The organism is Acinetobacter sp. KS-LM10, assembly GCF_036896575.1.
GTDB lineage: Bacteria > Pseudomonadota > Gammaproteobacteria > Pseudomonadales > Moraxellaceae > Acinetobacter > Acinetobacter avistercoris.
Map to the genome: position 1 here is coordinate 2,652,887 of NZ_CP145906.1, position 230,686 is coordinate 2,883,572.

A 230,686-nucleotide genomic window follows, 5' to 3' on the forward strand; every position below is an offset into this window, starting at 1 on the left:
GTTGTTTGAGTTATGAAAGAGATCGAATACTCAACTACATCTAATCCAGCTCATCCATTCAAAGCATCAAGAGTCATTTTCATTAAAAAAGCAGATTGCCATTTTCCAATCGCAATCTGCTTTAATGATTAAACTCGTCTTCTTAAAATCGGTTAAGCCAATTACTTGCTATATACCAACTCACCATTAAAATACGTTTTTAACACCTGAGTTTGATTCAACTCATTCACAGGGCTTTTAAATACATCACGGTCAACCACAATAAAGTCAGCTTGTTTACCGACTTGCAAAGAACCGATCTTTTGATCAAGACCAATCGCTTTGGCAGCATTAATGGTATAGGTATACAACATATCTTTAAGCGTTAAGCTTTCTTTCGCATTTAACACGCCATAAGGACCATCACGCATGATACCTTTTTGAACCGTTAACCATGGGTTTGGCGGTGAATCAGGCCAGTCACTAGAGCTTGCGATAATAGCACCGGCATTTTGTAAAGATTTCGCTGGATACATCAACTCAAACGCTTTAGGGTCGATATAAGGTTTAACGGGTGGAATTCGATATTCATCTGCACCTGCCCACGCCAACTGCATATCTGCAATCACATTCAGCTCTTTAAAACGTGGAATATCCGCTTCACTGACCAACTGCATATGCGTAATCGAATGCGGAATTTTATCGTTTTTATTGGCTTTACGTGCAGCTTCAACCGCGTTTAAAGTTTCCTGTACTGCACGGTCGCCAATCGCATGAACATGCACGATCCAACCGTCTTTATCAGCTGCGGTCACAAATTTAGCAAAGTCTTGCTCATCAAAGAGTAATTCGCCACGTTTACCCGAATTTTTATAAGGGCTTAACACCGCAGCACTTTGCATTGGGTGACGTAAAATACCATCAGCGAAAATTTTAATCCCTGGAATGGTGAGGTTCTCAACGCCTTGGAACTGTTGACGCACTTTGTCCAACGCGACTAAATCTGCAGGCGTACTTTTAGAGTTAGCAACCAATAGACCTGCAACATGTGCTTTGAGCTTACCTTGGTCAGCTAAGCCTTTATAACCCGGCAATACCCCCACTGTTGTTTCAGTTGGATGCATCGAAAAAATTGAATCGCTTGGCGTCGCATTTGCAGTTGGATCCATCCACGCAGTGATACCAAAGCTGTGGTTGTACTTTAATGCTTGCTCCGCGGCATCCATAATTTCCTGCTGGGTAAATTCAGGCAAAATAGAATTCACTTTATCCCATGCCGCATCGACTAAGAAGCCATTCGGGCGACCATCTTCAAAACGACCATATACGCCTTGCTCAGCTTTTGGCAAAGCTGCGATCATTTCTTTGGTAATGCCCGCTTTTTCCAACAAAACATCATTGGCCCAACCAGTATGATAATCGCTGGCCATTAACGCTAAAGGTGCAGTTTTCCATTCACCTGCATTAAAGCGTTTGTGCAGTTCATTGGTTTCAGTCCAAGTTGCCCCGTTAACACCCATGACTTTGAGAACGCCACTGCGCACCATGGTCTTATTTTTCTTAAATTCGTTAATTTTAGCTTCAAGCTGATCAACACTAAGCACTTCATCTTTAATATCGGCTGAAACCAGTTGAACACCGCCTAAGACGCCATGGCTATGTGCATCAATAAAACCCGGTAAAACACGCTGTCCTTTTAGATCGATGACTTTGGTGTCTTTTTCAATCAATTTTTTAATTTGACGATCACTACCCACGGCTTCAATTTTACCCTTTTCAACGGCAAGTGCTTGAACCTGTTCTTTATGACCATTCGCTGTAAAAATTTTACCATTTAAGAGCACGAGGTCTGTGGCTGAGGCCTGTTGAACGATGAGTCCAGTCACGGCGAGGGAGAGAAGTTTAGGTAAAAGTTTCATACAATATGACTCAAGATAAAAAAATGAAAGGTCTACATTTTTAGTCTAACAAATCAAATTCAGTATTTTCATTGTGTTAACAATAAACCAAATAATCAAAAGCAAATGAAGCGAAAATTAAAAAAATGATGGCTCTTTCTCAATAAAGAAACCAATAAATCAAGACAGAATAATAGAGTTCTTTCAAAAGTCATTATTTATACAATAATTATTCATACAACACATTCATCATAAGTATTCCCTCATCCCAACCTTCTCCAAAAGTGAGAAGGGATTTTTACGTATAAATTTATGACCACTCAATGATCATTTTTCGACTTATGAAAAAGATCTAATTTATAGAAAGATAAATTTTTAGAAATAAACTGACCATGAATAGAAACGGCGAATATTTTAAAAATTACTGATCATTGATCTCTTTGATTCATTTAAAAAAGATCATTTATCGACTAAAAATAGTGAGCAAAAATCTCTTTTCCTCGGAGTTAAGGCTTAGAGATTGAAATACTGATACTTCATTAGTTATGAACAATAATGACCTATGTAACATGTCTTATTAAAAAACATATAAAGAACTCTAATATTCACATCCATAAAAAACCCATCACAAAAGTGATGGGTCCAAAAGCTTGATCAATTGAAGCGTTAATACGCCCACTGAATCAGTAATCTAAATAATCCTGCAACTAGCAATAGACTTAAAAATCCACCTAACCACAGTACAATAAACCATCCTGCTTGATTCAATTTCATTTGCAGTCCTCCTCAATGTCTTCTTTAATGTCTTTCTTAATGATAGCCATCATCTCCGATACGAACTTTGTCACGGAATACCCAATACGACAGTGCGGTATAGAACAAAATAATCGGAATAAGGATCAGCGCACCAATAAGCGCAAACAATTGACTACTAGCTGGTGCAGCAGCCTGCCAAATAGTAATCGATGGCGGAATAATATAAGGCCAAACACTGATTAGAAATCCGGTATAAGCCAAAATGACCAATGCCAAAACATAGATGAATGGTGCAAATTCCTGACGTCGTTTACATGCTCTTAAAGCAAGGAATATAAACAAGAATACCAAGATCGGCACAGGACTAAAATAGAAAATCTGCGGTTGACTGAACCAACGCAGCGCAATTTCTTCATGCACCAATGGCGTGTAAATACTCACTGCGCCAAAGATAAACAGTAAGCTGATGATGAGTTTAGGCATGAAGGCATACATTTTGTCTTGTAACTGCTTTTCGGTTTTGAAAATTAACCAACCACAACCTAAAGTCGCGTAAAGCACCACCACACCGACACCAGTAAAGAGTGAAAAAGGTGTTAACCAATCAAAGCCGCCTCCACTATAAACACCATTGGTGGTTTGAATACCTTGAATATAAGCGCCGAGTATTACGCCCTGAAAAAATGAACCTAGAATAGATCCCCATATAAAAGCTTGGTCCCATAATTGCTTGGTACGATTGGCTTTAAATCTAAACTCAAATGCGACACCACGGAAAATCAAGGCAATGACCATCAAAATAATCGGTAAATAAAGCGCAGACAATACGGTTGAATAGACCAATGGAAATGCTGCAAACAATCCCGCTCCACCCATGACCATCCACGTTTCATTACCATCCCAGACAGGTGCAACGGTGTTCATCATCACATCACGTTCCTGACCGTCTTTGATGAAAGGAAATAAAATACCGATCCCTAAATCAAATCCGTCTAAGATCACGTAAATCAGTACACCTAGAGCAATAATCACAATCCAAATCAATGATAAATCGATCATTTTTTATTCTCCTGATCAGATTCAACCGAAGGCTTTTCGATGTCTTGCTCATCATCAATCGTACTCATCGGGCGCTTAGAAGCTCGTATTACTTCCTGCTCAGTATGTGGCTTCGAGTATACAAAATCAGGACCTTTGGCCATCATTTTAAGCATGTAGTAAATACCGATTCCGAAGACAATGCAGTACACCACCACGAACACAATCAGAGTGAATCCAACTTGTTCAGCTGAGACTGGAGACAATGCATCTTTGGTACGCATCACCCCATAAATGATCCAAGGTTGACGTCCAACTTCAGTGGTAAACCAACCTGCAAGCAGCGCGATAAAACCAGATGGGCCCATCCAAAGAGCAAACTTGTGTAGCCATTTTGATTCATAAAATTTGCCTGACAGCCGTGACCATGCGCCTAAAGCCGCCAAAAGCAGCATCAGCACACCCATTCCCACCATGATCCGGAAACTCCAAAAGACCACGAGTGAATTTGGACGATCTTCGGGAGCAAACTCTTTTAAGCCTTTAACCTCACCGTCCAAACTATGCGTCATAATCAGACTACCCAAATTTGGAATGCCGACAGCATATTTGGTTTCTTCTGCTTCCATATCTGGAATACCAAATAAATACAACGGCATACCATGATCTTTATTGGTTTCCCAATGCCCTTCGATCGCAGCCAGTTTCGCAGGTTGATGTTCTAAGGTATTTAAACCGTGTAAATCACCAACAAAAATCTGTAATGGCGCCAAAGCCAAGATCATCCACATTGCCATCGAAAATGATTTTTTGACCAATGCATCACGACGACCTTTAAGTAAATGCCATGCAGCAGTTGCCGCGACCAGCAAACCTGATACCAAAAATGCGGCCAACGCCATATGAACTAAGCGGTAGAGGAAAGATGGGTTAAATACAATTGCAAACCAGTCTTGGGGAATAATCACACCATTTTCGATGCTAAATCCTTGAGGTGTTTGCATCCAACTGTTGGATGACAAAATCCAGAACATTGAAATACAGGTCCCAATTGCCACCATTAACGTCGCAAAGAAGTGAGTCTTGGGTCCAACTCTGCCCCATCCAAATAACATAATTCCGAGAAAGCCTGCTTCCAAGAAAAACGCACTCAAAACTTCATAAGCCAGTAATGGACCAGTAATGCTTCCTGAAATTCGTGAAAACTCACTCCAGTTCGTTCCAAACTGGTAACTCATGACCACACCTGAAACGACCCCCATACCAAAAGAGAGCGCAAATATTTTGATCCAGAATTTAAACAAGTCTCGATAGATCGGATCATTGGTTTTTAACCATCGCCATTCTAAAACTGCCAAAAAGCTGGCTAGACCAATCGAAATAGCAGGAAAAATAATATGAAATGAGACTGTAAAAGCGAATTGAATTCGCGCCAGTTCTAAGGCCGTTAATCCTAAATCCATGTCGCCACCTTCTTATTGAGTGAGTTGATGAAAAACGTTTTTAGGCGCTGATGAGCTCGGTCTAAATGTTGAGACAGAGATACATTGCAAAACGGTCGATATCGAAGCCGACGCATCTTCATATTTTTTTTAGAGTTGAGTTGATACTGTGCACTTGCCCACGCAAGTACGAATTGAATAGTCATTTTGATTTCTCTTTAAACCATTAAACGTATGACAAGCCTGAAACTTGCCGAGATTAAATAGATTTAAAAAGAAGCAGGAGGTGCCCTACCTTGCGGTAGCAGATAAAGTTTTTGGAGGGAGTAATAAACATGCCAATACGTATGTCGGTAAAAACTAAGCTTAACTTGAATCCGCTCTAAGACTTCCTTGATACCAAAATCAAATGGAAGAACCAAGTCACCGTAAACGGTGCAGTACTGACACTGATGGTTATGCTGATTATGATCCTGATGATGTCGATCATCGCTCAGATGATAAACAAGCTCTTGATAACTTTCATGGACATGCTGATGATGTTCTGACGAAAGCAAATTATGCATAATAGACATACACACTGGAGCAACATGAAATTTCTCCGGCAATATCGGTTGAATATGAACCGCTAACTGCAGTATCAACGTTGCAAATGCAATGATGAGTCCAGTAGGTCTTAGCAAAATTTCCTCTCCACTCTAAATAAATAGAGCATTTAGAAATATAGGACGCTGAGTATTCTGCTCAACTTATAACCTTCACTATACGTTGTTTAGTTCTGTTTTTAAAGGCTTTGTACTTAGAAGTTTGATCATAATATTTTTAATGAGTATCGATATCATTTAAGTCAGAATATAAGTTATAAGTGTTGAATTGATAATAGCTGAAGGGTTATTTCATATTTAATTCATTTTTTGCAGATCATATTTTTATGCAAATGATTTTAAATTTTCTAATTTATCCTTTTGCTCTTGAATAATCTGAGCTCGTCCACTCTCTGTGAGTAATCGATGATCTACTGTCACTGAACCATCTAACATCCCAGTCACTTGGTCGCGGGTGATTTCTTGAGTATTGTTGATATCGCGGTTACTGGTCGTTGTCGTGTTGGTTACACTACCTTGACCCATCGTTGCTTTAGTCAACTGCTCTTTTTCATTCCCTGTACTTTGTAAGCCAACCGTTGTACTACCACTTGGATGTAGTGAGCTTTCCTTATTCTCTCCTTTGATCGATGTACCCACACTAGTCGATATATTGAAGCCTCGGTTGCTTTCGGTACTATGATCTTGAATGTCTTTAAGCTCAAGTGCCCCTGTATAATTCAGTTTGCCATGGTCTTTGAGTGTTCCATCTTCTTGTTAGCTTGTATTGGCGATCACACCTCCAATATTGGTGATGTTCTTCACACCCATTGCATCTAGGTCTGCATCATTTTGAGCATTGCCGATAAGTAATTTGCTGGTTTCATTCACCCAAGCTTTATCGTTTTGTCCTTTGCCTTGATTATAGCTTGCACTGATATTGGCACCACCTGAACCAATGCCTACACCAACTGAACCACCTTTACTGCTACTGTTGCCTGAGGCTGTGTCTTGTAAGCTTTCAACATGGATTTGATTAACTTTTAGGTCTCCACGATCTGCAATACTGACCGCTCCACCTTGAATATTTAACGTATTTAAAGATCCAGATACTCTGTTGAGATCAACCGTACTGTTTATATTCGTTAAGCTTTCACTCTGTGATTTCGATGTTTGTTTACCCACTGAGGCACTTCCACCACCACCATAGGTATAGCTCACACTTTGGTTATTGGTTTTACTGCTGGTATCTTATCTATTGTTTTCTAGACCTGCAAATACATTGACGTCTTTGGTCCCATCAAATGTCGTGGTGCCAGAAACATTGAGACGACTGCCTCTGATGTTGACAACTTGGCCTTCTGATTTTAGCGTGAGGTTGTTAAGCTCTATGTTGCTACCTTGCCATTTACCTTGGGTGGTGTTTGTCGTAGTCGTGGTTTCAATACGTTCTCCATTTGCACCAAGGGTAAAACCTGTCCCATAACTGGTTGACGCAGCTACCGCTGCGGTTGCTGCCGCTGCAGCAGCACCAATCTGCACATTGGCAAGACTGGCTGTCGCCATTGCGATATTGGCATTGGTATCATCCAGAGCTTCCTTGCTGATTTTTCCTGATGCATAGTCTCATTGTGCTTGACTATATTGATCTTTGGCTTGTTTGACTGCCTCTCAATTCTAATAAAAAATCAGTTTGAATTTTATCATCCCAACTCCCCCATACTCCCTCATAACTCAGTAATTTAGAAGCATCATTACAATCACCCTGTATTAAATTAAAACTTCCCGCACCTAATAATGTTAATGCTAAGTAACTTATCAACTTGAATCGTAAAACAACCAAATCAGAATACAAATCATCTCTCCGCGCAATGAACAAGTTAAATGCTTATGTTGACTCTCAATTATTCAATATTTCCTAGATTAGTGTCATATCTGTTATCTAATACAATATAAGGTTCTGCAACCTCCTCCCACACCTGACGTGCCATGCCCTGCCATTTAGCCATATCATTTATATAATCTCGTGGCTCCCAATCCTCTGGTTTCATATATTGAAGATGTTGCCTAATCAATTTAACAGACAGGTTAAAATCATCATTGCTTAAATCTTCAAAAGTATAAAATTTTAGATATTCCCCCTCTTCAGATTTTATACTTTCATGTAGCTGTGGGTAATTTGGTAAAAAAACTTCATCTAGTAAATCACCAAATGCATCCCAATAATGACTATTTACTAACTCAGATAGTCCTTGCTCACCTAAAGGTTTTTTATCATCAAAACCAAAAAACAACATCCCACTCATAGTTACCTCAATATAATAATTTGGTTGCGCTGTGCCACAGGAAGTGTCTGGATATAATTTAAGAATATATTTTGATTTGATTTATTTAACACACGAAAATCTACTGGCACAAAGTCAGCTTTACCTAAATGTTTTTGAATATTTTGAATTTCTGGTGGTAGTTCACCAGTTCTTTTTGATACTGTCATATTCTTCTCATAAAATTTATTTAAACCCTCTATTTCTTTTTGAGCAAGATTATCTGTAGTATACATAGCATCAACTGTTTTTCCTTTATTAGGTCCTGATGTTATTTTCCAATCGGGATTCTTAACAGTAGTTGTCCCATTATATTTTTCCATTTGACCTAATACACCTTCTAACTGTGCCCCCGCTGCTGCCTCTGCTGGTTTTAACTTTTTTTGATCAGGCTCATTTAACCTTGCCTGAGCTTCTAATGGTGTATTAGTGATTTTTACTTCTTTAACTCCAATATTATTTACATATATTTTAGGTACTTTGTTTATATTTTTTATTGCCTCTACTGTAATAGTGGCTCCCTTTTTAACGACAGTGACTGTTCCAGCAGTAACAGCTCCTGAAAGAGCATATAGAGCCGTCGTCATTTCAGCATTACCTAGCTTTTCAAAATCAGATGTTTTATCACCCACGAGATTAACTTTTGTAATTGTTTTGCCTGTATCCCACAATTCTTCAGGTATGTCCGCTATACCTTTTAATATTGCGATTGCTGTACCTTTGGGGTCATTTTTTACCGCTTCATAAACATCATTTGGAAGATTAGGAATATTTTTAATATCACTAATAAATTTGGCTACTGCTTGATCTTGCCCTTTCCGATACGCAATTTCCTGAACTTTATCCAATTGTTTAAATTTTTCACTGCACTCTTTATTCCAACAGAATAATGAATTAGAGATACTTTGTTTATATGAAGTTTTTTCTTCAATCGCATCAGGATGATCACTCATCGCACCAATGAATTGTTCGTTATCTTTCTTTAATATTTCCTGATTTTGAGTCTGTGTGATTAAATCTTTACCATCACCCAATTGAACTTTGTATTGATCAACTCGGTCTTTATTACTCTTAATCCCTGAATTAAATGCCCAATCGACTGACTTTCCAACTAAATCTGCTGAAGTTTCATTTTGAATCCCTTGTCCATGTGCTATTTCATGTCCAAAAGTATTTACAAGTTCTGAACGACTTCTATTAGTTACATCTAACACAACCGTATTTGTTTGACGGTCAAACGCACCTTTCATTCCAAGGAAGGATGTGATTGATGTCGTGAGTACATCTACATCTTGTCCTGATGCTTGTGACAAGAGATTTAAACTGTTTTTAGTTCTTAATATCCCTTCATAATCTCCTTGTATAAATTGATTAATCACAGCTGCTGCTTCTGGATGTTTTTGTACAAAATCAAAATTCTTCGCTGGTATCATCACGGTTTCGTAAGCTTTTTGAGATTTTGATCACCGATAGCTAAAGATGCAGTGGCTACACCTAAGCTTGTTACACCTGCCGCTGTTAAAGGAAGGCGACCTCCTAATAAATCATTCGTCTTATCATAGCCTGCATATAAAAGCTCTGAAATTGGATTCGATGTTGGCGGGTTATAGACAATAAATACACCATCTCTATTCGTAGACCATAAGTTTTGTTTCACTGCATTTTTTAAGGCATCATCTCATGGATTCATAATCCCGTTATTTGAAACAGTAATTACACCTGTGCTTTCACTCTGTTTTATTTCAATAATATCAAATATTTGACGTTTATCACCAATCTGAGCTTTATCGTTTTCCAAAGGTCTCTTAGATTTATCTAAATTCGAATCAGCACAATATAAAGAATCTCCATCACACTTAACTTGCCAAACTTGTGTTGGAGCCGTTGCCGCTCTTTTAACAGGATCAGCAACTACAGCAGAACCCACATATGTAAATGCCTCAGTATTTCCTAAGCCATATAAAGCACCCAAAACACCATCAGCATAAAAAGCATACTTTTTAAGTTGAAAAGAAAAAGCTGCCCTCTTATAAAGAATCAACAGCTTTTACTTAACTAAAACTAATTACAAAAACCTGTCGGCTTACCGTTGTTTGTACAATTTTCAGGACTGTCAATAATATAATTTTTATCCTTCATACAGTTATATACAGATTCACTTCGTTTATCTGTTTGTTCAAAAGTTTGGTCAGGATATACTACATTTAGGTCTAAATTTCCGCCGTTATAATTTATAACCCCACAAGCAAAAGCATCTTTTTTTCGTTGCTCTACATCAGTATGTCCAATAGTATCTTTTTTTTGGTAAGCCTGAATCAATTTATAACCATTATAAAGATCAGGGTTATATTTAGGCACGACTCGAATGGGGATACAACTGACCAAAACGAACATCGACAACAGAATAATGATGTTAATTAATTTCATTTACCAAATCCTATAATCAATTGTAAAACATCTGGTGAAATCAAATCAGCCAATGCAAATGGTGCAGATACGGGAATAGCAACACCAGTTGTTACTCCTGACGCTTTATTCTCAAAACCCGTTCTATTGGTTGAGGTATTTCCATCTTTTCCATACCATCCCCATATTTGTCCTCTAAGAAAATCATGTGTTCCAGCAAATGACTCGACTAACGTATCAGAAATACTGCCAGGTTTATAAGGAATAGTTAAACCTCCAGGTAAATACCAGCCTCCTACTATTGGCTGAAAACCACCAGTAGGGCCAAACAACCCTTGAAATGGTGATTTTTTGGTTTTATCTTCTAATGCTGATTTTTGAGTTGAATCTAGTATTGATTGAAACGTTGGATAATCTTTATCACCTGTATATTTATAATTGCCATTAACATCCTTAGTTAAATTTCCATTATTATCTCTAGCGCACCTAAAATTACCTTCACCACAAATAGTATCTGTATCTAAACGGACACCACCAAGTTTCACACCATCAAAATAACCACTGTCATATCGCCATCGAAAGGAGTTGTTCACGTCCATTTGTAACGACTTTGACATATGCAACACTATATATCAGCATCTTTAGCTTTAAAGTATGGACCAATTTCTTAACTTGAAACTGAAGTCAATGTCGATGTCGATGTCGATGTCGATGTCGATGTCGATGCTACAATACCAATGCAACTCGCTGTTAGTATGAAAAAAAATCTAATTAAACTATCAAATCATTGTATTAGAGTTTATTTTCAATTGGAGGGGCAAACTTATCTATCGGATAGTTTTTTAATTGACTAATCACTAGAGGAAGATCATATTTAATTGCTTTATACTCTCCCTCAGGCAAATGATAAGCTGCATTATATCTATCTAAATCGAACCACTCTAATATAGCCAAAGCCCATAAAGAAAAATCAGATGGCAAATAATCCCACTGCAACATTGACTTCGACCAAACCAACCAAAATATAGGCATCGTACATGTAGTTTTAATCATCTTTTCAAACACATAATTTGGATAATCATAAAAAATTGAATAAATATACTCATGACTGATTTTCGAAGTTTTGTCTTTAAAAAGGGAGGAATTTATATACATATCTATATCAGATAAAGCCCCTGTATAAATACCACCAAACTCTTCATCTATTAAATCAATCCTTATATCACAATTAAAATAAATCTCATCTACAAGGAGAGAAGAAATCTTAATACTCTCAAACATTAGTTATTCCCTTTATTAAAAGTTGGAGCCGTAGGAAATTGGTAAGGATTAATAGGTTTACCCATTGGTGTAGAAACTAGTTTTCCACCTTGATAAATTGAATAGTTTCCATTGTCATGATACACACGAACTTGTACATTTGGGTATTTGTGACTAAATTGCTCTTGAATAACATTCGTACAACTTTTACATGGTGCTCGTTCTGTAAATAAATCAATTGAACCTTTAACATTAGGCTTATTTTTATAAGTTTGGGCAAAACTCTCTAGTATCTTATATTCAGTATCGCCTGCTCTATCCATAGCACTACGAGGGTTAGATATAGGTTTAAGTATCGGATCTTTATTAGATAAGCCTACATATCCATCTACTCTATTTTTCACATTATCTCCATAACGAGAAAATGCTTTTACTTCCTGTACTGGTAAACCATCAATACGAATTGTTCCAGTAGCCAAATTTCCTAATGGCTTACCATTTATATCAAACATATCACTATTACTTGATCTTATTTGAGCTGCTTTATTTTTTAACTCTATTTGTGTCTTAGCATATAAACTGTCACCTTCAGTATAAAAATTATTCTCAATACTCTGTTTCTTTATAGCCTCCTGCTCAGCTTTCTTAGCAGCCTGTTTTTCTAAAATACTTTTTGCAGTTTCTTTCGCTAATTTCCCTGTTCCAATCAATTCAATCTCTGGATAAACAGGCACCACACCTTTTGATCCTCTTTCCAATCCTTCTACTAAATCTTCATGCTCTCTTTTTACTGTGCCTTGAGCTAATTTATTCGAGACTCCAGAACTTCCATAATTTTTCGGATCATCTTTAGCTTTTAAGCCCGCTGTTTTTAGATCATATCCAAATAATGAGGAATTATTCTTTTGTGCATCTGTGGCTTTAAACGTTTGTACGATTGAACCATTTTCTATTATTGGTTTATTACTATTATCCGTTATCGTTTTACCCGCCATCGAGTCAACTATTTTTGAAGCAAAGCTAATATTCTTAGACAGTTGTTGTAGGCTAAAATCATTGGTTTCTTTTCCAGCTTGATCCCATTGCTTCGCCATCGAAAGGAGTTGTTCACGTCCATTTGTATCGACTTTGCCATAGGCAACACTATATGAAAGAGTAAACCAATACTCATACCCATCTTTATTCATTTGTCCATTTTGGGTTGCTAATTTAGCAGCTTCTTTTTTTAGCATTGAAATTTCATCAACATGAAGTTGGCGATTATTCATATCAATATTGGCGGAAATAGCACCCGTTGAAGTATTTCCAGCAACACTATTACCTATGCCAAATGCAGCTGCTGTAGTTACAAAACCACTTAATACTGAAATTAATATTGCTATTTTTATCGAAAAGTTAACTACAATTGGTTATTTTATAAATTATATTTTCTAAATATTTCCTCAATCTCTTTTCTTCTTGAAGGTTGTTCTTTCAGAACATTATTTAATCCTTGCCGTATATAATACTTAACCGTCCCCTCATCATAATCTCCTTCATTCGGCTCTAAACCCATCATATCATGCACCCAAGCACAGTAAATTGTTGTTCCATCTTCTTGTAACTCAGGAGCCAAACTCCAACCAGGATCACCTCCAACAGGTTCCATTGGATCTTTACCTATAATGCCTCTCAAATAATATTCAAGATCTTTCCCCCCTATAATTCCAAAGCCCAAACACCAAAGCAAAGGCATGAATTCTACTGGAGTGCCCTCTTCATTAATATAGCCTATCATTATTTGATTCCTATAGAATTAGGATTTACAGGAAAAGCCGATGGCACATAATTACTCCCTTTATATGAGCTAATCGGCACTCTAAAAGTAACCCCATTCACTATTACATGCTGTACTTTATTTCCATTCACCGCGTAGTTTACAATTGCTTTTGACGCTGCTTCATTTACCATCGCTGCCATCTGTTTATCACTGTATACATTTGAATCATAAATTGTCTTTGTCTCAACTCTTCCATTTGGTAATTGATATTTAACATCAGTAATACCTTTTAAAACTGGAGTGGGGCTACCAATTACTTTCCCTCCATTACTGTTAAGGACATCATAGAAATTATCAGAATTATGTCCACCTGAAATTACTTTCTGGTTTTTACGCCCTGTAACTTCACCACTGATTAAATGTTTTCCTAAAGGCGTATCGACTTGGCTTGTGCGTACTGGAGTGGGCCCATCTTTAGGTCGAACAGGAACCTGACCAGCGAAATTCGCCTCTGGTTCATTAGTAACGGGTTCTCTTTTCGTCGCATCAACTTCTGCCACTTTCTCAGTTGTTTTGACTTCACTCTTAACACCTTGTGATAATTTCCCACCTACTTTAGCCAATAAAACTGCCTCTGCCAGAGCTACTGCTCCACCTAAAGCATCTTTTGTTAATGGACTCAGTTGATCTTTACGATTTGCATTAAATGAATCAAGTACGTCTTGTCCTACTTCAGATCGGTATGATCCAAACAAAGAATCCTTGCCCTCACTTGCGGTACTTACACCTCCGTATGCACTTACCCCTGCTAAGGGTGCACCAATTGCACATCCCACACCAGTTGTACACAGGCCTATTCCAGCAGCCCCACCACCAATTGCAGTTACACCTCCGCCTACTATTTTTGCAGCTCCGCCAGCTCTTGTGACAATTTCATCATTTTTTGTTCTAAAATCATTTGCTTTATCCCAGTTCCCATAGGTATATAATCCTGTCGCTTTTAACGCTGCTATCTCGTTGGCGTTCTGCGCTCCTAATTCTTGTAGCTTTAATAATATAGAATAATTTGGATCATCTTTAGGCACACCCTCAGCACATTTAACTAGATAACAAGCAGCCTGATATAGTTTATTCTTTTCAGTTTGAGCTTTGTTTTTTATTAATGCTTGTAGAACCTGTGCTTCTCGTAGATTTAACATCCTGTTATTTTCAATAGCATTCTGTGCCACTTGCCCACTTTGCACTGTAGAACTGACATCTCCAGTAGTCGCCCCAACACCTGATGCAACTAATCCTGTTATTGCACTAATCGTACCTTTTTCATCGGCTGTTAAGCTTTTTGCATCTTTGCCATATAAATATTTTGAAAGTATCGGCGCTGCTGCCTCAGCTCCACCTGCTGAAAGTCCAGCGGTGAGTGCATCATTGCCTCCAGCTGCTGCAACCGCTGCACCGAGTAAAGTATGTGCTAAGGTATGAGAAATACTTCCTTCAGCGTCTTTACTCTTAAAGTATTGTCCAATTTCATAACTTACTTTAGGGCTAATACTTGCGGTAGCTATTCCTAGGCCACTTGTCGTTGGCGCTGATAAACCTGCTGAAATACTATCAACTAAAATACCTAAGTTTTGTAGCTGTTGTTGTTTTTTCTCAAACTCTGTAGGACTGAGTATGCCTGCATCTTTGGCTTTTATCGCTTCATCAAGTTTTTTATTAATCTCGGCTTTAACTTCCTGTCGATTTCCATCAAATTTCTTCGTCACATCGACCTGTAAGTTTATTTCACTTTGTACTTGGTCTTTATCAAAGTTATTTTTCAGTGCGCCACTGTTTTCACGTGCTGTATCTGTGGTGACGTTGGTCAGTATTTCAGACTTGATCTGCTCAGCAGATTTGCCTGTCAATTCTTCCTGACGAACTGTTTCTCTAATCGTGATATTTGAGGTGTTGATTCCACTTTTAGTCACACTACTGTCTTTATCACTGTCTAAACCAAAACCGATTGACTTACTTACACCAGTGATACTCGATGCATGTTGATCGATTTTATTTGGTGCTGAGATGACCGTATTAGGTTGTTTTTCTCCAGCTGTATCCGTTGTTTTATCGCCCGCTTTGCCTGCATTAAATCCTGCACTGATCCCGATCCCCTTGGCATCGTATTCACTGACGTTTTGTAAGTCTGAGTGGCTCAGTGTTCCTGTGTTGATACTATTTTTCTTAAGGTCTTCTGCTTTTTGTGTGGAGGTGATGATCGCGCCTTTTAAATCAGTGTTGTTTTTTACATTGATTTGATAGCCACCATCGCCTGCATAAATACCAGATTGTTCGTTTACCGATCTGTAATTGGCATCTATATTGGATTTCCCATAACTTCCCGATACATTACCGCCATTTGTGCCAACACTGACTTGCCCTGAAATTTTGTTGCTTGCTCTGATATGTGGCCGTGTCTTGTAAGCTTTCGATATTGAGTTCTACTACCCCAAACTGAAAAAATTCCTTCAGTTTTTGTAATAAAAATATCGACTATACTAAAATAATTTTCTCTACTTCAAGAGATACCTTATCCCAAGACACAGATTAGGATAGATTTTACTACTCAATTATTCTGATCAAAAAATCAGCTTCACCTCTCCACGAGATCACTTTGTAAGGTTTATTGAAAAGCCCTAATTCTTTATAATATGCTAATAAATCTTCTGGACTCCAATCTTTACCCGCAGAGAAAAGTGCATCTAAACCGATAAGTTCTTCTATGTTAGAAAGCCTAATATCTTGATTAAAATTTTTCTTTTCCAAATAACCATATTTATTGAACACAAAACCTAAATTAATGAGCGTTGATGCAATGAAGTTATTCTCAGTTCTAACAATTGTATTGTCTCCAGCAATTTCACTTACTATTGCATGAGTCATAAAAGGATTTTCCATTTATTTAACCTTAACCTTTAAAATAGTCTTAACTGTGCTAGTGTCCTTCGTTGGAATAGATTTTATTACCATTTCAGGATGCCCTCCTGGTAAATGCTTACCAGCACCTCGAAAATAATCATTCCCTTCCATTGGACTATTCGGCATTTTATTTTTTACTTCATTTACTTTTCTAACTTTAAATTCGGTTTGAAGGGAACCTGGATTAAGTCCTATCTCTTATTTGAATTCTATTAGCTTGAATAGAACAATCAGTAAGTTCAGTAGATTTTTTCTTAAATTAAGTAAATCCATTATTCCAGAATCTTACTGATGTGCTATTACTATCATTCGTTGCACAACAAGGTTAATTTAAAATGGCTATTTTTCATATTAAATAACTAATATCCAAATTTTTTCATACACTGACTATAGTTACTTTCCCATAGTGCATCACCTGGTTTGAATTTAGGATATGCTTTGTTGGCCTCATGAGAACAAGATTGATTTGCATCTGATTTTTTTTCACTGTAAACAAATCCATCATTCCAAAATCGCACTAATCGACTATTACTATCATTTGTTGCACAACCAAATATTACAATTGGAGTAAGAAATACTACTATTGTTAAATGGGTAAACCTCATAGGTTAATAGCCTTTATTTTTTCTACAATTGAGATATATTTTATATCTTTCATCATTAGTTAAATTATTTTGTTGCTGCATTTGATTAGCTTGAATTGAGCAATCCTGAAGTTCTACTGATTTTTTTTCAGTCATTATAAACCCATCATTCCAAAATCTGACTAATGGACTATTACTATCATTTGTTGCACAACCAAGTAACAAAAAAGGAAAACACAGTACACCTAACTTAAAATGGAACTTTTTCATATTTAATTATCTCATTGTCTTTTTTTGATGGAACTAATATTGGTAACGATAAGTTAATTGAAGAATCATTCCCCCAATTTTTTTGATATTCAGTATAATATTCATTATCGACTTTCTTGCTTTCAGGCACAGCAAATCCATATTTATCAATATACTGTCCTTTATCATTAACTAAAAATTGTGTAGGTACTTCTGCACTATAACTACTATGCGAGTAACATAACCAACACGTTCCACCACTTGAAGCATTACCTCCAAGTATTAAAGGTGGACGACCCACAAAATCAGCCTTATGTACAGCAGAATATACGCCTGTTGAATTTGTAGAATTAGGAATCATAAACTTGTTGTTTGAAATTAACCAATCACTATAATCTTGTACATTGGTTGCGGTACCATAGAAACGTACTTGATTTAATGGAATTCCAATAATTCCATTTCTATTTGCATTCTGAATAGCAACACTTGCCGTTAAACCACCACGACTGTGATTACTTAAATCAAGTAAATAATTATTCCCTAGCGCATGCTTATATATTTCAAGATTGGCTTTTTCAGCACTTGTTAAAGGAAGGCGACCTCCTAATAAATCATTCGTCTTATCATAGCCTGCATATAAAAGCTCTGAAATTGGATTCGATGTTGGCGGGTTATAGACAACAAATACACCATCGCTATTCGTAGACCATAAGTTTTGTTTCACTGCATTTTTTAAGGCATCATCTAATGGGTTCATAATCCCGTTATTTGAAACAGTAATTACACCTGTGCTTTCACTCGGTTTTATTTCATTAATATCGAATATTTGACGTTTATCACCAATCTGAGCTTTATCGTTTTCCAAAGGTCTCTTAGATTTATCTAAATTCGAATCAGCACAATATAAAGAATCTCCATCACACTTAACTTGCCAAACTTGTGTTGGAGCCGTTGCCGCTCTTTTAACAGGATCAGCAACTACAGCAGAACCCACATATGTAAATGCCTCAGTATTTCCTAAGCCATATAAAGCACCCGAAGCACCATCAGCATAAAAAGCATACTTTTCAAGTTTATTAGCTTCAGCTTCTAATTTTAGTGATTCACTCGTGTTATAGCCATTTTTTCCATCAATAAAGTTTTTACTTCTAATTGCTTCTGCTTCTGCTCTCATTTTATCAACTTTATTATAGATTTCTTGTTTTACTCCCTGACGAGTTTCATCAAATTTCTTCGTCACATCGACCTGTAAGTTTATTTCACTTTGTACTTGGTCTTTATCAAAGTTGTTTTTCAGTGCGCCGCTGTTTTCTCGTGCTGTATCTGTGGTGACATTGGTCAGTATTTCAGACTTGATCTGCTCAACAGATTTACCTGTCAATTCTTCCTGACGAACTGTTTCTCGTATAGTGATATTTGAGGTATTGATTCCACTTTGGGTCACGCTGCTATCTTTGTCACTGTCTAAACCAAAACCAATCGACTTAGTTACACCTATTTGTCGTGACGCAGGCTGATCTATTTTATTCGGTGCTGAGAGAACCATATCGGGCTGCTTTCCTCCTGTTGTATCCGTTGTTTTATCGCCCGCTTTACCTGCATTAAATCCTGCACTGATGCCAATGCCCTTGGCATCGTATTCACTGACGTTTTGTAAATCTGAATGGCTCAGTGTCCCTGTGTTTATACTATTTTTCTTAAGGTCTTCTGCTTTTTGTGTGGAGGTGATGATCGCGCCTTTTAAATCAGTGTTGTTTTTTACATTGATTTGATAGCCACCATCGCCTGCATAAATACCAGATTGTTCGTTTACCGATCTGTAGTTGGCATCTATATTTGATTTCCCATAACTTCCCGATACATTACCGCCATTTGTGCCAACACTGACTTGCCCTGAAATATTTTGTTGTTTGCTCTGATATGTGGCCGTGTCTTGTAAGCTTTCTATATTGAGTTCTTGTGCATCAACCTGTACGCCTTTGCCTTGTACTTGCCCGCCAATGATATTGGTCGCATTGCCACTGCTGATGCTGGTTACGCTCTCTTTCGAGCCGACATGACTATTCACATAACTTGTGTCAGTACCATCACCTCTACCCTTTCCAAGATTACCACCTGCTGTAACACCCAAGCCAGTTTGATTACTGATGGTTACACCTGCATTCCATCCTGAGCTTTTATTGTTTGATTGCTCTAGGCCATTTTGTTCTGCTGCTTTGATATTGACGTCATTTTCTGCTGCTAGGTTTGTGCCTTTCATGCCCATGACATCTGAACCAATAATATTAATATTGGAGTCTTTGCCTGCACCCGTCGCCACTATATTCGTCGTTCCACCTGCGTAAACTTGGCTTTGGCTGGCCTGATCACGTTCTGAATGACTAGTATTCGTGGTTTTTTGTTCACCATAGGTCAGACTAACGCCAACCTCTACTGATTTATTTAATGCGTCTGTACCATTCATGAGGTCTTTTAATTGGCCTAATGACTGACCCGCTTTGTAGGTATCGAAGCCTGCATTGGCTGCTGCCATTGCATTAACGCGGTCATTTTTGCTTTGCCCGACTTGTTTTGTTGAGTCTAATGCTGACTGCACGGCAGCCACTATAGGAACATTGACAGCAAGTGTTAAGCCTTTTTGTTCCATTTGATATTTATAATCATTGGTGCTTTGCTCTTTTGCTGCTTCTATTTTGACCTGCTCTGCCAGTATATTGACGTCTCCTTCTTGCGATGAAACCGTACTGCCCGTCTGTTGATATGTTTTGCCCGCAATGATGTTGGTATTACCCTCTAAACTGCCTACCATTGATCTTGTATTGGTTTTTTGGGTGTTTTCTTGTTCTGTCAGTTCTTTCTTTTGACCAAGACTAAATCCAATTCCTCCACTCGACATCAGTCCTGATTTCTTAACACTCGATTCGGAGTAATTAAGATATTGGTTTTCTGCACCTTGTATAGTTACATTTTCTTTGGCTTGGAGTTGAGTCAATTCATCTGAAACGATATTACTACCACGAATATCGATGTTATTCGCATCCAAGATGACCTTTTTACCTTCTATATTGCTAGCAATGGCCTCATCACTCATATTGCGTACATGGCCTTTGCGTTCCGTTTTACTGAGTGTTCCTTTTTCCTGAATTTTGTATGCTTGCTCAGCATCAAATAATTTTCGACCTTCTGAAATCTCAATTTTTTGCTGTGCAGAAAGTATCGTCGATCCTTCTCCACTCGATATTGTGGAGCCTTTCACAGTAATATTTTCTGCCTGTAGTCGGGTATCACCTTTACTCTGAATGACCGAGCCGATATCTTCCTGTCTTTTCTCATAATTAAAGCTATCTTGGTTCGCATATCCACGGTTATTAACTGAGGTATTGACGCCTTCTATATTTAAATCACCTAGCGTTTGAATAACACTAGAACCATTATAGTTAATGATTTCAGCACCTTTGAGGTTCGTATCTCCCCCAACACGGATATTTAATGTTTTGTCTTGCGGATTAACTGCTTGACTGCTATTGCCGACATATAATCCCGCTTTTCGATCTAAACCTTCTCGTGTGAAGTAGCCTTCTCCGACTTTATTTTCTGTATAATTTGTCGTACTTGTGTGATTAAAATCACCACCTATATCCAAATTCGCAGTTTCTCTTGCGACAATAATGCCGCCATTATTGTTTAAATCTTGTGTGGTTTTTAGATTCAGTCGATTGGTTTCTATGCGGCCGCCCAACTGGTTGATATTCTCAGCTGAAATTTTTACCGCTTCTCGTCCTGCAATTGTGGCGCTGTTCAGCACATCGCCTTTTACATCAAATTTTACTTGTTCTGCACTCAGCAGTGTGCCATCTCCTTTTAAATCTCCTTGGCGTAGCTTGACATACACTTGCGGAACCAACGCTTTTGTCGTTGTTCCATCTGCCATGTTTATTGTTTTTTCTTCCATCCAAACAATATCACTGGTGAGTTGTGCGATTTGTGCAGCAGTCAACGCAATACCAGGGCGTAGGTTATAGGCTTTCGCAAAGGTTAACCCATTGTTCATCAGTGCCTTATATTGGGCTTCATCTGAACCATAGCCTTGTAGGAATCGATATCCTGTCAATTGTGCAATTTGGTCTTGTACTAAGCGTTGCTCGTAATAGCCATCCCCTAAGCGTTTTTGTTTTAACGCAGGGTCGAGCTCGAGTGCATCCAGCATGTAGTCTGAAGATAACCAGTTTTTATAATTGGCATAGGCTGGATCTGTCTCTACCAGATATTTTGCCTGACTATCCGCAAGTGTGCTAAATAAGGCATTGCTTGGCAAATTCATGAAGTCCATAGAGACAGTTCGAATTTCAATGTCTTTCTGTGCTGTAGCTTTGGATGCATTGGCATCGCCTGCTTGTAAGTTTTGTGCAGCGTCTAGCGCTTTAACCTGTTGTTGCTCAGCATCTAAATTCTGTTTATTTTGATTATTTATATCCAATTCAGCCAGCGTATTCGGACCTTTTATATTCTCCCCGTTTGCTGAAATGGTTTGCCCCGCATCGATGTTGAACTGGGTTTGCATACCTTGTTGCTGACGATCTTTTTGCTCTGTTGGAACGTCAACCAAAGATAGACTCGTCTCCACAGTTCCTGTCATGAGCTTGGAAATATTTTGATTAGATGTATGGTTCTTAACGTCACCTAACCATTTTTGTACAGGTAACACTTTCGATTCCACTTCTTCGGCATTATAACCATAGATTAGGTCTCCCCACGATCTTTGGTAATATCGCTTGAAACCACCTCTCCAGCGTTCTTGAGTGTATTGGCTAGTGCCGGTTTGTTTTAAGATCGTTACACCTTCGCCATCGAGATTGACTAAAGGTTTAGTCAGTTTGGCATCCAGCACACCACCTGCGAGCACATGACTTTTATCATTTTTAAAAGCATCGGCATCAATCTTAAGATCACCTCCAGCAATGATTTCTGCCGGTGCCGAGGTCTTTACTTGGCTCTCAAATTCAGTTTCTTGAACATCGTATTGTGTCCATTTTTTGAACTCTGAATTCGCAAATTGTGAATTATAATTTTGTATCGCATCATCTAATTGTTGATAACGTTCTTCATCATTACCTTCCCAAGCCTCAAGTTTTGCCTTGTATTCCTGTAGCGCTTGGTCATAAGTCAGTTTATCTTCTTCATATTTCGTATAGGCAGTGTTATAGGCTGAGCAAGCATCAGCATCATAGCCTGTACCTGATTCACAGCTGATCTGCCCTACTGGTGCTTCAGGCTGTACTAACGTTGGTGCTTCAGGGGCATTTTTTGCAGGAGGGGTAATCTTGAAATAGGCCCAAACAGGATCTTCGTTTTTATAATTAACATTACACCTTTGATCATCGCCTGTGCCAACACAATTAATCGACTCTACGTTTGGAATGGGCGTTTCACCAAAAATAATATTTTCAGGTAAAACATTCGGTGCTGTGTTATAGCGATATAAATAGGTTCTACTCCAATTTCTACGAACAAGATTCTCAACAGGAATTTTGGTAAGTTTATCCTTAGGCTGAATGTAGAGTTTTTGGGTTGGACCACCTATCTGAACAATTTCGGTTTCAAAGTTCTGGTTAATATTATTAATATTTTTTGCATTAAGCGTCATATCACCTAAGGACTCAATACGCGCACTTAGATTATTAATTGTATCTGCCTTGCCTTGAGCTTTCAGATTTTCGTCCAAACGCCCTCCAACACTTAAATCACCTGAACTAAAGATCCATGCATTGTCTCGTGCATTTTCTTTAACAGTGACAGCTTGACCCGCCTGATTATTAAGTGTCTCTACACCCAAATCCATATCGCCACGTGAAGCAATCACTGCGCCTATGCCTGCAGAATTAGACTTGTTGTCTAGCGTATTGGCTTGTATTGCAACGTGTGTCCCATAAATTCGAGCACCATCATTCCAAAGCTTGTTGGCCTGAAGATACGTCAGCTCTCCATTAATTAACCCTTGGTTATGTAGCGTTTCTTGTGCAATTAACTGTGTTTCGTTCGACGCAATGGTTGCGCCTGTTTCATTTTTAATATTTTGAGCACTTAAGGCTATTTTTTGTCCCGCAGTGAATTCTGACTGATTGATTAAATCATTTTCAGTATGCAGTTTGAGTGTCCCATTCGCTGAAATTTGGTCGTCTTTGGTGTGGGTATAGCTTTGTTTCAGGTCAATATCGACATCGCCTAAACTGATCACTTTCCCTTTATTCGTCAGCCCATTGGCTTTGATATTGAGCTGCTTATTCGCTAACAACTCGCCTGCAGTATTGTTTATATTTAAACTTTTGTCTGCTGTGCCAATCGAAAGTGTGTCTAAACTACTGATTGAACCTGATTGGTTGTTTAGTTGTGTCGCTACATTGAGTGTCGCATTGTCACTGGCACGAATTGCACCTGATTGGTTATCGAGTACTTGTGCATTGATCTCTATGTTTTTTGCATCTATACCCCCCAGTGTGGTCGTATCTTTGGTCTGGGTATTGATGAATTGTTTCGCAGTGGCATTCAACTTCTCTCCTGCGACGATATGACTTCCGACACCTGTATTATTGATGGTATCCGCATTGAGATTCACATGCTGCTGTGCTTGAATTTGACCCGTCAGATTGTCAACACGCCCGCCTGCGGTCTGCTGTTGAATATTCAAATCAGCTTGACTGTTGATCTGTCCAGCGGTGTTATTTAAGTTTTGTACTTCAAGCGTCGCTGTACCAACGGAAGCAATATAACCGTTAAGATTATCAAGTCCTGAAACATTGGCAATATCCAACGTCCCTTGACTGAGAATCCCTGCCTGTTCACCTGAATGAGTGTTGAGTAAACGATTATTCTGGGTATCAATTTTGACCGCTTGGTCAGCTTGAATAAGACCTGCTTGGTTATCAAGTTCTCCAGTTTTTAAATCAACGCTTTTGGCAATAATTTTACCCTTTTGGTTATTCAATTGCTGCTGTTGCGTATTGATGCTGAGTTGATGCTGTGCCGCAATTTGTCCCTTCGTATTATCCAATGCCCCAGTATTCAACGTGAGGTTTTGCTCGGCATAGATATCACCATCTTGATTCATCAATTGTTCAGTTGCTATGACATTTAGATCCGCTTGTTTAGAACGTATCTTTCCTTCACTGTTATTGATCGCCTGACTCTGAATATCTAAAGCTTGCTTTGCAGCAAGTACGCCTGTTTGGTTTTGAATTTCGCCCTGAACCTTAATCTGTGCCTGACCTTGAGAATAGATCTGTCCTTGCTGATTGTTCAGTTGAGTGGCGTTTAAATCTAACTGGTTTTTGCTATAGATTGTGCCTAGCTGATTATTGTTGATGGTGGTACGAATCGCTGCATTTTTACCCGCAAATATTTCTCCAGTTTGATTATCAAGCTGCTGTACGTTTAGGTTCAGTTGATTTTTTTCTGAACGTATTTTACCTGCCTGATTATTTAAATCATTGGCTTGTACCTGTAGCTGTTGTTCTGCTGCAATGATTCCAGATTGGTTATTAATTTGATCAGCAACATTCATATTCAACTGATCTTTCGCATAGAACGTGCCTTTGGCATTCTCTATTTGCAGAGCATTAACCGCTAGAGCACCACCCGCAATCACTTTCCCTTTTTGATTAGTGATTTTTTTAGCTGTGAATTCAACACCTTTGGCTGCTGATATTTCGCCTGATTCGTTACTGACATTCTGCTGAACATTGAGCTTTAACTGATCCTGCTGTGAACGGATTTGTCCTGCATCATTGCTGACAGAACCTGCTTGTATATCCGCCAATTGTTCTGATGCAATAACACCTTGGGTATTATTCAGCTCACCTGTTGCAGATAACTTTAATTGTCCAGCTGCATAGACCAAGCCTTCGGTACTATCCAAGCTGTTGAGCTGAATATTTACTGATTCGGCCGATTGAATTTTACCTTGCTGAGATTGGACATCTCGTGCATTTAAAGACAAGTTTTTCGCAGATGAAATCAAGCCTTTGTTGTTTTCAACATCCTGCTTAACAGTTAGGTTTACATCAGCTTTCTCTGAACGGATTTGTCCTGCATTATTGAACAATTGACCTGCTGTTAAATTCAATGCCTGCTCTGCAGCAAGCACACCTGAATTATTATGTGCTGTACCTAAGGCATTTACATCCAATTGTTTTTTTGAATAAATCGTACCTAAATTATTATTTAACTCAGCAACATCTAATTTTAAATTTGCCCCCGAAATCAGTTGTCCAGCTTGATTCTCTAGGTTTGGACTATTTATATTCAAGGCTTGTGCTGATTGAATATGTCCTGCGTTATTGTTGATTTTTTCACTCAGGTTTAAATTCACATCGCCTTCTTCTGATTGAATTTTCCCTACTTGATTATTGAGGTTTTGTCCCGTAATGGACAAGGTTTGCTGTGAAGCAATTAATCCATTTTGATTGCTGACGAATTGGTCAGCATTGATCTTAAGCTGATCTGCTGCATACACAGTACCAGCATCATTGTTTAAATGACCGAGCTTTAAATCGGCATTGCGACCCGTGATTATTTTACCTGACTGATTATCCAGTTGTTGGCTAACGATGCTCAAGTCTTTGTTTGCAAGCGTTTGAATCGCACCTTGCTGGTTATTTAACTGTGTAGTATTCAGTTGAGCATTGCCAGCAGCACTGATCACACCAGAAGTATTATTGAATGTCTGTGCAACATTCACCGTCAACTCTCCAGCGGCATCACTTTGAATCAATTGTCCTTGTTGATGACTCAGTTCAGTGGCTTTTAAATTAATATTTTGTGCTGAAGTGATCGCTTGATTTAAATCGGCAACGCCAACATCCATTAGCAATGAACTATTACTTTGGATTTTACCTTGTTGCCCTTGCACATTTTGTGCTGTGATTTTTAACTGTTGATCACCTGCATGTAAAATTGCACCTGCAACCGAGTTCAGCGTTTTGGTCTGGATTTCTGTACGTGCCGCATTACTGATGATCTGTCCTGCGTTGTTATCAATACGATCTGCAATATTAAGGCTAAAATCATTTAACCCCGAATGCTGTATGAGCCCCTGATCATTATTGAGCTGCAGCGTATTTACATTAACCTGCGCCGCACTATATTGACCTTTTTGGTTGGCGATATTTTCCGTTGCCGTTATATCCAGTTGTTGATCCGCGATAATCTTCGCGTTTTCAGTTTTAAGTTGTTTGGTTTCGATCTTAATATTGCTTGACTGTTGCTCACTTAAACTTAGATCTGCTGTTTGCGCGGCTTTAATTTGCAACATTGCACCTGATAAAACTTTGGCTGCAAGTTGTACATTTTGTGCTTCAATATTAAGTTGTGCAGTTGTATTGCTTAGTTTACCGTCTTTGTCTAATCCAGCGGCCCACACAGCATTTTGATTACTTTCAATGCTGTCTGACTGAACGTTAATTTTTTGCTGTGCCGCCAGTTGACCATGTTGTTTTAATTGACTCACTGTTAAATCAGCAGTATCACCCGCGTAGATTTGTCCTGTCGTTGTGAGTTGCTGTGCGTCTAATTTTAAATTTTGAGCCGCGATCAAACTTCCTGCAGTGTCTTGAGTTGTTCCATTATCAATCTGATCAACTTTTAGACTCAATAGACCTGTTTTGGATTGAATTGAACCTTGATGGTTCTTTAAACTTTGCCCGTTCAATTCAAGATTTTGTGCCGAAATCTCACCGCTTTTATTGTCTAATGTTGTGATGTTTAAGAGTGCATCACCTTTAACCGAAGCAATCACGCCATCTGTATTATTGGTCTGATCGGACTGAAGGGTTAATAACTCTGATGCCAAAATTTGACCTTGAGTATTGTCAATTTGCTTAGAATTTAAAGTAAAATCTTTTGAGCTTTGTAAGCGTCCTTGATTATTATTCAACTGTTGCGTATTTAAATCAAAACTTTCACTAGCAACCATTAAACCCTTAGCGTTATCTAGATTCTGCGCAGTGATATTTGCAACCTGAGTGTAAATTTTACCTTGCTGATTTTCAAAGTTATCGCCATTAAATTGTAATTCAGGCAGTTGAATTTCACCGCCGTTGTTTTTAATACTGTCCTGAATTTTTAATGTGATATCTGCATTATTGATCATTCGACCTGAAATATTCGAAATATCCTGAGCAATTTGAATATTGCCTGCCGCAAAATTTTTAGGCGTTAAATCTAGAGGAGTCACCACATCGACTGTGCTTGAATCTTTCGCAGAAGATTGTTCTTTGGGATCTGTTATGGTTGTTGATATCGTCCCACCCGATGACTGATCTTTTCCAATATTGTCTTTGGTGGTCTGACCAATCAAGCCTTGAGTATTGTCTAAAGTTTTTGCACTGATATTGAGTTGTTGCTGACCTGTTTGCTCGATTTTACCTTGATCATTCCTCAGACTTTGTGCATTAAAATCAATACGTCCAGCATTGATTACTCCATCATTATTGTCAATTTTGTCTTGCACATTGAGTTTGATTTCATCATAGGTCGCAATCAAACCCGTGTTCTGAAGATTGTCAGCTATAATTTGTATTTGATGTTGTGTACTACTGAGATTACCGCTGTTTTTAATATTTTTAGCTTGAACTAAAACCTGATCTTTATTGGCAATCATATTGCCTGTATTCGTCAAATCACCATTGGCATTTAAATTCAATTGACCTGTCGTCGTATTTATTGAACCTGCATTTCGCACACCCAAACCTTGTTCTGTACCAACAAGATAAATCTTGCCTGCATACATCCCACCCAATTGCCCAATATCAAGAGCAAAATCTTGCACTGGATTATTATTGGTATTACTGTTTGAAGCGGATACAGCTGTGACTTGAGGTTTAACCTGATCTTTAACCTGAATATCATTTTGTCCTAAGACCGTATTCAGCTCATTGGCATAGAGACCGGCATTCACTTTCAAGGCACGTGCATAGACATCTGTATAAGGGGTTAAACTACCATTCAAACCTTTACCACCAATCGTGACTTGACCTTCACGCACACGGAAAGATTCCAAATAACCTTGATTGGTCACCACTTGACCTGTCGTTAAAGTAAATCGATCGGCATTAATAACGCCACAGCCATCACAAACAATCCCTGATGGATTGGCAATAACAACTTGCGCTTGTTTACCTGCAACTTCCAAATAGCCCTTCAGCTGGCTTGGATTGCTACTATTCACTTCATTTAAAATAACTTTGGCTTCGCCCTTGGCTAACCACGGATTGCCCTGTACCCAACCACCAATTTGAGTCTGAGTATTATTTCTGGAGTTGTTCAGGATCGCACCTTCCTGACCCACATCAAACTGTGTATAGGTATTACGTGACACACCACCCGCACTTGGGGTTTGAATATTAACTTGAGTTAATCCATTACTACTGTTCAGAATCGTAGCTTGTTGAGATTTAGGTGCTGATCGATCTGCAATAATTTGACTATCAGCGATTGCCGCCATAGGCACTGTATAAATGGCTGCCCCCAAAAGACTCAGCACTGCAAAATTGATTGGATTGAGCTTTTTATAGGTAATAGAAGACGTTGCACTGGTGTTCTCTATTTCAACACCACCAATCGCATGTGATTGACCTGCTGTTTTTGAACGACTTTTTGCAATCTCAGCAACTGCGATAAATATTCCACGTGCTTGGCTGAAAATAATACGATAACAATTCTTATTCATTCTAATATTCCTAAATTTTTTTAAAATTTCAATTCAATTCAATTCATATTTTTATAAAGACGTTTATTTGGTGTTTTTAATTAATACATCCAATTCACACTAAAACCTGTCGTCAAATCATCTGTTCTATAACGATCAGGCTTATGCAAAGGTGCACCGACAAAGACGTCATAACTGACTGATTTTAGGACTTGCCCACGTAAACCAATAGCTGAGCCTAATAAACTTGTTCCGACCAATGGATTTGGGGTGTGCGCTGTTTGTCCGCCGACTTCACCATAATCAATTCCCGCATACCATTGCATTGGAAGCTTAGCGATAGATCCACTCAATTCGTTACGAACCAAAAAACCATTGTCTGCTAATAAAGTTTGATCGCCATCATAACCACGCACGGTATATCGATTTCCTATAGAGAATCGGTCTTGAGCGGTTAAAGGTTTTTTCGTGTATTGAGAGCGCCATTCGGTCAGATACTGAAGTGATTGAAGACCCACCTTAAATGGAACTTTAAGACTGGCATTGGCTTGAAAAATACCCACACGGGTATAAGCTTCACCAAAATCTTCTTCTGGTGCACGCAGCGAACTCAATCCACCAGTGCCTCGTCTATACGTTAGATTTCCGTTCAAAGTCGCATTCGATAGAAATTCTGTATGATCTATACTTGTTTTCCATCCAGCCGTTTTTCTGCGTTGAACTTCAACTTCCGTATCATCAATGAAATTTTGAGATTCCCTATACCATCCACCGACACTGGCTGTCGTTTTTCGATGCGCATCTCGATAGAGGACCCGTGATAGATCAGCACCAATAAGTTTGCTTTTACCGCTATATTGGTAACTTTCAATTGAACCAGCAACTGTTTGGTTATAATCCGACTGGCTATAACTTGAGGTCAGTAACCAATACTTTAATGGAATGCTATAACTCAGGTAAAATCCGTCTGTTCCTCGATTTCCAGAATCTCCGCCGCCTAAGTCGTGGTTATAACTTGCATAAAATAAGTCATTAACTGTCAATAGATTATCCAGTGAAAGTGTCGCCGTTCCTTGATATTTCCCCGTCGAATCTGAACCCGCATCATCCACTCCCAAATGAATTCGATAAGGTCTAGATTGTTGCCACGAAAGTTCTAAATCACTATATCCAGGTGCATTTTGTAATTCTGAGGGTTTGATTTTAAAATCAGCTTCTACTGTAGGAACACGTTTATAGTTTTCTAAGCCTTGTTCAATATCTCGAATATTTAAGATATCTCCTGACTTGATAGGTAAGGCATTGAATAAACGTGCGCGTTTTGAAGTCCCCGGAGTAAATTGTATTTGATCAACTTTACCCGCAATGACTTGAAGTTTGATTTCACCCGATGCAATGTTTTGTTGAGGTAAAAGCATTCGGGTTGTCACAAAACCACGACTAATAATGCTGTTTTGAATCAAATCTAGGGCTTGATTAAGTCCCTGCACCCCAATACAACGACCAATAATATTGTGCTTACCTTGAGTAACTGAACTTAAAGCAAAGGTAAATCTTCTCGCATCTTCACCGATGAGAATAAATTTTTTGACATCAAAGCAAATATCTTCACTATTGGATTTTAAGTATTGTAATTGTGGCTGTGTTTGTAATTTTTCTTCTAAACCCGTTTGAACGCTTGGAACTGGTTGTATTTGTTTTTCTAAAGCTTGATCACGCTGTTGTTGTCTAATTTGTTGATCGGCGACAAGTTGCTGTTGTCTTAACTGTTGATCTGTATCAAAGTTTTGTAATTCAGCAGCAATAGCATTTCCTGTTATCGTTAAAAACATTGCTAAATAAAGTTTTTTTAGTTTTAATTTTTGCATTTTATATAATTTATTGTGACAAATATCACACTTATTGTTTCAAAAAAATCTCATGATGTAAATCTAATTTTATAGTTTATGTTAATTATTGCGCGTTTTCTGTAAACAAAGTAACCCATTTCAGTATCTATTGAGCGTTAAATTGGGTTAATTAAACTAAAGAAAAAATTAAACATATCTCGAATTTTAAAGTTATTTTTTCGCTGTAAATCTGTTCTAGTGTAAAGATTTTTAGCACTATTCGTTTTAAGTTAAGGCCCACTATTGGAATATTCAGTAATTAAATTTAAGTTGAATTTTACGATTAATTAAACAGGATTGTAGATCCTTTTAGCACAATCGCAGCTCATTTGAACAAATAAAATCTGCATCAAAAAAATTCTTACTAAAAAATAATGAATTCCGTCACTTTAACTTTACAGTATTTTATAATTTCAGATTGGATGAAAAGTAAAAGAGATATTAGATCTCTTTCATAACTCAAAAAACAGTCATCTTTTTGATGATTATATGTACCCTTAACTTTGTGAAATTGATGCATAATTTCAGTATGAAATATATCGACTCTAAAAAGCTTTCTGACCCGCAGTTTAAGCGTTATACAGGCATCTCATACTCAACTTTTTATTTAATGGTTGAGCAATTGAAAAAGCATTTACCAACTACGGGTAGACCCGCTAAATTAAGCTTAGAAGATCAAGTTCTTTTGAGTCTAAGCTATTGGCGTGAATATCGAACCTTATTTCATGTTGCGACCAGTTATGGTGTTTCAGAGCCTACGGCTTCAAGAATTGTTCGGCATGTTGAAGACTGCTTAATCCAGTCTAATCTTTTTAATTTACCGAAGGATTTGCCTCAAGGTGAAGGCATTGATTGGAATGTTGTCATCATCGATGCAACAGAAATACCCATTCAACGGCCCAAAAAAACAGAAGAAAAGCTATAGCGGTAAGAAAAAGACACATACCTTTAAAGTACAAGCGATTATTCATGCTAAAACACGAGAAATACTCAGTTTATGTATGTGTAAAGGTGCGGTGCATGATTTTGAGTTATTCAAAAGAAACTTAAATTTAATTCCTAAGCATTCATTTGTATTAGCGGATAAAGGCTATCAGGGTATTCATAATATTTACGCAAACAGTTTGCTTCCGTTGAAAGCAAAAAAAGGCTGTACATTAGATCCTGAACTTAAAAAGTACAATCGAGAAATCAATAAAAGAAGAATCCTTGTTGAACATGTTTTTGGTGCGCTGAAGCATTTTAAAATACTTGCTGAACGTTACAGAAATAGAGGAAAAAGACTCGGCTTAAGATTCAATTTAATTGCTGGAATTTACAACATGGAATTGAGTAAAAGTGACTTATGAAAGAGGTCTATTCTATAAATTTATTAAAATTAACAATCGATGAAATGAAGTATTACCCGCATAATTTAAATTCAACTTATTCAAATAGCTCATAATTCAAAAATATAGCAAATATAAAAGCCACTTAATTAAGTGGCTTTTTTACAATTGAAATTTTGGTGATGGCATCAATTAAAGCGCACATATAATATTGATTTATAATATTTTTAAATTTCAATAAAACTATATGATAAATATAGTGACACATAATCAGCTTAATTAACTATAAATCCTGAGTTTATGTAATTATCCCAACTTTTTACAAAGTCTTTATCACTATGCCCATAATCCGCTGTAAGTTCACTCTTCAAATTTCTCTTCATTTGTTGATTTCTTTCATCGATTGACTCATCCGTATATTCAAGATAATAATATTTCAGTAAATAAGGTAACCCTGAACGATCGTTGTTCATTTGATTGTTTTTATATTGATTAGCAAAGTTCACTAAATTTTCGTAATCATAATTACTCTGATAGGAGTATGAGGGGCCACTCTTATCATATGCGATCAGTTTCTTAATAAAAATTTCTAAAAACTCTTTTTCACTCATCCTACTCGGATTCATAGATTTCTGCTCCATAGCTAAATAAATGAAAGCCATAATTGGAGTGACAAAATGATTAAAACTATTCATAAAAGCCATTTTTTGTAAAATTCTATTCAGCTCTCGTGAATTAAGTTTAAAGACCTCGGCTAATACTAAAATATCTTTCTTATTTAAATCTAGACCAAATTTTCTCACATATTCACGGATAACTTGGTTATAGCTTTCACTTTCCTGCTTTGGAAACTTAATATTTATATCAATAAATTTTTCTAGATAACTATTCGCAGACTTAAATCCATAAAAACTATTGATTGATTCTTGTAATTGAGCTTTATTTGTCGAAAGTACAAAAACAATATTTGGAATATCAAAGAAATGTTTAATCCGCTCAATCAGCTTGATTGAGAACTCTGGCTTACAACGATCAAGTTCATCTACAATAAATACCAAAGGTGTATCAAGATCTTCAACAAGCTTTTTCAGCTCATCTTTAAAATATCCAAGCTCATTTTTACTACTGTTATAGTTTTCGACTAACGAAGTAAGATTTTCTTTTAGTTTTTCTTCTAATAACTCTCCAGCTTTTTCCCCAAAGTCATCTGAACTTTCTTTAATATCGTTAATGGTTTGTGTAACTGTAGAACTAAAATGCCCCGCACCTATCAATGTCATCGTTAAAGACCATAAAAGCATCGGCATATTAGGAAGAATTGCATGATATGCGCTAACCAATTTTTCTTTAAACTTATCCGGTACAGTTTTATCAGCCTCAACGGCATTAAGAATTTCCATTGATAAAATCAAAAATGGATCTTCCATAAAATCATGCATAAAAGCATCAATATAAATAACTTTATATTTCTTATTGTTTAAATCCTTAGCCCAGTTTTTTACAAACCATGTTTTACCTGCTCCCCACTCTGCATCTAATGCAATTGTAGCCCCACATTTCAAATTAGAGATGAAGTGAGTTAGCTTTTCGCCTAATTGCTGACGCCCCCATAAATCGCCTTTGAATGGTTCTGTAATATCTTCTTCACGATCTTTGATAAATTTAGTATTCATATTAATTTTCTTATAAAGCTTTGAAATAAATAAAAGTATAATGTTTTTAATACTAAAAAAACTAAAATTATGGCAATAAAAAAGCCACTTAATTAAGTGGCTTTTTTACAACTGAAATTTTGGTGGAGATGGCGGGAGTCGAACCCGCGTCCGCAAGCATTACGCTCGAGAATACTACATGCTTAGATATCGTCTATTAGTTTAACCTTTTGCGACCCGACGAACAGGATGCTCTGGCGATCCTCTAAATTTAGTACAAAGCCCCGAGGCGTGGCTTTAATACGGACTTGTGTGCGTGCGCTTCAGTCGGACTCTCTAACCACAAGTATTCGGAGAGGCGGACAAGCTGCCCTTAGGCAGCTAGAGCGTATGATTCGTCGTTTGCGACTAAAAAATGCAAATTTGATTTACGAGAGAAAATGCGCTCTCGGCATGCATCTATGAGTTTCATCACCAGCGTCGAAGCCAAGAACATCCCCAAAGTTACAAAGGAATGATAGCACACATTTCAAATTTGAGGAGATAAAATCCAAACATTTATATAACGATCTCTGATTTAGTTTCATATTGCGGTAATATTATCTTCATCAAATTTAAAACCGATCCAATATGAGCTATCTACTTGCACTCGATCAAGGAACGACGTCTAGTCGTGCGATCATTTTTGATGAAAATGGAACCGTGCATGCCAGCGCTCAAAGAGAGATTCAGATACATACCCCACACTCTGGCTGGGTCGAACAAAATGCGCAGGAAATCTGGAGTACTCAAATCGCCGTTGTTCAACAGGCAATCGCCAATGCTCGTCTCCTAGCCAAAGATATCAAAGCGATTGGACTCACCAATCAACGTGAAACAACTGTCATTTGGGACAAAACAACAGGTGAGCCTCTCGCACCTGCGATTGTATGGCAGGACCGTAGAGCCAGTGAATGGTGCAATACACTCATTCAAAAAAATTATCAGAACACCATTAATGCTAAAACAGGTTTACGTATAGACCCTTATTTTAGTGCTGGGAAATTGGTGTGGTTACTTGAAAATATTGAAGGACTTAGACAGCGTGCTGAACAAGGCCAAGTAGCCTTTGGCACGATTGACAGTTGGCTGATATGGAACCTCACGCAAGGTGCTGAACATGTAATTGAAGTCAGTAATGCGTCACGCACCATGCTGATGAATTTAACAACCCAAGAATGGGATGAAGAGCTCTTGGCTTTGTTCAATATTCCGCATTCAATGTTGCCCAAAATCATCGCTTCAGATCAATATATTACCAATACGGCAACAGGTCTTTTAGGTGCAGAAATCCCCATTACGGGTGTATTGGGTGATCAACAGTCTGCCCTCTTTGGTCAATCATGTTTCGAGGTTGGAACCGCTAAAAACACTTATGGTACAGGCTGTTTCATGCTGTTTAATACAGGCGCAGAGATTAAAACCAGCCAAAATCAACTGCTCACTACTTTGGCATGGAAATGTCAAAACCAAACCACTTATGCCTTAGAAGGCAGTGTGTTCATGGCAGGTGCGATTGTTCAATGGCTGCGAGATGGCTTAGGCATTATCCAACATACTGACGATGTTGAACCTCTCGCTTGCCAAGTCAAAAATACTGATGGTGTGGTGTTGGTTCCAGCATTCACTGGTTTAGGTGCACCGCATTGGGATACTGACGCCCGCGCTTTACTCTGTGGAATGTCACGGGGCACCAATAAAGCCCATATCGCACGAGCAGCGTTAGAATCCATCGCTTTTCAAGTATCCGATGTATTAACAGCCATGCAATCCGATATTGGTCAACCTTTAAAAGAACTCCGCGTAGATGGTGGTGCCAGTCAAAACGATATGCTGATGCAATTCCAAGCGGATCTTTTAAATGTACCTGTGCTACGCCCTAAAATGTTGGAGTCAACGGCGTGGGGCGCTGCGGCTATGGCTGGTCTGAAAGCGGGTGTCTTTACAGATTTATCTGATATTTCTGCATCATGGAAATTAGATCGAGCATTTGAACCCCAAATGGATGAAGCTCAACGACAAACACATTTGGCTTTGTGGAATAACGCATTAAACAGAGCTAAATCTTAATTTCATTCAATGATCACATTAAAAGCAAAGATCTAAATGAATAGATCTCTTTCATAAGTCAAAAATGATCATTAAATGGCAATAAGTTGATATGTAAAAATCCCTTCTCCCTTTGGGAGAAGCTTAGGATGAGGGAATACTCATGATGAGTGTATTGGATGAATAATGACTTTTGAAAGAAGTCAAATGATCTAAAAGCGAAAAAATGTCGTTTAATCAGTGGGTTAGATTTTGTAATTGGTTATTTAAAATTTGATGGTAAAACATCAGTCTCATCATGAATCAAAATAACGACTCATCATCCATCTTCAATTTTTTATTGATTCTTCAAAATATCAAAAAAGCCATGCCCTTTAAGCATGGCTTTTTCAATTTTAGCTTTATTGAATAATGATTGAATCAACTGATGATTAAATCGTTTAATCAAACTTTTAGCCATTTAGCCATTTAGTACGTAAATCAATAAGCATATGAAGCGATACCCACAGCAATGGCTTTACCTTCATCATTTTCCATACTCATACGCATAGTACAGCCTTTACGTCCCATACGCAGGACTTCTGCTTTGGCAATAAAGTACTTTCCACGACCTGGTGCAAGATAATCAATTCGCATATCGACTGTTGCAAGACGAGATACTTTCTTTAATGTTTCAGGAAGCTGATCAGGTTCTGCGCGTCTATAGAGTTCGCCCATCGCTACAATTCCACCAATACTGTCCAATAGAGTTGCAGCCACACCACCATGCAAAATTTGAAAAGAAATATTGCCAATCAAATTGGGCTTCATTTCAATATAGCCTTCTATTTGATCTTCAACTACACGCATTTGCATTTCATTATGCGCAAAATAAGGTGAAGCATTAAACACTTGACTCAATTGATTTAGAACCACACTGATTTCAGGCTTCGCGCCTAAATGGAGATTACCTGCCCATTTTTTTGTGGAATCATTCATAACAAACTCAAATCAACATAATGAGAAAAAACCATTAGGATTTCCCCAAAAACCATATTAAGGGGGCTACAATGAACCTAAGTTTAAATACCGAATATCGAGACTTTAATGACTTATACGTTTAACCGTCCTGCTTTTCCTGCTACACGTATGCGCCGTATTCGAAAAAATGAACAACTTAGATCGATGGTGAGAGAAACACATTTATCTGCTGAACATCTCATTTATCCAGTATTTGTACTACCAGGTCAAAATCAAACCCAAGAAATCGATAGTATGCCAAAAATCCAACGTCTTTCGGCAGATTTGTTGTTAAACAAAGCTGAAAAACTTTTGGAATTAGGCGTATCTAAACTGGCATTATTTCCAGTCACGCCACAAGAAGATAAAAGCTTAACTGCTGAAGCGGCTTGGCGTGATGATGGTTTGGTGCAAACCACCGTCAGACTCTTAAAAAAAGAATTGCCTGAAATGGTGCTCATTACAGATGGTGCACTTGATCCTTATACCACTCATGGTCAAGACGGTATTATCGACGAAACAGGCTATGTACTCAATGATGAAACCGTTGAGTGTTTGATTAAACAAGGTCTGAGTCATGCCGAAGCAGGAGCTGATGTTTTTGCACCAAGCGATATGATGGATGGCCGTATTGCTGCTATTCGTCAAGCTTTCGAATCCAATGGTCATATCTATACCAATATTATGGCCTATTCTGCGAAATACGCTTCGAGCTTCTATGGCCCATTCCGCGATGCTGTCGGTTCTGCAAGCAACCTAAAAGGTGGTAACAAATACAATTACCAAATGGACTTCGGCAACCGTGCTGAAGCCTTGCATGAAATTGCACTCGATATTCAAGAGGGTGCAGATATGGTTATTGTAAAACCGGGTATGCCATATTTAGATATCGTACGTGAAGTCAAAGATACTTTTGGGGTTCCGACCTTTGTGTATCAAGTCAGCGGTGAATATGCCATGTTGGCAGGTGCAATCCAAAATGGCTGGTTGTCTGAAAATGTCATTATTGAATCTTTAATGAGTTGTCGCCGCGCAGGTGCAGATGGGATTTGGACATACTTCGCAGAAGATGCAGCTAAGATGTTAAAAGCGATGAAATAATTAAGCAAAAATATAAATCTTTAAGTAAAAAGCGCTTTGTATAAAGCGCTTTTTTTATTTTCTTAGATTATCTTTTTAAATATAGCTCTTAGTAAGCATAGTGATAAGCCACCCCTAAAATATTTTGACTCATTTTAAGGTTCGCTTCTCCTCCGCCAAAAGCAACGGGAATCGATTGATTGCCCTTGACCTCTTTTTCCAATGCATGTGTATATGCCACAGTCACTGCTTGACGTTCATCAACGTTCCACGTTGCTCCTAAGCTTAAATGATCTTGTACAACACCGGGCGCAAGAATATTCAAAAAAGTTTGATCGTTTTTCACAGGTTGGTCGTTACGGCTATAGCCTGCTCTTAAGATGAGTTTTGGTAATGCTTGATAACTTAATCCTAAACGATAAACGTTAATATCTTGCCAACCAAAACCAGCGCCTTGATCGTTACCAAAAGGCTGATTTAAGGTTAAATTATTTCCAACAGAAGCAACATCAGAATAATTAATTCGCTCTAAATCTGCTGCAACTGTTAACTTTGGTGTTAATTTTAAAGCTGCACCAATCCCATAACTTTCTGGCACATCAAAACCACCTTGTTCTGCAAATAATCCACTATATTGATCGAATTTATCCGCTTCAATTTTTGAACTATATTTGGCACCCAATGTGAGTCGATCATTCAAAAACTGTCCTGCCCAACCGACTTTCACCCCAATACCTGTCGATGAGTCCTTACCACGATTTGACAATTGATTCGGACGTTGTGATAGACCAGCAAAACCAGAAATCCCTTTTGCCTCAAAACGTTGATAAAGAAAATTTGTTGCAATTCCGATTGATTGATTTTCCGCATATCTCCAAGCAACTGAAGGTGAGATAAAGACTTGTGTTAAATCAACTCCTGCAACGCCTTGATTTCCGAATCCAGCATATGGATTTTGGTCATATTTTGTATTCATTCCACCATTTCCATAAATGGCAAAACCTAAATTAACCCGATCATTGACTTGATGATTTATACCCAGCTCAGGTAAAAGAAAATACTCTCTGCCATTTGCGTCATATTGACCATTCGCAATGGGAGAACCGACGATTTCACTTGAACGATCTGGCGCAAATACAGTAGCACCAATATCAATACCTTGATTAACCCAACTCAAACCAGCTGGATTTGTTGCTATGGTCAGGCTATCTTGAAAAAAAGCTGTTGATGTTCCAGCCACACCTTGTGCTTTCACTCCATAAGCATGCATAAAATATCCAGTTGTTGCATGTGTCGAAGTAACAGCTGCGAATCCAGTGATCGTCAAAAATATTGTTATCAAATTTTTTTTCATTGTGTCGTTTCATGATCAAGATTAAGTGAATAATATTTTTATTAACGAATCATGTAATCAAATTTAATTGGATGTTTATATCTCATAAAATGCTAAAACTCTTCCCTGTTTCTGATTCAGAATCATTCGCGCTGTAGGGTGAGATTATGGTCTAATAACGTCCGTTAAAATAACGGAAATATATGATGCGTATTGGGATCATAGGCTGTGGAATTAGTGGATTACTCACGGCACTCGAACTATTAGAACACGATTGTGATATTACATTATTTGATCAACAACATGCAGGTAAAGGTGCTTCATGGGCGGGTGGTGGCATCCTCTCCCCCATGTATCCTTGGCGTTATCCGCAAGCGGTGAATAACTTAGCCAAAAACAGTAAACATCTCTACCAATCACTTCATGAAAAAATAGCGCCAATTACTGGCATTGATTTTGAAATCCATGAAACAGGCATGCTTATTTTTGATCAGGATGATTTTGAACAAGGTCTCAATTATAAAAATCAATTTGATGACCCCATGCAGCATTGCGTACATCTTAAAAATGATCAACTCAACTCCATTAATAAGCGTATTTCAAGCCACTTTGATGAAGCCATTTACTTTCCGCATTTGAGCAATATCCGCAATCCACGCCTATTAAAATCCATTATTGCTTATTTAAAACAGCATCCTAAAGTTCAGTTTTACGAAAATACATGGATTGATCACTTTGGCATAGATCATGAAAAGTTGAATTATATTGAAGCTCAAAATGGTGAACGTTTTCAGGCGGATCACTATGTGATCGCCACAGGTGCATGGTCAGAACATTGGTCGAAGCAGCTCAATCTTCAAATTCCTGTTCATCCCGTTCAGGGACAAATGATGCTGTTTAAAACGCCCAAAGACTGGCTTCCTACGATGTGTATGAATGAGGTGATGTATCTCATTCCTCGTGCAGATGGCCATATCGTTTGTGGTTCAAGCATGGAACATTTGGGCTTTGAGCATCGTCCAAATCTACAGACACAAAAAAATATCTATAAAGCATGTACTACACTGGTGCCCCAATTGGCTGACTTCCCTATCGTCAAACAGTGGGCAGGTTTGCGTCCAAGTTCCCCTACGGGTATTCCCTATATTGGCAAAATGCCTAAAATCGATAATCTATGGGGAAACTTTGGACATTTTAGGAATGGTTTATGTATGGGCCCAGCATCAGCACAATTGCTGAGACAGTTGATGCTTGAACAGCCCTCTTTTATCGACCCGCAACCGTATCAGTTAGATCGCTTAAACGTTTTATGATTTAACCAAGATATCGCTTAGGGCTGTGTCTATATCTGGAAATTGGAACTGAAAGCCTGCGTCGCTTAATGCTTGTGGTCGAACATACTGTCCATTTAAAACCAATTGTGACTGCTCTCCCAATCCCAATTTTAATACACAAGCAGGCAATGGCAAAAATGGATGTTTCTTTAAAATTGCCTTGCTGCTTGCTACAAACTGTTGTTGTGAAGTCTGTTCAGGCGCAACCACATTAAAAATTTTAGTGGTATTTTCAGTTTCAAATAAAAACTTGAATACAGCCAAAACATCACGAATATGTATCCAGGCAAAAGGTTGTTGACCTGAGCCAATTTTCCCCACCAGATTCAATTGAATCGGTTTGAGCATTTGCGGAAGAATCCCTCCGTCTTTAGCCAATACCACACCTAAACGTATAATTCGAACATCAAACTGCGGATAAGCCAAAGCTTCAGCTTCCCATTTCTGACATAGCTCAGACATGAAAATAGCTTGTGATGCAGAGTCTTCTGTACAGCTCATTTGCCATTGCTCAGTTTCATCGATACCGTAAAAACCTACGGCTGACCCTGAAATAATGCGCTTAGGTTGAATCTGATTTTTAATTAACCAGTGAAATAAATCTCGCGTCGTACCGACCCGACTTTGGATCAATTGTTCTTTGCGTTTATTGGTCCAACGTGATGCGCCAATATTTTCACCCGCAAGATTAATCACATAATCAATCTCTTTTTGCTGAATTTGATTGAAATCTTGCACCCAAAGCAAGTGTTCATGCTCAGACTGCTTGGACACTTGACGAGTTAAACCAATCACCGCAAAGCCTTGCGTCAATAAGTCATTAATTAAATGCTGTCCAATGAATCCTGTTGCACCTGTCACCAATACCCATGATCGCAACATTTTTATGCCTCTTCGTGCTGTTATTTTATCGTTCAATTCAGCATACAAAGTTCATTGCGACAGCACAAATACAATCTGAAATTTATTCTGAACTAAACATTTTTTTCGCCATTCTTTGCGACTGCAGTCCATAAAACCAAAATGTAATAATATAAAGTGGAATCATATACATCATCAACTGCGTAATGAGTTGTAGTAAGAACTGTTTGTGAGTAATAAAGTTTAGCCAAATACTAACCACATTCTCGACTTTCCAATTAAAAATTAAAGGTCCGAGCAAAGCAAAAATGATGTTATAGATAAAGAAGATGGCAACAAAGCCGATTGCAATTTTATTGCGTTCCGGTCGTGTTGGCGCTCTTTTTTCTGTTTTTAAAAAATGATACAACACTAAAATCATCGCAATCAAAAATGGAAATGCTGTCAAAATTGGGGCGATCGCATTTGGTAATAAGGCAGCAAGCACTCCAAAGATCATTGTTAAAACAACACAATAAATAAAAAATCTTAGAAAATATTTGCCTAAAAAAGCCATGAACAATATCCAAGTTGATTCGTAATGTCACAGTATAGGAAAAAAAATTGAATTTATTTTATTTTCTTGTCAACCAATCTAAATTTTGTGCGTTATATAGGGTAGAAGGTCAGTAGCAACCGTGTTGTATTTGCAACGGCATCCGCAATGAGACTCGGTGACCTTTATCTCCAATGAGAATATAAATCATGCTTCTTGCATCGAAATTTGGAATAGCAGCCTAAATTTTAATGATCGAAGTATTTTGGCCGACGATTTTCTATCACTCGAATCGTCGGCTTTATTTTTTTCTAATTGTCTCATTGACTGTTATGAATTTTAGTTCTGTATTTAATAATATGTAACTTACTAAAGAATTGTATTTCTATATTATTCTACACTTTCCTTTTATACTCATTGAAAAATTTAGCCATAAAGCTTCATGTCAAAAAAGAATATAAAACATAAGGCTCCTTCTCAGCGTTTTTTTAAATCATCTTTTTGGTCATTTATTTCTTCCTCTGGAGTTTTAGCTTTACTTAGCCTTCCCTTCTTATTTTCTGTATATCTCATTTATTATGCAATTCGAAGCGATCAGCAATTTATTCCTTTTTCGATGTTCGCTTTAATCGCTGGCTTAATCTATGAAAGTTACCGTATCACGAAAAGTTATGAGCAAATTTTAATTTATAGTTTGATCAGTTATGTCATTAGTCTTCTAGCATTTCTGCCTGATAAGAATGAAATTTCATATTCATTTGATACACATTTCAAAATTTGGATCTTTTTCTATTTATTTACTTATCTATTAATTTTCATCTTTCAACACGATAAAAAAACCACAGCGACAATTGGCGAAGGCACCAGTTTTTTATTTTATATGGCTTTCGTCTATTGGTTGTATGAACATCATCTATTAAATGTTGATCATTTACTTATACAAATACTAACTGCACTCATACTTGTTTATAGTTTTTTTGCGATGATTCATGCATTTAGTACGATTCCGCATCGTGCAATGAGTCGTTTCGTCTTAAGTGTTGCTACAAGTATTGTTATCTTTACGCTTTGTCTTAATCATATTTTTCAGCTTTACGCCCAAGGTGATCTCAGTTTAGAAAGAACTCTTTCTCAAAATCTTATACTCTGTATTCAGCACTTTTTACTTGGTACATCAGCCATTTATCTTTTTCAAAACATGATGCTTTTACTGGCATTTTTGCCAAACAAATATAGTTCATCCTATATTCAAGATTTAAAAGATACGGCTCAGAACCACATTGATCGATTTTCAGAAAGTCATATCAGCCTCATTCAAGCTTTTATTTGTTTTGGGATTTCAATCATGGCATACACGCTTAATATTTTTTTAAAAGTGCTTCACCCAAATACAATCATTTGGTTGGTCATTTTCATTTGTCCGATGATTGTTCAGTATTTCGATAAAGCTGAAGCATATGAATTGCCTGTAATCAAGAAATCCAAGATCAATTCAAATAGAAATAAGAAAAGAAAAAAACGAAAATAGTCATATTTTGAAGTGTGTCGAAAATAATGATTAGATTTTAAAACCACCATTCAAAAATTAGATATCGCTCATGAATCAAGCAATAAAATCAACAGCTTTGTTTGAACTATAACTGGTATTTTTAAGTCAAGATTCGCTACTATGTGTGCAGGATAATAAGGTAATTCATAATGACTGTTCGTTTTTTTCATACTTCAGATTGGCATTTGGGACAATTCTTTTATAACCACTCACGCCACTATGAACATGAACAGTTTTTAGCTTGGTTACTTCTTCAAATTAAAGAAAAACAACCGCATGCATTATTAATCGCTGGGGATATTTTTGATGTGATTAATCCTGCATCAAGTGCACAAAAACAACTCTATCAATTCTTAGCAGATGCACATGAGCTTGCTCCACATATGCAAACGCTGATGATTGCAGGAAATCATGACTCTGGTTATCGCATTGAACAAGTTGAGCCTTTATTAGAAAAATATAATGCCAAAACAGTCGGTGTCGTCCATAAAAACTTAGATGGCCAGATCGATTTAGATCGTTTGTTATTACCGATTTATGATGAAAACCAAAACATTGTCGCATGGTGTTTAGCACTGCCTTTTTTACGCCCTGCTGAAATTACAGGAATCAATGAACAAACGGCAAATAGCCAAATTGCCATTGCCTACATACATCAGCAATTGATTGCAGAAGCAAAAAAACGGAAAACGGCTGACCAAGCACTCATACTAATGTCACATGCGCATATGCAGGGCGGCGAAACTTCAGACTCTGAACGTCCGATTATTATTGGTAATGAAGAAGCCTTATCGACGACACTTTTTGATGATGTCATTGATTATGTGGCGCTTGGACATTTACATAAACCGCAAAAAGTTGGACAGGATCATATTCGCTATAGTGGCTCCCCGATTCCCTTATCGTTTAGTGAAATTAACTATAAACACCAAATCGTTGACGTGACGATTGATCCATTGCTTCAAGACGAATCACGTTTTCAATTTACTCCGATTCATGCGCCGCGTTCTTTGCAACTGCATAAAATTAAAGGAGAGCTAAATGAGGTTTTTGAACAACTGAAAAATCTAGCCACAGGTGAAATTGATAATATTGATCATCGTGAATATGTCGATATCGAATATCATACCCTCACGCCTCCCCAGCCGAATTTAAGACATTTACTTGAACAAGCACTGCCCAAAAATCGTTATCGCTTGGTGAGAATCGCACGCCAATATTTAGCATCTGATCAAGCTAATCTGCAGAATACGAAAATCAGTTTGCAACCGCCTACACCTGAAAAATTGTTCAAACAAATTTGGGACAAACAAGGCTATTCCAATGATGATGCTGTGTATCAAGATTTTATAAGTCTGGTAGATGCCGCACAAAAATCTCTCGAAGACGAAAAAACGCACTAAGGATTGCCATGAAAATTTTATCTATTCGCATAAAAAATTTGGCATCACTTGCAGGTGAGCACTTCATCGACTTTGAGAGTGACCCCTTAGCCAGTGCTGGACTAATCGCAATTGTCGGCAAAACAGGTGCTGGTAAATCCACCATTTTAGATGCCATGTGTTTGGCCTTGTTTAATAAAATACCCCGACTTAAAGACAGCGATGGCAAACTGACCGATGTCGATGGATCTGAGCTTTTAACCAATTCGCCTTTAACTGTATTACGCCGTGGTACTGCACATGGTTTTGCTGAGCTATGTTTCGTCGCACAAGATCAAAAACATTACTTAGCACGATGGGAAATTAAACGTTCACGCGAAAAAATTGATGGCAAACTACAAAGCGTACAGCGTTATTTAAAATGTGTAACAGATGGCGTGGTGGTTGCCGATAAAACCAAAGCTGTAGATGACAGCATCAAGAAAATCAGTCAACTCAGTTTCGAGCAATTCACTCGTGCTGTCTTACTCGCACAGTCTGAAGTTACCGCTTTTCTAAAAGCCCGTGACAATGAACGTGGTGAACTACTTGAATATCTAACCAATTCGAATATTTTTGGGAAAATTGGTCAGTTGGCCTATGACAAGACCAAACAAATCGCCAATCAACGAAAAGAACTTGAAAATGTACTTGGACATATCGAAATTTTATCCGATGAGGACTTGGCTACGAGCACAGCTGAGTTTACTGAATGCAATACTCAATTAAAAAAACTCGAATATGAAAAAACAGCATTAGAAAAACATCAGCATTGGTTTGAGCGTAAACAAAAATTGGATGACGATATCATCCATAAACAAAAGCATTACGATGAGCAACTGAAAACTCAACTGGCATTAACGGCTCAGAAAGAGCAACTCACTCAGCTCGAGATATTTTCAGATATTCGCCCAGTGGTGTTTCAAAAACAACAGCTAGACAAAAATTTATCCACTCTTGAACCGCAAATTCAAAGCAGCCAAAAGGCTTTTGATCTTTCCACTGTTGAGTTTGATGCTGAAAAACAGTGCTACATTAATGCAGAACAAGCACTGAATAATATTCAAAATTTTGAACAACAATATCAAACTGAACTTGCTGAAGTTCGTAAATGCGTACTGGCACGTGATGCGATAGCAGATGAATATAAAAAAATCAAAAACAAAACAATCATATTAAATCAAAATTTATCGCCACTGCTTGAGCAACAGCAAAAGCTTGACGCATCCATTCAACGTGCCAACCATGAAAAGTCACAACTTCAACAACAGCTTCAAGACAGCCAACAATATATTGAACTTGATCACGGGTTACATGCTCATATTCAGCAACTCAATCATTTTATTCAACATCATCAAAAAATTGAACAGCAACTGGGAAGTTTATCTGAAGCCAAAAAAACAGTGACAGCGCAGCAGATCCAACTCCAGAAAATGCGTGATCAGTACGGCGCAGTTGAACAGATTCAAACGCAAATTCAAACTTTAAGACATTCACGAGAACAAAAAATTCAGCAATTGAGTCAGCTGGAAAAATTTCAGCAAAACATTAAACAGTGGTCTGAATTAATACAACTATCAGCAGATCTTACTCAAACACTTCGCGATACCGATAAACGTTCAAAACAATTAAATGAAATCGTGCAAACCACGGAATCCGCTTTTCAAAATATTAAAATTGAACGCGCTCAGTTGCAAAAAACCTTGCAACAACAGCGTTTACTACATAGTGAAAATATTGAAAAGCTTCGTGCTGAATTGCAGTTAGATGAACCGTGTCTAGTGTGTGGCAGCACAGAGCATCCATATAGCACAGAAGATTCAAGCGTGTCTAAAGCGCTGTTTGAGTTACAACAGCAGCAAGAACAACAAGCTGAAAGCAAAGAGCAGGAAGCATTCAACACATGGCAAGTGAACTTACAGGCACTGACGCAATTAAAAACTGAAATTTCACAATACCAAGCACATCTTCAACAGCAACATGACGCCTCCATTCAGCTCAAGACTGAGCTCAGTGAAAAAGCCAAAATATTGGGATTAGAAATAAATTTTGAACTGGATCAAGTCACTTTAGAACATCATATTCAAAGTATTCATGCTCAATGGTCTTTGGACACACAAAGTTTTGATCAACAGTGTCAGCAATTAGAACAAGCTGTAAAAGATCAGAATACATTGAAACAGCAGCTTCAAGATTCACAATACTTATTATCCAATGCTGAACAACTTCAACAGCAAGTTCAACATATAGTGCAATGTCTCAGTACTCGTGAATTGGAGCAATGGCACATACAGGCTACGTTCGTTGCAAAATCAATATACGCTCAACTACAAAAACGTGCAGAGACACTTGCTCAACGAGACAGTCTGAATAAGAATTTAGAAACTGATGAGCAAAACTTAAATGTGCTTAAAACCAACATTAACCATTTAAATCAACAGATTTTAGAACATGAGCAATCATTAAAAGAGACCTCTGAAAAAGGTCTAAAAAATACTGAAGCCGCTAATCAACTCATTTTAACCATGACGGGATTGCAAGAAATTAAACCCAATGAATGGCTCAATGAACATGATCAAAAGCGACAGCATGCGCAACGGCTTTATACAGATTCAAAGCAAAAATTTGAACAGATCCGAATCCAGCACGAACAGCAAAAAAATGGTTTGGAGCAACTCAAAGTTCAACAATTGCAAATCCAAAGTTCACTCTTCAGTTTGAGTGAGCAGATTACACATTGGTTGCAACAGCATCCGAACTTTGATCTCGAAAAATTGATTGAACTCAGTCAAATTAGCCCTACCCAAGAGCAACACATTCGTTTAAGTATTCAAACCAATGAACGCTTGGTCAATGAAGCCTTATCTGCTTTAAGAACCATGCAAGAGCAATTGATAGAGCACGAACAGCATAAGCCGGAAATCACCTTTTACGACTTAAAATCATGTGTTGAGCACAACCTTGAAGCCTTAAAGGTGCAGCAAGATTTACGAGATCGATTGAAGTCAAAATTAGATATGCACCAATCGAATCTTGATAAACAAAAACAATTTGCGCAGCAGATTCAAGAAATACAACACGAAGAACACCGCTGGGGCAAAATTTCTGGGCTAATGGGAGATGCCCACGGCAAACGATTCCGTGACTATGCTCAGCAATACAATCTCGATATCCTCATTGAACATGCCAATCAACAATTGACGCTTTTATCACAGCGCTATACGCTAAAACGCTTAGACAATTCACTCAGTCTTGCGATTATTGACCATGACATGGATGGAGAAATGCGTTCAGTGTCTTCTCTTTCTGGTGGTGAATCGTTCCTCACTGCCCTCGCCTTATCACTGGCGATTGCAAATATGGCTTCAGGCTCAATGAAGATTGAATCTTTATTTATTGATGAAGGTTTTGGAACGCTCGATGCCTCATCACTTCATATGGTCATGAACGCTTTAGATCAATTGCAGAGCCAAGGCCGTAAAGTGGTATTGATCTCTCATATTCAAGAAATGCATGAGCGTATTCCAGTACAGATTCAAGTCAGAGCGTTAGGAGCAGGTGCAAGTCATATTGAAGTCGTTGGATAATCTAAAAAGCCCTCATTGGCATTGAAGCCAATCAGAGGGCTTTAGCGATTTAACGATTTAACGATTTAACGATTTAACGATTTAACGATTTAACGATTTAACGATTCTTGATGATATTAATAGAGTCATCTCAGTTAAATGATGACGAAACTAAATGATCTCGAAAATGTCTAATTAAAATTATTGAATCTCTAGTTTGAATAATCTCGTGCACCAAACAATGCCGTACCGACACGAACCATGGTCGAACCCGCAGCAATAGCCTCATTCATATCGCCTGACATACCCATACTTAAGGTATCCCAAAACTCAGGTTTTGCATGGTGTTCACGCATATTCTCAAATAATATTTTTGCGTCGTTAAAAGCTTGAGTATTATTGGGCGCGGGAATCACCATTAAGCCACGTAAATTTAAATTCGGTAATGAACTAATTGAATCGACCAACGCTGCTACCTCTGCTGGCTGACAGCCATCTTTGCTTTCTTGAGCATCAATATTCACTTGCAAGCAAATATTCAGTGGCTCTGGATTTCCTTCGCGCTGATTCGATAAACGTTCTGCAATTACCAATCGATCAACGCCATGCACCCATGCAAATTTTTCTGCCAAATGCTTGGTTTTATTGCGCTGTACATGACCAATAAAATGCCATTCAATATCTAAGTCTTGAAGCGCTTCAATTTTATCTAATGCTTCTTGTAGATAGTTTTCGCCAAACAAGCGCTGACCTGTTTGATACATCTCGCGTAGAACATCATGTGGATGTGTCTTTGAAACTGCCAATAACTCAACTTCAGATGCGACTCTGTGCGCGTTTTTACAAGCCACTTGAATGTGATCTAGTACCCGTGTTCTTGCTTGTTGAAGACTATTCATTGACAGATTTCTCATTTAATTCATGTTTTTTCCTTTCCTAATAGACTAACTGTTGGTTAAGCTAGCGGAAAGCATTATTATTCTAACAAAATAATACGATTTATATAAATTTGGGGATTATATGGACATTACAGAATTACTGGCTTTTTCAGTCAAAAATGGCGCATCTGATTTACACCTATCTGCGGGTATGCCGCCCATGATCCGAGTGGATGGTGAGGTTCGTAGAATCAATCTTCCAGCACTCGAACATAATGAAGTCCATCGTTTAATTTATGACATCATGAATGATAAACAGCGACGTGATTATGAAGAAAAATTAGAAACTGACTTTTCATTTGAAGTGCCCGGTCTTGCTCGCTTCCGTGTCAATGCTTTTACTCAAAATCGCGGTGCAGGCGCTGTTTTTCGTACGATTCCATCGAAAGTTCTCTCGATGGAAGATCTGGGTATGGGACAAATTTTTAAAGACATTTGTGAATATCCTCGCGGAATCGTCTTGGTCACGGGTCCAACTGGTTCAGGTAAATCTACAACACTTGCAGCGATGATGGATTATATTAATGAAAATCGCTATGACCATATTTTGACTGTTGAAGATCCTATCGAGTTTGTTCATGAATCTAAAAAGTGTCTGATTAATCAGCGTGAAGTCCATCGTGATACGCATGGTTTTAATGAAGCTTTACGCTCTGCTTTACGTGAAGATCCAGACATTATTTTGGTCGGTGAAATGCGTGACTTAGAAACCATTCGCTTAGCCCTTACCGCAGCGGAAACAGGCCACTTAGTCTTTGGCACCCTACACACAACCTCTGCAGCAAAAACCATTGACCGTATTATTGATGTCTTCCCTGCAGAAGAAAAAGACATGGTTCGAGCGATGCTATCGGAATCACTTCAAGCTGTTATTTCACAAACCCTGCTTAAAAAAACGGGCGGTGGTCGTGTAGCTGCTCATGAAATTATGATTGGCATTCCCGCTATCCGAAATCTCATTCGTGAAAATAAAGTTGCACAAATGTACTCATCCATTCAAACAGGCTCCAACTATGGCATGACTACACTGGATCAAAGTTTAAAAAACTTGGTCGCTAAAGGAACTATCAGTGCACAAGTTGCAAGAACAGCAGCGAAGCAACCTGAGTCTTTTTTATAGTCGTTAAATGACAATCTCTGGGGAATAAAAATGGATTTTAATGATCTGCTTGAAATGATGATCACACATAAAGCATCTGACTTATTCATCAGTGCTGATGTTGAACCTTCTATGAAAATAAATGGAGAAATAAATCCTGTTTCTAAAACAAAATTAACAAGTGAAATCGTCGCTAAACTCATTCAGTCAATAATGACCGAAAAACAAAAACAAGAATTTAAGAACACCCGAGAATGCAACTTTGCCATTTCTAATAAAGATAAAACCGCAAGATTTCGAGTCAGTGCGTTTCAACAACGTGAACAACCAGGCATGGTTCTAAGACGGATTGAAACTGAAATTCCAACGTTGGAAGAACTCAGACTCCCGCCTATTCTTAAAGAACTTGCTATGTCTAAGCGCGGCATTATTATCTTTGTCGGTGGAACGGGAACAGGTAAATCAACATCCCTCGCAGCGGTCATTGGTTATCGGAATCAAAATTCCAAAGGCCATATTATTACCATTGAAGATCCGATTGAGTTTATTCACCAACATGCGGGCTGTATTATTACCCAACGTGAAGTGGGTATAGACACAGACTCTTACGAAGTTGCGCTGAAAAATACATTACGCCAAGCACCCGATGTGATTTTGATCGGTGAAATTCGCTCTCGGGAAACGATGGATTATGCATTGGCCTTTGCTGAAACAGGACATTTGGTGCTTGCCACCTTGCACGCGAACAACGCGAATCAGGCCATTGATCGGATTATTCACTTTTTTGATACTGACCGTCATAGCCAAGTGTTCATGGATTTATCTTTGAACTTAAAAGCTATTATTGCTCAACAATTGGTAGTCGATTATTCAGGAAGCTCTCGACATGCTGCCATTGAGGTTTTAATAAACTCTCCATTGATCGCAGACTTGATTCGTAAAGGTGAGATTCATGAAATCAAAGAGCTCATGCAGCGATCTCGCGAGCTTGGTATGCAAACGTTTGATCAAGCTTTATTTGATTTATATAAAGCCAGAAAAATCAGTTATAAAGATGCGTTAAAACATGCTGATTCAGCCAATAATCTTCGTTTACAAATTAAATTATCTGAAGAAAATTCTGATCATTTAAACAATGCTGCTATGAAACTGAGTTTCGATAATGAGTAGCACCAACAGCCTTTGTTTTTATTTCAGTTTTTATTTTGGTTTTTAATTTAGTTTTTAATTTTCAAATCAAAAAGAGCTCATATTGAGCTCTTTTTATATTGTAACAATTATTTTTTTCGATAAACTTCTTGGCATTCTGGTGAATCACAGTAACCATAAAGGTTAAGTGAATGACCCGTTAAGATAAAGCCGAGTTTTTCAGCGACTTCATGCTGTTCTTGCTCAATGGTATCATTAGAAAATTCAACAACTTTATTACAGTTATAACAGACCAAGTGATCATGATGATCTTCTTGCATAATTTCGAACACAGAATGATTATTTTCAAAATGATGACGTTGAATAATGCCCGCAGCTTCAAACTGTGTTAACACACGGTATACAGTTGCTAGACCGACATCTTCGCCCTGTTCGAGTAAGGTCTTATAAATGTCTTCAGCACTCAAGTGATGCTGTCTTGAGTTTTCCAATAATTCCAAAATCTTGATTCGTGGAAGGGTAACTTTAAGTCCAGCTTTGCGTAAATCTTGATTTGAAATAGCCATATAAAAAGGTCTCTTAACAAATTTTAAGTTGGAATATGCAACAGAGTTGAGATGCAGTATGATCTATCCTTGGATCAATTGCATCATAATTAATTTGGGATAGTGTAGCAAAATGCAAAAAATCATGCTGACGTTATTCGTCGCTTCTTTACTGGGTGGTTGTTCTGTCTTTGGTGTATACAAAGTTGATATTCCACAAGGAACACCTTTAACACAAACCCAAGCATCAAAAATTCAAGTCGGGATGACTTATCAACAAGTGCGCTTTTTACTCGGCAGTCCAACTGTAACGGATCCGATGAATCCATTACGCTGGGATTACCTCTACAACTATACGCCTGGCACATATGCGAAAAAAGCAAAAATACCTGCGGCTCAGGGACAACATTTAAAGATTTACTTTAATGACACTGGAGTGGTAACCAAAATTGAAGGTTTAGAAACAATTCCTGAATCACAACCCGGGTTGCCAGCCTCTAAAGAAGCCATTCTGAATGCCCCACCACTATAAAGAATCCCAATAAAAAGAAAACCCCTCAACTGAGGGGTTTTTTATATCAATACAATTGTTTAAAGCGATTGCTACGACAGTAGCGACTAGTAGGATTTGCTGCTGCACGTTTTCGACGTATCTCTTTTGGATTGATGGTCAATGGTCGATATATTTCAACGCGGTCGCCACTTTCCAACAGATGCTCTGCGGTCTTAATTTTGCTGCCGAAGATACCCAAACTAAGTGGTTGAGGCAATTCGGTTTGATGCTCAATTCCACTGCGTTCAATCGCATCCGCAACGGTCATCCCCTCCTCAAAAGCCACTTCTATATGAAATTGCTGTTCAAGTCCGGCATAGGCCACCCAAACTTTAGCATCCATTAAATCAATTGCCCAATATAAGACACGATCGCTAAAATAATCGACAACGGTAAAATGATACGAATCGCAATGCGCCAAATATTATAAAAAACTTCATTACTAAAATTTAGGGCTTTACGTAAGTGACTAATTTTCATGATCCAACCGACAAAGATTGAATAAATTAAACAGATGATCAATCCCCATAACATCAGCAAGGAATTAAAAATAGCGCTCATTTGTGGAACAGCCCAAATCAACAGTCCAATCAAAAGCACTGCAAATTGAATAACGATCGCAACATTCCGCTGTTGTAACTGTTCTTTCGCCAGTTGTAATAACAACGCCGCCGCAAATATTGCACTGATCAAAATCGTATAGGCTGGAATCTGTGCTGAAACAGCGAAATAACCAAATGCAACCACTGCAATTAACTGTGCAATCCATATTGGCAAGGTCGCCTGAGTCGCTGCACCTTGTTTTGTGGTTGTCGCAAGGCTCGTTTGCCAATATAGACCCAAGCCTAACCCGCTCGCTACCAAGGCTAAAATCGTTGCATTACCCCATTCTTTGAACTCTACTGGTGTCACGTGCCACGATTGAACTTGAACGCCAAATACATTGGATAAGACAATCGAAACAATCACGCCTAAAGTCGTCAAAATGACTAAAATTTGACGAGATAAAAAAGATAAAGCGAAGGCAATAACCGCACACATTACGAAGAAAATACCACTTTGCATTGGCACTTCAACATATGTCATCGTTATTTTAGTAATGTTCGACAGTAGCCCACCTGCAAGGAATGCAATAAATACGACTGACAACCAACCGACTAATCGCCATTGCTGCGACGCATCGGCATCACGGGTCAAAGTAGACAATGCATTCAAAGCTGTCGTCTTGGAGCGCTTCGCCAAAGCGATTTCCAGATAAATGATCGGCAAAGCCAAGAAAACCAGGGTGCCTAACCACAATAACCAAAAATCAATTTGTCGATCGAGGTGTATACCCAGACTAGGGGCAAGACCTACAATGATCATAAAAGATAAACAAAATGCCAAGAGCGGTGATAACCATCGTGACATAACGGTTGTGTCCTGCATGACGTGTTCCATGAAAAAGTCTTGTGCTATTTTGCCTTTGTCATCTCTGAAAATCAAAGTTTAGACAAAAATAAGCCGTTAAAAATTCAGATCTTCGCTGAGATAACTCAATAGTTAAAATTTACACGATCAAATGATCTCAAAATCTCTACATTTAGTTTCAAAGAAGCTGAAAAATGAGCCTTAATACAAATCTGCTTTAGTAACTCGTTTTAAACTCGGATCCAATGCTTCGCGTTCCAAACGTTCTACACGGGTAATGGCCTGCTGAATCGGCTTTCCGTCCTTAAATAAAATCATTTCTCCAGCTTTATAAGAAAACCAGTCTTCATTATCGGTTAAAGGTTCAGTGGTAATCACGGCAACACGATCATCTGGCGTTGTTACTGCACTAAAATCGACTTCAACGTCTAGATCTATGAGTCGCGCTGGTTTGAATGGATATTCGCGTACAATCCAATGAAGTTTTGTCGTTGCATAACTAAATAAGGCCTGTCCATTTGAAAGACAGAAATTAAAAGTGCCATATTCAGCCACAGTCGGTGCAATTTCTTCTAAGACCGTAAAAATATCTTTTAAACTTGGCTCAACAAAACCAAACTTTAAAACCAACTGATCTAGCACATAACAAAAAGCGAGTTCACTATCTGTGTTGCCTACAGGCAAAAATTTCCCAGAAAGACGCGGTGCGAAATCATGTAGGTCACCATTATGGGCAAAAATCCACTGTCTGCCCCACAACTCACGTATGAAAGGATGTGAGTTTTCTAAGGTGATTTTCCCTTGGGTTGCTTTACGAATATGCGCGATGACATTACGAGATTTGATTGGATAATTACGAACCAACTCCGCTATAGGTGACTCCACTGCAGATTGATTATCTACAAACAAACGACAAGCTTTGTCCTCAAAAAATGCAATTCCAAACCCATCTGAGTGATCTGATGTTATTCCTGCACGCTGAGAGAAACCACGGAACGAAAAAGTAATATCCGTAGGCGTTGCACAGTTCATTCCAAGTAATTGGCACATATTTATTCGTTAGCCTATAGTTATACTGTTCATTGTGCATTAGAGCTACGGCGCTTGCAAATCCGAATAAATTTAGCCGAATATTATTTAAGCATTAGACTTCTTTCATCAATCAAATAAGATCATTCAGCAGCAATCAATGGATACGTAGAAATTCCGTTTCCAACTAGAAAAAAGCGATGATGAGGGAGTAATGATTGTGCATTTGATTTGTAAAATGATTTGTAAAATAATTTCTAAAAAAATCTATTGTTGAGCTGAAAGTCAGTTAATGAATACGATCTAAAGTATGTTTCTCTTTAATAGATTTGTTTCAAAAGTCATTATTCACACAGCATACTCATCATGAGTATTCCATCATCCTAACCTTCTCTCAAAGGGAGAAGGAATTTTTACAGATCAATTTATTGCCATTTAATGATCATTTTTTGACTCATGAAAGAAAACTAATATTTATGAACTTAAAAAAACCATATATTTGAAAGTCTATATCGTTAAAAAATCTAAACGCTTAAAACAAAAAACCACCGAAGTGGTTTTTTGAAATGATTTAAAAAATTTATTTCAGATCTTTTGAACGGTTGGTGATTAATGTCCCCACACCATGATCTGTAAATATTTCTAATAATGTCGCATGCGGTACACGACCATCGACAATATGTGCGCTAACAACACCACCTTTAACCGCATCCAGTGCACAACCCACTTTGGGAATCATGCCACCGTAAATGACACCTGTTTCGATTAAACGATCAACTTCTTGCGTGCTTAAGCCCGTGAGTAGTTTTTTGTTCTCATCCAAAACACCAGAAATATTGGTCAGCAGTATCAATTTCTCTGCTCCTAATGCTTCAGCAACTTTACCTGCCACCAAATCGGCATTGATATTATAGGTATTGCCCTGATCATCCACGCCCAAAGGTGCGATCACAGGAATAAAATCACTTTGCGTAAACATTTCTAACACGTCAGTTTTAACACCAACGACTTCACCGACTAAGCCCAAATCAATTTCTTGCACAGAGCCATCTTCAGCCACTTTTTTCATTAAAAGTTTTTGAGCGCGGAGTAAATTACCATCCTTACCGGTCAAACCAATCGCACGGCCACCATGCTGATTAATCAAGTTTACGATGGACTTATTCACACTCCCACCTAAAACCATTTCAACCACTTCCATCGTCGCTGGATCTGTAACACGCATCCCATCAATACGGTCTGACTCACGCCCCAATTGTTTCAAAAATGAATCCACTTGTGGGCCGCCACCGTGAACCACAATTGGATTCAGACCAACCGTTTTTAAAAGCACAATATCACGTGCAAATGAGCTTTCTAATTCAGGATCGGTCATTGCATTGCCGCCATATTTTACAACGAGGGTTTTACCCGCAAAACGTTGAATATACGGCAAAGCTTCAGTCAAAATTTGAACTTTGTCGATGCCAGTCTGCTGCTGTGGCATTCGCTTTTCCTCTTATATTTAAAAATAAATGTTTAAGAATTAATGTGCTTTTGAAATATCTTGAGCGATTTTAGGATACTGCTCACTCAATATTGAAACAAAATTTTGACGAATCTGATCTAAGCCAGTGGAACTGTCCGCATCAAAACGTACAGTAAAGTATTCGCCCGTATTTGATGCACGCATAATGCCAAATCCATCATTAAAATCAAGGCGAATTCCATCAATTTTACTGATTAAAGCATTCAGTTCACCACAACGCGACTCAACAAAGGCTAATACTTGTTGAGGATCAGTTTGATCAGTGCTGATATAAGTGTCTTCTGTACCAAATCGCTCTGGGTATTTCTGCATAATTTCAGATAAAGTCTTCTGTTCATGCTGACTTAGATATTCCATGACTCTCAGTGCTGCATACAGTCCATCGTCGTATCCAAAACCACGACCGTCATTGAATACATAATGTCCTGCATACTCACCGCCAAAGACAGCAGCGCCCTTGGTTTTTGACAAATAACGTCGCAAAAAACTGCTTCCAGTGCGAAGCATTTTTGCCTGTCCACCTAAATGTTCAACTGTATTTTTGACCATCGTTGAACACTTTACATCAAACACAACTTCATGTGCTGGGTGTGAACATAAACAAAGTTCAGCAAAAAGTGAAATTAGCCGATCAGCAGAAAGAATATGTGCTTTTTCATCAACAATCACAACGCGATCACCGTCGCCATCAAGCGCAATGCCTAAATCGGCTTGATGCAGAAGAACCTTTTTTTGTAATTGGGTTAAATGAATCGCCAATGACGGATCGGGTGCATGATCAGGAAAATCCCCATTCGCCTGACAACGAATCGAAATAACTTCACAGCCCATTTTTTGTAAAACTAAATCTGCACATCGCCCTGCTGAACCATGCATTCCATCTAAAACAACTTTTAGCGGTCTGTTCAGCTTCACATCTTTTAAAAGAGCTTTCTGATAATTTAAACAAAATGCTGCTTTGATCTGATGCTCTTGTAAATCATCTTCGTATTTTGTATTGATGTTAAAAAAATGATGCTCAGCGATATCTGCAACCTGCTGAATCATTTCAGGACTTGGTGGTTCTGACTGAATTATCCATTTCACACCGTTATCTTCTTTGGGATTATGGCTCGCCGTAACGATAATGCCATTTCCATTAAAATCACGTGCTGAAAAATACATTTGTGGCGTAGAGCAGCAACCTATATCGGTCACCTGAATGCCTTGGTCACGTAATTGTTCTGTTAAAATTTTGGCATAACCTGGACTGGTTAAACGAGCATCATAGCCAATAACCACTTGATTTTGACCACACGCTTTCAATTGCTCTGCCAAACCATGAGCGATCGCATAAATGACTTGAGCATTTAAAAGACTGATTTTCCCCCGAATGTCATATGCGCGGAAAATTTGGCGTGGAAATAATGGATATAGAGTATTCATACTTGTTACACAATGCTGACCAAATATTTTAATAGCAAAGCGATATAAAATTCGCTTTGCAAAGTCATTCGATTACACGTAAATTTTGAAATAAGTAGTTACTATATATAACTTTCACGAAACATTTATGATTATTTTTTGTAGTCAGATCACAATAAATAAATTAAAAGCCTGATCGATCAGGCTTTTAACAAATATATTAATTTTTCCCTGTATGTCCAAAACCACCCGCACCACGCTCAGTTGCCTCAAACTCTTCCACTAAATTGAACTCAGCTTGAATAACGGGCACTAAAACATATTGCGCTAGACGTTCACCTGGCTCTAAAGTAAATGTGGTTTGACTACGATTCCAAATTGAAACCATAAGCTCACCTTGATAATCTGAATCGATCAAGCCCACTAAATTACCCAACACAATACCGTGCTTATGACCCAAACCAGAACGCGGTAAAATAAGGCCCGCATATTGTGGATCTTGAATATAAATCGCCATTCCTGTTTTCACTAAAACAGTTTGACCGGGTTCAATTTGAATCGCTGTGTCAACACAGGCACGCAAATCTAAGCCTGCTGATCCAGTGGTTGCATACGTCGGTAAAGGCCACTCTTGACCTAAGCGTGAATCAATAACTTTAACTTGAACTTTCATTTTTAACCTTATCCGATTAACGTTTCAATAATGCTTTTAAATTTTGTAAATACTGTTGAGCCTGTAACTTAGGATCAATATTTTCAGCCAATTTTTTCTTACGACCTAACCAATCAATCTCATCTTGCGGTAACTCGTCCAGAAAGCGACTTGGCGTCATTTGTTTCATTTGACCACCATTCTTACGCTGTTCGGCTAAAGTGAGCGTGAGCCCCTGTTTAGCGCGCGTAATGCCCACATACATCAGGCGCCTCTCTTCTTCGATTGTTTCTGCCGCAATAGAGTTCTTATGTGGTAATAATTCTTCTTCTAATCCCATAATATAAACAAACGGGAATTCTAAGCCTTTAGAAGCGTGTAAGGTTAAAAGATTGACTTTGTCGATATCTTCATCTTCTTGCTGCTGCTCTAACATATCCAGCAGCACCATTTTACGAATCACACTCTCAATATTCTTGTCATCGACATCTTCAGCACGATTGATCAGACTTTGAATACTACTGTAAAGAATTTCAATATTATCAATTTTGGTTTTTTCTTGTGCAGGTGTTGCAGCAGATTCTTTCACATAATCGATATAACCTGCTTCCAGCATCATTTGACGAATTTTAGGGACAGGTTCATCATCATCCAAAAGTTCACGCGTGAAATTTCCAATAAATTCTGCGAACTCTGCCAACTGAGAAGTGGCTTTTTTCGGCATCACCATTGTTAAACGCTGATCACTTGCTGCCGCCAATAAGGACAGATTATTTTCTTGTGCAAATAATCCAAGCTTCTCTAAGGTAACAGGGCCAATTGCACGTTTAGGTGTATTGATGATGCGTAGGAATGCACTGTCATCTTCTGGATTAATAATGACGCGTAAATAGCTCATCACATCTTTAATTTCAGCACGACCGAAGAAAGACTGACCGCCTGATAATTTATATGGAATTTGCATTTGGCGCAGTTGTGTTTCTAAAACACGCGCTTGGAAGTTTCCGCGATACAGCACCGCATAGTCTTTCCAACTTTTACCATTCATTAACTTATGCGTTAATAAATCTTTAACCACGCGCTCTGACTCATCATCATCATTTCGGCAGGTGATTATTCGAATAACTTCGCCATGCCCTTTATCACTCCACAATTTTTTAACAAAAATATGCGGATTATTTTCAATGACATGGTTTGCAGCTTTTAAAATTCGACTGGTCGAACGATAGTTTTGTTCAAGCTTAATCACTTTGAGATTTGGAAAATCTTCTTTGAGTAAGGCCATATTTTCAGGTTTAGCACCACGCCAAGCATAAATAGACTGATCATCATCACCCACGGCGGTGAATTGGCCCATCACACCGACCAGCAGCTTCACCAAAATATATTGCGCAGTATTGGTATCTTGATACTCATCCACCAGCAAATAACGAACTCGGTTTTGCCATTTATCTCGAACTTCGGCATTGTTTTGAAGTAAGCGTGTAGGCATGACAATCAAATCATCAAAATCTACAGCGTTATAAGCCCGTAAATTACGTTCATAAAGCTGATAAAGATGCGCAAACTGTACATCTTCCGCTGTTTCACAGGTGGTATGTGCTTGTTCAGGTAAAATCAGATCATTTTTCCAATCTGAAATCATTTTCATTGCTTTAGCAATCAGCTCTTTGCTTTCTGCACCCGACAAATTATCTCGATGCATTAAATCCATTAAGATCCGCTTACAGTCATCGGCATCTAAGATCGAAAAGTTATTTTTTAATGGTGTATGTTTGAGTTCTAAACGTAATAAATTTAAGCCAAAAGTATGGAATGTAGAAACTGAAAGCCCCTTTCCATCTTCCTTGCCCAAAAGTTTACTCACACGCTCTTTCATTTCGCGTGCAGCTTTATTGGTAAATGTCATCGCAGTAATGCGATGTGCAGGAATTCGACACTGTTTCACTAAGTACGCAATCTTTTGCGTAATCACAGAGGTTTTACCCGAACCTGCCCCAGCAAGTACTAACAACGGCCCTTGAGTGTAGTTCATTGCTTCAAGTTGCTTGTCGTTCAAATGACTTGCAGATGACATAGTTGATCCTCTCTTGTTTCAGCGCTCGATTATAGTCATCTGAACCAAACTTGACTAACCTTTTCAAGAAAATTATGTAGAGGCTCAAAATTCGTTTAAATAAAAAAACCACCCGAAGGTGGCTTTTCATACTGCAATATTTTTAAAACTTATAATGTTTTTAAAACTTATTGAACAGCATATACCGCGATTTCTACACGACGGTTTTGTTCTTTACCCGCAGCAGATGAATTGTCTGCAATCGGATTAGATGAACCTAGACCTTGTACATTAATACGTGAGCTAGAAACACCTCTAGAAGATAAATAACTTGCTACAGACTGAGCACGAGCTTGTGATAATGGAATGTTAATCGAATCATTACCAGAACTGTCTGTATAACCAGAAACAAGGATACCGCTCTTGTTATCTTCAGTTAAAACTTGAGCAACTTTGTTTAAAGTCGCGTTGAAGTTTGGTTTGATATTTGATCTGTTGGTGTCAAACGTAATTGAACCAGGCATAACCAAATTAATCGAACCATCAGCATTACGGTTTACATCTACACCCGTACCTGCCATTTGTTGACGTAATTTTTTCTCTTTATTATCAAGATAAACACCCGCTGCACCACCCAATACTGCACCAATTGCAAGTGCACGGTTGTTCTGAGCGCTAGAGTTTGCATTACCTTTAGACAGACCATAGCCAGCAGCTGCGCCAATTAAGCCGCCCAATGCTGTTTTATCGTACTCTACCCCACCAATGTTATTGCCTGTACTTTGACAACCTGATAGTACCATTGCCCCAACAACTGCAGCCGAAATAGCTAATGCGCGCATGGGTTGACTCCTTTTATATGTATATGTTTTTGTATGATATGAATAATGATTCGAAAAAAGCCATTAAACCATTACTATTTTGTTAATATTAAACTGTTTATTTACATTTTGTAATCATTTGTGACATGTTTCATTATATCACTCTCATTATTTATCCATAGTTTGAATTTGCAGCTTTTTAAATTTGGCATCTACATTTATAGTTTAGCTTAAATGCACTTAATTTTTTAAGACAAAATGAGGGAGGACTGTTCCATGGCATTGCAGAAGCAACCATTATTAAAAAAAATCACCAAAGGCCTTACTGTTGGTTCAGTCATCACAGGAAGTACTTTTTTTCATGGTCCTCCTGTACTGGCATTAGGTCTTACTAAACTCATCAAAAAATCATCAAAAATCGATGAAGCCAACATTAATATCACCAATAGCTGGCTGAGCATCAACAATTGGTTAATTGATCATATCCTACCAAATACACAGTGGCACATCAGTATTGACGAAGACTTGGATCTAAATTTACAAGGTCGATATTTAATGACCTGTAATCACCAAAGCTGGGTCGATACCACAGTAAATCAATATTTTGGTTTAACCCGTATGCCTCTTACGCGTTTCTTTACCAAATGGGAACTCATCTTTATTCCATTTGTGGGACAGGCTTTTAAAATTCTTGGCTTCCCGATGATGAAACGTCACAGTAAAGAGCAAATTGCAAAAAATCCTCAGCTCAAATATCGCGATATGGAAGAGGCACGCAAATCTTGTGAACAGCTTTTAAGTCAGCCTTTTACCTTATTGAACTATTTAGAAGGCACACGCTTTACGCCTGAAAAACATGCTCAACAACAATCTCCCTATCAAAATCTTTTAAAACCTAAAGCGGGTGGTTTAGCGCTTGCACTCAGTATTTTAGAAAATGAAATCGATGCATTGGTTGATATGACCATTGTTTATCCTGATGGTGTTCCAGGTTATGGCGAATTTTGGTTAGGTGATGTGGCTCAAATTGCTGTCAACTTGCGTAAAATAAACATTCCCGATTGGGTTCGTGGTGGCAATTATGAAGACGATGCAGAATATCGTGCACGTTTCCAAAAATGGGTAGATCAACTTTGGACTGAAAAAGACCAATTAATTACACAGTTAAAACAACAACTAGATGCAAAATCTGTACATTACGATCAACAGATAAATAGATAACTCATGACAGATCAAGCCAGCACGCGGCGTAAAAGCTTCCGCCCCATTAATCACAACACCTTAGCGTGGAAAATGTTTTTGGTGTATGACATTTTCATGATGTTCATCATCGTCATTAACATTATTTGCCTTTCCGTGAACACCATTTTGCTCAGTAACTTTGGTGCTTGGTTTTTTGATTTAATCAATATGTCTCACGTGCTGACCTATTATCAAATCCACTTACATCCGTGGGTGGTCAAAACAGAAAGCTGGTTTATCACTGTTCTGATCGCGGAACTGGGAATTCGTTGGTTCTTTGCTATTATTTATAAGCACCATCGACGCTGGTTTTTCTTCCCTTTTATTCATTGGTATGAAATTCTTGCGATTATTCCCTATTTACGCTTTTTAAGATTAATTCGTGCCGGAATCATTGCTTATCGCTTGCACGAATTAGGCTATAAAGTTGTTCCTCAATTTATTTTCAACCGTGTGACTTTTTACTACAACTTGATTATGGAAGAACTATCTGATCGTGTCGTAGTCACCGTCCTCGATGGGGTAAAAAAAGAACTCGACACCAGTTCTAGCCACAAAAAAATTATTCATGATTTGGTGAATCATCATCGTGAAATGTTTGCAACAACGCTCGCCCAAGTTTTGCAAGAATCATTAGCGACTGAATTAAAAACCCAACAACAAACCATTTCAAAGGGTGTCGGTCAAGTGGTGATAAAAGCTATTGAAGATACACCTGAGCTTACTCAATTACTGCGTTTAATTCCCATTGTTGGTGGTCGTATAGAGCAACAAATCCAGAGCATTGGTCAACGTTTAGGTGAAAATATCACCCAAGGGCTCATTGATCCTTTTATTGCAGGCAGTCCTGAGCAACCCAATGCACAATTCGTTTTGATCGCAGATAAACTGAGTCAATTAAATATAGAAAATAATACACTTGAGCAATTGGTTGAATCTGTAGTCTATGAAAGTTTAGAATCTGTAAGAAAACAAGTAATGATTAAACAATGGCAACTTGAGCTTGAAAAGAAAGATCAACTCACAGAATAGTCAAATCATTCTCGTTATTAATATCTGTGCTAGTGAAATCAATCGATTTGATCTAGCATTCGTGGCATTGAATAAATTTTACTTCGATACTAAAAACGAAGCACTTAAGGAAAAATTATGGCAGATATTCGGATTACCGGCAGAATGGTTAATTTCACCCGAATAACCTTTGACACCAATGATCATAATGTTATCCGCCAACAATTAAGTGCAATGATGAGCGAAACCTCTTATCAAGGCGCTTTGGTTATTTTAGACACGACTGTTGAGCAAGAATTGATTGCTTTAATTCAGTTGCTCGTGAGCTTAGATTTACAACCAATGGCTGTAGTCGACGGATTAATGGGCGATGAAGCGCGCTCGATCCAATTTCCAGTTCTCCCCGCCGACCGTCCATTGCAAAGAATTAAAGCGACAAAAGAACAAGCACTTGAACAGAAAGTCCAAGATGCTAAAAACAGTGAAGCAAATCCTGTTGATGCAACAGCAACAATTGCTAAAATTAAGCATTTAACCTCTTATCACAACGAAATTTTAAGAACTGGACAATGTTTAGTACAAGATCATGGTGACATTATACTAAACGCTGGTATTAACAGCGGTTCAGAAGTGATCGCATCAGGAAATATACATATTTATGGCAGTGCACGTGGTAGAGTTATTGCTGGTGCAGGTGGTAATTTTGCAGCTCGGATTTTTTGCCACTCTTTAGAGGCCGAATTGGTCTCTATTGCAGGTACTTATTGCGTTGCTGATGATATTCCTCAACATATGACGAAAAAACCAGTACATATTTATTTAAATGATAATCAAGAGCTGGTCTTTGAAGCACTTGAGTTTTAATGTATATATAAACACTTGAGAGCCCTATTAAAAAAGGGACAAACATAACAGGAGTTGGATCGGTGGCGAAAATTGTTGTCGTAACATCAGGTAAAGGTGGCGTAGGTAAAACAACTACGAGCGCATCTTTTGCAACAGGTTTAGCCCTTCGCGGCCATAAAACTGTTGTTATTGATTTTGATGTAGGCTTACGTAATCTTGATTTGATCATGGGTTGTGAACGACGTGTCGTTTATGATTTTGTAAATGTATTAAATAATGAAGCACGCTTACAGCAAGCCTTGATCCGCGATAAAGAGATTGAAAATCTTTATATCTTACCTGCATCACAAACCCGTGATAAAGACGCACTCACCGATGAAGGCGTTGCACGTGTTATGGATGAGCTTTCTTTAGAGTTTGATTACATTATTTGTGACTCACCTGCTGGGATCGAACGTGGCGCTATTCTTGCCATGTACCATGCAGATGAAGCAATTATTGTGACTAACCCAGAGATTTCATCTGTACGAGATTCAGATCGTATTATTGGTATGTTGGACAGTAAAACTAAAAAAGTTGAAAACAACGAAGGTCGCATTCGCAAACATTTGTGTATCACACGCTTCAACCCTGAACGTGCGGATAAACAAGAAATGCTCACCATTGACGACATTTCAAAAGATATTTTACGTGTACCAACACTTGGCGTGATTCCAGAGTGCGAAGTTGTACTTCAAGCATCAAACGAAGGCAAACCCGTTATTCTTTATCAAGATACTGAAGCAGGTCAGGCCTACGATGACCTTGTAGCCCGTTTCTTGGGTGAAGAACGACCTTACCGTCATATTACGGTAAAACCTAAGGGTTGGTTAGCACGACTATTTGGAGCATAAATCATGGCAGGATTCTGGAGTAAAATTTTTAGTAACGATGAAAAACCATCAAGCGCACAAACTGCAAAAGATCGTTTAAAAGTTATCGTAGCCTCTGAAAATGGCTTAGGAAAACGCTTAAGCCAAGATAAAATTGACCAAATGAAAAAAGAAATTATGCAAGTGGTCAATCGTTATGTTCGTGGTGTGGATGAACAACATATTCAAATGTCTGTTCGTTCTGAAGCAAATATTGAAATGTTAGAAATGAATATCAATTTGCCTGAAGAACGTTAATCTGATTTCTGATTAGTCAAGCAATTTGAATCAAGGCAAAATATTAGCGTTTAAATATATTATTTTATTTATTTCCGTACACTTAAAGCGATGCTTTAAGTCTTGAGACTAAACAAAGTATCGCTTTGCTTAGTCTCATATTTTGCCTTTTTACTTTTCATTTCAATCACTTTTAAGCGCATCCAAGGAGATTACGATGGCTTTATCTCAGCCAGCTACATTCAATGAAGAATGGTCAGACGAGCGCGTATTTGCCTATTTAACTCAGCTGCCTCCTGAAGGCGTTAATGCAGATTTTCACGTGCTTTACCATGCCTTCAAACATATGCGTCCTTTCGACTATGAACGTCTGTTAACGAAGTTTGTTGCAGATGGTCGCGATATTAATGCAACTAATCCTGAAGGCCAACGTATTCACGATATTATTGCAACCTTCCCAAGACAAAAAGACGGCTTCTTAGAGGTTTTAGCGAAGTTTTCTTAATTTCTAATTGCTTTATGCTTGTCTTACAATATTGTTTGATTCGCATTGATCAGCAAAAGTCTAAAAGAAAAAAACCTGCATATCGCAGGTTTTTTTTATTCAGCAGAATAGACGTTAAACTAAAATTTCACGCTTACCATTTGCGCCCATTGAACTCACAATGCCATTTTCTTCCATCTGATCAATAATACGTGCAGCACGGTTATAACCTAGACTAAATTTGCGCTGCAATGATGAGGTTGAAGCCTTACGTGTTTCCAAAACAAAGGACACACATTGATCATAAAGTGCATCGCGATCTGAAGCGCCATCACCATCTTCAAAACCACGTGAAGTGGGCTCCTCATCATAAGGTGTCAGAATTTCATCGACATAATTTGGTGAAGCGCGTTCACGCCACGCATCACAAATACTGTTCACTTCATCATCTGAAATAAACGCACCATGTACGCGCTCAGGTTCGATTTTACCAGGCCCAAGAAACAGCATATCACCATGACCCAATAGATCTTCCGCCCCACCCGCATCCAAGATGGTTCGTGAGTCAATTTTAGAGTTAACACGCAATGCCACACGGGTTGGAATATTGGCTTTGATTAAGCCTGTAATCACGTCGACCGATGGTCGTTGAGTTGCAAGTAATAAGTGAATACCTGCCGCACGCGACTTCTGTGCGAGTCGGGTAATCATTTCTTCTGCTTTCTTACCGACCTGCATAATCATGTCGGCGAACTCATCCGCAACAATCACAATGGATGGAAGCGTTTGTAAACGTGGTGCTCGTTCACCGACCACCGAATCACTCGCCTTCCATGTCGGATCAATCAGATCTTCACCATTCGCAATTGCCTCTTCCACCTTACGGTTATAATCTGAGAGCTTACGAATTTTTAAGAAAGACATGAGCTTATAACGGCGTTCCATTTCATTCACACACCAATTTAAGGCATTCACAGCATCTTTCATGTCTGTGACCACTGGCGTTAATAAATGAGGAATATCGTTATAGTTCGCAAGTTCTAATTGTTTCGGGTCAATCAAGATTAAACGTAATTGTTCAGGCGTATATTTCAACAGCATCGATAAAATCATGGCATTCACCGCAACCGACTTACCAGAACCCGTGGTTCCAGCAACCAACATATGCGGCGCTTTGCCCAAATCTGTTAAGACTGGATTACCTGAAATATCCTTGCCCATAGCCATGGAAATCGAACTATTCGGGTCACGATAAGCGGGTGACTGCAATAATTCAATCAGGCGTACCATTTCACGGGTACTGTTCGGCACTTCAATACCGATATACGGTTTACCTGGAATCACTTCAACCACACGCACAGATGCCATAGACATCGAACGCGCTAAATCACGCGAAATATTGGTGACTTTGGAGGCCTTAACACCAGGCGCCAAATCTAATTCAAAACGTGTTACTACCGGACCTGGTTGGGCCTCTATTACTTTAGCTTTAACGTTAAACTCTTGAAGCTTAATTTCAAGTAATTCAGATAGACGCGCCAACTGTTCCGCTGTGAAATTCACTTTTTTATTCGGATCAACTTTATCTAAAATTTCTAAACCTGGTAATGTCGGTAAATCTTTACGCTTCTGTGCAACTTGCATTGACAGTGACATTGGACGACCAAATGCATCTGTCAATGGTGCGTCTAAATCAAAGTCATCAATAGGCTTTTCTTCTGAATCAGTGACGCCAGCTGTTTCTTGCCATGCATCTCTAAATGCTGTTTTATCTGCTGCTATACGAAGCTTCTCATCCTCAGAAACTGTACTTAATGTTTGTGGCTGCGTCTGTATATTTGCATTGACCAAAGGTGTCGATTGCGCATAACTGCTCGTTGTGCGTGGCTCGACCCTTGTCTCCATACCTTGTGTACTTTGAGACTGAGAATCACCTTGGATGCCATGATCATGCAAATGACTGTTCACCTGATTAAACTTAGACTCAGCATTTTGCTGTACATCACGATTCGAAATCAAATTCGCTTCATTTGCTAAAGAAGTTAAATTATCTAATTCTGTAGCCAAGCGCTCAGTATCATCCAAAGCATAACGAACAGCCTGCTGTGGTGACACACCCCCAACTGAAGCAGCAGCCAAGGTCGGAGTTGTTAAGTCGTCTGAGGAAGCCTGATCTGCTGTGTTGAATGGCGTATGTACATCGCTCGCTTGTCGTCCCTGTGGCACGACAGCCAATAATTCATCAAAGACTTGATCATCATCCCAATCTAAATTACTTTTTGCTGGAGTTGGTGATGTTTGAACAGAATTCGAATGATGTTTTTGCGATAAAAATTGATCATGCGCATGGAGATCATCTTCAGCCGCTCTGAGCAACTCATCAATCTCACGATTATGATCATCCTGCTGATTCAGTGCTTTCCAAACCTCTCCTGTCGGAACCACCTGTTGCGTGTCTTGTTCTAAACGATGCGCTTTTTCAATGGTTTTTTCAAATTCAGCTTGATCTTCTACATCAAAAGCATGTTGCTCTGAATTTTCTTTACCAATCATATCCTGAAATAATCTTTCGGCAGCCAACTCTGAACGCTTGTCTTTGATTTGTTTTTTTATAACATTCTCATCAGCTATGACAGGCTCATCTTCACCATGACTCATCTGTGCAGATGTTTTATTTGCTTTGCTTTGATTTGCTTTTGTTTCATTGGTTTGACCCGTCAAGTCATATGCAGACTCGCTCTCAGGCACATTTTTATAAAACAAATCTTGTAAATAAGCAGGCGTCGCTTTAAGTGTAGCCCATGTTCTATTCCATTGAATACCAAAGGCCAGCGTGGCTAAGATCACAGTCAATACTATCAAAAATAAGACAGCGCCATAAATTGTAAGCAGATGGGATAAACTTTCACCTATCTCATATCCAATAATGCCACCAGATGCATTGCTCAAGGTATCCGCAGGCATACTGATTAATAAATAATTTAAACTCGATACAGTCAATAAAATAAAAAATAAAGCAGCATATCTAAATGGGCGACTTAAAAAACTTCGTGGCCACCAAACCTGAATAGCTTCAACAAATAAGAACAGCGGTATCAACAGACTTGCCCAGCCGAGAAAGCCGAACATCAAATCCGCAATCCACGCACCAGCTACACCACTTGCATTCGAAACCTGTTGTGTATCACTTGAAATATGCATCCAACCTGGATCAAATGGTGTATAGGTCACTGTTGCTAAAAACAGATAAATACCAAATGAAATTAAGAAGAATGTTAATACTAAGCGCTGTGCATAAACACTCGACACCGCATTCATATACTGTCCTGTAAACAATTTTTCGTTAATGTTTTAATCATAAAAAATGAAGTTATTTCTTCTCATGAAGAAAATTTTTATATTATGCACGTCTTCAAAAAAAAAAGATGCATCAATGTTGAAGTAACTTGGTAACTTAACAACAGCTTAGCACTATATAGCTCAATTCGATTTAGTTGATCAGTATAATCCACATGGAATCAACACATCTGTTATAAACTTTCACGTATAATTTTATAAAGTTTTATATTTCATATTACAAAAGGATGGCTTGGAATGAGCGCTCGTCACTCAAGATTAATTATTTTAGGTTCTGGTCCTGCAGGCTATAGCGCAGCAGTATATGCTGCTCGTGCGAATTTAAAACCGACTTTGATCGCTGGTATGCAATTGGGTGGTCAGCTGACAACAACGACCGAAGTTGATAACTGGCCGGGTGATCCTGAAGGTCTTACAGGTCCAGCGTTAATGGAGCGTATGCAAGCGCATGCTGAACGTTTCGGTACAGAATTGGTTTATGACCATATTAATGAAGTTGACTTGAAAGTTCGCCCATTTGTGCTTAAAGGCGACATGGAGGAATACACTTGTGATGCCCTCATCATCGCAACAGGTGCAACTGCTCAATACCTAGGTCTAGAATCTGAAGCTGCATACATGGGCCAAGGCGTGAGCGCGTGTGCAACATGTGATGGCTTCTTCTATAAAAACCAAAAGGTCATGGTTGTTGGCGGTGGTAATACTGCTGTTGAAGAAGCACTGTATTTATCTAATATTGCTTCACACGTGACACTTGTTCATCGTCGTGACAAATTACGCTCTGAAAAGATTTTACAAGATCACCTTTTTGCTAAAGAAAAAGAAGGCAAAATCAGTATTATCTGGAACCATTCAGTGGAAGAGGTTTTAGGTGAAGCGAAAGCTGGTGTAACAGGTGTGCGTCTTCAATCTACTGTTGATCAATCAACTCAAACTGTAGATGTATCAGGTCTATTTGTAGCTATCGGCCACAAACCTAATACTGCAATGTTTGCAGATCAGCTTGAACTTCGTGATGGCTACATTCAAGTTCAAAGCGGCACTCGTGGTAACGCAACAGCGACTTCTATCGAAGGTGTTTTTGCAGCAGGAGATGTTGCAGATAATATCTATCGTCAAGCGATCACATCTGCAGGTTCAGGCTGTATGGCTGCACTGGATGCAGAAAAATTCTTAGATGCGCTTTAAAATAATTGTTTTAGCCTAATCTAAAAATTGCATTTAAAAACATAAAACCATCCTAGTGGTGGTTTTATTTTGTCTCTTGATCCGTTATAAAGCACTCACCAAAAAAATTAAAATGAAGAGAATAATAATGACGACCCATTGGACAGATGGCTACCAAACTGCTGTGAATTACACTTTCGGCTATTACAAAGATTTAAGTCCGTCTTATCAAAAATTCTGCCTTTTACTTAACGGTGTGGACTGTCCAGAAAACAAACCCGAACATCATCATTGTGAACTCGGTTTCGGTCAAGGTGTGAGTTTGAACATTCACTCTTGTTCAAGCTTAGGTACTTTTTATGGCACTGACTTTAATCCTGCACACGCTGCGCATGCCAACGTTCTCGCTGAATACAGCCAAGTTGAGCATCATTTTTTTGATGATAGCTTTGAAGAGCTTTTAAATAAACCACTTCCTCAGTTTGATTCTATTAGCCTGCATGGCATTTGGAGTTGGATCAGTCACGAAAATCAACATATCATTTTAAAATTCATTCGAAAAAATTTAAACCCTAATGGTATTGTGTATATCAGCTACAACTGTGTCACTGGCTGGGCAGCCAACATGCCGATTCGTGAGTTATTTCATAGTCACTTTAAGTTTAACTCTACCAGTACCAATCCCATTCAGAATGTTTCCGATGCATTAGATTTTAGTGAGCAACTGCTCAATAAAAATCCGACTTTTGCTAAGGTCAATCCCAATGCAATCAAAAAGGTTCAAGAACTCAAAAAACAAAATCCCAACTACCTGATTCACGAATACCTCAATCAAGACTGGCAATGTTATTCTTTTCAACAAGTGGTTCGCACACTGGAAGATATCAAGTTGTCTTATGCAGGCTCAACGGACTTAAATACGCAACTGAACAACATCAATTTCAGCGACGAAGATCAAGAATTCCTCAATCAAATTGACCATCCTATTTTTAAAGAGCAATGTCGGGATTACTTTGCCAATACCCAATTTCGTAGAGATTTATTTATTCGGGGTAAAAATAATTTAACACCTTTACAAACACAGCAACGCCTTTCAGAAACGCCATTTGTTTTGCTTTCCAACCCCAAAGATATTCCTAAAACAATTAACGGTTATTTAGGTGAATTTAATTTAATCCAAGATATTTACGAGCCAATCGGTCGACTTTTTAAAACACACAATTATCTTCCATTGACCATTGCTGAGATTGAAAAAGAATATCCACAATTAAATTTTAATCAGATTTTAAATGCGTTAGTGATTCTGTGCCATTTAGGTTTAGCACAGCCATGTCAGCTTAAACCGACCGAACAATTGATTGCTCAATGCCAAAATATCAATTTATATTTATTGAACCAGGCCAGCTTCCAAGCCCACTATCAAGTGCTGGCTTGTGCAATGACGGGTATTGGCATTCCAGCTGATCATTTTTCTCAACTGTTTTATCGGGCATATTTCGTTGATGGTTTAAAAACAGCACAGCAGTTTGCGAACTACGTTTATGACGTATTAACACGTTTAAATTGGTTGGTATTAGACCAAGATGGTCAATCTGTTAATGATAAAATTAGAAGTATCCAAATCATCTCAGAAAAAGCTGAATTATTTTTATCGAGTGATAAGATTGAAATTGCTCAAAAACTCAAACTTTTTGCATAAATCATCTAAATAGGGATAGGATTGGCTAGAATAAAGAGCGATCCTCTTTTACAGCCAACTATGTTTTTAAATTCAACCATGCTAAATCCATCCCAATTTTTATTCCCAGATCCAGTTGAAGCCGATCCTGAAGGTGAGGGTTTGATTTGCATTGGTGCAGATCTCTCCCCTGCTACACTTTTTGAAGCATATTCAAATGGATTATTCCCTTGGTTTTCTGAAGGAGAACCCATTTGCTGGTGGTCTCCAGAGCCTCGCTGCATTATTTATCCGCAAGATTTTCATCCAAGTAAGTCATTACTACGAAACATGAAAAAACGTGACTTAAAAATTACAGTGAACCATGCTTTCGAAAAAGTTATTCGCTCCTGTTCACTTCCACGAAGTTATGCAAATGAAACGTGGATTACCGAAGACATCATTCAAGGTTATTGTGATCTCTTCAAAGCAGGTTATGCCTACAGTTTTGAAGTATGGAATGAAGAACATAAACTGGTGGGTGGACTCTATGGGGTGACCATTGGAAAAGGCTGTTTTGGCGAGTCTATGTTTAGTACTGAAACAGATGTCTCTAAAATGGCTTTTTATGCCTTAATGCTTTTTGCAAAGGAAAATCAGTTGGCTTGGGTGGATTGTCAGTTGGTCAATGATCACCTGCTCAACCTCGGTGCTTGTATAATAACTCGCCAAAACTACTTGAATTCGTTACAAGATGTAATAAAAGCCCCACAACTCGATTGGCAAAGATACCAAGACAGTGTATTTTCAAGTAAAACAATAGCATTAACACAACGTCTTATGGAATGAACATACGGAGGGACACCAATGAACTCTTATCACCCAAAGTCCCTGTTAAATGACTTACAATATTATATTACGCCCCCGCATGACTGTAGTTATCTTGCTGAAAAATCAGCGCGTATGGTCTTTTTAGATCCTACTCATAAAATAGATGTCGTAACCTTGTCTGAACTTTCTCGTTCAGGCTTTAGACGAAGTGGTGATTTCGTATATCGCCCAGAGTGTCATTTATGTCGTCAATGCTTATCATGCCGTGTTCCTGTTGAAAGCTTTATCATGAACAGCAAACAAAAAAAAGCATGGAAACGCAACCAAGATCTGCAAGTCAAAATTACGCGTACCCAAGACGCGTCTAATGTGCATTATCAACTATATGAAAGATATATTAACGAGCGTCATGCCGACGGAGATATGTTTCCACCAAGTTATGATCAATTTGAAAAATTTTTAATTCATAGTTGCAGCAATAGTTTCTTCTTAGAACTTTGGAAAGATGATTGTTTAATTAGCGTTTCGACCTGTGATATTTTGGACGATGGTGTTTCCGCGGTATATACCTTTTTCGACCCAGATGAACACAAACGTTCACTGGGTGTTTTTGCAGTTTTAAAGCAAATTGAATATGTTCAAACTCAAGGACAACAATATGTTTACTTGGGGTATTGGGTGCCTCATTCTGCAAAAATGAATTACAAATCTCAGTATGCACCTTTCGAATTACTTTTAGATGGCCAATGGCGAAGAGTGAATCGAAGCTTGGATAACGCCGAAATAGAACATTTGGGTCAAATGCTCATGACGACCTTACCCTCAGAATGGAATGATTTTATTTTAAAATAAAATACGGATTTTCGATATTTAAGCAGATTACTAAGCAGCTAAATAAGTCTATAGCAAAGCCGACAACCAAGATGATCGCTAAGACTTAATTTTTTAGAAACAAATACGCTTTGCTTAGATAAAACTCTAGCTGAATAAATGGATTTTGATTAGCTTTTGAAAAGCATCGAAAAATCATCGCTACAAGATTTCACCATAATGACCGCATGCTCTTTTCCACCACCTGACTTCGGATAATAGTTTTTCCGAGTATCAATTTGATGAAAGCCTATTTTTTCATATAGACCAATTGCCGTCTTATTACTTTCACGAACTTCTAAGAAAATTTGTACTGGATCATTTTTCAGTAGCGCAATCGAAGCATCGAGTAATTTAAATCCGAATCCCTTGCCTTGTTCCTGAACATCAATCGCCATAAGCAATAAATTTGCCTCGTCCAGCACGGGTTGTAAAATACAAAAACCAACGATTTTTTCTTGAATTTCTATAACCGTACATACATAACTCGTTAAGGATTCTTCAAATTGCTTCTCTGTCCAAGGATGGCTTTGAACTTGACGTTCAATCTGTACCACAGCCTGTACATCAGACTTTTGCATATAACGAATCATGTAGATCAAACTATTATTTTAAAAAACTCATTATAGGAAGTTTCATTCAAAAATCGAGCAAAAAAAAGGGCAACTTAAGTTACCCTGGATAAAGCATCCAAAATGTTAAAGACCCAGTTTTGCTTTCCATGTTGCAAGTAAATCATCTGTATCTAAATGATTAGGATGAAAACCTGGCTTAAAGTAATACAGCATTTCTTTACCCATACCTGAAATAATCCCCTTAGAAGGACTATAGGCATAGGTGTAAATATCTTTAATCGAATCAAAAGTTAATGCTTTATCTTCTTTGAGTAAACGTGCGACGAAGTAACTTTGCACAACGAACAATACGATCATCGCTAAAGCCAGTGAACTTGTTCTTAAAGCATAGGCTTTTAATCCTTTGCCAAATACACCTTCAAAAACATCATAAGCCACTGCTTTATGCTCATTTTCTTCAACGGCATGCCACAACCACATTGTTTTCATGGTTTCATCTTGCATCAAACCTTGAATATGCGGATTGCGTAAAAGTTCAGATGCAATGGTTGCTGTAAAATGTTCTAAAGCTGTTGTGATCGTCAAGTCGACCATTTCTTGCGTAATACCGACAGGTTTCGCAACTTTTGCAAATACTTTACGTGCTGCTTGAATAACTGTATCTGTATTTTTCTCAAGCGTATCTACGTCATGTCCATATTTCTGTGCAGCCAGATTAAAACCTGCATGTTCATGGGTATGCATCGCTTCTTGACCAATAAAAGCACTAATTTCTTTCTGTAATGCTTCATTTTCTTTTAACGCTGGATGGTAACGAACTGCACGAACACTATCGATAAAGAACTTTTCACCTGCAGGAAAAAGCGCGGACAAAGCTGTTAAGAAATGCGTTAGACCTGCTGAGTTATTCACCCAATATTCAGGAACATCTGTAAAGTCAAATCCCATACGACGTACCGGGAAACTTGCACCAGCTCGGTTTGTAATATTCACTTTTGCGTTCATTGCTTTAACTCCCATCAACTCATTAAAACGTTGATTCATTTTTATTAACTTATGCTGCTAATATGACAGCTTAAGAAATACAAAATAATTGCTGATGAGGACATTGAATTATCAGATTGGGACAGTTTCTGTGATTATTGTCTAACAATTTTATTTTTTAGAGTAATCTTGTTTTTATTTTTAGGCTAAAAAAAGCGCCCCTAAGGAGCGCTTTTTCTATACACAATCAATACTGATTATAGAGTTACTTTAGCAACTACACCAGCACCAACTGTACGACCACCTTCACGGATCGCAAAACGTAGACCTGGGTCCATTGCGATTGGGTGAATAAGCTCTACTGACATTTCTACGTTGTCACCAGGCATAACCATTTCAACGCCGTCTTGAAGTGAGATCGCGCCAGTTACGTCAGTTGTACGGAAGTAGAACTGTGGACGGTAACCGTTAAGGAATGGAGTATGACGACCACCTTCTTCTTTAGAAAGTACGTATACTTCTGCATCGAATTTAGTGTGCGGCTTAATTGCACCTGGTTTAGTCAATACTTGACCACGTTGAACGTCTTCACGCTTAGTACCACGTAGAAGAACACCACAGTTCTCGCCAGCACGACCTTCGTCAAGCAATTTACGGAACATTTCAACGCCAGTTACAGTAGTAACTTGAGTATCACGGATACCTACAATTTCAACTGATTCGCCAACTTTAACGATACCAGCTTCAACACGACCTGTTACTACAGTACCACGACCAGAGATAGAGAATACATCTTCGATTGGCATCAAGAATGCTTTATCGATAGCACGTTCTGGTTCTGGAATGTAAGAATCAAGCGCTTCAACAAGTGCAACTACAGCTGGCTCGCCGTATTGACCTTGGTCACCGTTAAGTGCTGCAAGAGCAGAACCACGGATGATAGGCGTGTCATCACCAGGGAAGTCATAAGTAGAAAGAAGTTCACGAACTTCCATTTCAACTAATTCTAGTAATTCTTCATCATCAACAAGGTCACACTTGTTAAGGAATACAAGAATGTAAGGTACACCAACCTGACGAGATAGTAGGATGTGTTCACGAGTCTGTGGCATTGGACCATCAGTCGCAGCACATACAAGAATTGCACCATCCATCTGAGCAGCACCAGTAATCATGTTTTTAACATAATCGGCGTGACCTGGGCAGTCTACGTGCGCGTAGTGACGAATTACAGAATCGTATTCTACGTGTGAAGTATTAATCGTAATACCACGTGCTTTTTCTTCTGGTGCAGAGTCAATCGCAGCGTAGTCTTTAGCTTCGCCACCGAAAGTTTTTGCACAAACAGTCGCGATAGCAGCTGTTAAAGTTGTTTTACCATGGTCGACGTGACCAATTGTGCCCACGTTTACGTGTGGCTTATTACGTTCGAACTTAGCCTTAGCCATGAGATCTTCCTTTTTAAACAACCCATGGGGGTTAACCCATGAGCATTAGGTTTTAACTATGAATTAGTTTGGGCTTATAGTAATCGAAAGATTACTCGTCGTCACCTTTTTTACCACCAGTTTGGAACTTAGTAATGATGCCTTCAGCCACGTTACGTGGAGTTTCAGCATATTTAGCAAATTCCATAGAGTAGGTCGCACGACCTTGAGACATAGAACGCATATGAGTTGCGTAACCAAACATCTCAGCCAATGGAACTTCAGCACGAATAGCTTTAGTACCACCAGGTAAATCTTCCATACCCTGAACCATACCACGACGACGGTTTAAGTCGCCCATGATGTCGCCCATGTAATCTTCTGGAGTTTCTACTTCAACTTTCATGATTGGTTCAAGAAGAATAGGATCCGCTTTCATGAAACCATCACGGAAGGCATAAGAACCCGCCATTTTGAACGACAATTCGTCAGAATCGACATCATGGTAAGAACCATCAAATAATGTCGCTTTGATACCCACAACAGGGTAACCAGCCAATACACCATTCTTCATACGTTCTTGAATACCTTTATCTACTGCACCAAAGAATTCTTTAGGTACAGTACCGCCAACAACTTCTTCAGCGAATAAGTATTCTTTACCAGCTTCTTCAACATCCATAGGTTCTAAACGAACATATACATGACCGAATTTACCCTTACCACCTGTTTGACGTACGAATTTGCCTTCTTGCTCAACAGTCTTTTTGATTGTTTCGCGGTAAGCAACCATTGGTTTACCAATATTCGCTTCAACACCAAATTCACGTTTCATACGGTCAACAATGATGTCAAGGTGAAGCTCACCCATACCAGCAATAATCGTTTGACCTGATTCTTCATCAGTACGTACGCGGAATGATGGATCTTCTTTCGCCAAGCGACCTAAAGCAACAGACATTTTTTCTTGGTCAGCTTTAGTTTTAGGTTCAACTGCAAGTGCAATTACTGGCTCTGGAAATTCCATACGCTCTAGTGTAATTACGTGGTTTTCATCACATAATGTATCACCAGTTGTAGTGTCTTTAAGACCTACACATGCCGCGATGTCGCCCGCACGAATTTCTTCGATATCTTTACGGTCATTCGCATGCATTTGCACGATACGACCAACACGTTCACGTTTCATTTTAACAGGGTTATAACACGGGCTACCCGCTTTAAGAACACCAGAATAAACACGAACAAATGTTAAGTTACCTACAAATTTGTCATTCATAATTTTGAATGCAAGTGCAGAGAACGGAGCCTCATCAGACGCTTCACGTGAACCTTCTGATTCAGCTTTGTCATCAAGGATACCCTTGATTGCTTCAACGTCAGTCGGTGCTGGTAAGAATTCAATCACAGCATCCAACATACGTTGAACACCTTTGTTTTTGAACGCAGAACCACAAAGCATCGGTTGAATTTCGTTAGCCAAAGTACGCTTACGAATAGCACCAACGATTTCTTCTTTAGTTAATTCTACGCCTTCTAGGTACTTGTCCATGAGTTCGTCTGATGCTTCAGCAGCAGCTTCAACCATGTTTGTACGCCATTCTTCAGCAGTAGCAACTAAATCAGCAGGAATTTCACCATATTCAAACTTCATACCTTGAGATTCTTCATCCCAGATAATCGCTTTCATTTCGATTAGGTCAACAACACCTTGGAAGTTTTCTTCTGCACCAATTGGCACAACGATTGGCACTGGATTCGCACCAAGACGCGTTTTCATTTGTTCAACTGCGCGGAAGAAATTTGCACCTGTACGGTCCATTTTGTTAACAAACGCGATACGTGGAACTTTATATTTATTTGCTTGACGCCATACAGTTTCTGACTGCGGTTGTACACCACCTACAGCACAGTAAACCATGCACGCACCGTCAAGAACACGCATAGAACGTTCAACTTCAATTGTAAAGTCTACGTGTCCTGGGGTGTCAATTACGTTAATACGATGTTGTTCGAACTGGTTGCCCATACCTGACCAGAAGCATGTTACTGCTGCTGAAGTAATGGTAATACCACGTTCTTGCTCTTGCTCCATCCAGTCCGTAGTTGCAGAACCTTCGTGAGTTTCACCTAGCTTGTGGCTCTCACCTGTATAGAACAAAATACGTTCTGAAGTGGTCGTTTTACCAGCATCAATGTGAGCAGAAATACCAATGTTACGGTAACGAGAAATTGGGGTTTGACGAGCCATGATTTCTTGCATTCCTAAATTTGTTGTTTAAAACAGGGCGCTTTAAGCTGTATAACAGCTTAAAGCGCTTTGATGACAATTCAGTAACTGATCTGTCATCATCCTGATTAAGGTCTTTAAACCTATTAGAAACGGTAGTGAGAGAATGCTTTGTTGGCTTCAGCCATACGATGCACGTCTTCACGTTTCTTAACTGCTGAACCCTTACCTTCAGCTGCATCAAGCAACTCACCAGCAAGACGTAAAGCCATAGTTTTTTCAGAACGCTTAGCAGCAGCATCTACTAACCAACGCATAGCCAAGGCAGTACGACGGGATGGGCGCACTTCCATAGGTACTTGGTATGTAGCACCACCAACACGGCGTGCTTTAACTTCGACCATAGGGCGAACTTTTTCAAGAGTAGTCTCGAAGAAGTCAACTGGGTCTACTTTAGATTTTTCTTGAACGCGTTCTAAAGCACCGTAAACGATACTTTCAGCAATAGACTTTTTACCATCTTGCATTACGTGGTTCATGAATTTAGCGATTGTTTGGCTGCCGAACTTAGGATCCGGAAGGATTTCACGAGCAGCGACTACGCGACGTCTTGGCATTTTAATACACCTATAAATATGACACTTCAGGTTTATCCAGCATGAGTACAAAGTGTCATGTACTGTTAGCTGGCCTTACTACACGTCGCTTGAATTTCACAAAATTAAATGCAGAAATCAGACAAGCGTGACGATAAAGGATTGCGGCTCTATGACCTTAGGAAATAATCTCGAAAGATTATTTCTTAGGACGTTTAGTACCGTATTTAGAACGTGACTGGTTACGATCTTTAACACCAGCGCAGTCTAATGAACCACGAACGGTATGGTAACGTACACCTGGTAAGTCTTTAACACGACCACCACGGATAAGAACAACACTGTGCTCTTGTAAGTTGTGGCCTTCACCACCGATGTAGCTAGAAACTTCAAAACCTGAAGTTAAGCGAACACGGCAAACTTTACGCATTGCTGAGTTAGGTTTTTTAGGTGTAGTTGTGTAAACACGTGTACAAACACCACGACGTTGTGGACAAGCCTTCAACGCAGGAACTTTTGATTTTTCAATCAAAGTTGTACGACCCTTACGGATCAACTGATTTGTTGTTGCCATTTGGCAATTCTCCCGTTAAATTAAAGCCCTCAAAAATACTACTTTTTGAGGGCATGCAATTGTATGCCAAGATGCATAATTGGTCAACAATCATCATCACATCAAATGTTACTCGATTTATGCTTATAACATTGACCAACCATCAGTTAGCCGCATGCAACAAAATCAACGAATCAAGCTCGAGACTGATGAAAGTTACGATTTTTTTGGATCTTCTTTTGATGCTGTTTTACGCTTAACTGGCGCCTTTTTTGGGGCAACAGTAGAACTGGTAGTCGCATCTTTTGCTGCGATTTTCTCACTATTCTCCAAGACTTCTTCATCTTTTACCGAAGCTTTCTCATCAGAAGAATCAGTGTCTGCATCTTGAACCACATGTTTTTCTGCAAGTTTTTGAATACCTTCTTCAATTGAAACGGGTTCTACTTCTTCAGCATCGGATTTTAATTCAACACGAATAGCACTGATCGTCTCATTTTCAATTTTTTCTTCTGGAATCGTTTGAGCTTCAAGTTGAGGAAGCTCCTGTTCATCTTCATTTTTTTCTGGCTGTGCGATTTGTTCTGGCGTGGCTAAAAGAGATTGCGTCTGAGCATGCTCAATCGCTTTCTCAAATGCTTGTAAAACATTTAGCTTTTCGTCTGGATGCTGCAATAGGTATTGTTGTGCATTAGAAAAAATATGTTGCGCTTTAATATTCGCTTCATTTACCAATTTCCAACTATAGAATGCACCAATCCCAGCCCCCGCAATTGGCGTGAGTTTTGAAAGTATAGAAATCTGTGGAACTCGATTAATCCATGACCATTTAAATGTACCATCATCATTACTCAACCACTGACGCAGCACCTCAATATCATTACTAGAGCCCAACATCTTTTGTAATTGTTGAGTATCCTGAGTTTCCAATAGTTTAGAAACAGCGCGTAAACCTACTAGTAATGTTTGTTTCTCTGCAATAGAACCTAAATCGACTTGTTTAAAAACATATTCAACAATTTCTTGTTCTTTGGCACGATTAAGCTCAAAACCATGAGCACGACCAGACTGATAAATAGTTCTTAAAGTTAATGCCAATGAAAAAGGAATATCAATCGCAGTCCCAATCACGCCGGTTGCGCCAGAAATCGCCCCTTGAACAGCAGCAAGTGCTTTATTTTGATTACCGAGTGCAATATTTATACGATTAGAACGTTCAGGGTTTGCAGCTAACTCTTCCAAACTTTTTGCGCCCACTTCACTTAAAACATGATCCACTGAACTGGTTTCAGAGACAAAATCATTTAACTTTTCAAAGAAAAAATCTGCAATTTTATTGTTTAGATTTGGAGAGATGAATGAGGTTACTTGATTCACCTTGCCGTAGTGACGACCCAATAGTTGCTGCGTCACTTTAGGAACATGTGAACGAAATATATGTTGTGGGTTTTCATGGTTTTTTTGATCAGTCATAATATTCTCATTCTCTTTGATATCAATAATACTTTCACGATCTGGAACTTGTTTTAATGGTGTGACGGAACCCGGAGCGACATGATTTACCAAGTCTAAACCTGTAGCACTGAGCTTTTTAGCCACTCCAACAGCTCTCGCTATTAATCCAACAGAGTGCTTATTATTAGAATTTGCCATTTATACCCTCTCCTTTGCAAGAACCACTTTTCATTAAAATACTATGCGTAGTCAAGATTTAACTCCACTTTTATGTGTTTCAAATGGTTGAGAAATGGTGAACACTCCTGCCAGTCCGCTATTAAACGATCAGACATTGATTTGCCATAAGAATTTGAAATACTTTCTGCTATGATTATGCAAATTTTTGACAAAAGTAATCTAGTCGATCATGACTCAGGATGTTAGAAATAATCACACTATTCGCATCAGATTACTCAATGATCACCATAATAGGGAATTGTAAATGAAACGTGTTGTAATCACTGGCATGGGCATTAATTCATGCATCGGTAATACATTAGAAGATGTAACTCATTCATTGCAAAATGGGATTTCAGGTACACGTTTTAACCCAACCTATGCAGAACTAAATTTTAAAAGTCATGTCAGCGCCGCAGCTGAACAAAACTTTGATGGAATCGACCGTAAACTTAAACGCTTTATGGGCGTTTGCGCTATGTATGCCTATAACGCGGCATTGGCTGCTGTAGAACATGCAGGCTTTAAAGCAGAAGACCTTGCTGGCAACCCACGCTATGGTATTGCGGGTGGTTCAGGTGGCGGTTCAACCGCTTCAGTGATTGAAATGAAAGAGCTTTTAGAAAGTAAAGGCGCTCGTAAAGTAGGTCCTTTCTTTGTTCCTCGTAACATGTCAAATACGATTACAGCAAACGTTGGCGTGGCGTTTAAACTTCAAGGTGTCGCGCATTCAATTACCAGTGCTTGCGCAACATCTGCAGATGCGATTGGTTATGCTTACAACTTAATCCAATTAGGCAAGCAAGATTTAATGTTGGCCGGTGGTGGTGAAGAAGATCACTGGTCACAAAGCTTATTGTTTGATGCCATGGGTGCATTGTGCTCAAAGTATAATGAGACTCCTGAAAAAGCATCTCGCCCATACTCAGCAGATCGTGATGGTTTCGTGATTGCAGGTGGAGGTGGTTTTGTTGTTTTAGAATCACTTGAACACGCTCAAGCACGTGGTGCAAATATTTTAGCTGAAGTTGTGGGTTATGCAGCTAACTCTGATGGCGCAGACATGGTTGCTCCATCTGGTGAAGGTGCGACGCGCTGTATTCTTATGGCTTTAGAAGAAGCGAAACAACATGGCGTAGATAAAATTGACTATGTAAATACACATGGTACATCTACCCCTGCTGGCGACGTTACTGAACTTCAAGCGATGGGCCGTGCATTTGGCGAAGGTAATGTACCTCCTCTTAGCTCAACCAAATCAATGACTGGTCATAGCTTAGGTGCTGCTGGTGTTCAAGAAGCGATTTATTCAGTTTTGATGATGCAAAATGACTTTATCGCGCCAAACATCAATGTAACTGAACTTGATGAAGGCACAAAAGGTTATGACATCGTACTTGAAAAACGCGAAGCAAAATTGAATACTGTGATGAGTAACAGTTTCGGTTTTGGCGGTGTAAATGCTTGTCTCGTTTTCAAAAAATGGGAAGGCTAATTTGAAAATGGTTGATCTGTCTAGATAACAGGTCAACCACTTCCACACCGCCCTTTTAAAGGTGAATGGATGGATGCTCCTTCAGATGCTTTCCTTTGGGTAAAAGCGCTACATATCATTGCTGTCGTATGCTGGTTTGCAGCATTGTTCTACTTACCACGACTTTTTGTCTATCACGCCATGAGTGACGATGAAATCGGTCACCAACGCTTCCAAATCATGGAACGTAAACTGTACCGTGGCATCATGTGGCCTGCGATGATCGCAACTTTGATCACAGCACATTTTCTGGTCGATTGGGGTGATGCAACACAACACTACCATGAAGCGCTCTGGTTTTATCTCAAAGTGGGATTGGTCGGTTTATTGGTTATCTATCACTTTGTCTGTGGCTATTACCGTAAAAAGCTCATGGTTAATGCACACTATAAAACCCATAAGTTTTGGCGTTATTTTAATGAAATGCCGACTTTGATTTTATTTGCAGTCGTGATTTTAGTGGTTGTTAAACCGACATTTTAAGTTCAAAAGAATATAAAAAACCTCCAATATTGGAGGTTTTTTTATTTCCTAGATGATTAATATCATGTCATTTAGGAATAAAGAACACTATCCGTTTAATCACGTTTACGCATACGAGACTTATAAAGCGTTTTATAGGTCACAGCCAAAAGAATCAACCATAAAGGACTGATCATCAAGGCTTTTAAGGTATCTGGCTCTAAACTTAAAATCACCAAAGCGAACAATAAAAAGCCCAAAACCACATAGGACATCCACACCCCACCCGGCATTTTAAAAGTCGACTTCTCATGAAGCTCAGGTCTTAATTTACGGTAACGGATGTAACACACCATGATAAGCCCCCAAATACTAATGAACAAAATCACACACAATGAACTTGCCAAAGTAAATGCTTCCATTGTATTGGGTACAAAATATTGAAATGCAGCACCAAACATAATAAAGGCGCAGGAGAAAAATAAACCTTTCGCTGGCACAGCACGTTTCGATAATGCTGCCAGCACTTGTGGCGCTTGACCATCACGTGCCAAACCGAACAACATTCGACTGGTTGAAAATACACCACTGTTCATGGAGGACATGACCGATGAAAGCACCACCATATTCATGATAATTGCCGAAGTTGGAATGCCCGCATAAAGGAACAAACTTACGAATGGACTTTTGTCTGCAGGTATATTAATCCAAGGCGTTACAGACATGATCATCACAAGGGAAAGCACGTAGAAAATAATAATACGGGTCGGAATCGCATTGGCTTTGTTGCACAAAGCTATTCCTAAAGGCTTCTTTAGCAATATAATTTCCAAATGAAGAAGCCTGCATCCAAAATCTATCGCACAACGAATTGGCCCTCTTATAACCAAGCTCTAATCAAGCGAGGAAATATTTCAATTTGGTTCGATCCTCAGACTCAATGGTATGCTCAGCCACAAGCTAAGCATGGAAGAAATCAAACCTATTCTGATACAGCGATTCAGTGCTGTTTGATGATCAAATCTATCTTTCGCCTTTCTTTGCGTATGGTCACAGGCTTTGTGCAAAGCCTTATTCAACTTAGTGGGTTAAGTTGGACAGCACCGGATTATTCCACACTTTGCAGACGACAAAAGCAGATTGATATTGCGATCAGCTATCAAAAAAGTCATGAAGGACTACATCTATTGGTAGACTCAACTGGCTTTAAGTTTTTAGGCGAAGGTGAATGGAAACGCAAGAAACATCAGCCTGAATATCGTCGGCAATGGCGTAAACTGCACATTGGTATAGATGCTAAAACCTTACAAATACGAGCTGTACAGCTCACAACAAATAATGTCAGTGACTCACAAGTCTTAGATGATCTGCTGAATCAAATCCCATCTGATGAACGCATTGATTCTGTCTATACCGATGGAGCATATGACACGAAATTGTGTAGACAAGTGATTTCAGATCGTCATGCACATGCCGTAATTCCTCCAAGAAAAAATGCAAGGCCATGGAAAGATAAGCAATTGGGATCTTTAGAGAGAAATGAATTATTGAAAACAGTCAAACGTCTAGGAAGAGCGCTGTGGAAAAAGTGGTCTGGTTATCATCGACGTAGTTTGGTCGAAACTAAGATGCATTGCATCAAATTATTGGGCGATAAACTCAGTTCGAGAAACTTTCAAAGCCAAGTCAATGAAATCCATGCACGTATAGCCGTGTTAAATAAATTTACAGAATTAGGTCGCCCTCACACCCAAGTTGTCACTTAAATTTGTGCAGCTTAGGAAAGATCAGTCTTTAAAATCTTTATGCAACAAAGCCAATCGCATTCACCGCTTTAGGAAGATTCTTTTCAGGATCTTTGGTTTCTGCGGCCATCGTCCCGAGTAATTCAACACCGACAAAGGCGAACATTGCGATTTGGAAGCCGGCTAAGAAACCCATTGCGCCCTTTGGAAACAAACCACCATGAGCCCAAATATTACTAAAACTTGCCACCGAACCATTTGGAGTTTGGAAGCTGGTGAATACCATAAATCCACCAATAAAAATCAAACCAACAATCGCTAAAATTTTAATCAGTGCAAACCAAAACTCGATTTCTCCAAACAGTTTCACCGTCACAAGATTGATGGCCAGAATAAACAACACGCATCCTGCACTGATGGCGGCTTGTCCTGTCGGGGTGAACATCATATCGGGAGGCAGCCAGAAGCTCAGATAATTGATAATTGCGGCTAAGTCAGCAATACCAACCAAAATCCAACCTAACCAGTAAGACCATCCAATATAGTAACCAGCAGCTGGACTAATCAGATCATGCGCCATATCAATAAAAGATTTGTAGTGCAGATTAGAAAGTAAAATTTCACCGAGTGCGCGCATCAGGAAAAAGAACATCGCTCCAATAATCATATAAATAATGATAATTGAAGGACCTGCGAGTGAAATTGTTTTTCCTGAGCCCATAAATAGGCCCGTACCAATCGCACCACCAATCGCAATTAACTGTAAGTGACGATTGGAGAGCTTTCGCTGTAATTCATTGGGAGATGAAGGTTCATCTGTATGATTCGTTATTGTCATTTTTTATATCCTTATAACCGCTTAAATTCGGCCTTTACATTAAATGGGTGATCCTCACCCTGTCATTAGATCTCAATTTCATTATGGACAAGCTGTATAAACAGAAAATCCACGTCGTCCTAAATGCGTTGTACTTAAGCTTGTGCCGCTGTGACTGCAATTTCAATCAACCATGCTGGATTCACCAAATCAGCTTGAATCGTCGCACGTGAAGGCGGCACACACCCTTTCATCCACTCAACCCAAATCGCATTGATCTGCGGAAAGTCCTCTAAATTCTTTACAAAAATTTGCGCAGATAAAAGACGAGATTTGTCTGTACCTGCTTGAGCAAGCAATGTATCAATCGTCGCTAATACATCCTTGGTTTGGGCCTCAATATCTGGCTCAGTGATTTTAGGCACTTGACCAGATAAATAAACCACTTGATTGAAAATAGTGACTGCACTCATCACTTCAGTGCTGTTCATTTTTTGAATATCTGCATGAGACATATAAACTTCCTTGAAAAAAATTAAATGGGTTTATTCGTTTGTAATTTCTATTTGAAAATTGACTCGATTGGTTACGGCACACATCAATTCATAACCCACCGTCCCTGAACTCTGGGCAACATCATCAATCGCCAAGACTGCGCCTGACGTCGATCTCCCCCAAAGTACAACCTCACTGCCCACTTGGGCATTTGGAATATCACTCAAGTCCACAGCCAACATATCCATACTGACTCGACCGATTGTTTGAGTCCGAATTCCATCCACCAATATGGGCGTACCTGTTGCAAAAAGCCGTTGATAACCATCTGCATAACCACATGCCACAATTCCAATTCTTAATGAATTTTCAGCAAAATAAGTAGAGCCGTAGCCAACACTGTCCTGACTTTCCAAATCTTGTATCGCAATAATCTCGCTACGTAATGACATCGTTGGTTCGAGTTGCCAATTTTGAATAGTATGCTTGGGATAGTCAGGTGAACTGCCGTACAGCATAATGCCACTACGTACGACATCCGATTCAAGTTCGGTCGCATAACGTAAAATTGCAGCACTATTACTGATCGAGCGTAAACCAGGTAAACCTGCAGTGATCTGATCAAAAATCTTTTGCTGATACAAAACACCTTGTTCGCCTAAACGCTCGCCATCTGCATCTGAAAAATGTGTCATATGGGTAATCGAATTCACTACACTTAATCGCTGCAATTCTTGCCAAGCTTGACGATAGGCTACAGGCTTAAAGCCTAGACGATTCATTCCGCTATTCAATTTTAAATAAATATCGAACTGAACTGAATCATCACTGTGATCAGTCTGTGTTTCAGAAAATGATTGCAACCATTGCAACTGATGTGGACTATGCACAGTAAAATCGAGTTTAAGTTCCGCACAATCATATAAGTCACGAAGACTAAAGATCCCTTCAAGCAATAGAATCTTGCCTTTCCAACCCAATTGTCGCAAGCGCTTCGCTTCAGCAATATCTAATAGTGCAAAACCATCCGCAGATTGAAAAGCCTCGAATACACGCTCAATGCCGTGACCATATGCATTGGCTTTAACAACAGCAAATACTTGGCTATTCGGCATCATTTTTCGAGCAATCGCTAAATTATGCCTTAACGCTTGATGATGAATAGTGGCAGTAATGGGACGGGACATCATATTCATCCTTGAATATATTTTAGGACTGTCGTAGAACAGGTTAAATTTATAATCTTAATAAAAGTGGATTCAAATTCTGCTGAAAAAACCGAATCTGAATCACAACTCAAACAAATGGAAAATATTTTACTCAGTCATTCAGCTCAAGCTGCATGCGGATAACGCTGAATAGACAGTCCTTCCGTACTAATATCAGTTTCGTGATTGAGCACCAAGTCGCTGATTAACTTGCCTGAACCACATGCCATGGTCCAACCTAAAGTGCCGTGTCCGGTATTCAGAAATAAGTTTTTAAAACGCGTTGCTCCGATGATCGGTGTACTGTCTGGTGTCATTGGGCGTAATCCCGTCCAGAAACTTGCTTGCGCTAAGTCACCACCAGGGAATAGATCTTGCGTCACCATTTCCAAGGTGGCACGACGGTCCATATTCAAGCCATGATTAAAACCACTCAGTTCCGCCATACCGCCGACACGAATCCGTTGATCGAAACGCGTGATCGCAATCTTGTAAGTTTCATCCAAGACCGTAGATTGAGGTGCAAACGCAGCATCCACAATTGGAATCGTGAGCGAATACCCCTTAACAGGATAGACAGGTAGATCCAAATTCAAAGGCTTTAAAAAATCTCGTGAGTAACTGCCAAAAGCCAAAACATAACGATCCGCAGTCAGAACTTCGCCATTAACCACAACACCTTTAATTTCATCGCCTTCAACAACAAGCTTTTCAACATTTTGATTAAATTTAAAATCCACACCCAAGTCTTGTGCAATCTTCGCCAAGGCATTGGTAAATAAATAGCAGTCACCTGTTTCATCATTCGGTAAATGCAATCCACCTACTAATTTGTCTTTCGCAAATTCTAAAGCAGGTTCAACTTTGGATAATTCATCTTTAAGCAATAATTCGTAATCAACACCACATTCTTTTAAGACTTGAATATCACGCTGTACAGCATCGAGTTGTGCTTCATTACGGAAAACTTGCAATGTTCCTTTTGAGCGATTCTCATAATGAATCCCCGTGACCTTACGTAAATCACGAAGACAATCACGGCTATATTCAGCCACACGCGTCATACGCTCTTTATTAATCGCATAACTATTTGAGTTACAGTTTTTCAGCATTTGCGCCATCCACTGCAATTGCCACATGCTGCCATCCATATTGATCGCTAATGGCGCATGATGCTGGAACATCCACTTTACCGCTTTAAAAGGAATACCAGGTGCAGCCCAAGGCGTCGAATACCCTGGAGAGATTTGACCTGCGTTACCAAAACTGGTTTCTTCTGCAGGACCAGCCTGACGATCAAGAACGGTGACACTTGCCCCTTGCTGCGCAAGATAATAAGCACTCGCCACACCAATCACACCACTTCCCAATACAATTACACGCATAGCCTATCCCTTAAGCACCCATAGTTTATTTAACTAGTATATTTCTGCTTTAATAGTTTTTTTCACTGATTTAGAGGCTATAATTTAGGTAATTCATAAAATTTGTCGTGAAAAAATTCTTATAAAAGGAAAAAAATGATGCGCAAATTAGACCGTATAGATCAACAGATTTTAGACATCTTACAAAAAAATGGACGAATTGCGATTAGTGAGTTGGCTGCACGAGTGAATTTATCAACAACGCCTTGTTCCGAACGTGTAAAACGCTTGGAACGCGATGGCATCATTATGGGTTATTACGCACGGGTTAATCCTCAACTCGTCGATCGAAATCTTTTGGTTTTTTTAGAAATTAAATTATCAGCCAAATCGGGTGATGTATTTGATCAAGTTGCACGTGACTTGGTCGAAATTCCTGAGGTACTTGAATGCCACCTTATTTCAGGTGAATTTGATTATTTGGTGAAGGCTCGACTCAAAGAAATGAGTGCTTATCGAAGATTACTTGGTGATTTACTCAAGAAACTTCCCTCTTCAGCATCGTCACATAGTTATATTGTGATGGAGGAAGTGAAAGAAACACTTCATCTTGATATTGGCTAAGTTAAAACTGGTTAAGTTGATTTTGGCTAAGTGAATATGGACTATGCCCGCACTTTCACCAAAGATAAAAAAAGCCACCTAAACGGTGGCTTTAATCTTCAGCAAAGCTGAATCATCAACCATTAACCAAGTTTCTTAGAAACATAGTCAATTGCAGATTGTACAGTCGTGATTTCGTTAGAATCTTCGTCTGGAATCGTAATATCGAAATCATTTTCGAAAGACATTACAAGCTCAACCAAGTCTAAAGAATCAGCACCTAAATCATCCATAAAAGATGCTTCATTTTTGATTTCTTCAGCCTTAAGACCAAGTTGCTCAGCTACTGCTTGTTTGATACGAAGTTCGATATCGCTCACAGGAATTCTCCTCATTGCTTGTGGCGTTATAATTGCCACTAGTTTAATTGAATCTAAAGTTTTTTCAAAGTTTATACATCGCTTTAAGCCATGTATAGACCACCATTTACATGTAAAACCGTACCTGTAATGTAACTAGCCTTGTCAGAGGCTAAAAAACTTACAGCATTAGCAATATCTTGTGGTTGACCAAAACGGCTTAGCGCCACTTGATCACTCATTTTCTTGCGAATTTCTTCACTCAATTGCTCAGTCATTTCTGTTGCAATAAAGCCTGGAGCAATACTGTTTACAGTGATTTGGCGACTACCCATTTCTTTAGCAAGACTACGACTAAACGCCTCAATACCTGCTTTAGCAGCAGAATAGTTTGCTTGACCCGGGTTAGCAAAATGCGCAACCACTGAACTAATATTAATGATTCGACCAAAACGTGCTTTGGTCATCCCTTTCAATACTCGTTTTGATAAACGGAAAACCGCCTTCAAATGAATATTTAAAATATCATCCCAGTCATCTTCTGACATACGTAACAATAAATTATCTTTGGTAATGCCTGCATTATTGACCAGCACCATGACCGAACCATATTTTTGTTCGATATCTGTTACTAAGTTATTGATGGCATCAAGATCACGCACATCCAATACAGCACCAGCGCCATTTTCAGCAAAAGCTACTGATAATTTTTCAGCACCGGATTCTGAAGTAGCAGTACCCACCACAAAAAAGCCATCAACAATCAATTGCTGTGCAATTGCTGCACCAATTCCTCGGCTTGCTCCTGTAACTAGAGCAACTTTACGTTCCTGCATCATGCAATCTTCCCTTCAGCCACTAAAATGGCATTTAATGCATCTTCCATGCGACTTTGTGTATCGAGTGGTAATGCTTTTTCAATCTTCGGTAAACGCTTCGCCAGATTTGTTAATACATTTCCTGGACCACATTCCACCACATAAGAAATGCCTTGATCTTGGAAATATTGCATTGTCTTCGCCCATTGGACTGACTCATACAATTGTGCTGTTAATGCTTGACGAAGTTCAGCAACATTTGCTGCAGCCTTTGCACTCACATTTTGTAGCACTGGAATATTTGGCATCTCAATCACTGTCTGCTCTAAAGCATCGGCAAATTTTTCAGCTGCAGCTTTCATTAACGAACAGTGAGATGGAACTGATACAGGTAATGCAATCGCTTTACCGCCATTCTCTTTCGCAGATAACATCAGCGCTTCAACTTTTGCAGTTGAGCCGGCAACAACCACCTGACCTTGGGTATTATAATTTGCTGCTTCTACAGAACCTTCGCCGTCTGCACTCACTAACTGGCACAGCTCAACCACTTTAGCATCATCTAAACCCAGAATAGCCGCCATAGCCCCTTGGCCTTGAGGTACTGCATCTTGCATCAACTTACCGCGTAAGTTTACAAGCTTTACTGCATCACCCAAGCGAATAGCGCCAGCTGCAACCAAAGCAGTGTATTCACCCAATGAGTGACCTGCTAAATATTTTGGAACAACTCCACCTAACTCCAACCAAACACGCCACAAAGCAACACTTGCGGTTAATAGTACCGGTTGAGTAAATTCAGTTTGATTGATGCCTTCGCCACTTTGAGCAATTTGCCACAAATCAAAACCAACAGCTTGAGAAGCTTCTGCAAATGTTTCGCCAATGCTACTAAATTGCTCTGCTAGTTCTGCCAACATACCCACTTTCTGCGAGCCTTGACCTGGAAATATAAAAGCAGTTTTTGTTGCTGCAAGTAAATTTGAAGTCTCTAAAATGGACATCTGTTTTCCATCTTGATTGTATAAACTGAATTGAGGCATAGCTTAACAAGCTTGAATAGCTCTCGCTATCGCAAAAAATACCGTTTTAAATATTTATAAACAGACAGATTTATTTAAAATAAATCATTTTAACCAATAAATAAATTTATATTTTTCAAATACATAGATACTTAAAATCAAATAAATGAACTTTTCACACTCATTTTAATGCCCGATATATAAGCACGAATTAAATCATTTTCATCCTATTTTTTAAATTAATACATCTCTGACTAAATTTTAAAAACTCATCATCAAGAAAATTTATTTAAAAAACACCACCTAAGAGTTGAACAATCATTCCCAAATACGTACCGATAATAAAATTAGATAGTATTCAAAAAAATATGAATATGACAAAAAGCTGATCAGGAAAATGATTAACTATTTATTTGATACAAATACTGATACTTGAATTTTAAGCAAAAAAAAGGGAGCTAAGCTCCCATTTTTTCTACTAAGCTTGACGCTTAATACACCGTATATTATTCAGCAGATGCTTTAGCGAATAATTGACGACCACGGTAAACACCATCTTTAGTCACGTGGTGACGACGATGAGTTTCACCTGTAGTTTGGTCTACAGTTAATGCATTCTCGGTTAAAGCGTCATGTGAACGGCGCATGTCACGGCGAGAGCGACTTTTACGGTTTTGCTGAACGGCCATGATGGCTCCTTACAAAGATCGAAAAAATGGATCAGAACAAATTCGATTGCGTTATACATAAAGTATAACACAAAAATTAGTTAAGTTTACCCTTCAAACCTGCCAAAACATCAAACGGATTATCCCGTTTTTCTTCAACAAGCTCTTCTACGGCAGGTTGATGCTTATGCACACAAGACTCATGCTTAGGCGACAAAGGCATCAACAATAACAACTCATCTTCTATCAGTGCCAGTAAATCAGCGGTTGCAGGTGCATCAAATGTACCTTTAACTGTTGCTTCACTCTCACCTAAAACGATGAAATCAGCATCCTCATCCAAGCGCTCTATCAGTGACTCATCATCGATCAAGGCTAAATGAAAATCTAAAACGAGAGGTATCTCAACAGTATCCAAACAACGTTGGCATTCCATTGGGGCTTTCGCTTCGACGCTGCCATCTAACCAAACGACGCGATGATACGCGTCCATTGATAGCTTACAGTCCATTTTGATCAATTGATCATCAATTGACCCAACAGCTTCACGGGAAATTCGAACAAAGCGTGACAATGGCAGGATACCTGACCATGTAAAACCTTGCTCTGCCCATTTAAACGGCTCAATCTGTGCCGGAAAGGTATTTGCTGACATAATTAAGGCGGCAATTCTACAAATTCATAAGTACTCTGTCAAAGATTAAGATACAATTTTGCACTTATTCAGACAGATCATTTGGGTAATACAAGCCATGCATCAGTTGCAGCCGCAACCTGAAGTCACAACTTCATTACAGTTAAACTATCCTTTGACCTTAAATTCAATAGATTACTTAGACCGCGTGCAACTCGCACCTTGGGTAAATCTTCAAACTGAAGCTCAACAGGTAGACTGGCTTATCTTACACTTTAATTACTGGTTTTCCCACTTAAATGTCACTTTGATCAAAGGTGATTTTGAACCAGAATATTTCCCTGCAACTTCAACAACTTCCGCTAGAATTCAGTTTGCGCATGGTTTTTTTAACAGCGCTTTACACGAAATTAGTCATTGGAGTATTGCTGGCGAAAAAAGACGCCTATTGCCTGATTTAGGCTATTGGTACGCGCCAGATGGTCGTACACAAGAGCAGCAAGCTCTATTTGAACAGGTGGAAGTCAAGCCTCAAGCGATTGAATGGCTATTTGCTACTGCTTTTGGCCGGCAGTTCCGTGTATCCCTAGATAATCTCACTGGTGAAGGTGGAGATGGTTCGGTCTTTAAAGATCAAGTATATGCTCAGATAGAACGTTTTTTTAAGGGTGAAAATAAGCTTCCCCGAGACGCTCAACGTTTTATCCATCATATTTGTCAATGCTGTCGCCAAGGTCAAACATTACAGATCGATGAATTTAGTAGATCAATGCTAGATTGACTCTAAATTTTTTCTTAATTTGATCACGGTTCGTTAAATTGATGATGGGATGATGGATAGTTAGCTTGAAAATAATGGTTATTTTGATTAATCAAGAGGCTGAATAAATAGATCTATTGAATAAAATCTCACATGGGGTCTTATCAAATATTGATACACCCTACATATATTCTTCAGGCAAAGTTGAGCTAAAGGAATTGAAAACCACCTCCACATCACGTCATAATCATTTCTCTAAGTTCATGTCTATAAGTTCATGTGAATAAATTCATATGGATAAAGCTAGGCAATTACAGTCATATGAATAAAATCGTGCGACTACAATTTAACCCCAGCCCATATGAATAAAAATATCAGGAGAGAATAATTATGCTGCACTTAAGAGTACATCCTGACAACCCACAATCACGCTTAATTAGTCAAGCCGTAGAACGTATTCGAGCAGGCGATGTCGTGGTTTACCCTACGGATGCTGCGTACGCCATTGGCTGTCAAATTGGAAATAAAAGCGCGATGGAACGTATCGCACAAATTCGTGATTTGGGTCCTAAACATCAATACGCTATTCTCTGTGCCGATTTATCAGATTTGGCAACATATGCAAAAGTAGACAATGCCACCTACCGTTTGTTGAAATCAAACACCCCTGCCGTGACCACTTATATTTTATCCGCAACAAGTGAAGTTCCTAAAAGATTAATGCATCCAAAGAAAAAAACGATCGGTTTACGCGTACCGAACAATACCGTCTGTCAAATGTTGCTTAAAGAATTGGGTGAGCCTTTGTTGACCAGTACACTCATTTTACCGGGACAAACAGAACCCTTAGATGACCCTTATGATATCGAGGAACAACTTGAAAAAAGAATTGATGTCTTTATTGACAGTGGCTTAGGTACATTAACCACCACCAGTATCGTCGATTTAACAGGTTTGAATCCTGAGATTATTCGTCGAGGTGTCGGAGATGTAAGTGCCTTTGAATAAACTCAATGCTTAAAAGACACTTTTTGATAAATGTTAAAAATTCATTTGGATAAATGAATTCTTTCATAAGTTATTATTTATACAGCATATTCATTATTATTCCTTCTTCCTAACCTTCACCAAAAGGAAGAAGGATTTTCAAACATCAGTTTATTTCCAATCAATGATCACTTTTGATTTATGAAAGAGGTTTAATGATGATAAGTTAGTGATGATCATGGATACAGATCAATTCATACAACTCAAGTCATATAACTCAAGTTATATAACCCATGAAGCACAGATGAGCTCAATACTTTGGATGGTTTAAACGACTTCATTCACAGCTTATGTTCAGTTGTGACTGAAGTGAGAGTCAAAGCTAAACGAGCAATGTATATACAATACCCATCTAGTCATGCCCATTGAACAATGCTGCCTAATATTTTTAATCCTGATACAGCTTCATAAAATCACTTAAACGTAGTTTTTGTTGTACTTGTTCATCAAAATTTTCTATTGATAACCACGCTTGATATGCCTTGTCTAAGAGCAACCACTCTTCATCTAGCATCGAAAACCAAGCTGTATTACGATTGCGACCTTTAGCAATTCGATCTTGACGAAAAATACCCTCAAATTGAAAACCATAACGTAATGCAGCTCGTTTAGATGGCTGATTGAAATCATCACACTTCCATTCAACTCGTCTAAAGCCTTGCTCAAAACAGCATTTTAATAATAGATAGATCGCCTCAGTCGCAGCTGTTGACTGTTTCATCAAATGAGAAAAGTAAACATTTCCAATTTCCACAACCTGACTCTGACTACGAATATTGAGTAATGCAATCCACCCTACAATTGTACCCTTACCCTCAATTAAATAATGAATTGATTCAGGGAAATCGAACGAACGATCCAAGGATGATTTTAAATCAACAATGGTTTTAAATCCCGCATAAGGTAAATATGTCCAGCAGCGATCATCAGATTCAGATTGAGTAGCTTGCCAAAGCTGATCTAATTGTAGTTGTGAAACAGCAGACTTCTTAAGGCTGAGCAAATTAACATGAGACCCGAATAAATCCCCGTCCTTGAATTGAATCGGCTGAGTATTTTGTATTACAGCCCCTACAGACTGACCATATTTATTTTCTTCTACACATTGATATTTTTTAATCATGACTCATCGCTCAATTATTATCTGGTCCAAATCATATCTTTCTTTAACTTTCGTTCGAGTAGACCTCTTTTCATCAGTCATTTTTAAACAACCTAAGTCTTTTAAGCAATATGCTCACCATCAGTATTTCTTATTCATAACCGCTTTCCTCAAGGAGAAGAAATTTTGTATAACGATTAATTCCACTCAATGATTTTTTTGAGTGATGGAAGAGTTCAAGCATCAAAGGAAACGGAATGAATAGCGCTTTGAAGCGTCTAAAAAAATTAAACAAACACGATAATAACAACCAGTTCTCATAAAAATGAATAGTGTCTATTTATTTTGTGTTTTTTATCGTAATATCCGTTTTTGCAATTTATTCATTTTTCGTTTTCCGTTAGAATATAGCCATATTTTATGCAATTCGAATCACTATCTTTTGGATTGATTTCGATAAGTGATCTCCTGAATCGCCCTATCATGCTTTTGAAAATTCGCGTGGCTAATAACTGTAATGACTCTAGTAAACCATAATCCTATGGAACAACAACCACTTATTCGCGTTCTAGATGAGTGGCAAGAAACAATTCCAGCGGATTTATATATTCCACCTGCAGCATTCGAAATTCTTTTAGAACATTTCGAAGGTCCACTCGATTTTTTAATTTACTTAATTCAGAAAAATGGTTTTGATTTATTGCAGGTAGATATTGCACCAATTGCGACCCAATATTTGTCATATATTGACAATATGAAGTCCTTAGATATTGAGTTAACAGCGGACTATATGGTGATGGCGGCATTATTGGCCGATTTAAAATCAAGATTACTTTTACCCAAACCAAAATCGATTCATATAGAGAAAGATCCTAAGCAAGAACTGATCGATCGCTTAGAAACTTATTTAAGAATAAAAAATGCAGCAGAACGTTTAGGTAAGATGCCGATCTTAGATCGAGATACGTTTAATACCAACGTTTCTCTTGGCCAGACCGCAGTTGCTTCAGAAATTTATTCTGCTGACCTATTGCGTGATGCTTTATTTTGCATTTTTAATCGTCCTGAACCTGTCATACATCAAATTATCCAAGAACCTGTATTACTTGAAGAACGTATCGCATACATCGAACATATGGTTGCATCAGGCGAAGTCCTTGGTTTTGAAAAGTTACTCAAACCCAGTCAAGGTCGTATGGGTTTAGTGGTTACTTTCATGGCTATTTTGGAATTATCACGCCACCAAAAGGTTCAGATTATTGCATCTGGTATTGAGGCACCTTTGACGATTCAAGGGATTCCTTCATGACTGTTGATCAATCAGGCGTCTTTAACAATGAAGAACTCTATCATGACGTTCTCATGCAGCTTGAAGCGATCATCTTCGCCAGCGATGCACCTGTTTCAATTGCACGTTTAAAAGAAGCGTTTCAGGATCAATATACGAAACAACAATTGCGTGCTTATTTACAACAGCTCGCAGTTTTACAACATGGTCGTTCAATTGAGCTCGTCGAAATTGCTCAAGGTTTTCGTTTTCAAGTGCGTGCCAAGTATAGAAGCACCATCGCACAAGTTTGGCCTGAGCGACCAACCAAATTATCACCATCACTGTTAGAGACTTTAGCAGTGATTGCTTATCATCAGCCCGTAACCCGAGCAGATATTGAGCAAATTCGTGGAGTGACGAATAACAGTCAATTATTAAGAACGTTATTCGAATGGAACTGGATTAAAGAATCTGGGTTCCGTGAAATTCCAGGTAGACCAGCGTTGTTAGTTACAACGCCACAATTTTTGAATGCATTTGGACTAAATTCTTTGGTTCAATTGCCTCCCCTACAGGATGCCAAGGAAGCTTTTATGGCTTTGGATGTGCAAGCACCCAAGTCTTAAATAGGTGAACTGTTGATGATTATTTCTAAGGTTATGCTGTTATGAGTGAAAAATTGCAAAAGGTATTGGCACGAGTAGGTTTGGGTTCTCGCCGTTATATGGAAGAAGTCATTGCTGCCGGTCGTGTCAGTGTCAACGGCCAAGTTGCTCAAGTGGGCGAACGCATCGAACCAACTGATGAGCTTCGCATCGATGGTCGTAAGGTCGCGTTTGAAATTGAAGATGAAATTCGTCGTCGTGTTTTGATTTACTACAAACCTGAAGGTGAGATTTGCTCACGTAGTGATCCAGAAAACCGTCCAACCGTCTTTGAACAACTTCCGTCTATTCCAGGCGATCGTTGGGTGATGGTCGGCCGTCTAGACATTAACTCAACTGGTTTGTTGATGTTTACAAATGATGGTGAGTTGGCGAATCGTCTTATGCACCCATCTAATGAAATTGAGCGTGAATACGCTGTTCGTGTAATGGGCGAAGTGACGCCTCAATTGAAAAAGAATATGACTACTGGCGTTGTTTTAGATGACGGCCCTGCCAAGTTTGAATCGTTCTCTGAAATTGGTGGTGAAGGTATCAACCGTTGGTATCAAGTGGTTGTAAAAGAAGGTCGTAACCGCGAAGTTCGTCGTATCTTTGAATCACAAGGTCTAAAAGTAAGCCGTCTATTACGTACGCGTTATGGTACCGTTATTTTGCCACGTGAATTACGTACTGGTCGTTGGGTTGAGCTTGATAAAAATGATATTGATAACCTGACCAAAGCTGTTGAGCTAAAACCACGCCAAGGTACTGGCTTATTCGGTATGGCAAAACGCCGTAACGAACGTATGCAAGACAAACCTTTGGCTGCTCGTCGTGGTGGTTATTTACGTCAACAACGTCGTGACGAAGGCGAAGCTCAACCAGAACAACGTCGTGATGCTCGCCCAGGAAACAATGACCAAGGTCGTGGTGAAAATCGTTTTAATAATCGTGCGCCGCGCCCTGAAGGTCAAGAGAACCGTTATAACAACCGTACTCCTCGCCCTGAAGGTCAAGAGAATCGCTATAACACCCGTACTCCACGTCCTGAAGGTCAAGAGAACCGTTATAACAATCGTACACCGCGTCCTGCTGGTCAAGACACTCGTTCTAACCGTAACGAAAACAAGCCTGAAGTAAATGGTAACTCAGTCGATTACCAAAGTCCGAAGGAACACAAGTTTGGTGCACGTAAGCCTTTCGGTATGAACAAAGGCTTTAAAAAGTTTTAATGAATTAAGTTTTCATTAAAATAGATCGCCTTTAAGGCGCAAACAAATAGCCGAGTTCATTGATGAATTCGGCTATTTGTTTGCGCCTTCATTTATCTGAACTTTAGTCCACTTGATATAAATTTACTTCAATGACAACAACCACCTCATTTTAATCTTCATAAAAAAACCAAGGATTCGGACTCACAAAGCCTTGGCTTAAGATAAATGAAGTTGAAATGAATAATGCTAAGGTAATGAATTAAAAATCATTAAGTCAAAACGATTGAGTCAAAATGACTCATTTTTTTTCGTCCTTATCCTTTACATCAACATCTAAATCGTCATTTAAAATACGTGCATTTTGTTGTGGCTGAACAAGTGGTGCTGTCTGTCTTGGTCTTTGATGTGAATATTGCATACCAACGCCGGCATAGACATCATCTGCTGCAATTTCAGTTTCAAAGCGCTCATTGTCTCGCTCTCTGATTTCACGGCTAATCAATTCAACATCATTTGAATCCACACCCAACTTCGACAAAATAGCTTCACCAAACTTAATCGCTGATTCAAACGTTTCACGCATGATAAAATCTACATTTTGTTTCACCAAGTGCAGAGAGTGCTCTCGATCATATGAACGTACCAACAAAGTCGTAAGTGGAAATTCATGCTGAATAAGTTCCACAATTTTATTGGTAACGTCCTTATTGTTGACACAAACCACAATCGCTTGAACCTGATCAGCGCCCGATGCATGCAAAATATCCAAACGAGAGCCATCGCCATAATAGATTTTAAAACCGAATTTTTCTGCGCTCTGTATCATCTCAATATCTGTATCAATGATCGTCACATCGACACCTCTTGCTAAGAGCAATTGACTGGTGACTTGACCGAAACGACCAAAACCAATCATCAATACATCACCGTTTAGGTCTTCAGCTAAATTCACATTATCCAAAGAAATGGTTTGATTCGCTTGTAAGAAATTTTTAAATAAAATTCCAATAATTGGGGTAAGTATCATCGACAACACAACGATTGCTGTTAAATTGGATTTAATATCGTTATCAATCACTTGTGCGGTAGTTGCAGCGGCAAAAAGGACAAAGGCAAACTCACCGCCTTGTGCCATTAATAATGCTCTATCTAGTGCTTCAATATGTGAGCTTTTCGTCACACGAGCCACAAAGTAGATCACAATTGCTTTTACAAACATGAGTGCAACAACACCACTCACAATCAACGGCCAGTTTTTAGCTACTACGGCCAGATTTAATGACATTCCCACACCAAGGAAAAACAATCCGAGTAAAATACCCCGAAAAGGTTCAATATCCGCTTCTATCTGATGTCTAAACGTAGATTCAGACAGCAAAACGCCAGCTAAAAATGCGCCCATAGCCATGGAAAGACCACTGAGCTGCATCATCAAAGCTGCCCCTAACACAACTAAAAGTGCAGCGGCAGTCATAACTTCTCTTGCTTTTGCGGCAGCCAATAAACGAAACAGCGGATTTAACAACCAATAACCCGCAACCACCAATCCTCCAATTGCCAGCAAGCCTATACCAATGTCTTGCAACCGTTCGGATGTGCTTTCAACAATTTGATTCGGCGCCATGAATGCAACAAAAGCCAAAAGTGGAACAATGAGTAAATCTTCAAATAAGAGTATCGCTACGATTTTTTGCCCACGAGGTCGAGCGATATCACCACGATCACCCAATAACTGCATGACAATAGCCGTAGACGTCAGAACAAATCCAGAGGCTCCAATAAACGCAACTTGCCAGCTAAATCCAAATGCCAAACCCACACCGAGTAGCCCGATAGTACAGAGGGTTATTTGTAATGTACCTAAACCGAAAATTTCGCGTCTTAAGCTCCATAAGTGACGGGGCTGCATTTCCAGACCAATAATGAACAGATACATCACAATGCCCAGTTCAGCAATGTGCAAGATTGAAGTGGAGTCGTAGAAGAAGGCAAATCCAAAGGGACCAATGATTAACCCTGCGATTAAATAACCGAGTACAGAACCTAAACCAATGCGTTTAAATATCGGCACTGCAATCACTGCTGCGGCTAATAAAATCACAGGGGCCAGCAAACTGATTGAACTCGCTTCTGAACTCATATTTTTCTCTTTATTTTTTATGAATATGAATAGCGCTCTTTCATAGGCCCCCTTTATTTCTTCCTATGAAAGAAAACAAAATAGAGCAATCAATTATGAAAAAACGCGTATGTGTATTTTTTAAATCTTATAATTTCTTATATTTCTGAATATATTTACTTTTTGGAAATATATAAATAAGCGTTTAACGCTAAGATCAAGTCAATTATATTATGAAATAACTCATGCAGCACTAGGGGTCAATTGTAAAATATCGATGATTATTTTTCTTCAATCAAAACTCATGCTTAAAAAAAACATGAGTGTATTGATTAGACATGTTTGTGTAGATCAGAAGAATCTTGTGGCTTGGTTTAAATTACAGGAATATCAATCCATTGTGCATCAGGGAAAAACTGTTTTAAATAAGATTTCAAATAACACGCTGTGTCTTTTGAAATAAGAGCATCCTGTGATTCATCTTTTAAATTATAAGCCAACGCAAATAATGACAGTCCTCGTGCCTTTAAAGCCTCCAAACTTAATAACGTATGATTAATGCTTCCCAAACGACCTGAGCTGACCAAAATAATCGGATATTTTTTCTCGACCAAATAATCTATCGTCAGCATATTTTGAGTGAGTGGTACCATTAAACCACCTGCACCCTCAAGCAACACCACATCATATTGTTCAGCCAGTTGCTTCGTTGCAGAGTCAATTTTATTAAAATTGATATCACGACCATCGATTTGGGTAGCTAAATGAGGAGAAGCTGGATAACTGAAAATTTCAGGCATCGTCAATTTAGACTGATCTTCTGCAAACCACCCTCGCCCCATGATCTCACGATGCTTCTCAATGTCTTCTGAAATATCGACATTACCCGTTTGCACCAACTTTTGCGTAATGACAGATTGACCTTGTTCAAACCATAGTTTTGCCAGATAACCAGTGACATACGTTTTACCAATACCAGTGTCAATTCCACTGACAAAAAATACATTTTTCATTGGGTTTTCTTCCGTGCAATCACGTATATAGGATGGTAAGTCAGTTGAAAATGTTGCTGACCCTGATCATCTTGATGAGAGAATTTTTGATAATCTAAATAAAACTGCGTCAAAGACTGCTTCGTCCACCGATGTTTTTGTGCGGTCGCTGTGACACCTGTGGCTTTTAAATGCTGTAAGACCTGTTTGGGGTGCTCAAAGGAAAGCTGCTCATATTGCTCAGAAATCTGTATAACTTCAAAACCTTGATATTCTAACTTCTGTCTTAAATCATCTAAATCTATATAGTCTAAACCTTGACCCGTCAGGGCTTTAATTTCTTTTAAATTATCCTGACCAAAAGTTGAAAAGCATAAATAGCCTGATGTGATTAATGCGTGTCGACATTTCGAAAATAGCAAATCAAGATCTGTCATCCACTGTAAAGCCGAACTTGAAACGATTAAATCCAAAGCATTTGGATAAGTGATTTTTTCAGCATCCCCTATGCACCATCCAACTTGAGCAGCTATCTGAGTGTGATCAAAATGCGCCTCAACTTCGAAATAAAGATCATTTAAATAGATGTGCTGAATTTGAAAATGATGATGCAGCAAATGGGTTAAATAACCAGAGCCACAGCCAATTTCAAAAATACGTTTGAATTTGGCTAGTTGTATATTCGGATCTAAATGAAGCTGCATCAACGCAATCAAATGCTTACAGATATTCTGCTGTGCAACGGCATGAGTCCCATAACTCTGATGGGCTTTAGCAAAGCGCTTTGCAACCTCTGCTTTTTCAATATTCATTCGACTCATCTGCCCAGTTATAACAAATACGCCAACTGATCAAGATCAGTTGTTTTTATCTTCGCATTTAAACAAATACGTAACCGAGCACTCCCATTGGGTACAGTCGGTGGACGTACAGGCATGACAAAAAAGCCAGCATCCTGCATTTGCTTTGCTTTAGTAACCGTAATGATCGAATCCCCCAAGATCACGGGAACAATATGCGAACTCGAAGGACATTGATATTGTTTCGTTTGGATCGCACTACGTAAATGCTGCCCCAATTGATTTAATTCCTGTCTTTGCGCATACATTGTTAACATTTTATGGAAAATAAAATCTGTCCATGCCATACAAATAGGTGGTTGAGCCGTACTAAAAATCAAAGGACGCATTTTATTGATTAAAAAATCACGAAGAATCGGATGACAGATTAAATAACCGCCTATTGATGCCATCGCTTTGCCAAATGTGCCCACTAAAAAATCAATATCATCTATGACCTTATATTGTTCTGCACAACCTAAGCCTTGATCTCCGCGGACACCAATGGCATGTGCTTCATCGACATAAAGCATCACCTTGGCATAATTCTGTTTAAGTTTGACCAAGGCAGCCAAATCAGTTTCGTCACCATCCATACTAAAAATAGATTCGGTGACCACAATAATCCGATCATAATTTTCGTCGGCATGATATTGCACTAAAAGCTGATTTAAATGATCTAAATCATTATGACGATAGCGTATATATTTTGCGCTCGACAGTTGAATGCCATCAATGATGCTGGCGTGAATCAACTTATCAGCAAGTACCAACGTTCGTTTATCGCATACCGCGGGTAGAATCCCAATATTCATATGATAGCCACTGTTAAAAAGCAGCGCTGCACGGCCTTGGAACGCTTGACTTAAGCTCGACTCCAATTGCTCATATTGTGGAAAATTGCCCGTTAATAATCTGGATGAAGAAGACGTCATTTGGCGCTGTTCGACAGCGGTCAAATCAAAAAACTCTTCTCTTAATGTCATGTCTGACGCTAAACCTAAGTAATCATTGGATGACAAATTTAGCATTTGATGGTCATTGATATAGATATAACGATCTTGCTGAACATTACTACTAAATTGACGTAAATTACCGTGCTGTTTAAGGTCATCTATTTGTTGTGCAAAATGGTCAAGCAAACTCACGCATTCACCTCTTGCATAGACTGAACCACCTCAACCAGTTGTGTTAAGAGTGTTTCAAGCTGGGTTTTCGTAATGATATATGGCGGCATCACATACACCAACTTGCCAAATGGTCGAATCCAAATTCCACGTTCAACAAATTGCTGTTGCAAGGTTTTCATATCGACATCAAATTTTAACTCTACAACACCAATCGCACCCAGCACTCTCACATCTTGTACATATGCTAGATCGGCTAAAGGATTTAACTGTTCTTTTAATTGATTTTCGATACGCTTAATATTGGCTTGCCAGTCTTGTTCCAAAAGCAATTGGGTACTTTTCAAGGCTACTGCACAAGCGAGTGGGTTGGCCATAAACGTCGGGCCATGCATAAACACACCAGCTTCACCCTGACTAATCATCTCTGCCACATGCTTTGTGGTTAAGGTCGCGGAAAGCGTCATATATCCACCCGTTAGCGCCTTACCGATACACATAATATCAGGTTCAACTTGCGCATGCTCCCAAGCAAACAGCTTTCCAGTACGCCCGAAACCTGTCGCTATTTCATCAAAAATCATGAGAACTTTGTATTGTTCACACAGCTTTTTCGCTTGGCGCAAATACTCAGGATGGTAAAAACGCATTCCTCCTGCACCTTGCACGATCGGCTCAATAATAAATGCTGCAATATTTTGATGATTGGCTTCAAGTGCTTGCTCTAATTCAACAATATCTGCTGAATCCCAAGCTTGATCAAAACCAATTTTCGGTGCTGGAATAAATATTCGATTTGGTAAACTTTTTCCAAAAATGTGGTGCATCCCTGTAACAGGATCACAGACTGACATCGCGTTCCATGTATCACCATGATAACCAGAACGTGTGGTGATGAAATTGGTCTTATTCAACTGACCTTGAGCAGACCAATATTGCACGGCCATTTTTAAAGCGACTTCGACAGCAACGGAACCCGAGTCTGCATAAAAAATTTTATCTAAATTTGGAGGACAGATCTGCAATAACAACTTGGCCAAATCAATCGCTGGGTCATGTGTAAATCCACCAAACATGATATGCGACATATTTTGGAGTTGATCAGTAACTGCCTGATTTAATGCTGCATGGTTATAACCATGAATCGCACACCACCACGAAGACATCCCATCAATCAATTGACGACCATCTTCCAACGCTATGACTGCACCACTCGCACTTTTTACTTTAAAAGTCGGTAAGGGGTTGGTCATAGATGTATATGGATGCCAAATATGTGTTTGATCGAATAAGTCTGTCATTCCGTTCCCTTCATCTGATTCGCTCCTTCATCTAGCGTCATCATAACGATTATGGGAAATAAAATTAATTGCCTGATCAAACAATTTTGATTAAGATTTTTCGTTTGCTTCAAGATATTGAACGATTTTGTCACTTAACCACTTGGATTTGAAAATCGGAAAGCCATGAGAGCCAGAAACCGATTCTATTTTTAAAAACTTTGCGTCTAATTTGCGAAAGTTTTCGATAACTTTGTGACTAACTAAACCATCTTGATCTGCAAAAAAATGTATCTGTTCACTATTCAAGTTTTTTAAGATATTAACGGTATTTAAACTTTGTAAGAGCTCTAAAGTTTTTGCTTTTAATAATTGCTCATCTCGTGTGATTGAATTTAGTAACCATTGCCAATCTTGCTTAGCGCTTGTGCCACCTTGAGTCACCAAATAACAAAAACGTTTAATCGTCATATTGGGTTCTTTTTCAAATGATTCTCGAAAATTCAAAAATGTTGAAATGGGCATGCCCACATTCCAATCATCATTTGCCACAAAACTCGGATTTGAAGCCAAGGTAATTAATGTTTTAGTTTCAGCGAACTTTTCATAAACGCGCTTTGTTAATAATGTTGCTAACTGACCACCCAGCGACCACCCCATGAGCACATCATATTTCTGCGCTAACTGCACATAGTGTTCTAGAGTAGATGATTCAAAAGCATCAAAAACGTCGATTAAATCAACCACGAAATTGTGTTCTATTAAATTGTTTTTGAAAGCTTCTAAGGGTCTGGTTCCCACCCCCCAACCGGTGATCAGTAAAATCTTTTGCATGCTGGCTATTCCTTAGCTTTGCTTTGAATTTCAGTATATAAATTCAGGCGCCAGAAGGCATTGAGAATATTGATCAAAATCAATCATCTTTTAAGGTAATTGTTTAAAGACTATTTTAGCTTAAAGAAAAATCTTATATCTGAACTCAATTTTTAATTGACCTTAAACTACTTAATAATCATCATTTTTGGTTCTCTAAATCCACCAGCAGTGTCGCAGGAATGACCTTCTCCCAATTTTGCTTAAAAGCTTTATGTATCTGATCTATAGGAAACTGGCTCTTTCTGCCAATTTCTTGGGCACGCGCAATATCGTCTGCTCTCATATATGCAATTAAATAATCCTGTCCTTCTAGTGACACATGAAACCATGATTCAACATAAACATTTTCATGCACTAATGTTTCTAGCGCTTCTTGCTTACGCGCGTTCAACTCATTCTGCCAAGTGTCTACCTGATATAAAGCGTTAGGTTTTAATTTAATTAGTACAGCACCGATATCCATCGTGTTCCTTTTTTATTTTTATGAACGGGTTTCTATATTAATTTAATCACTACATTTTAAAAGCATTAATTTTGCTAAGATGATTCGACCCATTACACTTTAGAGTGTCAAACGATGAATATAAAAATTGCAAATATCTGTTTAGTCTGCATGTTTGGCTGCTTAGGTGCGACTACAGTCAATGCGGAAAAAAGTGTTCTTGTAAAAAATGACAATGCTCAAAAACAATGGGTCGGTAAACCCTCACCGAACTTTAGGTTGCAAGATCAACACGCTAGGTGGCATGAGTTAAAACAATATCGCGGCAAATGGGTTGTTTTATACTTCTACCCTAAAGATAATTCTCCAGGTTGTACCGAAGAAGCTAATCAATTTAAAAACCTCTATCCACAATTCATCCAAAACAATGCTGTGGTATTAGGCGTAAGCTTAGATGATGTGGATTCACATCGAAAATTCTCTGAAAAATTAGACCTGCCTTTTCCGATCTTAGCCGATCATAAGCAGCAACTTGCTCAAGAGTTTGGTATTGTTCGTAATTTGGGAATCGCCAAAATCGCCAAAAGAGAAACCTTTTTAATTGATCCTAAAGGAAATATTGTCTATCACTATACCAGTGTGAATACACAAACTCATGCGAAGCAAGTTTTACAAGATATTCAAAAACATTCATAAAAATCATTTCGGATTATTGATGAACGTTTAATTTCTTATTTTTTATCTTTATTGCGCTTTGTTTGAGAAACTAAGAGTCTAATACCCTAAGAAGCTGAAAAACTGAGAATATGAAAAACTAAGGTCATGAATGAGTAAGAGTCTGAAAAAAGTAAGAAGCTAAAAAAACCCAGACTAGGCTGGGTTTTTTTGTACTTTAAAACTTACATTTAAATAATTTTTACATTTGCGATTGAATATAATTTTGTAAGCCAATCAATTGAATCAAACGCAGTTGTTTTTCCAACCAATAAGTATGATCTTCTTCAGTATCAGACATTTGTTGACGCAACATATCACGAGTAATGTAATCACCCTTTTCTTCACAAAGCTTTACGCCTTGTGCAAGTTTCTCGCGTACTTCATATTCAAGTTTCAAATCTGCTTTTAAACATGAAACTACATCTTGACCAATATCGATATCTTCACGATTCATATTCGGTGTACCTTCTAAGAAAAGTACACGGCGTATGATCGCATCTGCATGTTGTGCTTCTTCTTGCATTTCATGATCAATACGTTCAAAAATCTTGCTTAGACCCCAATCTTCGTACATACGAGAATGAATCAAATACTGATCACGTGCAGCCAGCTCACCACCGATCAACATATTCAGATAATCTATTACTTCTGGATTGCCACGCATTTCAATATCTCCATTTCTGTAATCGCTATTATGAAGAAAAGGGATTCAGATTGCAAAAGAATAAATATGTAAGTTTATGATTTTTATAAAATTAAAATGAGAAACATACGCATTTACAATCCGAATTAGAGCATTATCTATATATAAAATAAGATCTTGCATCAAGCCAAAGGCTAAACCTTTACTCATAAACTCACATTTATGTCGTATGGGTTTTTTGTAACCAAATTCAAAATGACCACCACATCTCGTTGATCGTCGCATAACTAAAATAAATTGATGAATAAGCATCATCAACGCTCTACAGTATTCTCTCAAATTTCTGAGCTTCACTAAACAAAGTTGATACTCAGGGCTTCGCAAACACTCGTAGTATTAGGTCAAACATCTTCGATCTTAGGTTTTCGACCAGCGAGTACGTATCCAGTCTTGTTGTTGCTTAGAATCAAGGAAAGTCCAAGCCAGAAAACGACTCTCCTTTTGTCCCTGAGCCATACCAATCGTTTTGACTTCCGTTACACCAACTGAACGTAAAGCGCGTAATACAACAGGTAAAGTCGTTTTCTTCGATACGAGTGTGGTAAACCAAAAACATTGTTGAGCAAAAACGATACTCTCTTCGACCATTTGGCAGAGGAAACGTTCTTCTCCACCTTCACACCATAATTCTGATTGAGTACCACCGAAGTTCAAAACTAATTTAGCACCCTTGTCCTGCTTACCGAGATTTATCAATTTTTTTGTTGCAGTGGCATCGGCTTCTTGTTGTGAAGCATGAAACGGCGGGTTACATAAGGTCAGGTCAAAACGATCAGCCGACTTAACAATCCCTTTAAATATATTTTTTGGAGATTTTTGCAGACGAATATCAATCGACTTGGTCAGATTAGGATTCGCTTGTGTAATCAGTTTTGCACTACTTACCGATGCGGGATTAATGTCTGTTCCGACAAATTTCCAACCGTAGCTACGATGACCAATTATTGGATAGATGCAGTTCGCACCTACGCCAATATCCAGAACTTGAACTTTATTGCCTCGTGGGATCTGATTGCCATTACACTCAGCGAGCAGGTCAGCCAAATAATGGATATAGTCTGCTCGACCAGGAATAGGTGGACAAAGAAAACCTTGGGGAATATCCCAATGCTGAATATGATAAAAGTGCTTAAGCAGCGCTTTATTGAGCATTTTCACGGCTTCAGGATTTGAAAAATCCACTGAAAGGTCATCATATTTATTGAGCGATACAAATGGAGTAAGTTCTGCACAACTTTTCATCAGCTGGGGAAAGTCATACCGACTGCGATGTAGATTTCTTGGATGTAATTCCGACTTTTGCTTTGGAAATGCTTTCTTTGGTTGCGCCATTTTTGTGCCAATAATCAACTGAGGACGAGAATTTTTTGCTTAAACAGGATTGAGAGCTGCATCAGAACTGGCATTGTACGTCAATTAAATTCAAACAGGGCAAGCAAATGCTTATCTGATACTCATCTAAATAAATTAAAAAGTTTATAGCTCATGCAGCATGTTCTTGCCTGCTGGCTGATATGAAGTCGACTCTCTAAGAGCTGCACTTATTTATAAATCGCTTTAGAGGTCTTCAAGCTTTATCAAATTAATCCAAGACAATAGTTTGAATTACTCTTATGATTCAAATGATATGGATTAATCATACAGAGCAATTATTTATGAATACAACAACAAGTCCTATTTTAGTGACCGGTGCGACTGGATATATTGCAAGCTGGGTCATCAAGCAACTCCTTGAGCAAGGTCATATTGTTCATGCCACTGTTCGGGATTTGAATAAAAAAGCGAGCTTTGAACATTTAGAAAAAATCGCGGCAGAAACGCAAGGCGTTCTTAAACTCTTTAAAGCCAACTTACTCGATGACGGCTCTTTTGATGTCGCAATGCAAAACTGTGCTGTCGTCATCCATATGGCATCACCTTTTTTAGTGACCAATTTTAAAGATCCAATTGCAGACTTAATCGATCCTGCGATTAAAGGCACAGTCAATGTTTTAAATAGTGTCAATCGCACGGAGTCGGTTAAACGTGTGGTGGTCACATCAAGTATCGCCTCGACTTATGGCGATGCAATTGATATTTTAAAAACGCCGAATAATAGTTTTGACGAAAGCCATTGGAACACCACCAGTGATGCTGAACATCAGCCTTATTACTATTCCAAAGTGGCTGCTGAACGTAAAGCGTGGGATATGCAAAAAAAGCAATCGCGCTGGAAGTTGGTTTGTCTAAACCCAGCCTTGGTCATTGGTCCTTCACTGACGCCTTTAACCCAATCAGGCAGTGTCGAAGTTCTTCAACAGTTTGGTAGTGGCGTAACTCGTTTTGGTGTGCCAAAAATTTGGAGCGCTTTGGTTGATGTACGTGATGTTGCTGATGCGCACATCAAAGCCGCTTTTCAAGAGGATGTGAATGGTCGTTATATTATTAGTGCAAAATCACTGTCTTTATTAGAAATGGGACAAGTCCTCACTGCACATTTTGGCAAAAAATATCCATTTCCTAAAATGGAAACACCGAAATTTTTAATCAAAGCCGTTGGTCCGTTTCTTGGACATTCTCGTAAGTACGTAGAATTAAATGTCGGCTATCCTATCTACTTTAATGCACAAAAAAGTATTGATGAATTGGGTATGCAATACCGTGATGTTGAAAGCAGCTTGGTCGAGCATTTTCAGCAGTTAATTGATGATGGTATCGTCAAAAAACGTTCTTAAATCCAAATAAAAAGCCCATCATCTGGGCTTTTTATCATTGATCTATATTTTTAGCATTGATCTGAAATCTGAAATCTGAAATCTGAAATCTGAAATCTGAAATCTGAAATCTGAAATCTGAAATCTGAAATCTGAAATCTGAAATCTGAAATCTGAAATCTGAAATCTGAAATCTGAAATCTGAAATCTGAAATCTGAAATCTGAAATCTGAAATCTGAAATCTGAAATCTGAAATCTGAAATCTGAAATCAAGAAACTAAAACGATTAACTTTAAATTTATAAAACTTAATTTTAAACACGCAAAATAATAAATATTTAAGCGTCTAGATGCTGACCATATTCAGCCATGAGTGCTAAGAAATCGGTTTCATTTAAAATATTAACACCGAGTTTTTCAGCCTTATCTAGTTTTGAACCCGCCTTCTCACCAGCTACCAAACATTTGGTCTTGCTTGAGATACTGCCACTCACACGTGCACCTAAAGCTTGCAGCATTTGTGTTGCTTGATCACGCCCCATTTGACTCAGTGTGCCAGTAATCACCCAACTTTCACCATTTAAAGGCTGACGTGTAGGTGCGACCGGATTATCCCAATGAATTCCCGCAGCAATTAAACGATCCACCACTTCGACATTATGCTCAGCTTGGAAAAAGTCAATAATCCACTCAGCCGTAATACTTCCAACATCTGGGGTTTTTTTCAATGCTTCTAGATCAGCTGCTTTAAGTGCATCCAAATTTTGGAAAGTATTGGCTAACATCCTTGCGGTCGTCTCTCCGACGCCACGTATACCCAGAGCAAAAATAAAACTCGCAAATGTGGTTTTCTTACTGTTTTCAATCGAATCTATCAAGTTCTGAACTGACTTCTCACCCATTTTTTCAATCGTGAGTAGTTTTTCACGATGCTCATGTAAATGGTAAATATCAGCCACATCTTTGAGTAAATCTAAATGTAATAAAGACTCGGCCCAGCGATCACCTAATCCCTCAATATCCATTGCTTTGCGCGATACAAAATGGCGAATTGCTTCAATACGTTGTGCAGCACAGTACAAGCCACCCGAGCAACGCGCCAAAGCTTCGCCTTCTGGCATGACAACAGGCGATGCACAAACAGGACAGCTTTCAGGGAGTTTAACTTCGATCGCGTCTACAGGACGGAATTCAGGCCAAACTTTTTCAACTTTTGGAATCACATCACCGCTACGATAAACACTGACTGTATCGCCAATACGTACATCTAAACGATGAATTTCACCAATATTGTGCAAAGTCACATTGGAAACCGTCACACCACCCACAGCCACAGGATTAAGACGTGCTACGGGTGTAATGGTTCCCGTCCGACCCACTTGCCAATCAATCTGATCCACTGTCGTTAAAGCAGCAATTGCAGGAAACTTATAGGCGGTTGCCCAACGAGGTTCACGACTTAAAAAGCCCAATTGTTTTTGTTGTTTTAGATCATCCACCTTAATGACCATACCATCAATTTCTACACTTAAATTTGGACGTTCCGCATTGATTTTTTCATAGACCGTCTGCACGTCTTCTATGCTGTCACAAACGAAATGGCGTTCTCCCACTGCGAATCCAAATTGAGTCAGCCATTCTAAACTCGCTGACATGGTCAGTTGACCATGATGCGGCTCACATTGTGCAATTCCGTATGCATAGAATGCTAATGGTCGTGACGCTGCAATACTCGGATCAAGTTGACGTAAGCTGCCCGCCGCTGCATTACGTGGATTAGCAAAAGTTTTCTCGCCTTTCTCTAGATTTTCAGCATTTAATTTCTCAAAACCTGCTTTGGGCATCAATACCTCACCACGGACTTCAAGCAACTGAGGGACTTCTCCCTTCAATGAATTTAAGGTTTTAGGTAGATTACGAATCGTTTTGACATTTTGGGTAATCACTTCACCCGTTTCACCGTCGCCGCGCGTCACACCACGGACCAAAACTCCATTTTCATACCACAATGAAATCGCTAATCCATCAAACTTTAATTCAACATCATATTGAATCTTTTGATTCGGCAAACGCTCTTCAATACGACGTGCGAATGCCATCAAATCCTCTTGATTAAATACATTCCCCAAAGACAGCATTGGAACCGTATGGGTAATATTTTCAAACTTAGATAAGGCTTTCGCACCCACGGTGTTGGTCGGCGTATCAGATTGCGTTAAATCAGGATACTGTTGTTCTAATGCTTTTAATTGGTGAAATAGCTGGTCATATTCACTGTCTTCAATTGTCGGCTGATCCATTACATAATAGGCATGATTATGTTGCGCCAATAATCGAATGAGTTGGCGCATTTGCACCACTACAGCAGTTTGATCCATGAAAATTTCACCATATAAAAGGGCGGAATATTCCGCCCAAAATTTTTCGTTGTCATATTATAAATCAATTTTCACAATAGACTAATGTTCGCGTTTTATATTTATTAAACTTAAATAAACTTCAAGCTTTGAAAAAAACTAAGCCTTAAAAACGACTTAACAAGTACGCCACTCGACGTTCGCTATTTAGAAACAACTAAAACTAAGCAACAACGATTTTAAACATCTTGTCCTGGACGGTAATCGATTGCCTTGTGGCGCCAGTGTTCCTTAAGCTGTGGCGTGAATTCAAGATTATTTTCATCATAAACCGTACCATCTGTTTCACGCGCAATTAAACCCGCGATACTGACCATGCTGTCATAGCCTTTTTGAACATTGTGATGCGGTAAAGCCAAAAAGAAAGCCAAGCCTTGAACTTGCTCACCAGATAATGACTCTAGATCAAAACCAGCGGGGCCTTGATCTGTTATACGGAGCACAGAAAACATTAGAGGGCTAACTTCTTCAGTTTTTTCATAACGATGAAAGCAATTCATTTCACCAAATCGCAAACCATACTTCAGCATAACTTTTAACGTTTTATCCCCTGATAATGCTTTGCGAGGATTTGGATATACATTTAAGCTAATAATGTATTCTGCATTTGCCAGTGCACTTTCATCATCAAAACGTTGCTGTTCATGCAGATGCACATCCAAAATACTGCTGTCTTCTTCATAATCCTGAATCACAGCGGTCGCTATATTGGGATTAATGACAAATTCCGCTGGGGTTTTAGGAGTCGTCTCAGATGAATCAATCGTTGTTGAATCTTTTGCAGCATCCGATAGTTTATGTAGATCAGTTTGCTCATTCAGCATGTCTGAAGAGTCTAATGTCGTCGTAATAACCTTTTCTATTTTGTTTTCTTCGGTATTCGCATTCAATAAATCAGCTGTCCCAAGCTGTTCAGTCTGCTCAGCTGTCGCTGCCGATTCAGTGCTTGCCGTAAATTTAGCTTCACGCTCATCATTCATCTCAGCGTTCGGATCAACCGCGCCTAAACTTGGTTCAACACGACCATCACTGATTTCATTCGATTCTACAGCAAGCTGATTACGCACATGACGTGGAATCACGGGCTGATTACTTTCCGAATTAATATGAAGCTCAGAATCTAAAGACGGCGCAGCATCATTTGGCTTACGCAACATCATTTTCAAACCAATCAAACAAATGATGATGGCAACAACAATACCAACGATTGTGGTGACTTCCATATTATGACTCCGCAGCTAAACCGTATTCTTTTGCTTCTTCCAAATCCACAGCAACGAGTTTCGATGTACCCGCCTCTGGCATCGTCACACCCAGCAAATCGGTTGCCATCGTCATCGCAACTTTATTATGAGTAATGTAAATGAATTGAACCTGTTCAGAAAGCTCTTTTACTAAATTACAGAAGCGACCGACGTTAGCATCGTCCAAAGGAGCATCCACTTCATCCAAAACACAAAATGGCGCAGGATTTAATCTAAAGATTGCGAAAACCAAAGCCAAAGCGGTCAGCGCTTTTTCTCCACCCGATAATAATGCCAATGAACTATTGCGTTTGCCTGGTGGGCGAGCCATCAGTTTAACACCCGACTGCCAATCATCCTCTAGACTTAATGTCGCCTCTCCGCCATTAAAAACCTTTGGAAATAGATTTTGTAGTTCAACATTGACTCGATCAAATGTGGTCATAAATAATTTTTTGGTTTCTTGATCAATACTTTTCATCGCATCTTTCAATTGACCCACTGTATTTTCGAGATCCTGCATTTGATGGCTTAATTCTTCGTGACGCTTGGAAACGTCATCGTATTCTTCTGAGGCGGCTAAATTTACTGCACCTATCTTTTCAAAACTCGTTTGAGCTTTTTCTAATTTTTTTTGATGTGCCGAGAGCTCAATTTTCAGATCAGTAATAATCTCACTATTCAATTCTTTAAGCTGTTCCGAATAGTGTTGAAAATCTGACTTTGTCACTTGCCAAGCCAGACGCTTTTCTTCAAGTTGACTACGAAAAGTTTCGTCATTTTGCTGATATTGATGACGCTGTTCAGTTAAATACTGTTGCTTTGATTGAACATTATTTAATTCAACTTGCCATTCAGACCACGTCTTTTGCAGTTTTTCTGTGATTTTTGCCTGCTCATCAAACTGTGTTTTTAAACTTGGTAATTCGAGCTGAATGGGATCGACAAATTTCTGCGCTTGTTCAATTTGCGAAATAATTTGCTGATACTGTGCTTTTAAAAAGGACGCATCTTTTTCCAGCAGTTCAATCTGTTGTTGATTTTGTACGGCTAAACGGCGTGAGGCTTCTAAATCATGTTGTTTTGTTTGTATAGATTGCTGCACATTTTCCACTTGATCAGTCAATTCATCCCGTTGGAATTGAGCTGTTTTATAAGCGGGTAGGTTTTGCTCAAGTTTAAGATTTAGCGCATGCAGTTCTATCTCTAGATCATCCTTTTGCATCGCATCTTCTTCAAGCTGAGCATCTAACTGCGCCAATTGTGAACCAAGCTGTTGCTTTTGCACCTCATACGCTTGCATCGCAGCTTGTTGCGTAGCAATGTTTACAGCCAGACTCTGTAATTCAGTTTGATTTTGCTTGATAGACTGCTGCACAGTGTGTATTTGTTTTTGCAATTCAGCAATATGCGCATTTAACTTGGGTAGAGCGGCTTCAGCATTCAACAACTGAGGTTGTAAATCTTGTAAAGCAAGTTCAATATCATCTAAACGGATGCGATGACTCAGTGCACCTTGTGCCGATTGACTGGCTTCGTCAAAGAACAGTCCCACAACCCAATCTTGGCCGATATGATACCCATCTAGGGTTAAAATGGATTGACCTGTTTTCAATGCATGTTGGTGCTGAAGTGCAGCCTTTAAATCTTCTGCAATCGCCACATTGTGCCAAAGCGAATGTTTCGGTGATTCAATCCACTCGGCGAGACAACTTAAGCCGGCAATATCAATAACATTAGTGTCAATATCAGTATCATTTGATTGTGCACTGGCTTTAATTTGACGTGCGACACTGTCTTGAAAGCTTTCACCATCTTGAAGTACATGAGCGGTCAACCATTTCGCCAAAAACTTTTCAATCAAATGGGCATGGCTTTTCGCTTGATCACTCAATTTCAGCACAGTCATCAATTGATGGAAATTGGCATCTACTTTTACCGTGGTTTTCGCCATCAATTGCGTTAAGTTTTTCTGTTCAGACTGCAGCACTTGCACTTCCGACTTCAATACTGAAATTTGTGCTTTTTGATCTTGAAGTTGTTCTTGCTGTTGTTCCAAATCTCGTTTTAATTCGACCGTATTCTGCTCTGACGCATCTAATTGCATTTGAACTTTAACTTTATCCAAATTCAATTCATCAATATCGTCAGTATGGCATTGATTTTGAATTTGTATTGATTGAGATTTTAAAGTCTCTTTTTGCTGTTCAATACGCAAAATGTTTTTGGCGAGTTGTTCACTCTGAGCTAACATTTGCGCTTTTTGCTGTTGTTGTTTTTCAACCTGCCCTTTAATTTGCTCAAATTGTTGTTGAGCTTGACTCTGTTGAGCTTTTAAATCTTGGAATTGTTGAGTCCATTGTTGTGACTCTGCCTCACTTTCTTGAAGTATTTCAGCTTGAGACTCTTGCGTACTCAATAAGTTTTCAAGCTGCAAATCAATTAACTTGATGCGTTCACTGGTCTGAACTTTTTGCTGTTCGAGTTGCGTCAATGTTTCAGTGTTTTGTTGAAATAAACTTTGTTTTTGTTCCAAAGTCATTTTCAATTCAGCCAACTTTTTCTCTGCATTCTGCCATTCATTTTGTAATGGCGTAGATTGCTGAATTAACCGTTGAAAGAGTTCACTGGTTGAAGCCAAGTCATGTTCCAGTGTGGTTAATTCAGAGCGAACCAATGTGAAGCGTTCACCCAAATCAGTCATTTCAGCATTATATTCTTGCTGAATCCGCTGACTCTGCTCGCATTGGAAGGACAGAATTTCAATTTTTAACGTTCGAATTTCAGTTTCTAGCGTTTTATATTGAATTGCTGTTTCAGCTTGGCGTTTTAAGGTTTTAAGCTGTGATTTCAATTCAAGCGCAATATCATCGAGACGACTTAGATTTTGAGTGGTGTGCTCTAGATGCTGTAAAGTCTCACGACGTCGAGCTTGATAGCGAGAAACACCTGCTGCTTCTTCAATATATACCCGCATTTCATCAGGCTTGGCATCGACTAAGCGATTAATCATGCCTTGTTCAATAATGGCGTATGAGCGCGGACCAAGCCCTGTACCTAGAAAAATATCCGTGATATCTCGACGACGGCACTTCGTCCCATTTAAAAAGTATTCAGACTTTCCATCACGATTCACTTGACGGCGTACAGCGAGTTCGGTGTAGGCATTATAAGCCCCACCTAATTTTCCCTGAGTATTTTCAAAGCGTAGTTCTACACTTGCCATCCCGACAGGTTTACGCTTAGCCGTGCCTGTAAAAATAACATCTTGCATCGTTCCGCCACGAAGTTGGCGCGCGCTTGACTCCCCCATGACCCAACGAATGGCGTCAATCACATTGGATTTCCCACATCCATTTGGCCCCACCACCGCAGTACGATTTGCTTTAAATTGTAAGGTGCTACTGTCGGCAAAAGATTTAAAGCCAGAAAGTTTTAAGCTGCTTAAACGCATAGTGTCCTAATTATCTGCGCGATCTACGCGCCCAAGCCAATTCAATTTGTTTCATACGTGCTAGAGACTCTAACACTAGGTTACGCAAGTGTCGGCAAAAATCATCCATAAATAAAGTGGCTTGTTGTGATTTTCGGATTAAAATAGCATCGATCACCAGTTTTATGAGTTCTAAAGCCTCTTGTAGCTCTCTTTTAGAGGTATTTAAGGTTAAAAAATAACAACGTCTAATTGAAGGCAGTAAGTCTTTATAAAATTTCATCAGGTACGGATTTGCGACCATATCATGCTGTTTCGCTAAATATTGAAACACACCATCATAAAATTTTTCTGTATTCGCTTGATTAACTTGTTCAATTAAATACTGCATTAATGCTTGTAAAGACTCAGCCTCATGGCTGCGCCAAGTGTCCCCAATACGTTGTACAATTTGCCCCAACATCAATCCACTTGTATCAAATAATGTACGAACTTGTTGTGCCGACATTTCAGATACAATCGCCCCCCGGCGCGGAAAAATTTCGATCAAATGCGTTCGTTCTAAAATCAGCAACGCCTCACGAACAGAACCCCGACTAACATCGAGCTCTTTCGCTATTCGCAGTTCCTGTATACGCTCACCCTCAACCAATTCGCCACTAATAATTTGTTCACTAATATGCTTGGCAATTTGTTCAGAGAGACTATCCACATCTTCCAATTGCATAATATTCCTGTTTATTTTTTTAATCTGTTTGAATATTTCAAATCAGTTTCTTTGTTTTTATCCGATCTATATAGCGCTTGACTATGTCTTTGTAGGACAATTTTAGATATTTTAGGTCAATTCTATTTCTAATTTTTCAGAATCAAAAGACATTAAAATGATTACATCTCTTACTTCAAACCACATTGATGTGTCATTTTATTCCATGCTAATTATCCCGTGCTCAGAAGATCACTTTATTATTTGATAGCATGGTCGCTTTGTTCTAAAAAAAGCAAGACAGCTCTGTACTGTCTTGCTTCAGTTCATATCAAATTTAGCTCAAATTCGCTTGAGATCAAGTTAAATTTTCAAGTCAGTTTAAATAAATTTTTCTCTGTTGGAATATCTTCGAATAACGCTAATAACCAATCAAAAAAATAACCAATCAAAAAATACCTTGGTAAACAAAATATAGCCCCACACTCAATAATAAAAGCGCAAAACATTTTTTCAGCATCGCTGGTGATAAAGCATGCGCTACTTTTGCACCGAGTTTCGCTGTGATAAAACTCATGACGCTAATGCCCAGAAAGGCATAAATGTGTACATAACCAATGGCATTTTCAATTGGTATTTGGGTTTTTGCACCAAAGTACATAAACCCCAAAGCACCTGCAACAGCAATCGGGAGGCCGCAGGCCGCTGATGTGGCGACGGCTTTTTGTATGGTCACGCCATTTTTATTCAAATACGGAACCGTCAAACTCCCGCCACCAATACCAAATATAGCTGAAGCTAATCCAATGCCACTGCCTGCTAAAGTCTGTAAAGCCGCGGACGGTAGCTTTTTCGTTGGATCCACTTGCACATGAGCAGTACTGAGCATTCGGTACGACACCCACAGGGCAAAAAAACCGATTACCAATTGTAAATTGCTTCCCGACATTAGGCCCGCAATACCTGCACCGATAAACGAACCCAATACCAAGCCAGGCGCTAAATTTTTAAATACAGACCAAAGCACAGCACCTCTTCGATGATGGGCCATCACTGAACTGATTGATGTCACCATGATGGTGGCCAATGAAGTTCCTAAAGCCATATGCATAATGACACTTGGGTCATATCCCATTTGGTTAAAAACTACGAACAATATGGGCACAATAATGAGGCCTCCTCCGACCCCAAACAACCCAGCAGTAAAGCCAGCGATTGCACCAATAGCTAAATATATGATTAACTCCATAAATCTTTTACTCTTCTCATATTCCACATGGATTTAGAGACTCGTCATCTTCGACAACTTCTCAGTGATGCACAGCAACTTCCCGAAGTTCTCTTGCTGAAACAAACCACCACTTCAACCAATGACGAAGTTAGAGCATTGGCCAATAGTGGCGTTCAAGGTATTTTGGTTTGTAGTGAAATGCAAACTCACGGACGAGGTCAACATCAAAGACCATGGGTCTCACCTGCCGGTAATATTTATTTAAGCACATTGCTTGAAACACGAATACCCTTGGATGGGCGTCTCTCACTTGAAATTGCATTGAATATTTTGCAAATACCGAGCCTAAAGTCACTCACTCAATTACAAGTCAAATGGCCTAATGATTTATATAGTCAACAAGGTAAATGGGGCGGTATTCTGGTTGAACCGATTGGTTCACATCAAGCAATTGTGGGCATCGGCATCAACTTATTTCCTGTTGAATCAGCCGAAATTGAACAACAAGCAACATCATTGATGCAGCTGGGTTTACAGTTCCCTAATCGTATTCAAATCATTAGTGAGCTTTATCTTGCGATCCAACAAGCTGGACAATGGTTTGAACACGGTAGCTATAACCTTGCAGCTCGCTTTAATCATTCCGCAGCTTTTATCGATCAAGAAGTTGAATTTGAGCAAACTCATCAAACTATTTCTGGTATTTTTAAAGGAATCTCAGACGATGGTCGTATCAATATTTTGATCAATCAAAACTTAGAAGGCTTTTATCAAGGGCGTCTTCGCCTTAAAGTAGCGAAATAAATCTACGGAATGCAGCATGAAACGTCTTTGGCTAGATATTGGTAATACCCGTCTTAAATATTGGATCACAGAAAACAACCAAGTGATTGAACACGCGGCTGAACTACATTTACAGTCTCCAGCCGACTTGATGCTTGGTTTGATTCAGCATTTTAAATCTTTAAATTTAAACCACGTCGGAATTTCATCCGTTCAAGACAAAAAGAATAATGATCGTATTATTCATATTCTTAAGATGCTGGATGTTCCTGTAATCTTCGCCAAAGTACATGCTGAATATTCAGGTTTAATGTGTGGTTATGACAATACCAGTCAATTGGGAATCGACCGTTGGTTACAAGTTTTGGCGGTCGCGAATGCGAATGAAAATTTATGTATTGTCAGTTGCGGTACAGCACTCACCATTGATCTAACTGAAGGTTTACAGCACTTGGGTGGTTATATCCTGCCGAACCTGTATTTGCAACGTAACTCACTCATTCAAAATACCAAAGGGATTAGAATTCCAGATATGGCATTTTCTGAGCTTAGCCCTGGTCGCAATACGATAGATGCTGTGCATCATGGTATTTTTTTAGGTTTACTCAGTACGATTCGTCAAGTGATGATGCAGTCACCACGTCAATTGGTATTAACGGGTGGCGATGCTGCTTTATTTGCACAATACCTCCATGACTTTAATCCTATTATTGAGCCTGACTTATTATTAAAAGGTTTAAAAATTTATATCGAAAAACAAGCATAATTGATTTTAAAATAGTCATTAAAATCAAAGAATTGACTTCTACATTTAATATTGATTCATATCACATGTTAGATATATTTACCGTGATGTACTAAGCAACTTTCGAAGCGTTTTAAAGTGACTCTTTTGACCAAATGCTTTATTACGCTATTGTCTGCCCTTAATTTCATATAAATTTTAGATATGGATTTCTCAATAATATTTTATATATCAAATACTTCAATTAACTTAAATTAGTGTGTATGGTGTTCGTTCAGAAATACACGAATGAGGTTTATATGCATAGTTTTTCTGTAGAAGATCTAGATCGATTAATTGAAAATGATTTAAAAGAAGAAAATAAATCAAGAAAATTATTGATTGGATATAAGTTATTTTATGTCCTCCTGAAAGATCCTAAGTTTTACTCAGAAGTTACCAAATCAGCCCTCAGCGCGACTAAAAGAAAATATAAGAACTTAAAAATCAAAATTACGACAGATGAATACCAGCTTCATTTTGAATAAAACCTTAAATAAAACTATAAAAGAGAGCAATAAGCTCTCTTTTCATTTTTAAGAAAATACTTCATTCAGACGAATTTAGTTAGATTTTAAGTTCTAATATAGCTTCTAACGTAAGAAGCAAAACTGTCAATACCTTACTTATTTACATATGAACCATAAGCAAGATAGATATTGATCACAGCTTATAATTCCTCAGCAATTGTAAGCATGATTAAAATAATAATAACGCTATATTTTTCTAATAAACCTAAATTCATACAATGAAATTAGGTTATTTTTGTTGTTCGAAAATGATTTTTTATCATCTAAAAATAAGATTTTTGATTAAAACCTATTAAAAAATATTTGAAATAATTGCAGATTTAAGAGTATCCATGATTTACAAGATTAAACACTGTAAACCTTACCTTGATTGATTTTTTTCATTATGTTGTAGCTGAACTAAATTTATTTTCCATAAAAATAGTTTACTTTTCAAACAAAACACAATTAAAAATTTTAAGGTGATACTTATGACAGCTACGAATGGAATGCTAGATCCTAACGACTCAGTAATATTACTTATAGATCACCAGAGTGGTTTATTTAATACAGTACGAGATGTTCCTGTTGCTGATTTACGTCATTACGTTACTGCTATTGCTAAAACAGCAACTCTTTTGGACATCCCCGTAATTACCACTGCATCAGTGCCAGATGGTCCAAATGGTCCACTCATTCCTGAAATACATAAATATGCCCCACATGCAGTATATGTTCCTCGTACTGGTCAAATTAACACCTGGGATAATCCTTTATTTGTCGAAGAAGTAAAGAAAACAGGAAGAAATACGCTCATTATTGCAGGCACACTGACCAGTGTTTGTATGGCATTCCCTGCAGTTAGTGCTCGTTTAGAAGGCTATAATGTTTATTGTGTTGTGGATGCCTCAGGAAACTGGAGTAAATTGGCAACGGATACAACGATTGCTCGCGTTACACAAGCTGGTGCAATACCAACAGATACCTTTGCTATCGTCGCTGAGTTAATGCGTACATGGAACCGTCCTGAAGGTTCACGCTTTGCAGAAATTCTTTCTGATCATGTATGCCCTGAATATAAGTGTTTGATGGAAAGCTTTGGTAAAGCACAATCTGTAGTTACAGAAGGTCCTGAAACTAATCTCGATAAATATAAATAAGATTAAATCGTATTAATCTTTTCTAAAACTGAACCTAAACCCGAGTCGAGGGTTTAGGTTCGCTCTAAATAAATAATCGTTAATTTTAAGATTTAATTATGCTTGTTTAATGGTGGGTTATATTTTGAAAAATATTCTGTTTGTTTTAGTTTTTATATTGACTACAACTGGATGTAGCAAAATTCAAGAATCTTATCAGATAGGATCTGCTCTTTATTTAGTCGGCGTCATGAATAACTGGGATAAATTTAGCGTAGAGAAGAAAAATGCAGGCATTATCCGCACGCTCGCTTCGCCTTCAGAATTAAGTTATTTAAGATCACGACTAGATAATGAATATGTGGCGGCCTTAGAAGTCATTGGAAAAATGGCTGGTGATAGTCCAAGTGCGATATTTAAAAAGTCTATTCAAAAAGATTTAGATAATTCTAATAGTAAATTTATTTTTCCTATAAACGAGGCGTATAGCCTTAGAGACAAAACCACAAAAGAAATATTTGGTTATTGTGTCGATCATAACATTCAGACTGTAACCAATGGAATTCCTGAAAAAGACCTGAAGAAAAGACATACCTTTTCTTATGTTGATATGAATAAAAAGATTTCATTCTTTGCAATGAGTGATGATTTAATCAAAAACTTATGCGGAGAAAGTTTTTATCAATCTGTAAATATTGATAATAAAGTTAAGAAATAAACAATAAGCGCTGAGTTATCCATGAGATTTTAATTGATCACTGGTTTCCTATAAAACTTATTGAATAACAAATATTTTGAGCATTTACTTAAATCAAATTTAACAGTACAAACTCAATTAAAACGTTTTAAGAACAGGCTTATGAATTATATGTGAGGTCAATGATCACTTACTTCGTGCAACTTCAAACGATAACTCACGAATAATATGAGGAAATAGATAAATGGTTATGCAGCATAAAAAATTTTACGCTATTGGTTTAATCTCAGGCTGTATTTTATTGGCGGGATGCCAATCGGAAGCAAAGCTTAACTCAACGCATCAATCAGTGGAGGCTACGACTATATTTGAAACCATTAAATCTAGAAATATACAGGCCGTTCAGGCTCTTATTCATTCAAATATTGATTTAGAGCAACGTAACAGTCAGGGTGAAACCCCACTGATGAATGCAATTTACTCAAAGCAATGGGATATTGCCAAACTCCTCATACAAGCTGGGGCTGATGTTAATGCCCAAGACAATATGCAAAATAGTCCTTTCCTTTATGCTAGTGCAGAGGGTTATTTGGAAATTGTAAAATTATCCTTAAACTATCAGCCTGATTTTAACGTTTATAATCGCTATGGAGGCACGGCTTTAATACCTGCGGCAGAAAAAGGACACGTGGAAACAGTGCGTCTGCTCGCTAACGTACCCAATTATCCAATCAATCATGTGAATAAATTGGGATGGACCGCCTTAGTTGAAGCCGTTGTATTGAGTGATGGCAGCGCGCCTTATGTAGAAATCATTAAAATTTTATTAGAGGCTGGAGCGGATAAAACTATTCCCGATAAAAATGGAGTAAGTGCTTTGCAACATGCAGAAAAAAAGGGATATAAAGAAATTGCCGCTTTGCTTAGAAACTAATTTTTAGATTTGGATCAGAAATCTCTTAATTATTAATATCTTAATTATTAATCTCTTTAATGATTGAATCAAGATTGCTAAAAATGAAAAAGGCGCTCTAAGCGCCTCATCCATTACTAATAAAAAATCTACTTTTTATCACTACCACCAAATAATGGGCCCATACCACCGCCACCGCCGCCGAGTTTTTTCTGCATTCCCGTGAGCGATTTCATCATTTTTGCCATACCCGTTGGATTCGAAAACTTCTTCATCATTTTCGCCATCTGCGCATGTTGCTTAATCAGCTTATTCACTTCAACCACATCCATACCACAACCTGCCGCAATACGTTTTTTGCGGCTAGGATTCATCAGATCTGGATTACGGCGTTCTTTAATGGTCATCGATTGAATAATCGCTTCCATTTTTTTGACTTGCTTTTCAGGGTTTGCCTGTGCAATCGCGTCTTGAATACCCGAATTGCTCATTCCCGGCAATTTATCCAAGAAGCCCATCATGCCGCCCATTTTATTCATTTGTTCAAATTGCATTAGCATGTCTTCAAAGTTGAAGTTACCACCCTTCTGCAATTTTTTAGCCATTTTTTCGGCTTTTTCTTTGTCGACTTTACGCTCAAGCTCTTCGACTAAAGAAAGAACATCACCCATGCCCAAAATACGCTGTGCTACACGCTCAGGATGGAAAGGTTCTAAAGCATCAAGCTTTTCACCCATACCCAAGAACTTAATTGGCTTACCCGTAATGGCACGAACTGAAAGCGCTGCACCACCACGTGCATCACCATCGGTTTTTGTCAGGATCACACCTGTCAAAGGTAAAGCATCATTAAAGGCTTTGGCAGTATTTGCGGCATCCTGACCCGTCATGGCATCGACCACGAATAAGGTTTCAGTTGGATTAATCGCTGCGTGAAGCTCTTTAATCTCATCCATCATGTCATCATCAATATGCAGACGACCTGCAGTATCGACAATCAGAACATCAGCAAATTGGATTTTTGCTTGCTCAATGGCACGATTCACAATATTAATCGGTTTTTCATCAGCGCTTGATTCTAAGAAAATCGCACCCACTTCCCCCGCAACAGTTTGTAACTGCTTAATCGCTGCTGGACGGTATACATCGGCAGAGACCATTGCGACTTTTTTCTTTTGACGCTCTTGTAAGAAGCGCGCAAGCTTAGCAGCAGTTGTGGTTTTACCCGCACCTTGTAAACCTGCCAACAACACCACTACAGGTGGTTTTGCAGCAAGATCTAGGCTTTCGTTGGCTGCACCCATCATTTTTGTCAGTTCGTCATGAACAATCTTGACAAAAGCTTGGCCTGGAGAAAGCTGAGTCATCACTTCCTGACCCAATGCCTCTTCCTTAACTTTCGCAATAAATTCACGAGTCACAGGCAAGGCAACGTCCGCCTCAAGGAGAGCCATACGTACTTCACGTAACGTATCTTTAATATTATCTTCGGTCAGTTGCCCTGAGCCAGTAACATTTCTTAAACTCTGCGTGAGTCGTTCTGTTAAGGTATCAAACATTGCAAAATCCGCTTAAAATGGTTGTTGCAAAAAAATCTTTCTTAAAATAGAAAATTTATGCATAAGATGCTATAGGATACTGTAGTTCGCATGGAATTTATATCTCATAACATGAATATTCAGCATCCAGAAAAAGGTTTGACATGATTAGCCTCCCTTTGGTTTATACAATTTTAGCATTATTTGCTTATACCACATCTTTTTGGTATTTGTTTTTACATTTAATGTCAAAACGTACGCCAAATCATTGGTTTATCGGTGTTGTTTCTGGTTTAGGTTTATTTCTACATGGGTTGGTATTGTATTTCGATATGGTAACTCCGCTTGGGATTAATTATAATGTCTTCAATTTACTCTCTTTCACATCAGCATTAATGCTTTTACTTAGCTTACTTTACAGTAGCTATCGCCCTGTGCTTGCTTTGAATTTAATCGGAATTCCTGTTGCGGGTCTCGGTTTGATTTTAGGCTTTAGTATGAGCCAACCGATTTTAGAACTCAGAGAGAATTCTTTTGGGCTAGACATTCATATTATTTTGTCTTTATCAGCCTATGCCGTATTGCTCATGGCCACCATTCATGCCGTTTTACTTTGGTTGCAAGACCGAGAACTCAAAAACAAACAAAAAAAACGCGTTTGGGTCAATTTACTTCCTTCGTATCAAGCGATGGAATCTTTACTATTTGATATGTTAATCACTGGATTTACATTATTAACTGCAGCATTACTTTTTGGTTTTTTTACCATCGATAATTTCTTTGCTCAGCATTTAGCACATAAAACTGCATTCAGCATTGTCTCGTGGTTTGTTTATGGTGCTTTATTATTTGGACATTATAAATTTGGATGGCGAGGTCAAAAAGCGCGTCGTTTTACGATCTTTGGTTTTATATTATTAGCGATTGGTTTTATAGGCTCAAAGTTTGTTTTAGAAATGTTACTTTCAAAATAAAAATCAAAATAATGTTAAACAAGTATCATTAATTAATAAAAATGATGATTAATTTTTTTCATACTCATTATTATATAAAAATTTCAAAAATAAAAAAATAACTAATTAAAACAAATAGATAAAATTAAATTAAGATTTTCTTAATACTATCATTATATTAACTTAACCTCTTCATCGTTAAATAAGCCACACTCATCAACTTAATATTGTTTAAATACTACAGTAGAATTACTGTAAAAATTAGTAAATAGTTTTTAACTATTTTGGGGATGATGATGAAAAAAAATACAGGCTTTACATTAATTGAGTTATTGATTGTGGTTGTTATTATGGCTATTTTAGCCGCAATTGCAGTCCCGAGTTATCAAAACTATATTACGAAAGCAAAAATTAAAGAGGCCCAATCCAATTTAGTTGCATTATCTCTTTCAGCTGAACAAGCATACCAACGGACTTTAAGTTATCCCATCGCAGATTTAACCACGACTGACCTCATTAAAACGAGCACTACATTTAGCACTTGGAACCCGACCTCATCTGCCTTTGTCTATCAATACACATCGACAGATGGACTGACTTATGTATTACAAGCTACAGGTTCAGACGCTAAAGTTACAGGTTGTACGTTAAAGCTAACGAATCAAGGTCTGAGAGAAGCAACAAACTGTGGCTCAGTAACTTCGTGGGTTAAATAGTATGAATCGCTCACAAGGAAGTCATTCGATTCAACGAGGTTTCACCTTGATTGAACTCATGATTACGATCGCAGTTTTAAGTATTTTATTGTTGATTGGAAGCGCTTTAACAAGTGCTTGGGTAGATCGTAGCCAAGTCAATAATAGTGTATCCGCATTAAAAAATGCTGTATTTCAAGCTAAATCTGCTGCCTTAAGAAATACCAATGATCAACCCACAACCTACCCAGCAGTTAGCGTATGTTTTGATCGTGAAACCAATACGATCAATGTTGTTCGAGCGGCAGCATACACACCCAATGCATGCATAGCTTCTATAGATAACACGCCTTCTCAAAATTATATTTTGCAAAGTTATCCCATCGCGAGCGGCATAGCGCTTAAAACCAATGCAATAGATTTTGAATGCTTAGCATTTAACTCCTCTGGCGTTTTAATTTTAGCGACAGGAATAACGACAACATGTTTGAACGACGCTAATTTAAAGATTGATATCGAGAAAAATAATGAAAAAGCAAACATTCAAGTTAACTAATCAGCGAGGTTTCACCCTCATAGACTCTCTTGTCGGGCTAATCATTTTCTCGATTATCGCTTTTGGGAGTGGTTTAGCGATTAGTCGTATGCTGAATGTACAAAAGGACATGAACATCAACTACATCGTTATTAATGAAATGCAAAATAAGTTACAGACGGCAATGCAAACGACTGCGACCAATCCACCTGCAACACTGTGTGAATCTCCATCATTAACGTCAAATATAGTCGTGGCCAATACAACTTTTTATGTCGCCTGTGCAACTGAAAAAATTACTGTAGATACAACCGTTATTGAATGGCCAGTTTTAGCTGCCAGTAAAAATCAAGCTCAAGCTACCTCTTGTGCTCAAGGAACACTGAGTGATTCATGTTATGTGGTGGGGAGATAAGTGATGAAACAAGCAGGTTTTACGTTGATTGAACTTATGGTTGGACTTGTCATTGCCATGCTGTGCATGTTGATGATGCTTATGCTTTTCAAACAGATCACTCAGATTGGACTGAATGCCGCTCAAGATGCTGAATACGATGCGCAAATTCAAACAGGTTTATTGGTGGCTCAAAAATTTATGCAAAATGCAGGTTACGGTTCTGGATTATCGAATGATATTCAAATCGGAACGCATTATGGTCGTTCTGCAGTTTTTTGGAGATTTATACCGAATATTGGAACTACACCGATTACCTATCAATGCCAAGGAATTGCAGAAAAAATTACCACTGATGGCAACACCAAATTACATCAACTAATGCTGCTCAAAAAAACATGCGGTTCTGATCCAACTAACTGGAAAAATGGCACATGGGAAGAAGACCAAAACATTGTTGCATTTCGTAGTTCTAAAGCAGAGCCTATTTTTGTCTATAACATTACTTCAGGACAATGCACACCTTATGGCGTTGATAAAAATAACTCAAAAGGACTGAAACAAATGACCATTTCAGCAAAAAGAGAACATATCACAGGGACAGGTGGCAGTATCAAAAATACTGTCTGTCTCAACAATATTCTCTCCTGATAGAAATAGTGAGTACTCGCGATGACGACATTAAAAAGACAACAAGGCATGGCCACTATTCTATTGGTTTTGCTGATTGGGCTAACATTAATGATTGTAACTGCTTCAGTTGCAAGATCATTGGTTTCAAATAAAGAATCCAGCGTTGCTGCACATGGTCAAACCAATGCCCAGCTCATGGGATGGGCTGGTGTCAGTGCGTTTCGTGCACATATTTTAAAACAAGGTCAATTGGGCCTCAGCAATCTTGAAAAGTTACACAATACTTCTGTGACCTTACGTAACGATGTCAATGAAAAAGTCGTGATTGCTAAAAATATTCAAGTAATCGGCTGTGTTGATAAAAACTCAACGTGTACGATTAGCGCAGATATCAGTGCAAATAATATTAGATCTCAAGCAGCAACAACGATTCACGCTGTTTATGAACTTTTAATTAAAGATGGTCAAGTCACGATTGCTGGTGAAATGCCATCAGTAAACTTTGGTGGAAATACTTTTCTATCTGGAACAACTTTAAGTGCAGAAGTACCAAACACCAAAGCAGTATTAAATGTTGATGGTGGTAATGCTTCTATTCAAGCTGGATTTAAAACGAACAATCTTTCTAAACTCACCATAAATGTAAAAAAAGATCCTCGCACGGGTAAAGGCGGTGATGTTTACATCGACTGTTCATTTACTGGATGTGGAAATGTAGAAATAGACATTAATGCAGAAGGTAAAGTTTTTATTATCCACCCTGGTAATTTTGGTAATATCAGAGCATTGGAGTCTGTTAAATTACAAACTGGAGTGACTGCCAAAAACATTGAAGCCTTGGGCGAAGTACATTTAGCACTTAAATCTACGGCGCAAAATATTTCCACACTAGGTCAGGTAGAACTTTCAGAAGGTTCATCTGCAACTAACATTAAAACCAATGGCGATGTAAGACTTTATACCAATGTTACTGCAACCAGTGTTCAAACTATTGGTAATGTGAGTATCTCAATATTTAGTCGTGTGACCGGTGATGTTCTCTCTGGTAAAGATGTAAGTATTTCAAACAGTACCGTCGGCGGAGATGTTAAGGCTTACGAATCTGTTGACTTGTCTTTATTCTCCAAAGTTAATGGCTCTGTTTATTCCAAAGGAATCGGTCAGGGTACGAGTCTTTATAATGCTGCCGTACAAATGAGTTCAAGCTGGGTTGGTGGTAATATTTCTGCTTATGGCGATTTAAGTTTTCCATTACTTGAAGGTATTGATGTCGATGTTCAAGGCAATGTAAATCTTAAAGGCAAAATTAATAGCATTTTCTTGTCTAATCCAAGAATTCTGGGTAAAACCACTGAAAAAATTACAGGTACAATCGCAGGTCTTGATTTTGTTGTTCCGAACGCATTGAATGAAGCAGCCTTTAGAAAAGACTTATCAGATTTAATCAACGGCCAACTGGAGTTCCAAACTCGAGTCGATGTCACTGAATATAAAAAAGATGCCAATTATATTTTCACGAAAGTTAATGGGATGGCTCGCGTTTATCTTAACCATTTGAAAAATGAAAAAACCAAAATCACCTACATGTATGAAGATGGTAAACAATATGCAGTAGACCAAAATAAAAACAAAACATTGATCAACAATGAAGGATTTTATTTAGGTAAATATACTCGAAATACCAATCACTATGTAGGTGCTATTTGCCTCACTGTTGAAAAAGAACAATATATGACCAATAGTGCATTAGTTCGATCTGGTCACAAGAGTGGATATTGTTCTTCGGAAATTATTGGTTATCTACCCCGTGTTAGTATGGACTTCGTCGGCTTTAATGGCGCTGACCTTTCTATTTTTGGCTGGCCTGTAGATTATGACTTTACTCTTTTACCAGACACTTTCTATATACGCTCAATGAAAGAGTCGAGTTTAGAAAATGCAGCTTTCGCACCTGGTATTTTCTACTTTGAAGGAAAGTTAATTATTTCTGGTGATGCGAACATCAATGCAGACAGTATGAGCACTGCATTTACCAACAGTTTTCTTGCTGAAGGTTCAATTGATGCGATTGCGTTTTCCCCTCGAATTTACTCACCTTATAACGTTACGAGAGGTGGAACACCTTCAATTATTTGTTCGCGAAATTTAAACTCTGTCAACAATACTGAGTTTTCAACGGCGCCACCTGCAACTCAACCACAAACCATTTCCAATAAGTTTTTGACTCCTGTAAACCTATGTAAAGATGAAAATACCTTTTCATACAAAATGAATAAAGTTCCAGATCCGAGTAGACCCGGTTCAGATATGATTGATAAAATCAAAATCGATGGCGTTCAGGTTAAAAAACTAGATTTAGGTTTGGTTGCTTTAATGTCAAATCGAATTGTTCGAATAGGTGCTTGTGCACAAATTTATGGGGATGTTTTGGCTCGAAGTACTGTCGAAGGGAGTGCTGCTTGTGGTATTACAAAAAATCCAAATGCAATTGTTGGCAGCATTAGCTCGCAAGGCGTTGAGCCTTTTATTGAAGGTATACAACAAATCAATACATTTGGTGCTGGTTCTAAGATTGTGATTCCAAAGCAACAATACACCAATGCTCAAGAACTTGGATCAACATCAGTAGAGCAAGGCTTAGTAATTAATTCAGGAGCACTTAAGTGGGCTAAGTACCTCTAGATCCGTTTAACAACTCAAGGTCTAAACTCGATTAACGGGTTTAGACCTTTTTAATTAAGCAAGATATTTATAATATTAATCAAAACTTAGCATTGCTGTTCAAGTCAGTATTATTCCTGCCTAGACAAATTCCATAAAAATCCGTATAACAGCTTTTTTAAGATGACAGGCTATTACATTTGAAACTTATTCTTGCACCCATGGAAGGCTTAACTGATCCAATTATGCGCGATGTTCTGACGCATGTCGGAAGCTTTGACTGGTGCGTGACTGAGTTTATCCGTGTGACAGATTCTGTTCTACCTGACCATGTTTATCATAACTACTGTCCTGAGTTACTCAATAATGGTAAAACTGCTGCTGGCACCCCCGTACACGTTCAGTTTTTAGGAAATAATCCAGAAATGCTTGCTGCTAATGCAGTACGCGCTGTCGAACTGGGTGCACCTGCGATTGATATGAACTTTGGTTGTCCTGCAAAAACAGTGAATCGACATCGAGGTGGATCTGTATTACTCGATGAACCAGAAACTGTTCATGTGTTAGTCAAGGCTGTACGAGATGCTGTACCTGCAGATATTCCAGTATCCGTAAAAATGCGCTTGGGCTACATGGATCGAAATTATACATTAGAAAATGCACATGCTATTGAAGATGCTGGTGCGGCGTGGCTCACAGTTCATGCACGGACTAAAGCTGAAGGTTACACTCCCCCAGCCTTTTGGGATCAATTAAAACCTATTCGTGAAGCCTTAAAAATCAATGTCATTGCCAATGGTGAAATTTGGACCAATAGTGATGCAAAACAATGTCAAATAGAATCTGGTTGTGAAGATTTAATGATTGGTCGAGCTGCAGTCACGACCCCTGACATTACCCAATGCATCCGTCAAAATAAAGATGAACCTCTCATTACTTGGAATGAATTATTAGCCTTGCAAGTTCGTTTCCTAAGTGGTCCTTATAAAAAAGAAATCAATATGGTCGGACGTTATAAACAATGGATTGGTATGATGTCTAAGCACTATCCTGAAGCAAAATTGCTTTGGAATGAAGTTAAACGTATTAAGCTGTTAACTGAAATCGTTGAAAAAATTAAAGCAACTCAATAATTATATTGCTTCATTTTAGTACAATAAAGCTTTAGAACTATTCAAAAGCTTTTTAATTCATAGAGATTATTCAACATCCATATTAAGGATGGATTGAATCTCTTCTGGAGAAAACTCTTTAGACAAATCTGATGTAGGATTTAAAACGGCTTTGTTGCAGAAAGCTATTCCTGAAGGCTTCTTTAGCAATATAATTTCCAAATGAAGAAGCCTGCATCCAAAATCTATCGCACAACGAATTGGCCCTCTTATAACCAAGCTCTAATCAAGCGAGGAAATATTTCAATTTGGTTCAATCCTCAGACTCAATGGTATGCTCAGCCACAAGCTAAGCATGGAAGAAATCAAACCTATTCTGATACAGCGATTCAGTGCTGTTTGATGATCAAATCTATCTTTCGCCTTTCTTTGCGTATGGTCACAGGCTTTGTGCAAAGCCTTATTCAACTTAGTGGGTTAAGTTGGACAGCACCGGATTATTCCACACTTTGCAGACGACAAAAGCAGATTGATATTGCGATCAGCTATCAAAAAAGTCATGAAGGACTGCATCTATTGGTAGACTCAACTGGCTTTAAGTTTTTAGGCGAAGGTGAATGGAAACGCAAGAAACATCAGCCTGAATATCGTCGGCAATGGCGTAAACTGCACATTGGGATAGATGCTAAAACCTTACAAATACGAGCTGTACAGCTCACAACAAATAATGTCAGTGACTCACAAGTTTTGGGTGATCTGCTGAATCAAATCCCATTTGATGAACGCATTGATTCTGTCTATACCGATGGAGCATATGACACGAAATTGTGTAGACAAGTGATTTCAGATCGTCATGCACATGCCGTAATTCCTCCAAGAAAAAATGCAAGGCCATGGAAAGATAAGCAATTGGGATCTTTAGAGAGAAATGAATTATTGAAAACAGTCAAACATCTAGGAAGAGCGCTGTGGAAAAAGTGGTCTGGTTATCATCGACGTAGTTTGGTCGAAACTAAGATGCATTGCATCAAATTATTGGGCGATAAACTCAGTTCGAGAAACTTTCAAAGCCAAGTCAATGAAATCCATGCACGTATAGCCGTGTTAAATAAATTTACAGAATTAGGTCGCCCTCACACCCAAGTTGTCACTTAAATTTGTGCAGCTTAGGAAAGATCAGTCTTTAAAATCTTTATGCAACAAAGCCTTTCGCAGCAAGCGTTATGTGATTACATATTAGTGATATTCAAAATCATAAATTTTAGAATTTGATATTATACTCATCTAGAATTTTCTGAGCTTGACTCTTATAAACAATAGAATCTCTTTGCAACCAATTTGCATAATCATGTTTGAGATAGTCTTTATAGCGTTCCGTTAATGCTTTACATTGTATTTCTTGTTCAGTCGATAATTTTTCTGACTCAATTTTCTTGATTAAATTTATCAATTCACGATTAATTAAAGTTTGATCCACATTTTTTGCCCAAGCACATGACTCAACGAAATCTTTATTTACACCATATCCAAAATAGTACATTTGCATAAAATAAATGGGGGTTATGTCATAACCAACTTTCGCTAAATATTTATTCATATTTACAATATTTTGCAATTCTTGATTCGATAATTTTGATACATTTTTTTTATCAATTACCCAATCATTATCAATTTTTGAAGATTCATTTTCTTTTAAAAGTAGTAAGCTTACATAAAATGGGAAATTTCCAAGCCCCCCCTCTAATATTGAGGTCTGTATAAGCTTTAGCTGGACCTTAATTACCTCATCAATATTCTTAATCGCTTTAACTTCATCAACTTCATCAATTGATGAAGCTGCATACGAAGCTGCAAGTGGCTGTCCTTTTAAACCTAAATCATAAAATTCATTTACATTAAGATTAACGGGTAAATTTCTTTCCATTTCATCATCTTGCCGCAATTTTAAAGCAACTAATTGTGCTCCTAAATGTCCATTACTTGCCTTTCTAACGAGTAACTCCTCATCATTTACAGAGTTATAATTTTCATAAACAGTAATAGTTTCTTTTACATCCCATTCAGAATTGCTTTTAAGTAATTCTTCACTTTTCATAGTATTTTCCACTATACGATTCTTTGGACTCTCATTGTTATTACATGCTGTTAGAAATATACAACTAATCAATAAAAAATATTTCATTAAAATCAACTTTTCGGCAGCTTTAGTTTTTGACCAACTTTAAGATTATTTGCTTTCCCATAAGGAATACCATTTATATCACATATTTTCTGCCAAGTTGTCGAATAATTACTTGCAATTCTGGACAATGTATCACCATCTTTCACAGTGTATAAGGACTTATCACCACGATTTGGAGCAGGAGAAGGAGGATTTTTTGGAGCATCCCCTTCACCAATCTTTGCAAGATTAAAAACCCTCAAGGCACCAGCTAACTCTTTAACCATTTTAGACTCACGAGCTTTTAAAAATCGCGGGTAAATTCCTTTAAACGGTTTATCAGCAGTTGTAGCCCACCAAGTTAAAGATGTTGGACCATAAACTGTACCCACACCAGGTAGTTTCGATAGTTTCTCACCCATACTTGTTGTTCGATTACCTTGTTGACAAGCAAGTAACATTACTGGTTGCTTCTTAAATCCTTTTTTCTTCATTTCTCTAAGTAGAATTTTAGCATCAGTAATATACTTAGGTGCTAATGGATTAAAATTTTGCTCCAACATTCCATCCCCCTTTCCATCAAAGCCCCCATGAGTAAATACATAAAAATATTTTTTGGGGAAATACCCCTTATCTATGATTAATTTTTTAGACTCCATCGTATATGCATTTGATGCAGTATTTTGAAACCACATTAACGCATCCAATTTCGAGGATGATGCATGAATTCGATTAACCAAAATGTCTATCTTTTCCAGAACAGCTCCTTGCGGTACATCTGGAACAGCATCTAATTGAAAACCATTAGCTTTTTCTGTTTGTATACGTTGGGCAAAAGTTGGATTTTTATTAGTTACAGACTGAATATATTTATTCTTAGTAACTTGATCTGCTGGCACAGGATATACGGAATCTGAAAAAATATTCTCTACTTTGTTTAGCTTATGAAGTACTTGTTGCTTATTAAAGCTCTCAGACAAATATGTAATATTTTCCTCAGGTAATACCTCTAAAAACTTATAATTCCCAACATGATTTGGAACATAACCATTTGCATCTGATTCAGTCAAAATAGTTTCATCATTAACGGTAGTTATTCTCACTTTTCTATATGGTAAAACTTTATTAGTTCCAACATCCAAAAGTATTTTTTTCACTATTGTTTCGTTTGAATTAATTTGTGGTAACAAATTAATTGAATTATTTACTTTAGCTCCACCAATAAACTGATGTTGCCCCGCTTTAACCTCAAACTTCCCACCTGTAGTCGAGAAGATTCCCGATCCATTGATTTTGAGTTGCGAGCCACCGGCAGTTAAAATGATTTCTTTCGGACTCTTGAATTCAATGACATCTTCAGTCGAAATGACTTGCACAGCTCTACGCGCAATCACATCTAACGCATCCCCTTGCGCTTGAATCTCAATCTTGCCCTTAGCTGCATAAAGTCGTGCACCTTCTTGCGCTGCAAACAAACTAATCTTCTTAGATGCATGCCCGATCAAGGACTTTTGCGTGGAAATGTTGATGCTATCGCCAGCACTGTGACTGATCTGACCGTCTGCCGATATATGAATATCTTCATTGCTTGCAAGTGCGATTGAGTTTGGTGAAGCCAGTATCATTAATGCTTGTTTAAACGCATCAGCTTTGTCTTTTTCACCTTTTTCAATTTGATCAAGAAAATCTTTTAATCTATCCAACACTTCCAAAGGATCCGTCTGCTGATTCTTAGCGACTTCACTTAAGGCTTTACTGTTGTTGAGGCTACCTTCGAGTTGGCTCTTCGCTTCTTTGGCATCAAGGTGCGTGCCTGTCGCTTGGTCTTGTTTATGTGTGCTGAGAAGTAAGCCTTGCCCTGCTCGTATTCCACCCCATTGGTCGGTTCTGAGTTCGAAGCCTTCTCCGCGTCCTTCGCTTTCTGAGGTTTCTTTAGGATGGCTGAGGTTACCGAGATTCAGCTGGGTTGCACCATGGCTGTTTTGCAGTTGGGTGCTGATTTGTCCAGTGGTGTCATCGAATCTGAGTTGGCCAAAGCCTTCGCCTTGCACTTCTTTGGATCTTATTCCTGCCAGTTTTTTGGTGTCTGGCAGTTGGCCTTTGGTGTCGAATTGGGTCGGACTGCGTTGGGCTTCGTGGATGCGTCCCACTACAAATGGACGGTCGATGTTGCCGTCGAAGAAGTCGATGACCACGATTTCGTTGATGCGGGGTAGGAAGCGTGCGCCGTAGCCTTCGCCTGCCCATGGGGTGAGTACATCCACCCATGCAGAGTCTGCATCGTTGTTGTTGGATCCTGCCCCACCATCGGCTTGGTTGTCTTCTGCTCGAGTGAATAGGAAGCGAACTTTGATGCGGCCCCATTCATCGACATGTATTTCTTCGCCTGCGGGACCGACCACTTTGGCGCGTTGTGGGTGTGCTGCTGGGCGGTGTTCCAGTGGGTTGTATTCTGGAACGGTGGTGATGTTGCGTCGTTGTAGAATCAGGGTGTTGTTTTGGCGTTCTTCGTTGTTTTGGTTATTCGGAATTGTCCATTGGCTTTGTTGTAGCAATTGGTTGATTTGTTCGTTCAGGTCTTTCGGCAGGTTGTTTTGGTTGTAGTAGTGTTTGCCGGTGATCAGGAATTCTTTGTCTGAGCCGCTGTGTTGGTCGATCTCTGGGTGTTCGTTCAGTTCGAACCAGTAGCCGACTTGGCTGTCTCGTACTGTGGAGTTGGCCGTAAATTGTTTGCTTTGGGCATCAAAGTAGTGGCTGAGGTTTTGGTTGAGCTTTTCGATTTGGCTGTTGTTGGAAGCGGTGGCTTGGTCTTCGCCTTTGAGGTCTTGTATCCATGCTGGGCTAAAGTGCCATGCTTGTTCGAGGCCAAGGCTGGCGTTGTCTTGGTTGTTGCTGTGTTGGTGTTTGCTTTGGACTGTGCCTGCACCTTCTTCTTGTTCGAGCACATCGGCTTGCCAGCGTTGTACGTGTACGGCTGTCGGTTGTAGTGTGCGTTGTCCAATGAAACTGGTGATGCTGTCTTGTTGTTCTGTGGCACTGCTGCGGTGGAAGCGGATGTTGCGGCGTTCGAGTGGAGCGTATTGGCTATTGTCATCAATTAAGCGAAGTTTTTGTGCTTCGATCGGATGTGATGAGTTGCTGACGTAGGCTTGGGCTTCGTCAATCAGCCAGTTGATGCCTTCACTGCGCATGAGGCGTGTCAGGAAGTCGTAGTCGCTTTCGTTGCTTTGCATGATGAAAGGACGGATGTCGTATTGGTTTTTAAGTCCACTCAGGTCTAGGCTTAAGCTAGAAGCAAAGAGAGGGCTTTTTTTCTGCCATTCTTGGAACAGGGTTTCAACCACATCTACCGCAGATTTGTTCATGAATACGCGGCTGTTACGGCGTTTGTGCCACAGAGCGGTTGGATCTGATAGTGTCAGTTTGTAGAGAGTCAGTGAGCCATCGCTTTGGCCTTGTGCGGCTGCGGTAATAATCCCTGTAGTGCGAAAGAGTGTGCCTTTGTCGGTCACTTGGTCTATCGCCACTTGGCTGCCAATGAATTGTTTGAGCGGGATACTCGCATCGGTCGACAGACAGATCAGCTCTGCCGTTGAACCTTGGTTCAGTGCGTGTTGTCCATCTATGCGTTGTAGAAAGACGTCGCTGTTCAGCGCAGGATTAGAAAATTGTACGTGTAGTGCACGTTTTTGAGCGCTTAACCCCAATTGCTCTAGTGCCGAAAATATATTGGCAAGCATAATTATTATCTATATCAAAGAAAGTTTTTAATTCCCTTCATTTAAACAAAATCATGCGACTTTGAATAGTGACAATTATCACAAAGTTGTTTTAAAGTGTAAAAGCTTAGGCTTTGCAGATTCATGATTTACAATAATAAATAAGCGATAAAAAAGACTCAAAATCTTTTATTGAAGTTTTATTTTTTTAGTTAGAAAGCTCGACTGATGACTTGCCCAGAATAGCTCAAACAATCCTTCACTCTTATTTTTTGGACTTCAGACAATGCTGAAATATCAAACCACGCATAATCACTATGTTCAGCACTTAACTTAATATCAGTAGATTGCAATAATTTGCATTTAAAAATAAAGGCATGCGAAGTCACGTTTGAATGAAAATATATGCCTGACAAATATTCAATGACGATTTCACAGCCTAACTCTTCCAGGCATTCACGATATAAAGCGTCATGGATAGTCTCACCCAAATCCAATCCACCGCCGGGTAATCCCCAATCGCAGTCTGCATAATTGGCTTTAAGTAATAACACTTGCCCCATGTCGTTTTGAATGACTGCATGTGAACTTAAGCGATAAAAATCTTGAAATCCCATTTTCAAAATTAACCTGTTAACCGAGCTAGATAAACACTATACAGCCTAAGACAAAACATCACCGGATTTTTGATGAACCTATTCTCATCAAAATAAATAGGCAACAAGAGAACGAATAGATAAAGCAAAGTATCCAAGCAAGACATCGAAGTTTTAGTCACGCATTAACGGCAATTTTTATTATAATGCGCTATGAATACAATCAGCTTTTAAAACAATAAACTTTAAGACCTGAACTTTTTTTTAGACCATGAACTTTAAGACCATGAACTTTAAGACAATCAGCATTTCAGACAATCAAAAAAAATAATCCGTCAAATTATTATTCTCTTGATGCAACTTAAGAGTTTTCTTTGACGTCAAAGAAAAATCTCAATGATTTTTTAAATCATTCTTTTTATTTTTTAAACCACTCTCTATTCTTTAAAACGACTTGTTTAAACAACGAACTGAAGTTTAGGATGGTCTTTTAACACAATCGCTTTTCCAGTTGTAAGATCGACAGGCATCGAAATGTGCTGATGCACTACATACCACTGACCATTTCGCTTTTGCATACATAAGGTGGTACGACACCATGGTATTTGTAATTGTTCCTCTAAAGCTAGATTCTCAACTTTAGAATGACAATGTATCACTGCAAGTCCGTCACTAGCACAAATGGTAATATCTCGACGCGAAATCTGCATTCCTTCCATCATAAAAGGTTTAAATTGATCCCAAGCCGCTTTGTATTCTTTAACCCCGTTGTGCTGGGTACTGACGTCAAACAAGATCACATCCGATGCACAGTGTTGATTGAGATCAACTTTTTTTTGCCCCAGTACAATTTGGTCCCAAATTTCGATTTGAGCCAAAACTTCATTGGCAATCTTTTTATCACCCTCTATTATTACAGTCACAGAATTTACCTTTTAGTTTTTATATATGTGATTAATTTAACACTTTATAAAATTAATGTTAAGTAAATTATAGTTGAGATTGGAAATTTAAATACAGTTTTATTCATTTTGTTTACAAACACATGCTCTCTCATATTTTAGCTGAATACTATTTTTAGAATTTTTTAACAAATATTCAAAGAACAATAAAACTACCCATTTTCATCTTTTTTCTTAAATCAAGATCGACACCATAAATATTGCCACAACGCTATAAAAATAAAAGCGGGCTAAATTCTTTAAAATTTAGCCCGCTGCTTTAAATTTTAAAACTTATGCTTTTTTTATGTATTCCGATTTAAGCTTCATTGCGCCAAAACCATCAACTTTACAATCAATATCATGACCGTCCGCAGCATCTGGAAGCAAACGTATATTTTTTGCTTTAGTACCGACTTTCACGACTGAAGATGAACCCTTGATTTTTAAATCCTTAATGACGGTCACGGTATCGCCATCTGCCAGCACATTTCCATTTGCATCTTTAATGATCACAACATCTTCAGAAAGCTCACCCTCTTTCCATTCATGTGAACATTCTGGACAAATCAAAAGATCGCCATCTTCATAGGTATATTCTGAATTACATTTTGGGCAACTCGGTAAAGACATAAAAAATCCAAATTAAATTGATACTTAGGCCTAATATAGCATTTTTCTGTATGCAATTTATCCATACCCTCAATATAATTATGGGTTAATAGACGTTTAGACTTTTCCTCAACTAAAAATAAAAAAACCTAAATATGATTTCATTTAGGTTTTTTCAATTCATGATTTTGAATTCAGAGAAAATCTCTCAATCAAAATTTTAGAATAGGATTAACTTTGGAGTTCTGCTTCATCAGTAGCATCTTCTTCGTCTTCATCATCATAGACATAGGCCATGCAACCCCAGCCATCGTACTCACCACCGTGTTGCTCTGCAATTTTTGTAAACCATTCTTCTAAATCTACAATGTCTGAATATTCAGGTTCCATATACACATAAATGGTCACAATCCATTCATGAACTTCATTTTCTTCATCAACAAAAAGACTGATTTTTTGCTCTTCTTGTAATAGAAATAAAGCGCATTTTTCGGCAAGCTCTTGCGTTTTAAATGCAATTGAATATTCAATTTCATGTGCTTCAGTCAGATCATCACCATCTTGATGCATCTGCCACAGTACATTGCCATTATCATCATCTGGATAGAGTTTAAAATCACGAGTCATGCGGGAATCCTTATCTTAATCATTATATTGAGTTGTGATTAGATTAACCCAAAATTATGTCAATTTTAATATATTTGATCTGTTTAATTTAATGGCAATAACCTGCATGCATTCAAGAAATACCGAAGCTCTAATTTCACCACTTTAATCATTCATTTTCGCACTGCCTTTTTAGCACTACAAAATCACCATCAGAACGCCCTCATCCTAGCCATCTACCAGATCGAGAAAGAATTTCACCGCTTCAAATGTTCATCGACTCAATGATTCCACATCTTCATTTTTGTCTTTAGCATCGATTAAAAAGGCACATGAGCTTTTATTTCAACAGGCATACCGCTCAATGGCTGTTTGAAAGCCAAAAAACTAGCATGTAATGCCATACGATTTAGAGGCGATTGACTGGCATGCGGATGATAAAAACGATCCCCCGTAATCGGATGCCCAATATACTGCATATGCACACGTAGTTGATGCGAACGCCCCGTAATTGGCGTTAATAATACTCGAGTGATGTCATTTTCTTCGTCATACGAAAGTGCTTGATATAGGGTTTTCGCAGGCTTACCCAACTCGAAATGGACAATTTGCCGAGGTCGATTTTCCCAATCTGTGATCAATGGGACTTCAACAGCGCCCTCACTTTTTAACTGCCCTTGCACCAAAGCAATATAATTTTTATTCACTGTGCGTGCTTGAAACATTTTGCTGATGGCGACCTCAGCATCACGATGCTTCGCAAACATGAGAATACCTGAGGTTGCCATATCTAAACGGTGGGTTATTTTTGCTTCAGGATATTCAGCCAATACTCGAAAATATGCACTGTCATGATGCTCGGGTAAACGCCCAGGCACAGACAATAAACCAGCTGGCTTATCTATCACGACCAAATCATCATCCTCATACAAAATTGCAAGAGGCGTATTTGGCGGTTGATAAACAAAAGGAAGGTTCAAAGGCATGAAGGTTACAACGGCGGAAAAGACGCAAAATATCAATCAATGTATGTCGTGTCAAAATATTTATGCAGAGTGAATGGATTCAGAAAACTCAGTTAAAACGTATGTGTTGATGTCGAGACATCTATTCATTCCATAAACGCCTATCATCAGTCATTTTAAACAATAAAATCATCATCAGTCATCCTAGCCGTCTGCCAGAGGAAGATAGAATCTTGACCTAGCATTATTTTGGCTGAAAATTGATTTTAAACTTAATGCGATATGGGCTGAGTGGTTTGATTGAGTTTGGTTTTAGCTTGAGCCTGATAATGACTTGATTTTATTTTTTATGATGTTCTAAATTTTATGCTTTTTTTATTAAGAATTTTGAGGGTGTCAGGGAAAAACATATTGTTTAACTTCAACTAGCATAACTTTGTAAGTTATAACCGTGTGCCTATAAATTGGTAATCTATAGCGTCCTAAGTAGAATCGAGACCTTTTGGGTGAGTACTGCACTCGCGTTTTGCGCCGCTGTCAGCATGCTACTCTCTTCGATTCCCATCACACCCTTGAGATATAATTTAACAATCTTGCCTTGGAATTAAATTCCGAAGATCATCTCATTTGAATTGTTTTTAAAAAATATTCCCGATAAATAGTCTATTTTTGATAAAAAATTCCAAACCATGCTTTTTATGCAAAATTAAAATGGGAAATAGCGTAAATGTTGGAATTAAAATTCATCTCAAGCGAAGAAAACTCACTTATATGCCAAAATAAGCTTGTACCCAAGACGCAACGAGCCACCACAGCATTATGGCCACCATGCCATGAAATGCACACTAAGCGGTAACTTCTTGGTTTTTACTTGTTGTTCTGTTGAATCCTGCTGATCTAATGTTTTTATTTTAAAGTTTTCACACCTTGTTTTATATCAATGGCTTTATATCTATGATTTTATTTCTATAAATTTAATATTTCACTGGGAACATATGACCTTTATTAACATTTAAAATTATTTGAAAATTCCATCTCAAAATTATTCAGATAATCAATTGCAAATTTTATGCCATATTTCCATTTTAGAACTCGATTGCTTAGTCAAAGTAAAGCTCATCCATATCTTTTATTTGAGAAAGATAGATAGGATTATAGTTAACCGTAGTCCATGTTTCTTTAAATTTTGGACTTTGTTCTTCATCTTGATTAAGGTTCTTTCTATAGCGCTTTTTACCAGTCATCAAGTTAATACTGGTATCACTATCAACCCTTGGTCCCTGATGCTCTGAGCTGTCATAACCAATCAAACGAAAATCATGGGTTTCATATCTAAAGCTATAATTCCAATAACCATATCGCCCATGAGCATAATGAACATTGAGAAGATTTTTTTTAATTTCGATCCAAAGTTCAGGTTGAAAATATACACCTCCTTCCTCATTTTCCGAACTAAATACGGAAAGATTCTGCATGACCTTTTTATAAGTTTCATTTTCACCGAATAAAACCACGATGCCACGGCGATTTCGATCAAGCTTGCCTCTGTATTCATGATCTACCCATGCGTTAGGATCGGTGGCTTTTACGATTAAAACAGTATCTTGAATCTTGTCTTTATTTAAGTCACCTGTAATGACTTCAAATAAATCATATTTTTTAGGAATATAGCTTTTATATTTCACCTTATCCTTTTCGAATCGAATTTGCTCAGGTGCCATTGCCGTTTGAGCACATGCTAGCGATGGCAACATAAGGAAACTTGCTAATACCATGTGCTGTAACATAGAGCTCGTTTGCATTGATATCACCTATTCATTGTTAGGATTTTCGGCTTAGGTTTAATTTTATTTTTCGAAAAGTTAAAGAGAATCGAGCTGTATATTTTCTTGTTTTTTTCGGCTGATCCAACGTACGACCCAAATCAAAGCAATAATAAAGACAATCACCACCAATACAGGCACGATAAAAGCCAAGATCGATACCACAAATGCTCCAATCCATTCTCCTGTAGAAACTATAGGATTTGCGATTCCCCCTGTTGTTGCGGTCGATAAACCTCTTACTGCGACAGTACTCATTTGAACGGCCGTCGCTGTGCCTCCACCCACGATCAGCGCAGATGCCCAACCGACAAATTGTGACATTTCTCCTGAACTGACTGCCATCGTACTCAGCGTTCCAGCAATCAAGGCTGCGGGTGTAGCAATACTGTCCAACAGATTATCCACCCACGGAATATAGTACGCACCGATTTCAAAAAATGTAGCAATACCAAGCGCAACACACACCGACGGCATCGCAAGCCATTCAAAACCTTTCATCGGTTCAAACCAGCCCACTAGAGATGCGATGCTCATGACCAACAAGGGAACAAATACACGAAATCCACATGCTGCGCTCAGTCCAATCCCCACGCATAAACCCAATATTGTTTCCATGTGCTGACCTTTATTTATTGTTGATTATTTTCTATAAATACACATGCAGGGTAACAAAAAAGCCCTATGGGATAATAGGGCTTTTATTTAAAAACAGGTTTATCTGTTTCTTATGTTTTGCTTAGGCATTCTTATTGTTAAATTGATTGCCATGGCATTTGGTACACGGGGGTAAACGGTCTGTACCAATTTCTAAGTAAGCGCGGTGTCCGCACTGAATACAAAAATAGAAGCCTGTTCCGGGTTTAGAGCCTGCAGTCACCATTTTTGTTCTCCATAGTTTAGAAATGGTTCGTCTACTATAACCGAGTTATGATGGTTGTCTATTGTCCATTTCGACAGGTGATGATGACTTTTATGCCAGCCACTATCATAAATGGATTATAAAGCCGCTATCATTATCTTTTGCCTTATCAGAAAACCCATCAACATGTACTCAAAGATCATATTTTCTGTGTTTTCTTTCTGCGCTTAAAGCTAAATTCCTTCCTGTTTGCTCCGATTTAAAAAGACCACAATCACGGCTATACAGGTCAATACACTTGCAAAAGTCAAATTCAACCAAAGTCCAACACCATCATAAATCAGCCCGCCAGCAAATGCGCCTAATCCGATGGAAAGGTTAAATACAGCCACATTAAATGCAGCAGCGAGTTCGAGCTGTGTTGGCGCTGAACGAATCATCCACGTCATTAATGAGACTGAAACACCACCATAGGCAAATCCCCAAATTAAGAACAAGACAATATTCAAATAGAGAAAATCACCAAAAAATATGAATAGCAGCAATGTTGCACTGAGTAAAAAAGCGATGCTGAACAGTGTTTGCCATAAAAATTTTTGAATTGTAAAACCTAAAACAAAATTACCTAAAATTCCAAAAACACCATAAATTAATAATAAAGCGCCAATGGATGCATTGGAGAATTGTGAGATTTCTTGTAATAATGGTCGTACAAAGGTATATGCAGAAAAATGCCCGGTCACAATCAGTAAGGTCAACCCTAATCCAATAATCACATTCGGTTTTTTGAGTACAGTTAGGCTGCTTTTTAAGCTACTGACTTTGTTAACGGGCAAAGAAGGCAAAGACCAAAACAGCATTACAAATACAATGCCCACTAAAATAGCGACACAGACAAAGGCCATGCGCCAGCCAAATAAATCACCGAGATATACACCTGCGGGTATGCCCAATACTGATGCCGCTGCAATTCCGCTGAAGATGATTGAAGTGGCGATTCCGACTTGCGCAGGAGGCATTAAACGAACAGCAAGAGTACCTGCTAAAGCCCAAATACCGCCCATTGAAATCCCGAACAATACCCTCGCCAGTAATAACCAATGGAATGTGTCCGTCATGGCTGAAACCAGTGTCGAAATAAACAATAACAACATAAAGAAAAGTAGTAATTGACGACGATTAATCCTGTTAAAAACCAGAACGACACACGGCGCAACTATCGCAGCGACTAAGGATGGTGTGGAAATAATCAGACTAGTATGCCCGACCGATTGCTGCATACTTTCTGCGATGGGCGTTAATAAACCAATCGGAAGCATTTCCGCGCTCACGACAGCAAAGATCGCTAGAGCGACAGCGATTACTGCCAACCATGCTTTTAAATTGGCTTGAGGTATTTCTTTATTGGATGTTTTGGAACTCATTGGGTACTTCTAATATTTTACTGTGTCGTAATATACGCAATTGTGAGGCTTAAGATACGTTATTTGCATTGTATTCTTGAGGGAGAAAAGTGATTCATTCCTTTTTTTATGAGGATGAATGATGCAAATAAGCTTAAATTTAATCACATCAAAGTACTGCATTATGATTTTTTTTAGAGGAACAATTTCATCTCCACGGCGAAAATTTCGACTTCTGCACTCTCAAAAACCAAACGCTTTAGGTAGTGAATCATTTAGCTACAAACTGTGATAAAGAAATTTTGTAGTAGACGAAATACTATCTCATTACATTTGAGGTCTATCTGACAATAGATATTTATTATCTGTTTTAAAAAAATAAATACCTATTATCATAAAAGCACTTATTTATAATTTAGCTTTACTCTATCACTAGTAGAAATAATTTGGAGCGAAATGTTTTAATTGTCATTGCTTGCTTTTGCAGGAGTTATAGAATCCATTACACATTCAACTTTATTTGCAATTTTTTCACCAACTCTATTTAAACCACTCCTTTCAATAATCTCATGCGTTGGACTTGCATGATTTTTTGATTCCATTAACCTTAAAGGTGCTTCTTCAAGTCTCGTTAATGCAACATTAAATAATCTAGACTCAAACTCTGGATCAATTTTTGCTGCTTCTTTTTTATAACCTTCATATGCTTTGGCAACCGATGCTTTAAAATCATAATCTTCAGCAAGTTTAAAACGCTGACTAATCTGCTTAGTTGCTAACCAAGCAAACCAAGCAAACCAAGCAAACCAAGCAAACCAAGCAAACCAAGCAAACCAAGCAAACCAAGCAAACCAAGCAAACCAAGCAAACCAAGCAAACCAAGCAAACCAAGCAAACCAAGCAAACCAAGCAAACCAAGCAAACCATAAAGGTGCTAAAAAGCTAGTCAAAGATAAAATTATTTGAATCCAAATAATTCCCCAATTTAAATCAGGCTTAGCCAATAATTCAGTTAGTATTTGAATACGTTGATGACCTATCAAAGCCCCAACACCTAATGCTAATAATAATCCAATTACCCACAAACGAATCGACATTTTTAAATCACTCGCTCTTTTATCGAAAGCTAAAGCCAAGCCTTTTGTTGTAGTAATACGATAAGCATCCTCACAATTTACAATTAATTTTTTTGCTTGTTCATGGAGTTCATTTATAGCTTTTAACTGAGCTTCTACAGATACTTTATGCTCTGTAATTTTTTTTCTATCAAAAGAACTATCTTTTTCCAATTCAGAAACTTGGTTCCTAGCTTGCTTCAAACTTTGTAAATCTGTTGGCAAGTTTTCTGCTGCTTCTGTTGCATCATTAATAAGTCTTATTTGATTTTCTAGATTTTCTTTATTTGGAATAATATTTTCAAGTTCTGCTTGAATGCCCCGCAAACGACGAGACAGTTGATTAGGCATTGCCCTATTGTTTTGTAATACTTCCCAACCAAGTAACGGTGAGATGATCTGCTTAACCCACTCCAAAGTTGATATGTAAATAGGTATGGCTTGTGCCCCATGTCCATTAAACATATATGGAATCGTATCCACATGCATTAATTTAATTTTTTCTGGAATTGTTTTAATCACGTCTGCTATATCATCTTCTAAAGAATCAATTTTTAATGATCTCAAACTTCGACTAATTTCTTTAGGCATATTTGCTAAATCATGCCTCGTTAAAGGTGGATGATGCCATCCATAGACATTTTTTAAAATTTGGTCGTCTCCCCACGCATTTAAAACAACTACTGAGAGATCATCTAATACATCACATAACTCATCTACACTATTACTCATACCCCACCGAAAAATTTAAAAACCCCACCATCAAGATAGGGTTTTTTTCAAACAAAATCAATAACTTTCAGTTTAAACTCTTAAGCCACATTCCCTTCCAAAAAGTCCTGCGCAAAGCGTTGCAACACACCACCCGCTTCATACACATGCACTTCTTCTTCGGTATCCAAACGACAGGTCACAGGAATCTCTAAAATTTCATTACGACCATCGGCTGTAGAACGCTCAACCACCAAGGTTAAAGTCGAACGAGGTGCGATATTTCCAATCACGCTATACAACTCCGTTCCATCCAACTTCAACGTTTTACGGTCAACACCCGCTTTAAACTCAAGTGGTAAAACGCCCATGCCGACTAAATTGGTGCGGTGAATACGCTCAAAACCTTCAGCAACAATCACCTCCACACCTGCCAGACGTACACCTTTGGCTGCCCAGTCACGGCTTGAACCCTGACCATAATCCTTCCCAGCAATAATGATCAAAGGCTGCTTACGATTCATATAAGTTTCAATCGCTTCCCACATGCGCATAACTTCGCCTTCAGGCTCGACACGTGCTTTTGAACCTTGCTTAATCGTACCGTCAGAGCGAACCACCATTTCATTAAACAATTTCGGGTTGGCGAATGTTGCACGTTGCGTGGTCAAGTGATCACCACGATGCGTTGCATACGAGTTAAAGTCTTCTTCAGGCAAGCCCATTTTCTTCAAGTACTCACCAGAAGCACTGTCCAATACAATCGCATTCGATGGTGATAAATGATCGGTGGTGATGTTGTCACCCAAAATCGCCAATGGACGCATATTGGCTAAAGTACGCGGTGCAGCCAAAGCCCCTTCCCAATACGGCGGACGGCGAATATAGGTACTTTGCGGGCGCCAATCATACAATGGGCTTTCAGATTTGGCATTAACACCCAAATCAAACATAGGAATATAAATTTGACGGAACTGCTCAGGTTTAACCGATGTTTTAACCAGCGCATCAATTTCTTCATCAGACGGCCAAATATCTTTCAGGTAAATTGGATTTCCATCTTTATTATTACCCAATGAATCAGTTTCAATGTCAAAACGAATCGTTCCTGCAATCGCATAAGCAACCACCAATGGCGGTGAAGCCAAAAATGCCTGTTTTGCTTGCGGATGAATACGGCCGTCAAAGTTACGGTTACCTGACAACACTGCTGTCGCATACAAATCACGTTCAATAATTTCTTGCTGAATTGCTGGATCAAGCGCACCCGACATACCATTACAAGTCGTACAAGCATAGGCCACAATACCAAAACCAAGTTGCTCTAAATCCTTCATTACACCCGCTTCTTCAAGATATAAAGCAGCAGCTTTAGAACCTGGTGCAAAAGAGGATTTCACCCAAGGTTTACGAGTTAGACCCAATTCATTGGCTTTACGTGCGAGTAAACCTGCCGCAACAGTATTACGCGGGTTTGAGGTATTGGTACATGAGGTGATTGCAGCAATGATGATTGCACCATCGGGCATTAAGCCTTCTGCTTCTTGCGCACGCGCTGCTTCTAGATTGCCTGCAATGCCTTTGGCTTTTAAATCGCTTGTTGATACACGCGCATGCGGATTTGATGGTCCAGCGATGTTACGAGTGACAGTAGATAAATCGAAACGCAGTACACGTGGGTATACCGCTTGTTTCATGTCACTCGTCCAAAGACCAATTTCTTTGGCATAGTGTTCGACCAGTTTAACCTGTTCAGACTCTCGGCCTGTAAGCGTTAAATAATCAATGGTATTTTGGTCGATGTAGAACATCGCAGCCGTTGCACCGTATTCTGGTGTCATGTTGGAAATCGTCGCACGATCACCCACCGACATACTGTCCGCACCTTCACCGAAGAATTCGAGGTATGCGCCGACTACACGTTCTTTACGTAAAAACTCAGTTAAAGCCAAGACAATATCAGTAGCAGTTATACCTGCTTGACGCTGACCCACAAACTCCACGCCAATAATATCAGGCAGTCGCATCCAAGATGCACGACCCAACATGACATTTTCAGCTTCTAAACCGCCTACACCAATTGAAATTACACCAAGCGCATCGGTATGGGGGGTATGTGAATCTGTGCCGACACAAGTATCTGGATAGGCCAAGCCATCACGGTTTTGGATCACAGGCGACATTTTTTCTAAGTTGATTTGATGCATGATGCCGTTACCCGCAGGAATGACATCTACATTTTCAAAAGCGGTTTTGGTCCATTCAATAAAATGAAAACGGTCTTCATTACGACGGTCTTCAATGGCACGGTTTTTCTCAAAGGCATCTGGATCAGAACCACCAAATTCAACGGCCAATGAATGGTCAACGATCAGCTGAGTTGGAACCACAGGATTCACTTTAGATGGATCACCACCTTGCTCTGCAATCGCATCACGCAAGCCTGCAAGGTCAACCAAAGCTGTTTGTCCTAAAATATCATGACAGACGACACGTGCTGGATACCATGGAAAATCAAAATCTTGTTTAGAAAAAATCAATTGTTTTAATGATTGTTCTAGAATCGCTGGATCACAACGACGGACCAACTGCTCTGCGAGTACTTTGGAGGTATAAGGAAGTTTGGCATAAGCGCCTGGCTGAATATCTTCAATGGCTTGTCGCACATCAAAATACTCTAACTGGGTACCTTGCAGTGGTTTACGGTAATTGTTATTCATCGCGTTCCTGCCTTTTTTGCTTCATTTTTTAAATATATTTTAATCGATGATTCTTCATCACTACTGCACGCATAGTACACTGTCAAAATACCATTTCCCAAATCTTATAATTTTCAATATCTTAAGTATTAAAACAGGTGTTTTGGAAATAATTAGTAACAAATAGATTCGATTAATTTCACTAAATGTGCTTTTTTATGAAAAATAGTGGAAAATTGAGTTAATTCTTTAGTATTAGATCAGAGTCAAGAGAGTATTCAATGAGCAATTTAGCTTTCTCCTCATTCACTCTAAACGGTGTGGATGCGCAAAAATTCTTACAAGGTCAAGTCACTTTACACGTTGAAAGACTTGCGGAAAATCTCACACGTTACACCACCATTTGTGACTTAAAAGGTCGTATCCATTTTGGCTTATGGCTCACTAAAATCAATGCTGAAAGCTTTGAAATCGTGACCACTAAAGATCAAAGTGAAGCATTTGCTCAGCATATTAAAAAGTTTGGTGCTTTCGCTAAAATAAAACTTGAAACACTGGGTGTGGTTTATCCAACGATTGACGGTATCCAAACCACTTTTTCAGCAACTGAAACCGACATTCATGCTTGGGAAGTTGCAGCCATCCAAAGTGGACAAGCCTATATCAATCAGGCCATTGAGCATGTCTTCCAACCACAAGAGTTGCGCTTGCATCAGCGTGAAAGTGTGCACTATGACAAAGGCTGTTACTTAGGACAGGAAGTGATTGCGCGTCTTTGGTTTAAGGCCAAACCGAAAGCATGGTTACACGCCATCCAAGGCACAGGCGCTGTGCCTGCTCAGGCTGAGCAATTGGATAAATATGTCCAAGTGGTGAATAGTACAGCGCTTGAAAATGGTTATGTTGCCTTGGTTGTGGCTCGACCTGAAGCTTTAACTGAACTTGATGTTGTTGTTTTAGATTTACCTGAAAGCTTAAATGGTGATGTGGCTCGTCCTGCATAAATCCAAAGATTTTAAAAATATTGGAAGCCAAATAACAAAAGTTTTTTGGCTTTTATTCTTTCTGCTGTTTAAATTAGAACATACTAAAAAAGATTGATAAAAATGTATCCGTTGCTTTGTTTTATAATTCTCTTTAGCTTATTTCTAGGCTCATTAAGCATCATCTTTTCAACAACAATCTTTGCTGACACAATGATAAAAAATAAAATCGCGAGTAGCGCTTCTTCGTTTGAAATATTAGATTCAAGCAGATTAAATAGTGATGATATTAGTGAACACAATGTTCATCTAAATCAACCTGCTCAACATATTTCGAATTACATAGCAGCATCCATACTATGCATATCATTCACAAAACATTGCTGACATTACTCAACGGTACCAATGTTAAATTTTCTTTAAAAAGCACCAATTCAACTAAATCAATGAAAAATGCCAAACTGGATCATGAAGATCAATTAAACGGTAAGTTTGGCGGTGGAGGTTCTTCTGGCTCATGGTAAAACTTAAATATCTAATTTCTTGTTTATGCTGTTTTTTAGCTTTGATCTGTTCAAACCTATATGCCATCACACCTGAAATTTTAGAACAGCTTAAAACACATAATATTGTTGATACAACCCAAACGCTCACCAATGATCAAATCCAATCCCTTCAACAGCGAAATGACCAGCTTTACAAAGAAACGAACGTCGATTTTAAAATTTTAATGATTCCATCAATTCATGGTGAAAGCATTGAGCAATATGCTCTAGATGTATTCAACACGATTAAAATTGGTAATGAAAAACTTGATAATGGTTTACTACTGGTAGTTGCTAAAGATGACCGCAAGATGCGCTTTGAAGTCGGCTATGGGCTAGAAGGAGAATTTACTGATGTAGAAGCTGGACGTATTATTCGTCATACGCTTGCACCTCATTTTAAAAACAATGACTATTTTTCTGGCTTTAATGAAACACAAAAAAAAATTCTAGACTTGTCTATAGCCCTTGATTCAAGTCAAAACAATGATCAAAAAATATTTTTAAGTTTAAAAATATTAGCCGCAATATTCCTTTCATTCTTACTCTGTCTTCCACTCTATTGGGTTTTCACAAAGACAATTATTAATTTCGGTACTGCTGGTTCATTAGGAGCTTTTACGGCGCTTTTAGTTTTTGGAATTTTTATTCATATTTTTGCTTTTACTTATTTATATTATGCAAAATTAGCATTCTTCCTGTGTGCCTTCATTCCTCTTTATGCGCCATTCATGTTGGCTATATTTTTACCTTTTGATGAAAAGTACAGATTACTCAAAATTATTTTATATAGCTTACCTCTTCAAATTTATTCTTTTTTTGGTTTTGGAATTTTTTATTTAATCGAATTATATCCAAATGAATCATTTTTCACATTAATGTTATTAACGGTTTGTTTTACTGTAATTCTATTTAGATATTTTTTGTTTTTATACCGATTTAAGAAATCTACTGAAAATATCTATCTCTCGTCTTTTTATAAGCAACATTTAAAAGAAAAAGCGAAACAGAAAATGATCGATGAAAGATATGAACGTTTAGAAAAACTAAAAAGATATAATCAAAATGGCGTATCAGATAACTCATCTAATTCAACGAGTAGTTGGTCTTCTAATCATCAATCCTCATCTTCTAATAGTCATAGTTCTTCATCTAGTAGTAACTCCTCTAGTAGTAGCTCCTCAAGAGATTCAGGCGGAAGCTCGGGTGGCGGCGGTGCTTCAGGCTCATGGTAAATTCATAAAAAATCACATAGGATCTCAAGTTTCAATTATTTTTTAACACGAGAAACAGCCTCAGAATTGAAAGATAAATCCACTCAACACACGAAGTGCACTAATCAATTAAAAAAGCCCCCTAGAAATGGAGGCTTTTTTTAAGCATTAAAATCATGAAATAATTTATTCATATCTTTAATGACATAATCTTTAAAATGGAATGCCCGCGCATGCTTCGCATCGAATTTAGCTTCTGCATCTCCATCTTTAAATATATAAACACGGTCATCTTTACTGACCAAAAACGAGCCACCCAATTTCATTAAAAGCGCATCAATTTTTTCTTCTTCAGGAATAGATTCATCCTCAAGAACTTTTAAATAATTACGCTTAATGCCTTTAATGAACATACTTTTCTCACAAATTTTGAATTTGTGTATTTTAAACCGAGTTTACGACACAAACCTAATTTTTAAATATTTGAAATTGATTTTGCATACCTCATAAATAAGTTTAAAATTGAAAAAGTTTGAATGAAAATTTATCTGTTATACATTTTTCATATTTACATTCACACAATACCAACTATTATTAAAGTGATTTTTAACACCCTATTTTCATTCAATAAATGGATTTAGCATTCGTATATAGGTTATATAAAAATATGAAAAAAGTTCTATGCGGTGCTTTACTTGCTTTAGCAGGTTCAGTCTCCTTTGCAGCAACACCAGCGGTCGACCCAGCATTTAATAAAGTTCAAGAATTGATTAAATCCAAGGACTTTAATACAGCATATAAAGAATTAGATACTCTTTCCAAAGCTGGTAATGCGCAAGCGACCTATAATTTGGCTTATTTAACTCAAGCAGGCCAAGGGACAAAACAGGACAATAAAAAGGCAGTTCAGCTTTATGAACAAGCGGGCGCAAAGGGATATCCTTTAGCCAATTATGTCCTTGCACAAAATTATGCAACGGGTGGACTTGGTCTGACCCAAAACGAGAAAAAGTCTCGTGAATACTTAGAAAAAGCAGCCAATCAAGGTTTTGATGATGCGATTGTCGAGCTTTCTGTGATCTTATTTGCTGAAGGAAAAGACGCCTCAGATAAGCTTGCATTGGCAAAACTGGAACCGTTGATCAAAAAAGGCAGCTATCCTGCAACGCATGCTCGCGCTTTATATGATATTTCTTCTGGCTTTAAAACCAAGAATGAAGCACCGATTAAAAAAGGTTTAGCAAGCATTCAAGAGTTGGGTAAAAAGGGATATATTCCTGCGCTTATGGCGATAGGAAATATGTTCGTTAACGGAAATATTGTTCCGCAAAACTTACCTGAAGCGAAGAAAATTTTCACCGCACTTGCCGAACAAGATGTTCCTCAGGCTAAGCAAAGTTTAGACGTAGTCAATAAACTAATTGCTGAAAGTGCAAAACAACCTGCTGCAAAAGCAAAATCTTAACTTTTAAGATCTTAACGTTTAAAGTCTTAATCTTTTATAGTCTAAATCTTTATATAGTTTGAGCGACTTTATTTGAGGTCGCTCAACTTTTTCAAGATTCAACAGAGCCTCTATTTTTTATATCTAATTGAAAACAAACGTCTCTCATAAGTCATTTTTACACACCAAAATCACAATCAGCATTTCCTCATCCTAACTTTTACCAAGAGAAAGAAGGATTTTTCTATCCCACTCAATCTTCTTTTCTGATTTATGAAAGAGATCTAGTTGTTTAATATTTTGAGACTATTTGAACCGCATTCACATCAATTAAGTTTGACGTCTTTTAATTCTATACCTTAGCCCCACCACAACGTAATCAATCCTGCTGTAATAATGAATCCAACAATTGTACTCATCAACAGCGGTGTAATCGCTCGATCATTTAAACCATAAGACTGACCTAAAATACCAAAAATCGTTGGCATAGGAAGTGCCGCTATAATGGTTCCAGCATAGATCATTTCCTGACTCACATCTGTTAAGTAGGTCAACCCAAGAAACACCAGCAAAGGCATGATGATATTGCTCGAGATCACCAAATACATACTTTGCAAATTGACATATTTAAGTGTTAAACCGACCATCCCCCCACCAATCGTAAATAATGCTAAAGGTGATGCCGTCTGACCGATCATTGCTAAAACTTGATTGATATAAAACGGGATTTTAATTTGAAATATTGCGCAGCTCATCCCCAAGATCACGCTCACAAATAGGGGGTTTTTGAGAAGCATGCTGACAGTATTCTGAATCATGCTCAAAATATTAATATTTTTCTGCATGCCCAGTTTTGCCAGTATCAATACCGTTGGAACAAGTAAAACACTTTCTATAATGACAATTAAAGAGATATAGGTCATCGCCTTATTGCCCATTAACAATGTCAACACCGCACTACCGATTAAACCTGTATTTGACATTGAGGCACCTAAGGACAATACAGCAGAATCAGAAGCTGTATTGCTAAAGTACTTTTGAACTATGAAATATGCAGAGATATACAGTAAGAACGACAACCCGGTATAAACAAAGAAATATTCGGGATACCAAATCTCACTCAAATCCTTACTGGCTAAAGAGTGTAAAAATAAAGCGGGCAAGGCTATTTTGATGACGAATGCACCAATACTTGATACCTGCATCTTTTCTAACAGGTTTGACTTTACAGACAAATATCCCAAGCCTAAAAGAAAAAATATAGGAATAATGACTGCAAACACCATCGGAAAATGCCTGTGCTAAGCGAACTGAAATAATACTTTTAACGTTATCGTCAATTGAATATCAAGACTTTCATTTCATAATGATTAACTTAATTTATATCCACATTAAATCAACGTTTCAAAAACCTAGTCTGGCCCAAAATACATGAAAAAGATAGGTTCTTGAAACAAGTTGCTAAGCGATTATCGTGATCAACATCATCTTTTAATATTGATCACTACAACTCAGTTGTGATGATGATATGAGTTAATATGACTTAAATAATGATTTCACACCGTGTGGTTGACTGCGTAAATATTGGGGACTGATTTTAATTTCATCCCCTAATGCTGCAGCTGCATGCCAAGGCCATCTTGGATCATACAAAATTGCACGTGCTAGTCCGATCGCATCCGCTTCACCATTAACTAAGATTTTTTCCGCTTGTTCAGCCTCTGTAATCAGTCCTACAGCAATCACAGGAATATTCACATTCTGTTTAATGGCTTTGGCAAAAGGAACCTGATAATTAGCACCTATTTTTATGTCCTGTTTTTCATGTAATCCGCCTGAAGATGCATGAATATAGACGGCACCGAGTTGCTCTAAAGCTTTTGATAAACCAATAGATGAGTCGATATCCCAACCCTTATGATCATCCATCCAATCTGATGCCGAAATGCGTACACCGACTGGAAAACCTTCGGGAACGACTTGCTGAATAGCTTGAACAACTTGCAGTGTTAAACGAATTCTATTTTCAAAACTTCCACCATATTCATCATCTCTTAGATTGGATAAAGGTGACATAAATTGATGCAGTAGATAACCATGTGCAGCATGGACTTCTATCAAGTCAAAGCCTGCATTCACAGCGCGAATCGCAGCTTGAGCAAAATCTTCAATGACTTTTTCAATTTCTGAAATGGTGAGCGCATGTGGTTCTACATCTTGTGTATGAAATGGCAGCGTACTTGCAGATACGGTTTTCCAACCCTGAGGATGATCGGGTGCAAGCTGTCCTCCCCCTTCCCAAGGTTTTTCGGTAGATGCTTTCCGGCCTGCATGTGCCAACTGAATTGCTATAGGCATAGGTGACAATTGTTTTACATTCGCGATTAAGGCTTTCATTTGAGCACGTTGAAGATCATTCCATAATCCCAAGTCTGCATAACTGATACGACCTTCTGGTTGTACCGCAGTCGCTTCAATAATCATCAATCCTGCGCCTGATAATGCGTAGTTGGCCCACTGCTGTTCATGCCAATACGTCAACTCACCTTGCTCAGTTGCAGAATACTGACACATCGGTGCAATAATGATTTTATTTTCCAAATTTAACGACCCAAATTGAATCGCTTGAAATAATTTAGACATGTAATCGCTCCTTTTGCTCAACCATCTATAACAAATATGATTGTTATTTTTCAACGGTATAAATGAAAACAAACTGATTCAACAGTTTGTTTTTTTAATGATTAAAACTTAAAAATAATGCGACTACCTAAACTCAGGATATAAGCATTATCCAAAAACTTAGTTTTGAAAAATTTGTTCTAAAAACTTAGTTCTGAATTTATTACATAATGAATCTTCAACCAAAACATCAGCATGGTATGAAATCATAGCGATAATTATGCAAGAATTTATTGAATTTTCTAGGATTTGTAGAGCATTTTCTAGCAGTTACACCACTTAAATTTCTTCATCACTACTTATACATTATTTTCGACTGCACTATCACTGTGAACTCCACTATTACCGTGAAAAGATCTCTTGCATAAATCAGAGAAGATCATTGAAAGGCAATCAATTGATATAAAAAAACTCCCTCTCTCTAAGAAGATTAGGATGAGGAAATACTGATTTTAATTTTGCTGTATAGAAATGACTGATAAAAAAGCTATATTAAGGTTTCAAGGCCTAAAACTTATTTCGTCTAGTGGACTAAGATTGATTATTTAATGGAATTTTATTTTTTTACAGAAATAACGCTTTCTTTCAACCTTGCTACTTAACGCTTGTATTCTTGAATAAATAACCCAATATTAGCGTCATCCCGTTTTATAAATCTTACGTATGCCAGAATTACCCGAAGTCGAAACCACTAAAACCAGTTTATTACCGCTGCTTGATCAGAAAGTGCTTTCAATTCAAGTCAATAACGCGAGTTTAAGATGGCCTATACCCAATGATCTGGATAAACTGATTGGTCAAAAATTAATTGGTTTAACTCGACGCTCTAAATATATTTTGGCGAACTTTGAAAATGCCACCATGTTATGGCATTTAGGCATGTCTGGAAGTTTTCGCCTTTGTGATACTGATACAGAGATTCGTAAACATGATCATTTGATTATGCGTTTTGAAGATACTGAACTCCGCTACCATGATCCACGTCGCTTTGGTTGTATCCTCTGGTTAGATGAGCATTCACAAACCAAGTTGATTGATACACTGGGACCAGAGCCACTCAGTGATGCTTTTAATGCGGAATACTTAGCGAACAAATTAAAAAATAAAAATATTGCTGCGAAAGTTGCCATCATGGACAACCACGTTGTTGTTGGTGTCGGAAATATCTATGCCACTGAGAGCCTCTTCAATTTGGGTATTCATCCTGCTCAGCCAGCATCGAGCCTTTCACGAACGCAAATTGAAAATTTAGTCATCGAGATTAAACGTATTTTAAAACAAGCCATTGATTTAGGCGGCTCTACACTCCGCGATTACACCAATGCTATGGGTGAAAATGGTTACTTCCAACAAACTTTACTTGCCTATGGTCGTGCAGGTGAAATGTGCATCAACTGTGAAACCACATTGGAAAATTTAAAATTAGGACAACGAGCTTCTGTGTTTTGTCCCCAATGCCAGCCTTTAAAAAAGGTTAAAATCGTGACGAAGAAAGCATTGAAAGGAAATAAAGCATGAAGTCTGCAATCGTCCGTCATATTTTAGTGAAAGACAAAGAAGCTGCTGAGCAATTAAAAAAGAAAATTAAAACTGGTGCAGACTTTGCAAAAATTGCTAAACAGCACTCAACCTGTCCTTCTGGGAAAAAAGGTGGTGAACTGGGTGAGATTAAAAAGGGTCAATTGGTTGGACCCATTGATAAAGCCGTGTTTACGCTTGCAGAACGTGAACTTCATGGACCCATTAAAAGTCAGTTTGGTTGGCATTTACTTGAAATTAAATTTCGAATGGATTGATCACCTATCTAATTTATTTTTTAAATTTGGTAGTCAAATTATCTTTTTTAAATTGTCATTTTGTTTGAACTGATTTAAACGTACTGATTTAAACAATGCGAATGAATCACAAGATTTCTTTCATAGGTCGAAAAATGATCACTGAGTGGCCATAAATTGATCTGAAAAAATCCCTTCTCCCTTTGGGAGAAGGTTAGGATGAGGGAATACTCATGATGAGTCTGTTGTATAAATAATGATTTTTGAAAGAAATCTACAGACTTGATACTTAAAAGTGAATAATATAAAACGGCGCGATTCGCGCCGTTTTAATACTTGATACATTTTAATGCTTAATACATTTTAATGTTTAATGCATATTAACCTTTACGTTTTAACTCATCACGAATTTCACGCAGTAATGCAATATCTTCTGGTGTAGCTGCTGGCTCAGCTTCAGGTGTTTCGTCTTTACGAATTCGATTCATAAACTTAACCAACAAGAAAACAACCCAAGCCAAAATAAGGAAGTTAATAAATACAGTGAGGAAACTACCATACTGTAAGACGTTGATACCTGCTTTTTGCAACTCTTCTAAAGTTGCGAGATTATTTGGATTATCACCTAACACAATAAACCATTGTGAAAAGTCGACATCACCACCTGTAATCACGGAAATCACTGGCATAAGGACATCTTTAACCAATGAATCAATAATTTTACCAAAAGCACCACCGATGATTACACCAATGGCTAAATCCATCATATTGCCTTTGACTGCAAACTCTTTAAACTCTTGAGCGATACCCATTAAATTCTCCAGATTGTTTTTTATATTACGATTTCAATTTTTTAAACGCTTAACATTGTCTAATTTAAACGATTAACTTTGTCCAAAATGTGAAATAAGTCATAAACACACGTAATTTACTTGGAATTTTATTTTTTTAAAATAACCAGTTGCTTATTACAAACAAAAAAATGCTACCACGAATGGTAGCATTTTTTAAATCACACTTAAATTAAGTGGATTTCAGTATTATTTACCTGAACGGTTACGTTTACGTTCGTTTTCAGTCAAATAACGCTTACGAATACGGATTGACTTAGGTGTTACTTCAACTAACTCGTCATCTTCGATGAATTCAAGCGCTTGTTCAAGCGTGTATTCAATTGCAGGAACAAGTGTTAATGCTTCATCTGTACCAGATGCACGAACGTTTGTTAACTGTTTCGCTTTAGTCGGGTTAACTGACATATCATCTGAACGAGAGTTGATACCAATAATCATACCTTCGTAAACTTCTAACTGCGGCTTAGCAAATAAACGACCACGGTCTTGCAATGTGAACAATGCATAGCCCAAGCACACACCTTGAACCATAGAAATCAACACACCGTTTTGACGTTTCGCAACAGTACCTTGTTTCATTGGACCGTAATGCGAGAAGCTTGACGTCATGATCCCTGTACCAGAAGTCATTGTCAGGAATTCAGAACGGAAACCAATTAAGCCACGTGAAGGAACAGTCGCTTCAATACGGATACGGCCTTTACCGTCAACTTCCATATTGGTCATTTCGCCTTTACGGTGACCCATTTGTTCCATTACAGAACCTTGATGCTGTTCTTCAACGTCAAAAGTAACGTTTTCGTACGGCTCTTGCTTAACGCCATCAATTTCTTTCAAGATTACTTGTGGACGAGATACGCCCATTTCGAAACCTTCACGACGCATGTTTTCAATCAGTACTGAAAGGTGAAGTTCACCACGACCAGATACTTTGAAACGATCTGGAGAATCAGTATCTTCAACACGTAATGCTACGTTGTGGATCAATTCACGATCTAAACGCTCACGGATATTACGTGAAGTTACGAATTTACCTTCTTTACCAGCAAACGGTGAGTTGTTTACTTGGAAAGTCATGGTTACTGTAGGTTCATCTACAGACAATGGCGGTAAAGCTTCAACAGCTTTCGGATCACAAATGGTGTCAGAAATATGTAGTGCGTCGATACCCGTTACGCAAACGATATCACCAGCATTCGCTTCTTCAATATCAACACGCTCAAGACCATGGTAACCCATGATTTTTAAGATACGACCGTTACGAGTCTTACCTTCTTTATCAATAACAGTTACTTGAGTGTTTAATTTTACTGAACCACGTTGAATACGACCAACACCGATAACACCAACGAAGCTGTTATAGTCAAGTGAAGACACTTGCATTTGGAATGGACCATCAATATCTACAGCTGGTGGTTCAACGATATCTACGATTGTTTGGAACAATGGCGTCATGTCGTCAGCAAGTTCTTCAGGAGAAGGACCAGCAACACCACGTAAGCCAGAAGCATAAACAATTGGGAAGTCTAATTGTTCGTCAGAACCGCCTAGGTTGTCGAACAAGTCAAATACTTGATCAATAACCCAATCTGGACGCGCGCTCGGCTTGTCCACTTTGTTGATGATAACGATTGGCTTCAAACCACGTGCGAACGCTTTTTGCGTTACAAAACGAGTTTGCGGCATTGGGCCTTCTTGAGAGTCAACAAGTAGAAGTACACAGTCAACCATAGACATAACACGTTCAACTTCACCACCGAAGTCTGCGTGTCCTGGGGTGTCCACGATGTTGATGCGGTATTCTATATCTGTACGAGCATCAGTCCATTTAATTGCAGTGTTCTTTGCAAGAATGGTAATACCACGTTCGCTTTCAATAGCGCCTGAATCCATGACACGCTCAATCTCACCCGCGCGATCACCGAGAGCACCAGATTGTTGCAAAAGTTTGTCTACAAGAGTGGTTTTACCATGATCGACGTGCGCAATAATGGCGATGTTACGGAGAGTTTTAATATCAGACATGTAAATTCAATGCATATTTAATTTGAGGCCAAATTATACAGAAAAATACAAACTTTTGACAGTGACAGTTTATTGACAATCGCATTTTTTTTTGACAAATGGCAACCTTTTCATTTTGTAAAGCTGTGTATCTCGATTAGAATAGCGCCATTCTGCCAAAACTTTGATGACTAATGTCTGATTTACACTCCCCTTCAGAGCAAAACAAGCAATTGGATCTCGTTTACGGTTTAAATGACCGCCCGAAACCTTTTGTTGCATTTTTAGCTGCTTTTCAGCATTTACTTGCGATTATTGTGCCTATTGTCACCCCAGGCTTGCTGATTTGTTTGGCACTGGGTGTTTCAAAAGAAGATACCAACATGATTTTATCCATGTCTTTGGTCATCTCGGGTATTGCAACATTCCTACAATGTAAAAAAGTTGGGCCATTTGGTGCAGGCTTACTGATTGTCCAAGGCACAAGTTTTAATTTTATTGGTCCAATTATCGGAATTGGATCAGCGATGGTCGCTGCGGGCACGCCAGTTGAAGCGGTTATGGCTTCTATTTTTGGTGTAGTGATTGCAGGTTCATTTATTGAAATGGGCGTTTCACGCATTCTGCCTTGGGTAAAGAAACTCATTACGCCATTGGTCACCGGTATCGTGGTGTTATTGATTGGTTTGACCCTGATTAAAGAGGGATTGATTAGCATGGGAGGTGGTTATCAAGCCATGGCTGATCAAACTTTTGCCAACTCAGACAATCTCATCATGTCATGTACCGTTTTGGCACTCATTATTATTTTAAATCGTATCCCAATCACTTGGGTGAAAAGCTCAGCTATTCTCATTGCATTGACTGTTGGTTATACAGTTGCTGGCTTTATGGGTTATTTGGACTTTTCAGGTCTCAAAGATGCGCCAGCTATTCAAATACCAACACCTATGCATTTCGGATTGAGTTTCTCTTGGAGTTTATTCATTCCGATGGCATTCATCTATTTGGTGACTTCTTTAGAAGCGATCGGTGATGTCACTGCAACCTCTAAAATTTCAAACCAACCTGTAGATGGTCCAAAATGGATGGAGCGTATTAAAGGCGGCGTTCTGGTGAATGGTGCAAATTCGTTTTTAGCGGGTATTTTTAACACCTTCCCGAGCTCTGTCTTTGCACAAAATAATGGCGTAATTCAACTGACAGGTGTCGCAAGTCGTTATGTCGGCATTTGGATTGCCGCATTATTAATCATCCTCGGCTTAGTACCAGCTGTTGCTGGTGTGATTCAAGCTGTTCCTCAAGCTGTTTTGGGCGGCGCTGTTATGGTGATGTTTGGTGCGGTAGCAGCATCGGGGATTAATATTTTAGCAGGCGTTCATTTAGACCGTCGTGCTTTACTGATTATTTCAATCTCTCTCGCACTGGGTTTGGGCGTGGCGCAAGTTCCACAAATTCTCGAACACCTTCCGGAATTATTCCGTAACATTTTTAGTTCAGGCGTTGCGACAGGCGGTATTGCAGCATTACTTTTAAATATTATTCTTCCTGAAACGAAGAAATAATTTCATTTCAGTTTCAGCACTGCCCAGCATTGTCTGGGCAGTGCTGTTCAATGGAGCGATAAAATATGGATCCTAGAAGTGAAGTTGTCATTCGACAGCATGAATACCTTTCTAGTCGTATCTTACTGATTAATGCACCCACTGACGATTTAGCGTCAAATTTGGATGAAAATATTCAAGTTCAATATTGGACTTGGAATTTTAATGAATTTAATCATTTTCAAAATCAGCAAGCCAATGTTCATTTTGGTATTGAGTTACCTGAAAGTGAATTTGATCAAGCCATCATCTTTGTGCCTAAATCTAAAGAATTGTTAAACTATCTTCTACATTACGTGGTAGAGCGCCTAGGTTTAGGCGGTACAGTTCTTCTTGTCGGTGAGAAAAAAGGCGGCGTTGAGCGCGCATCGAAACAACTACTTCCTTTCGGTGCTACAACTAAACTCGACAGTGCTCGACATTGTCAAATGTGGCATTTGAAGATTGACAAGCTACCAGCAGTGAAGCAGCCTCAAGCGTGGGCACAAGAATATACCGTGGCAACGCCGAATGGTGACATTCATATCTGCGCCCTTCCCGGTGTATTTAGTCAAAACCGCTTAGACATTGGCACTGCCGTACTCTTGCCGCACCTCAGTCGAGTTACTTCGGGTAAGATTGCCGATTTTGGTTGTGGCTCAGGTGTGATCAGTGCATTCTTAGCGAAACTCAATCCCAAAAATCGTATTTTTGCACTCGATGTGGACGCCTTTGCTTTAGCATCGACACGATTAACATTTGAAAAAAATAATTTAGCTCCTGAACAACTTGAAATCAAAGCGGTCACAGGTATTGAAGATGCTCCCTTATTTCTTCATGCCATTGTCAGTAATCCTCCTTTTCATCAAGGAATTCACACTGACTACAATGCCAGTGAAACTTTGTGTAAAACATCTCGTCGTCACTTAAAATCTGGTGGTGAATTATGGATGGTTGCCAATCGCTTCCTTAATTATTCGATTCTTATTGAGCAAAATTATGGTAATTGTGTGGTGAAAGCAGACCAAAATGGCTTTAAAGTCCTTTTTGCGAACATGAATAAAAAAGCCAAGGAAGAATAATGAGCGAAACAATAAAAACAGATCAATTACAGCGTAAGCTGGGGGCTCGTCATCTCAATATGATCGCCATAGGTGGATCTATTGGTACGGGTCTATTTCTCGCTTCTGGTGCAACCATTGCAAATGCAGGTCCTGGAGGCGCCCTTCTGGCCTATGCCCTAATTGGGGTTATGATTTATTTCTTAATGACCAGTCTAGGTGAGTTGGCAACTCATAATCCAACATCAGGTGCTTTCTTTACCTATGGAACGAAATACGTTTCGAATGGTTTTGGATTTGCTCTAGGTTGGAACTATTGGTACAACTGGGCTATTACGGTTGCCTTTGAACTGGTTGCCGTTCAGTTCATCATGAAATTCTGGTTCCCAGATATACCGGGTTTCTACTGGAGTGCAATTTTTCTGGCGGTCGTGTTTGGTATTAATGCACTAACTGTAAAAGGTTTTGGTGAAAGTGAATTCTTCTTCTCTTTAATTAAAGTACTGGCCATTATACTGTTCATTATCATTGGTATATTTATGATTGTTAAAATCATGATGACGCCAGATATGGCTGCTTTTGGCAACTGGACCAAAGGTGAAGCACCTTTTGTCGGTGGTTTAGCCTCACTTATTGGTGTTGCAATGATTGCGGGATTCTCCTTCCAAGGGACCGAAATGGTCGGTGTTGCTGCAGGTGAATCCAAAGATCCAAAGAAAACGATCCCAATTGCGATTAAACAAATCTTCTGGCGTATTCTGTTATTTTACATCGTGTGTATTTTCATCATTGGTACTTTGATTGCTTATGACGATCCACGACTCTTACAAGCCGCATCAGATGAAAATATTGCACTTTCTCCGTTCACACTTTTGTATGAACAAGCTGGATTTGCTTTCGCAGCAAGTGTAATGAATGCGGTGATTTTAACGGCGATATTATCTGCTGGTAACTCTGGAATGTATTCTTCAACGCGTATGTTGTTCGATATGGCCAAAAATGGCAGTGCACCCAAGTTTTTTTCTAAATTGGACACTCGTGGCGTACCCATGAATGCGCTTTATGCCACTACGGCAATTGCGGCATTATGCTTCCTCACCACTTTCATTGGTGAAGAGCAGGTCTTTAACTGGCTACTCAATATGTCTGGTATGTGCGGATTTATTGTATGGCTGGGTATTGCGATTTCACACTATCGTTTCCGAAAAGGTTACCTTGCTCAAGGCAATAAACTTTCAGATTTAGCCTATACCGCTAAATTCTTCCCATTTGCGCCTTGGTTTGCTTTCGTTCTCTGTGCTGTTGTTGTACTTGGACAAAACTACCAAGCAGTCCTTGATGGTGAATGGTTAGCTGTCCTTTCGACGTACATTGGTATCTTCCTCTTCCTCGCAATCTGGGCTGGATATAGCTTAAAAAGAGAATCCAAACTCGTTAAATACAGCGAAATGGATGTACAACCTATGAAAATTGACCAAGATGAGTCGCAATAATTATTTAGATTTGTAATAACTCATAAAAAATCGGACTTAAGTCCGATTTTTTTTATTCAACAAATAAAACTATTATTGAATTTTAAGCATTACATCCACGCGGCGGTTATTCGCACGACCTTCAGCAGTCTCATTATTATCAATTGGATGAGCTGAACCAGCTCCTACAGTGCTCACCTGTTCTGGTCTTACATTATAGTCCATCACTAACTTGTTACGTACAGCATTAGCACGCTCCAATGAAACCTTTACATTTTTAGCAGCCGAACCTGTACTGTCCGTATGTCCCTCAAGCGCTAAATGGAAACTTTTATTTTGAGCTAAAGCTTGGGCCGCAGCAGCAAGATAAACATCATACTCCGCATCAATTTCACTTGAATTACTTTGGAACAAAATCGCAACGCCCTTTTTAAGCTCATTGAGTGTTTGTTGTGCCGCATCATTTTGAGTAGTCGGTTTCTGACTGATTGGAAGTGATGTACAACCTGTTGCAATAATTGAAGTTAAAATTGCTAGAAATAGAATATTTTTCAAAGTAATTCCTCTTATTATTTAGTCTTAATATAGTATTTGTGAGAAATATATCACAACAATTGTCGTATAGATGTTTATTAACAAAAAAAATGACTCCGAAGAGTCATTTTTTATTTCAGTCTTATTCGAAATATCGAATTAGGCTTAGATCGCTAATTATTGAGCAATAACAGTACGGCTACCAGAGATAGTCGCGAACACACGACGGTTCATCGCACGACCTTCTTTAGTTTTGTTATCAGCAATCGGTTGATCCCAAGCAAAACCTTGAGTTGCTAAACGAGCAGCATCAACATTGTATTCGCTTACAAGAGCAGATTTAACCGAGTTAGCACGAGCTAAAGATAAACGTTCGTTCAATGCACGTGGACCAGTGTTATCTGTGTGACCTTCAATACGAGCAGTCGCATTCGGGTATTCAGCTAACTTTTCAGCAACTTTAGCAATTTCTGGCTTGTATTGATCTTTGATGTTTGATTTGTTTGTATCAAAGAAAACACGAAGTTCCATGTTCAAGTCTTCAGTTAACTCTTGTGGAGCTGGAGCAACTGGAGCTGGAGCTGGAGCAACTGGAGCAACTTCTACTACAGGAGCAGCAGGTTTCAAGTGTCCACCAAGAACTACGTTAAGACCAGCCAAAGCTGTGTAGTTCCAGAAATCTTCATCGATGTTGTATGTAGCACGAGCTTCAGTACGTACAGATAGAGCATCGTTTAAGCGCCAGAAAGCACCAACACCAGCGTTACCTAAAGTACCTTCGTCATCTTTAAGACCAGTGCTGCCATCATATTCGTATTTATAGTGACCAGCACCTAAAAGAACGTATGGCTTAATTTTGCTGTCATAGTTTTTAGTGATCAAATCAGAAGTAACATAGAAGTTACCATTGATTTGAGTTTGTTTGTATTCACCATAATTTGCAGTAGGGTTCAAAGTCTTGTCTTTAATATCACCTTTAACTTGGTTATATTCAGCCTCAAAACCTAACCAAGGAGTAAGCTCGATACCAAGTGCCGCACCTACAAATAAATCGTCCTGAAGCTCAGCATTATCTTCATAAAGATGATCAGCAAAACTGTTATTGTGTTTAGTGTCTTGGAATGTATAACCAACTAATAATGGTGTAATGGTTACGCCAGCATTAGCAGCGGCTAAAGGTGCAGCAACAAGCATAGCAAGTGCGATACGACTCAATTTCATGGATATCCTCCAGAGATAACAATTGTTGTTCAAGCTCAGCCTAAAATATTATGGCTTCCTGAGATAGGCTTTCTTATACCCCAGTATTTTTTTTAAGCTACTCACGCTGAATCATACAAACACTTGAACTATTTTCCAAGTGCTTGATTAATTTAATCAAGTAAATTATTGACAAAATTACTTACAATTTCCGTTGTAATTCGGTAATTTTTTACTCAATTGGCTCTTGTGAATAACTTATCTTTTCATTTCTGATATATTAACAGCATTCATAAATGATAGTAATCATTTTTTACAGTGTTGATTTTCACCCTAGAAATATAATAATTATCAATAACAATCAATGAGTTGTTTTCTAAAAGAAGAACTAAATATGTACTCATATTGTAAACAACATGCTTTTACCTTGTTTGAGACATTGATCACGCTCAGTATTATCGCAATTATTATCATGATTGCGATACCTAATTTTCAACATTATATAGCGCTTCAAGAGGTTTCACAGCTACTCCCCTTAGTGAGACAACATGTTAATTTCGCTAAAAATACAGCACAAATCTATCATTCCAACATTGTTGTGTGCTCATCATCAACCTTTGATCGCTGCGAAATCAATCAATGGCATAAAGGCATTATTGTTTTTTCAGATTTAAACAATAATAAGAATATTGATAAAAATGAAACGATACATAAATACACTCAAACTAATTTGAAATTTGGCTCTTTAAAATGGAATGGTGGCGTAACGAGCCCCACTATGATTACATTTCAAAGTGATACAGGACTTCCACATGGTTCACCTGGAGGCTTTTACTATTGTAGTTTTACAAACAAAGATCTTCACCGCTATCTTCCGATCAGCCGAATGGGACATACGCGCATAGAAACAACAACTGCATGTTGAGTATCAACTTTAACTGATCAGTCTACGTCTGTATTCAGAATAAACTTTATTCATATTCGATTTTCAATATACTGTTTGAGTTTGGACATTTTGATTAAAAAAATATCGGAGAGATAACAATGACTGACATCGTAATTGTCAATGGTGCCCGTACTGCAATGGGTGGTTTTCAAGGGAGCCTTGCTAGTGTAACCGCACCACAATTAGGTTCTGCGACCATTAAAGAAGCTATTGTACGTTCAGGTTTACAGCCATCCGATATTGAAGAAGTGATTATGGGCTGCGTATTGCCTGCAGGATTAAAGCAAGGTCCTGCTCGTCAAGCAATGCGTCTGGCGGGATTACCAGATTCAACGGGTGCTGTAACCATCAACAAATTATGCGGTTCTGGCATGAAAGCGGTCATGCAAGCGGCAGATATGATTAAAGCAGGCTCTGCACAAATTGTCGTCGCAGGTGGTATGGAGTCTATGACCAATGCGCCATATGTATTGCCAAAAGCTCGTGGCGGTTTTCGCATGGGCCATGGTGAAATTAAAGACCATATGTTCCTTGACGGTTTAGAAGATGCTGAAACAGGTCGTTTGATGGGATCTTTTGCTCAAGATACGGCGAATACTCGCGGCTATACACGTGAACAAATGGATGATTTTGCTATTCGCTCATTAAAACGTGCGCAAACAGCAATCAATGAAGGTTATTTTGCAGATGAAATTGTACCTGTTACAGTTTCAAGCCGTAAAGGCGATGTGATTATCGATAAAGATGAACAGCCATTTAATGCAAACATAGATAAAATTCCGACACTGCGCCCTGCTTTTGCCAAAGATGGAACGATTACTGCAGCCAATGCGAGTTCAATTTCTGATGGTGCATCTGCATTGGTACTAACCTCGGCAGATCATGCTGCAGCTAAAGGTTTGACGCCTTTAGCAAAAATAGTTACCTATGCCTCAAACTCGCAACATCCGTCAGAATTCACCATTGCGCCTGTAGGCGCTATTCAAAAAGTTTTAGATAAATCTGGCTGGAAAACGGAAGAGGTTGATCTTTGGGAAATCAATGAAGCTTTTGCCATGGTCACCATGTGTCCAATTGATGACTTCAAACTGGATGTTGAAAAAGTCAATATTCATGGTGGCGCATGTGCTTTAGGTCATCCTGTAGGTTCAACAGGCTCTCGTATTATTTTGACATTGATCCATGCGTTGAAGCGTACAGGCGGTAAGCGTGGTATCGCTGCACTTTGTATCGGTGGTGGTGAAGCCACAGCGATCGCTATTGAACTGATTTAAAAATTGAATAGATTCTAAATTTACTCGAATACTTTTGAAATTAATCGAGTATTTAAATGTCGTTCCAATCATTTAAGCTTACTTCTAGAGTTTAAAGTCACTCAATGAGTTTAAGTAAATAGCCTTCTTATAGAGAAGGCTTTTTACATTTACACGATTTGTTCTTTGCATAAAATTAAATCTGTTAAATTATTCTTTCATAATAAAAATGGATGATCAAAATGCAACTGAATCATTATTTAAACTTTCAAGGTGAAACCGAAGCCGCATTTAATTTTTATCAATCTGTATTTGGCGGTAAATTTTCTCATTTCCAAAGATATGTTGATTTACCTGATGCGCAGATTGCTGAGCATGAAAAAGATTATGTCTTGCACGTCTCATTACCTATTAACGCATTCACCGAGCTTATGGGTTCTGATACATCTGAACAATTTTGCGCACAAAATAATACACCCTTTCGTAAAGGTAATAATCACTATATTTCAATAAATCTTGATGCAAATGAAAAAGATGATGCACAACGACTCTTTGATGCCTTATCTGAGAATGGTCAAGTTGAAATGCCTTTGGATAAAACATTTTGGGGCGCACTTTATGGTGCATTTACAGATCAATTTGGTATCAAATGGATGATTAACTGCCAGTTAGAGTAAATATCTAATTTCTTCAGTCTCAATATTCGCAACTCTTAACACTGAAGAATACTCAACAGCTTAGCGAAAATTGACTAGGTATCTTTATATCTAGATAGAAGGCACTACTCCAAAAATAAAATTTACAATACACTTTGACAAAATAAAGAATTTGACTCTAAAACTAATTCCTTAAATTCCTTAAATTTAGATTGACTTAATGTTTGAACCTCAAATTAATTAAATAAATATAATTATATTAAAAACAAATACATGGGATAGAAAAATGACCGAAAATAAAATTGGACAAGAAGGTGAAACTTTAAATTTTAGTTTTTCAACCCGATCTATGAATATCGAACCTGATATAGAACATCTTAAACAATTTGATGAATATCCTTCAAAGAAACCTTTACTCAGCTATGTTTTCTACCTACTGAGTTTAAGTTTGCTTGTATGGTCAATATATTTGTTTTCAAAAGGGTCTTGGGTGTTGGGCATTGTAATTTCAATCCTTTGCCTGATCATTACATTTTTCACTTATAGCTTTAGCAACCCCTTATTAAATAAAAGAATTGCTTATGAAAGTGGTTTGATTATTCCATCTATTATTGTCAATACAAATCCAATACAGCTACTAACACTTGCAGATGTAACAGCAGATGAAAACAGTGAAACTATTTTTGGCCTAAGATTATTAACTGTAAACCAACTACCTCACCACGATATTAAAATGGGTGAGCGAGTTCCTTGTGTTGCTCTTTTTGGCATGGCAATCAAAGGATATCGCCGCCATTACGAACCTAAGCCAATCGCTTGGGGCTTTAAGGAAAGAACTTTTATTGATCAAGCGATTGAATCCATTTCGAATGATCGTGAAATCATTCAAAATAATTTAGTTAATGAATGGGAATTATTAGATCAAATCCAAAATAAACATTTAAAAACGATTAACCATGAAGACTTAACTTATTTTTCTAAAAATTTGGAAATAATTTCAATCAATCAGATTGGATAAGTATTTTTACAAAGGTGTAAAACGACATCTTGATCATTTAATTATATATTCAAGATGCACAATCGCGTCTGCGAATGAACTGTAAGAACTAAACATCTATATTTGAGAACTTAGCAATAATAATCAATCCAATAGTGATAAATCCAATAGCGATCTACCCTGCGATATCAATATTTTGCCCTAAAAATGTTTTAGCCAAAATGGTCGTCGCAATGATGCCCAATCCTGACCAAAGAACATATAAAATGCCCGCTTGCATAAACTTAAAAGCATATGCTGCGCATGCAAATTAAATAATCTACAAAACCAATGCTATGCCTTGATCAGTCTTATTAACTAGACCATTACGTTTGGCAGAATATAAAGTTGAAAGCACATCGGTTGTTCTTGCTAGCATTAACCAAATGATCCCTAGATTCTTTTTTTGCCATTAGAAAAAACGTGGTTATTTTCATTTAAAAATCGTGAGCGAAGTTAGCTTGGGCTCCCAAAATTCACTAGTCATGACCGCTTACAGACAAAACAATAATGCATAAAAAAGGCGAATTGATTATTCGCCTTTTCAATTTATTTCAATTTTAACTTTTAATACTCAAATGACGCTATCTTAGAGTAATTCTTTACGAAGCTGCTCAGGTGATTTCATAGAAAGTAAGCCTGGCGCAACATCAAACGCTGTTTTAGCACCGTACTGCCCCATCTGATTCATACGATAACATGCACGTGCATAAGCCACGAGAACACTAGCCGTAAACTCTGGATTACTGTCTAATTTTAATGAGAACTCAACCACTTGATTATGTTCCGCACTGCTATTACCACTACGAATCACAAAACCACCATGCGGCATGCGGTTGTGCTCATTAGCTAAGGTTTCTTCATCAATGAAATTCACTGTTGTATTGTAGTCACTAAAGTAGTCAGGCATGGTAACGATCGCTTGCTCAACTGTATTTGCATCTGCACCCTCTGCAAGTACCACATAACATTCACGTGTATGTTTATCCCTCGTACTTAACACTGGACGTGAACCATTACGTACTTTTTCAATCGCCTCTGTGGATGGAAGCGTATATTGCACACCCTCTTTAACACCCTCTACACGACGAATTGCATCTGAGTGTCCTTGGCTTAAGCCTTTACCCCAAAATGTATATGTTTCACCATCTGGAAGAAGTGCTTCGCCAAATAAACGGTTAATTGAGAACATACCAGGATCCCAACCAATTGAGATCATTGCTGTTTTCTTATTAGCAAGAGCAGGTGTATTCACAGCATCAAAGAATTCAGCAATACGTGCATGCGTATCAAAACTATCTACGGTATTAAATTGGCTTGCCAACTCAGGTGTTTGCTTTGGTAAATCATCTTTTGAGCGACCACACAAAATCAAGACATCAATCTTGTCTTGAAAGTCTGTCAGCGAATCCATATGAAATACAGAAGTTGTCGCAAAACAAGGAGAAACTGTTTCTGGTGCACGACGAGTAAAAATACCTACGAGCTGTAAATCTGGATTTTTTTGAATAGATATTTCTACGCCACGACCAAGGTTGCCATACCCCACAATACCAATACGAATCAAATTTTGCATAACTACTAAACCACTGAATAAATTAAAAAATTGTAAATTGATTTACGCAAGATTAACAAAGTAGAATGATCAAATCTATTTTAAAATATTGAAAGCCATGTCAAATCAAAAGTGAGGCAACATGGACATGCGCGAGTACGACAACGCAAGGCCGTAATTTAGAGCAAATCACCTATATAGAACAACGATTAACACAAATCTAAGCGCATATAAAAAGCCTGCTAAATGCAGGCTTTTTATATCTACTCAAAACTAAGCACCCGTTTGATAACTTGCTTGAGCAACAGCAGTTGATGCTTGATACGGGTTTTTAAAATCATTCAAACCTGCAGCCGCCTCTTGAATATCTTTCCCTTCTTTAATCACAAAAGTATCAAATCCTGAACGTTTCAAATAGTTCAATACGTCTTTGAAGATATCGCCAATTGCACGAAGTTCACCTTGAAAACCTTGACGGCGTAGTAATGCAGCAAATGAATAACCACGACCATCATTAAAACCAGCGAATTCGATAAAAATCGTATCGATTTGATCTAATGGATATTGATTCACCTCAGGAGAGTCATCCACCGTGATTAACAGTCCTTTTTTACCCGAGATATTACTCAATTGATCCAATTGTGCCGTTGTTAAAACAACATCACCTTGTGGCAAGACACCATCTTCAGCAATCACTTGATAAGTATTGTCTGCAACCGTTCCATCTTTAGAAAGGACTTGAAGTGCTGTATTAAGCATATGCTCGCTCCTTGAAGGGTTGAATGCCAACACGACGATAAGTTTCTACAAACTCTTCACCTTCTGCACGAAGGTCTAAATAGGTATTTAAAATTTCTTCAACAATATCTGGTACACGATCTGCTGCAAACGAGGGTCCTAAAATATCACCAATTGACGCATCATGATCGGCATTACCACCCAACGTAATTTGGTAGAATTCCGCGCCTTTTTTATCGACACCCAGAATACCAATATTACCAACATGGTGATGACCACACGCATTCATACAACCTGAGATATTAAGATCTAATTTACCTAGATTATAAATGGTATCTAAATCATCAAAACGGCGTGAAATCGCTTCTGAAATTGGAATCGATTTTGCATTCGCCAATGAACAGAAATCGCCACCAGGGCAGCAAATGATATCGGTAATGAAACCAATATGAGCACGTGCCAAGTTATTTGCGTCAAGCACTTGCCATACTGCAAATAAATCTTTTTGTGGTACATCAACCAAAGAGATATTTTGTTCGTGCGTTGTGCGTAGCTCACCAAATGTATATTGATCAGCAAGATCCGCAATCACATTCATTTCTTCAGTGGTCATATCGCCAGGCGCAACGCCTGCACGTTTAAGTGAAATCGTAACAATACGATAGCCTGAAACTTTATGTGCATTGGTGTTGATATTGAACCATTGTTTGAATTTTGGATATTGTGCAAAAAGTTCTGTGAAATCTTCATCCGCATAATCTTGATAATCAAACGGTGTAAATTCTTCATCAAGTTTTTTCAAAATTTCAGGCTGAATTTTTAAGGTCTGAATAGTATGCAAAAACTCAGCTTCAACTTTCTCAGCAAAGACTGCTGGCGTTAATGCTTTCACTAAAATTTTGATACGTGCTTTATATTTATTATCTCGACGACCATGTAGATTATAAACACGCAGAACGGCTTCAAGATAAGCAATCAAATCTTCACGTGGTAAGAAATCACGAATAAAACTACCAATAATTGGTGTACGACCTAAGCCACCACCCACTTTTATTTTATAGCCAATTTCACCAGCATCATTTTTAACAATATATACGCCAATGTCATGAAATGAAGTCGCTGCGCGGTCGGTTTCTTCAAGTGCAGAAACTGCAATTTTGAACTTACGCGGTAAAAAAGCAAATTCTGGGTGAAAAGTTGACCATTGACGAATTAATTCACAGGTAGGACGTGGATCTGCAATTTCACCTGCAACCACACCCGCATATTGGTCAGTTGTGGTATTACGAATACAGTTACCTGAGGTTTGAATGGCGTGCATTTGAACAGATGCAAGCTCTTCAAGCATATCGGGTACATTTTCAAGTGCAGGCCAGTTAAACTGAATATTTTGACGTGTTGATACATGTGCATACCCACGGTCAAACTCTTTTGCCAAACTCGCAATTTTGCGAAGTTGGTTCGAGTTCATCAAACCATAAGGAACTGCTACACGTAGCATAGGTGCATAACGTTGCACATATAAACCGTTTTGTAGACGTAAAGGACGATACTCATCTTCAGTGAGTTTTCCAGCTAAATAACGTTCCGTTTGATCACGGAATTGTGCAACACGTTCATTGATCAGTTGCTGATCGAAATCAGTATATAAATACATGGCGTACAGCTAGTAGTTTAATTATAACGGTTGACAGCATAACGATTAATGAACTATCAAGAAAATGTGTTTTTTACATATTTAATAGCTGTTTTATTGATAAGGCTTTGTAAGCTTGAGCTTTATCGCAAATCACCTATCCATATCAAACTTAAACTTTTTTTTCAATTCCTTATCTTCTTTAATGCTAAGCCCTGTATAGAACTAAATAACTAATACCAATAACCTAAAAAATCTAAATCAGCGCCATCCACCCATACTTTCTGAGTAAGAGAATTATACATCAAACAATCATCGATCCATTCTTCCTTCAATCCATAATTTTGATGATTTTCCATAGCTAACCATTTTACTTTTTGTGTTGTACGCTTAAATCCGAACTTTAGATAAAATTCAAATTTTTCTGTCGATAACAACATAAAGTCGATATTCAAGAAAAGATCTGAAAATATTTTTTCGACGTGTTCTAAAAGCTCTCTTGCATATCCTTGCTTCTGATGCTGTGGCAATACGGCTAAATCAATGAACCCAAGTACACGGATTGGATCCTGATTTAAAGTCATCATCCGGTAATCCAATGCCAATTGGGCAATGATTTGACCATGAACTTTCAGTAATAATCGATAATGTGGCAATTGTTTAAAATAATGTCGTCCCTGAAAATCTTCTTCAGGAAAACATGCGGTGAGTAGCTTGGCAATTTGAGTCTTTGCGATATTATCTAAATAAAGTTCAGGAACACAGACAATTTCATATCCATGATTAGTCAAACCAACCCACTCTCAATTACTATTTTTTGATGATCTAAATCAGCAGATAGGTATTTTCCCATTGATTTTCTTGAAAATCCCCTTCGACCAATTGAACGTACCGACCATGAATGTGATCAATCGCAATACAGTCATCAACCTCTAGCACACGATCTGTATGCTGTTTTTGCCAGTGCGTTGCAAAATGCGCTTTGCCACGTTGTTTTGCGACCATTTCGTTTTGCGCAACCACCAAGACGTATCGATGTAACTCACCGAATTCACGAGCATCATAGCCGCCTAGATTAATCAGAAAGAGTCTTTGCTCTGATTGATTCGGCGCTGCATCGACAAAGGCTAGACGGTATTTCTGGCCTTCAAATGCAACACCATTAATTTTTGCCCAAGCATCGATATGTAAACCTTTTTGCTCACCAAACCATGCATTCTTTAGTTGCGGATAAGTTTCTTCTAAAGATTCACCAACCGTCACTACGACATCATGCACTTCTGTATTGGCACGCGCATGACGACCACCAAGCATGACGATAAATAAGCTAGGCATTGACTAAACTTCCTTTTGAATTTTAAAAACCTTCAATTTAAACATGCATAAACACTTTATGAACAACTATTCAAATCAAAATGAATTTAACAAACTGATGTGTCTATAAATAAAATTGACTTAAAAAAGCATGAGATGTCGTAATGATACAAAAATTTTGCTAATTTCGTATCAATAAACCAGAGTGGAGTATGTTTATATAAGAGCTTTATTTAGAAAATCGACAGATCATCGCATTTAACAGAATTGATCATTTTTATTTTCAAGTGAAATCATCCGTTATCCCTCATGTATTCATTCAATAAATAAGTGCTTTTTTTAATTTATAATTGGATAGCGCTGCCATTAATACGCGCGAATAAATTGGCCATTTTTTATTTCGCAAACTTTTACGGACAAGATAAAACCAAACAGATGTTCTATAAAGCGTTGAAAAAGAGAGCGATGAAAAAGCATTCAATAGACCTATTTCATTCAACAGGTTTAAATTAATAAAATCAGTTATAGGCTCGGAAACCTATAACTGAATATCACCATTAACCCATAATAATCTGATTATTATTTAGCAAACTGTCTAAGCTAAAAGCATTAGGCTGATTGGTGAGAATGATAAGGTTTTCAGATTGATACTGCCCTGCTGAACCACCACGATCAATTGAAATGATGGCTTGGTCATTTTCAGCATCATAATCCACTGCCATAAACTCAGCTAAGTTACTGGCATTTATCTCATTAGATACTTCATTAGACAATAGTGCCGAAACATCAATAATATGATTTGAATTTCCAACTTCAAATTGATCATTTGTTTGAAGATCATTACCACCAGTTGAATTATCACTGAGTAATTCAAAGATAATAGAAATGTCATTAGATCCATGATCAGAAGGCGTTTGAGCACTTAGGTTTGATTGGACAACGACCACATCAGGATCTGTCAGTCTAATTTCAAAATCTAAGGTTGAAGATGAACGATCTCCATTGGACTTTTCAGTGGACGTTACGCTTAAGCTGACATCCAGTAATGCCTTCTGTTTGTCTCCAAGCGTAAGTTTAAAGTCTTTGTATTCTGTTGTACCTGCATTTAAATCAACTGGAACATAAGTTGCTTTACCATTCGCACCAACGGTTACTGTTCTGTCTACATTATTCGCATCTTTAAATTTCAGTTCTGCACCAATTGGTAAACCGGATATTTCAAATGATAAGTATTCTGAATCATCTGTATCCGTTGCTTTTAAATGAATACGATTGAGATCAATCTCTTTTGAAGACTCACCTTGATATCCAAGATTCGCTGGATAAAATCCAGTGTCATTTTTACCATCTACGCCAGCATCATATTGACCTAAAATATAACTCGCATCTCTCAAGCTTTCTTCTATCGCACTAACACTCGGATAATATTTCATCTCTGAGCCATCGCTATTTTGAAGAGTGAAATTATAATTTCCCTCACCAGCGGCATTGTGTGCATAAAATTGGAATGTATAGAAACCTGACTGGCTCACATTGAATGCAGCATCTCCAGTGGTACTTGTGCCTCGCCAATTCACATGTAATGAAGAAACATTATCGCCGATCATAATCGCGGCACTGTCATCTCCCTGTCCTGTGTATTGATAGGTTTGACCTTCTTCTAAGAACACGTAACCAGAAATATAAACAGCTTCATAGGTCGGTAGATCAGTATTAGCTAAACTATTTGTTACTCCAGTACCTGAAGTACCCACAGCACTTCCATTGCTGTTCGTTACATTGGTATTGTTTCTTAAGTAATCAATTGCGTTGAGTAAAACATCTTTGCTTGCTCCATCACCGCCATTTTGTAATAAGTCTTGTCCATTGACATTCTGTACATTTGACCAGGTTTGGATATTTAGACTCAATGCAGCAGGATCTAACAAAAAGTTACCTGTTGTTGGTTCGTCTGAAACTGCAATAACTTCAATATTTAAGTTCGCAGTATCTTTCGCAATACCATCACTGACTGTGTAAGTAATGGCCGGAACGTTTCCACTGTAATCTTTTACTGGAGTAAAGATGTATGCACCATTTGCATTTACGTTCACTGTACCAACACCTGTGATAACAATATCCGTTCCTACACCATATTCTGTTCCATTTATTGTGATTCCAGTGACCGTTAAACCATCTTTTTTGTCATTTTCAAGAACGTTTCCAGAAGCGGATTCATCTTCATTGACAACCTTCATGTCATCAACAGTTAAATCTGGCGTAATTTCAACTGGAATATTTCCTTTCGCTGGAACACTTGGCTCAGATATATTCGCTGGTGCTTTTGGATCTTTGGCTGTACCTACAACTTCAACAGGCGTATTGCCCGCAGTGAGTTGAACTGGAACATTCGCTACAGACCAGTTATAACTACCATCTGCATTCGGGGTTGGATTAATTACAGCCTTAAATGGCGCTAAGCCTAATACCGTAACAGTCACTGTATCTGGAATACTTCCCGCTGGTGGAGTGATTTTACCTTTTAAAGTTGTTGTATAACCCTCTTGTGGATCAACAATGGGATTAACTGAATCTATCGTAACTGTTGGCGCGTCTGGCGTAATTTCAACTGGAATATTCCCTTTCGCTGGAACACTTGGCTCAGATATATTCGCTGGTGCTTTTGGATCTTTGGCTGTACCTACAACTTCAACAGGCGTATTGCCCGAAGTGAGTTGAACTGGAACATTCGCTACAGACCAGTTATAACTACCATCTGCATTCGGGGTTGGATTAATTACAGCCTTAAATGGCGCTAAGCCTGATACCGTAACAGTCACTGTATCTGGAATACTTCCCGCTGGTGGAGTGATTTTACCTTTTAAAGTTGTTGTATAACCCTCTTGTGGATCAACAATGGGATTAACTGAATCTATCGTAACTGTTGGCGCGTCTGGCGTAATTTCAACTGGAATATTCCCTTTCGCTGGAACACTTGGCTCAGATATATTCGCTGGCGTTTTTGGATCTTTGGCTGTACCTACAACCTCAACAGGCGTATTGCCCGCAGTGAGTTGAACTGGAACATTCGCTACAGACCAGTTATAGCTACCATCTGCATTTTGGATTGGATCAATTACTGCCTTAAATGGCGCTAAACCAGATACCGTAACAGTCACTGTATCTGGAACACTTCCCGCTGGTGGAGTGATTTTACCCGTTAACGTTGTTGTCGAGCCTTCTTGTGGATCAACAATGGGATTAACTGAATCTATCGTAACTGTTGGTGCTTCTGGCGTAATTTCAACTGGAATATTTCCTTTCGCTGGAACACTTGGCTCAGATATATTCGCTGGCGTTTTTGGATCTTTGGCTGTACCTACAACCTCAACAGGCGTATTGCCCGCAGTGAGTTGAACTGGAACATTCGCTACAGACCAGTTATAGCTACCATCTGCATTTTGGATTGGATCAATTACTGCCTTAAATGGCGCTAAACCAGATACCGTAACAGTCACTGTATCTGGAACACTTCCCGCTGGTGGAGTGATTTTACCCGTTAACGTTGTTGTCGAGCCTTCTTGTGGATCAACAATGGGATTAACTGAATCTATCGTAACTGTTGGTGCTTCTGGCGTAATTTCAACTGGAATATTTCCTTTCGCTGGAACACTTGGCTCAGATATATTCGCTGGTGCTTTTGGATCTTTAGCTGTACCTACAACCTCAACAGGCGTATTGCCCGCAGTGAGTTGAACTGGAACATTCGCTACAGACCAGTTATAGCTGCCATCTGCATTTGGGATTGGATCAATTACAGCCTGAAATGGCGCTAAACCGGATACCGTAACAGTCACTGTATCTGGAATACTTCCCGCTGGTGGAGTGATTTTACCCGTTAACGTTGTTGTAGAACCCTCTTGTGGATCAACAATGGGATTAACTGAATCTATCGTGACTATAGGTGATTCTGGTGGCACAGGTTTAATATCATCTTTTTTATCCTTGTCATCAATAATCGCGGCAATAACACCACCACCGATAACACCACCAATAATCCAAGGTAATATACCTATAGAACCATCTGTGGCAATTGGAAGTAGTTCTTCTAATCCTGAAATTTCTTTAAAAGTAGCAACACCATCTTTTAATTCAAACCATAAGAAACCACAATCATCATCTTCGAATGCCAAATCTGATTGAATACCATCTTTATTTTTCACAAAGAAGTTTTCAATGATAATAACTTCACCATTTTTTAACTTTAGTACAAGGTTATTACCATTTTGAATGAATTCTGCAACATCACCACGCTGTAATTTAGCATGGATAATTGATGCCTCATTTAAAACAATATTTTCATTACTTAATAATTTTTTATTTAAAGAATCTTTTTCAATTACAATAAAATTAGCCATTTTAATCTCGATTTATTTTATTTATGAATATCGTTAATCTATGTATTATTTAGACTTCCCAATCACTTCTACGACAACGCGACGATCAGGTTGTAAACAGCTTTGTAGTTTGTGACGCGATGCAATTTCATTGCATCCACTGGTAATAGGTTGCTGCTTACCTTTGCTTTCAACAGAAATATAGCGAGAAGACACACCATTTTGGATCAGTAGATCACGAATAGTATTTGCGCGCTCTTGGCCCAACTTTAAATTATAAGCATCTGATCCTAAACGATCTGTATGACCGATAAGGTTGACTTGACTTACTGAAATAAAACCATCGCGTACTTTGGCTGCAAGTTCTAAAATTTCTTGACGACCTTTAGGTAACAATTCACTCAGCGTTGAACCATTAAACTTAAATAACGTATCTGTATATAAGTTAATTTTGGTCGTTTCTCCTGCAGAAGCAGAACCCACAGGGCAACTCAAGGCCTTTCCACCATGAATAATATAAGGTTGACCTTTAGAGTCGACTGAGAGCATAAAATCGCGACTTGTTGATGAATTGATTGCAATATCAAAATCACATATTGCACATTCAGTTGTACAGTTTTGTACTTTAAAATTATATGTTTCAGCTCTTAAGTTAAATTTTGCAGCATTGTTGATAAAAAAACTTCCAGATTTAAAATTATCAATATAAAAGTTAATCGGGCAGTTTTGTTTATCTACGCTATCTCCAGCGCATAATACTGAATCTCTTTTCACATTAATTGTTTGTGTAGAACCAGAGCCTTTTTTTTGAAATAATAGATTTTCTGGATTTGAATATGGTTTTGACACACATGCGGTCAATCCAAATAGCGTTAACATAACGATCAATGGTGATTTATACATATAATATTTCTCTTTTTAGTAAATTCTTTTGATTCTTTAAAAAAATTTATATTTTTATAATATTGGGCTGGTATGAATAAATTTTTAACTTCCTTAGGCTTTGTTGCATAAAGATTTTAAAGACTGATCTTTCCTAAGCTGCACAAATTTAAGTGACAACTTGGGTGTGAGGGCGACCTAATTCTGTAAATTTATTTAACACGGCTATACGTGCATGGATTTCATTGACTTGGCTTTGAAAGTTTCTCGAACTGAGTTTATCGCCCAATAATTTGATGCAATGCATCTTAGTTTCGACCAAACTACGTCGATGATAACCAGACCACTTTTTCCACAGCGCTCTTCCTAGATGTTTGACTGTTTTCAATAATTCATTTCTCTCTAAAGATCCCAATTGCTTATCTTTCCATGGCCTTGCATTTTTTCTTGGAGGAATTACGGCATGTGCATGACGATCTGAAATCACTTGTCTACACAATTTCGTGTCATATGCTCCATCGGTATAGACAGAATCAATGCGTTCATCAAATGGGATTTGATTCAGCAGATCACCCAAAACTTGTGAGTCACTGACATTATTTGTTGTGAGCTGTACAGCTCGTATTTGTAAGGTTTTAGCATCTATCCCAATGTGCAGTTTACGCCATTGCCGACGATATTCAGGCTGATGTTTCTTGCGTTTCCATTCACCTTCGCCTAAAAACTTAAAGCCAGTTGAGTCTACCAATAGATGCAGTCCTTCATGACTTTTTTGATAGCTGATCGCAATATCAATCTGCTTTTGTCGTCTGCAAAGTGTGGAATAATCCGGTGCTGTCCAACTTAACCCACTAAGTTGAATAAGGCTTTGCACAAAGCCTGTGACCATACGCAAAGAAAGGCGAAAGATAGATTTGATCATCAAACAGCACTGAATCGCTGTATCAGAATAGGTTTGATTTCTTCCATGCTTAGCTTGTGGCTGAGCATACCATTGAGTCTGAGGATTGAACCAAATTGAAATATTTCCTCGCTTGATTAGAGCTTGGTTATAAGAGGGCCAATTCGTTGTGCGATAGATTTTGGATGCAGGCTTCTTCATTTGGAAATTATATTGCTAAAGAAGCCTTCAGGAATAGCTTTCTGCAACAAAGCCACTTCCTTATATAAAAATATTAAGAAATTAAAAACATCTAGGATTTAAAAATCAATATTCCCAAGTATTTAATATGATTTATTTTTATCTAGGTTTAGAAATTATTTAATTGATGTTTTTTCTGATGATAACGATATTAAAAAATTTAACCTAATGACAGAGATGCATACTGTAAAAATAAATTTGATTATTGCTCATGATGTCAACAACCACTCAAAATACGAATAGGGAAAATTCTACACCTCCAAAAATTGAGACATAAAAAAACAATATAACAATAAGTGTGACTCTTGTCACACTTATTTGATAAAAATGTTACATTATCACATGGAAGTTTTAACTTTTTTTATGTACCAGTGTTTGAAAGTGATCAAGTAATTATTGAAAGAATACAGAAACTCACGATATCTATTTGAAACTACAAGCATCTTCAGTGATGTTATAAAAATATGGTTAAATGGGTGATCTCAAAATAAAGGTGGAACAATAAAATATTATAAAAATAAAAATAGGGATGAAATAAAAAATGATTTTAAATGTCGATTAATTAAATAAATATCAATAATCTAAGAACTCTTCATTTGCTTTTTTTATAGTCTGAGATGGAATATAATGCTTAAGAGCTGACTATTGTAGCTTTACGCCTCTTAATAGAAAGACTCAGTATCTATATTTCATTTCTAACTATTTTTCATCACTAAATATTTTTCATCACTAAATAAGTAGACCATCGCCATTGATCAAAAAAATATGTGATTAATTATTGATGCCTAATGATTATTAAAGTTTAGATTTTCATTATCTACTTTTCCTTCTCTATATCTATAAAAAAATCGTGCTTGGCTTATCCCAAACACGATTTTAATATTGCCACTCTTTAAGCCTCTCTCAAAAGGAAAGACTTATAAAAAGCAATTACATCTCAACCATTTCAACGCCATCAATGCGTGCAACGGTCATCAAATCTTTATCACCACGACCTGAAACAGTCGCAATGATAATTTGATCTTTAGACATGGTCGGTGCCAGTTTAGTCACATAAGCCATCGCATGCGCACTTTCGAGCGCAGGGATAATTCCCTCGATTTGAGTCAAATCACGGAAACCTTGTAATGCTTCTTGATCATCAATTGGCATATATTGAACACGTTTCATATCTTTTAAGAAACTGTGTTCAGGGCCTACACCAGGGTAATCCAAACCTGCTGAAATTGAATGTGTTTCAATAATCTGACCTTGCTCATCTGACATCAAGTAAGTTCGATTCCCATGAAGCACACCCACATGGCCTGCATTTAATGGTGCAGAATGTTTACCTGACGCGATCCCTAGACCCGCCGCTTCAACACCGTACATTTTTACATCTTGGTCATTCAGGAATGGATAGAACAAGCCCATCGCATTAGAACCACCACCAACGCAAGCAACCAATGCATCAGGTAGACGACCTGCTTGTTCTTGAATTTGTTTGCGTGCTTCACGGCCAATAATCGATTGGAAATCACGAACCAATTGTGGATATGGATGCGGTCCAGCAACCGTACCAATCACATAATAGGTTGAATCAACATTGGTCACCCAATCACGCATCGCTTCATTCATAGCATCTTTAAGCGTTTTTGAACCACTTTCTACAGGAACTACGGTAGCGCCCAATAAACGCATGCGATAAACATTCATGGCTTGACGTTTTACATCGTCAGCACCCATAAACACCACGCATTCTAGCCCTAAGCGTGCCGCAATTGTTGCCGTTGCAACACCGTGCTGACCTGCGCCTGTTTCAGCAATAATACGTTTTTTACCAGACAATTTTGCCAGTAGTGCCTGACCAATCGTGTTGTTTACTTTGTGAGAGCCCGTATGATTTAAGTCTTCACGTTTCAAGTAAATTTGTGCACCACCTAACTCTTTTGACCATCGTTCAGCATGATAAAGCGGACTAGGACGGCCGACATAGTAGGCTAAATCTCGGTCGAATTCTGCTAAAAACTGAGCATCATCTTTCATGCGGAAATAGAGTTTTTCTAAATCCTGTAATGCGGACATAAGCGTTTCTGACACAAAACGACCGCCATGAATACCAAAGTGCCCTTTTTGATCTGGGAATTGGGTATAGTCAGTTTGCTGATCCACGATGGACTCCTTGCATAAATTGTTCAATGAGTTGTTGGTCTTTTATACCTTTTGCGGACTCTACGCCTCCGCTGACATCGACCGCATATGCGCCTGTCGTCTTTATAGCGGCTTCAACATTTTCAGGCTTTAAACCACCTGCTAAAATTAAAGGAATATCGAGTTTTGGAAATTGTGACCAGTCAAATGAATGACCTGTGCCACCTTTGAGCTCAGGGTGCCATGCATCTAAAAGCATAGCACTAGCGCCGGCTTGTTGGTATTGCTGAATTACCTCAACAAGATCTAAATCAGGTTTCACTTGAATCGCTTTATACCATCGGCGCTGCACCTGTCGAGCAATATCTTGACATTGTTCAGCGGTTTCATCGCCATGAAATTGAATTAAATCGAGCGGAACGCTCTTTAAGACCTGCTGAATCTGCTCAAGTGATGCATTTACAAATAATCCAACGGTTTGTACATAAGCTGGAATATGCTGAATAAGCACTTCTGCCCGTTCAATAGAAACATGCCGTGGACTGGGTGGGTAAAACACAAACCCAATCGCATCTGCCCCACTTTGGACAACAGCTTGAACATCTTCTACACGGGTAATTCCACAAATTTTGGCACGCGTTCGCATATACAGTGACTCAACTATGACGCAATTAAAGCCTGATTTAGGAGTTAACAATAAATATAGGCAAAACATTGTAATGCAATTTTTTTGGCTTGAGTAAAGTTCATCCTGAAATTTTATAAAGATGCGTTGTTTAAATTAAAACCAAACATTATACTGCGCCCAACTTGCAATGAGTTCAAGCTAAGGCTTTAGGGAAGTTGGTGCGAATCCAACACTGCCCTCGCAACGGTAAAATGAAACGTATATCGCTCTAAATTTTTTGAATTTACGCCACTGCACAACGGTGTGGGAAGGCGGATATACCAATGTTGATGCAATATTAAGCACGTCAACATTTATATTTAAGTCCGGATACCTGCTTATTGCGTTCTTTAACTCAATCATTCACGAGGGGTGAATGTATGGAGCGTAAAATCATGTCTTCTCCTTTTAAACCGACTACCCTTGTCGGTGCTATCGCTATTGTCTCGGGTTTTTCTACTCACATTTATGCCAATGTTAGCCCCGATAAAACTGTCGTAAATTCATCTTTAGAAACTTTGGTAGTGACAGCATCTCGCTCTGAAGAAAAAATTAAGAATGTGCCTGCACGTATTTCAATTATTGATCCTCAAATTTTAGAACAATCTCCAATTGCTGAACTCCCTCATCTTCTTATGAGTGAAGCAGCGATTAATATGGTACAAGCTGGTGGTTTCGGACAGCAAGCCTCGATCTTCACTCGGGGTACAAATTCAACGCATACACTTATTTTACGTGACGGTATTCGTTTGAATGGCGCTTCTTCAGGAATGGCTTCACTCGCATTTTTAGATACTACAGATATCAAACAAATTGAGATTCTTAAAGGACCTGCATCTGTTCTATATGGAACCGATGCGATTGGGGGCGTTATTCAACTGATTAGCAAGATTCCTGAAAAGAATAGTGCCTTTATAACAGGTGAAATTGCTGAGAATAGTACTTATAAAACTGTCGCTGGTGCTGATTTTGCTGAAAATGGTTTATATGCTCAGATACGTGGACAACGTTTAGAAACAGATGGTACGCCAGCCACAACAATCACAGGTTCTGACAAAGCAGCATATGATCAAAAAGGCTATAGCGCAAAACTCGGTGTTGAAAAAGAAAAGTTTGCAGCTTCTGTCGATTACAACACCAATAAAGGTTTCAGTAATTATGATAATTACGGCAATTTAACATCTCATGACTTTGAAAATGAAACAATTAATTTAAAAGGTCGTATCAACTTAACAGATACTTTTGAATTGAATGCACGATTATCCCAATTCAAAGATGATCTTCAACAAAATGAAAAACCTGATTTTGTAAAAAATCAGACTCAAGAAGCTGAACTTTATAGTAAGTGGCAATTCAACCCTTCTCAAAATATTTTGTTCGGCATTTCGCATAAAAATCAAGAAAGCGATATTTTTGCTGAAGGTGAAGGCTATGAGTGGGAAGGCGTTTACTATCCTGGACAAGATGTTTTTTACAACAAAGGTGTCAACACCACGGGTTACTTTCTACAACATCAATATCAAGCTGAAAAACTTAATACTCAAGTCGGTGTTCGTGTAGAAGATCATCAAAAATTTGGGACACACACCGTTGGCCAAGTTGCTGCCCGCTACCAAATTTTACCCTCAACGAGTATATATACCAATATTGGATCTGCATTCAGAGCACCAACCAATAATGATTTATATGCTGTAGGCTGGGGTGCGAATCCTGACCTAAAACCAGAAGAAAGTTTCTCTTATGAAATCGGCTTAGATCAACGAATCACCGATAAACTTACTGCTGGATTATCCGTTTATCGTAATGAAGTCGATAATTTAATCACCTACACCAGTGCTTTAAATAATGTTGATAAAGCAACATTTACAGGCGGTGAACTTAATCTAAATTGGAAACATGACGAACTCTTCTTAAATCTTGCTTATGCTTATGTACAAGCCAAGAATGATGTGAGCAAGTTAGATTTAGTACGTCGACCACGTCAAAGCGCCACCCTAAGCACAGGTTGGCAAAATGATCAATTTGGCGTAAGTACGGCTATTTCTGCAAAATCACATTCAAAAGATTTTGCAGACTCTGCATTGATCGGCCCAGCAACGAACCCTGGCTATATGACCATTGATCTAAACGCTTACTGGAACGTAAATCCAAATGTAAAACTTTTCACTAACATTCAAAATGTAGGTGATGTGCATTACAAAACGTCTTATAACGGAAATAATGTTTATTACGTCAACGGTGGTCGCTTAGCTTCCGCTGGGGTTACTTTTAAGTATTAAAAAAATGAGTTGGCTTTAAGCTCACTTAAATAGCGAAAATTTAAGGATAAGGTCACAGCTATGGCATTATCCTTAATCAATAGAACTATCCAAAATTCAAGGAACTCATATGGGTCACCGTTTAAGTAAAATTTATACGCGTACTGGCGATTCGGGCACTACAGGACTGGGTGATGGTTCTCGAGTTGCAAAAGATGATTTACGTATTCACGCACTAGGCGACGTAGACGAATTAAACTCGTGCATCGGTATATTACGTTCGCAAATCACAGTGAGTGCTATAGAAAATAAAGCGCAATGGGACAAGTCACTCAGTTTGATTCAACACTGGTTATTTGATCTTGGTGGTGAGGTCTGTATTCCAAACTACAATATGGTGCTGCCTATTTCAGTTGAATTTCTAGAAAAAGAAATTGATCGTATGAACGAAGCATTACCGATGCTCAAAGACTTTATTCTGCCTGCCGGAACCTTGGCGTGTAGCTATGCACATCAAGCACGTTCGGTTTGTCGCCGTGCAGAACGTAGTTTGATGACGGTGCATGCACGTGATCAAAATATTCAACCCGTATCACTACAATTACTAAACCGTCTTTCAGATTGGTTATTCGTTGCATCACGTGCGTTGCAACGTGCTGAAGGTGGTTCTGAAGTGCTTTGGCAGAAAAACATTAATGACACCATCGAAAACTAAAATCATGCTCTGATTTTATATCTGAAAATTCTCGTCGGTTGGGACTTGTTTTTCTTTTGCAACCGACGAAAATTAATGATGTCATTTCAATGAAATAATCTATGTCGACAATAGTATTCTCTGTACGCAATACACTAGCTTTTCAACTGATGAATTCAACATGCGAATAATTGGGCATCGAGGTGCGCGTGGCGAAGCACCAGAAAATACGCTGGGTGGTTTTCAATACATTCAGGAATTAGGTATTCGTGCGGTTGAATTTGACGTTCGGCAATTGAAAGATCATGCTCTGATCATTATGCATGATGACCAATTCATTCGAACCTCAGGTCAGGAAAAATCTGTATACGAATGTGCTAGCGAAGATTTAGAGCATTATAATCATGCAGCGACATGGTCAGATTGGAACAACATCGAAAAGACACCGCTACTGAATCAAGCTTTAAAAATTATTGAAAATTTTGAGCATATCGAAGTTGAAGTGAAAGCGGTCGAAACTCAGCAACAGGCAGACCTACTCATTCAGTCCTTACAACAACAATTACAAGGTTTTGAACAGACTGCGGTCATTACCAGCTTTGATGCTAAAATCCTCCATGCTCTTCAACAGCAAAACTCAATATTTAAACGCGGTTTGCTCATTGAACATGATGTGAAATTTAAAGCGATCGATCAGGCATTGGCTTTGGGATGCTGTCAAATTGGGTGGATGAATCCATTGGCCACAGATGAAATCATTAAAGCCACTCAAAATATGCAATTAGAAATCAGTGTCTGGACGGTGAATAATATTGAACGCGCGAAACAACTTAAAGGCTTGGGTGTAAATGGTTTAATTACCGATATACCTAAAAGCATGATGCAGGCTTTAAGATAGAGATAGAGATAGAGATAGAGATAGAGATAGAGATAGAGATAATAATAAAAAATCATTGGCTGGAATGATGACCACACAGACCAATTCAGCAATTTTGCTTAAAAGTGTCTATTTTTAAAGACAATTATTACTCAAGAAATAGAAGAATAAATATCTTTTTAAATATTGATAAATACAGCTAATATTGTCACATTATTTTGTTACTGTTTTCACAATACAACTGTACAATAATAGTAGTGAACAAATGTTCTCTCATGCTAATATGGTTAAGTCTTAGCCACAAAAATGTGGTGCCGATTTCGTTTATACCGACCTTATTAAAAGGTTCTAGGAGTGCTGTTGGAGATGAATGCTCCCCTACACAAAGCCCCAATAAATTGGATAGCAGTTTTCGCTTTGGTGTTTTTACCTATTGTTGCCATTATTGCAATTCCTTTATACGCCTATCACCACGATTTTACTTTAGGTGCATGGATTAGTATGTTTGTTTTACTTGGATTTAGTAGTTTAAGTATTACAGCGGGTTATCACCGTTTATGGGCACATCGTGCTTATGAAGCGTCTACACCTTTAAAAATATTACTCATGCTTGGTGGTACGTTCACCATGCAAAATAGTATTTTGTATTGGGCTTCAGGGCATCGTACACATCACCGTCATGTAGATGATGTTGAAAAAGATCCCTATTCAATTAATAACGGCTTTTGGTATGCGCATATCGGTTGGATGCTTCGTAACTATCCAGCAGCTGAAGCAAATTATAAAAATGCACCTGACTTGTTAAATGACAAAATCGTCATGTTCCAAGATAAATATTATGTACCTTTAGTCATCGCTGTTCATGTCGTTATTTTAACTACTGTCGGCTGGGCTGTCGGTGATATGTGGGGTGTTATTTTACTGGGTGGATTATTACGTTTGATCCTCAGTCACCATGTAACTTTCTTCATCAATTCACTGTGTCATATGTGGGGCAAACGTCCATATACAGATGAAAATACTGCACGTGATAACTTTGTCTTAGCGATTGCAACATGGGGTGAGGGTTATCATAACTATCATCATATCTTCCAATATGACTACCGTAATGGTGTGAAATGGTGGCAATATGACCCAACAAAATGGTTGATTTGGACGTGTTCTAAACTAGGCCTAGCCAAAAATCTTCGTCGTATTCCAAGTTTCAATATCAAGAAAGCTGAACTGGCTATGCGTTTTAAATACGCTGAGCAAGATTTAGCTGTGTATGGTCATAACGTTAATGATGATATTGCGACGGTCAAAGATCGTATTGCTCAAGAATACGAAGCCTTTACCCAAACTTTAAATGATTGGGCAAAGTTGAAAGAGCAAGAAATTCAAACCAAGAAAGCTTCTGTGGCTGAAAAAATCCATCAAATGGACGGTAAGTTAAAAGTTGATTTTCAATTGGTTGAACAACGTTTAGCACATCATCGCAATACCTTACAGATCCTTGTGCGGAATCTAAAAAAAAGCACGGTGTAACCACACTAGCTTAAAGCAATACCTTCTCTGAAAAGCTCCAATAGGAGCTTTTCTTATTTTTATGATCGATACAATACTCATGCAAGGGATCAGTCATGAATATAGATAATATTCCATTCGGAACCACGGTTTGGACGAATGTTAAAAAGATTAAACATCTAGGAGAAAGTGGCTTTGCACTTTGGCAAACTCAGCAATTTCATAATATTCGAGTGAGAATTGTTGAGTATTCTCCACATTATCTCGCTGACCACTGGTGCAATAAAGGACATATTTTGTTTTGTATCGAAGGTGAGTTATATACTGAGTTAAACGATGGTCGTTCATTTACCTTAACCGCAGGAATGAGTTACCAAGTTGCAGATAATGCTGAAGCACACCGCTCTTCTACGGTGACAGGCGCAAAGCTTTTTATTGTGGACTAGCAACATGAACTGATCACTTCTGCATAGCATGAAAGCCCTACAGTTATTCCATAGAATCTTTGCTATAGTATTTTTAATTCAAAATTTACTGTTTATGTTATGCATTTTAATCCGCGCTATCCTTCTCTTGATGCCAAGCTTTATCACCATCAACAACCTAAGCCGCTCTCTGGTGCTAAGCCTGGTCATTTTAATCAAGCGCTGGCTGAAAAATTACAATGGTCTGCACAGGATCAAGAAAATTGGGTCGAAATTTGTAGTGGCCAACAAACATTTTCAGAATTTGAACCTCTTGCAATGGTTTATGCTGGACATCAGTTTGGACAATGGGCAGGCCAATTAGGTGATGGTCGTGGATTACTCATCGCGCAAATTTTGGATCAAGATAATCAAACCATCGACTTACATTTAAAAGGTGCAGGCCCTACCCCCTACTCTCGTATGGGTGACGGCCGTGCAGTGCTTCGCTCCGTCATCCGTGAATACTTGGCAGGACATGCGCTAAATGCATTAGGTGTGCCATCAAGTAATGCCGTAGGTTTCACTTCTTCCACCCAAGGTGTACAACGTGAAAAGCTAGAGCTTGGCGCCATGATGTTAAGAACATCAGACAGTCATATTCGACTCGGACATTTTGAATGGATTAATCAATACCAACCCACATTACTCAAAGAATTTACTGAGAAATGTATCGCATGGCATTACCCTGAATGTTTGGAAGCAGAACAACCTATTTTGGCCTTTGCGATCAAGGTGATTCAACGTACAGCGGTCATGATTGCAAAATGGCAACTGGTTGGTTTTGCTCATGGTGTGATGAATACGGATAATTTAAATATTACCGGCTCTACGCTGGACTTCGGCCCCTACGGTTTTATGGAGCGCTTCCGACCGAACTGGATTAATAATCATTCTGATTACAATGCGCGCTATACCTACCAACAACAACCGAGTATTGCACATTGGAACTTATGGACTTGGTTAAACAACCTCATTCCTCTAGCTAAACCCGAACACAAAGAGCAATTTAAAGAAGACCTCGCCAAATGTTTAGAACATTTTGAACCGACTTTTTTAGAACATTATCGCTTCGGACTGAGTCTAAAAATGGGCTTACCTAAGGATCATAAAGACAGTTTCGATTGTGCGATGGCATTCCTTCGTATTTTACAAACAGAACAACTCGACTACACCCAAAGCTTTATTCGCCTACAAAATAAGGAATACGAAGTCATCAAAGATGATTGTCTTGATCGACGTCAATTTGAAGCTTTCTTGAGCCAATATGAAGGTATTCGTGATGGACAAGAAACTCAGACTTTAGATAAGGAAATGTGCTCAGCTAATCCGCACTATATTTTACGAAACCACATGCTACAAACGGCCATTGAAAAAGCGGAACGAGATGATTTTTCTGAGATTGATCGTTTATTCACACTATTGAGTCAACCCTATACCCAACAAGCTCAATTAGAAAAGCCTGAAGATTTAGCACCATTAGCAAGTGATGAACCTAAAATTATGGTGAGCTGTTCATCTTAATTTTTTTCTGCTTTAAATAAAAAAGATCACCTTAAGCTAAGGTGATCTTTTTTTTAACACTTAATTTTAAATATTTAATTTAAAATTAAATTAAGCTTGAGTTGTTATCCAATAATTGATCAGTTAGCAACGGTTTAGATATCACTAGAACTGAATCACCTACAAACTGACTTGGAGAATTTGACTTCTCAGTCGAAACGATAGCAGTACCGATTAGATTATTAAGCAAATTACTCACTTCGTCATTTGCAGTAACACCAGCGTTGCTCTGTAGCGTTTGCTCCAAGATATTTAGATCTAGTGGCTTCGCAGAGAAATCTGTCAATCCATTTAATTGCAACGAATCAGTAAGTGTATTCAACAGCGAATCTACTGGTGATGCACCAACCAAATTGGTCAATAGATTTCCGATCGCATCAACTGGAATATCATTTTCCAATACACTCGTAACTAGATTTGAAACACTTTCAGTCGGAATAATATTCAAACTTTCTGTTAATAAATTACCAATCGCATCAACCGGAATTTCAGCGTTTAATCCACTCTCAACTAGATTCGAAATACTCTCAGTCGGAACAAGATTAACAGCTTCATTTAATAATGGTGTTAAACCACCAACTAGATTGGTCACAATATCTAATGGCAACAGGCCGCTCGTTACACCGCCTAATAAATTAGATACGAGGTCAAGCGACAACAAACCATCTGTTAAGCCACCCACAAGATTGGTTGCTAAATCTAGTGGTAATAGACCGCCAGTAATGCCACCGAGCAAGTTAGATACGAAATCAAGTGACAACAAGCCGCCTGTCAAACCACCCACAAGATTCGTTACTAGATCCAATGGTAATAGACCACCAGTGAGGCCACTGAGCAAGTTAGATACGAAATCAAGTGACAACAAGCCACCAGTCAAACCACCCACAAGATTCGTTACTAGATCTAATGGTAATAGACCGCCAGTGAGGCCGCCAATTAGATTCGTTACTAAGTCTAGTGGTAATAAACCGCCAGTGATTCCACCAAGCAAGTCAGAAACAAGATCAAGTGACAATAAGCCGCCAGTCAAACCACCAACAAGATTCGTTACTAGATCAAGTGACAACAAGCCACCCGTCAAACCACCGATAAGATTCGTTACTAGATCCAATGGTAATAGACCGCCAGTGATTCCACCGAGCAAGTTAGATACGAAATCAAGTGACAATAAGCCGCCTGTTAAGCCACCAATGAGGTTCGTGACCAGATCAAGTGACAACAAGCCGCCTGTCAAACCACCGATGAGATTAGTGACTAAATCGAGTGGTAGTAGACCGCCAGTGATTCCACCGAGCAAGTTAGATACGAAATCAAGTGACAATAAGCCGCCTGTTAAGCCGCCAATAAGATTCGTAACCAGATCAAGTGACAACAAACCACCCGTCAAACCACCCACAAGATTCGTTACTAGATCCAATGGTAATAAACCGCCAGTGATTCCACCAAGCAAGTCAGAAACAAGATCAAGTGACAATAAGCCGCCAGTCAAACCACCAACAAGATTCGTTACTAGATCTAATGGTAATAGACCGCCAGTGATGCCACCGAGTAAGTTAGATACGAAATCAAGTGACAACAAGCCGCCTGTCAAACCACCGATAAGATTAGTGACTAAATCGAGTGGTAATAGACCGCCAGTGATACCACCGAGCAAGTTAGATACGAAATCAAGTGATAATAAGCCGCCTGTTAAGCCACCAATGAGGTTCGTGACCAGATCAAGTGACAACATGCCACCTGTCAATCCACCGATTAGATTCGTGACTAAATCGAGTGGTAATAGACCGCCTGTCAATCCACCGATGAGATTCGTGACTAGATCTAATGGTAATAGACCGCCAGTGATGCCACCCAGCAAGTTAGATACGAAATCAAGTGACAATAAACCGCCTGTTAAGCCGCCAATGAGATTCGTTACTAAATCGAGTGGTAATAGACCGCCAGTGATGCCACCCAGCAAGTTAGATACGAAATCAAGTGATAATAAGCCGCCTGTTAAGCCACCAATGAGATTCGTTACTAGATCAAGTGACAACAAGCCACCTGTCAAACCACCGATAAGATTAGTGACTAAATCGAGTGGTAATAGACCGCCAGTGATACCACCGAGCAAGTTAGATACGAAATCAAGTGACAATAAGCCGCCTGTTAAGCCACCAATGAGATTCGTTACTAGATCAAGTGACAACAAGCCACCTGTCAAACCACCGATAAGATTAGTGACTAAATCGAGTGGTAATAGACCGCCAGTGATACCACCGAGCAAGTTAGATACGAAATCAAGTGACAATAAGCCGCCTGTTAAGCCACCAATGAGATTCGTTACTAGATCAAGTGACAACAAGCCGCCTGTCAATCCACCGATGAGATTCGTGACTAAATCGAGTGGTAATAGACCGCCAGTGATACCACCAAGCAAGTCAGAAACAAGATCAAGTGACAACAAGCCACCCGTCAAACCACCTATGAGATTAGTGACTAAGTCTAATGGTAATAGACCGCCAGTGATGCCACCGAGCAAGTTAGATACGAAATCAAGTGACAACAAGCCGCCCGTTAAACCACCAATGAGATTCGTTACTAGATCAAGTGACAACAAGCCACCTGTCAAACCACCGATAAGATTAGTGACTAAATCGAGTGGTAATAGACCGCCAGTGATACCACCGAGCAAGTTAGATACGAAATCAAGTGACAACAAGCCGCCCGTTAAACCACCAATGAGATTCGTTACTAGATCAAGTGACAACAAGCCACCTGTCAAACCACCGATAAGATTAGTGACTAAATCGAGTGGTAATAGACCGCCAGTGATACCACCGAGCAAGTTAGATACGAAATCAAGTGACAATAAGCCACCTGTCAAACCACCGATGAGATTAGTGACTAGATCTAATGGTAATAAACCGCCAGTGATTCCACCAAGCAAGTTAGATACGAAATCAAGTGACAATAAGCCACCCGTCAAACCACCTATGAGATTAGTGACTAGATCAAGTAACAACAAGCCGCCAGTCAAACCACCAACGAGTTTCGTCACAAGCTCTAATGGCAATAAGCCACTTTTCAAACCATTTAATAAATTACTAACCAAAGGAATTGGTAAAGAGCCATTAACTAAGCCATTCAATAAATTAACAATGACACTATTACTGAGTAATGTATAAGATATTTTGTCGACAACATCTGTTGTGGTGTCTACAACTTTATCAACAGTGTTGGTCAAGGCGCCTACAGTTTTATTCACTCCTTGCAGTGAAATTTGAACGCCTAAACCTTTGACTAAGTTTTCGACTAAATTGGTTGTTGTACCAACAACAGCATCAACAGTATCTGTCAATGTATCCGTCAAGCCATCTACTGCATTGGTTACATTCGGTACAAGTGTGCCCAAACTATCCAATAAATTACCGACCAAATCCATCGGTAACTTTTTATTTACAAGACCATCAATTAATCCTGATGTTAACTCAGGACTTAAATTATTATTAACCGTACTACCTAAAATACTATTTACAATCTTATTTGATAAAGCACCCGTAGATAAATTCGACACCAAATTATCAACAACTTTGGAATCAATCTGTCCATTTTTTAAAGCTTTTAATGTATTTTTAACAATACTATTGTCAACACCATATTTTGAAAGTTGATTAGTTATCTTACTATATCTAATATTTTCAAATAAAGAGTTTGTTAAAACACCATTAAGACCAGCTAAAGAATATCCAATTATACTTAGTATCATGATTAATTCTGTTAAATTTTAAGAGTGAAAAATTATTATAATAAAAATGTTAATTACGCCTATTGCATTTTATTATTAAAAAAATAAGACAACAATCTCACAAAAACATCACATTTGCGGACCTTAAAATTTAAATTATTTTTCTATTTCATAAACTTATAAACAATAATTAAACGAGAAAAATTATCTTATTTTTTAATAAATATGTCATATAATAATATTTAAGCAATATGATTAGCAAAATGTTATATCCATAAAAAAATTATGGACTTATATTTTTTATTTTAAAGTAAAAATCCACCAATAAAATCTCATAAATTGTTTTGTAAAAATTTTAAGAATAAGATATATAACATCAGCTCGTCTAAAATCGAAAAATATTAGAGATTACGATATTAAAAATCATATATATTTATTAAATAAAACCACTGAGAAATATTACTTAAGGTGATAATAAGCTATACTTAATAATATTAAATCCAATTTAAATTTATATAAAAAATTAATTAAGTAAAATTATAAAATGATTATAAAAATTTTGGCTTGAATCTTAAATATTAAATATAAAAAAGCGAACTACCTGATATAAGAAATAGAATTAAATAACCGCTCAATACTTATCAATACTATTGAGTATTCAGATCATTTAATCGACTTGTTTCATCAGTCATTTTTTATCACATAAACTCAAAATCAGTATTCCCTCATCCCAGTCCAGTACCTGAGAAAGGCGTAGTTCTTATATTTCAATTCGTTCTCGCTCAAGGTTTTTTAAATTTATGAAATATACCTAATGAATATTTTTCATTAAAACATTGTTGATTAAATATATGGATATACGTATATTCAAATAAATTAAATTTTAGGTTTTATCGTGTGAATCAAACTGATTTCTTTAAATGTCTCTCAGACACTACCCGGTTGGACATTTTAAAAATGGTCATGGTTAAACAAAATATTTGTGTCTGTGAGCTTACGGAACATTTGCAGTTAAGCCAGCCTAAAATCTCAAGACATTTGGCTTTACTACGCAATCTTTCAATACTGCTTGATCAGAGAAAAGGACAATGGGTGTATTACCGCCTCAATCCAGATCTGCCAGACTGGGCAAAAGATGTTTTGAAAATATTATCTAATCAAAATGATTTATCGATGCAAAACCCTCATCTTGATTCAGCCACTTCAATGCATTGCGAGTAATATTCATGAATTTTTTATTTTTATGTACAGGTAATAGTTGTCGTAGCATTTTATCAGAAGTACTTTTTAATCTACGCGCCCCCGCTGGTTGGAAAGCGTATAGCGCAGGCAGTCAACCTTCTGGGCAAGTTCACCCACTGACATTGAAAACACTTGAAAATTTAGGCTTAAGCACTGAAGGCTTATGGAGTAAAAGCATTGATGCTTGTGAGCAGTATCAACCAGATGTGGTCATCACTGTTTGTGATTCGGCAGCTCAAGAAGCTTGTCCACTTTATTTAGATCACGCCATAAAAGCACATTGGGGTTTATCTGATCCATCACATCTAGACCTACCTCAAGCAGAAAAGCTCAACGCTTTCTTGATGACAGTTCAACACATTAACAAGCGTTTAGATGCCTTGTTTGAACTGGATTTAGATAGACTTTCTCATACTGAATTAAGCGTCGAAATCAATAAAATTTCAACGATTGAGTAAGTTTATGTCTACGTCCAAACTTTCATTTTTAGACCGTAACTTAACCTTATGGATTTTTATAGCCATGGCATTGGGTGTTGGGATTGGTTTCTTCTTTCCTCAAATATCGCTTGCTTTAAATCAAATGAGCATTGATTCAGTCAATATTCCGATTGCGATTGGTCTGATTTTAATGATGTATCCACCACTGGCAAAAGTGGACTATGCAGCATTACCACAAGTCTTTAAAGATAAACGAATATTAGCGCTGTCCTTGATCCAAAATTGGCTCATTGCACCTTGTTTAATGTTTGCTTTAGCCCTTATTTTCTTACATGACTATCCTGAGTATATGACTGGAGTCATTCTCATTGGTTTGGCACGTTGTATTGCAATGATTTTGGTCTGGAACAATCTCGCCTGTGGTGATAATCAGTACGTTGCTGCACTGGTCGCATTTAATAGTATTTTCCAAATTGTTTTTTTTAGTACATATGCTTGGTTATTTTTGACTGTCTTACCTCCCTATTTTGGTGTAAGTGCACAGGTCATCCATGTCAGCTTTTGGACTATCACCCACGCTGTTCTTATTTATTTGGGTATTCCATTTTTATTGGGCTTTTTAACTCGGCTTATATTGGTGAAGCAAAAAGGGCTGTTATGGTATCAAACTCAATTTATTTCTAAAATTAGTCCACTTAGCCTACTTGCACTGTTATTGACCATTGTTGCAATGTTTAGTCTAAAAGGTGGTGAAGTCATAAACTTACCATTGGATGTACTCAGAATTGCTCTTCCATTAATCATTTACTTTATAGCGATGTTTTTCATTAGCTTTTTTATGAGTAAATGGATGGGAAATGACTACCCTAAAACAGCTGCCATCTCATTCACTGCAGCTGGAAACAATTTTGAACTTGCACTGGCTGTTGCGATTGCCACTTTTGGCCTTGCATCACCTGTTGCTTTTACCACGATTATTGGCCCCTTGGTGGAAGTCCCTGTCTTGATTGCTTTAGTCAGTGTTTCACTTTGGCTGAAAAGAAAAGTTTTTAAGGACGTATAAATACTATGTCGCCTCAAAAATCGAACTCATCTGAACGAGAAAAATGGACGAGACTGTATTGACCCATTTTTATTGTTTTAATACTTAAAGTTATTAAGCTTAAAGTTATAAAGCTCAAATTTAAAAAGATTAGAAATTAAAAAAGCTCAACGTTAAATTTGAGCTTTTTAATTTATTTTCTTAATCAACCAGATTGAAGTTAAATCATTAGACTTATTTCAAAAAGTCATTATTCACACAACCCGCTCACGAGGAGTATTCCCTCACCCTAACCTTCTCCCAAAAGGAGAAGAGATTTTCATATACCAATTTACTGCTACTCAATAATCATTTTCGACTTATGAAAAGGTTTTTTGAACGCTTTAATTCATCCAAAATAAACCATCAGCATTCATCATTCGCATTAATCATCAGGATATTCAAAACGATAACCAACGCCATAAACAGCTTGAACCCATTCATGACGGTTACCCGTCTCAGCCGCATCTGAAATCTTACGACGTAAATTTTTGATATGACTGTCAATCACTCGGTCAGCTACTTCAAAACTATCTGGATTAATGTGATCAAGTAACTGAACGCGTGAATACACCTGTCCTACATGCTCTAAAAACAATTCAAGCAAGCGGAACTCAGTGGGTGTCAAATTCAACGTCTTTTGTTGATACCAAATACGCTGTTGCGCTTTATCTATTCGAAATAGATTATTCGTTTCAGGCTCAGCTTTACGATCTAAACGGCGTAATACGGCTTGAACACGTGCAACCAACTCTTTAGGGCTAAAGGGTTTGCAGAGATAATCATCTGCACCCATATTTAAGCCCAAGACACGATCAATTTCTTCAGTACGTGCAGTGACCATAATAATCGGTAGATCAGACTGTTCACGCACTTTACGGCAAATGGTCAGACCATCCATACGTGGCACCATTAAATCTAAAATCATTAGACTCGGTTTACGTTGCTGGAAACTGTTATAGGCTTCTTGACCATCATGAAACATGCTGACTTCATAACCCGCTGCTTCTAAATAATCACGTACCAATTGTGCAAGTTCAACTTCATCTTCAACCAACATCACATGCTTCATGTGTCTTCCTTTTACTGTGCTTTCGTGTGTTTCGGAAAGGTCAATGTGCAACGCAAACCACCCAATGGTGAATGATCAAATGTTAACGTGCCTTGTAAACCTTGAACGATTTTCATCGATAATGCCAAGCCCAAACCTGTGCCGCCGGTACTTCGCGTTCGTGAATCATCTGCGCGATAGAATCTTTCGCCCAAATGTGATAATTGCTCATCACTCAAACCAAAGGGACTATCATCTACAATCACGGTCCAATGATGAGCATCTTCTAAAGTATGAACTTTAATCTCACCGCCAGACTCAGTATAACGAATACTATTGCCCAATAAGTTGACCATAATTTGTTTAAAGCGATCGACATCTAATTGTAATTGAGTACCCTCACCCTGCGCACTAATTTGTAAATTTGCTTGTTCAAATTTTGGTTTAAAGTTTTCTATTTCCTGTAGTACTACAGACCAAGGATCAACTTCAGCAAAATAAAAATTAAGTTGTTGTGCTTCTGCTTGCGCTAAATCAGCCAAATCTTGTGTTAGTTTTTTCAAACTATTTACTTGCGCCAACATCGAGGCAAAGTGCTCAGGTGTAGGTTTTCGTATACCATCCTGCATCGCTTCAATCTGAGCTTGCAACACAGCGAGCGGCGTTTTCAACTCATGTGAAGTATCCGCTACCCATTGACGACGTGAATTTTCATGTTGCTCTAAAATGACAGCAAGTTGATTAATCTCAGTCGACAAGTCACCCAACTCATCATTACGATTGACTTTCACTTGGTACTGATAATTACCTTGTGTTAATTCACGCGTTGCATTGAGTAATTGTTGAATCGGCTTTCTAAAATAAGTCGCCAACAATAATGCAGCAACCAAACTGGTTAAAAAAGATAAAATATAGATCAACAGCAAATATCGTTTTTGATCGCTAAAAAAGTTAATACTTAAAGCATCATCTTGGTTTAAGAGTGGACGTAAACCTAAATAAGCAACCACTTCGCCCTTTACCGTAATGGGTCTGAAAGAGACTGCATTTTCTGAAGGTTCGCCCAATACAAATTGCTTTTTAGCATCATATAAAGAAAGGCGTGCACTCAAGCCCAAATGATCAGACATTGAAATAAACAGCTTCTTGCCCTGTATTTTGTCGGCTTGTTTTAATTCAGCTAAGCGTTTCTCATCAGTTTGTGCAGAAACACGGTATTGATATTGACTCGAACTGAGTGGAAAGGTTAAACCCTCGAAAGGTTGGAACTCTGAAGGTAAATTTGCTTCTAAAACCTTTAAGTCTTCGGCATTCATCATCGTCGAGCCACGCGCATCGAGTTCGCTCATCACCGTATGTTCTTTAAAATAACGCTGTTGTAAGGCAATGTCATATTGTCGACGTAACCACCAACGTGATAAACGGTCATAATCGTCAGGTCCTGCCTTGCCTTCAATTTGCAAGATTTGCGCTTGGACTGCATTGCCCCAATCATCATATACGTTATAAACTTCAGCCAAGTTTTCAATCAGATAGTCAAGCTTCTGCATTTCGACATTTGCGATATATTGGGTGAAGTTTTTTTGCATCGTCCAATGTAAGACACTCAAACTCACTGTAGTAATTAACAAGGTCGTCAATAACACAGTTAAAAATAAGCGCAATGCGATTGGAACGCGACGTGTATTCAAAATGGGACTCACAATTTCATTTCATTGGATTGTATAGGTCATATGATTGTATAGAAGCGTGCATAAAAAAACTCTTCATTGTTTCTTCATCTTTGTTCAATGTTTTTAATTCGTAAAAATTTATTTGAAGAATGCCGATATTTGAGGCTTTACTCTTTAAGTTATTTCAATCTCTAATGCACAATCTCTAATGCACAAGTTCAATCTTAGCTAATTAAGCATTAACTAAAAAAGGCATAAAAAGTCCATTGTTTCTTCATCATTATTGATTAGTCTGACGACATTGAAATTAAATCTCACCGATATTAAATCCCAAACTGCGAGGATAACAACAATGAAAGCGATGACTAAAATTGCAATTGTAAGTACTGGTCTTTTCAGCCTAGGCGCATTAACGGCTTGTCAAACCACAACAACTCCGCAAAAAGATCCACGTTCAATGAAAGGTCATGAACAAAAACGCATGAGCCCAGAAAAACGTGAAGCATTTAAACAACATAAAGCAGAGCGTAAACAAGCTTTTGCACAAATGCAAAAAGCCTGTGATGGTAAGGCAGTTGGTTCAGCCGTTCAGGTTAAAGCTGGTGAACGTACCATTGATGGAACGTGTGTCATCAAATTCAAAGCTGATCGTAAAGAGATGAAGCATGTTCGTGGTGAACACCGTCCTATGCGTGGTGAAGTTCGTGGTTTAGATCAAAAACGTGGTGAGCCTTTAACAGATGCCAAAAGAGCTGAACTCATTAAAGCCTATGACTTACGCCTCGCACAGCGCCAAGCTCAACAACAAGCGATTGCTCAAGCATGTGCGGGTCAAACAGATGGAAAAATAGTCCAAATTAAAATGGGTGAAAAATCTGTAAATGGTAAATGTGAAGTTCGCTTTCAACCCAATTCGGCACCCGCTTTAGCAACAAACAAAACTGCATAAATTTTCAAATCTGAGAAAGGCGCATAATGCGCCTTTTTTGTTGACATATCTCTTTACGTTTTTTGACAATTTGTTTCATACAATTCTAATCAAATATCCATACACTATAAATACTTAGAATTTTCCTATGTTTTTTCTTTGACTTTACAGTCACACAGAAAACGTCTATAAAACTTGTACCAAAGCATAAGTTATTGCACGATGTATTAGAACTAAATAGTTGTCATAGAAGACGCTACATTTTTTATTAAGATTATAAATCTGGTCTAACCAGTATTGAGGAACACGATATGCCACAATACAAAGCGCCTGTACGTGATATGCAATTCGTTTTGCATGAATTATTAAATGCTGAAGCACATTATGCGAAGCTCCCTGCATTCAAAGAAAACGTAAGCCGTGAATTGGTGGATCAATACTTAGAAGCCGCTGCGGACTTCTGTGAAAATGAGCTTTCTCCGCTCAATCAAATTGGCGACCGTGAAGGTTGTACTTGGAATGACGGCGAAGTCAAAACGCCTACAGGTTTTAAAGAAGCCTATAAAAAATACGTAGAACTCGGCTTTCCTTCTTTAGCTGCCGAAGAGCAATACGGTGGTCAAGGCTTACCGAACTCACTCGGTATTATCATTTCTGAAATGATTGGTTCATCTAACTGGGCATGGGGTATGTACCCTGGTCTTTCACATGGTGCAGTGCGTACAATCGAACACCATGGGACAGATGAACAAAAACAAACTTTTCTAACCAAACTCGTATCTGGTGAATGGACAGGTACGATGTGTTTAACAGAATCTCATGCAGGTTCTGACCTTGGTATTATCCGTTCTAAAGCTGAACCGAATGCGGATGGTAGCTACGCGATTTCTGGTGAAAAAATCTTTATCTCTGCTGGTGAGCATGACATGGCGGACAATATTGTTCACATTGTACTTGCACGCCTGCCAGGTGCGCCAAAAGGCACCAAAGGGATCTCACTCTTTATTGTTCCTAAATTCAACTTAACAGCTGATGGTGAAGTTGGCGAACGTAATGCTGTACGTTGTGGATCAATTGAACACAAAATGGGTATTCATGGTAATGCCACCTGTGTGATCAACTTTGATCAAGCTAAAGGCTTCTTGATTGGACCTGAAAATCGCGGTTTAAATGCCATGTTTACTTTTATGAACACTGCGCGTATTGGTACTGCTGTTCAAGGTTTGGCTGCTGCGGAAAGCTCTTTCCAAGGTGCGTTGGCTTATGCGAAAGATCGTTTAGCGATGCGTTCACTTTCAGGTCCTAAAGCGCCTGAAAAAGATGCCGATCCAATTATTGTGCATCCCGCTGTTCGTAACATGCTTTTAACGCAAAAAGCATTTGCTGAGGGTGGTCGTGCATTGGTTTATGACTTGGCACACTATGCCGATGTTGTAGAACAGGCTGAATCTGAGGAAGAACGCAAATTTGCTGACAATATTTTGTCTCTTCTCACGCCGATTGCGAAAGCCTTCTTAACAGAAGCTGGTTCTGAAGCTGCGAAACACGGTGTTCAAGTGTTTGGTGGTCATGGTTTTATTTCAGAACACGGTATGGAACAAATTGTACGTGATACACGTATCGCATGTTTATACGAAGGTACAACTGAAATTCAAGCATTGGATTTATTGGGTCGTAAAGTATTACAAACCCAAGGTGCAATGCTGAAAGATTTCACTAAAATCATCCATAAATTTATTGAAGCAAACAAAGACAATGCTGCAATGAAAGAATTTGTTGAGCCATTGGCTGCGCTCAATAAAGAATGGGGTGATTTAACCATGCAGATTGGCATGCGTGCAATGCAAAATCCAGATGAAGTCGGTGCTGCTGCCGTAGATTACCTATACTTCTCAGGTTATGTAACGCTTGCATATTTATGGGCACGTATGGCACTAGTTGCACAAGAGAAACTTGCTTCGGGTTCAACCGAAGTCGATTTCTATAATGCAAAAGTAACGACTGCTCGCTTCTACTTCAAGAAAATCTTGCCGCGCGTACGTTCACACGTAGACGTGATTGCTGGTGGTCTTGAGCCACTCATGTCTTTAGATGCTGAACATTTCGCATTCTAATGAAGATGAGTCTCATCACTTAAAGAAAAAGGACGGCCAAAACATGATGGCTGTCCTTTTTTATTAATCAAAACTCAAACCCAATAAATCAACAATGTTAACCTTTAGTCGTCTAACAACAGCAGCACAGCTTGTTTAGACTCTAGATAATCCATAGATTAACAAAAAATAGGTGATCGAAAAATGCCAATTTACAATGCGCCTCTAGCCGACATGAAATTCATTTTAAATGATGTTTTCAAAGCAGAACAATTCTGGCAAGCCAATGAAAACCTTGCACATGTTGATGCAGCTACAGCAGAAGCCATCTTAGAAGAAATGGCGAAATTCGCTCAAAATGTCACACTTCCAATCAACCGTACAGGTGATGAAGAAGGTGCTACCTATAACAATGGCGCTGTGACGACCCCTGCTGGCTTTAAAGAAGCATTTCAACAATATGCTGAAGGTGGTTGGATTGGCTTAGCGGCTGATGAAGAATGGGGCGGTCAAGGCATGCCTAAAATGCTGACGGTTTTAGCAGATGAAATGTTATTCGCAACCAATCCATCATTCATGCTTTATCCACTGCTGTCTGTAGGTGCAGGTATGGCTTTAAATAGCTATGCATCTCAAGAGCAAAAAGAAACCTATTTACCTAAAATATATTCTGGTGAATGGTCAGGTACCATGTGCCTTACTGAACCACATGCAGGTACAGACTTAGGTATTATTAAAACCAAAGCTGAACCAAATGAAGATGGTACCTACAAGATTACAGGGACTAAGATTTTCATCACTGGTGGTGATCACGACCTTGCTGAAAACATCATTCACTTGGTGCTCGCAAAAACACCCAATGCCCCTGCAGGCTCGCGTGGTATTTCTTTATTCATCGTTCCTAAATATATCGTCAATGCTGATGGTTCTTTGGGTGAGCGTAATAGCGCGGGTCCAGGTTCAATTGAGCATAAAATGGGGATTAAAGCATCTGCAACCTGTGTGATGAATTTTGATGCTGCTCAAGGCTATTTGGTTGGCAAAGAAAATGAAGGTCTGGCAGCGATGTTCGTGATGATGAACTATGAACGTTTATCGATGGGGATCCAAGGCTTAGGTGCTTCAGAATATGCCTACCAAAATGCAGCACAATACGCGACTGACCGTCTTCAAGGCCGTAGTGCAACAGGTGCAAAATCACCAGACAAAGCTGCCGACAGCATCTTAGTGCATGGTGATGTTCGTCGTATGTTACTCAATGTCCGTGCCAACAACGAAGCGTCACGCGCTTTTGCAGTCTATGTTGGTCAACAGTTAGATATCACCAAATTCTCAACTGATCCAGAAGCTGTCGCTGCTGCAAACAACCGTGTTGCGCTTCTCACCCCGATTGCTAAAGCATATTTAACCGACACTGCTTTTAATGCAACACTTGATGCACAAATGGTCTTTGGTGGACATGGTTATATTCGTGAATGGGGTATGGAACAATGTATCCGTGACTTACGCATTTCACAAATTTATGAAGGCACCAATGGTGTTCAGTCTCAAGATTTGATTGGTCGTAAAACGATTAAGTGTAATGGTCAGTTTATCGCTGAATATATCGCTGAGATTCGTGATTTTGCTAATGATTTAGATGCAGATCTCAACTACATCAAAGATGCGACTTTAGATGCAGCAACTGAATTAGAAGTGATTACACAAACGATTCTTGAACGTGCTCAAGAGAATCCAGATTATGCGAATGCTGCGGCGGTTGATTACTTACATGCAGTTGGTTTACTCAGCTTTACATACATGTTTGCAAAAATAGCCAAAGCTGCCAATACCAAATCAGGTGACTTTTACCAAAATAAATTATCGTTGGTGAACTATTTTATCCAACGTATTTTACCTGAACTGCATACACGTATTGCACGTATTAAAGCAAGCTCTGAAACAGTGATGGGTTTCAGTGACGATTACTTCACAAATCAATCTTAAGTCTTTATAAAAAAACCTGTTACTGATTTATCAGTAACAGGTTTTTTGTATCTAAAATTATAACTTAAACTTTTTCGAGAATAATGCCAGTCACCAACGCATTGTTGGTATCGTTCGCTTTGTTAATTTTCACGATCCGAATTTGACCATTTGCATGAAGCTCTTCACAAAATGCTATCACCTCTTGCATTGCTTCAGCTCGAATGCCTGAGCCCAAGATCAATTTTTTCCCTTGTTCAAGGCCGTCAATTTTTGTTTGAATTTTATTTAACATGATTATCCTTCTTTCGTTAAATGACAAGAATACACTACAGCATTTTTGAGTAAATAAAACACTAAATCTGCAATATTCATAGAATTAAATTTTAATGATCAATGTGCATGGAACTTGCATGGCTAAACTTAATTCAAAATGCTGCCCTAAAAGTAGATCACCATGACTCAAAAAAGTTCACAAGTCGAAAAAATAGAATCCTTTTTAGATCGCTTCGGAAATATTGCAGTAGAAAGCTTCCATTATATTGCTTTATTTATTATTGGTTGTATGGTCATCTGGTCGGCTGGACATACGGTGATTGAAATGTTAACCGTAAAAAAGTTCGCAACGATTGACGATATCTTGCTACTTTTTATTTATTTAGAACTCGGTGCAATGGTCGGTATTTATTTTAAAACCAACCATATGCCTGTACGTTTCCTGATTTATATTGCGATTACAGCGCTCACCCGATTACTAATCTCTGATATTCAACACACGCACAAAGCCAGTATCGATTTAGTCATTATTACAGGGTCTATTTTAATTCTGGCTTTTGCAATCTTGGTGGTTCGTTTTGCATCATGGAACTTCCCGTCCGTCATCCGTGAAAAGCATCAAGACAAGCCCCTTCCAATGGGTAAAACACCACGCCCAGAAGATGATGAGTTGGCTTAAAGTAGACAATGCATATCACATCAAAGCTACATTAAACGCATTTAGATATCACGATTGCTAAGAGGGCTAGCATCCTTATCCTAGATCCTTAGCGATCATTCTCAATTTGGATATAACGTCCATTTTGATATATCCAATGCATTCCTATATTCGGTGCGGGTAAACCATAGCGCCGCCAATCCGATATTAATGTATAGGTTGAACTTTCAATTCGACCATCAGCACCATTCACAAAACCAGAACGTTGAGAGTGATACTCGGTCTGTTGTGGCAATTGTTGATTATAAATAATGGTTAATCCATTCTGCTGCGGATAAACTGGATAAGGCGCTGGATGTGGATATCGATTAGGTGGATAAGGTCGTTGATTGACAGGTGGTCGAATCGGATATTGCTGTGGTGGTAAGGGTGTTCCATACGGATTGGCATAACCCTTATAACTTGAATATCCATAAGCATTAGATCGTGGATGATTAGACGGTTGGGGGTTTTTTCGCTCAACACCACGATAATTCCCCCAATCATTTGCTGCCATCGCAGTATGAGAAAATAACGTCAATAAAGAGCCCAAGCACACTAAATACAAGCGATTCACATTTTTTAATTTTATATTACTGCGCATGCTCAAGCTCCTAGATTCGCTTAACAAGAACTAGTTTATACCAAGAATAAAGAGAAACAATGAATATAAATTATACAACTTGATAACACATCAGCTCATCACAAGAGAGAAGCATCGCCTAGCCGAGTTAGCTTCTGTTAGAATCAATTTTTTAAAACCATGTGGAATTCCCAATCGTGTCAGAACTCAATTTTGATCGTCTACATCAATTTTTTTGTAAAATCCCAAGCGTGCAAGAATCTTTCATAGACTCATATGGTACTGATGGAAAAAATGCGTGGTGGTTTAAATTTCAAATCAATATTGAACATCCGCTTGCTTGGCAAACTGTTCAAGAACTGGGACATGTTTTAAATTACATCTCTAAAAACGAGCGTCTACCGACTCAGTTCTTACCCGTATCCCCCCCCCCTTATATGAATGGTGAAGCGAAACAATTTTTGGCTTGGGTTATTCAATGCAACCATGCTGACTTCCCACCTGACGTCATTTGTGACTGGTTAGAAGCGCGTTTGCCTCAACCTGTAGAAGTTGCTGAAAGCTGGAAGATCAAAACAGATATTAAAGAGCTGGATCAAATGTCTGATAAAGATTTGGACACTTTAGTTCCGCCTAATCCTCAAGCATGATACGTTCTCAAGCATAAAAAGTTCTAAAGCATTAGACGCTCTAAAGCACAAAATTTTCAATAAAAAAGTCTCTCTAATTCAGGAGAGACTTTTTTATTATTTCAAGTTTAGTATTTCAAGAGAATTCGATCAAAATTTTATCTTAAAAAGTCGACAAACCACTCCACTCCATAAAACGATAAACACCATATTTAAGTTTTGATTCATCCGCATATTTTGCATACGCCACACTCATGTTTTTATCGTCGAGATTTGACCATGCTGTGTTGAAATAGGTTTGCGCATCGGTAAACACTTTCTGATTGGATTGACCAACCACACGCAAATCCGTTTCCAAATTATAATTTTTGAGATTACGTGCGGTAAAATTCGCAGAACCTAAAATCAATTCAGCTTGCTGTAAATTGGATTTCAAAATCATTTTGCTATGGCATTGTTCACCTTGGGTATTACACCAACGAACTTGAACACCTGCGTCATTCAATTCAGAAGCGACTTGGCGGTTTGGAATACCATTTTTTTCACGACCAAATGCATCTTTGTTCGGATCAAGCAAAACTCGTACATTTACACCACGTTCTTTTGCATCAATTAAGCCTTTAACGATTTGACGCTCTGATAAATAAAACATAGCCAAATCAATATTTTCTTCGGCTTTTGCAGAATCAATTAGCTTTAAGGTCGCTTCTAAAATAGCTTGTTCAGTTAATACTTGCACTTGAGGTAAGTTTTTTTCAGCCTCAAACTCACCCATTACCACTGCAGGAATCGAGCCTTTAGATATCAGCCCAACCGCTTGTTCTGTTTTGAGAACATCCACCGCTGTTCGCCCTGAAACAATCAAAGCTACATTGGAATGATGTGAACTGCCATCATGTGGATTCATAGATGTGACTAAAGCTTTCCAACCTTTCACAGTATCTACCACCATAGTTTTACGATGGTTCGCTTTAAAATTTAATAAGGAAAAATAACTACGTAAAGTAATTTTTTCATCACCAAAAGGATTCGGTAACCAACCTTTTTCAGGATTATTTTGAATCCCTTGACAGCATAAATACCATAAACCTGACCACAGCGGATTTGATGCTCGTAAAGGAGTCAAATCTGTCTCAATCACCTCAACACCAGATTTTCGTAGTTGGCGATAATGTTCAGGAGCAATCCCACCATAAACCGAATTAATTGGATCGGTAATCAATTTAATCTCAATATTCGGATTAAACTGCCGTTTTAACACCAATGCATCCGTTAGTTGTTGGGTTAGAGGTTGATGCTTAATCTGAGAGCTACCAATTGCTTGATTAAATAAAAACATATCCAACACAATCGTAGTCTGTGCTTCATCAATTAAATTTAAAATCTGATTAAAAATTTGATGATCTTGTTGTTGCTTACCCGCTGCATCCAAATATGTATAATCTGCAACAAATTCGACCTCGGCATGGCGTAATTTCCCAGTAAAGTTTAAGCCTTCAGGTAAAGGCTTATACATATGATATAACGCCGAAGAGAGATAACCCAAAGCCAACATGCCAATAATTAAGCCGCAATACTGACGACGCGACCAATTCAATTTTTCATGAATTCGTTTAAAGATGCGCATAACAAAAAACCTAGTCCGATCACTCAGACTAGGTTTTATTTGTATATTTTTCAAGGGTAATTCTGTTCAAACTCTTAATAACAGGTCCGATGAATTAAAAACTAAACCCTAAGCCTAGCGTAAAGTTACGTCCAACTTGAGGAATGTTCGATAGGAATGATGCATGCGAATAAACTTGATCATCTAATAAGTTATTGGCTTTCAAATAAACGCGGTAATCATTTCGATTATTCAATTGACCGGCATATGAAATACCGACATTCACCATATTATAACCTTGGGTTTCTGTTTCATATGCAGTGAATTTATCTTGCTTAAACACATGATAATACTCTGCCAATCCTGACCAACCATCCGCAAAGTCAGCTTCTACCTTGGTTCCTAAACGACCACTTGGAACGCGTGGCGCGTTTTCACCATCAATTTTTCCACGTACATAATCACCGAATACACTGGCTTTATACATCTCGTTAATGCGGTAACCTAGCTGAGCTTCAGTGCCGTAAAATTTTGCTTTATCTTGCGTATATTGCACACCGCGTAAATTGCCTTTTTGCGCAATCGTTGCGCCATAAATATAATCATCAAACCAGTTATGATAAACATGCATGTGATAATCTAACTTGCCACCTTCATAATGAAGACCAAGTTCTAAATTATTAGACGTTTCTTTATCTAACTGATCATTACCCAATTCATAAGTATTGGTCGCAAAGTGTAAGCCATCGGCATACAACTCTTGCGCAAGTGGTAAGCGTTGTTGATGCGACCCAACAATCGATAATTTATAGTTCGGCATAAATTCCCAGTTCGCTGCAGCTGACGCTGAAACACCTGTACCACTATAATTTTTTTGAGTCGATTCCACATCAATAGTTTGATGCTCTACACGAGCACCTAATTCCACATGAACATCACCAAATTGACGATGTTCTAAACCAAAAATACTATATTTCTGAGTTTTCGTATCTGCCATAAGTACATCATGATTATGGCCTTCATGCTCAGCATGATCGTGGCTATGGTCATGATCCTCGTCGTCATGTTCATCATCACCATGACTATGTGCTTCAGACGCTGATAAATTAATTTTCTGTTGCGAGAATTGAGTACCAATGACCCCTTCCCAGCCCGCAACAGCAGCATGAACCAACTCTAAACGAGCATCATAACCTTTACTTTTAAAGTTACTGATCACACTATTTTCTTCTAATTCATCATGTTCATAATCAGTGAAACTTGCATGGGCACGCAATTTTTCAAAACCTTTGAAAGGTTGATCTAGTTCAGTTCTAAGATCATAACGTTCAGATTTTAAATCGACCCACGGACCCGCAACGTTCTCATGCTCATGATCATGGTCGCCCTCATCTGCTGCAGGACAATGAAAATGATCACCATGTAATTCACAACCATGATATTCATGACTATGTCCTGGCAAACCATATTGATCTTGACGATTACTATAAGACAAACCGACAAATCCACGATCATGAATCCAAGATCCACCGACATTGACCGTTTGTCCTTCAGAGAAAGTATTGTCTACACGGCGTTTTTTCTCATCATGAAAATGGTCACCGTGTGACTCAGATACAACATAATCAGGCGCGATATAGTCATTCGCTTTGTGCTTTGAACCTTCAATACGTAATGCAAATTGATCACCAATCGCAGCTGTAACGCCTGCGCTGGCTAGTTTTTCATCGCTACCAGAGTTGTAACGGACTCCAACTTCACCTTGCATACCATTGTCAGGCATTTGGGTCGGAATTTTTTGATCTGTGACATTCACCAAACCGCCTACATTGCCTGCACTATATAAAAGTGTAGATGGACCTCGAATCACTTCGACTTGCTTGGCCAAAATCGGATCGACTGTCACGGCATGATCTGGAGACAAAGTTGAAACATCGGCTGTTTCTGAAGCATGTTGAAGAACTTTAACACGTGGACCATCTTGACCGCGAATGACTGGGCGACTGGATCCTGAACCATATTGGTTTGAATATACACCAAGCTCATCAGCCAATGCGTCGCCAATCGTTGTGGCACGTTCTGCAAGTTTTTTATTATCAATCACATGATCAGCAACGGCAAAGTCAGCAGCTGTTTGTATCAATGGATGAGCTTGTGACTGTATGGTTTCTAATCGATTTACTTGTTTTTTTTCTTCAGCAAAAACTGATGCTGAAACGATTGATAGTATGGAAATCGTGATCAAATTTTTATGGAAAGTCATGCACTGGTCCAAAACATTATAATACAGAATTATGTAATAATATAACATTACAGTGTGTTTGCAACCAAAAATTTGTTTAATCGTTAAAAAGTCTCGGATCTCTATTCACTTAGCGATCCGACATTGAAAAACCGCTTAGATTCTTAATTGAAGTGCAACCAAGCAGAATCTATGCACTTTGCAAATCCTTTTTAAACCGCACCTTTGACTCCTGAATTATGATAAAACTCATTAAAGACGCTGTGATTAAATAGAAGATATACGTGGTATTTTTAAAAAATAGATAATATTCTGTGAGTCCACTCAACATGTAATAACTCACAAAGATAAATCCAAAAACGGCCAAACTTTTGATCAATTGATCTGACGAAGAAAACATCCGAATAAAGTAAAATATCGCAGATAAAAAGGTCAAAAATAGAGCCAAGATACCAACAACACCATTTGCTGCTAATTCATGAAAGTAAATGCTGTGTTGATGCTGAAAACAAACTGGAAGCTTTCCTTGCGCTTGTAATTTACAGTTCTCTTGCTCGATTTGACTCATCCCCACACCCAGGATTGGACTGGTTTTAAATAGATCTATAGCGTTATCCCATAAGTATAAACGTATGCCCGAACTGTTCTCGAAGTTATTTTGTACGATATTTTCAGTGTCTTGTTTTAAATGTTTTACCCGTTCTTGAATTGGAGAAGACGGGAGTACTAAATTAACAAAGATAAATACTAAAAATAAAATAAGCATCAACATCACTTTTTTAAGCTGAGTGCGGTAATAAAATATACTCAAAATCAATAGTGCCAAAGGAACGCCCACCCACGTCCCACGTGAGCCGTGCAAAATCAGCAAAAATAGCGCAGAAACACTGACTAAAAGACTCAAATATGACGCTTTGCCTTGTTGCAAGAAAGAGAAACACAACCCCAATAATGCAATTGAAATAAAGGTAATGTCATAACTAATGACTGGATTAAAATATTCGGAAAAATTACCCCGATCAAAATTTAAAGCAACTCCCCAATACAACAGATAAAAAACCAAAAATACCAAAATGATATTCAGAATCTTAGAAAAATGGTTTTGATTGAATCCCGTAAAACTGTAAATCGTTGGTAACGCAATCAAGGGTAAAAACCAAATATATTGATTGATTAAATGTTTATAGGTTCGATATAAGTCTGGAGGAATCAGATCAAATCTACTGAAAAGATGATAATTAAGTGTAACTAAAATAAAAGTTGATGCACTAAAGACGATTAATGACAAATTTGGCTTTACTACTTTTTTCTGATAGGCGCAAAAGAAAAAGAACAGCATTAGAACGATGGAAACATCCCAATGCTGAAAGGATTTATTGAACATTTGATGAAAAATAACCAGCAAAAACATCAATGAGATCAGCAAAATCCCTTTCATTTCTTTAAGTTTATATGTGTTTTCTTTTATATAACTCATTCTATCGCCAGATAAAATTTTTGATGGCTCATTTTAAAGAAATGTAAATATTAATCTAGATACTACACAAACATTATTGCGCCTCATTATAGGTTTGGATATATTCAAAAGATGCCTTTTACCATTTCTCACGCTGTGCTTGCTCCCCCATTATCTAAATGGTCAGGACAACGACTCCCCATCTCAGCGCTTGCCATCGGTTGTATGGTACCTGATCTAGTCCGTTTATTTACGTCAGAAGAAATTAACAGCACCCATCTTTGGAGTGCATGGCTGTATCCAAATTTGTTGATTGGTCTACTTTTTTGTCTGAGTTGGTATCTGATTTTTCGTCCAGCTATTTTTCGATTTTTAGGCCTACACAAACCGCTCAACATCACATCTTTTAAAAAAATCATCATATTTGTTTTTTGGACCATGTTATCCCTGATTATTGGTACAGCAACTCATCTTATTTGGGATGGTTTAACGCATGTGGATTATCGTACTTTTGCATTTAATGACTTTCTAAGTCAATCGATTCGCATTGGTAATCAACATTTTCCGATACATCGTGTTTTACAAATAGGGACATCCATTTTAGCCCTACCTATTTTATTATGGATGGGTCTAAAACATCAGAAAATCCATACTCAAATAAAACCGCTTGATCCTAAAATAAAAATGTACGCGCTCAGCTTACTCATCATTTCCTTTTTTGCGGGCTGTTTTAATTACATTGCATTTGCACAACCCTTAGGTACTCCTCCTTGGCAAAATGATCTGTACTGGTTCATCGGTAAATCGATTAATCATTTTTTTAGTTCATTTCTCATCGTATTTGCATTCGGATGCATGTTGTTTCAAATTTTAGATCGTCGCGCTTATTTTGAATAATCTGGAGACCCGATCTATCCATTCGAAGATATTCGTTTGAATTACTGCTGTTTCTTGATCTTGCGCTTGTGACAAACTACTCAAAGAGGCATAATTCATCCTTCGAATAAAGGCGATACGCTGTTTACGTACTCGCTTTCACTAACCCATATAGTTGGATTTTATACGCTATGATGCGCACTCATTACTGCGGTTCTTTAACCGAAACTCAAATTGATCAAACCGTTACATTATGCGGTTGGGTACATCGTCGTCGTGACCATGGTGGCGTAATCTTCTTAGACATGCGCGATCGCGATGGTCTTGTACAAGTTGTTATTGATCCTGATACCCCAGAAGCATTTGCAACTGCAGATAAAGTACGTTCAGAATTCGTATTAAAAATCACTGGCCGCGTACGTCGTCGTTACGAAGGCACAGAAAACTCAAATATGGTCAGTGGCCAAATTGAAGTTTTGGGTAAGGAAATTGAAGTTCTTGCTCAATCTGAGACTCCTCCATTCCCATTGAATGATGAAAACACCAATATTTCTGAAGAAATTCGTTTGAAATATCGTTTCTTGGACATTCGTCGTCCTGAAATGTTAGATCGTTTACGCTTCCGTTCTAAACTCACCAATCTTATTCGTAACTATTTCGAAGATCATGGTTTCTTAGACGTTGAAACACCAATTTTGACTCGTGCAACACCTGAAGGCGCACGTGACTATTTAGTGCCAAGTCGTGTATCAAACGGTAGCTTCTATGCACTTCCACAATCACCACAATTGTTTAAACAATTGTTGATGGTGGGCGGTATCGATCGTTATTACCAAATTGCTAAATGTTTCCGTGATGAAGACTTACGTGCAGATCGTCAGCCTGAATTCACCCAAATCGACGTTGAAACATCGTTCATGAGTGACGATGACATTATGGATTTGATGGAAACCTTAACTGTTAAAATGTTCAAAGAACTTTTAAACGTTGAGTTTGATAAATTTCCACGTATGACCTATGCGGATGCAATGCGTGACTATGCATCTGACAAGCCAGATATGCGTATTCCTTTGAAATTGGTTGACGTTGCAGACATGATGCAAGACGTTGAGTTCAAAGTATTCGCAGGCCCTGCTAAAGATCCTAAAGGGCGTATTGTTGCACTTCGTGTACCAGGTGCAGGCGCGCTTCCACGTAGCCAAATTGACGAATACACAAAATTCGTTGGTATCTACGGTGCAAAAGGCTTGGCTTATATTAAAGTCAACGATCTTGAAAAAGGCATTGAAGGTCTTCAATCTCCAATCGTTAAATTCATCGAGCCAATCGTACTTGATCTATTGAAACGTGTTGGCGCTGAAAATGGCGATATCGTATTCTTCGGTGCAGACAAAGCTAAAGTTGTAAACGATGCAATGGGTGCGTTACGTATCAAAGTCGGTCACGACATGAAGCTTGCAACTTGCGAGTGGGCGCCACTTTGGGTGGTTGATTTCCCAATGTTTGAAGAAACTGATGATGGCAAATGGACCTCTGTACATCACCCATTCACGCTACCAAAATCTAGCGTTGAAGAAGTGAAAAACAATCCAGGTGCTGCACTTTCAGTTGCTTATGACATGGTATTAAATGGTACTGAAGTCGGCGGTGGTTCACTGCGTATTCATAACCTAGAAATGCAAAAAGCGATCTTTGAAGCACTGGGTATTAATGAAGAAGAAGCGGAAGAAAAATTCAGCTTCCTACTCAATGCATTAAAATTCGGTGCTCCTCCGCATGGTGGTTTGGCATTCGGTTTGGATCGCCTAGTGATGCTCATGACTGGTGCTTCTTCTATTCGTGATGTAATCGCATTCCCGAAAACAAAGACTGCAGAATGTCCTTTAACTCAAGCACCTGCGCCAGTTGAAAGCAACCAGTTACGTGACTTAGGAATTCGTCTACGCGAAAAACCAAAAGCTGAAGAAACGAAATAATTTAATTTTTGATTCTTTTAAAAGCCCTACTCTCATGTAGGGCTTTTGTTTTTCATAACAAAATTGAGATATATTCTCATCAATGGCATAATGATGTCATTCATTTAAAGGTAGTTTCTCATGGCTATGCGTCCAGATGTTCGTCGTCATACAATTATTATTATTGTTTTTGCAATCGTGCAGTGGGCATTTATGCGTTATATTTTAAATGAACAATTATTTAATTTAACCACTTACGAGCGTATTGTTTATTTTAGTGGAAGTAGTTTTGTTGCTGGTTTTGGTGTTATTTCAGCGCTTATTTATATGGTGATTAAAGGAAACTCTGATCGAACTTAAGCTCTTATCTTTTGAATTTTTAGAGTAGCTCAAATCATCGTGATGTATTCAACGCTAAAAACTTTTTCTAAACTTCCAATGACAGCGATTCAATCTCTCGCAAAGGCCATTGGAAGACTGTTATTTATTACCAATTCATCCGCTAGAAAAACAACAGAAATTAATTTAAAAATTGCTTACCCAGAATTAAATCAAGATCAACGAACTCTTTTGATCAAGAAAAGTTTGGAAAGTCAGTGTATGACTTATGCAGAATCCATCAAAATTTGGGGTTCGAGTACCAACTATGCTCTCTCACTGATTACCAAAATACATAACGAAAATATTTTTTTTGATGCGATTAATGCAGGACAAGGTGTAATTGTCGTTGTTCCACATTTTGGCACTTGGGAACTCTTAAATGTCTGGCTAAATCAATACTCCTCCCCTGTCATCATGTATAAACCCAATAAACATAAAGATTTAGATCGCTTCATGTTAGAAGCGAGACAGCGATTAAATGCAACTTTAGTCCCGACAGATGAATCAGGTGTGCGTGCTATATTCAAACATCTAAAACAAGGTGGATTAACCGCAATTTTACCTGATCACGTACCTAAGGAGTCTGGAGGAGTTTACTCACCATTCTATGGACAAAATACGCTGTCTTCTACATTGGTTTCAAAATTAGCGTCAAAAACACAATGTGCTGTTATTGGCTTAAGTTGTAGACGTACAAATCAGCTTGATGGTTTTGAAATTTTTGTCAATGAACTTTCTGATGAAATTTTATCTAAAGATTTACAACTTTCAGTTGATACGCTAAATAAAGAGTTGGAACACATGATTAATGCTGAACCCCATCAATATTTATGGGGCTATAAACGTTTCCGTCGCATGCAAAATGAAATTAAACATTATGAGTGAGTTAAAATTCCGTATTATTTAAAACTAATTTTGCAAAATAATAATTTTAATTTAATTACTAAACGTTGATATTCGCGATTAATTTTAAAGACCAAATTCTTTTTTATCTTTCGTTCATTGAGTAAATTATAATCTAAGCGCTCTCTGCGTTCAGACTCCAATTGGCTATGAATCACACTGGTATTTGGGTTGGAATTCAAACGATCACTTTGAATACATAATGCTGGACATATTTGATAAATATTGAGATCTGAATATTCAATAAAGAATTCAAACAAAATATGATCAACAGGAATAATCACGTCTAAATTCTGGATATATTTAAGCAATGTTTTGGCACTTTTTTGGCTTAAAATATAGCCCGCCGCTCCCAGATGAATCCCCTGCATTTTACGAAGGTGTCTTTGCTTTGTAATCGGTATTTTTTTCAAAATCATGAGCGCTGATGGTGAAAATGCCTCAAGTTTAATAATATCCATCTCTTCTGAAATCCAATGATTATTATTCAAAAAACTCGATATATCCTCACCCAAAAGAATATCATCTTCAAAAATAGCAATATATTCTAAATGATCTTCAATGGCCTTATTCCATAAATAAACATGAGATAAAAGGCATGCTTTTTCTCCATTTGTTAAATCAGAATTGCTGAGATTCAAATTTAATTGAGTTGAAACTTCATCAATCTGAGTAATATTAATGGCATCAAAAAAGGTGAAATCAATTTCACTCTTATTAAATTCATTCCTAATATGTGTTCGACGATCAGCTGCGTCAACTAAACTAATAATAAAATTTTTCATTTACACTAAGATCTAACTCTCAAAATCATTTAAAACTGACTGTCTTCTTTAACAATGCAAACCTAATTTGCCTAATGATACGTATAAGCTCTAATTTTATTTTATTCCAACCTTTTTTCTTATAGGTTTTCATTCTGGAATGTCTTTCTTTCAACAGACTGCTTGCAAGTTTAGTATTTTCTATTTCTGGCGATAAGGTGAGTTCTTGAATACAAATAGCAGGATTCATCTGATGAACTTTCAATGAACGATCTAATATCGCTTTATCAAAAATAAGATGATCTACAGGTTGTGCCGTATGATTTAAAACATAATCAAGGCACATTTTCGCCCCATCTAAAGTTAAAATATAGGCGGCTGCACCTAAATTTGGACCGTTTAATACATGCACTTTCCTATCTGTATTTTTTAAATTTTTACCTTCGTTACTGAGAATAACTTTACGATAAAAATATTCAAGTTTAATAATATGCCAATCAGATTCAAGCCAATCATCATCATTAAATATACTTTCTGCATTTTCACCTAAGTAAATATCATCTTCAAAAATAGCCGTATAAGGAATACTCTCTGAAATTATTTTTTTCCAAAGTTCAATGTGACTCAATAAACAGGCTAACTCAGATGGAGCAAGCAACTCAGCATTCACTTTCATTTTCATATCTGAGACGATAGTATTTGCTTGATCAGGTGTAATCGCATCAAAAAAACTAAAATTAATATTATTTTTTGAAAATTCATATTCAATATGCTGTCTACGTTCAGAGGCATTTTTTAGACTAATGACATAGTTTTGCATAAAATATTCCAAATTACATTTATTGAAACCAAGGCTGATTTTCAGCTGTTTCTTTTAAAGATGGCGCTTCAAGATTTATTTTGGTACCTGATATCGCTAATTGATAATATTCCAAATAATGGTTTGCCATCTTAATCGCATTAAAATGCTGCTTAACGTGCTGATGACAAATCAATGGATCATAATTATTTTCTATTATAGCAGTTTTTAAAACTTCGGCCTTATGACTCAGTTTACCACACTGTACTGGGACTAACTCTGGAATTGCACCATAAGGTGTAGCAAAAATAGGACAACCAAAGTACATACTTTCAATAATTGCTAAACCAAAAGGCTCATGCCATTTAACAGGAAAAATAAGACCTTTAGAATTCTGTAGCAGCGCTAGTTTTTCCTGACCACCAACCATGCCATGAAACTTAATTTTAGAGGAAAATGTTAGTCTTAGACCTCGCTTAAAATTGAAGCGCTGACCGCCTAAAACATGCAAAGGAACGTTTGCTTTTTTAGCAACGTGTATTGCACCTTTAACATTTTTTAAACGCCATTCCGCTTTACCTAAAAAATGATAATAATCTCGTTTAATCCCCCAATCCACTTCACCATAGTTTCTCCAGTCCAAACCGTTATATACAAAATGATTGGATCCATGACGTTGTGCGTGATCTTTAGAAACAAAAATAGTATTAGAATCTAATAGTGAATTTAACTTGGCATTCCCATGTTCAGTAACTACGTAGGGCGTTTCTAATTTCATTTTAGGAGGTTGGAACTGAAAATGAACAATATCAATATCTGAAGGTATTTGTTGATCCCAGCTTAGCGCAGGATTAATGAACAACACTTCAGCAAAATCACAAGACGATCCTTGTGGTACTAGAAAAACGACTTCATGACCCAATTCGACTAAAATTCTAGCCAAATCCCAAATAACACGTTCTGTACCGCCATATGCATATACTGGTATCTGAGACTGATTGACAATTAATACTTTCATTTCGTTAAATCATTCAAAAGCGTAAACTCCAACAAAAATTATCAATATAAAAAATGAGTTAGAATGTCGAACTTCAAACATGTAGCTGATAATTCTCGTATAAAATATCAAAAACTTAAGCGTTTTAACATTACTTTTAATATTACTTTTGATTATTTTTTTCCCACAGCATCAAATACTTATCTAAGGTATAGCCCATTGATGCCATTGCTAAAATAAATCCATACGCTCCACCAATAAAATCACCACGAATGATATATTCACGAATAAATGAAAAAATCGAGCGAAAAATCAAAGCAAATAAATTTACTTTCTTTCCATTCTTATATTTATCACTCGCCCAGTCATGACTGTATCGAATATTTTTCAGTAAGAAATGGTGTAAATCATCGTTGGTTAAATGGGGTAAATAACCATTCAGTCGTACCGAAGGCACATTTTTTTGATCTAGAGACTCATGCACCTCTAGAGATGAATATTTAAAATCTTGATTTGAATAAAGACGGCCTAATTTATCCGTATACCAAAAGCGCTTTTGCACTTCGACGCCACAGAAGAAATTAACACGTGCAAAACTAAATACTTTATCTCTTTGTAAAGGCTGATTAAGCACATTCACAATGGATTCTCTGAGTGACTGATCTAGTCTTTCATCAGGATCCATCACCAAAACATATTCTTGAGTCGCAAAACTTTGAGCAAGCTGTCTTTGTTTTCCAAAACCCTGCCAATCTTTATTTACAAACCATTTAGCACCATATTTTTCTGCGATTTCACGAGTATTGTCGGTACTACCTGAATCAAGAATAATAATTTCATCCACAATATCATGGACTGTTTCTAAACAGGCTGCGAGATGTCGAGATTCATTTTTAGCAATCATCACCAATGAAACTGTCGCTTTCTTCTCATTCAGTTGGATTGGTTGCAGCAGCGTCTGTTGTTGTAAGATTTTTTGAAATGTAGTTTCCGCAGGATTGTGTTTTAAATCGTATAAAATTGCGTATTTATTAAAGGTGTACTGGCTAAATAATAAGGCATATACAAAGCCATATTTGCCCATTAAAAAGCGACCATCAATAAAATACTGTTTTATAAACGCCCACAATGCATGAAAAAACACACTAAAAATGCTAACGGTTTTTCCTCTTTGGTGACGATCTTCTGCCCATGCTTTCGCATAAGCCAAACGCTTATCTAACCAAAATTGAGGTGTATCCGCAGTTTGATGCAGCATATAGCCTTTTAAAGCTTGAGTCTCAGCTTGCTTCAGGTCAACAGACTCATGAACTAAATTATCATTATATTGGAAATGCTTTGGATATAAGCGCCAGTGGGCCTTAATCGGCCAAAGTGGATTATCGATTTCATGTCCAAAAATACAGTCAATTCGCTTAACGCCATAGACTGTATTTTCTGGTTGAGTCTGAATTGCGTCTAAAATACTCTTTTTTAATTGTTCAGTAATGACTTCATCTGCATCTAAAGCAAGAATCCAGTCTCCAGTAGCATAACTTTGCGCAATTTGACGCTGCTTACCAAAACCAGGCCATTCAGCATTCACATACCATTGACCGCCTGCTGCCTCAACCAAAGATTGACTGTGATCCGTACTGCCAGAATCAAGCACAATTAATTCATCGATCCAACCTTTCAAAGCAGGTAAAGATTGTTCTAAATTTTTGGCTTCGTTCTTTACCATAATGACCACACTCAAACGGTATGGTCTATATTCTTGATTGAGTGTGTCATTCATAGCTTACTGCCAAGCATCCTTGATCCATTGAGATGGCAACACATAGCGATACCACTTCCCGCCACCACCATTAACTGCATCTGGTGGATTAATTTCACCATGAAATACGATTATTTTGACACCTTCAGGTTTCACAGGTGGTTTAAAATATGCCATCGGAATTTTTTGTAGGCAGTGATATTTATAGCTTTTACACCAATGATCAGGCCAATATGTTTGCTTGCCTTCACGATCTACATACCATGACAAATAAGCTTGTTCATTACGGAATTTTTGACGAATCTCGTCAAAATTTTCACGAAAATAGGGCAAAAGACCTGGAAATGCGCCAAGCGTAAAACGATAGACAGAGCTATTGCCTGTAATACGCCAAGGTCTTTTCCAATCATGAATAATCAAAAACTCACCAGGATGAGTAAAAAAATCATCGATATTATCAACAATGACCACATCAAGATCTAAAAATAAGGCATTGCCCTCCAAACCATATAAATCTGGTTCAAAAGTAGACAGTTTATTCCAACCCCTTTCAGGCGCTCCCTCAGGAAGTGCCAATGGCGGAATGGGAAAACATTTAACCGCAGGATCAATACCTTCGGTACGGTCAGTTAGACATACCATTTGAAAATCAACTGTGGTATGTCTTTTCACCATATTATATAAACGATTAACGTAGTCAGAACCGTATTTGGTTCCCCACTTCATACATATAACGATGTTACTCATGGTCTATGTTTCAACCCACAGTTATTTTCTAAATTAGCCAATATGATGACATAAGTTCAAAGTATTGGCTTCATTAAAATATAAAAAAACCTCTCAAAAGAGAGGTTTTTTTATAAATGGAAGTTTACTTAACGTAAGTCAACCAATGCGCATATTTAGGATCTTTACCCTGAACAGCATCAAAATAAGCTTTTTGAATCTGTGTCGTAATCGGACCACGAGTACCTTCACCAATTTCACGATCATCGTACTCACGAATTGGCGTGACTTCAGCGGCTGTACCTGTAAAGAAAGCCTCATCTGCGATATAAAATTCATCGCGAGTAATACGACGCTCAATCACATCATATCCAAGGTCTTTAGCAATCGTGATTACCGTCTGACGCGTAATACCATCAAGTGCTCCACCCGCAACTTCTGGTGTATGAATCACTCCATCGCGTACCAAGAATACGTTTTCGCCAGAACCTTGACACACGAAACCTTGTGGATCCAACAGCATCGCTTCATCATAACCAGAATGCGCCACTTCTTGATGTGCAAGAATAGAAAGCGTGTAGTTACCAGATGCTTTTGCTTTACACATCGTCACGTTAGGATGGTGATGTGTAAATGAAGATGTTTTTACGCGAATACCTTTCGTCATCGCTTCTTCACCCAAATAAGCACCCCAGCTCCATGCAGCAACAACCGCATGAATGGTATTATCTGTTGCTGCAATACCCAACTTTTCTGAACCGATAAAAATAATTGGACGTAAATAGCAAGATGCTAATTTATTTTCACGAACCACATCAATTTGCGCTTGTTCTAATGTTGCATGATCAAATGGAACTTTCATTTGATAAATTTTTGCTGAATTTAATAAGCGCTTAGTATGTTCTTTTAAACGGAAAATAGCCGTTCCATTAGGAGTTTCATAGGCACGGACACCCTCAAACACACCCATACTATAGTGTAAAGTATGTGTTAGGACGTGAGTTTTCGCTTCACGCCAATCAACCATTTGTCCATCTTGCCAAATAAAACCATCACGATCAGCCAAATTCATGACTTAAACTCCAAATGTATACTGAATTATTCACTACCCAATGCGAACACCGCAGTTGGATCAATTAATCTTTGCCATAATTTACAAACGACCTCTCTGGTATCGTGCCACTTTGCAGCGCTCACTTGCATGTTTTGATTTGCAAGCGCTAAACGGTGGCTCTCGGCTCGTTCACTCAGGTAGGCATGAATCAAGGCTGATGCATCATCACTGGATAAGCAACGTGCCTTTGCAGCATCTTCTAAGATTCGTACATTGTCGGAATAATGGGCGAGATCAGGATTCGTCCCACTCCAGGCTAACACGACATACTGTGCCATAAATTCGATATCAACGATACCACCCGCATCCTGTTTTAAATGAAATATTCCATCTTTTTTTTGCTCTTTTGACGAACCAAGATGATCTTTCATTTTTTTACGCATGTTTAAAACTTCAGTGCGAACTTTTTCTTCTTCACGGGGCGAGGTTAATATGCGGCAACGCAATTCTTCAAGTTTAGTCCTTAAACTCTGTTCTCCAGCTATCGTTCTCGCACGAACAATGGCTTGGTGTTCCCAGACCCATGCATTCTTAAGCTGATATTGTTCGAAAGCTTTTAGACTGGTCACCAATAATCCAGCCTCTCCAGAGGGTCTTAAACGCGTATCCACTTCATAAACGCGCCCATCAAGCGTTTGAGTCGTCATCAATGACATCAGTTTTTGCGCAACACGCATAGCAAACTCAAAACCGCTAATCGGCTTGATCCCATCGGTATCTGTTTGTTCATCCATATAGTGGATAAACACCAAATCTAAATCGGATCCATAGCCCATTTCAATTCCACCGAGCTTGCCATAACCAATTACAGCAAAAGCGGTGTGTTCTAAACTGCAACGTACACCATCAGCATCGATAGGATAGCCATGTTTTTTTGCTGTCATTTGATAGGCTAAATTTAAGCTTGCTTGTACAGAAATTTCAGCAATATCTGTCAAAGCATCAGATACACGCATCAAAGGGCTTTCAGCCAGTACGTCACTTGCGGCAACGGTCAGGACATTAGATTTTTTAAATAATCGGAGTACTCGCATCTGATCTTCAATTTGATCGATTTCAATCCGAAGCAACTGCTGACGTAATGAGTCTTCTAAATCTTGGCGTTTAGGCAACTCAAAATCCATCGATAAAAACTCATCAAGCAATACCGGATAATGAGTCAGTTCTTCACAAATCCATGGGCTTACTGTCGCCATTTTTACTAAACGTTGTAGCGCACCTTTACTTTCAATCAACATGACCAAATAAACGGTACGGCGCATCACAGACTCAACCAATGGCATGAGTCGAATCAAAGCCACTTGCGGATTATCGGATTGCAATATCGCTGCAATTAAATGCGGCCAAAATGTTTTTAGACGCTGCATTGCTTTAGCAGGCAGTTTTTTAATGGCATGTCCGAACCAAAACTCATGAATTAAATTTTTTGCATGTTCATCTAGAATTTCATTCAGTTGTTCATCTAAATCCGAAAAACTCAATTCAGGCGAGTCTTGGGTTTTATCCTTAATTAAATGTTCAAACTGGAAAATTACTTTGGCACGTTTCTCATTAAGGAATTTTTTAAATTCAGCCCAACTGCTAAAATTTAATGTTTCATAAATGCGTGCCTGCAAATCAGGTTCAGTCGGTAGGCTTTGTGTTTGTTGATCATGCAAGGCTTGAATGGCGTGCTCAACACGTCGTAAAAATAAATATGCATCTTTTAAGTCATGTACAGCTTCTGGCTCCAAAAACCCCATTTCCCCCAAATGCTTTAAATTGACCAAGCATTGACGATCTTGAAGCTCTAGTTTTGATCCACCATAAATCAGTTGAAAAACCTGTACGATAAATTCGACTTCCCGAATCCCTCCCGCACCGAGTTTAATATCATCTTCAATATTTCGACGTGTCACTTCACGCTCAATCATGACCTTCATTTCACGCATGGCTTCAAAAGCGGAGAAGTCGACATATTTACGAAAAACAAAGGGTCTGGTCATGGCCAATAAATCTTGTCCATCTTGCCCTTGGGTCACGACACGCGCCTTAATCCACGCATAACGTTCCCACTCACGGCCATGTTGGCTTAAATACTTTTCGAGCGCAACATGACTAATCGCTAATGCAGAACCATCCCCCCATGGACGTAAACGCATATCCACTCGAAACACAAAACCATCTGCAGTAATGTGCTCCAAGAGATAAATGATTTTCTGCCCCCACAGAATACAGAACTCTTTCACATCAATGCATTTACGACCATTGGTTTCGCCTTGCTCATCATAAGCAAAAATGAGGTCAATATCACTCGAGAGATTCAATTCCTGAGCACCTAATTTGCCCATTGCCACCACAATTAAATCTTGTACTTTTCCAGAGTAACCAATAGGTTCGCCATATTTAGCGAGCAACGGAATACGTGCAAAATGCTTGGCCGCTTCTATACAGGCATCGGCAAAATCAGAGAGTTCTCGAGTAAGCGTTACCACATCTATGATGTGATTGGCATCTTGCCAAATCCATCGAAACATCAGTCGTGCACGCAAAATGCGTAAGCTTTGCATCCATTGATTTTCATCCTGAATATCGTTAAGCGCATTGTGCACAAATTGATAAATCACTTCCGAGGAAAGAAAACCTAGGAATTGATCAGTTTTATAATCTTGTTCTAATAATGAAGAATGCAAATTCAGAACTTGTTCAGCATATTGACTTGCTCTTAAAGTCTTTTGCAGTTGTGCAGCATTCATTCAAAACCTTTGACTGTATTTTTTGTATCTCTTTTATAGCAGTTCAAAGGCAAATTTGGAAAAAATTAATTCAATATTTAACTTTAGTTTTGCGTTGTGACTTCCTCACCGAGTTGAGCAACAACTAAACTTTGATGATTATTTTTAGCAGCAGGTAAAACCACCTTAAAGGTTGTTCCCTCACCTTCTTTGGAGAACACATCAATTGTGCCATTATTCAAATCAATAAACCGCTTACACAGCACCAATCCTAAACCAGCGCCCTTTTCACCTGATGTTCCTTTTAATGTCACTTTTAAATCAGGTTGAAACAAATGATCTATCTGTTTTTGAGTCATTCCTAAACCAGTATCGCAAATCGTCAGCTCTATACCATGCGCTCTTTCAACTGCGTT

General features: G+C 38.3%; 186 protein-coding genes, 1 other RNA gene, 7 pseudogenes and 1 riboswitch (1 of these 195 only partly in view). Of the genes and pseudogenes, 77 read left to right on the forward strand and 117 right to left on the reverse strand.

From position 1 onward, the window contains the following. Positions 1-161: 161 nt before the first annotated feature. From V5M36_RS12010 to V5M36_RS12110, 20 genes and pseudogenes are all read right to left on the reverse strand, one after another. A complete protein-coding gene (locus V5M36_RS12010; protein ID WP_338559334.1) occupies positions 162-1,898 on the reverse strand; it encodes an amidohydrolase in 1,737 nt (578 codons plus the stop codon). Between the two features lie 645 nt (positions 1,899-2,543). Continuing rightward, complete coding sequence (locus tag V5M36_RS12015; protein ID WP_338559336.1) at positions 2,544-2,651, reverse strand: DUF2474 domain-containing protein; 108 nt, start codon at positions 2,649-2,651, stop codon at positions 2,544-2,546. Between the two features lie 36 nt (positions 2,652-2,687). Beyond that, positions 2,688-3,692 carry a cytochrome d ubiquinol oxidase subunit II gene (gene cydB, locus V5M36_RS12020; RefSeq protein ID WP_338559338.1) on the reverse strand — a complete coding sequence of 335 codons (1,005 nt, stop codon included), beginning with the start codon at positions 3,690-3,692 and terminating at the stop codon, positions 2,688-2,690. Continuing rightward, positions 3,689-5,134: a cytochrome ubiquinol oxidase subunit I gene (locus V5M36_RS12025; protein WP_338559340.1), complete on the reverse strand. Its 1,446-nt coding sequence runs from the start codon at positions 5,132-5,134 to the stop codon at positions 3,689-3,691. Before V5M36_RS12025 ends, cydB begins: the two co-directional genes overlap by 4 nt. A 248-nt stretch (positions 5,135-5,382) precedes the next feature. Next, positions 5,383-5,796 carry a DUF2946 domain-containing protein gene (locus V5M36_RS12030; protein ID WP_338559342.1) on the reverse strand — a complete coding sequence of 138 codons (414 nt, stop codon included), beginning with the start codon at positions 5,794-5,796 and terminating at the stop codon, positions 5,383-5,385. 249 nt (positions 5,797-6,045) lie between these two features. Next, a pseudogene (locus V5M36_RS16100) lies at positions 6,046-7,368 on the reverse strand (hemagglutinin repeat-containing protein); the annotation flags it as partial. 233 nt (positions 7,369-7,601) lie between these two features. Beyond that, on the reverse strand, positions 7,602-8,003 hold the full coding sequence (locus tag V5M36_RS12045) for a hypothetical protein (protein ID WP_338559347.1): 402 nt from the start codon (positions 8,001-8,003) through the stop codon (positions 7,602-7,604). 2 nt (positions 8,004-8,005) lie between these two features. Then, on the reverse strand, positions 8,006-9,454 hold the full coding sequence (locus V5M36_RS12050) for a hypothetical protein (RefSeq protein WP_338559349.1): 1,449 nt from the start codon (positions 9,452-9,454) through the stop codon (positions 8,006-8,008). Beyond that, entirely contained in the window at positions 9,454-9,678 is a 225-nt protein-coding gene (locus V5M36_RS12055) for a hypothetical protein (protein WP_338559351.1), read from the reverse strand. Before V5M36_RS12055 ends, V5M36_RS12050 begins: the two co-directional genes overlap by 1 nt. Positions 9,679-9,699: 21 nt before the next feature. Then, entirely contained in the window at positions 9,700-10,062 is a 363-nt protein-coding gene (locus V5M36_RS12060; protein WP_338559353.1) for a hypothetical protein, read from the reverse strand. 20 nt (positions 10,063-10,082) lie between these two features. Beyond that, positions 10,083-10,448 (reverse strand): hypothetical protein, encoded by a 366-nt coding sequence (locus V5M36_RS12065; protein WP_338559356.1) that lies wholly within the window; start codon positions 10,446-10,448, stop codon positions 10,083-10,085. Further along, the gene (locus V5M36_RS12070) at positions 10,445-11,044 is read right to left on the reverse strand and encodes a hypothetical protein (RefSeq protein WP_338559358.1); all 600 of its coding nucleotides are present in this window, start codon (positions 11,042-11,044) and stop codon (positions 10,445-10,447) included. The genes V5M36_RS12065 and V5M36_RS12070 overlap by 4 nt, the downstream gene beginning before the upstream one ends. Positions 11,045-11,219: 175 nt before the next feature. Beyond that, positions 11,220-11,708: a hypothetical protein gene (locus V5M36_RS12075; RefSeq protein WP_338559360.1), complete on the reverse strand. Its 489-nt coding sequence runs from the start codon at positions 11,706-11,708 to the stop codon at positions 11,220-11,222. After that, positions 11,708-12,955, reverse strand: coding sequence for a deaminase domain-containing protein (locus tag V5M36_RS12080; protein ID WP_338559363.1), 1,248 nt, complete (start codon positions 12,953-12,955; stop codon positions 11,708-11,710). Before V5M36_RS12080 ends, V5M36_RS12075 begins: the two co-directional genes overlap by 1 nt. Positions 12,956-13,101: 146 nt before the next feature. Next, entirely contained in the window at positions 13,102-13,464 is a 363-nt protein-coding gene (locus tag V5M36_RS12085) for a hypothetical protein (RefSeq protein ID WP_338559366.1), read from the reverse strand. Beyond that, positions 13,464-15,921: pseudogene (locus V5M36_RS12090) on the reverse strand (VENN motif pre-toxin domain-containing protein); the annotation flags it as partial. The gene V5M36_RS12085 and the pseudogene V5M36_RS12090, both read right to left, overlap by 1 nt. Before the next feature lie 123 nt (positions 15,922-16,044). Continuing rightward, positions 16,045-16,380 carry a hypothetical protein gene (locus V5M36_RS12095; RefSeq protein WP_338559369.1) on the reverse strand — a complete coding sequence of 112 codons (336 nt, stop codon included), beginning with the start codon at positions 16,378-16,380 and terminating at the stop codon, positions 16,045-16,047. A 629-nt stretch (positions 16,381-17,009) separates the two neighbouring features. Next, positions 17,010-17,255 carry a hypothetical protein gene (locus V5M36_RS12100; protein ID WP_338559371.1) on the reverse strand — a complete coding sequence of 82 codons (246 nt, stop codon included), beginning with the start codon at positions 17,253-17,255 and terminating at the stop codon, positions 17,010-17,012. Then, positions 17,236-28,956, reverse strand: a complete 11,721-nt coding sequence (locus tag V5M36_RS12105) for a two-partner secretion domain-containing protein (RefSeq protein ID WP_338559373.1) — start codon at positions 28,954-28,956, stop codon at positions 17,236-17,238. Before V5M36_RS12105 ends, V5M36_RS12100 begins: the two co-directional genes overlap by 20 nt. 80 nt (positions 28,957-29,036) lie before the next feature. Next, a complete protein-coding gene (locus V5M36_RS12110) occupies positions 29,037-30,803 on the reverse strand; it encodes a ShlB/FhaC/HecB family hemolysin secretion/activation protein (RefSeq protein ID WP_445206272.1) in 1,767 nt (588 codons plus the stop codon). A gap of 550 nt (positions 30,804-31,353) precedes the next feature. Here V5M36_RS12110 and V5M36_RS16105 point away from each other — a divergent pair. Beyond that, positions 31,354-31,749 carry a transposase family protein gene (locus V5M36_RS16105; protein ID WP_445206267.1) on the forward strand — a complete coding sequence of 132 codons (396 nt, stop codon included), beginning with the start codon at positions 31,354-31,356 and terminating at the stop codon, positions 31,747-31,749. Beyond that, positions 31,697-32,173, forward strand: a complete 477-nt coding sequence (locus V5M36_RS16110; RefSeq protein ID WP_445206268.1) for a transposase family protein — start codon at positions 31,697-31,699, stop codon at positions 32,171-32,173. Before V5M36_RS16105 ends, V5M36_RS16110 begins: the two co-directional genes overlap by 53 nt. A 254-nt stretch (positions 32,174-32,427) precedes the next feature. On the opposite strand, the gene V5M36_RS12120 is transcribed toward V5M36_RS16110, so the two are convergent. After that, the gene (locus tag V5M36_RS12120) at positions 32,428-33,825 is read right to left on the reverse strand and encodes a KAP family P-loop NTPase fold protein (protein ID WP_338559375.1); all 1,398 of its coding nucleotides are present in this window, start codon (positions 33,823-33,825) and stop codon (positions 32,428-32,430) included. Between the two features lie 120 nt (positions 33,826-33,945). Beyond that, positions 33,946-34,304: a transfer-messenger RNA gene (gene ssrA / locus V5M36_RS12125) on the reverse strand. Between the two features lie 130 nt (positions 34,305-34,434). Here ssrA and glpK point away from each other — a divergent pair. Further along, positions 34,435-35,913 carry a glycerol kinase GlpK gene (gene glpK / locus V5M36_RS12130; protein WP_338559377.1) on the forward strand — a complete coding sequence of 493 codons (1,479 nt, stop codon included), beginning with the start codon at positions 34,435-34,437 and terminating at the stop codon, positions 35,911-35,913. A 459-nt stretch (positions 35,914-36,372) separates the two neighbouring features. Here glpK and V5M36_RS12135 read toward each other — a convergent pair whose 3' ends face one another. After that, positions 36,373-36,870: a thioesterase family protein gene (locus V5M36_RS12135; protein ID WP_338559378.1), complete on the reverse strand. Its 498-nt coding sequence runs from the start codon at positions 36,868-36,870 to the stop codon at positions 36,373-36,375. Positions 36,871-36,978: 108 nt separating this feature from the next. Between V5M36_RS12135 and hemB the strand changes: the two genes are divergently transcribed. Beyond that, a complete protein-coding gene (gene hemB, locus V5M36_RS12140) occupies positions 36,979-37,992 on the forward strand; it encodes a porphobilinogen synthase (RefSeq protein ID WP_338559381.1) in 1,014 nt (337 codons plus the stop codon). A gap of 88 nt (positions 37,993-38,080) precedes the next feature. Here hemB and V5M36_RS12145 read toward each other — a convergent pair whose 3' ends face one another. Further along, on the reverse strand, positions 38,081-39,325 hold the full coding sequence (locus tag V5M36_RS12145) for an OmpP1/FadL family transporter (RefSeq protein WP_338559384.1): 1,245 nt from the start codon (positions 39,323-39,325) through the stop codon (positions 38,081-38,083). A 185-nt stretch (positions 39,326-39,510) separates the two neighbouring features. Here V5M36_RS12145 and V5M36_RS12150 point away from each other — a divergent pair, with 185 nt between their 5' ends. Then, the gene (locus V5M36_RS12150; protein ID WP_338564195.1) at positions 39,511-40,617 is read left to right on the forward strand and encodes an NAD(P)/FAD-dependent oxidoreductase; all 1,107 of its coding nucleotides are present in this window, start codon (positions 39,511-39,513) and stop codon (positions 40,615-40,617) included. Here the strand turns inward: V5M36_RS12150 and V5M36_RS12155 are convergent. Beyond that, positions 40,612-41,520 carry a TIGR01777 family oxidoreductase gene (locus V5M36_RS12155; RefSeq protein WP_338559386.1) on the reverse strand — a complete coding sequence of 303 codons (909 nt, stop codon included), beginning with the start codon at positions 41,518-41,520 and terminating at the stop codon, positions 40,612-40,614. The two genes, V5M36_RS12150 and V5M36_RS12155, sit on opposite strands and share 6 nt — an antisense overlap. 82 nt (positions 41,521-41,602) lie before the next feature. Beyond that, entirely contained in the window at positions 41,603-42,055 is a 453-nt protein-coding gene (locus V5M36_RS12160) for an ABZJ_00895 family protein (RefSeq protein ID WP_338559389.1), read from the reverse strand. A 595-nt stretch (positions 42,056-42,650) separates the two neighbouring features. Between V5M36_RS12160 and V5M36_RS12165 the strand changes: the two genes are divergently transcribed. The 3 genes from V5M36_RS12165 (at position 42,651) to V5M36_RS12175 (ending at position 48,591) form a co-directional block, all read left to right on the forward strand. Then, complete coding sequence (locus V5M36_RS12165; protein ID WP_338559391.1) at positions 42,651-43,562, forward strand: hypothetical protein; 912 nt, start codon at positions 42,651-42,653, stop codon at positions 43,560-43,562. 170 nt (positions 43,563-43,732) lie between these two features. Next, a complete protein-coding gene (locus V5M36_RS12170; protein WP_338559393.1) occupies positions 43,733-44,986 on the forward strand; it encodes an exonuclease SbcCD subunit D in 1,254 nt (417 codons plus the stop codon). Between the two features lie 8 nt (positions 44,987-44,994). Next, positions 44,995-48,591 carry an AAA family ATPase gene (locus V5M36_RS12175; protein ID WP_338559396.1) on the forward strand — a complete coding sequence of 1,199 codons (3,597 nt, stop codon included), beginning with the start codon at positions 44,995-44,997 and terminating at the stop codon, positions 48,589-48,591. Between the two features lie 191 nt (positions 48,592-48,782). Here the strand turns inward: V5M36_RS12175 and V5M36_RS12180 are convergent, their stop codons facing one another. Continuing rightward, positions 48,783-49,469 carry a YggS family pyridoxal phosphate-dependent enzyme gene (locus tag V5M36_RS12180; RefSeq protein WP_338559397.1) on the reverse strand — a complete coding sequence of 229 codons (687 nt, stop codon included), beginning with the start codon at positions 49,467-49,469 and terminating at the stop codon, positions 48,783-48,785. Between the two features lie 121 nt (positions 49,470-49,590). On the opposite strand from V5M36_RS12180, the gene V5M36_RS12185 reads away from it, so the two are divergent. Together V5M36_RS12185 and V5M36_RS12190 are read left to right on the forward strand one after the other, a co-directional pair. After that, positions 49,591-50,628, forward strand: coding sequence for a type IV pilus twitching motility protein PilT (locus V5M36_RS12185; RefSeq protein ID WP_338559398.1), 1,038 nt, complete (start codon positions 49,591-49,593; stop codon positions 50,626-50,628). A gap of 30 nt (positions 50,629-50,658) precedes the next feature. Next, positions 50,659-51,777 carry a PilT/PilU family type 4a pilus ATPase gene (locus V5M36_RS12190; protein WP_338559399.1) on the forward strand — a complete coding sequence of 373 codons (1,119 nt, stop codon included), beginning with the start codon at positions 50,659-50,661 and terminating at the stop codon, positions 51,775-51,777. A 107-nt stretch (positions 51,778-51,884) separates the two neighbouring features. Here the strand turns inward: V5M36_RS12190 and fur are convergent, their stop codons facing one another. Next, positions 51,885-52,322: a ferric iron uptake transcriptional regulator gene (fur, locus tag V5M36_RS12195; RefSeq protein ID WP_338559401.1), complete on the reverse strand. Its 438-nt coding sequence runs from the start codon at positions 52,320-52,322 to the stop codon at positions 51,885-51,887. 112 nt (positions 52,323-52,434) lie between these two features. Between fur and V5M36_RS12200 the strand changes: the two genes are divergently transcribed. Then, positions 52,435-52,833 carry an outer membrane protein assembly factor BamE gene (locus tag V5M36_RS12200; RefSeq protein WP_338559403.1) on the forward strand — a complete coding sequence of 133 codons (399 nt, stop codon included), beginning with the start codon at positions 52,435-52,437 and terminating at the stop codon, positions 52,831-52,833. Between the two features lie 46 nt (positions 52,834-52,879). On the opposite strand, the gene V5M36_RS12205 is transcribed toward V5M36_RS12200, so the two are convergent. From V5M36_RS12205 to V5M36_RS12240, 8 genes are all read right to left on the reverse strand, one after another. Further along, entirely contained in the window at positions 52,880-53,197 is a 318-nt protein-coding gene (locus V5M36_RS12205; protein WP_338564199.1) for an RnfH family protein, read from the reverse strand. Further along, positions 53,197-54,282 (reverse strand): hypothetical protein, encoded by a 1,086-nt coding sequence (locus V5M36_RS12210; RefSeq protein WP_338559405.1) that lies wholly within the window; start codon positions 54,280-54,282, stop codon positions 53,197-53,199. Before V5M36_RS12210 ends, V5M36_RS12205 begins: the two co-directional genes overlap by 1 nt. Positions 54,283-54,465: 183 nt before the next feature. Beyond that, the gene (locus tag V5M36_RS12215) at positions 54,466-55,314 is read right to left on the reverse strand and encodes a class II glutamine amidotransferase (RefSeq protein WP_338559407.1); all 849 of its coding nucleotides are present in this window, start codon (positions 55,312-55,314) and stop codon (positions 54,466-54,468) included. A gap of 559 nt (positions 55,315-55,873) precedes the next feature. After that, on the reverse strand, positions 55,874-56,779 hold the full coding sequence (gene argB, locus V5M36_RS12220) for an acetylglutamate kinase (RefSeq protein WP_338559410.1): 906 nt from the start codon (positions 56,777-56,779) through the stop codon (positions 55,874-55,876). Between the two features lie 39 nt (positions 56,780-56,818). Further along, a complete protein-coding gene (locus V5M36_RS12225) occupies positions 56,819-58,246 on the reverse strand; it encodes a phosphomannomutase/phosphoglucomutase (RefSeq protein WP_338559412.1) in 1,428 nt (475 codons plus the stop codon). 199 nt (positions 58,247-58,445) lie between these two features. After that, positions 58,446-58,898: a dUTP diphosphatase gene (dut, locus tag V5M36_RS12230; protein WP_338559413.1), complete on the reverse strand. Its 453-nt coding sequence runs from the start codon at positions 58,896-58,898 to the stop codon at positions 58,446-58,448. 16 nt (positions 58,899-58,914) lie between these two features. Then, entirely contained in the window at positions 58,915-60,954 is a 2,040-nt protein-coding gene (locus V5M36_RS12235) for a UvrD-helicase domain-containing protein (protein WP_338559415.1), read from the reverse strand. Positions 60,955-61,121: 167 nt separating this feature from the next. Then, positions 61,122-61,775, reverse strand: coding sequence for an OmpA family protein (locus tag V5M36_RS12240; protein WP_338559417.1), 654 nt, complete (start codon positions 61,773-61,775; stop codon positions 61,122-61,124). A 237-nt stretch (positions 61,776-62,012) separates the two neighbouring features. On the opposite strand from V5M36_RS12240, the gene V5M36_RS12245 reads away from it, so the two are divergent. From V5M36_RS12245 to V5M36_RS12270, 6 genes are all read left to right on the forward strand, one after another. Beyond that, the gene (locus V5M36_RS12245) at positions 62,013-62,975 is read left to right on the forward strand and encodes an acyltransferase (RefSeq protein WP_445206273.1); all 963 of its coding nucleotides are present in this window, start codon (positions 62,013-62,015) and stop codon (positions 62,973-62,975) included. A gap of 3 nt (positions 62,976-62,978) precedes the next feature. Continuing rightward, positions 62,979-64,028, forward strand: coding sequence for a preprotein translocase subunit SecA (locus V5M36_RS12250; RefSeq protein ID WP_338559422.1), 1,050 nt, complete (start codon positions 62,979-62,981; stop codon positions 64,026-64,028). 117 nt (positions 64,029-64,145) lie between these two features. Beyond that, entirely contained in the window at positions 64,146-64,871 is a 726-nt protein-coding gene (gene minC, locus V5M36_RS12255) for a septum site-determining protein MinC (protein WP_338559424.1), read from the forward strand. A 62-nt stretch (positions 64,872-64,933) separates the two neighbouring features. Continuing rightward, a complete protein-coding gene (gene minD / locus V5M36_RS12260) occupies positions 64,934-65,746 on the forward strand; it encodes a septum site-determining protein MinD (protein WP_338559426.1) in 813 nt (270 codons plus the stop codon). A gap of 3 nt (positions 65,747-65,749) precedes the next feature. Continuing rightward, positions 65,750-66,022 carry a cell division topological specificity factor MinE gene (gene minE, locus V5M36_RS12265; RefSeq protein ID WP_338559428.1) on the forward strand — a complete coding sequence of 91 codons (273 nt, stop codon included), beginning with the start codon at positions 65,750-65,752 and terminating at the stop codon, positions 66,020-66,022. Between the two features lie 196 nt (positions 66,023-66,218). Continuing rightward, on the forward strand, positions 66,219-66,506 hold the full coding sequence (locus tag V5M36_RS12270; RefSeq protein ID WP_338559430.1) for a PA4642 family protein: 288 nt from the start codon (positions 66,219-66,221) through the stop codon (positions 66,504-66,506). 114 nt (positions 66,507-66,620) lie between these two features. Here V5M36_RS12270 and V5M36_RS12275 read toward each other — a convergent pair whose 3' ends face one another. Then, positions 66,621-69,803, reverse strand: coding sequence for a DNA translocase FtsK (locus V5M36_RS12275; protein ID WP_338559433.1), 3,183 nt, complete (start codon positions 69,801-69,803; stop codon positions 66,621-66,623). A gap of 276 nt (positions 69,804-70,079) precedes the next feature. Here V5M36_RS12275 and trxB point away from each other — a divergent pair, with 276 nt between their 5' ends. The 4 genes from trxB (at position 70,080) to V5M36_RS12295 (ending at position 74,349) form a co-directional block, all read left to right on the forward strand. Continuing rightward, a complete protein-coding gene (gene trxB / locus V5M36_RS12280; protein WP_338559435.1) occupies positions 70,080-71,030 on the forward strand; it encodes a thioredoxin-disulfide reductase in 951 nt (316 codons plus the stop codon). Positions 71,031-71,157: 127 nt separating this feature from the next. Beyond that, a complete protein-coding gene (locus V5M36_RS12285) occupies positions 71,158-72,708 on the forward strand; it encodes a class I SAM-dependent methyltransferase (RefSeq protein ID WP_338559437.1) in 1,551 nt (516 codons plus the stop codon). 78 nt (positions 72,709-72,786) lie between these two features. Further along, positions 72,787-73,515 (forward strand): leucyl/phenylalanyl-tRNA--protein transferase, encoded by a 729-nt coding sequence (aat, locus tag V5M36_RS12290; RefSeq protein ID WP_445206274.1) that lies wholly within the window; start codon positions 72,787-72,789, stop codon positions 73,513-73,515. A gap of 18 nt (positions 73,516-73,533) precedes the next feature. Then, the gene (locus V5M36_RS12295) at positions 73,534-74,349 is read left to right on the forward strand and encodes an arginyltransferase (RefSeq protein WP_338559443.1); all 816 of its coding nucleotides are present in this window, start codon (positions 73,534-73,536) and stop codon (positions 74,347-74,349) included. 149 nt (positions 74,350-74,498) lie between these two features. On the opposite strand, the gene rimI is transcribed toward V5M36_RS12295, so the two are convergent. The 7 genes from rimI to V5M36_RS12330 all read right to left on the reverse strand — a co-directional run bounded on the left by rimI (position 74,499) and on the right by V5M36_RS12330 (position 82,385). Further along, entirely contained in the window at positions 74,499-74,960 is a 462-nt protein-coding gene (gene rimI / locus V5M36_RS12300) for a ribosomal protein S18-alanine N-acetyltransferase (protein WP_338559445.1), read from the reverse strand. Positions 74,961-75,065: 105 nt separating this feature from the next. Further along, positions 75,066-75,947, reverse strand: coding sequence for a metal-dependent hydrolase (locus tag V5M36_RS12305; protein ID WP_338564202.1), 882 nt, complete (start codon positions 75,945-75,947; stop codon positions 75,066-75,068). Between the two features lie 236 nt (positions 75,948-76,183). Further along, positions 76,184-77,374 carry an elongation factor Tu gene (tuf, locus tag V5M36_RS12310; protein ID WP_338559447.1) on the reverse strand — a complete coding sequence of 397 codons (1,191 nt, stop codon included), beginning with the start codon at positions 77,372-77,374 and terminating at the stop codon, positions 76,184-76,186. A 91-nt stretch (positions 77,375-77,465) separates the two neighbouring features. Then, positions 77,466-79,604 carry an elongation factor G gene (gene fusA, locus V5M36_RS12315; RefSeq protein ID WP_338559449.1) on the reverse strand — a complete coding sequence of 713 codons (2,139 nt, stop codon included), beginning with the start codon at positions 79,602-79,604 and terminating at the stop codon, positions 77,466-77,468. Between the two features lie 125 nt (positions 79,605-79,729). Then, positions 79,730-80,200 (reverse strand): 30S ribosomal protein S7, encoded by a 471-nt coding sequence (gene rpsG / locus V5M36_RS12320; RefSeq protein WP_338559452.1) that lies wholly within the window; start codon positions 80,198-80,200, stop codon positions 79,730-79,732. A gap of 178 nt (positions 80,201-80,378) precedes the next feature. Continuing rightward, a complete protein-coding gene (rpsL, locus tag V5M36_RS12325) occupies positions 80,379-80,753 on the reverse strand; it encodes a 30S ribosomal protein S12 (RefSeq protein WP_004648013.1) in 375 nt (124 codons plus the stop codon). A gap of 195 nt (positions 80,754-80,948) precedes the next feature. After that, a complete protein-coding gene (locus V5M36_RS12330; RefSeq protein ID WP_338559454.1) occupies positions 80,949-82,385 on the reverse strand; it encodes an EcsC family protein in 1,437 nt (478 codons plus the stop codon). A gap of 286 nt (positions 82,386-82,671) precedes the next feature. Here V5M36_RS12330 and V5M36_RS12335 point away from each other — a divergent pair, with 286 nt between their 5' ends. Together V5M36_RS12335 and hemJ are read left to right on the forward strand one after the other, a co-directional pair. Then, positions 82,672-83,901 carry a beta-ketoacyl synthase N-terminal-like domain-containing protein gene (locus V5M36_RS12335; RefSeq protein ID WP_338559457.1) on the forward strand — a complete coding sequence of 410 codons (1,230 nt, stop codon included), beginning with the start codon at positions 82,672-82,674 and terminating at the stop codon, positions 83,899-83,901. A gap of 69 nt (positions 83,902-83,970) precedes the next feature. Then, on the forward strand, positions 83,971-84,423 hold the full coding sequence (gene hemJ, locus V5M36_RS12340; protein ID WP_338559460.1) for a protoporphyrinogen oxidase HemJ: 453 nt from the start codon (positions 83,971-83,973) through the stop codon (positions 84,421-84,423). A 95-nt stretch (positions 84,424-84,518) separates the two neighbouring features. Here hemJ and V5M36_RS12345 read toward each other — a convergent pair. Beyond that, a pseudogene (locus V5M36_RS12345) lies at positions 84,519-85,181 on the reverse strand (amino acid permease); the annotation flags it as partial. 54 nt (positions 85,182-85,235) lie between these two features. Here V5M36_RS12345 and V5M36_RS12350 point away from each other — a divergent pair. Then, on the forward strand, positions 85,236-86,168 hold the full coding sequence (locus V5M36_RS12350; RefSeq protein WP_338557852.1) for an IS5 family transposase: 933 nt from the start codon (positions 85,236-85,238) through the stop codon (positions 86,166-86,168). Between the two features lie 52 nt (positions 86,169-86,220). Here the strand turns inward: V5M36_RS12350 and V5M36_RS12355 are convergent. The 4 genes and pseudogenes from V5M36_RS12355 to V5M36_RS12370 form a co-directional block, all read right to left on the reverse strand. Continuing rightward, a pseudogene (locus V5M36_RS12355) lies at positions 86,221-86,985 on the reverse strand (amino acid permease); the annotation flags it as partial. A gap of 134 nt (positions 86,986-87,119) precedes the next feature. Continuing rightward, a complete protein-coding gene (locus tag V5M36_RS12360) occupies positions 87,120-87,479 on the reverse strand; it encodes a RidA family protein (protein WP_338559462.1) in 360 nt (119 codons plus the stop codon). A gap of 30 nt (positions 87,480-87,509) precedes the next feature. Then, positions 87,510-88,646 carry an alanine racemase gene (gene alr, locus V5M36_RS12365; protein WP_338559464.1) on the reverse strand — a complete coding sequence of 379 codons (1,137 nt, stop codon included), beginning with the start codon at positions 88,644-88,646 and terminating at the stop codon, positions 87,510-87,512. A 146-nt stretch (positions 88,647-88,792) separates the two neighbouring features. Beyond that, positions 88,793-90,052: a D-amino acid dehydrogenase gene (locus V5M36_RS12370; RefSeq protein ID WP_338559466.1), complete on the reverse strand. Its 1,260-nt coding sequence runs from the start codon at positions 90,050-90,052 to the stop codon at positions 88,793-88,795. A 138-nt stretch (positions 90,053-90,190) separates the two neighbouring features. Between V5M36_RS12370 and V5M36_RS12375 the strand changes: the two genes are divergently transcribed. Continuing rightward, entirely contained in the window at positions 90,191-90,655 is a 465-nt protein-coding gene (locus tag V5M36_RS12375) for an Lrp/AsnC ligand binding domain-containing protein (RefSeq protein ID WP_338559468.1), read from the forward strand. Between the two features lie 122 nt (positions 90,656-90,777). Here V5M36_RS12375 and acpP read toward each other — a convergent pair whose 3' ends face one another. The 5 genes from acpP to V5M36_RS12400 form a co-directional block, all read right to left on the reverse strand. Next, on the reverse strand, positions 90,778-91,014 hold the full coding sequence (acpP, locus tag V5M36_RS12380) for an acyl carrier protein (RefSeq protein ID WP_004651013.1): 237 nt from the start codon (positions 91,012-91,014) through the stop codon (positions 90,778-90,780). An 83-nt stretch (positions 91,015-91,097) separates the two neighbouring features. Next, a complete protein-coding gene (gene fabG / locus V5M36_RS12385; RefSeq protein ID WP_338559477.1) occupies positions 91,098-91,832 on the reverse strand; it encodes a 3-oxoacyl-ACP reductase FabG in 735 nt (244 codons plus the stop codon). Beyond that, on the reverse strand, positions 91,829-92,815 hold the full coding sequence (gene fabD, locus V5M36_RS12390; protein ID WP_338559479.1) for an ACP S-malonyltransferase: 987 nt from the start codon (positions 92,813-92,815) through the stop codon (positions 91,829-91,831). The genes fabG and fabD overlap by 4 nt, the downstream gene beginning before the upstream one ends. Positions 92,816-93,339: 524 nt before the next feature. Next, a complete protein-coding gene (gene rpmF / locus V5M36_RS12395; RefSeq protein WP_005011848.1) occupies positions 93,340-93,522 on the reverse strand; it encodes a 50S ribosomal protein L32 in 183 nt (60 codons plus the stop codon). Positions 93,523-93,598: 76 nt separating this feature from the next. Next, a complete protein-coding gene (locus tag V5M36_RS12400; RefSeq protein ID WP_338559484.1) occupies positions 93,599-94,156 on the reverse strand; it encodes a YceD family protein in 558 nt (185 codons plus the stop codon). A gap of 97 nt (positions 94,157-94,253) precedes the next feature. Between V5M36_RS12400 and V5M36_RS12405 the strand changes: the two genes are divergently transcribed. Both V5M36_RS12405 and V5M36_RS12410 read left to right on the forward strand, forming a co-directional pair. Next, positions 94,254-94,916 carry an elongation factor P hydroxylase gene (locus tag V5M36_RS12405; RefSeq protein WP_338559487.1) on the forward strand — a complete coding sequence of 221 codons (663 nt, stop codon included), beginning with the start codon at positions 94,254-94,256 and terminating at the stop codon, positions 94,914-94,916. Positions 94,917-95,285: 369 nt separating this feature from the next. Beyond that, positions 95,286-95,903, forward strand: coding sequence for an L-threonylcarbamoyladenylate synthase (locus V5M36_RS12410; RefSeq protein WP_338559489.1), 618 nt, complete (start codon positions 95,286-95,288; stop codon positions 95,901-95,903). Positions 95,904-96,330: 427 nt separating this feature from the next. Here V5M36_RS12410 and V5M36_RS12415 read toward each other — a convergent pair whose 3' ends face one another. Beyond that, complete coding sequence (locus V5M36_RS12415; RefSeq protein ID WP_338564205.1) at positions 96,331-97,062, reverse strand: GNAT family N-acetyltransferase; 732 nt, start codon at positions 97,060-97,062, stop codon at positions 96,331-96,333. Positions 97,063-97,561: 499 nt separating this feature from the next. Here V5M36_RS12415 and V5M36_RS12420 point away from each other — a divergent pair, with 499 nt between their 5' ends. The 3 genes and pseudogenes from V5M36_RS12420 to rluB all read left to right on the forward strand — a co-directional run. Then, entirely contained in the window at positions 97,562-98,353 is a 792-nt protein-coding gene (locus tag V5M36_RS12420; protein ID WP_338559491.1) for a segregation and condensation protein A, read from the forward strand. Then, positions 98,350-98,940, forward strand: coding sequence for an SMC-Scp complex subunit ScpB (scpB, locus tag V5M36_RS12425; RefSeq protein WP_338559493.1), 591 nt, complete (start codon positions 98,350-98,352; stop codon positions 98,938-98,940). Before V5M36_RS12420 ends, scpB begins: the two co-directional genes overlap by 4 nt. 41 nt (positions 98,941-98,981) lie before the next feature. Next, positions 98,982-99,902 (forward strand): annotated as a pseudogene (gene rluB, locus V5M36_RS12430) (23S rRNA pseudouridine(2605) synthase RluB); the annotation flags it as partial. 571 nt (positions 99,903-100,473) lie between these two features. Here rluB and V5M36_RS12435 read toward each other — a convergent pair. The 7 genes from V5M36_RS12435 to V5M36_RS12465 form a co-directional block, all read right to left on the reverse strand. Continuing rightward, positions 100,474-102,315: a monovalent cation:proton antiporter-2 (CPA2) family protein gene (locus V5M36_RS12435; RefSeq protein WP_338559495.1), complete on the reverse strand. Its 1,842-nt coding sequence runs from the start codon at positions 102,313-102,315 to the stop codon at positions 100,474-100,476. A 353-nt stretch (positions 102,316-102,668) separates the two neighbouring features. Continuing rightward, positions 102,669-103,307, reverse strand: a complete 639-nt coding sequence (gene bioD / locus V5M36_RS12440) for a dethiobiotin synthase (RefSeq protein ID WP_338559497.1) — start codon at positions 103,305-103,307, stop codon at positions 102,669-102,671. After that, on the reverse strand, positions 103,304-104,107 hold the full coding sequence (gene bioC, locus V5M36_RS12445; protein WP_338559499.1) for a malonyl-ACP O-methyltransferase BioC: 804 nt from the start codon (positions 104,105-104,107) through the stop codon (positions 103,304-103,306). Before bioC ends, bioD begins: the two co-directional genes overlap by 4 nt. Positions 104,108-104,115: 8 nt before the next feature. Continuing rightward, positions 104,116-105,273 (reverse strand): 8-amino-7-oxononanoate synthase, encoded by a 1,158-nt coding sequence (locus V5M36_RS12450; protein WP_338559501.1) that lies wholly within the window; start codon positions 105,271-105,273, stop codon positions 104,116-104,118. Further along, the gene (gene bioA, locus V5M36_RS12455; RefSeq protein WP_338559503.1) at positions 105,270-106,553 is read right to left on the reverse strand and encodes an adenosylmethionine--8-amino-7-oxononanoate transaminase; all 1,284 of its coding nucleotides are present in this window, start codon (positions 106,551-106,553) and stop codon (positions 105,270-105,272) included. The genes V5M36_RS12450 and bioA overlap by 4 nt, the downstream gene beginning before the upstream one ends. Before the next feature lie 90 nt (positions 106,554-106,643). Further along, positions 106,644-107,366, reverse strand: coding sequence for a hydrolase (locus tag V5M36_RS12460; protein WP_338559505.1), 723 nt, complete (start codon positions 107,364-107,366; stop codon positions 106,644-106,646). A gap of 181 nt (positions 107,367-107,547) precedes the next feature. Continuing rightward, positions 107,548-107,871 carry a DUF6176 family protein gene (locus tag V5M36_RS12465; protein WP_338559508.1) on the reverse strand — a complete coding sequence of 108 codons (324 nt, stop codon included), beginning with the start codon at positions 107,869-107,871 and terminating at the stop codon, positions 107,548-107,550. A 150-nt stretch (positions 107,872-108,021) separates the two neighbouring features. On the opposite strand from V5M36_RS12465, the gene V5M36_RS12470 reads away from it, so the two are divergent. After that, positions 108,022-108,546 carry a peroxiredoxin gene (locus V5M36_RS12470; RefSeq protein WP_338564207.1) on the forward strand — a complete coding sequence of 175 codons (525 nt, stop codon included), beginning with the start codon at positions 108,022-108,024 and terminating at the stop codon, positions 108,544-108,546. A gap of 220 nt (positions 108,547-108,766) precedes the next feature. Here the strand turns inward: V5M36_RS12470 and ftn are convergent, their stop codons facing one another. Further along, positions 108,767-109,231 carry a heteropolymeric bacterioferritin subunit Ftn gene (gene ftn / locus V5M36_RS12475; RefSeq protein WP_338559510.1) on the reverse strand — a complete coding sequence of 155 codons (465 nt, stop codon included), beginning with the start codon at positions 109,229-109,231 and terminating at the stop codon, positions 108,767-108,769. A 396-nt stretch (positions 109,232-109,627) separates the two neighbouring features. Continuing rightward, positions 109,628-110,602 (reverse strand): 23S rRNA (adenine(1618)-N(6))-methyltransferase RlmF, encoded by a 975-nt coding sequence (gene rlmF, locus V5M36_RS12480; protein WP_338559512.1) that lies wholly within the window; start codon positions 110,600-110,602, stop codon positions 109,628-109,630. A gap of 323 nt (positions 110,603-110,925) precedes the next feature. Here rlmF and V5M36_RS12485 point away from each other — a divergent pair, with 323 nt between their 5' ends. Continuing rightward, on the forward strand, positions 110,926-111,984 hold the full coding sequence (locus V5M36_RS12485) for an NAD-dependent epimerase/dehydratase family protein (RefSeq protein WP_338559514.1): 1,059 nt from the start codon (positions 110,926-110,928) through the stop codon (positions 111,982-111,984). 317 nt (positions 111,985-112,301) lie between these two features. On the opposite strand, the gene ligA is transcribed toward V5M36_RS12485, so the two are convergent. The 5 genes from ligA to V5M36_RS12510 form a co-directional block, all read right to left on the reverse strand. After that, entirely contained in the window at positions 112,302-114,341 is a 2,040-nt protein-coding gene (ligA, locus tag V5M36_RS12490; RefSeq protein ID WP_338559516.1) for an NAD-dependent DNA ligase LigA, read from the reverse strand. Between the two features lie 218 nt (positions 114,342-114,559). After that, positions 114,560-115,603 carry a cell division protein ZipA C-terminal FtsZ-binding domain-containing protein gene (locus V5M36_RS12495; RefSeq protein WP_338559517.1) on the reverse strand — a complete coding sequence of 348 codons (1,044 nt, stop codon included), beginning with the start codon at positions 115,601-115,603 and terminating at the stop codon, positions 114,560-114,562. Between the two features lies 1 nt (position 115,604). Further along, entirely contained in the window at positions 115,605-119,078 is a 3,474-nt protein-coding gene (smc, locus tag V5M36_RS12500; RefSeq protein WP_338559518.1) for a chromosome segregation protein SMC, read from the reverse strand. A 10-nt stretch (positions 119,079-119,088) separates the two neighbouring features. Continuing rightward, positions 119,089-119,784 carry a GntR family transcriptional regulator gene (locus V5M36_RS12505; protein ID WP_338559520.1) on the reverse strand — a complete coding sequence of 232 codons (696 nt, stop codon included), beginning with the start codon at positions 119,782-119,784 and terminating at the stop codon, positions 119,089-119,091. Between the two features lie 427 nt (positions 119,785-120,211). Further along, on the reverse strand, positions 120,212-121,012 hold the full coding sequence (locus tag V5M36_RS12510) for a sulfite exporter TauE/SafE family protein (protein ID WP_338559522.1): 801 nt from the start codon (positions 121,010-121,012) through the stop codon (positions 120,212-120,214). A gap of 27 nt (positions 121,013-121,039) precedes the next feature. On the opposite strand from V5M36_RS12510, the gene V5M36_RS12515 reads away from it, so the two are divergent. From V5M36_RS12515 to V5M36_RS12540, 6 genes are all read left to right on the forward strand, one after another. Then, positions 121,040-121,798 carry a biotin--[acetyl-CoA-carboxylase] ligase gene (locus V5M36_RS12515; RefSeq protein WP_338559524.1) on the forward strand — a complete coding sequence of 253 codons (759 nt, stop codon included), beginning with the start codon at positions 121,040-121,042 and terminating at the stop codon, positions 121,796-121,798. A gap of 16 nt (positions 121,799-121,814) precedes the next feature. Then, the gene (locus V5M36_RS12520; RefSeq protein ID WP_338559526.1) at positions 121,815-122,543 is read left to right on the forward strand and encodes a type III pantothenate kinase; all 729 of its coding nucleotides are present in this window, start codon (positions 121,815-121,817) and stop codon (positions 122,541-122,543) included. Between the two features lie 278 nt (positions 122,544-122,821). After that, a complete protein-coding gene (locus tag V5M36_RS12525) occupies positions 122,822-123,049 on the forward strand; it encodes a hypothetical protein (RefSeq protein WP_338559528.1) in 228 nt (75 codons plus the stop codon). A gap of 512 nt (positions 123,050-123,561) precedes the next feature. After that, positions 123,562-124,230: an isochorismatase family protein gene (locus V5M36_RS12530; protein ID WP_338559530.1), complete on the forward strand. Its 669-nt coding sequence runs from the start codon at positions 123,562-123,564 to the stop codon at positions 124,228-124,230. Positions 124,231-124,339: 109 nt separating this feature from the next. Next, positions 124,340-124,927, forward strand: a complete 588-nt coding sequence (locus tag V5M36_RS12535; protein ID WP_338559532.1) for a hypothetical protein — start codon at positions 124,340-124,342, stop codon at positions 124,925-124,927. A 223-nt stretch (positions 124,928-125,150) separates the two neighbouring features. Continuing rightward, the gene (locus tag V5M36_RS12540) at positions 125,151-125,840 is read left to right on the forward strand and encodes an ankyrin repeat domain-containing protein (protein ID WP_338559534.1); all 690 of its coding nucleotides are present in this window, start codon (positions 125,151-125,153) and stop codon (positions 125,838-125,840) included. A gap of 128 nt (positions 125,841-125,968) precedes the next feature. Here V5M36_RS12540 and ffh read toward each other — a convergent pair whose 3' ends face one another. Further along, positions 125,969-127,378, reverse strand: coding sequence for a signal recognition particle protein (ffh, locus tag V5M36_RS12545; protein ID WP_338559537.1), 1,410 nt, complete (start codon positions 127,376-127,378; stop codon positions 125,969-125,971). Positions 127,379-127,521: 143 nt separating this feature from the next. Here ffh and V5M36_RS12550 point away from each other — a divergent pair, with 143 nt between their 5' ends. The 8 genes from V5M36_RS12550 (at position 127,522) to V5M36_RS12585 (ending at position 135,495) form a co-directional block, all read left to right on the forward strand. Continuing rightward, the gene (locus V5M36_RS12550; RefSeq protein WP_338559539.1) at positions 127,522-128,331 is read left to right on the forward strand and encodes a cytochrome C assembly family protein; all 810 of its coding nucleotides are present in this window, start codon (positions 127,522-127,524) and stop codon (positions 128,329-128,331) included. Positions 128,332-128,606: 275 nt separating this feature from the next. Then, positions 128,607-129,026 carry a type IV pilin protein gene (locus V5M36_RS12555; RefSeq protein ID WP_338559542.1) on the forward strand — a complete coding sequence of 140 codons (420 nt, stop codon included), beginning with the start codon at positions 128,607-128,609 and terminating at the stop codon, positions 129,024-129,026. Between the two features lies 1 nt (position 129,027). Next, positions 129,028-129,561, forward strand: a complete 534-nt coding sequence (locus V5M36_RS12560) for a pilus assembly FimT family protein (protein WP_338559545.1) — start codon at positions 129,028-129,030, stop codon at positions 129,559-129,561. Then, a complete protein-coding gene (locus V5M36_RS12565) occupies positions 129,533-129,955 on the forward strand; it encodes a PulJ/GspJ family protein (RefSeq protein WP_338559548.1) in 423 nt (140 codons plus the stop codon). The genes V5M36_RS12560 and V5M36_RS12565 overlap by 29 nt, the downstream gene beginning before the upstream one ends. A 3-nt stretch (positions 129,956-129,958) precedes the next feature. Further along, positions 129,959-130,585 (forward strand): prepilin-type N-terminal cleavage/methylation domain-containing protein, encoded by a 627-nt coding sequence (locus V5M36_RS12570; protein WP_338559552.1) that lies wholly within the window; start codon positions 129,959-129,961, stop codon positions 130,583-130,585. 21 nt (positions 130,586-130,606) lie between these two features. Next, positions 130,607-133,249, forward strand: a complete 2,643-nt coding sequence (locus V5M36_RS12575; RefSeq protein ID WP_338559554.1) for a hypothetical protein — start codon at positions 130,607-130,609, stop codon at positions 133,247-133,249. 179 nt (positions 133,250-133,428) lie between these two features. Continuing rightward, complete coding sequence (locus tag V5M36_RS12580) at positions 133,429-134,361, forward strand: tRNA dihydrouridine synthase (RefSeq protein WP_338559557.1); 933 nt, start codon at positions 133,429-133,431, stop codon at positions 134,359-134,361. A gap of 201 nt (positions 134,362-134,562) precedes the next feature. After that, the gene (locus V5M36_RS12585; protein ID WP_338559561.1) at positions 134,563-135,495 is read left to right on the forward strand and encodes an IS5 family transposase; all 933 of its coding nucleotides are present in this window, start codon (positions 134,563-134,565) and stop codon (positions 135,493-135,495) included. A gap of 106 nt (positions 135,496-135,601) precedes the next feature. Here the strand turns inward: V5M36_RS12585 and V5M36_RS12590 are convergent, their stop codons facing one another. The 13 genes and pseudogenes from V5M36_RS12590 to acnD all read right to left on the reverse strand — a co-directional run bounded on the left by V5M36_RS12590 (position 135,602) and on the right by acnD (position 152,574). Continuing rightward, positions 135,602-136,435: a hypothetical protein gene (locus V5M36_RS12590; RefSeq protein WP_338559563.1), complete on the reverse strand. Its 834-nt coding sequence runs from the start codon at positions 136,433-136,435 to the stop codon at positions 135,602-135,604. 1,270 nt (positions 136,436-137,705) lie between these two features. Next, a pseudogene (locus tag V5M36_RS12600) lies at positions 137,706-140,241 on the reverse strand (type VI secretion system Vgr family protein); the annotation flags it as partial. Positions 140,242-140,432: 191 nt separating this feature from the next. Then, positions 140,433-140,837, reverse strand: a complete 405-nt coding sequence (locus V5M36_RS12605; protein WP_338559566.1) for an NUDIX hydrolase — start codon at positions 140,835-140,837, stop codon at positions 140,433-140,435. A gap of 437 nt (positions 140,838-141,274) precedes the next feature. Continuing rightward, the gene (locus tag V5M36_RS12610; protein ID WP_338559568.1) at positions 141,275-141,739 is read right to left on the reverse strand and encodes a nuclear transport factor 2 family protein; all 465 of its coding nucleotides are present in this window, start codon (positions 141,737-141,739) and stop codon (positions 141,275-141,277) included. Between the two features lie 312 nt (positions 141,740-142,051). Beyond that, positions 142,052-142,390 (reverse strand): zinc ribbon domain-containing protein YjdM, encoded by a 339-nt coding sequence (locus tag V5M36_RS12615; RefSeq protein WP_338559569.1) that lies wholly within the window; start codon positions 142,388-142,390, stop codon positions 142,052-142,054. A gap of 210 nt (positions 142,391-142,600) precedes the next feature. Then, positions 142,601-142,996, reverse strand: coding sequence for a ribonuclease E inhibitor RraB (locus V5M36_RS12620; RefSeq protein ID WP_338559571.1), 396 nt, complete (start codon positions 142,994-142,996; stop codon positions 142,601-142,603). Between the two features lie 299 nt (positions 142,997-143,295). Further along, positions 143,296-143,961, reverse strand: coding sequence for an RluA family pseudouridine synthase (locus V5M36_RS12625; RefSeq protein ID WP_338559572.1), 666 nt, complete (start codon positions 143,959-143,961; stop codon positions 143,296-143,298). A gap of 1,079 nt (positions 143,962-145,040) precedes the next feature. Continuing rightward, entirely contained in the window at positions 145,041-145,742 is a 702-nt protein-coding gene (locus V5M36_RS12630; RefSeq protein WP_445206275.1) for a hypothetical protein, read from the reverse strand. A 60-nt stretch (positions 145,743-145,802) separates the two neighbouring features. Continuing rightward, entirely contained in the window at positions 145,803-146,381 is a 579-nt protein-coding gene (locus tag V5M36_RS12635; RefSeq protein WP_338559574.1) for a DUF4126 domain-containing protein, read from the reverse strand. Positions 146,382-146,502: 121 nt separating this feature from the next. Further along, positions 146,503-146,646: a zinc ribbon-containing protein gene (locus V5M36_RS12640; protein ID WP_338559577.1), complete on the reverse strand. Its 144-nt coding sequence runs from the start codon at positions 146,644-146,646 to the stop codon at positions 146,503-146,505. Positions 146,647-146,858: 212 nt separating this feature from the next. Further along, a complete protein-coding gene (locus V5M36_RS12645; RefSeq protein WP_338559579.1) occupies positions 146,859-148,049 on the reverse strand; it encodes an MFS transporter in 1,191 nt (396 codons plus the stop codon). 440 nt (positions 148,050-148,489) lie between these two features. Further along, positions 148,490-149,875 (reverse strand): hypothetical protein, encoded by a 1,386-nt coding sequence (locus V5M36_RS12650; RefSeq protein ID WP_338559581.1) that lies wholly within the window; start codon positions 149,873-149,875, stop codon positions 148,490-148,492. 80 nt (positions 149,876-149,955) lie between these two features. Further along, complete coding sequence (acnD, locus tag V5M36_RS12655; RefSeq protein ID WP_338559583.1) at positions 149,956-152,574, reverse strand: Fe/S-dependent 2-methylisocitrate dehydratase AcnD; 2,619 nt, start codon at positions 152,572-152,574, stop codon at positions 149,956-149,958. A 260-nt stretch (positions 152,575-152,834) separates the two neighbouring features. On the opposite strand from acnD, the gene ygfZ reads away from it, so the two are divergent. The 3 genes from ygfZ (at position 152,835) to V5M36_RS12670 (ending at position 155,316) form a co-directional block, all read left to right on the forward strand. Then, complete coding sequence (gene ygfZ / locus V5M36_RS12660; protein WP_338559586.1) at positions 152,835-153,557, forward strand: CAF17-like 4Fe-4S cluster assembly/insertion protein YgfZ; 723 nt, start codon at positions 152,835-152,837, stop codon at positions 153,555-153,557. Between the two features lie 338 nt (positions 153,558-153,895). Then, positions 153,896-154,060 (forward strand): hypothetical protein, encoded by a 165-nt coding sequence (locus V5M36_RS12665; protein ID WP_338559588.1) that lies wholly within the window; start codon positions 153,896-153,898, stop codon positions 154,058-154,060. After that, positions 154,054-155,316, forward strand: a complete 1,263-nt coding sequence (locus V5M36_RS12670) for a TPM domain-containing protein (RefSeq protein WP_338559592.1) — start codon at positions 154,054-154,056, stop codon at positions 155,314-155,316. Before V5M36_RS12665 ends, V5M36_RS12670 begins: the two co-directional genes overlap by 7 nt. Positions 155,317-155,456: 140 nt before the next feature. Here V5M36_RS12670 and V5M36_RS12675 read toward each other — a convergent pair whose 3' ends face one another. Further along, the gene (locus tag V5M36_RS12675; RefSeq protein WP_338559595.1) at positions 155,457-155,708 is read right to left on the reverse strand and encodes a hypothetical protein; all 252 of its coding nucleotides are present in this window, start codon (positions 155,706-155,708) and stop codon (positions 155,457-155,459) included. Positions 155,709-155,962: 254 nt separating this feature from the next. Between V5M36_RS12675 and V5M36_RS12680 the strand changes: the two genes are divergently transcribed. Then, on the forward strand, positions 155,963-156,760 hold the full coding sequence (locus V5M36_RS12680) for a tetratricopeptide repeat protein (protein ID WP_338559598.1): 798 nt from the start codon (positions 155,963-155,965) through the stop codon (positions 156,758-156,760). A 338-nt stretch (positions 156,761-157,098) separates the two neighbouring features. Here the strand turns inward: V5M36_RS12680 and V5M36_RS12685 are convergent, their stop codons facing one another. Both V5M36_RS12685 and V5M36_RS12690 read right to left on the reverse strand, forming a co-directional pair. Beyond that, positions 157,099-158,025 carry an AEC family transporter gene (locus tag V5M36_RS12685; protein ID WP_338559600.1) on the reverse strand — a complete coding sequence of 309 codons (927 nt, stop codon included), beginning with the start codon at positions 158,023-158,025 and terminating at the stop codon, positions 157,099-157,101. Positions 158,026-158,272: 247 nt separating this feature from the next. Continuing rightward, positions 158,273-159,382: an NADH:flavin oxidoreductase/NADH oxidase gene (locus tag V5M36_RS12690; protein ID WP_338559602.1), complete on the reverse strand. Its 1,110-nt coding sequence runs from the start codon at positions 159,380-159,382 to the stop codon at positions 158,273-158,275. Positions 159,383-160,084: 702 nt separating this feature from the next. Here V5M36_RS12690 and mutM point away from each other — a divergent pair. Together mutM and V5M36_RS12700 are read left to right on the forward strand one after the other, a co-directional pair. Continuing rightward, the gene (gene mutM, locus V5M36_RS12695; RefSeq protein WP_338559604.1) at positions 160,085-160,939 is read left to right on the forward strand and encodes a bifunctional DNA-formamidopyrimidine glycosylase/DNA-(apurinic or apyrimidinic site) lyase; all 855 of its coding nucleotides are present in this window, start codon (positions 160,085-160,087) and stop codon (positions 160,937-160,939) included. Beyond that, entirely contained in the window at positions 160,936-161,217 is a 282-nt protein-coding gene (locus tag V5M36_RS12700; protein ID WP_338559606.1) for a peptidylprolyl isomerase, read from the forward strand. Before mutM ends, V5M36_RS12700 begins: the two co-directional genes overlap by 4 nt. A 359-nt stretch (positions 161,218-161,576) precedes the next feature. Here the strand turns inward: V5M36_RS12700 and mscL are convergent, their stop codons facing one another. Next, positions 161,577-162,008, reverse strand: a complete 432-nt coding sequence (mscL, locus tag V5M36_RS12705; RefSeq protein ID WP_338559608.1) for a large conductance mechanosensitive channel protein MscL — start codon at positions 162,006-162,008, stop codon at positions 161,577-161,579. A gap of 228 nt (positions 162,009-162,236) precedes the next feature. Continuing rightward, positions 162,237-164,075 (reverse strand): translational GTPase TypA, encoded by a 1,839-nt coding sequence (typA, locus tag V5M36_RS12710; protein ID WP_338559610.1) that lies wholly within the window; start codon positions 164,073-164,075, stop codon positions 162,237-162,239. A gap of 173 nt (positions 164,076-164,248) precedes the next feature. On the opposite strand from typA, the gene V5M36_RS12715 reads away from it, so the two are divergent. From V5M36_RS12715 to V5M36_RS12725, 3 genes are all read left to right on the forward strand, one after another. After that, positions 164,249-165,619 carry a uracil-xanthine permease family protein gene (locus tag V5M36_RS12715; protein ID WP_338559612.1) on the forward strand — a complete coding sequence of 457 codons (1,371 nt, stop codon included), beginning with the start codon at positions 164,249-164,251 and terminating at the stop codon, positions 165,617-165,619. Positions 165,620-165,684: 65 nt separating this feature from the next. Continuing rightward, entirely contained in the window at positions 165,685-166,719 is a 1,035-nt protein-coding gene (locus V5M36_RS12720) for a class I SAM-dependent methyltransferase (RefSeq protein ID WP_338559614.1), read from the forward strand. Further along, entirely contained in the window at positions 166,719-168,191 is a 1,473-nt protein-coding gene (locus V5M36_RS12725) for an amino acid permease (RefSeq protein ID WP_338559616.1), read from the forward strand. The genes V5M36_RS12720 and V5M36_RS12725 overlap by 1 nt, the downstream gene beginning before the upstream one ends. Positions 168,192-168,263: 72 nt before the next feature. Here V5M36_RS12725 and V5M36_RS12730 read toward each other — a convergent pair whose 3' ends face one another. Next, positions 168,264-168,725, reverse strand: a complete 462-nt coding sequence (locus V5M36_RS12730; RefSeq protein WP_338559618.1) for an OmpA family protein — start codon at positions 168,723-168,725, stop codon at positions 168,264-168,266. Between the two features lie 156 nt (positions 168,726-168,881). After that, positions 168,882-169,925, reverse strand: coding sequence for an outer membrane protein Omp38 (omp38, locus tag V5M36_RS12735; RefSeq protein WP_338559620.1), 1,044 nt, complete (start codon positions 169,923-169,925; stop codon positions 168,882-168,884). Positions 169,926-170,298: 373 nt separating this feature from the next. Between omp38 and V5M36_RS12740 the strand changes: the two genes are divergently transcribed. From V5M36_RS12740 to V5M36_RS12755, 4 genes are all read left to right on the forward strand, one after another. After that, positions 170,299-170,829 carry a GspH/FimT family protein gene (locus V5M36_RS12740; RefSeq protein WP_338559622.1) on the forward strand — a complete coding sequence of 177 codons (531 nt, stop codon included), beginning with the start codon at positions 170,299-170,301 and terminating at the stop codon, positions 170,827-170,829. 119 nt (positions 170,830-170,948) lie between these two features. Further along, on the forward strand, positions 170,949-172,124 hold the full coding sequence (locus V5M36_RS12745; RefSeq protein ID WP_338559624.1) for a thiolase family protein: 1,176 nt from the start codon (positions 170,949-170,951) through the stop codon (positions 172,122-172,124). 221 nt (positions 172,125-172,345) lie between these two features. Then, positions 172,346-172,780 (forward strand): VOC family protein, encoded by a 435-nt coding sequence (locus tag V5M36_RS12750; protein WP_338559626.1) that lies wholly within the window; start codon positions 172,346-172,348, stop codon positions 172,778-172,780. A gap of 265 nt (positions 172,781-173,045) precedes the next feature. After that, on the forward strand, positions 173,046-173,777 hold the full coding sequence (locus tag V5M36_RS12755; protein WP_338559628.1) for a DUF3239 domain-containing protein: 732 nt from the start codon (positions 173,046-173,048) through the stop codon (positions 173,775-173,777). A gap of 88 nt (positions 173,778-173,865) precedes the next feature. On the opposite strand, the pseudogene V5M36_RS12760 reads toward V5M36_RS12755, so the two are convergent. From V5M36_RS12760 to V5M36_RS12810, 11 genes and pseudogenes are all read right to left on the reverse strand, one after another. Then, positions 173,866-174,174: pseudogene (locus V5M36_RS12760) on the reverse strand (DMT family transporter). 210 nt (positions 174,175-174,384) lie between these two features. Beyond that, positions 174,385-175,371, reverse strand: coding sequence for a diaminopimelate dehydrogenase (locus tag V5M36_RS12765; RefSeq protein ID WP_338559631.1), 987 nt, complete (start codon positions 175,369-175,371; stop codon positions 174,385-174,387). 252 nt (positions 175,372-175,623) lie between these two features. Further along, on the reverse strand, positions 175,624-176,109 hold the full coding sequence (locus V5M36_RS12770; RefSeq protein ID WP_338559634.1) for a DUF934 domain-containing protein: 486 nt from the start codon (positions 176,107-176,109) through the stop codon (positions 175,624-175,626). Further along, complete coding sequence (locus tag V5M36_RS12775) at positions 176,102-177,745, reverse strand: nitrite/sulfite reductase (protein ID WP_338559636.1); 1,644 nt, start codon at positions 177,743-177,745, stop codon at positions 176,102-176,104. The genes V5M36_RS12770 and V5M36_RS12775 overlap by 8 nt, the downstream gene beginning before the upstream one ends. Before the next feature lie 212 nt (positions 177,746-177,957). Then, entirely contained in the window at positions 177,958-178,515 is a 558-nt protein-coding gene (locus tag V5M36_RS12780; RefSeq protein WP_338559638.1) for a GNAT family N-acetyltransferase, read from the reverse strand. Positions 178,516-178,549: 34 nt separating this feature from the next. Further along, positions 178,550-179,059 carry a DUF1543 domain-containing protein gene (locus tag V5M36_RS12785; protein WP_338559640.1) on the reverse strand — a complete coding sequence of 170 codons (510 nt, stop codon included), beginning with the start codon at positions 179,057-179,059 and terminating at the stop codon, positions 178,550-178,552. Positions 179,060-179,595: 536 nt separating this feature from the next. Beyond that, positions 179,596-183,435, reverse strand: coding sequence for a BapA/Bap/LapF family prefix-like domain-containing protein (locus tag V5M36_RS12790; protein WP_338559642.1), 3,840 nt, complete (start codon positions 183,433-183,435; stop codon positions 179,596-179,598). A gap of 45 nt (positions 183,436-183,480) precedes the next feature. Then, positions 183,481-184,317: an OmpA family protein gene (locus tag V5M36_RS12795; protein ID WP_338559645.1), complete on the reverse strand. Its 837-nt coding sequence runs from the start codon at positions 184,315-184,317 to the stop codon at positions 183,481-183,483. 148 nt (positions 184,318-184,465) lie between these two features. Next, a complete protein-coding gene (locus tag V5M36_RS12800) occupies positions 184,466-185,398 on the reverse strand; it encodes an IS5 family transposase (RefSeq protein ID WP_338559561.1) in 933 nt (310 codons plus the stop codon). A 969-nt stretch (positions 185,399-186,367) separates the two neighbouring features. After that, positions 186,368-187,588 (reverse strand): tryptophan synthase subunit beta, encoded by a 1,221-nt coding sequence (gene trpB / locus V5M36_RS12805; protein ID WP_338559647.1) that lies wholly within the window; start codon positions 187,586-187,588, stop codon positions 186,368-186,370. Then, on the reverse strand, positions 187,572-188,213 hold the full coding sequence (locus V5M36_RS12810; RefSeq protein ID WP_338559649.1) for a phosphoribosylanthranilate isomerase: 642 nt from the start codon (positions 188,211-188,213) through the stop codon (positions 187,572-187,574). Before V5M36_RS12810 ends, trpB begins: the two co-directional genes overlap by 17 nt. Before the next feature lie 154 nt (positions 188,214-188,367). Further along, positions 188,368-188,590: riboswitch (cobalamin riboswitch) on the forward strand. Between the two features lie 39 nt (positions 188,591-188,629). Here V5M36_RS12810 and V5M36_RS12815 point away from each other — a divergent pair. The 6 genes from V5M36_RS12815 (at position 188,630) to V5M36_RS12840 (ending at position 195,557) form a co-directional block, all read left to right on the forward strand. Continuing rightward, on the forward strand, positions 188,630-190,513 hold the full coding sequence (locus tag V5M36_RS12815) for a TonB-dependent receptor plug domain-containing protein (protein ID WP_338559651.1): 1,884 nt from the start codon (positions 188,630-188,632) through the stop codon (positions 190,511-190,513). A 109-nt stretch (positions 190,514-190,622) separates the two neighbouring features. Next, complete coding sequence (locus V5M36_RS12820) at positions 190,623-191,207, forward strand: cob(I)yrinic acid a,c-diamide adenosyltransferase (protein WP_338559653.1); 585 nt, start codon at positions 190,623-190,625, stop codon at positions 191,205-191,207. Between the two features lie 160 nt (positions 191,208-191,367). After that, positions 191,368-192,084: a glycerophosphodiester phosphodiesterase gene (locus V5M36_RS12825; protein ID WP_338559655.1), complete on the forward strand. Its 717-nt coding sequence runs from the start codon at positions 191,368-191,370 to the stop codon at positions 192,082-192,084. A gap of 345 nt (positions 192,085-192,429) precedes the next feature. Next, entirely contained in the window at positions 192,430-193,590 is a 1,161-nt protein-coding gene (locus V5M36_RS12830; protein WP_338559658.1) for an acyl-CoA desaturase, read from the forward strand. Positions 193,591-193,685: 95 nt separating this feature from the next. Further along, a complete protein-coding gene (locus V5M36_RS12835) occupies positions 193,686-194,015 on the forward strand; it encodes a DHCW motif cupin fold protein (protein ID WP_338559660.1) in 330 nt (109 codons plus the stop codon). Positions 194,016-194,114: 99 nt separating this feature from the next. Then, positions 194,115-195,557, forward strand: a complete 1,443-nt coding sequence (locus V5M36_RS12840; protein ID WP_338559663.1) for a protein adenylyltransferase SelO — start codon at positions 194,115-194,117, stop codon at positions 195,555-195,557. Positions 195,558-195,642: 85 nt separating this feature from the next. Here the strand turns inward: V5M36_RS12840 and V5M36_RS12845 are convergent, their stop codons facing one another. Beyond that, positions 195,643-199,344, reverse strand: a complete 3,702-nt coding sequence (locus V5M36_RS12845; RefSeq protein ID WP_338559665.1) for a hypothetical protein — start codon at positions 199,342-199,344, stop codon at positions 195,643-195,645. A 936-nt stretch (positions 199,345-200,280) separates the two neighbouring features. On the opposite strand from V5M36_RS12845, the gene V5M36_RS12850 reads away from it, so the two are divergent. The 3 genes from V5M36_RS12850 to arsB are packed head-to-tail and all read left to right on the forward strand — an operon-like array spanning position 200,281 to position 202,068. Next, positions 200,281-200,544, forward strand: a complete 264-nt coding sequence (locus V5M36_RS12850) for a metalloregulator ArsR/SmtB family transcription factor (RefSeq protein ID WP_445206333.1) — start codon at positions 200,281-200,283, stop codon at positions 200,542-200,544. A gap of 5 nt (positions 200,545-200,549) precedes the next feature. After that, on the forward strand, positions 200,550-201,023 hold the full coding sequence (locus V5M36_RS12855; RefSeq protein ID WP_338559670.1) for an arsenate reductase ArsC: 474 nt from the start codon (positions 200,550-200,552) through the stop codon (positions 201,021-201,023). A gap of 4 nt (positions 201,024-201,027) precedes the next feature. Continuing rightward, on the forward strand, positions 201,028-202,068 hold the full coding sequence (gene arsB / locus V5M36_RS12860) for an ACR3 family arsenite efflux transporter (protein ID WP_338559672.1): 1,041 nt from the start codon (positions 201,028-201,030) through the stop codon (positions 202,066-202,068). A gap of 403 nt (positions 202,069-202,471) precedes the next feature. Here arsB and V5M36_RS12865 read toward each other — a convergent pair whose 3' ends face one another. Continuing rightward, positions 202,472-203,158, reverse strand: a complete 687-nt coding sequence (locus V5M36_RS12865) for a response regulator (RefSeq protein ID WP_338559675.1) — start codon at positions 203,156-203,158, stop codon at positions 202,472-202,474. A gap of 11 nt (positions 203,159-203,169) precedes the next feature. Continuing rightward, positions 203,170-204,828: a sensor histidine kinase efflux regulator BaeS gene (gene baeS, locus V5M36_RS12870; RefSeq protein ID WP_338564216.1), complete on the reverse strand. Its 1,659-nt coding sequence runs from the start codon at positions 204,826-204,828 to the stop codon at positions 203,170-203,172. A 334-nt stretch (positions 204,829-205,162) separates the two neighbouring features. Between baeS and V5M36_RS12875 the strand changes: the two genes are divergently transcribed. The 3 genes from V5M36_RS12875 (at position 205,163) to V5M36_RS12885 (ending at position 209,817) form a co-directional block, all read left to right on the forward strand. Further along, on the forward strand, positions 205,163-205,759 hold the full coding sequence (locus tag V5M36_RS12875; protein WP_338559677.1) for a hypothetical protein: 597 nt from the start codon (positions 205,163-205,165) through the stop codon (positions 205,757-205,759). A 290-nt stretch (positions 205,760-206,049) separates the two neighbouring features. Further along, a complete protein-coding gene (locus V5M36_RS12880; RefSeq protein ID WP_338559679.1) occupies positions 206,050-207,852 on the forward strand; it encodes an acyl-CoA dehydrogenase C-terminal domain-containing protein in 1,803 nt (600 codons plus the stop codon). Between the two features lie 183 nt (positions 207,853-208,035). Next, a complete protein-coding gene (locus tag V5M36_RS12885; protein WP_338559681.1) occupies positions 208,036-209,817 on the forward strand; it encodes an acyl-CoA dehydrogenase C-terminal domain-containing protein in 1,782 nt (593 codons plus the stop codon). A 64-nt stretch (positions 209,818-209,881) separates the two neighbouring features. Here V5M36_RS12885 and V5M36_RS12890 read toward each other — a convergent pair whose 3' ends face one another. Next, entirely contained in the window at positions 209,882-210,091 is a 210-nt protein-coding gene (locus V5M36_RS12890; RefSeq protein WP_338559684.1) for a hypothetical protein, read from the reverse strand. Between the two features lie 162 nt (positions 210,092-210,253). Here V5M36_RS12890 and V5M36_RS12895 point away from each other — a divergent pair, with 162 nt between their 5' ends. Next, on the forward strand, positions 210,254-210,751 hold the full coding sequence (locus V5M36_RS12895; protein WP_338559687.1) for a phosphate-starvation-inducible protein PsiE: 498 nt from the start codon (positions 210,254-210,256) through the stop codon (positions 210,749-210,751). Positions 210,752-210,839: 88 nt separating this feature from the next. On the opposite strand, the gene V5M36_RS12900 is transcribed toward V5M36_RS12895, so the two are convergent. Next, positions 210,840-211,373 carry an RcnB family protein gene (locus tag V5M36_RS12900; RefSeq protein WP_338559689.1) on the reverse strand — a complete coding sequence of 178 codons (534 nt, stop codon included), beginning with the start codon at positions 211,371-211,373 and terminating at the stop codon, positions 210,840-210,842. Positions 211,374-211,549: 176 nt separating this feature from the next. Here V5M36_RS12900 and V5M36_RS12905 point away from each other — a divergent pair, with 176 nt between their 5' ends. Next, on the forward strand, positions 211,550-212,002 hold the full coding sequence (locus V5M36_RS12905; RefSeq protein ID WP_338559691.1) for a hypothetical protein: 453 nt from the start codon (positions 211,550-211,552) through the stop codon (positions 212,000-212,002). 142 nt (positions 212,003-212,144) lie between these two features. Here V5M36_RS12905 and V5M36_RS12910 read toward each other — a convergent pair whose 3' ends face one another. From V5M36_RS12910 to V5M36_RS12920, 3 genes are all read right to left on the reverse strand, one after another. Continuing rightward, a complete protein-coding gene (locus tag V5M36_RS12910; protein WP_338559693.1) occupies positions 212,145-213,608 on the reverse strand; it encodes a phospholipase D family protein in 1,464 nt (487 codons plus the stop codon). A gap of 94 nt (positions 213,609-213,702) precedes the next feature. Beyond that, positions 213,703-215,850 (reverse strand): zinc piracy TonB-dependent receptor ZnuD, encoded by a 2,148-nt coding sequence (gene znuD, locus V5M36_RS12915; protein WP_338559695.1) that lies wholly within the window; start codon positions 215,848-215,850, stop codon positions 213,703-213,705. A gap of 169 nt (positions 215,851-216,019) precedes the next feature. Beyond that, entirely contained in the window at positions 216,020-217,306 is a 1,287-nt protein-coding gene (locus V5M36_RS12920) for an O-antigen ligase family protein (protein ID WP_338559698.1), read from the reverse strand. A 111-nt stretch (positions 217,307-217,417) separates the two neighbouring features. Here V5M36_RS12920 and V5M36_RS12925 point away from each other — a divergent pair, with 111 nt between their 5' ends. The 4 genes from V5M36_RS12925 to V5M36_RS12940 all read left to right on the forward strand — a co-directional run bounded on the left by V5M36_RS12925 (position 217,418) and on the right by V5M36_RS12940 (position 221,382). Continuing rightward, complete coding sequence (locus V5M36_RS12925; RefSeq protein WP_338559700.1) at positions 217,418-218,182, forward strand: DUF4184 family protein; 765 nt, start codon at positions 217,418-217,420, stop codon at positions 218,180-218,182. Between the two features lie 170 nt (positions 218,183-218,352). Next, entirely contained in the window at positions 218,353-220,137 is a 1,785-nt protein-coding gene (gene aspS / locus V5M36_RS12930) for an aspartate--tRNA ligase (RefSeq protein ID WP_338559702.1), read from the forward strand. Between the two features lie 120 nt (positions 220,138-220,257). Beyond that, positions 220,258-220,476, forward strand: a complete 219-nt coding sequence (locus tag V5M36_RS12935; protein ID WP_338559704.1) for a hypothetical protein — start codon at positions 220,258-220,260, stop codon at positions 220,474-220,476. Positions 220,477-220,518: 42 nt separating this feature from the next. Beyond that, complete coding sequence (locus V5M36_RS12940) at positions 220,519-221,382, forward strand: lysophospholipid acyltransferase family protein (protein ID WP_338564218.1); 864 nt, start codon at positions 220,519-220,521, stop codon at positions 221,380-221,382. Positions 221,383-221,396: 14 nt separating this feature from the next. On the opposite strand, the gene V5M36_RS12945 is transcribed toward V5M36_RS12940, so the two are convergent. The 8 genes from V5M36_RS12945 to V5M36_RS12980 form a co-directional block, all read right to left on the reverse strand. Beyond that, a complete protein-coding gene (locus V5M36_RS12945; RefSeq protein ID WP_338559706.1) occupies positions 221,397-222,185 on the reverse strand; it encodes a glycosyltransferase family 25 protein in 789 nt (262 codons plus the stop codon). A 25-nt stretch (positions 222,186-222,210) separates the two neighbouring features. Then, a complete protein-coding gene (locus V5M36_RS12950; protein WP_338559708.1) occupies positions 222,211-222,984 on the reverse strand; it encodes a glycosyltransferase family 25 protein in 774 nt (257 codons plus the stop codon). A 19-nt stretch (positions 222,985-223,003) separates the two neighbouring features. After that, positions 223,004-223,981: a glycosyltransferase gene (locus V5M36_RS12955; protein WP_338559710.1), complete on the reverse strand. Its 978-nt coding sequence runs from the start codon at positions 223,979-223,981 to the stop codon at positions 223,004-223,006. Positions 223,982-224,123: 142 nt separating this feature from the next. Further along, the gene (locus tag V5M36_RS12960) at positions 224,124-225,737 is read right to left on the reverse strand and encodes a glycosyltransferase family 2 protein (RefSeq protein WP_338559713.1); all 1,614 of its coding nucleotides are present in this window, start codon (positions 225,735-225,737) and stop codon (positions 224,124-224,126) included. Between the two features lie 3 nt (positions 225,738-225,740). After that, positions 225,741-226,463 (reverse strand): glycosyltransferase, encoded by a 723-nt coding sequence (locus V5M36_RS12965; RefSeq protein ID WP_338559715.1) that lies wholly within the window; start codon positions 226,461-226,463, stop codon positions 225,741-225,743. A 124-nt stretch (positions 226,464-226,587) separates the two neighbouring features. After that, a complete protein-coding gene (locus V5M36_RS12970) occupies positions 226,588-227,514 on the reverse strand; it encodes a branched-chain amino acid transaminase (RefSeq protein ID WP_338559717.1) in 927 nt (308 codons plus the stop codon). A 26-nt stretch (positions 227,515-227,540) separates the two neighbouring features. After that, complete coding sequence (gene glnE / locus V5M36_RS12975; RefSeq protein ID WP_338559719.1) at positions 227,541-230,291, reverse strand: bifunctional [glutamate--ammonia ligase]-adenylyl-L-tyrosine phosphorylase/[glutamate--ammonia-ligase] adenylyltransferase; 2,751 nt, start codon at positions 230,289-230,291, stop codon at positions 227,541-227,543. A gap of 83 nt (positions 230,292-230,374) precedes the next feature. After that, positions 230,375-230,686: the 3' portion of a sensor histidine kinase gene (locus V5M36_RS12980; RefSeq protein ID WP_338559721.1), read on the reverse strand. The gene runs 963 nt beyond the window's last position; 312 of the gene's 1,275 nt are visible here — the last part of the coding sequence; its start codon lies off the right edge, out of view; it ends in the stop codon at positions 230,375-230,377.

Bases quoted from the DNA above. Each gene is read 5' to 3' on its own strand.
- ligA (WP_338559516.1), bottom strand. From the start codon at position 114,341: ATGGATCAAACTGCTGTAGTGGTGCAAATGCGCCAACTCATTCGATTA.
- V5M36_RS12970 (WP_338559717.1), bottom strand. From the start codon at position 227,514: ATGAATTTGGCTGATCGTGATGGTTTTATTTGGCAAGATGGACAAATG.
- glnE (WP_338559719.1), bottom strand. From the start codon at position 230,291: ATGAATGCTGCACAACTGCAAAAGACTTTAAGAGCAAGTCAATATGCT.
- V5M36_RS12270 (WP_338559430.1), top strand. From the start codon at position 66,219: ATGGCTTTATCTCAGCCAGCTACATTCAATGAAGAATGGTCAGACGAG.
- V5M36_RS12145 (WP_338559384.1), bottom strand. From the start codon at position 39,325: ATGAAAAAAAATTTGATAACAATATTTTTGACGATCACTGGATTCGCA.
- rimI (WP_338559445.1), bottom strand. From the start codon at position 74,960: ATGATTCGTTATATGCAAAAGTCTGATGTACAGGCTGTGGTACAGATT.
- fabG (WP_338559477.1), bottom strand. From the start codon at position 91,832: ATGATGCAGGAACGTAAAGTTGCTCTAGTTACAGGAGCAAGCCGAGGA.
- V5M36_RS12350 (WP_338557852.1), top strand. From the start codon at position 85,236: ATGAAGAAGCCTGCATCCAAAATCTATCGCACAACGAATTGGCCCTCT.
- V5M36_RS12360 (WP_338559462.1), bottom strand. From the start codon at position 87,479: ATGTCTCATGCAGATATTCAAAAAATGAACAGCACTGAAGTGATGAGT.
- V5M36_RS12460 (WP_338559505.1), bottom strand. From the start codon at position 107,366: ATGCAAAAGATTTTACTGATCACCGGTTGGGGGGTGGGAACCAGACCC.
- V5M36_RS12750 (WP_338559626.1), top strand. From the start codon at position 172,346: ATGCAACTGAATCATTATTTAAACTTTCAAGGTGAAACCGAAGCCGCA.
- V5M36_RS12865 (WP_338559675.1), bottom strand. From the start codon at position 203,158: ATGAAGCATGTGATGTTGGTTGAAGATGAAGTTGAACTTGCACAATTG.
- V5M36_RS12875 (WP_338559677.1), top strand. From the start codon at position 205,163: ATGAAAGCGATGACTAAAATTGCAATTGTAAGTACTGGTCTTTTCAGC.
- V5M36_RS12085 (WP_338559366.1), bottom strand. From the start codon at position 13,464: ATGATAGGCTATATTAATGAAGAGGGCACTCCAGTAGAATTCATGCCT.
- V5M36_RS12200 (WP_338559403.1), top strand. From the start codon at position 52,435: ATGCAAAAAATCATGCTGACGTTATTCGTCGCTTCTTTACTGGGTGGT.
- V5M36_RS12515 (WP_338559524.1), top strand. From the start codon at position 121,040: ATGGATTTAGAGACTCGTCATCTTCGACAACTTCTCAGTGATGCACAG.
- V5M36_RS16105 (WP_445206267.1), top strand. From the start codon at position 31,354: ATGAAATATATCGACTCTAAAAAGCTTTCTGACCCGCAGTTTAAGCGT.
- V5M36_RS12075 (WP_338559360.1), bottom strand. From the start codon at position 11,708: ATGTTTGAGAGTATTAAGATTTCTTCTCTCCTTGTAGATGAGATTTAT.
- V5M36_RS12770 (WP_338559634.1), bottom strand. From the start codon at position 176,109: ATGCTTAATACAGCACTTCAAGTCCTTTCTAAAGATGGAACGGTTGCA.
- V5M36_RS16110 (WP_445206268.1), top strand. From the start codon at position 31,697: ATGCAACAGAAATACCCATTCAACGGCCCAAAAAAACAGAAGAAAAGC.
- znuD (WP_338559695.1), bottom strand. From the start codon at position 215,850: ATGACTTTCCATAAAAATTTGATCACGATTTCCATACTATCAATCGTT.
- V5M36_RS12170 (WP_338559393.1), top strand. From the start codon at position 43,733: ATGACTGTTCGTTTTTTTCATACTTCAGATTGGCATTTGGGACAATTC.
- cydB (WP_338559338.1), bottom strand. From the start codon at position 3,692: ATGATCGATTTATCATTGATTTGGATTGTGATTATTGCTCTAGGTGTA.
- V5M36_RS12050 (WP_338559349.1), bottom strand. From the start codon at position 9,454: ATGATACCAGCGAAGAATTTTGATTTTGTACAAAAACATCCAGAAGCA.
- V5M36_RS12550 (WP_338559539.1), top strand. From the start codon at position 127,522: ATGATTAGCCTCCCTTTGGTTTATACAATTTTAGCATTATTTGCTTAT.
- V5M36_RS12575 (WP_338559554.1), top strand. From the start codon at position 130,607: ATGACGACATTAAAAAGACAACAAGGCATGGCCACTATTCTATTGGTT.
- V5M36_RS12505 (WP_338559520.1), bottom strand. From the start codon at position 119,784: ATGCAATTGGAAGATGTGGATAGTCTCTCTGAACAAATTGCCAAGCAT.
- V5M36_RS12835 (WP_338559660.1), top strand. From the start codon at position 193,686: ATGAATATAGATAATATTCCATTCGGAACCACGGTTTGGACGAATGTT.
- V5M36_RS12560 (WP_338559545.1), top strand. From the start codon at position 129,028: ATGAATCGCTCACAAGGAAGTCATTCGATTCAACGAGGTTTCACCTTG.
- V5M36_RS12510 (WP_338559522.1), bottom strand. From the start codon at position 121,012: ATGGAGTTAATCATATATTTAGCTATTGGTGCAATCGCTGGCTTTACT.
- V5M36_RS12935 (WP_338559704.1), top strand. From the start codon at position 220,258: ATGGCTATGCGTCCAGATGTTCGTCGTCATACAATTATTATTATTGTT.
- rpsL (WP_004648013.1), bottom strand. From the start codon at position 80,753: ATGGCAACAACAAATCAGTTGATCCGTAAGGGTCGTACAACTTTGATT.
- V5M36_RS12700 (WP_338559606.1), top strand. From the start codon at position 160,936: ATGAAGTCTGCAATCGTCCGTCATATTTTAGTGAAAGACAAAGAAGCT.
- V5M36_RS12775 (WP_338559636.1), bottom strand. From the start codon at position 177,745: ATGTATTTATATACTGATTTCGATCAGCAACTGATCAATGAACGTGTT.
- rpsG (WP_338559452.1), bottom strand. From the start codon at position 80,200: ATGCCAAGACGTCGCGTAGTCGCTGCTCGTGAAATCCTTCCGGATCCT.
- omp38 (WP_338559620.1), bottom strand. From the start codon at position 169,925: ATGAAATTGAGTCGTATCGCACTTGCTATGCTTGTTGCTGCACCTTTA.
- V5M36_RS12630 (WP_445206275.1), bottom strand. From the start codon at position 145,742: ATGCAAACGAGCTCTATGTTACAGCACATGGTATTAGCAAGTTTCCTT.
- V5M36_RS12590 (WP_338559563.1), bottom strand. From the start codon at position 136,435: ATGAAAAGTGAAGAATTACTTAAAAGCAATTCTGAATGGGATGTAAAA.
- V5M36_RS12295 (WP_338559443.1), top strand. From the start codon at position 73,534: ATGAACTCTTATCACCCAAAGTCCCTGTTAAATGACTTACAATATTAT.
- V5M36_RS12015 (WP_338559336.1), bottom strand. From the start codon at position 2,651: ATGAAATTGAATCAAGCAGGATGGTTTATTGTACTGTGGTTAGGTGGA.
- V5M36_RS12495 (WP_338559517.1), bottom strand. From the start codon at position 115,603: ATGGAAGTCACCACAATCGTTGGTATTGTTGTTGCCATCATCATTTGT.
- V5M36_RS12215 (WP_338559407.1), bottom strand. From the start codon at position 55,314: ATGTGCCAATTACTTGGAATGAACTGTGCAACGCCTACGGATATTACT.
- V5M36_RS12570 (WP_338559552.1), top strand. From the start codon at position 129,959: ATGAAACAAGCAGGTTTTACGTTGATTGAACTTATGGTTGGACTTGTC.
- V5M36_RS12335 (WP_338559457.1), top strand. From the start codon at position 82,672: ATGAAACGTGTTGTAATCACTGGCATGGGCATTAATTCATGCATCGGT.
- V5M36_RS12435 (WP_338559495.1), bottom strand. From the start codon at position 102,315: ATGAGTTCAGAAGCGAGTTCAATCAGTTTGCTGGCCCCTGTGATTTTA.
- V5M36_RS12045 (WP_338559347.1), bottom strand. From the start codon at position 8,003: ATGAGTGGGATGTTGTTTTTTGGTTTTGATGATAAAAAACCTTTAGGT.
- ftn (WP_338559510.1), bottom strand. From the start codon at position 109,231: ATGCGTGGCAATCCAGAAGTAATAGATTATCTGAATATGTTGATCGGT.
- V5M36_RS12885 (WP_338559681.1), top strand. From the start codon at position 208,036: ATGCCAATTTACAATGCGCCTCTAGCCGACATGAAATTCATTTTAAAT.
- V5M36_RS12715 (WP_338559612.1), top strand. From the start codon at position 164,249: ATGTCTGATTTACACTCCCCTTCAGAGCAAAACAAGCAATTGGATCTC.
- V5M36_RS12790 (WP_338559642.1), bottom strand. From the start codon at position 183,435: ATGGCTAATTTTATTGTAATTGAAAAAGATTCTTTAAATAAAAAATTA.
- V5M36_RS12105 (WP_338559373.1), bottom strand. From the start codon at position 28,956: ATGAATAAGAATTGTTATCGTATTATTTTCAGCCAAGCACGTGGAATA.
- acnD (WP_338559583.1), bottom strand. From the start codon at position 152,574: ATGAATAACAATTACCGTAAACCACTGCAAGGTACCCAGTTAGAGTAT.
- arsB (WP_338559672.1), top strand. From the start codon at position 201,028: ATGTCTACGTCCAAACTTTCATTTTTAGACCGTAACTTAACCTTATGG.
- V5M36_RS12485 (WP_338559514.1), top strand. From the start codon at position 110,926: ATGAATACAACAACAAGTCCTATTTTAGTGACCGGTGCGACTGGATAT.
- trxB (WP_338559435.1), top strand. From the start codon at position 70,080: ATGAGCGCTCGTCACTCAAGATTAATTATTTTAGGTTCTGGTCCTGCA.
- V5M36_RS12650 (WP_338559581.1), bottom strand. From the start codon at position 149,875: ATGAGTAATAGTGTAGATGAGTTATGTGATGTATTAGATGATCTCTCA.
- ffh (WP_338559537.1), bottom strand. From the start codon at position 127,378: ATGTTTGATACCTTAACAGAACGACTCACGCAGAGTTTAAGAAATGTT.
- bioD (WP_338559497.1), bottom strand. From the start codon at position 103,307: ATGAAAAATGTATTTTTTGTCAGTGGAATTGACACTGGTATTGGTAAA.
- V5M36_RS12100 (WP_338559371.1), bottom strand. From the start codon at position 17,255: ATGAAAAAGTTCCATTTTAAGTTAGGTGTACTGTGTTTTCCTTTTTTG.
- V5M36_RS12900 (WP_338559689.1), bottom strand. From the start codon at position 211,373: ATGCGCAGTAATATAAAATTAAAAAATGTGAATCGCTTGTATTTAGTG.
- bioC (WP_338559499.1), bottom strand. From the start codon at position 104,107: ATGAGTCGAATGAATATTGAAAAAGCAGAGGTTGCAAAGCGCTTTGCT.
- scpB (WP_338559493.1), top strand. From the start codon at position 98,350: ATGACTGTTGATCAATCAGGCGTCTTTAACAATGAAGAACTCTATCAT.
- V5M36_RS12830 (WP_338559658.1), top strand. From the start codon at position 192,430: ATGAATGCTCCCCTACACAAAGCCCCAATAAATTGGATAGCAGTTTTC.
- V5M36_RS12740 (WP_338559622.1), top strand. From the start codon at position 170,299: ATGTACTCATATTGTAAACAACATGCTTTTACCTTGTTTGAGACATTG.
- V5M36_RS12555 (WP_338559542.1), top strand. From the start codon at position 128,607: ATGAAAAAAAATACAGGCTTTACATTAATTGAGTTATTGATTGTGGTT.
- V5M36_RS12180 (WP_338559397.1), bottom strand. From the start codon at position 49,469: ATGAATAGTCTTCAACAAGCAAGAACACGGGTACTAGATCACATTCAA.
- V5M36_RS12910 (WP_338559693.1), bottom strand. From the start codon at position 213,608: ATGCGCATCTTTAAACGAATTCATGAAAAATTGAATTGGTCGCGTCGT.
- V5M36_RS12645 (WP_338559579.1), bottom strand. From the start codon at position 148,049: ATGAGTTCCAAAACATCCAATAAAGAAATACCTCAAGCCAATTTAAAA.
- V5M36_RS12065 (WP_338559356.1), bottom strand. From the start codon at position 10,448: ATGAAATTAATTAACATCATTATTCTGTTGTCGATGTTCGTTTTGGTC.
- V5M36_RS12880 (WP_338559679.1), top strand. From the start codon at position 206,050: ATGCCACAATACAAAGCGCCTGTACGTGATATGCAATTCGTTTTGCAT.
- hemJ (WP_338559460.1), top strand. From the start codon at position 83,971: ATGGATGCTCCTTCAGATGCTTTCCTTTGGGTAAAAGCGCTACATATC.
- V5M36_RS12155 (WP_338559386.1), bottom strand. From the start codon at position 41,520: ATGTTGCGATCATGGGTATTGGTGACAGGTGCAACAGGATTCATTGGA.
- V5M36_RS12720 (WP_338559614.1), top strand. From the start codon at position 165,685: ATGGATCCTAGAAGTGAAGTTGTCATTCGACAGCATGAATACCTTTCT.
- V5M36_RS12010 (WP_338559334.1), bottom strand. From the start codon at position 1,898: ATGAAACTTTTACCTAAACTTCTCTCCCTCGCCGTGACTGGACTCATC.
- V5M36_RS12665 (WP_338559588.1), top strand. From the start codon at position 153,896: ATGCATATCATTCACAAAACATTGCTGACATTACTCAACGGTACCAAT.
- V5M36_RS12690 (WP_338559602.1), bottom strand. From the start codon at position 159,382: ATGTCTAAATTATTTCAAGCGATTCAATTTGGGTCGTTAAATTTGGAA.
- V5M36_RS12670 (WP_338559592.1), top strand. From the start codon at position 154,054: ATGGTAAAACTTAAATATCTAATTTCTTGTTTATGCTGTTTTTTAGCT.
- aat (WP_445206274.1), top strand. From the start codon at position 72,787: ATGCTAAATCCATCCCAATTTTTATTCCCAGATCCAGTTGAAGCCGAT.
- V5M36_RS12160 (WP_338559389.1), bottom strand. From the start codon at position 42,055: ATGGCTTTTTTAGGCAAATATTTTCTAAGATTTTTTATTTATTGTGTT.
- V5M36_RS12755 (WP_338559628.1), top strand. From the start codon at position 173,046: ATGACCGAAAATAAAATTGGACAAGAAGGTGAAACTTTAAATTTTAGT.
- V5M36_RS12070 (WP_338559358.1), bottom strand. From the start codon at position 11,044: ATGTCAAAGTCGTTACAAATGGACGTGAACAACTCCTTTCGATGGCGA.
- V5M36_RS12330 (WP_338559454.1), bottom strand. From the start codon at position 82,385: ATGGCAAATTCTAATAATAAGCACTCTGTTGGATTAATAGCGAGAGCT.
- V5M36_RS12540 (WP_338559534.1), top strand. From the start codon at position 125,151: ATGGTTATGCAGCATAAAAAATTTTACGCTATTGGTTTAATCTCAGGC.
- V5M36_RS12920 (WP_338559698.1), bottom strand. From the start codon at position 217,306: ATGAGTTATATAAAAGAAAACACATATAAACTTAAAGAAATGAAAGGG.
- V5M36_RS12800 (WP_338559561.1), bottom strand. From the start codon at position 185,398: ATGAAGAAGCCTGCATCCAAAATCTATCGCACAACGAATTGGCCCTCT.
- V5M36_RS12375 (WP_338559468.1), top strand. From the start codon at position 90,191: ATGCGCAAATTAGACCGTATAGATCAACAGATTTTAGACATCTTACAA.
- V5M36_RS12725 (WP_338559616.1), top strand. From the start codon at position 166,719: ATGAGCGAAACAATAAAAACAGATCAATTACAGCGTAAGCTGGGGGCT.
- V5M36_RS12370 (WP_338559466.1), bottom strand. From the start codon at position 90,052: ATGCGTGTAATTGTATTGGGAAGTGGTGTGATTGGTGTGGCGAGTGCT.
- V5M36_RS12960 (WP_338559713.1), bottom strand. From the start codon at position 225,737: ATGAATGACACACTCAATCAAGAATATAGACCATACCGTTTGAGTGTG.
- V5M36_RS12250 (WP_338559422.1), top strand. From the start codon at position 62,979: ATGACAGATCAAGCCAGCACGCGGCGTAAAAGCTTCCGCCCCATTAAT.
- aspS (WP_338559702.1), top strand. From the start codon at position 218,353: ATGATGCGCACTCATTACTGCGGTTCTTTAACCGAAACTCAAATTGAT.
- V5M36_RS12210 (WP_338559405.1), bottom strand. From the start codon at position 54,282: ATGCAGGACACAACCGTTATGTCACGATGGTTATCACCGCTCTTGGCA.
- V5M36_RS12620 (WP_338559571.1), bottom strand. From the start codon at position 142,996: ATGACTCGTGATTTTAAACTCTATCCAGATGATGATAATGGCAATGTA.
- V5M36_RS12785 (WP_338559640.1), bottom strand. From the start codon at position 179,059: ATGCCTAGCTTATTTATCGTCATGCTTGGTGGTCGTCATGCGCGTGCC.
- V5M36_RS12895 (WP_338559687.1), top strand. From the start codon at position 210,254: ATGACTCAAAAAAGTTCACAAGTCGAAAAAATAGAATCCTTTTTAGAT.
- typA (WP_338559610.1), bottom strand. From the start codon at position 164,075: ATGTCTGATATTAAAACTCTCCGTAACATCGCCATTATTGCGCACGTC.
- V5M36_RS12950 (WP_338559708.1), bottom strand. From the start codon at position 222,984: ATGCAAAACTATGTCATTAGTCTAAAAAATGCCTCTGAACGTAGACAG.
- V5M36_RS12135 (WP_338559378.1), bottom strand. From the start codon at position 36,870: ATGAATGATTCCACAAAAAAATGGGCAGGTAATCTCCATTTAGGCGCG.
- V5M36_RS12940 (WP_338564218.1), top strand. From the start codon at position 220,519: ATGTATTCAACGCTAAAAACTTTTTCTAAACTTCCAATGACAGCGATT.
- V5M36_RS12110 (WP_445206272.1), bottom strand. From the start codon at position 30,803: ATGCAAAAATTAAAACTAAAAAAACTTTATTTAGCAATGTTTTTAACG.
- V5M36_RS12205 (WP_338564199.1), bottom strand. From the start codon at position 53,197: ATGGATGCTAAAGTTTGGGTGGCCTATGCCGGACTTGAACAGCAATTT.
- V5M36_RS12305 (WP_338564202.1), bottom strand. From the start codon at position 75,947: ATGAACGCAAAAGTGAATATTACAAACCGAGCTGGTGCAAGTTTCCCG.
- V5M36_RS12565 (WP_338559548.1), top strand. From the start codon at position 129,533: ATGAAAAAGCAAACATTCAAGTTAACTAATCAGCGAGGTTTCACCCTC.
- V5M36_RS12520 (WP_338559526.1), top strand. From the start codon at position 121,815: ATGAAACGTCTTTGGCTAGATATTGGTAATACCCGTCTTAAATATTGG.
- V5M36_RS12845 (WP_338559665.1), bottom strand. From the start codon at position 199,344: ATGATACTAAGTATAATTGGATATTCTTTAGCTGGTCTTAATGGTGTT.
- dut (WP_338559413.1), bottom strand. From the start codon at position 58,898: ATGAAAGTTCAAGTTAAAGTTATTGATTCACGCTTAGGTCAAGAGTGG.
- V5M36_RS12955 (WP_338559710.1), bottom strand. From the start codon at position 223,981: ATGAAAGTATTAATTGTCAATCAGTCTCAGATACCAGTATATGCATAT.
- ygfZ (WP_338559586.1), top strand. From the start codon at position 152,835: ATGAGCAATTTAGCTTTCTCCTCATTCACTCTAAACGGTGTGGATGCG.
- rpmF (WP_005011848.1), bottom strand. From the start codon at position 93,522: ATGGCCGTTCAGCAAAACCGTAAAAGTCGCTCTCGCCGTGACATGCGC.
- hemB (WP_338559381.1), top strand. From the start codon at position 36,979: ATGACTTATACGTTTAACCGTCCTGCTTTTCCTGCTACACGTATGCGC.
- fabD (WP_338559479.1), bottom strand. From the start codon at position 92,815: ATGTCCATTTTAGAGACTTCAAATTTACTTGCAGCAACAAAAACTGCT.
- V5M36_RS12535 (WP_338559532.1), top strand. From the start codon at position 124,340: ATGGTGGGTTATATTTTGAAAAATATTCTGTTTGTTTTAGTTTTTATA.
- V5M36_RS12245 (WP_445206273.1), top strand. From the start codon at position 62,013: ATGAGGGAGGACTGTTCCATGGCATTGCAGAAGCAACCATTATTAAAA.
- V5M36_RS12190 (WP_338559399.1), top strand. From the start codon at position 50,659: ATGGATTTTAATGATCTGCTTGAAATGATGATCACACATAAAGCATCT.
- V5M36_RS12240 (WP_338559417.1), bottom strand. From the start codon at position 61,775: ATGCGCGCATTAGCTATTTCGGCTGCAGTTGTTGGGGCAATGGTACTA.
- bioA (WP_338559503.1), bottom strand. From the start codon at position 106,553: ATGACAGACTTATTCGATCAAACACATATTTGGCATCCATATACATCT.
- V5M36_RS12820 (WP_338559653.1), top strand. From the start codon at position 190,623: ATGGGTCACCGTTTAAGTAAAATTTATACGCGTACTGGCGATTCGGGC.
- argB (WP_338559410.1), bottom strand. From the start codon at position 56,779: ATGCCACAGCAGCAGACTGGCATCGACAAAGTTCAAATTTTGACTGAA.
- V5M36_RS12025 (WP_338559340.1), bottom strand. From the start codon at position 5,134: ATGGATTTAGGATTAACGGCCTTAGAACTGGCGCGAATTCAATTCGCT.
- V5M36_RS12850 (WP_445206333.1), top strand. From the start codon at position 200,281: ATGGTCATGGTTAAACAAAATATTTGTGTCTGTGAGCTTACGGAACAT.
- V5M36_RS12675 (WP_338559595.1), bottom strand. From the start codon at position 155,708: ATGTTCATTAAAGGCATTAAGCGTAATTATTTAAAAGTTCTTGAGGAT.
- V5M36_RS12165 (WP_338559391.1), top strand. From the start codon at position 42,651: ATGTTCGCTTTAATCGCTGGCTTAATCTATGAAAGTTACCGTATCACG.
- V5M36_RS12810 (WP_338559649.1), bottom strand. From the start codon at position 188,213: ATGCGAACGCGTGCCAAAATTTGTGGAATTACCCGTGTAGAAGATGTT.
- V5M36_RS12825 (WP_338559655.1), top strand. From the start codon at position 191,368: ATGCGAATAATTGGGCATCGAGGTGCGCGTGGCGAAGCACCAGAAAAT.
- V5M36_RS12815 (WP_338559651.1), top strand. From the start codon at position 188,630: ATGTCTTCTCCTTTTAAACCGACTACCCTTGTCGGTGCTATCGCTATT.
- mscL (WP_338559608.1), bottom strand. From the start codon at position 162,008: ATGGGTATCGCTCAAGAGTTTAAAGAGTTTGCAGTCAAAGGCAATATG.
- V5M36_RS12640 (WP_338559577.1), bottom strand. From the start codon at position 146,646: ATGGTGACTGCAGGCTCTAAACCCGGAACAGGCTTCTATTTTTGTATT.
- V5M36_RS12890 (WP_338559684.1), bottom strand. From the start codon at position 210,091: ATGTTAAATAAAATTCAAACAAAAATTGACGGCCTTGAACAAGGGAAA.
- V5M36_RS12235 (WP_338559415.1), bottom strand. From the start codon at position 60,954: ATGTCATCTGCAAGTCATTTGAACGACAAGCAACTTGAAGCAATGAAC.
- V5M36_RS12965 (WP_338559715.1), bottom strand. From the start codon at position 226,463: ATGAGTAACATCGTTATATGTATGAAGTGGGGAACCAAATACGGTTCT.
- V5M36_RS12420 (WP_338559491.1), top strand. From the start codon at position 97,562: ATGACTCTAGTAAACCATAATCCTATGGAACAACAACCACTTATTCGC.
- V5M36_RS12470 (WP_338564207.1), top strand. From the start codon at position 108,022: ATGTTTGGCTGCTTAGGTGCGACTACAGTCAATGCGGAAAAAAGTGTT.
- V5M36_RS12680 (WP_338559598.1), top strand. From the start codon at position 155,963: ATGAAAAAAGTTCTATGCGGTGCTTTACTTGCTTTAGCAGGTTCAGTC.
- V5M36_RS12585 (WP_338559561.1), top strand. From the start codon at position 134,563: ATGAAGAAGCCTGCATCCAAAATCTATCGCACAACGAATTGGCCCTCT.
- V5M36_RS12400 (WP_338559484.1), bottom strand. From the start codon at position 94,156: ATGTCAGCAAATACCTTTCCGGCACAGATTGAGCCGTTTAAATGGGCA.
- mutM (WP_338559604.1), top strand. From the start codon at position 160,085: ATGCCAGAATTACCCGAAGTCGAAACCACTAAAACCAGTTTATTACCG.
- fur (WP_338559401.1), bottom strand. From the start codon at position 52,322: ATGGCTATTTCAAATCAAGATTTACGCAAAGCTGGACTTAAAGTTACC.
- minC (WP_338559424.1), top strand. From the start codon at position 64,146: ATGGCAGATATTCGGATTACCGGCAGAATGGTTAATTTCACCCGAATA.
- V5M36_RS12275 (WP_338559433.1), bottom strand. From the start codon at position 69,803: ATGAATGCGGTGTCGAGTGTTTATGCACAGCGCTTAGTATTAACATTC.
- V5M36_RS12625 (WP_338559572.1), bottom strand. From the start codon at position 143,961: ATGCCTTTGAACCTTCCTTTTGTTTATCAACCGCCAAATACGCCTCTT.
- V5M36_RS12095 (WP_338559369.1), bottom strand. From the start codon at position 16,380: ATGGAAAATCCTTTTATGACTCATGCAATAGTAAGTGAAATTGCTGGA.
- V5M36_RS12525 (WP_338559528.1), top strand. From the start codon at position 122,822: ATGCATAGTTTTTCTGTAGAAGATCTAGATCGATTAATTGAAAATGAT.
- V5M36_RS12765 (WP_338559631.1), bottom strand. From the start codon at position 175,371: ATGCAAAATTTGATTCGTATTGGTATTGTGGGGTATGGCAACCTTGGT.
- V5M36_RS12175 (WP_338559396.1), top strand. From the start codon at position 44,995: ATGAAAATTTTATCTATTCGCATAAAAAATTTGGCATCACTTGCAGGT.
- V5M36_RS12615 (WP_338559569.1), bottom strand. From the start codon at position 142,390: ATGTCTTTACCGAGTTGCCCAAAATGTAATTCAGAATATACCTATGAA.
- V5M36_RS12185 (WP_338559398.1), top strand. From the start codon at position 49,591: ATGGACATTACAGAATTACTGGCTTTTTCAGTCAAAAATGGCGCATCT.
- fusA (WP_338559449.1), bottom strand. From the start codon at position 79,604: ATGGCTCGTCAAACCCCAATTTCTCGTTACCGTAACATTGGTATTTCT.
- V5M36_RS12685 (WP_338559600.1), bottom strand. From the start codon at position 158,025: ATGGTGTTTGCAGTCATTATTCCTATATTTTTTCTTTTAGGCTTGGGA.
- V5M36_RS12150 (WP_338564195.1), top strand. From the start codon at position 39,511: ATGCGTATTGGGATCATAGGCTGTGGAATTAGTGGATTACTCACGGCA.
- V5M36_RS12285 (WP_338559437.1), top strand. From the start codon at position 71,158: ATGACGACCCATTGGACAGATGGCTACCAAACTGCTGTGAATTACACT.
- V5M36_RS12925 (WP_338559700.1), top strand. From the start codon at position 217,418: ATGCCTTTTACCATTTCTCACGCTGTGCTTGCTCCCCCATTATCTAAA.
- V5M36_RS12410 (WP_338559489.1), top strand. From the start codon at position 95,286: ATGCTGCACTTAAGAGTACATCCTGACAACCCACAATCACGCTTAATT.
- rlmF (WP_338559512.1), bottom strand. From the start codon at position 110,602: ATGGCGCAACCAAAGAAAGCATTTCCAAAGCAAAAGTCGGAATTACAT.
- glpK (WP_338559377.1), top strand. From the start codon at position 34,435: ATGAGCTATCTACTTGCACTCGATCAAGGAACGACGTCTAGTCGTGCG.
- minE (WP_338559428.1), top strand. From the start codon at position 65,750: ATGGCAGGATTCTGGAGTAAAATTTTTAGTAACGATGAAAAACCATCA.
- V5M36_RS12225 (WP_338559412.1), bottom strand. From the start codon at position 58,246: ATGAATACTCTATATCCATTATTTCCACGCCAAATTTTCCGCGCATAT.
- V5M36_RS12855 (WP_338559670.1), top strand. From the start codon at position 200,550: ATGAATTTTTTATTTTTATGTACAGGTAATAGTTGTCGTAGCATTTTA.
- V5M36_RS12745 (WP_338559624.1), top strand. From the start codon at position 170,949: ATGACTGACATCGTAATTGTCAATGGTGCCCGTACTGCAATGGGTGGT.
- alr (WP_338559464.1), bottom strand. From the start codon at position 88,646: ATGTCCCGTCCCATTACTGCCACTATTCATCATCAAGCGTTAAGGCAT.
- V5M36_RS12465 (WP_338559508.1), bottom strand. From the start codon at position 107,871: ATGGATATCGGTGCTGTACTAATTAAATTAAAACCTAACGCTTTATAT.
- V5M36_RS12605 (WP_338559566.1), bottom strand. From the start codon at position 140,837: ATGGGATTTCAAGATTTTTATCGCTTAAGTTCACATGCAGTCATTCAA.
- V5M36_RS12840 (WP_338559663.1), top strand. From the start codon at position 194,115: ATGCATTTTAATCCGCGCTATCCTTCTCTTGATGCCAAGCTTTATCAC.
- V5M36_RS12945 (WP_338559706.1), bottom strand. From the start codon at position 222,185: ATGAAAAATTTTATTATTAGTTTAGTTGACGCAGCTGATCGTCGAACA.
- V5M36_RS12795 (WP_338559645.1), bottom strand. From the start codon at position 184,317: ATGTATAAATCACCATTGATCGTTATGTTAACGCTATTTGGATTGACC.
- tuf (WP_338559447.1), bottom strand. From the start codon at position 77,374: ATGGCTAAGGCTAAGTTCGAACGTAATAAGCCACACGTAAACGTGGGC.
- V5M36_RS12080 (WP_338559363.1), bottom strand. From the start codon at position 12,955: ATGAATAATCGCCAACTTCATGTTGATGAAATTTCAATGCTAAAAAAA.
- V5M36_RS12530 (WP_338559530.1), top strand. From the start codon at position 123,562: ATGACAGCTACGAATGGAATGCTAGATCCTAACGACTCAGTAATATTA.
- V5M36_RS12120 (WP_338559375.1), bottom strand. From the start codon at position 33,825: ATGAATACTAAATTTATCAAAGATCGTGAAGAAGATATTACAGAACCA.
- V5M36_RS12635 (WP_338559574.1), bottom strand. From the start codon at position 146,381: ATGGAAACAATATTGGGTTTATGCGTGGGGATTGGACTGAGCGCAGCA.
- smc (WP_338559518.1), bottom strand. From the start codon at position 119,078: ATGCGTTTAAGCAGCTTAAAACTTTCTGGCTTTAAATCTTTTGCCGAC.
- V5M36_RS12405 (WP_338559487.1), top strand. From the start codon at position 94,254: ATGCATCAGTTGCAGCCGCAACCTGAAGTCACAACTTCATTACAGTTA.